The sequence below is a fragment of the Salinarimonas sp. genome, assembly GCF_040111675.1.
GTDB lineage: Bacteria > Pseudomonadota > Alphaproteobacteria > Rhizobiales > Beijerinckiaceae > Salinarimonas.
This window is the reverse complement of the sequence record NZ_CP157794.1, coordinates 2347081-2569547: the sequence shown is the minus strand read 5'-3', so window position 1 is coordinate 2569547 and position 222467 is coordinate 2347081. Positions and strand designations below refer to the sequence as shown.

Annotated in this window: 203 protein-coding genes, 2 tRNA genes and 4 pseudogenes (2 of these 209 only partly in view); 110 read left to right on the top strand and 99 right to left on the bottom strand. The window is 71.4% G+C overall.

Annotated features, from left to right (window positions below; all coding sequences use genetic code 11):
- On the bottom strand, positions 1-1695 hold the 5' portion of the coding sequence (locus tag ABL310_RS11880; protein WP_349371881.1) for an extracellular solute-binding protein. The gene continues 129 nt to the left of window position 1, outside the view; only the first 1695 of its 1824 coding nucleotides appear in the window; its start codon is at positions 1693-1695; the stop codon falls past the left edge of the window.
- A 279-nt stretch (positions 1696-1974) separates the two neighbouring features.
- On the opposite strand from ABL310_RS11880, the gene ABL310_RS11875 reads away from it, so the two are divergent.
- Positions 1975-2616, top strand: a complete 642-nt coding sequence (locus ABL310_RS11875; protein WP_349371880.1) for an invasion associated locus B family protein — start codon at positions 1975-1977, stop codon at positions 2614-2616.
- 73 nt (positions 2617-2689) lie between these two features.
- Here the strand turns inward: ABL310_RS11875 and ABL310_RS11870 are convergent, their stop codons facing one another.
- A complete protein-coding gene (locus ABL310_RS11870) occupies positions 2690-3661 on the bottom strand; it encodes a carbohydrate kinase (RefSeq protein ID WP_349371879.1) in 972 nt (323 codons plus the stop codon).
- Between the two features lie 175 nt (positions 3662-3836).
- Between ABL310_RS11870 and ABL310_RS11865 the strand changes: the two genes are divergently transcribed.
- From ABL310_RS11865 to ABL310_RS11825, 9 genes are all read left to right on the top strand, one after another.
- Entirely contained in the window at positions 3837-4868 is a 1032-nt protein-coding gene (locus ABL310_RS11865) for an efflux RND transporter periplasmic adaptor subunit (protein ID WP_349371878.1), read from the top strand.
- Positions 4865-8125: an efflux RND transporter permease subunit gene (locus ABL310_RS11860; protein ID WP_349371877.1), complete on the top strand. Its 3261-nt coding sequence runs from the start codon at positions 4865-4867 to the stop codon at positions 8123-8125. Before ABL310_RS11865 ends, ABL310_RS11860 begins: the two co-directional genes overlap by 4 nt.
- 226 nt (positions 8126-8351) lie before the next feature.
- Positions 8352-9404: a PstS family phosphate ABC transporter substrate-binding protein gene (locus ABL310_RS11855; protein WP_349371876.1), complete on the top strand. Its 1053-nt coding sequence runs from the start codon at positions 8352-8354 to the stop codon at positions 9402-9404.
- Positions 9405-9495: 91 nt separating this feature from the next.
- Positions 9496-10878: a phosphate ABC transporter permease subunit PstC gene (pstC, locus tag ABL310_RS11850; protein WP_349371875.1), complete on the top strand. Its 1383-nt coding sequence runs from the start codon at positions 9496-9498 to the stop codon at positions 10876-10878.
- The gene (gene pstA, locus ABL310_RS11845) at positions 10871-12160 is read left to right on the top strand and encodes a phosphate ABC transporter permease PstA (RefSeq protein WP_349371874.1); all 1290 of its coding nucleotides are present in this window, start codon (positions 10871-10873) and stop codon (positions 12158-12160) included. Before pstC ends, pstA begins: the two co-directional genes overlap by 8 nt.
- Positions 12161-12177: 17 nt before the next feature.
- On the top strand, positions 12178-13029 hold the full coding sequence (gene pstB, locus ABL310_RS11840) for a phosphate ABC transporter ATP-binding protein PstB (protein ID WP_374730389.1): 852 nt from the start codon (positions 12178-12180) through the stop codon (positions 13027-13029).
- Positions 13030-13061: 32 nt separating this feature from the next.
- Positions 13062-13805 carry a phosphate signaling complex protein PhoU gene (phoU, locus tag ABL310_RS11835; protein WP_349371873.1) on the top strand — a complete coding sequence of 248 codons (744 nt, stop codon included), beginning with the start codon at positions 13062-13064 and terminating at the stop codon, positions 13803-13805.
- A gap of 22 nt (positions 13806-13827) precedes the next feature.
- On the top strand, positions 13828-14562 hold the full coding sequence (gene phoB / locus ABL310_RS11830) for a phosphate regulon transcriptional regulator PhoB (RefSeq protein WP_349371872.1): 735 nt from the start codon (positions 13828-13830) through the stop codon (positions 14560-14562).
- 115 nt (positions 14563-14677) lie between these two features.
- On the top strand, positions 14678-15487 hold the full coding sequence (locus ABL310_RS11825; RefSeq protein ID WP_349371871.1) for a ferredoxin--NADP reductase: 810 nt from the start codon (positions 14678-14680) through the stop codon (positions 15485-15487).
- A 16-nt stretch (positions 15488-15503) separates the two neighbouring features.
- On the opposite strand, the gene ABL310_RS11820 is transcribed toward ABL310_RS11825, so the two are convergent.
- From ABL310_RS11820 to ABL310_RS11805, 4 genes are read right to left on the bottom strand one after another with little or no spacing between them, the layout of a single operon-like run.
- Positions 15504-17096 carry a gamma-glutamyltransferase family protein gene (locus ABL310_RS11820; protein WP_349371870.1) on the bottom strand — a complete coding sequence of 531 codons (1593 nt, stop codon included), beginning with the start codon at positions 17094-17096 and terminating at the stop codon, positions 15504-15506.
- Positions 17093-18622: a tripartite tricarboxylate transporter permease gene (locus ABL310_RS11815; protein WP_349371869.1), complete on the bottom strand. Its 1530-nt coding sequence runs from the start codon at positions 18620-18622 to the stop codon at positions 17093-17095. Before ABL310_RS11815 ends, ABL310_RS11820 begins: the two co-directional genes overlap by 4 nt.
- 13 nt (positions 18623-18635) lie before the next feature.
- Positions 18636-19211 (bottom strand): tripartite tricarboxylate transporter TctB family protein, encoded by a 576-nt coding sequence (locus ABL310_RS11810; RefSeq protein WP_349371868.1) that lies wholly within the window; start codon positions 19209-19211, stop codon positions 18636-18638.
- 2 nt (positions 19212-19213) lie between these two features.
- Positions 19214-20161, bottom strand: a complete 948-nt coding sequence (locus ABL310_RS11805) for a tripartite tricarboxylate transporter substrate binding protein (RefSeq protein ID WP_349371867.1) — start codon at positions 20159-20161, stop codon at positions 19214-19216.
- Between the two features lie 429 nt (positions 20162-20590).
- Here ABL310_RS11805 and ABL310_RS11800 point away from each other — a divergent pair, with 429 nt between their 5' ends.
- The 5 genes from ABL310_RS11800 (at position 20591) to ABL310_RS11780 (ending at position 24260) form a co-directional block, all read left to right on the top strand.
- Entirely contained in the window at positions 20591-21562 is a 972-nt protein-coding gene (locus ABL310_RS11800; RefSeq protein WP_349371866.1) for an ABC transporter ATP-binding protein, read from the top strand.
- Positions 21559-22320, top strand: coding sequence for an ABC transporter permease (locus tag ABL310_RS11795; protein WP_349371865.1), 762 nt, complete (start codon positions 21559-21561; stop codon positions 22318-22320). Before ABL310_RS11800 ends, ABL310_RS11795 begins: the two co-directional genes overlap by 4 nt.
- A gap of 55 nt (positions 22321-22375) precedes the next feature.
- The gene (locus tag ABL310_RS11790; protein WP_349371864.1) at positions 22376-22849 is read left to right on the top strand and encodes a MarR family transcriptional regulator; all 474 of its coding nucleotides are present in this window, start codon (positions 22376-22378) and stop codon (positions 22847-22849) included.
- Positions 22850-22866: 17 nt separating this feature from the next.
- Positions 22867-23724, top strand: coding sequence for a patatin-like phospholipase family protein (locus ABL310_RS11785; protein ID WP_349371863.1), 858 nt, complete (start codon positions 22867-22869; stop codon positions 23722-23724).
- Positions 23725-24023: 299 nt separating this feature from the next.
- Positions 24024-24260, top strand: coding sequence for an Lrp/AsnC ligand binding domain-containing protein (locus tag ABL310_RS11780; protein WP_349371862.1), 237 nt, complete (start codon positions 24024-24026; stop codon positions 24258-24260).
- Positions 24261-24864: 604 nt separating this feature from the next.
- Here the strand turns inward: ABL310_RS11780 and ABL310_RS11775 are convergent.
- Entirely contained in the window at positions 24865-24996 is a 132-nt protein-coding gene (locus ABL310_RS11775) for a hypothetical protein (protein ID WP_349371861.1), read from the bottom strand.
- 222 nt (positions 24997-25218) lie between these two features.
- Between ABL310_RS11775 and ABL310_RS11770 the strand changes: the two genes are divergently transcribed.
- A complete protein-coding gene (locus ABL310_RS11770) occupies positions 25219-25515 on the top strand; it encodes a succinate dehydrogenase assembly factor 2 (RefSeq protein WP_349371860.1) in 297 nt (98 codons plus the stop codon).
- Between the two features lie 94 nt (positions 25516-25609).
- Positions 25610-29164, top strand: a complete 3555-nt coding sequence (gene mfd, locus ABL310_RS11765; RefSeq protein WP_349371859.1) for a transcription-repair coupling factor — start codon at positions 25610-25612, stop codon at positions 29162-29164.
- Positions 29165-29192: 28 nt separating this feature from the next.
- On the opposite strand, the gene ABL310_RS11760 is transcribed toward mfd, so the two are convergent.
- Together ABL310_RS11760 and ABL310_RS11755 are read right to left on the bottom strand one after the other, a co-directional pair.
- On the bottom strand, positions 29193-32786 hold the full coding sequence (locus ABL310_RS11760) for a type IIL restriction-modification enzyme MmeI (protein ID WP_349371858.1): 3594 nt from the start codon (positions 32784-32786) through the stop codon (positions 29193-29195).
- 359 nt (positions 32787-33145) lie between these two features.
- The gene (locus tag ABL310_RS11755; protein ID WP_349371857.1) at positions 33146-34744 is read right to left on the bottom strand and encodes an NAD(P)/FAD-dependent oxidoreductase; all 1599 of its coding nucleotides are present in this window, start codon (positions 34742-34744) and stop codon (positions 33146-33148) included.
- Between the two features lie 276 nt (positions 34745-35020).
- Between ABL310_RS11755 and ABL310_RS11750 the strand changes: the two genes are divergently transcribed.
- From ABL310_RS11750 to ABL310_RS11740, 3 genes are all read left to right on the top strand, one after another.
- The gene (locus ABL310_RS11750; RefSeq protein WP_349371856.1) at positions 35021-35809 is read left to right on the top strand and encodes a cyclase family protein; all 789 of its coding nucleotides are present in this window, start codon (positions 35021-35023) and stop codon (positions 35807-35809) included.
- A gap of 67 nt (positions 35810-35876) precedes the next feature.
- A complete protein-coding gene (locus ABL310_RS11745; RefSeq protein ID WP_349371855.1) occupies positions 35877-37454 on the top strand; it encodes an NAD(P)/FAD-dependent oxidoreductase in 1578 nt (525 codons plus the stop codon).
- A 136-nt stretch (positions 37455-37590) separates the two neighbouring features.
- On the top strand, positions 37591-38031 hold the full coding sequence (locus tag ABL310_RS11740) for a MarR family transcriptional regulator (protein WP_349372045.1): 441 nt from the start codon (positions 37591-37593) through the stop codon (positions 38029-38031).
- Positions 38032-39237: 1206 nt separating this feature from the next.
- Here ABL310_RS11740 and bchO read toward each other — a convergent pair.
- From bchO to ABL310_RS11715, 5 genes are all read right to left on the bottom strand, one after another.
- A complete protein-coding gene (bchO, locus tag ABL310_RS11735; protein ID WP_349371854.1) occupies positions 39238-40134 on the bottom strand; it encodes an alpha/beta fold hydrolase BchO in 897 nt (298 codons plus the stop codon).
- 5 nt (positions 40135-40139) lie between these two features.
- Entirely contained in the window at positions 40140-41981 is a 1842-nt protein-coding gene (locus ABL310_RS11730; RefSeq protein ID WP_349371853.1) for a magnesium chelatase subunit D, read from the bottom strand.
- Entirely contained in the window at positions 41978-43033 is a 1056-nt protein-coding gene (gene bchI, locus ABL310_RS11725; RefSeq protein WP_349371852.1) for a magnesium chelatase ATPase subunit I, read from the bottom strand. The genes ABL310_RS11730 and bchI overlap by 4 nt, the downstream gene beginning before the upstream one ends.
- Before the next feature lie 111 nt (positions 43034-43144).
- The gene (locus ABL310_RS11720; protein WP_349371851.1) at positions 43145-43333 is read right to left on the bottom strand and encodes a DUF3008 family protein; all 189 of its coding nucleotides are present in this window, start codon (positions 43331-43333) and stop codon (positions 43145-43147) included.
- A 65-nt stretch (positions 43334-43398) separates the two neighbouring features.
- Positions 43399-44274, bottom strand: coding sequence for a LysR family transcriptional regulator (locus tag ABL310_RS11715; protein WP_349371850.1), 876 nt, complete (start codon positions 44272-44274; stop codon positions 43399-43401).
- Positions 44275-44391: 117 nt separating this feature from the next.
- Between ABL310_RS11715 and ABL310_RS11710 the strand changes: the two genes are divergently transcribed.
- The 4 genes from ABL310_RS11710 to ABL310_RS11695 all read left to right on the top strand — a co-directional run bounded on the left by ABL310_RS11710 (position 44392) and on the right by ABL310_RS11695 (position 48370).
- Complete coding sequence (locus ABL310_RS11710; protein WP_349371849.1) at positions 44392-44661, top strand: DUF1127 domain-containing protein; 270 nt, start codon at positions 44392-44394, stop codon at positions 44659-44661.
- Between the two features lie 173 nt (positions 44662-44834).
- The gene (locus tag ABL310_RS11705; protein ID WP_349371848.1) at positions 44835-45746 is read left to right on the top strand and encodes an alpha/beta hydrolase; all 912 of its coding nucleotides are present in this window, start codon (positions 44835-44837) and stop codon (positions 45744-45746) included.
- 43 nt (positions 45747-45789) lie between these two features.
- Entirely contained in the window at positions 45790-47346 is a 1557-nt protein-coding gene (locus ABL310_RS11700; RefSeq protein ID WP_349371847.1) for a phytoene desaturase, read from the top strand.
- Positions 47333-48370 carry a phytoene/squalene synthase family protein gene (locus tag ABL310_RS11695; RefSeq protein WP_349371846.1) on the top strand — a complete coding sequence of 346 codons (1038 nt, stop codon included), beginning with the start codon at positions 47333-47335 and terminating at the stop codon, positions 48368-48370. Before ABL310_RS11700 ends, ABL310_RS11695 begins: the two co-directional genes overlap by 14 nt.
- 13 nt (positions 48371-48383) lie before the next feature.
- Here ABL310_RS11695 and ABL310_RS11690 read toward each other — a convergent pair whose 3' ends face one another.
- A complete protein-coding gene (locus ABL310_RS11690) occupies positions 48384-49133 on the bottom strand; it encodes an NUDIX domain-containing protein (protein ID WP_349371845.1) in 750 nt (249 codons plus the stop codon).
- Positions 49134-49183: 50 nt separating this feature from the next.
- Positions 49184-49987, bottom strand: a complete 804-nt coding sequence (mazG, locus tag ABL310_RS11685; RefSeq protein ID WP_349371844.1) for a nucleoside triphosphate pyrophosphohydrolase — start codon at positions 49985-49987, stop codon at positions 49184-49186.
- 90 nt (positions 49988-50077) lie between these two features.
- On the opposite strand from mazG, the gene ABL310_RS11680 reads away from it, so the two are divergent.
- The 3 genes from ABL310_RS11680 to ABL310_RS11670 all read left to right on the top strand — a co-directional run bounded on the left by ABL310_RS11680 (position 50078) and on the right by ABL310_RS11670 (position 52496).
- Positions 50078-50392, top strand: a complete 315-nt coding sequence (locus tag ABL310_RS11680) for a hypothetical protein (RefSeq protein ID WP_349371843.1) — start codon at positions 50078-50080, stop codon at positions 50390-50392.
- 120 nt (positions 50393-50512) lie between these two features.
- On the top strand, positions 50513-51349 hold the full coding sequence (locus tag ABL310_RS11675; protein WP_349371842.1) for an MBL fold metallo-hydrolase: 837 nt from the start codon (positions 50513-50515) through the stop codon (positions 51347-51349).
- A 91-nt stretch (positions 51350-51440) separates the two neighbouring features.
- A complete protein-coding gene (locus ABL310_RS11670; protein ID WP_349371841.1) occupies positions 51441-52496 on the top strand; it encodes an ion channel in 1056 nt (351 codons plus the stop codon).
- A gap of 572 nt (positions 52497-53068) precedes the next feature.
- On the opposite strand, the gene ABL310_RS11665 is transcribed toward ABL310_RS11670, so the two are convergent.
- Positions 53069-53299: an AbrB/MazE/SpoVT family DNA-binding domain-containing protein gene (locus ABL310_RS11665; RefSeq protein ID WP_349371840.1), complete on the bottom strand. Its 231-nt coding sequence runs from the start codon at positions 53297-53299 to the stop codon at positions 53069-53071.
- 138 nt (positions 53300-53437) lie between these two features.
- Here ABL310_RS11665 and ABL310_RS11660 point away from each other — a divergent pair, with 138 nt between their 5' ends.
- Positions 53438-54046 (top strand): LysE family translocator, encoded by a 609-nt coding sequence (locus ABL310_RS11660; protein WP_349371839.1) that lies wholly within the window; start codon positions 53438-53440, stop codon positions 54044-54046.
- A gap of 21 nt (positions 54047-54067) precedes the next feature.
- Here the strand turns inward: ABL310_RS11660 and ABL310_RS11655 are convergent, their stop codons facing one another.
- From ABL310_RS11655 to ABL310_RS11625, 7 genes are all read right to left on the bottom strand, one after another.
- Entirely contained in the window at positions 54068-54862 is a 795-nt protein-coding gene (locus ABL310_RS11655) for an MBL fold metallo-hydrolase (RefSeq protein WP_349371838.1), read from the bottom strand.
- The gene (locus tag ABL310_RS11650; protein ID WP_349371837.1) at positions 54859-55680 is read right to left on the bottom strand and encodes a TatD family hydrolase; all 822 of its coding nucleotides are present in this window, start codon (positions 55678-55680) and stop codon (positions 54859-54861) included. The genes ABL310_RS11655 and ABL310_RS11650 overlap by 4 nt, the downstream gene beginning before the upstream one ends.
- A gap of 13 nt (positions 55681-55693) precedes the next feature.
- On the bottom strand, positions 55694-57250 hold the full coding sequence (gene metG, locus ABL310_RS11645; RefSeq protein WP_349371836.1) for a methionine--tRNA ligase: 1557 nt from the start codon (positions 57248-57250) through the stop codon (positions 55694-55696).
- A gap of 51 nt (positions 57251-57301) precedes the next feature.
- A complete protein-coding gene (locus ABL310_RS11640) occupies positions 57302-58363 on the bottom strand; it encodes a DNA polymerase III subunit delta' (protein WP_349371835.1) in 1062 nt (353 codons plus the stop codon).
- A complete protein-coding gene (gene tmk, locus ABL310_RS11635; RefSeq protein WP_349372044.1) occupies positions 58356-59027 on the bottom strand; it encodes a dTMP kinase in 672 nt (223 codons plus the stop codon). The genes ABL310_RS11640 and tmk overlap by 8 nt, the downstream gene beginning before the upstream one ends.
- Positions 59028-59035: 8 nt before the next feature.
- Positions 59036-60265, bottom strand: a complete 1230-nt coding sequence (locus tag ABL310_RS11630) for a D-alanyl-D-alanine carboxypeptidase family protein (protein WP_349371834.1) — start codon at positions 60263-60265, stop codon at positions 59036-59038.
- Between the two features lie 90 nt (positions 60266-60355).
- Complete coding sequence (locus ABL310_RS11625; RefSeq protein ID WP_349372043.1) at positions 60356-61330, bottom strand: septal ring lytic transglycosylase RlpA family protein; 975 nt, start codon at positions 61328-61330, stop codon at positions 60356-60358.
- A 368-nt stretch (positions 61331-61698) separates the two neighbouring features.
- Here ABL310_RS11625 and ABL310_RS11620 point away from each other — a divergent pair.
- Positions 61699-61788 (top strand) — tRNA-Ser (locus tag ABL310_RS11620).
- 113 nt (positions 61789-61901) lie between these two features.
- Here the strand turns inward: ABL310_RS11620 and ABL310_RS11615 are convergent.
- Positions 61902-63074 carry a serine hydrolase domain-containing protein gene (locus tag ABL310_RS11615; protein WP_349371833.1) on the bottom strand — a complete coding sequence of 391 codons (1173 nt, stop codon included), beginning with the start codon at positions 63072-63074 and terminating at the stop codon, positions 61902-61904.
- Positions 63075-63078: 4 nt separating this feature from the next.
- The gene (locus ABL310_RS11610; RefSeq protein WP_349371832.1) at positions 63079-63864 is read right to left on the bottom strand and encodes a CPBP family intramembrane glutamic endopeptidase; all 786 of its coding nucleotides are present in this window, start codon (positions 63862-63864) and stop codon (positions 63079-63081) included.
- Between the two features lie 273 nt (positions 63865-64137).
- Between ABL310_RS11610 and ABL310_RS11605 the strand changes: the two genes are divergently transcribed.
- Positions 64138-66906, top strand: coding sequence for an EAL domain-containing protein (locus tag ABL310_RS11605; protein ID WP_349371831.1), 2769 nt, complete (start codon positions 64138-64140; stop codon positions 66904-66906).
- 87 nt (positions 66907-66993) lie between these two features.
- On the opposite strand, the gene gyrA is transcribed toward ABL310_RS11605, so the two are convergent.
- The 3 genes from gyrA to ABL310_RS11590 all read right to left on the bottom strand — a co-directional run bounded on the left by gyrA (position 66994) and on the right by ABL310_RS11590 (position 72185).
- A complete protein-coding gene (gene gyrA / locus ABL310_RS11600; RefSeq protein WP_349371830.1) occupies positions 66994-69822 on the bottom strand; it encodes a DNA gyrase subunit A in 2829 nt (942 codons plus the stop codon).
- A gap of 152 nt (positions 69823-69974) precedes the next feature.
- Entirely contained in the window at positions 69975-70373 is a 399-nt protein-coding gene (locus tag ABL310_RS11595) for a DUF2306 domain-containing protein (protein WP_349371829.1), read from the bottom strand.
- 72 nt (positions 70374-70445) lie between these two features.
- On the bottom strand, positions 70446-72185 hold the full coding sequence (locus ABL310_RS11590) for a cation:proton antiporter family protein (RefSeq protein WP_349371828.1): 1740 nt from the start codon (positions 72183-72185) through the stop codon (positions 70446-70448).
- A 163-nt stretch (positions 72186-72348) separates the two neighbouring features.
- Between ABL310_RS11590 and ABL310_RS11585 the strand changes: the two genes are divergently transcribed.
- Positions 72349-72891 carry a metallophosphoesterase family protein gene (locus tag ABL310_RS11585; protein WP_349371827.1) on the top strand — a complete coding sequence of 181 codons (543 nt, stop codon included), beginning with the start codon at positions 72349-72351 and terminating at the stop codon, positions 72889-72891.
- Positions 72888-73541 carry a peptidase C15 gene (locus tag ABL310_RS11580; protein ID WP_349371826.1) on the top strand — a complete coding sequence of 218 codons (654 nt, stop codon included), beginning with the start codon at positions 72888-72890 and terminating at the stop codon, positions 73539-73541. The genes ABL310_RS11585 and ABL310_RS11580 overlap by 4 nt, the downstream gene beginning before the upstream one ends.
- 15 nt (positions 73542-73556) lie before the next feature.
- Here ABL310_RS11580 and ABL310_RS11575 read toward each other — a convergent pair whose 3' ends face one another.
- From ABL310_RS11575 to ABL310_RS11565, 3 genes are all read right to left on the bottom strand, one after another.
- Positions 73557-74375, bottom strand: coding sequence for a hypothetical protein (locus ABL310_RS11575; RefSeq protein ID WP_349371825.1), 819 nt, complete (start codon positions 74373-74375; stop codon positions 73557-73559).
- Between the two features lie 209 nt (positions 74376-74584).
- Entirely contained in the window at positions 74585-74944 is a 360-nt protein-coding gene (locus tag ABL310_RS11570; RefSeq protein ID WP_349371824.1) for a helix-turn-helix transcriptional regulator, read from the bottom strand.
- A gap of 724 nt (positions 74945-75668) precedes the next feature.
- Entirely contained in the window at positions 75669-76889 is a 1221-nt protein-coding gene (locus tag ABL310_RS11565; protein ID WP_349371823.1) for a pyridoxal phosphate-dependent aminotransferase, read from the bottom strand.
- Positions 76890-77129: 240 nt separating this feature from the next.
- Here ABL310_RS11565 and ABL310_RS11560 point away from each other — a divergent pair, with 240 nt between their 5' ends.
- The 7 genes from ABL310_RS11560 (at position 77130) to ABL310_RS11530 (ending at position 83976) form a co-directional block, all read left to right on the top strand.
- Positions 77130-77828: a GntR family transcriptional regulator gene (locus ABL310_RS11560; RefSeq protein WP_349371822.1), complete on the top strand. Its 699-nt coding sequence runs from the start codon at positions 77130-77132 to the stop codon at positions 77826-77828.
- A gap of 24 nt (positions 77829-77852) precedes the next feature.
- A complete protein-coding gene (locus ABL310_RS11555; RefSeq protein WP_349371821.1) occupies positions 77853-78959 on the top strand; it encodes an LLM class flavin-dependent oxidoreductase in 1107 nt (368 codons plus the stop codon).
- A gap of 42 nt (positions 78960-79001) precedes the next feature.
- The gene (locus ABL310_RS11550) at positions 79002-79775 is read left to right on the top strand and encodes an aldolase/citrate lyase family protein (protein ID WP_349371820.1); all 774 of its coding nucleotides are present in this window, start codon (positions 79002-79004) and stop codon (positions 79773-79775) included.
- Positions 79772-81142, top strand: coding sequence for an FAD-binding oxidoreductase (locus tag ABL310_RS11545; RefSeq protein WP_349371819.1), 1371 nt, complete (start codon positions 79772-79774; stop codon positions 81140-81142). The genes ABL310_RS11550 and ABL310_RS11545 overlap by 4 nt, the downstream gene beginning before the upstream one ends.
- A gap of 277 nt (positions 81143-81419) precedes the next feature.
- A complete protein-coding gene (locus ABL310_RS11540) occupies positions 81420-82208 on the top strand; it encodes an ABC transporter substrate-binding protein (RefSeq protein ID WP_349371818.1) in 789 nt (262 codons plus the stop codon).
- Positions 82209-82319: 111 nt separating this feature from the next.
- Positions 82320-82994, top strand: coding sequence for an amino acid ABC transporter permease (locus ABL310_RS11535; RefSeq protein WP_349371817.1), 675 nt, complete (start codon positions 82320-82322; stop codon positions 82992-82994).
- Between the two features lie 19 nt (positions 82995-83013).
- Entirely contained in the window at positions 83014-83976 is a 963-nt protein-coding gene (locus tag ABL310_RS11530) for a dihydrodipicolinate synthase family protein (RefSeq protein WP_349371816.1), read from the top strand.
- Positions 83977-84012: 36 nt separating this feature from the next.
- Here ABL310_RS11530 and ABL310_RS11525 read toward each other — a convergent pair whose 3' ends face one another.
- From ABL310_RS11525 to ABL310_RS11505, 5 genes are all read right to left on the bottom strand, one after another.
- Positions 84013-84729: a ribonuclease activity regulator RraA gene (locus ABL310_RS11525; protein WP_349371815.1), complete on the bottom strand. Its 717-nt coding sequence runs from the start codon at positions 84727-84729 to the stop codon at positions 84013-84015.
- Positions 84730-84740: 11 nt separating this feature from the next.
- Entirely contained in the window at positions 84741-86480 is a 1740-nt protein-coding gene (gene araD / locus ABL310_RS11520) for an L-arabinonate dehydratase (protein WP_349371814.1), read from the bottom strand.
- A gap of 10 nt (positions 86481-86490) precedes the next feature.
- Complete coding sequence (locus ABL310_RS11515) at positions 86491-88416, bottom strand: TRAP transporter permease (protein WP_349371813.1); 1926 nt, start codon at positions 88414-88416, stop codon at positions 86491-86493.
- Positions 88417-88501: 85 nt separating this feature from the next.
- The gene (locus ABL310_RS11510) at positions 88502-89443 is read right to left on the bottom strand and encodes a TAXI family TRAP transporter solute-binding subunit (protein WP_349371812.1); all 942 of its coding nucleotides are present in this window, start codon (positions 89441-89443) and stop codon (positions 88502-88504) included.
- 75 nt (positions 89444-89518) lie between these two features.
- Positions 89519-90643 (bottom strand): Ldh family oxidoreductase, encoded by a 1125-nt coding sequence (locus tag ABL310_RS11505; protein ID WP_349371811.1) that lies wholly within the window; start codon positions 90641-90643, stop codon positions 89519-89521.
- 142 nt (positions 90644-90785) lie between these two features.
- Here ABL310_RS11505 and ABL310_RS11500 point away from each other — a divergent pair, with 142 nt between their 5' ends.
- Both ABL310_RS11500 and ABL310_RS11495 read left to right on the top strand, forming a co-directional pair.
- A complete protein-coding gene (locus tag ABL310_RS11500; RefSeq protein ID WP_349371810.1) occupies positions 90786-91607 on the top strand; it encodes a FadR/GntR family transcriptional regulator in 822 nt (273 codons plus the stop codon).
- Complete coding sequence (locus ABL310_RS11495; protein WP_349371809.1) at positions 91604-92233, top strand: glutathione S-transferase N-terminal domain-containing protein; 630 nt, start codon at positions 91604-91606, stop codon at positions 92231-92233. The genes ABL310_RS11500 and ABL310_RS11495 overlap by 4 nt, the downstream gene beginning before the upstream one ends.
- A gap of 12 nt (positions 92234-92245) precedes the next feature.
- Here the strand turns inward: ABL310_RS11495 and ABL310_RS11490 are convergent, their stop codons facing one another.
- Positions 92246-92812, bottom strand: a complete 567-nt coding sequence (locus ABL310_RS11490) for a winged helix DNA-binding protein (RefSeq protein WP_349371808.1) — start codon at positions 92810-92812, stop codon at positions 92246-92248.
- A gap of 127 nt (positions 92813-92939) precedes the next feature.
- On the opposite strand from ABL310_RS11490, the gene ABL310_RS11485 reads away from it, so the two are divergent.
- Together ABL310_RS11485 and ABL310_RS11480 are read left to right on the top strand one after the other, a co-directional pair.
- The gene (locus ABL310_RS11485; protein WP_349371807.1) at positions 92940-94037 is read left to right on the top strand and encodes an LLM class flavin-dependent oxidoreductase; all 1098 of its coding nucleotides are present in this window, start codon (positions 92940-92942) and stop codon (positions 94035-94037) included.
- 75 nt (positions 94038-94112) lie between these two features.
- Positions 94113-94655, top strand: a complete 543-nt coding sequence (locus tag ABL310_RS11480; RefSeq protein WP_349371806.1) for a flavin reductase family protein — start codon at positions 94113-94115, stop codon at positions 94653-94655.
- 867 nt (positions 94656-95522) lie between these two features.
- Here the strand turns inward: ABL310_RS11480 and ABL310_RS11475 are convergent.
- The 3 genes from ABL310_RS11475 to ABL310_RS11465 form a co-directional block, all read right to left on the bottom strand.
- Entirely contained in the window at positions 95523-96587 is a 1065-nt protein-coding gene (locus ABL310_RS11475) for an IS110 family transposase (protein WP_349370788.1), read from the bottom strand.
- Between the two features lie 604 nt (positions 96588-97191).
- Positions 97192-98256 carry an IS110 family transposase gene (locus tag ABL310_RS11470; protein ID WP_349370788.1) on the bottom strand — a complete coding sequence of 355 codons (1065 nt, stop codon included), beginning with the start codon at positions 98254-98256 and terminating at the stop codon, positions 97192-97194.
- A 633-nt stretch (positions 98257-98889) separates the two neighbouring features.
- On the bottom strand, positions 98890-99795 hold the full coding sequence (locus tag ABL310_RS11465) for a phytoene/squalene synthase family protein (protein WP_349371805.1): 906 nt from the start codon (positions 99793-99795) through the stop codon (positions 98890-98892).
- Between the two features lie 224 nt (positions 99796-100019).
- On the opposite strand from ABL310_RS11465, the gene ABL310_RS11460 reads away from it, so the two are divergent.
- Positions 100020-101198 carry an IS110 family transposase gene (locus ABL310_RS11460; protein ID WP_349370684.1) on the top strand — a complete coding sequence of 393 codons (1179 nt, stop codon included), beginning with the start codon at positions 100020-100022 and terminating at the stop codon, positions 101196-101198.
- Between the two features lie 22 nt (positions 101199-101220).
- Here the strand turns inward: ABL310_RS11460 and ABL310_RS11455 are convergent, their stop codons facing one another.
- The 4 genes from ABL310_RS11455 to yajC form a co-directional block, all read right to left on the bottom strand.
- Entirely contained in the window at positions 101221-101625 is a 405-nt protein-coding gene (locus ABL310_RS11455) for an MTH938/NDUFAF3 family protein (protein WP_349371804.1), read from the bottom strand.
- Positions 101626-101629: 4 nt separating this feature from the next.
- A complete protein-coding gene (secF, locus tag ABL310_RS11450; RefSeq protein WP_349371803.1) occupies positions 101630-102586 on the bottom strand; it encodes a protein translocase subunit SecF in 957 nt (318 codons plus the stop codon).
- 15 nt (positions 102587-102601) lie between these two features.
- Positions 102602-104206 (bottom strand): protein translocase subunit SecD, encoded by a 1605-nt coding sequence (gene secD / locus ABL310_RS11445; RefSeq protein WP_349371802.1) that lies wholly within the window; start codon positions 104204-104206, stop codon positions 102602-102604.
- 111 nt (positions 104207-104317) lie between these two features.
- Positions 104318-104647, bottom strand: a complete 330-nt coding sequence (gene yajC, locus ABL310_RS11440; RefSeq protein ID WP_374730388.1) for a preprotein translocase subunit YajC — start codon at positions 104645-104647, stop codon at positions 104318-104320.
- Between the two features lie 738 nt (positions 104648-105385).
- Between yajC and ABL310_RS11435 the strand changes: the two genes are divergently transcribed.
- Positions 105386-107086 (top strand): methyltransferase domain-containing protein, encoded by a 1701-nt coding sequence (locus ABL310_RS11435; RefSeq protein ID WP_349371800.1) that lies wholly within the window; start codon positions 105386-105388, stop codon positions 107084-107086.
- A gap of 4 nt (positions 107087-107090) precedes the next feature.
- Here ABL310_RS11435 and ABL310_RS11430 read toward each other — a convergent pair whose 3' ends face one another.
- Positions 107091-107789, bottom strand: a complete 699-nt coding sequence (locus ABL310_RS11430) for an MBL fold metallo-hydrolase (protein WP_349371799.1) — start codon at positions 107787-107789, stop codon at positions 107091-107093.
- Between the two features lie 131 nt (positions 107790-107920).
- Between ABL310_RS11430 and ABL310_RS11425 the strand changes: the two genes are divergently transcribed.
- On the top strand, positions 107921-108232 hold the full coding sequence (locus ABL310_RS11425; protein WP_349371798.1) for a hypothetical protein: 312 nt from the start codon (positions 107921-107923) through the stop codon (positions 108230-108232).
- Between the two features lie 228 nt (positions 108233-108460).
- On the opposite strand, the gene ABL310_RS11420 is transcribed toward ABL310_RS11425, so the two are convergent.
- From ABL310_RS11420 to ABL310_RS11390, 7 genes and pseudogenes are all read right to left on the bottom strand, one after another.
- A complete protein-coding gene (locus tag ABL310_RS11420; protein ID WP_349371797.1) occupies positions 108461-108697 on the bottom strand; it encodes a hypothetical protein in 237 nt (78 codons plus the stop codon).
- Between the two features lie 11 nt (positions 108698-108708).
- A complete protein-coding gene (locus tag ABL310_RS11415; protein WP_349371796.1) occupies positions 108709-109782 on the bottom strand; it encodes a formate dehydrogenase subunit gamma in 1074 nt (357 codons plus the stop codon).
- A 92-nt stretch (positions 109783-109874) separates the two neighbouring features.
- A pseudogene (gene fdh3B, locus ABL310_RS11410) lies at positions 109875-110465 on the bottom strand (formate dehydrogenase FDH3 subunit beta); the annotation flags it as partial.
- Between the two features lie 12 nt (positions 110466-110477).
- Positions 110478-113405, bottom strand: coding sequence for a formate dehydrogenase subunit alpha (locus tag ABL310_RS11405; RefSeq protein WP_349371795.1), 2928 nt, complete (start codon positions 113403-113405; stop codon positions 110478-110480).
- 12 nt (positions 113406-113417) lie between these two features.
- Positions 113418-113624 (bottom strand): formate dehydrogenase, encoded by a 207-nt coding sequence (locus ABL310_RS11400; protein WP_349371794.1) that lies wholly within the window; start codon positions 113622-113624, stop codon positions 113418-113420.
- 94 nt (positions 113625-113718) lie between these two features.
- The gene (locus tag ABL310_RS11395; protein WP_349371793.1) at positions 113719-115917 is read right to left on the bottom strand and encodes a PAS domain-containing protein; all 2199 of its coding nucleotides are present in this window, start codon (positions 115915-115917) and stop codon (positions 113719-113721) included.
- A gap of 365 nt (positions 115918-116282) precedes the next feature.
- Positions 116283-117239, bottom strand: a complete 957-nt coding sequence (locus ABL310_RS11390; protein WP_349371792.1) for a LysR family transcriptional regulator — start codon at positions 117237-117239, stop codon at positions 116283-116285.
- A 125-nt stretch (positions 117240-117364) separates the two neighbouring features.
- On the opposite strand from ABL310_RS11390, the gene ABL310_RS11385 reads away from it, so the two are divergent.
- The 10 genes from ABL310_RS11385 (at position 117365) to ABL310_RS11340 (ending at position 127739) form a co-directional block, all read left to right on the top strand.
- Positions 117365-118219, top strand: a complete 855-nt coding sequence (locus ABL310_RS11385; protein WP_349371791.1) for a dioxygenase — start codon at positions 117365-117367, stop codon at positions 118217-118219.
- Entirely contained in the window at positions 118216-119280 is a 1065-nt protein-coding gene (locus ABL310_RS11380; protein ID WP_349371790.1) for a maleylacetate reductase, read from the top strand. The genes ABL310_RS11385 and ABL310_RS11380 overlap by 4 nt, the downstream gene beginning before the upstream one ends.
- Before the next feature lie 30 nt (positions 119281-119310).
- Positions 119311-120609: an ABC transporter substrate-binding protein gene (locus ABL310_RS11375; protein WP_349371789.1), complete on the top strand. Its 1299-nt coding sequence runs from the start codon at positions 119311-119313 to the stop codon at positions 120607-120609.
- A 180-nt stretch (positions 120610-120789) separates the two neighbouring features.
- Positions 120790-121509 (top strand): ABC transporter ATP-binding protein, encoded by a 720-nt coding sequence (locus ABL310_RS11370; RefSeq protein WP_349371788.1) that lies wholly within the window; start codon positions 120790-120792, stop codon positions 121507-121509.
- On the top strand, positions 121506-122219 hold the full coding sequence (locus tag ABL310_RS11365) for an ABC transporter ATP-binding protein (protein WP_349371787.1): 714 nt from the start codon (positions 121506-121508) through the stop codon (positions 122217-122219). Before ABL310_RS11370 ends, ABL310_RS11365 begins: the two co-directional genes overlap by 4 nt.
- A complete protein-coding gene (locus tag ABL310_RS11360) occupies positions 122216-123079 on the top strand; it encodes a branched-chain amino acid ABC transporter permease (protein ID WP_349371786.1) in 864 nt (287 codons plus the stop codon). The genes ABL310_RS11365 and ABL310_RS11360 overlap by 4 nt, the downstream gene beginning before the upstream one ends.
- Positions 123079-124182 (top strand): branched-chain amino acid ABC transporter permease, encoded by a 1104-nt coding sequence (locus tag ABL310_RS11355; protein ID WP_349371785.1) that lies wholly within the window; start codon positions 123079-123081, stop codon positions 124180-124182. The genes ABL310_RS11360 and ABL310_RS11355 overlap by 1 nt, the downstream gene beginning before the upstream one ends.
- A gap of 4 nt (positions 124183-124186) precedes the next feature.
- Complete coding sequence (locus tag ABL310_RS11350) at positions 124187-125953, top strand: FAD-dependent monooxygenase (RefSeq protein ID WP_349371784.1); 1767 nt, start codon at positions 124187-124189, stop codon at positions 125951-125953.
- 27 nt (positions 125954-125980) lie between these two features.
- Complete coding sequence (locus tag ABL310_RS11345; protein ID WP_349371783.1) at positions 125981-126862, top strand: intradiol ring-cleavage dioxygenase; 882 nt, start codon at positions 125981-125983, stop codon at positions 126860-126862.
- A gap of 31 nt (positions 126863-126893) precedes the next feature.
- Complete coding sequence (locus ABL310_RS11340) at positions 126894-127739, top strand: 3-keto-5-aminohexanoate cleavage protein (protein WP_349371782.1); 846 nt, start codon at positions 126894-126896, stop codon at positions 127737-127739.
- A gap of 2 nt (positions 127740-127741) precedes the next feature.
- Here the strand turns inward: ABL310_RS11340 and ABL310_RS11335 are convergent, their stop codons facing one another.
- Positions 127742-128425, bottom strand: coding sequence for a fumarylacetoacetate hydrolase family protein (locus ABL310_RS11335; protein WP_349371781.1), 684 nt, complete (start codon positions 128423-128425; stop codon positions 127742-127744).
- On the opposite strand from ABL310_RS11335, the gene ABL310_RS11330 reads away from it, so the two are divergent.
- The 7 genes from ABL310_RS11330 to ABL310_RS11300 all read left to right on the top strand — a co-directional run bounded on the left by ABL310_RS11330 (position 128424) and on the right by ABL310_RS11300 (position 133875).
- Complete coding sequence (locus ABL310_RS11330; RefSeq protein WP_349371780.1) at positions 128424-129284, top strand: FadR/GntR family transcriptional regulator; 861 nt, start codon at positions 128424-128426, stop codon at positions 129282-129284. The genes ABL310_RS11335 and ABL310_RS11330 overlap by 2 nt on opposite strands.
- 74 nt (positions 129285-129358) lie before the next feature.
- Positions 129359-130354, top strand: a complete 996-nt coding sequence (locus ABL310_RS11325; protein WP_349371779.1) for an ABC transporter substrate-binding protein — start codon at positions 129359-129361, stop codon at positions 130352-130354.
- A 75-nt stretch (positions 130355-130429) separates the two neighbouring features.
- Positions 130430-131254 (top strand): ABC transporter permease subunit, encoded by an 825-nt coding sequence (locus tag ABL310_RS11320; RefSeq protein ID WP_349371778.1) that lies wholly within the window; start codon positions 130430-130432, stop codon positions 131252-131254.
- A complete protein-coding gene (locus ABL310_RS11315; protein WP_374730387.1) occupies positions 131254-132060 on the top strand; it encodes an ABC transporter ATP-binding protein in 807 nt (268 codons plus the stop codon). Before ABL310_RS11320 ends, ABL310_RS11315 begins: the two co-directional genes overlap by 1 nt.
- A gap of 4 nt (positions 132061-132064) precedes the next feature.
- Positions 132065-132817, top strand: a complete 753-nt coding sequence (locus tag ABL310_RS11310) for an ABC transporter permease subunit (RefSeq protein WP_349371776.1) — start codon at positions 132065-132067, stop codon at positions 132815-132817.
- Positions 132818-133074: 257 nt separating this feature from the next.
- The gene (locus tag ABL310_RS11305) at positions 133075-133518 is read left to right on the top strand and encodes a hypothetical protein (RefSeq protein WP_349371775.1); all 444 of its coding nucleotides are present in this window, start codon (positions 133075-133077) and stop codon (positions 133516-133518) included.
- Between the two features lie 69 nt (positions 133519-133587).
- Entirely contained in the window at positions 133588-133875 is a 288-nt protein-coding gene (locus tag ABL310_RS11300; RefSeq protein WP_349371774.1) for a hypothetical protein, read from the top strand.
- Here ABL310_RS11300 and ABL310_RS11295 read toward each other — a convergent pair.
- Together ABL310_RS11295 and ABL310_RS11290 are read right to left on the bottom strand one after the other, a co-directional pair.
- Entirely contained in the window at positions 133872-134075 is a 204-nt protein-coding gene (locus tag ABL310_RS11295; protein ID WP_349371773.1) for a hypothetical protein, read from the bottom strand. The two genes, ABL310_RS11300 and ABL310_RS11295, sit on opposite strands and share 4 nt — an antisense overlap.
- 7 nt (positions 134076-134082) lie before the next feature.
- A complete protein-coding gene (locus ABL310_RS11290) occupies positions 134083-134244 on the bottom strand; it encodes a hypothetical protein (RefSeq protein WP_349371772.1) in 162 nt (53 codons plus the stop codon).
- 136 nt (positions 134245-134380) lie between these two features.
- On the opposite strand from ABL310_RS11290, the gene ABL310_RS11285 reads away from it, so the two are divergent.
- A complete protein-coding gene (locus tag ABL310_RS11285; protein WP_349371771.1) occupies positions 134381-134956 on the top strand; it encodes a hypothetical protein in 576 nt (191 codons plus the stop codon).
- Between the two features lie 397 nt (positions 134957-135353).
- Here ABL310_RS11285 and ABL310_RS11280 read toward each other — a convergent pair.
- Positions 135354-136120, bottom strand: a pseudogene (locus ABL310_RS11280) (IS5 family transposase).
- Between the two features lie 214 nt (positions 136121-136334).
- On the opposite strand from ABL310_RS11280, the gene ABL310_RS11275 reads away from it, so the two are divergent.
- Both ABL310_RS11275 and ABL310_RS11270 read left to right on the top strand, forming a co-directional pair.
- On the top strand, positions 136335-136709 hold the full coding sequence (locus ABL310_RS11275; protein ID WP_349371770.1) for a hypothetical protein: 375 nt from the start codon (positions 136335-136337) through the stop codon (positions 136707-136709).
- Positions 136702-137265, top strand: a complete 564-nt coding sequence (locus ABL310_RS11270) for a hypothetical protein (RefSeq protein ID WP_349371769.1) — start codon at positions 136702-136704, stop codon at positions 137263-137265. Before ABL310_RS11275 ends, ABL310_RS11270 begins: the two co-directional genes overlap by 8 nt.
- Positions 137266-138218: 953 nt before the next feature.
- On the opposite strand, the pseudogene ABL310_RS11265 reads toward ABL310_RS11270, so the two are convergent.
- Together ABL310_RS11265 and ABL310_RS11260 are read right to left on the bottom strand one after the other, a co-directional pair.
- A pseudogene (locus ABL310_RS11265) lies at positions 138219-138985 on the bottom strand (IS5 family transposase).
- A gap of 273 nt (positions 138986-139258) precedes the next feature.
- Positions 139259-139334, bottom strand: a tRNA-Lys gene (locus ABL310_RS11260).
- Positions 139335-139519: 185 nt separating this feature from the next.
- On the opposite strand from ABL310_RS11260, the gene ABL310_RS11255 reads away from it, so the two are divergent.
- Both ABL310_RS11255 and ABL310_RS11250 read left to right on the top strand, forming a co-directional pair.
- Positions 139520-140377, top strand: coding sequence for an ion transporter (locus ABL310_RS11255; protein ID WP_349371768.1), 858 nt, complete (start codon positions 139520-139522; stop codon positions 140375-140377).
- A 99-nt stretch (positions 140378-140476) separates the two neighbouring features.
- Positions 140477-142876, top strand: a complete 2400-nt coding sequence (locus tag ABL310_RS11250; protein ID WP_349371767.1) for a transketolase — start codon at positions 140477-140479, stop codon at positions 142874-142876.
- 47 nt (positions 142877-142923) lie between these two features.
- Here ABL310_RS11250 and ABL310_RS11245 read toward each other — a convergent pair whose 3' ends face one another.
- From ABL310_RS11245 to ABL310_RS11175, 15 genes are all read right to left on the bottom strand, one after another.
- Positions 142924-143373 carry a type II toxin-antitoxin system RatA family toxin gene (locus tag ABL310_RS11245; protein ID WP_349371766.1) on the bottom strand — a complete coding sequence of 150 codons (450 nt, stop codon included), beginning with the start codon at positions 143371-143373 and terminating at the stop codon, positions 142924-142926.
- Positions 143374-143388: 15 nt separating this feature from the next.
- Positions 143389-144363 carry a lipoyl synthase gene (gene lipA / locus ABL310_RS11240; RefSeq protein WP_349371765.1) on the bottom strand — a complete coding sequence of 325 codons (975 nt, stop codon included), beginning with the start codon at positions 144361-144363 and terminating at the stop codon, positions 143389-143391.
- A gap of 139 nt (positions 144364-144502) precedes the next feature.
- Positions 144503-144760 carry a GlsB/YeaQ/YmgE family stress response membrane protein gene (locus ABL310_RS11235; protein WP_349371764.1) on the bottom strand — a complete coding sequence of 86 codons (258 nt, stop codon included), beginning with the start codon at positions 144758-144760 and terminating at the stop codon, positions 144503-144505.
- A gap of 76 nt (positions 144761-144836) precedes the next feature.
- On the bottom strand, positions 144837-145589 hold the full coding sequence (locus ABL310_RS11230) for a hypothetical protein (protein ID WP_349371763.1): 753 nt from the start codon (positions 145587-145589) through the stop codon (positions 144837-144839).
- Between the two features lie 91 nt (positions 145590-145680).
- Positions 145681-145974 carry a hypothetical protein gene (locus tag ABL310_RS11225; RefSeq protein ID WP_349371762.1) on the bottom strand — a complete coding sequence of 98 codons (294 nt, stop codon included), beginning with the start codon at positions 145972-145974 and terminating at the stop codon, positions 145681-145683.
- A gap of 116 nt (positions 145975-146090) precedes the next feature.
- A complete protein-coding gene (locus ABL310_RS11220) occupies positions 146091-146678 on the bottom strand; it encodes a hypothetical protein (protein ID WP_349371761.1) in 588 nt (195 codons plus the stop codon).
- Between the two features lie 88 nt (positions 146679-146766).
- On the bottom strand, positions 146767-148203 hold the full coding sequence (gene lpdA, locus ABL310_RS11215; RefSeq protein WP_349371760.1) for a dihydrolipoyl dehydrogenase: 1437 nt from the start codon (positions 148201-148203) through the stop codon (positions 146767-146769).
- A 23-nt stretch (positions 148204-148226) separates the two neighbouring features.
- Positions 148227-148838 (bottom strand): GNAT family N-acetyltransferase, encoded by a 612-nt coding sequence (locus tag ABL310_RS11210; RefSeq protein WP_349371759.1) that lies wholly within the window; start codon positions 148836-148838, stop codon positions 148227-148229.
- Positions 148831-149226, bottom strand: coding sequence for an endonuclease domain-containing protein (locus tag ABL310_RS11205; protein ID WP_349371758.1), 396 nt, complete (start codon positions 149224-149226; stop codon positions 148831-148833). The genes ABL310_RS11210 and ABL310_RS11205 overlap by 8 nt, the downstream gene beginning before the upstream one ends.
- A gap of 490 nt (positions 149227-149716) precedes the next feature.
- On the bottom strand, positions 149717-151180 hold the full coding sequence (locus ABL310_RS11200) for a pyruvate dehydrogenase complex dihydrolipoamide acetyltransferase (RefSeq protein ID WP_349371757.1): 1464 nt from the start codon (positions 151178-151180) through the stop codon (positions 149717-149719).
- Positions 151181-151210: 30 nt separating this feature from the next.
- Positions 151211-151519: a DUF5076 domain-containing protein gene (locus tag ABL310_RS11195; RefSeq protein WP_349371756.1), complete on the bottom strand. Its 309-nt coding sequence runs from the start codon at positions 151517-151519 to the stop codon at positions 151211-151213.
- A 17-nt stretch (positions 151520-151536) separates the two neighbouring features.
- Positions 151537-152988 (bottom strand): pyruvate dehydrogenase complex E1 component subunit beta, encoded by a 1452-nt coding sequence (locus ABL310_RS11190; RefSeq protein WP_349371755.1) that lies wholly within the window; start codon positions 152986-152988, stop codon positions 151537-151539.
- A 74-nt stretch (positions 152989-153062) separates the two neighbouring features.
- Complete coding sequence (pdhA, locus tag ABL310_RS11185; protein WP_349371754.1) at positions 153063-154130, bottom strand: pyruvate dehydrogenase (acetyl-transferring) E1 component subunit alpha; 1068 nt, start codon at positions 154128-154130, stop codon at positions 153063-153065.
- A 142-nt stretch (positions 154131-154272) separates the two neighbouring features.
- A complete protein-coding gene (locus ABL310_RS11180) occupies positions 154273-154629 on the bottom strand; it encodes a septum formation initiator family protein (protein ID WP_349371753.1) in 357 nt (118 codons plus the stop codon).
- Positions 154630-154664: 35 nt separating this feature from the next.
- A complete protein-coding gene (locus tag ABL310_RS11175) occupies positions 154665-155498 on the bottom strand; it encodes an alpha/beta hydrolase (protein WP_349371752.1) in 834 nt (277 codons plus the stop codon).
- A 216-nt stretch (positions 155499-155714) separates the two neighbouring features.
- Between ABL310_RS11175 and ABL310_RS11170 the strand changes: the two genes are divergently transcribed.
- From ABL310_RS11170 to ABL310_RS11160, 3 genes are all read left to right on the top strand, one after another.
- On the top strand, positions 155715-156722 hold the full coding sequence (locus ABL310_RS11170) for an asparaginase (RefSeq protein ID WP_349371751.1): 1008 nt from the start codon (positions 155715-155717) through the stop codon (positions 156720-156722).
- Between the two features lie 72 nt (positions 156723-156794).
- Positions 156795-157730: a carbohydrate kinase family protein gene (locus tag ABL310_RS11165; protein WP_349371750.1), complete on the top strand. Its 936-nt coding sequence runs from the start codon at positions 156795-156797 to the stop codon at positions 157728-157730.
- Positions 157730-158644 carry a pseudouridine-5'-phosphate glycosidase gene (locus ABL310_RS11160; protein ID WP_349371749.1) on the top strand — a complete coding sequence of 305 codons (915 nt, stop codon included), beginning with the start codon at positions 157730-157732 and terminating at the stop codon, positions 158642-158644. The genes ABL310_RS11165 and ABL310_RS11160 overlap by 1 nt, the downstream gene beginning before the upstream one ends.
- Before the next feature lie 11 nt (positions 158645-158655).
- On the opposite strand, the gene ABL310_RS11155 is transcribed toward ABL310_RS11160, so the two are convergent.
- The 3 genes from ABL310_RS11155 to parA form a co-directional block, all read right to left on the bottom strand.
- The gene (locus ABL310_RS11155) at positions 158656-159183 is read right to left on the bottom strand and encodes an AAA family ATPase (RefSeq protein ID WP_349371748.1); all 528 of its coding nucleotides are present in this window, start codon (positions 159181-159183) and stop codon (positions 158656-158658) included.
- Between the two features lie 110 nt (positions 159184-159293).
- A complete protein-coding gene (locus ABL310_RS11150; protein WP_349371747.1) occupies positions 159294-159755 on the bottom strand; it encodes a phasin family protein in 462 nt (153 codons plus the stop codon).
- On the bottom strand, positions 159752-160396 hold the full coding sequence (gene parA / locus ABL310_RS11145; protein ID WP_349371746.1) for a ParA family partition ATPase: 645 nt from the start codon (positions 160394-160396) through the stop codon (positions 159752-159754). Before parA ends, ABL310_RS11150 begins: the two co-directional genes overlap by 4 nt.
- Positions 160397-160551: 155 nt before the next feature.
- Here parA and ABL310_RS11140 point away from each other — a divergent pair, with 155 nt between their 5' ends.
- From ABL310_RS11140 to modC, 4 genes and pseudogenes are all read left to right on the top strand, one after another.
- Entirely contained in the window at positions 160552-160959 is a 408-nt protein-coding gene (locus tag ABL310_RS11140; protein ID WP_349371745.1) for a winged helix-turn-helix domain-containing protein, read from the top strand.
- 73 nt (positions 160960-161032) lie between these two features.
- Complete coding sequence (gene modA / locus ABL310_RS11135) at positions 161033-161818, top strand: molybdate ABC transporter substrate-binding protein (protein ID WP_349371744.1); 786 nt, start codon at positions 161033-161035, stop codon at positions 161816-161818.
- A gap of 7 nt (positions 161819-161825) precedes the next feature.
- Positions 161826-162527: a molybdate ABC transporter permease subunit gene (gene modB, locus ABL310_RS11130; RefSeq protein ID WP_349371743.1), complete on the top strand. Its 702-nt coding sequence runs from the start codon at positions 161826-161828 to the stop codon at positions 162525-162527.
- Positions 162524-163201, top strand: a pseudogene (gene modC, locus ABL310_RS11125) (molybdenum ABC transporter ATP-binding protein); the annotation flags it as partial. The gene modB and the pseudogene modC, both read left to right, overlap by 4 nt.
- Before the next feature lie 61 nt (positions 163202-163262).
- Here the strand turns inward: modC and ABL310_RS11120 are convergent.
- The gene (locus tag ABL310_RS11120) at positions 163263-164129 is read right to left on the bottom strand and encodes a helix-turn-helix transcriptional regulator (RefSeq protein ID WP_349372042.1); all 867 of its coding nucleotides are present in this window, start codon (positions 164127-164129) and stop codon (positions 163263-163265) included.
- Positions 164130-164228: 99 nt separating this feature from the next.
- Here ABL310_RS11120 and ABL310_RS11115 point away from each other — a divergent pair, with 99 nt between their 5' ends.
- Genes ABL310_RS11115 through ABL310_RS11105 form a run of 3 tightly spaced genes read left to right on the top strand, consistent with a single transcriptional unit; the run spans position 164229 to position 166550 of the window.
- Entirely contained in the window at positions 164229-164927 is a 699-nt protein-coding gene (locus ABL310_RS11115) for an ABC transporter permease (RefSeq protein WP_349371742.1), read from the top strand.
- Between the two features lie 4 nt (positions 164928-164931).
- Positions 164932-165663: an ATP-binding cassette domain-containing protein gene (locus ABL310_RS11110; RefSeq protein ID WP_349371741.1), complete on the top strand. Its 732-nt coding sequence runs from the start codon at positions 164932-164934 to the stop codon at positions 165661-165663.
- 41 nt (positions 165664-165704) lie between these two features.
- On the top strand, positions 165705-166550 hold the full coding sequence (locus ABL310_RS11105; RefSeq protein ID WP_349371740.1) for a substrate-binding domain-containing protein: 846 nt from the start codon (positions 165705-165707) through the stop codon (positions 166548-166550).
- Between the two features lie 15 nt (positions 166551-166565).
- Here ABL310_RS11105 and ABL310_RS11100 read toward each other — a convergent pair whose 3' ends face one another.
- The 4 genes from ABL310_RS11100 to ABL310_RS11085 form a co-directional block, all read right to left on the bottom strand.
- Positions 166566-167591 carry a TIGR01620 family protein gene (locus ABL310_RS11100; protein ID WP_349371739.1) on the bottom strand — a complete coding sequence of 342 codons (1026 nt, stop codon included), beginning with the start codon at positions 167589-167591 and terminating at the stop codon, positions 166566-166568.
- Between the two features lie 15 nt (positions 167592-167606).
- Complete coding sequence (locus ABL310_RS11095; RefSeq protein ID WP_349371738.1) at positions 167607-169055, bottom strand: YcjX family protein; 1449 nt, start codon at positions 169053-169055, stop codon at positions 167607-167609.
- 75 nt (positions 169056-169130) lie between these two features.
- The gene (locus ABL310_RS11090) at positions 169131-169673 is read right to left on the bottom strand and encodes a histidine phosphatase family protein (RefSeq protein WP_349371737.1); all 543 of its coding nucleotides are present in this window, start codon (positions 169671-169673) and stop codon (positions 169131-169133) included.
- A gap of 22 nt (positions 169674-169695) precedes the next feature.
- Positions 169696-170648, bottom strand: a protein-coding gene (locus ABL310_RS11085; protein ID WP_349368028.1) for an IS630 family transposase whose coding sequence is annotated in 2 segments (ribosomal slippage) — positions 169696-170306 and positions 170306-170648 — 954 coding nt in all. Because the reading frame shifts where the segments join, the coding sequence is not laid out codon by codon here.
- Between the two features lie 297 nt (positions 170649-170945).
- Between ABL310_RS11085 and ABL310_RS11080 the strand changes: the two genes are divergently transcribed.
- Complete coding sequence (locus ABL310_RS11080) at positions 170946-171368, top strand: SufE family protein (RefSeq protein ID WP_349371736.1); 423 nt, start codon at positions 170946-170948, stop codon at positions 171366-171368.
- Between the two features lie 28 nt (positions 171369-171396).
- On the opposite strand, the gene ABL310_RS11075 is transcribed toward ABL310_RS11080, so the two are convergent.
- Complete coding sequence (locus ABL310_RS11075) at positions 171397-172179, bottom strand: DUF6456 domain-containing protein (RefSeq protein WP_349371735.1); 783 nt, start codon at positions 172177-172179, stop codon at positions 171397-171399.
- A gap of 455 nt (positions 172180-172634) precedes the next feature.
- Positions 172635-173060 (bottom strand): MucR family transcriptional regulator, encoded by a 426-nt coding sequence (locus ABL310_RS11070; protein WP_349371734.1) that lies wholly within the window; start codon positions 173058-173060, stop codon positions 172635-172637.
- A 245-nt stretch (positions 173061-173305) separates the two neighbouring features.
- Here ABL310_RS11070 and ABL310_RS11065 point away from each other — a divergent pair, with 245 nt between their 5' ends.
- The gene (locus tag ABL310_RS11065; RefSeq protein WP_349371733.1) at positions 173306-174016 is read left to right on the top strand and encodes an HAD family hydrolase; all 711 of its coding nucleotides are present in this window, start codon (positions 173306-173308) and stop codon (positions 174014-174016) included.
- Positions 174017-174028: 12 nt separating this feature from the next.
- On the opposite strand, the gene eno is transcribed toward ABL310_RS11065, so the two are convergent.
- On the bottom strand, positions 174029-175315 hold the full coding sequence (gene eno, locus ABL310_RS11060) for a phosphopyruvate hydratase (protein WP_349371732.1): 1287 nt from the start codon (positions 175313-175315) through the stop codon (positions 174029-174031).
- Between the two features lie 151 nt (positions 175316-175466).
- On the opposite strand from eno, the gene queF reads away from it, so the two are divergent.
- Positions 175467-175922 (top strand): preQ(1) synthase, encoded by a 456-nt coding sequence (queF, locus tag ABL310_RS11055; protein WP_349371731.1) that lies wholly within the window; start codon positions 175467-175469, stop codon positions 175920-175922.
- On the opposite strand, the gene ABL310_RS11050 is transcribed toward queF, so the two are convergent.
- From ABL310_RS11050 to ABL310_RS11035, 4 genes are all read right to left on the bottom strand, one after another.
- Complete coding sequence (locus tag ABL310_RS11050) at positions 175904-177121, bottom strand: MFS transporter (RefSeq protein WP_349371730.1); 1218 nt, start codon at positions 177119-177121, stop codon at positions 175904-175906. The two genes, queF and ABL310_RS11050, sit on opposite strands and share 19 nt — an antisense overlap.
- Positions 177122-177232: 111 nt before the next feature.
- On the bottom strand, positions 177233-178084 hold the full coding sequence (kdsA, locus tag ABL310_RS11045; RefSeq protein WP_349371729.1) for a 3-deoxy-8-phosphooctulonate synthase: 852 nt from the start codon (positions 178082-178084) through the stop codon (positions 177233-177235).
- Positions 178085-178135: 51 nt separating this feature from the next.
- Positions 178136-179317: a CoA transferase gene (locus ABL310_RS11040; RefSeq protein WP_349371728.1), complete on the bottom strand. Its 1182-nt coding sequence runs from the start codon at positions 179315-179317 to the stop codon at positions 178136-178138.
- A 5-nt stretch (positions 179318-179322) separates the two neighbouring features.
- Positions 179323-180282 carry a hydroxymethylglutaryl-CoA lyase gene (locus ABL310_RS11035; RefSeq protein ID WP_349371727.1) on the bottom strand — a complete coding sequence of 320 codons (960 nt, stop codon included), beginning with the start codon at positions 180280-180282 and terminating at the stop codon, positions 179323-179325.
- 301 nt (positions 180283-180583) lie between these two features.
- Between ABL310_RS11035 and ABL310_RS11030 the strand changes: the two genes are divergently transcribed.
- From ABL310_RS11030 to ABL310_RS11015, 4 genes are all read left to right on the top strand, one after another.
- Positions 180584-181561 carry a tripartite tricarboxylate transporter substrate-binding protein gene (locus ABL310_RS11030; protein WP_349371726.1) on the top strand — a complete coding sequence of 326 codons (978 nt, stop codon included), beginning with the start codon at positions 180584-180586 and terminating at the stop codon, positions 181559-181561.
- 16 nt (positions 181562-181577) lie between these two features.
- Complete coding sequence (locus ABL310_RS11025; protein WP_349371725.1) at positions 181578-182021, top strand: tripartite tricarboxylate transporter TctB family protein; 444 nt, start codon at positions 181578-181580, stop codon at positions 182019-182021.
- Between the two features lie 49 nt (positions 182022-182070).
- Entirely contained in the window at positions 182071-183603 is a 1533-nt protein-coding gene (locus ABL310_RS11020; protein WP_349371724.1) for a tripartite tricarboxylate transporter permease, read from the top strand.
- A 240-nt stretch (positions 183604-183843) separates the two neighbouring features.
- Positions 183844-184302 carry a DUF2852 domain-containing protein gene (locus ABL310_RS11015; RefSeq protein WP_349371723.1) on the top strand — a complete coding sequence of 153 codons (459 nt, stop codon included), beginning with the start codon at positions 183844-183846 and terminating at the stop codon, positions 184300-184302.
- 1 nt (position 184303) lies between these two features.
- Here ABL310_RS11015 and ABL310_RS11010 read toward each other — a convergent pair whose 3' ends face one another.
- Together ABL310_RS11010 and ABL310_RS11005 are read right to left on the bottom strand one after the other, a co-directional pair.
- Entirely contained in the window at positions 184304-185416 is a 1113-nt protein-coding gene (locus tag ABL310_RS11010; protein WP_349371722.1) for a CaiB/BaiF CoA-transferase family protein, read from the bottom strand.
- 15 nt (positions 185417-185431) lie between these two features.
- Positions 185432-186430 (bottom strand): AEC family transporter, encoded by a 999-nt coding sequence (locus ABL310_RS11005; protein WP_349371721.1) that lies wholly within the window; start codon positions 186428-186430, stop codon positions 185432-185434.
- A gap of 160 nt (positions 186431-186590) precedes the next feature.
- On the opposite strand from ABL310_RS11005, the gene ABL310_RS11000 reads away from it, so the two are divergent.
- The 6 genes from ABL310_RS11000 to ABL310_RS10975 all read left to right on the top strand — a co-directional run bounded on the left by ABL310_RS11000 (position 186591) and on the right by ABL310_RS10975 (position 193196).
- Entirely contained in the window at positions 186591-187631 is a 1041-nt protein-coding gene (locus tag ABL310_RS11000; RefSeq protein WP_349371720.1) for a CoA ester lyase, read from the top strand.
- A gap of 168 nt (positions 187632-187799) precedes the next feature.
- The gene (locus ABL310_RS10995) at positions 187800-188927 is read left to right on the top strand and encodes an isoprenylcysteine carboxylmethyltransferase family protein (protein ID WP_349371719.1); all 1128 of its coding nucleotides are present in this window, start codon (positions 187800-187802) and stop codon (positions 188925-188927) included.
- A gap of 155 nt (positions 188928-189082) precedes the next feature.
- Positions 189083-189412: a heat shock protein HspQ gene (gene hspQ / locus ABL310_RS10990; protein ID WP_349371718.1), complete on the top strand. Its 330-nt coding sequence runs from the start codon at positions 189083-189085 to the stop codon at positions 189410-189412.
- A gap of 91 nt (positions 189413-189503) precedes the next feature.
- Positions 189504-191135 carry a thiamine pyrophosphate-binding protein gene (locus ABL310_RS10985; RefSeq protein WP_349371717.1) on the top strand — a complete coding sequence of 544 codons (1632 nt, stop codon included), beginning with the start codon at positions 189504-189506 and terminating at the stop codon, positions 191133-191135.
- 139 nt (positions 191136-191274) lie between these two features.
- The gene (locus ABL310_RS10980; RefSeq protein WP_349371716.1) at positions 191275-192711 is read left to right on the top strand and encodes an FAD-dependent oxidoreductase; all 1437 of its coding nucleotides are present in this window, start codon (positions 191275-191277) and stop codon (positions 192709-192711) included.
- Positions 192712-192722: 11 nt separating this feature from the next.
- On the top strand, positions 192723-193196 hold the full coding sequence (locus ABL310_RS10975; protein WP_349371715.1) for a YHS domain-containing (seleno)protein: 474 nt from the start codon (positions 192723-192725) through the stop codon (positions 193194-193196).
- 9 nt (positions 193197-193205) lie between these two features.
- Here the strand turns inward: ABL310_RS10975 and ABL310_RS10970 are convergent, their stop codons facing one another.
- Positions 193206-193913 (bottom strand): GNAT family protein, encoded by a 708-nt coding sequence (locus ABL310_RS10970; RefSeq protein WP_349371714.1) that lies wholly within the window; start codon positions 193911-193913, stop codon positions 193206-193208.
- A 76-nt stretch (positions 193914-193989) separates the two neighbouring features.
- Positions 193990-194148: a hypothetical protein gene (locus ABL310_RS10965; protein WP_349371713.1), complete on the bottom strand. Its 159-nt coding sequence runs from the start codon at positions 194146-194148 to the stop codon at positions 193990-193992.
- 156 nt (positions 194149-194304) lie between these two features.
- On the opposite strand from ABL310_RS10965, the gene ABL310_RS10960 reads away from it, so the two are divergent.
- Positions 194305-195405 (top strand): LacI family DNA-binding transcriptional regulator, encoded by a 1101-nt coding sequence (locus ABL310_RS10960; protein ID WP_349371712.1) that lies wholly within the window; start codon positions 194305-194307, stop codon positions 195403-195405.
- A gap of 25 nt (positions 195406-195430) precedes the next feature.
- Here the strand turns inward: ABL310_RS10960 and ABL310_RS10955 are convergent, their stop codons facing one another.
- Positions 195431-196552 carry a Gfo/Idh/MocA family oxidoreductase gene (locus tag ABL310_RS10955; RefSeq protein WP_349371711.1) on the bottom strand — a complete coding sequence of 374 codons (1122 nt, stop codon included), beginning with the start codon at positions 196550-196552 and terminating at the stop codon, positions 195431-195433.
- Positions 196553-197036: 484 nt separating this feature from the next.
- Positions 197037-198038: an inositol 2-dehydrogenase gene (gene iolG, locus ABL310_RS10950; protein ID WP_349371710.1), complete on the bottom strand. Its 1002-nt coding sequence runs from the start codon at positions 198036-198038 to the stop codon at positions 197037-197039.
- A gap of 119 nt (positions 198039-198157) precedes the next feature.
- On the opposite strand from iolG, the gene ABL310_RS10945 reads away from it, so the two are divergent.
- From ABL310_RS10945 to ABL310_RS10885, 13 genes are all read left to right on the top strand, one after another.
- Positions 198158-198973, top strand: a complete 816-nt coding sequence (locus tag ABL310_RS10945) for a MurR/RpiR family transcriptional regulator (protein ID WP_349371709.1) — start codon at positions 198158-198160, stop codon at positions 198971-198973.
- Positions 198974-199530: 557 nt separating this feature from the next.
- A complete protein-coding gene (locus ABL310_RS10940; RefSeq protein WP_349371708.1) occupies positions 199531-200472 on the top strand; it encodes a sugar ABC transporter substrate-binding protein in 942 nt (313 codons plus the stop codon).
- A 91-nt stretch (positions 200473-200563) separates the two neighbouring features.
- A complete protein-coding gene (locus ABL310_RS10935) occupies positions 200564-201661 on the top strand; it encodes an ABC transporter permease (RefSeq protein ID WP_349371707.1) in 1098 nt (365 codons plus the stop codon).
- Complete coding sequence (locus ABL310_RS10930) at positions 201661-202440, top strand: ATP-binding cassette domain-containing protein (RefSeq protein WP_349371706.1); 780 nt, start codon at positions 201661-201663, stop codon at positions 202438-202440. Before ABL310_RS10935 ends, ABL310_RS10930 begins: the two co-directional genes overlap by 1 nt.
- Before the next feature lie 25 nt (positions 202441-202465).
- Entirely contained in the window at positions 202466-204379 is a 1914-nt protein-coding gene (gene iolC / locus ABL310_RS10925; RefSeq protein WP_349371705.1) for a 5-dehydro-2-deoxygluconokinase, read from the top strand.
- Positions 204376-206202: a 3D-(3,5/4)-trihydroxycyclohexane-1,2-dione acylhydrolase (decyclizing) gene (gene iolD / locus ABL310_RS10920; protein ID WP_349371704.1), complete on the top strand. Its 1827-nt coding sequence runs from the start codon at positions 204376-204378 to the stop codon at positions 206200-206202. Before iolC ends, iolD begins: the two co-directional genes overlap by 4 nt.
- A gap of 24 nt (positions 206203-206226) precedes the next feature.
- Positions 206227-207132: a myo-inosose-2 dehydratase gene (iolE, locus tag ABL310_RS10915; RefSeq protein WP_349371703.1), complete on the top strand. Its 906-nt coding sequence runs from the start codon at positions 206227-206229 to the stop codon at positions 207130-207132.
- The gene (gene iolB / locus ABL310_RS10910) at positions 207132-207941 is read left to right on the top strand and encodes a 5-deoxy-glucuronate isomerase (RefSeq protein ID WP_349371702.1); all 810 of its coding nucleotides are present in this window, start codon (positions 207132-207134) and stop codon (positions 207939-207941) included. The genes iolE and iolB overlap by 1 nt, the downstream gene beginning before the upstream one ends.
- Positions 207942-208032: 91 nt before the next feature.
- Positions 208033-208878, top strand: a complete 846-nt coding sequence (locus ABL310_RS10905; protein ID WP_349371701.1) for a MurR/RpiR family transcriptional regulator — start codon at positions 208033-208035, stop codon at positions 208876-208878.
- A gap of 206 nt (positions 208879-209084) precedes the next feature.
- Positions 209085-210089: a TRAP transporter substrate-binding protein gene (locus ABL310_RS10900; protein WP_349371700.1), complete on the top strand. Its 1005-nt coding sequence runs from the start codon at positions 209085-209087 to the stop codon at positions 210087-210089.
- 49 nt (positions 210090-210138) lie between these two features.
- The gene (locus ABL310_RS10895) at positions 210139-210654 is read left to right on the top strand and encodes a TRAP transporter small permease (RefSeq protein WP_349371699.1); all 516 of its coding nucleotides are present in this window, start codon (positions 210139-210141) and stop codon (positions 210652-210654) included.
- The gene (locus ABL310_RS10890; RefSeq protein WP_349371698.1) at positions 210654-211940 is read left to right on the top strand and encodes a TRAP transporter large permease; all 1287 of its coding nucleotides are present in this window, start codon (positions 210654-210656) and stop codon (positions 211938-211940) included. Before ABL310_RS10895 ends, ABL310_RS10890 begins: the two co-directional genes overlap by 1 nt.
- The gene (locus ABL310_RS10885; protein WP_349371697.1) at positions 211940-212611 is read left to right on the top strand and encodes an aspartate/glutamate racemase family protein; all 672 of its coding nucleotides are present in this window, start codon (positions 211940-211942) and stop codon (positions 212609-212611) included. Before ABL310_RS10890 ends, ABL310_RS10885 begins: the two co-directional genes overlap by 1 nt.
- A 24-nt stretch (positions 212612-212635) precedes the next feature.
- Here ABL310_RS10885 and der read toward each other — a convergent pair whose 3' ends face one another.
- The 4 genes from der to ABL310_RS10865 all read right to left on the bottom strand — a co-directional run bounded on the left by der (position 212636) and on the right by ABL310_RS10865 (position 216441).
- On the bottom strand, positions 212636-214054 hold the full coding sequence (der, locus tag ABL310_RS10880; protein ID WP_349371696.1) for a ribosome biogenesis GTPase Der: 1419 nt from the start codon (positions 214052-214054) through the stop codon (positions 212636-212638).
- Between the two features lie 21 nt (positions 214055-214075).
- Positions 214076-214735 carry a tetratricopeptide repeat protein gene (locus ABL310_RS10875; protein WP_349371695.1) on the bottom strand — a complete coding sequence of 220 codons (660 nt, stop codon included), beginning with the start codon at positions 214733-214735 and terminating at the stop codon, positions 214076-214078.
- 489 nt (positions 214736-215224) lie between these two features.
- Positions 215225-215818, bottom strand: coding sequence for an NnrU family protein (locus tag ABL310_RS10870; RefSeq protein ID WP_349371694.1), 594 nt, complete (start codon positions 215816-215818; stop codon positions 215225-215227).
- Between the two features lie 92 nt (positions 215819-215910).
- A complete protein-coding gene (locus tag ABL310_RS10865) occupies positions 215911-216441 on the bottom strand; it encodes a CDP-alcohol phosphatidyltransferase family protein (RefSeq protein ID WP_349371693.1) in 531 nt (176 codons plus the stop codon).
- A 127-nt stretch (positions 216442-216568) separates the two neighbouring features.
- On the opposite strand from ABL310_RS10865, the gene purM reads away from it, so the two are divergent.
- The 5 genes from purM to ABL310_RS10840 all read left to right on the top strand — a co-directional run.
- Positions 216569-217648: a phosphoribosylformylglycinamidine cyclo-ligase gene (gene purM / locus ABL310_RS10860; protein WP_349371692.1), complete on the top strand. Its 1080-nt coding sequence runs from the start codon at positions 216569-216571 to the stop codon at positions 217646-217648.
- Positions 217645-218247, top strand: a complete 603-nt coding sequence (gene purN, locus ABL310_RS10855) for a phosphoribosylglycinamide formyltransferase (protein WP_349371691.1) — start codon at positions 217645-217647, stop codon at positions 218245-218247. The genes purM and purN overlap by 4 nt, the downstream gene beginning before the upstream one ends.
- 75 nt (positions 218248-218322) lie before the next feature.
- Complete coding sequence (locus ABL310_RS10850; protein WP_349371690.1) at positions 218323-220482, top strand: EAL domain-containing protein; 2160 nt, start codon at positions 218323-218325, stop codon at positions 220480-220482.
- A 159-nt stretch (positions 220483-220641) separates the two neighbouring features.
- Complete coding sequence (locus ABL310_RS10845) at positions 220642-221613, top strand: quinone oxidoreductase (protein WP_349371689.1); 972 nt, start codon at positions 220642-220644, stop codon at positions 221611-221613.
- 13 nt (positions 221614-221626) lie between these two features.
- On the top strand, positions 221627-222467 hold the 5' portion of the coding sequence (locus tag ABL310_RS10840) for an ABC transporter ATP-binding protein (RefSeq protein WP_374730386.1). It continues 749 nt past the right edge of the window; the window shows 841 of its 1590 coding nt (coding positions 1-841); it begins with the start codon at positions 221627-221629; its stop codon lies beyond the right edge, outside the window.

Genomic DNA, 222467 nt, shown 5'->3' with positions numbered 1-222467 from the left:
CGAGATCAGGAGCCGATCGAGGGCGCGCACCGCGGCCTCGAAATCGTCGCGTTCGGTCGCCTCCAGCATCGCCGCGATGGCGGCGTCGATGCCGGGCTCGCGCGCCCCGGCGAAGTTGAGCGAGCCGGACCGATCCGCCGCGGCGCTGGTCCAGCGGTTGACCTGCTCGTTGCCCGGCGACAGCGAGGCCGGCCAGGTCCACTGGATCATGTCGTAGTCGAAATCCGCGAGCCGGCGCCAATATTGCGCGTCGTCGACGAGGCGGATCGACATGTCGATGCCGATGCGCTTCAGCGCGTCGGCGAAGTTGAGCGCGAGGCGCTCCTGCTGCCGGTTCACCGCCAGGAACTCGAAGGCGAAGGGCTCGCCCGCCTCGTTCCTCATCACGCCGTCCTGCAGGGACCAGCCGGCCTCGGCGAGGAGCGCGAGCGCCTTGCGGATCTGCGCCCGGTCGCGCCCCGAGCCGTCGCTCTTCGGCGGCTCCCAGGTCCCCTCCATCACCGCGGGCAGGACCGCGTCCGCATAGGGCGCGAGGAGCGCGCGCTCCGCCGCGCTCGCCGGAACGCCTCGGGCGGAGAGGTCCGAGCCGTCGAAATACGAGCCGGCGCGCTGGAACAGCCCGAAGAGCAGATTCTCGTTCACCCACTCGAAGTCGAAGACGTAGGTCAGCGCCTCGCGCACGCGGATGTCGGAGAAGACGTCCTGGCGCGTGTTGTAGACGAAGCCGTTCATGCCCTGCGGCGTGCGCTGGGGCACTTCCTCCTTGACGATTCGCCCCTCCTGCAGGGCCGGGAAGTCGTAGCCCGTGGCCCAGCGCGTCGGATCGCTCTCGAAGCGCAGGTCGTAGACGCCTGTCTTGAAGGCCTCGAACATGGTGTTGGCGTCGCGGAAGAACTCGTAGCGGATCTCGTCCACCGTGTTCATGCCGCGGCGGACCGGGAGGTCCGCGCCCCAATAGTCGTCCCGGCGCTTCAGCACGACACGCTCGCCCGGCGAGACCGTGTCGAACGCGTAGGGGCCGGAGCCCACCGGCGGCACGAGCGTCGTCTGGTCGAAGGTCTCGGGATCGATCGTGTGCGTGGCGAAGATCGGCATCATGCCGATGAGCAGCGGCAGCTCCCGGTCGCCGCTGTCGCCGAAATCGAAGCGGATCGTGTGGTCGTCGATCACCTCCACCGCGGCGACCTTGCCGAAATTGCCGCGATAGTACGGCTTGCCCTTGTCGCGCAGGAGCTCGAAGGAGATCTTCACGTCCTGCGCCGTGAGCGGCTCGCCGTCGGAGAAGGTGGCGCGCGGGTCGAGCGCGAACTCGGCCCAGGAGCGGTCCTCGGGCATCGTGATGGATCGCGCCACGAGGCCGTAGAGCGTGAACGGCTCGTCGAGCGAGCGCGCCATCAGGCTCTCCCAGACGAATTTCGGCCCCGCATCCGGGGCGACGCCGAGCGTGATGAACGGGTTGAGGCTGTCGTAGGTGCCCTGCAGCGCGATCGCCAGGCGTCCGCCGCCGGCGGCCTCGGGGTTCGCGTAGGGGAAGTGCGTGAAGTCCGGGCCGAGCGCGGGATCGCCGTGCATCGCCACGCCGTGGCGCGGCTCGGGCGGCGCCTCCTCGGCCGCGACGGGCGCGAGCGCGGCGAGGGAGATAGCGCAGGCGAGCGCCATGCGGCGGGCGAGGGCGGGGAGCGTCAGCGCGGGCACGGGGCATCTTCCTGGTCGGAGTCGGGTGCGGCGAGCGCGATTCGATGATCAAAATAGCATAAGGAGAGAGAGCGTTAACGACTGGAATCTGCGAAGGCGAGCCGCTAAAAGGACGCGGGTCGCGCCATGCCTTCGCCCCAATGGGCAACGAAGAGCGGGCCGCCCGGGCGGGGCCGAGCGCCGCGCCCGCCCGTCAAGAAGCTTCCCTCCAGACGTAGCGAGAGGAAATACAGGATGTCGATTACGGCTCGATTCGCGCGCAAGCGAGGCCTCGTCCTCGTGACCGCCCTCGCCGTGGCGGCCGGCGCGCTCGCGCCGCTCGCGGCTTCGGCCCAGACCCCGCCGGCCCCCGGCCAGCCCAACGTCGTTCCCGTCGTGCCCGAGCCGTCCCAGACCGGCTGGACCAAGCTGTGCGGCGAGGATCAGGCTTCGGGCTCGGAGATCTGCTACGTCACCCGCGACTTCGTTTCCGATCAGGGCCAGCCGGTCCTCGCCGTGGCGATCTACGACATCGACGCGCCCGAGGGGCAGGAGGACCAGCTCGTCGCCCGCTTCCTGATGCCGCTCGGCCTCCTGCTGCAGCCCGGCATCCGCTTCGCGGCCGACCAGAACTCGACCACGAACGGCGCCTTCGCGATCTGCTTCCCCAACGGCTGCTTCGCCGAATCGCCGATCAGCCAGCAGGTCGTCGACCAGATGAAGGCCGGCAACACCCTCAACATCTCGGTCCAGAACCAGATGGCGCAGGTCGTCACCTTCCAGGTGCCGCTCGAGGGCTTCACCGCCGGCTGGGAGGGCGATCCGATCGACCCGGCCGAGCTCGAGGCTCAGCAGCGCCGGCTGCAGGAGGAGCTGCAGCGCCGCTCCGAGGAGCTGCGCCAGCGTCTCGAGCAGGAAAGCGGGGCCGCCGCGCCGCAGTGAGGCGCGCCGCGTTCGAACGCACGAGGACGCCGGGCCCCGCGCCCGGCGTTTTCTTGTCGAGGACGGCGGAGCCTCAGCCCGTCAGGCGGGCTGCCGCTTCGGCCGATGTCGGCGGATTCGCGCCCGGCCGCTCGCAGGTGATCGAGGCGGCGCAGACGGCGAAGGCGAGGGCGTCCTCCACGATGGCGGGCGTGAGGCGTGCGAGCCCGGCGGTGTCGAGCAGGCCTTGCGCATCGAGCCGCGCCAGCAGCGCCGCGTGCAGCGTGTCGCCGGCGCCGACCGTGTCCGCGACGGTCACCGCGCGCCCCGGCGTCGCGAGCCGGGCGACGCCCTCGGCGGTCCGCAGCCAGGCCTGTGCCCCGCCGGGACCGTGGGTGACGACGACCAGACGGACGCCGCCGTCGAGCCACGCGCCGACCAGCGCCTCGAGCGCATCCGCGTGCGCCGGGTCGACGCCGAAGCCGTCGGCGACGTCCTCGGCGCTCGCCTTGACGATGTCGGCGCAGTCCAGGAAGTCGGCGATCCGCGCCCGCCAGGCCACGAGATCGGGCGTCACCATGGCGCGCAGGTTCGGGTCGAGGCTGATCACGCGCGCGCCCGCCTCGCGCTGCGCGAGCGCGAGATAGGCCGCGCCGGCCGGGTCGACGGCCAGCGAGAACGAGCCGAAGGTCAGCGCCGTGACCGTCTCGGGCAGGGATTGCGGCAGGTCGGCCCCGGTGAGGCTGCGGTCCGCCGCGCCGTGGCCGTGGAAGGCGTAGGAGACGTCGCCGTTGGGGCGCGGGGCGACGACGCCGATCGTGGTCGGCCCGGCGAGCCGCGGCGCGAAGGCCGTGTCGGCGCCCGCTCGGGCGAGCCGCTCGGCCAGGACGTCGCCGAAGCGGTCCGTCGAGAGGCCGCCGCAGAAGCCCACCGGCCGCCCAAGCCGGCCGAGCGCGATCGCCACGTTGAAGGGCGAGCCGCCCGGCGCGGCCCGCGCCGCGAGCGCGGTCCCGTCGTCCTCGCCCACGAACAGGTCGATCAGCGCCTCGCCGCATACCAGGATCATCGAGCGTCTCCGTTACCGCCCCACAGGCAAGGGGAGGGGATGCGCGATGTCAATCCGCGGGGCGTTCGCCGCGGCGACCCTGCGCGTCGGGGTTAGCCCGGATGCGCCGGCCCTTGATCCGCGGACGGAGCTCTTATATTAGCACTAACTAAATTATCCAGGCACGAGGACCGCCATGCCCGCTCTTCCCCCGCAAGTCCGTATGACGCCCCGCTCCGGGCGGCATCTCCCCCGCGCGCTCGCCCCAGTCCTCCTCCCAGTCCTCTCGGTGGCCCTCCTCACCGCGACGAGCCTCGTCGCGCCGCCCGCCGCGGCCGAGACCGTCGCGCCCGTCACGGTCGTCGAGACCAAGTCGGTCTACGGCACGGTCGAGGCGCGGGACCGCGCGCCGGCCCGCGCCCGCATCGGCGGCACGCTGGTCGAGCGTGCGGTGTCCGAGGGCGATCTCGTCGAGGCGGGCCAGACGATCGGCCGCGTCGTCGACGAGAAGCTCGCCCTCCAGCGCGACGCGCTGCAGGCGCGGCTGCGCGCCCTCCAGGCGGAGCTCGACAACGCTCGCACCGAGCTCGGCCGCGCCGAGGAGCTGGTCTCCCGCGGCATCGCCACCCAGCAGCGGGTCGACCAGCTCGGCACGCAGGTGCAGGTCGTCGAGAACCAGATCGCGGCGGCCGAGGCGGAGCGCGCCGTCCTCGACCAGCAGACCGCGGAGGGCGCGGTCGTCGCCCCCATCGCCGGCCGCGTGGTCGCCGCGCCCGCGACGCCGGGCGCCGTGGTGATGCCCGGCGAGACGGTCGTCACCATCGCGGGAGGCGGGCTCTTCCTGCGCCTGTCGCTGCCCGAGCGCCACGCCGACCTGCTCGAGGAGGGCGCCTCCGTCAGCATCGCGGCGGAGGACAGCGTGCGCGAGGGCGTCATCGCCAAGGTCTACCCGCAGATCGAGAACGGTCGGGTCCAGGCCGATGTCGAGGTCGCCGACATCGGCGGCTTCTTCGTCGGCGCGCGCACGCTGGTCGAGGTCCCCGTCGCCACTCGCGAGACGCTCGCCGTCCCGGCCGACGCCGTCGACACCCGCGGCGGCGTCGATTTCGTCACGCTCGTCGGTCCGGACGGGCCGCGCGAGATCGTCGTCCTCATCGGCGAGCGCCTTCCCGACGGCGCCGTCGAGATCGTGTCCGGCCTGCGCGCCGGCGACGAGGTCGCCCAATGAGCAACCAGACCCAAAAGCTCGGCATCGCGGGCGGCCTGACCCGCGCCTTCATCACCTCTCCGCTGACGCCGCTCCTGCTGCTGGCCTCCCTCGCGCTCGGCCTCGTCGCGCTCGTCACGCTGCCGCGCGAGGAGGAGCCGCAGATCTCGGTGCCGATGGTGGACATCCACCTTCAGGCCGCGGGCCTGCGCGCCGAGGACGCGGTCGAGCTCGTCACAGAGCCGCTGGAGACCATCGTCAAGTCCATCGACGGCGTCGAGCACGTCTATTCCCAGACCCGCGACGACGGCGCGATGGTCACCGCCCGCTTCGAGGTCGGCACGGATTCGGACGACGCGATCCTGCGCGTGCACGAGAAGGTGCGCGCCAACATGGACCGCATCCCCGTCGGCATCCCCGAGCCGCTGATCGTCGGGCGCGGCATCGACGACGTGGCCATCGTGGTGCTCACCCTCACGCCCGCGCCCGAGGCGGCGGACCGCTTCACGGCGAACGACCTGACGCGGATCGCGCGCGAATTGCGCGTCGAGGTCTCCAAGATCGACGACGTGGGCCTCACCTATCTCGTCGGCGAGACGCCGGTCGAGATCCGCGTCGCGCCCGACCCCGCGCGGCTCGCGACGATGGGCGTCACGCTCCAGCAGCTCGCCGCGAAGCTCGAGGGGGCCAACCGCGCCTTCCCGGTCGGCCAGGTGCGCGTCGCCGGCGACCAGCTGGCGCTCGCCGCCGGCGAGACGCTGTCGAGCCCCGCCGAGATCGGCAACCTCCTCGTCACCACCCGGGACGGCCGGCCGGTCTACGTCCGCGACGTGGCGGACGTCGGCTACGCCTTCGACGCGGTCGATCACTACGTCTTCGACTACGCGCCGACCGAGACGGGCGCGCTCGACGCCGCCCCGGCGGTTTCCCTCGCCGTCGCTAAGCGGCCGGGCGCCAACGCCGTCGAGATCGCGCATGCGGTCGTCGAGCGCGTCGAGGGGCTGCACGGGGCGCTGATCCCCGACGGCGTCGAGGTGCTCGTCACCCGCGACTACGGCGAGACGGCGAACGAGAAGGCGAACGAGCTCCTGTTCCATCTCGGGCTCGCCACGGTCTCGATCATCCTGCTCGTCGGGCTCGCCATCGGGCTGCGCGAGGCGATCGTCGTCGCCATCGTCATCCCGGTGACGATCCTCCTCACCCTCTTCGCCGCGAACCTGATGGGCTACACGCTCAACCGGGTGAGCCTGTTCGCGCTGATCTTCGCCATCGGCATCCTCGTCGACGACGCCATCGTCGTCATCGAGAACATCGCCCGGCACTGGGCCATGCGCGACGGCCGCAACAAGGTGAAGGCCGCGGTCGACGCCGTGGCGGAGGTGGGCAACCCCACCATCGTCGCGACGCTCACCGTCGTGGCGGCGCTCCTCCCGATGCTCTTCGTCTCGGGGCTGATGGGCCCCTACATGAGCCCGATCCCGGCGGTCGCGTCCGCGGCGATGATCTTCTCCTTCTTCGTCGCGGTGATGGTCACGCCCTGGCTGATGGTGAAGCTGGGGCGCGAGCACGCGGCCGGGCACGAGGGCGGGGAAGGGCACGGCGCCCATCACGGCGGCGTGCTTGGGCGCGGCTTCGCGGCCGTCGCCCGGCCGCTGCTCGCGAGCCGCTGGCGCGCGATCGTGTTCCTGGCGCTGGTCGGCGTCGCGACGGTCGCTTCCGTCGTCCCGTTCTACACCCGCGACGTCACGGTGAAGCTGCTCCCCTTCGACAACAAGTCGGAGCTCTCCGTCGTGGTCGACCTGCCCGAGGGCGCGAGCGTGGAGGCGACGAACCGCGTCCTCTCGGCGCTGGCGAACGAGCTCGTCGCCATGGACGAGATCGTCGGCATGCAGACCTATGCCGGCACGGCGGCGCCCTTCAACTTCAACGGCCTCGTGCGGCACTACTATATCCGCTCCGAGCCGCAGATGGGCGAGATCCAGGTCAACCTCACCTCGAAGGAGCACCGCGAGCGGGCGAGCCACCCGATCGCGCTCGAGATCCGCGAGCGGCTCGCCGCCGTGGCGGTGCCCGAAGGCACGACGGTGAAGGTCGTCGAGCCGCCGCCCGGCCCGCCGGTCCTCGCGACCCTGCTCGCCGAGATCTACGGCCCGGACGCCGAGACCCGGCGCGCGGTCGCGACGCGGGTGCGCGAGGCCTTCGAGGCGGTGCCCTTCGTCGTCGACGTCGACGACAGCTTCGGGGCGCCGGCCGAGCGCGTGCGGCTCGCGCTCGTCGACGACGCGCTCGAGTTCCACGGCGTGGAGCAACGCGACGTCTTCGACACGATCGGGGCGCTCTACGGCCGCCAGCTCGTCGGCTACTCGCATCGCGGCGAGGGGCGCGCGCCGATCCCGATCACGCTGGCGCGGCCCAAGGCCGAGCGGCAGATGGGCGAGGCGTCGCTGACGACGCCGATCCCGACGAACCTGCTTCCCGGCGACCGGGGCGTGGTCGAGCTCGGCGACGTCGTCGAGGTCGTGAGCGAGCGCGCCTCCTTCCCGATCTTCCGGCGCAACGGGCGCCCGGCCGAGATGGTGATGGCCGAGCTCGCGGGCGACTACGAGGCCCCGCTCTACGGCATGCTGGCCGTCCAGGACCGGCTCGACGCCATGGACTGGAGCGATCTGCCCAAGCCGACGGTTCGCTATGCCGGCCAGCCCCTCGACGACAGCGCCCCCGTCCTGCTCTGGGACGGGGAGTGGGAGGTGACCTACGTCACGTTCCGCGACATGGGCGCGGCCTTCGCGGTGGCGCTTCTGGCGATCTACATCCTGGTGGTCGCGCAGTTCGGCTCGTTCAAGGCGCCGCTCGTGGTGCTCACGCCCGTGCCGCTGACGCTGATCGGCATCGTGTTCGGGCACTGGCTGTTCGGCGCGCCGTTCTCGGCCACCTCGATGATCGGCTTCATCGCGCTGGCCGGCATCATCGTGCGCAACTCGATCCTGCTCATCGACTTCATCCGCCACGCCGAGCAGGGCGAGCGGACCTTGGTCGACGTGCTGATCGAGGCCGGCGCGGTGCGCTTCAAGCCGATCCTCTTGACCGCGGTCGCGGCGATGATCGGCGCGGCGGTGATCCTGTTCGACCCGATCTTCCAGGGGCTCGCGATCTCGCTGCTCTTCGGGCTGATCTCGTCGACCCTGCTCACCGTGCTCGTCATCCCGGCCATCTACGTGGCGATCCGGGGGAAGACCGGGCCGACGACGACCGTGACGCGCACGCCGGCGACGGCGTGAGGGGACGAAGGAGCGGCCCCGCCGCCGGCGCCGTCGGTCCGGGGCGGGGCGCGCCGATCGATCCGATCCGGCGCTCGCGCGTTTCGTGAACGTGTCACATGAGTGTCATGGCCCGCTCCTAGGGTCCGCCACGCGTCGGGGGGCGCGATCGGCGTCGCCCGCAGGCATGGCCGGATCCCGGCCGGGATCCTCACGGCTCACGCATATTCGCTCAGGGAGATAACCCGTGAAATTCGTCACCTACACGAGCGCGCTCGCGATCGCCGCCGCCGGCGTCCTGGCCGCCGGCGCCGCCAACGCCCAGACCCGCGACCAGATCCGCATCGTCGGCTCGTCCACGGTGTTCCCCTACACCCAGGCGGTCTCCGAGGAGTTCGCCAACGCCACCGAGTTCGCGGCTCCGGTCGTCGAGTCCACCGGCACGGGCGGCGGCATGCGCATCTTCTGCGAGGGCGTCGGCCCCGGCACGCCGGACATCACCGGCGCCTCCCGCGCCATGCGCGAGTCCGAGTTCGAGCTGTGCACCGAGAACGGCGTGACCGACGTCTCCGAGGCGCTGATCGGCTTCGACGGCCTCTCGGTCGCCCACGCCGCCGAGGCGCCGGACTTCGGCCTCACCGAGGAGCATCTCTTCCAGGCGCTCGCCTCCGAGGTCGAGGTCGACGGCGAAGTCGTCGCGAACCCCTACACCAACTGGAACGAGATCGACCCGTCGCTCCCCGACGCGCCGATCACCGTGTTCGGCCCGCCCCCGACCTCCGGCACCCGCGACGCTTTCGTCGAGCTCGTGATGGAGGACGCCTGCGAGACGTTCCCGGCGATCGCGGCTCTCGAGGAGACCGACGAGGAGCGCTTCGAGCAGGTCTGCTCGCGCATGCGCCAGGACGGCCCGTTCGTCGAGGCCGGCGAGAACGACAACCTCATCGTCCAGCGCCTCCAGCAGGATCCGAACGCGCTCGGCATCTTCGGCTACTCGTTCCTCTACGAGAACCAGGACACGCTGAAGGCGGTTCCGATCAACGGCGTCGAGCCGACCCCGGACACCATCGCCGACGACAGCTACCCGATCGCCCGCCCGCTGTTCTTCTACGTGAAGAACGCGCATCGCGGCGTGATCCCGGGCCTGCAGGAGTTCGTCGAGATGTACATGGCCGAGGAGGCGATCGGCCCCGGCGGCTACCTCTCCGAGCGCGGCCTGGTTCCGCTGTCGGACGAGCGTCGCGCCGAGGTCCAGGACGCCGTCGTCAACGGCAAGACCTTCACGCGCTTCGGCGGCTGAGCTAGAAGGCTCCCCATCGTCTCGGGTCACGGCGGAACCCCGCCGTGACCCTTCCGTCATATGACATGCGTGTCGAAGCGAGCGGCTCCCAATGGCCGGTAACCTGATCCTCGTCATCCTCGTCCTGTCGCTCGTCGCCTATTTCGTCGGGCAGGCGCAGGGGCGGAAGTTCGTCTACGCGACGTCCGTCGGCGAGGTACATTCCCGGCCGGTCTATCACGGCGCCTTCGTGGCGGTCTGGGTGGGCGTTCCGGCGCTTCTGCTCGTGCTGATCTGGCTTCTCTTCCAGGGCACGATCGTCGACCGGCTGATCCTGGCCAGCCTGCCGCCCTCCATGACCGACGGCGCCTCGCCGGCGCAGCTGTCCCTGTATCTCACCGAGGTCAAGAACGTCGCCGGCGGCATGATGTTCGGCGAGCCGTCCCCGGAGATCCGCGCCGCGGCCGATCGCTACGCCGCCTGGTCGCAGATCGCCCGCTGGGCGATGGTCGTCGCGGCGCTGGGCCTGTCGATCCTCGCCATGGTGGTCGCCCGCGCCCGCCTGCGTCCGCTGTTTCGCGCCCGCCAGGGCTTCGAGCGCGCGCTGTCGATCCTGATGGTGACGTGCTCGGTCCTCGCCATCTTCACCACGATCGGCATCATCGGCGCGCTGCTCTACGAGGCCTGGCTGTTCTTCGCCATCATCCCGCTCGGCGAGTTCCTCTTCGGGCTCAAGTGGGAGCCGCAGATCGCCATCCGCGCCGACCAGATCGCCGGCGCCGGCGCCTTCGGCGCGATCCCGGTCTTCGTCGGCACGCTCTTGATCGCCACGATCGCCATGGCGGTCGCGGTGCCCATCGGGCTGTTCTCGGCGATCTACCTCACCGAGTTCGCGAGCGACCGCATCCGCGCTGTGGTCAAGCCGATGATGGAGATCCTCGCCGGCATCCCCACCGTCGTCTACGGCTTCTTCGCCGTCATCGTGGTCGCCCCGGCCATCCGCGGGGCGGGCATGGCGCTCGGCATCCCGGTCGCGCCGAACACCGCGCTCGTCGCCGGCGGCGTGATGGGCATCATGATCATCCCGTTCATCTCGTCGATGACGGACGACGCGCTCAACGCGGTCCCGCGGTCCATGCGCGACGGCTCGCTGGCCATGGGCGCGACCCAGGGCGAGACCATCATGAAGGTGCTGCTCCCGGCGGCGCTGCCCGGCATCGCCGGCGGCATCCTGCTGGCGGTGAGCCGCGCCATCGGCGAGACCATGATCGTGGTGATGGCCGCCGGCCTGATCGCCACCCTGACCTTCAACCCGCTCGACTCCGTCACGACGGTGACCGTGCAGATCGTCACGCTGCTGATCGGCGACACCGAGTTCGACAATCCGAAGACGCTCGCCGCCTTCGCGCTCGGCCTCGTCCTCTTCGTCGCGACGTTGGGCCTGAACATCATCGCCCTGCGCATCGTCCAGAAATATCGAGAGAAGTATGACTGACACGGCGCAAATCGGTTCGTCGCCCGTCGACTGGACGTCGTCCGAGGCGGATGCGCGGCGCCGCCGCCGCCGGGCGTCCGAGTCGCGGCTGCGCCTCTACGGCGTCATCGCGATCGGCACCGCGCTCGGCCTGCTCGCGATCCTGATCGGATCGCTCGTCCTGTCGGGCTACAAGGCCTTCACGCAGACCGACGTCGTGGTCGACGTCTACATCGACCCGGAGATCGTGAACGCCGAGGATCCGGCGCGCGGCAACTACCGCGCCATCGTCAACCAGACGATGGAGGGCCTGTTCCCGGACGCATCCCCGGCGGAGCTGCGGGTCGCGCGCGACGTCCTCACGAGCAACGCGCACTTCATGATCCGCGACTACGTCGTGGCGAACCCGGGCTCGATCGGCGAGACGGTGCGGCTCGAGATCCCCGCGTCGGACCCCTACGACCAGCTCGCCAAGGGCGAGATCGACCGGGATCTGCCGGAATCGCGCCGACGGGTGAACGATATCGGGCTCGCGCTCTACGACCGTCTGGACGAGCAGGGGCGGATCGAGACCGAGTTCAACACGGCCCTGTTCACCAACGCCGACAGTCGCTTCCCCGAGCTGGCGGGCCTGTCCGGCGCCGTCGTCGGCTCCTTCTTCGCGCTGCTCGTGTGCTTCCTGCTCAGTTTCCCGATCGGCATCGCGGCGGCGGTCTACCTCGAGGAGTTCGCGCCGAAGAACAAGTGGACGGACATCATCGAGGTGAACATCAACAACCTCGCCGCCGTCCCCTCGATCGTGTTCGGCCTCCTCGGCCTCGCCGTGTTCCTCGGCTGGTTCGGCATGCCGCGCTCGGCGCCGCTCGTCGGCGGCATGGTGCTCGCGCTGATGACGCTGCCGACCATGATCATCGTCACCCGCGCCTCGCTGAAGGCGGTGCCGCCCTCGATCCGCGAGGCGGCGCTCGGCGTCGGCGCCTCGAAGCACGAGGTGGTGCTGCACCACGTCCTGCCGCTGGCGCTGCCGGGCATCCTGACGGGCACGATCATCGGCCTCGCCCAGGCGCTCGGCGAGACGGCGCCGCTCCTGCTGATCGGCATGAACGCCTTCATCACGAGCCCGCCCGGCGGCCTGCTCGACCCCGCGACGGCCCTGCCGACGCAGATCTTCATCTGGGCGGACAGCCCGGAGCGCGGCTTCGTCGCGCGCACGTCCGCCGGCATTCTCGTGCTATTGGGCTTCCTGATCCTGATGAACCTGATCGCGATCCTTCTGCGCAACCGCCTGGAGCGGAAGTGGTGAGCGAGCGAGGAGACGACATGACCGCCATGCATGCCCCCGCCGCGGCGCCGGACGCGCCCGCGCCCGCGCTCGACAAGACCGAGACCGTCCGCGTCCCGCTGGAGGCCGATTACGGCGCCAAGGTCGACGCCCGCGACGTGAACGTGTTCTACGGCGCCAAGCAGGCCATCTACAACCTGACGATCGGCATTCCCGAGCGGGCGGTCACCGCCTTCATCGGCCCGTCCGGCTGCGGCAAGTCCACGTTCCTGCGCTGCCTCAACCGCATGAACGACACGATCGAGGGCGCGCGCGTCGACGGCACGATCACGATCGACGGCAAGAACGTCTACGATCCGGATCTCGACGTCGTGACGCTGCGCGCCCGCGTCGGCATGGTCTTCCAGAAGCCGAACCCGTTCCCCAAGACGATCTTCGAGAACGTCGCCTACGGCCCGCGCATCCACGGCCTCGCCAAGTCGAAGGCGGACCTCGCCGAGATCGTCGAGGCCTCGCTGCGCAAGGCGGGCCTGTGGGAGGAGGTGAAGGACCGCCTCGCCGAGACCGGCACCGGCCTCTCCGGCGGCCAGCAGCAGCGCCTGTGCATCGCCCGCGCCATCGCGGTCTCGCCCGAGGTCATCCTCATGGACGAGCCCTGCTCGGCCCTCGACCCGATCGCCACCGCGCGCATCGAGGAGCTGATCGACGAGCTGCGCCAGAACTACACCATCGTCATCGTCACCCACTCGATGCAGCAGGCGGCGCGCGTCTCCCAGAAGACCTGCTTCTTCCACCTCGGCTATCTCGTCGAGGAGGGGCCGACCGACCAGATCTTCACCAATCCGCGCGACAAGCGCACGCAGGACTACATCACCGGCCGCTTCGGCTGAGCCCTGCCCCTGCTCTCGAGGAGACGGACCCCATGTCCCAGCACACCGTCGCATCCTTCGACACCGAGCTCCAGGAGCTGCGCCGGTCGATCATGGAGATGGGCGGCATCGCCGAGAAGATGCTCGCCGACGCCACCACCGCCCTCGTGCGCCGCGACGTCGGGCTCGCCCAGTCGGTGGTCAGCACCGACTACCGGCTCGACACGATCCAGCGCGACATCGAGGAGAAGGCGATCCTCACCATCGCCCGGCGCCAGCCCATGGCGATCGACCTGCGCGAAGTGATTTCCGCCATCCGCATCGCCTCCGACATCGAGCGGATCGGCGACATGGCGAAGAACATCTCCAAGCGCACGCTCGCCATCTCCGGCCAGTTCGAGCCGCAGCGCGTCGTGCTCGGCGTCGAGCGCATGTCGGACATGGTGCTCGGCCAGCTCAAGGACATCCTCGACGCCTACACCCAGCTCGACGTCGACAAGGCGCTCGAGGTCTGGCGCCGGGACGGGGCGACGGACGCGCTCTACAACTCGCTCTTCCGCGAGCTGCTGACCTACATGATGGAAGATCCGCGCAACATCACCTTCTGCACGCATCTCCTGTTCTGCGCGAAGAACGTCGAGCGGATCGGCGACCACACGACCAACGTCGCCGAGACGATCCACTACCTCGTGACCGGCCAGCCGATCACCGCCGAGCGCCCGAAGATGGATCGCACGGCCTACGAGACCGGCCAGACCGACGAGGCGCCCGGCGGCCCCGCCGCGCCGGCCTCGTGAGGGAGCGCGGAGCGACGCGGACATGACGACGCGGATCCTGGTGGTCGAGGACGAGGAGCCCCTCACGCTCCTCCTGCGCTACAATCTGGAGGCCGAGGGCTACAAGGTCGACACGGTCGCCCGCGGCGACGAGGCGGAGCTGCGCCTGCGCGAGCAGGCGCCGGACCTCGTCCTGCTCGACTGGATGCTGCCGGGTCTCTCGGGCATCGAATTGTGCCGGCGCATCCGCGCGCGCGCGGAGACCGAGCGCCTTCCCGTCATCATGCTCACGGCGCGGGGAGAAGAGGGCGACCGGGTGCGCGGCCTCGCGACCGGCGCGGACGACTACATCGTCAAGCCGTTCTCCGTGCCCGAGCTGCTCGCCCGGGTGCGCGCGCTCCTGCGCCGCGCCAAGCCCGCCCATATCGCGAGCCTGCTCGCCGCCGGCGACATCGAGCTCGACCGCGAGACGCATCGCGTCCGCCGCGCCGGCCGGGAGCTGCATCTGGGCCCCACCGAGTTCCGCCTGCTCGAGTTCCTGATGCAGAGCCCGGGCCGCGTCTTCACCCGCGAGCAGCTCCTCGACGGCGTTTGGGGGCACGACGTCTACATCGACGAGCGGACGGTCGACGTCCATGTCGGGCGCCTGCGCAAGGCGATCAACACCCGCGACACCCTCGACCCGATCCGCACCGTACGCGGCGCCGGCTATTCCTTCGACGAGACCTTCGCCAAGTCCGAGGGCGGCGGCGTCGGAGCACCGACCGGCACGGATTGAGCTGCGCGCAAGCCTGGTTTGCGCCTTCGGGTCTGGTTTCTTACGTGCTGCGCTGCGAAACGCCGTCGTGGTATGGCTCTGCCCGTAGGCCGAGCACTTCCGCGAAAGGGAAAAGATGTCGGACACCGCCGCCCCGGGCGCGATCGCAGCCCCGCCCGTCGACTGCCACGTGGAGCGCGTCACGCTGGTCGAGCACTATACCGACCGCCTCTTCCGCTTCCGCACCACCCGTCCCGCCTCGTTGCGCTTCCGCTCCGGCGAATTCGTCATGATCGGGCTGCCCGGCGGCGAGCGGCCGGTCTTCCGCGCCTACTCGATCGCGAGCCCGAGCTGGGACGACGAGCTCGAGTTCTTCTCGATCAAGGTCCCCGGCGGCCCGCTCACCGAGCGGCTTCAGCGCATCGCCGAGGGTGACGAGATCCTGATCAAGAAGAAGCCCACCGGCACCCTCGTGCTCGACGCGCTCGCGCCCGGCAAGCGCCTCTACATGCTCTCCACCGGCACCGGCATCGCGCCCTTCGCGAGCCTGATCCGCGATCCCGAGACCTACGAGAAGTTCGACGAGGTGATCCTCACCCAGACCTGCCGCCGCGTGGCCGAGCTCGCCTACGGCGAGAACACGGTGCGGGCGCTCGTCGAGGATCCGCTGGTCGGCGAGATCGCCGCGCCCCGTCTGACCTTCTACACCACCGTGACCCGCGAGCCTTATGCGCGCACCTTCCGCATCACCGAGGCGATCGAGACCGGCCGCCTCTTCGCCGATCTCGGCGTGAAGCCGCTCGACCCCGAGACGGACCGGGTGATGATCTGCGGCTCGATCGAGATGACGAAGGATTGCCGCGCGCTCTGCACGGCGGCGGGCCTGGAGGAGGGCTCGAACGCCAAGCCCGCCCATTTCGTGGTGGAGCGCGCCTTCGTCGGGTGAGCCGTCGTCGCGCGCCTCAGTACCCGACGGCCGCACCGTCCTTGCGGGGGTCCGACCCTGCGACGTAGCCGCCGTCCACCTTGGCGACGAGCTGCGCGCCGCCGAAGCCGAAGCTGGCGTCGGGCGCCTCGACCGTGACGTCGTGGCCGCGGGCGCGCAGGCCCTCGATGACGCTCTCGCCGGCGAAGTCCTCCACGGCGACGCCGAGGCCTCGCGTCACCCGCCAGCGCGGCGCGTCGGCGGCGGTCTGCGGGTCCTGGCTCCAGACCTGGGTGCGCAGCACCATCTGCAGGTGCCCCTGCGCCTGCATCGGCCCGCCCATCACGCCGAAGCTCATCAGCGGCGCGCCCCCCTTCGTCAGGAAGCCGGGGATGATGGTGTGGAACGGGCGCTTGCGTGGCCCGACCCGGTTCGGATGCCCCGGCGTCGTGACGAAGCCGAGCCCGCGGTTCTGCAGCGCGATGCCGGTGTTCGGCACGACGACGCCCGAGCCGAAGCCGGCATAGTTCGACTGGATGAAGGAGACCATCATCCCGCTCTCGTCGGCGGCGGTGAGGTAGACCGTCCCGCCGGCCTTCGGCGCGCCGGCGCCGAAATCCTGCGCGCGCCCCTCGTCGACGAGCCGGGCGCGGCTCTCGAGATAGCCCTCGTCGAGGAGATGGGCGGCGGTGACGTCCGTCATCGCGGCCGGGTCGGCGACATAGGCCTCCGCGTCGGCGAGCGCGAGCTTCATCGCCTCGATCTCGAGATGGATCGCCTCGATGCTGTCCGGCGCGAAGCGCTCGAGCCGCAGATGCTTGATCATGCCGAGCGCCATGCAGGCGGCGATGCCCTGGCCGTTCGGCGGGATCTCGTGCAGCGCGACGTCGCCGTAGGTCGAGGAGACCGTGCCGCACCAATCGTTCTCGTGTGCGGCGAGATCGTCTTCCGTCAGCACCGCGCCGTTGGCGCGGGCGAAGGCGGCGATCTCCTGCGCCAGCACGCCGCGATAGAAGGCCTCGCCCCGGGTCTCGGCGATGAGCGCGAGGGAGCGGGCGATGTCGGGGCGCCGGACGAGCTCCCCCGCCTGCGGCGCGCGGCCGCCCGGCATGAAGGCCTCGGCGAAGCCCGGCTGGTCCTTCAGGACCTTCGCGCCGCGCGCCCACAGCGCGCCGATCACCGGCGTCAGCAGGAAGCCGTCGCGGGCGTAGCGAAGCGCCGGCTCGAACAGGGCGTCGAAGGGCAGCTTGCCGAAACGGCTCGAGAGGTCGACCCAGGCCGAGACGGCGCCGGGCACGGTGACGCTCTCCCAGCCGCGCTCGGGCATGCCGTTCGGAAAGCGATCCGGCGTCCAGGCGGCGGGCGAGCGGCCGGAGGCGTTGAGCCCGTGCAGCTCCCGCCCGTCCCAGAGGATGCAGAAGGCGTCGGAGCCGACGCCGTTGCCGGTCGGCTCCAGCACGGTGAGCGCGATCGCGGTCGCGAGCGCCGCATCGACGGCGTTGCCGCCCTTGGCCAGCATGGCGAGGCCGGCCTGCGCCGCGAGCGGCTGGGAGGTCGCGACGACGTTGCGCGCCATCACCGGAGAGCGGCGCGAGGGGTAGAGAGCGGCGGAGCGATAGTCCACTGTCATTGTCCTTGTTGTTCCTGCGTCGTCCCGCCGATCCCGGTCTTTCGGGCGAGCCGCGCGTGCGCGCGCACCGAGAACAGGATCGAGGCGAGCGCCGCCACGAGCAGAAGCAGCGAGATCGGGCGGGTGAAGAAGGTCGTCCACTCGGGATCGGTCATCAGCGCCCGCCTCAGGTTCGTTTCCGCGATCGGCCCGAGGATCACGCCGAGCACCAGGGGCGCCAGCGGGTAGTCGAGGCTGCGCAACAGATAGCCCGCGAGACCGATGAAGCCCAGGAGGTAAACGTCGGTCATCCGATTGTTGAGAGCGAACGAGCCGACGACGCAGCAGACGATCACGACCGGCACCACGAGATGGGTCGGCGCCTCCGTCACGCGCAGGAAGTAGCGCATGGTGGCGACGCACATCAGCGCCATGATCAGGCTCGACACGACCATGGCGACGAACATGCCGTAGACCAGGTCGGCGTTGTCCATGATCAGCCGGGGGCCGACGCTGATGCCGTGCACCATCAGCGACGCCATCAGGATGGCGTCCACCGCCGAGCCCGGGATGCCGAGCGCGATCAGCGGGATCAGCCCGCCGCCGGCCGTCGCGGAATTGCCCGCCTCCGAGGCGACGACGCCGTCGGCGTGGCCGGTGCCGAACTTCTCCGGCGTCTTCGAGGCGCGCCGCGCCTGGTCGTAGGCGAGCAGGTTCGCGATCGAGCCGCCGGCCCCGGGCAGCGCGCCGACGAAGACGCCGATCAGCGAGGAGCGGATCAGGTTGAGGGGCCGCGTCAGCACCTCCTTGAGCACCGATCGCGTCTCGAAATCGACCGTCTTCGGGATCAGGCCCGCCGGGGAGCGCGCCCGGTGGGCGTCCTCGACCTCCGACATCAGCTGGCTGATGGCGAAGACGCCGATGAGGACGACGAGGAAGGGGAAGCCTGCCATCAGCATCTCCACCTCGTAGGTGAAGCGCGGGCGGCCCATCATCGGGTCCGGGCCGACGGTGGCGATCGCGAGCCCGATCACGCCGGCGATCAGGCCACGGACCAGGGACTTGCCGACGAGGCTCGCGACGATGGTCAGCGCGAAGACGATGAGCGCGAAATACTCCCACGGCCCGAGCTTCACCGCGACGAGCGCGAGGGGCGGCGCGGCCAGGATGAGTACGACCGTCGAGATCAGCGTGCCGAAGAACGAGGCCCAGATCCCGAGGCTGAGCGCGCGACCCGCCTGGCCGCGCCGCGCCATCGGGAAGGCGTCGAAGGTGGTCGCGACCGAGGAGGGCGTGCCGGGGATGCCGAGCAGCGCCGCGGAGATCAGCCCGCCCGTATAGCCGCCCACATAGACGGCGAGCATCACCGCGATGCCCTGCAGCGGCGGCATGGCGAAGGTGAGCGGCAGGGTCAGCACGATCGCCATGGTGATCGTGAAGCCCGGAATGGCGGCGGCGACGATGCCGGCGAGCGAGCCGATCGTCATGTAGATCAGCGTGTCGATCGCGAAGATCTGCGCCGCGCCGGCGAGGAAGGCCTCGAACATGCGATCCCTCCCGTCAGCCCAGGATCCGCCCGCGGGGCAGGAACACGTTGAAGACCCGATCGAACAGGAAATCGAGCCCGAAGGAGAAGACGAGCGCCACGACCACCATGAGCGCGAGACCCTTCGCGCCGCGCTTCTCGCGCGGCGCGACGAGCGCCATCACGACGACGAGGAAGAGGAAGGTCGCGATCTCGAAGCCGAGCGTGCGCAGGACGCCGAGATAGACGCCGAAGGCGGCGAAGGCGCCGATCACCAGCCGGCGCCGCACGAGGAAGCCGCCGACGGTCGCGCCGAACGAGGCCGTGGCCTCGCCGGACGCGGCCCGTCGCCGGCGCTCGCGCGCGATTCGCACCACCCCGTCGACCGCGGCGATCAGGCCGAGGACGACGAGAAGACCCATGACGAGGCGCGGGAAGGCGCCCGCGCCGAGCGGCTCCCACCGCGAGGAGGGCAGGGCGCCCGCATCGACGAACAGCACGGCCGCGACCGCGACGATCGCGAGATACGACACGAGCCGCGCGACCTCTGTGGCGAGGGCGGGCGTCGCCACGCCGCCCTCGTTGCGATCGGGAGTGGGAACCGTCGGCATGATCAGCCTTCGAGGCGCGAGACGAGGCGCAGGATCGTCGCGTCGAGGTTCTCGAGGTAGCCCTCGTAGGCCTCCTCGGCGCGGAAATCGACCTCGGCGCCGGCATTGTTGATCTGCTGGACGAACTCCTCGTCCTGCGCCGTCTGCTCCAGCGCGGCCTCGAGCGTGTCGATGGCCTCCTGGGGCGAGCCCTTCGGCATGACGATGCCGCGGGTGATGGTCAGCTCGAGGTCGTGGCCGAGCTCCTTGAAGGTGGGCACGTCGGGCGTCTGCGACAGGCGCTCGCCGGCGCCGGTGGCGAGGAAGCGCAGGTCGCCGTTCTCGACGAACTGGAGCGAGGACGAGACGTCGCCGATGGCGGCGTCGAGATTCCCGCCGACCAGCGCCCGGATGCGCTCGCCCGTGCCCTCGTAGCCGACATAGGAGAACTCGATGCCGGCGGCCTCCTCGATCATCGCCGCGTGCAGGTGCGGCACGCCGCCGAGCGTGACGCCCACGCGCACCTCGCCGGGATTCTCCTTCACGTAGGCGGCGAACTCCTCGAAGGTCTGCCAAGGGCTGTCGGCGTTGACGACGAAATACTGGGGCGAGGAGGTCATCAGCGCGACCGGCTCGAAGGAGTCCCAGTTGAGGTCGGTGAGCCCGGTCTTGCTCGCGACGAGAAGGCCCTCGTGGATCTGGGAGATGGTGTAGCCGTCCGCGTCGCGGCGGCTGAGCTCGACGAGGCCGACCGTGCCGCCGACGCCGGGCATGTTGATGACGGCGAGCGGCTGGCCGAAATGCTCTTCCGCATGGTTCGCCACGATGCGCATCAGCGTGTCGCTGCCGCCGCCGGGACCCCAGGGCACGATGAACTCGACCGGACGCTCCGGATAGTCCTGCGCCGCCGCGGCGCCGGGGCCGAAGGCGAGAGCGGTCGCGCCGAGGGCGGCGAGCATGGGCTTCATCATTGTCGTGTTCTCCTCTGGTTTTCGCGACGGGCGGCGGCGTGCGGGCCGCGTGAGACGCCTCCTGAACGGTCGAAGACGAACATCGTCGGCGGGGCGGGCCGCCCTCGGCGGCGCTCGGCGTGGGGCCGACGATCCATCGCAGCGTACGGATGCGCTCAATTGTGCACAAGCCGCACGCAAGTCCATCATCGCGGCAGCGCCTGGCCGTAAAATGGGCAAAAGACACCCAAGCCTCTGATGAAAAGCCGCTTTTCGAGTTTCGTCGTCGCGAGGTGCAGCCGTGGCCAGGTCGTATCCGGCTTTTCCCGGATGCTCCGGTGGCGGCGGCGCAACGTATGCGTACATCACGGCTCGAACCGCGCGGCGCCTCGTCCCCCTGGACGAACGGCGCGGACGCGTCCACATCGCTGCGTGGAGCGAGGAGATTTCATGAGGCCAGCCGAGCACGCCCCCCCGGCGCACGCCGCCGGCGCGGACGCGGTGATCCGCGTCGAGGGGCTCGACAAGACCTACGCATCGGGCTTCCAGGCGCTGAAGTCCGTCGACCTGACGATCCGCCGGGGCGAGATCTTCGCGCTCCTCGGCGAGAACGGGGCGGGCAAGTCGACCCTGATCGGGGCGATCTGCGGGCTCGTGCGCCCGAGCGGCGGGCGCATCCTGGTCGACGGGCACGACGCCGTCGCCGAGTACCGCGCCGCGCGCACGAAGATCGGGCTCGTGCCGCAGGAGCTGCACGTGGACAGCTTCGAGCGCGTCTGGGACACCGTCTCCTTCAGCCGCGGCCTGTTCGGCCGTCCGCGCGACCCGGCCTACGTGGAGCGGGTGCTCAAGGACCTCGCGCTCTGGGACAAGCGCGACGACAAGATCATCGCGCTCTCGGGCGGCATGAAGCGGCGCCTGCTCATCGCCAAGGCGCTCGCCCACGAGCCGACCATCCTGTTTCTCGACGAGCCGACCGCGGGCGTCGACGTCGAGCTGCGGCGCGACATGTGGGAGATGGTGCGCCGCCTGCGCGAGCGGGGCGTCACCATCATCCTGACGACCCACTACATCGAGGAGGCCGAGGAGATGGCCGACCGGGTGGGCGTCATCCACAAGGGCGAGATCCTGCTCGTCGAGGACAAGACGGCGCTGATGCGCAAGCTCGGCCGCCGGGAGCTGACGCTGCACCTGCGCGAGCCGCTCGCGGCGCTCCCCGCGGATCTCGCCCGGCCGTCGCTCTCCCTCGCCGAGGGCGGGCACGCGCTCGCCTACGTCTTCGATTCCCAGAGCGAGGACACGGGCATTCCCGATCTGCTGCGCCGGCTCGCGGAGAAGGGCATCGAGGTGCGCGACCTCGCCACCTCCGAAAGCTCGCTCGAGGAGATCTTCGTCTCGCTGGTGAAGGGCCGCCGCACATGAATCTCAACGGCATCCGCGCGATCTATCTCTTCGAGATGAACCGCTTCCGGCGAACCCTGATGCAGAGCGCCGTGGCGCCCGTGCTCTCGACGTCGCTCTACTTCATCGTCTTCGGCTCGGCCATCGGCTCGCGCATCGACACGGTGGAGGGCATCGCCTACGGCGCCTTCATCGTGCCCGGGCTGATCATGCTCACCGTCATCACCGAGAGCCTGACGAACTCCTCCTTCGGCATCTACCTGCCGAAGTTCCAGGGCACGATCTACGAGCTGCTCTCCGCCCCGGTCTCTGCGGTGGAGACGGTGATCGGATACGTCGGCGCGGCGGCGACGAAATCGGTGCTGGTCGGCGTCCTGATCCTCGCCACCGCGCGGATTTTCGTCGACTACACGATCGTTAACCCGCTCTGGACGGCGGCCTTCCTCGTGCTCACCTGCACGGCCTTCAGCCTGTTCGGCTTCATCATCGGCATCTGGGCGGACAGTTTCCAGCGCCTGCAGCTGATCCCGCTCATGGTGGTGACCCCGCTCGCCTTCCTCGGCGGCACGTTCTACTCGATCACGATGCTGCCCGAGCCCTGGGACACGGTCGCCTTGTTCAACCCCGTGCTCTACCTCGTCAGCGGCTTCCGCTGGAGCTTCTACGGCGTCGCCGACGTGAGCCCGGCGATCAGTCTCGCCATGACGGCTTTGTTCATGCTCGTCTGCCTCGCCATCGTCACCTGGATCTTCAGGACGGGGTGGCGGCTCAAGAGCTGAGGGCGGCTTCCGAAACGGTTTTGACCTGAACCATCGCGGCGCGTAATAACCTCGCATGACCCGGACAGACCGCCTTCGCCCCGCCTCGGCCGCGCCCGACACGCCGGAGACGGTGCGGGTCTGGCTGCGTTTCGTGCGCCTGCAGCAGCGCCTCTCGAACGGCATCGCCGCCGAATTGCGCGGGCTCGGGCTCTCGATCCCCCAGTTCGACGTGCTCTCGACGCTTACCGAGCGCGAGGGCATCACGCAGGGAGAGCTGGCGCAGCGCCTCTACGTCACCAAGGGAAACGTCTCGGGGCTGATCGACCGGCTGGTCGAGGCGGGCCTCGTCGAGCGCCGGGCGATCCCCGGGGACCGGCGCTCGCACGCGCTGCATCTCACCCGCCACGGCGCGGAGCAGGCGCAGGCCGGCATCGCGGCCCAGCGCGCCTTCGTGGCGCGCACGCTCGGCCGGCTGCCTTCGGAAGACGTCGGCGAGCTCGACCGCATCCTGCGCGCCTGGCGCGACGTCGTGCGCGAGACCGTCTGAGGGAGCGCGCGCCGCCCATGTTCGACGCGATCGCCTTCGCGGGCGGGGGGAACCGCTGCTACTGGCAGGGCGGCTTCTGGGACGCGGCCGCGCCCGCGCTCGGCCTGCGCCCGCGTCTCGTGGCCGGCGTCAGCGCCGGCGCCTGGGCCGCCTGCTATTCCATGCTCGGCTTCGGCGAGAGCGTGCACCGGATGGTGGTGGAGGGCTGCTCGCAGGGCGTGCCGAACCTCGACTGGGCGGCGGCCCGGCGGGGCGGGCCGCTCTTTCCCGTCGCCGCCATGTATCGCGAGCTCCTCACCGAGGTGCTCGACACGGACGCGCTCGCCCGCCTGAAGTCGGAGGACGCGCCGGACGTGCTGATCTCCATCGCCCGGCGCCCGCGCTGGCTGCCGATGGCGCTCGCCGCGCCGGTCGGCATCCTCGCCTACCAGCTCGAGAAGGCGCTCCTGAAGCCGATGCACCCCCGCGGGGGCCGCGCCCTCGGCTTTCGCGGCGAGTACGTCCGCCTGCGCGACCTCGACACTCCCGAGGCGCTGGTCGCGGCGCTGCTCGCCAGCGCCAGCGTGCCGCCGATCACCCCCGTCGGCGCCGTCGCCGGCGCGCCCGCCCTCGACGGCGGCCTCGTCGACAACGTGCCGGTGGACCCGCTCCTGCCCTTCGAGGCCGAGGGCCGAGCGACCCTCGTCCTCCTCACCCGCCGCTACGCCCGCCTGCCGGAGGTGGCCAACCGCACCTATCTCCAGCCCTCCGAGCCGATCGCGGTGAGCCAGTTCGACGTGACGAAGCCGCGGATGATCGCCTTCGCCTACGAGCTGGGGCGCAGGGACGGCGCCGCGTTCGCCGCGCGGATGCGAGGGGAGGGGGGCGCGCGGTGAGGGCGGTGAGGGCGCCCGCCGCCGTGTCATCCCCGGCCGGAGCCGCGAAGCGGCGCAGGGGAAGGGGACCCGGCAAAAAGCGTCGCGCCGGAGGCGCTCTGGTGCCGCCGACTAGGCGGCTGGTCGCCGCCAATGGCCGCGGCTTCGCCGCGAAGAGTCGTGCTGGGTCCCCTTCCCCTGCGCGCCTGCGGCGCTCCGGCCGGGGATGACGGCGCGTGGCGGCCCCGCCCACCCCCTTGCGTCGCGCCTGTCGCCGGCCTACCAAGAACCCCTCCCACCCGCGAGACCGGAGCCCGCCCGTGCAGACCTTCTTCGTCGAGATCAAGTGCAAGCTCGGCAAGACCTACGACGTCGCGCGCGAGCTGGCGGACCGCGAGATCGCCTCCGAGATCTACTCCACGGCGGGCGACTACGACATCCTGGCCAAGTTCCACATCGACCGCGACGTCGACATCGGCCATTTCGTCGCCGAGAAGGTGCAGACGATCCCGGAGATCGACGACACCAAGACGGTGATCACGTTCAAGGCGTTCTGAGGGGGCGGGGCCGGGCGCTCGGCATGTCATCCCGGATTGCGAAGCAAGTCCGGGACCCAGAGCCACCGGAGTTTCCCTCAGCGTGCGCGAAGCGCGCGCGTCCCGCCGCCCGCGACGCCTTCATTCCCGTCCCGGGACGCGGCGTTGCACGCCGCTCGATTATCGTTGGCGGATCTGGGTCCCGGATCGCCTTCGGCGTCCGGGATGACATCTCCCCTGTCATCCCGGATTGCGAAGCAAGTCCGGGACCCAGAGCCACCGGAGTTTCCCTCAGCGTGCGCGAAGCGCGCGCGTCCCGCCGCCCGCAACGCCTTCATTTCCGTCCTGGGACGCGGCGTTGCACGCCGCTCCACGAAGGTCCGCGGATCTGGGTCCCGGATCGCCTTCGGCGTCCGGGATGACATCTCCCCTGTCATCCCGGATTGCGAAGCAAGTCCGGGATCCAGAGCCACCGGAGTTTCCCTCAGCGTGCGCGAAGCGCGCGCGTCCCGCCGCCCGCAACGCCTTCATTTCCGTCCTGGGACGCGGCGTTGCACGCCGCTCGATTATCGTTGGCGGATCTGGGTCCCGGATCGCCTTCGGCGTCCGGGATGACATCTCCTTATTAGCTCGGCGCAGCGAGCGCGAGCGGCACCTCGTCGATCCTGTCGAGCCCGCCATGGACGGTCCGCCGCAGGACGAAGGCCAGCTCGGCGAGCCCCGCCCGCTGCGTCCCGTCCAGCGATTCGACCGCCATCTCCAAGGCCCGCAGCAGGTTCAGGCCGCGGAGGCGCAATGGCGTCGGCGCCGGCCGTCGCCCCGTCCAGCGCCGGAAACGGCGTCTGCCGGGGAGCCGACGCAGTCCGGCCCGCGGCGCTGAGGCAGCCTACTCCGCAGAGCCCCACGACCCCGCTTCCAATCCCCGCCCCACCGTCTATATACGCCCCGGAACGCCACACCCCACGCCGGAGCGCCCCTCATGACCGGAACCACCCGCACGAGCGCCGATCTCGATCCGCGGCGGCGGAAGATCCTCTTCCGCTCCTGGCATCGCGGCATCCGGGAGATGGATCTCCTGATGGGCCGCTTCGCCGACAGCGAGATCGGGACGCTCACCGACGGCGAGCTCGATCAGTTCGAGGCGCTGATCGAGGTGCCCGATCGCGATCTCTTCCGCTGGCTCACCGGCGAGGACGAGACGCCGTCGAACTACGACACGCCCTTGTTCCGGCGCCTCAAGGACTTCCACACCCACGGCGCGCCGATCCACGTCTGAGCGCCGTTCGCGCGCCGCCCCGCCGCACGCGCCCGCCCGAACCCGGGGCGGGCGCTTTCCGTTGCCGACCGTCAGCCACACCTCGATAAGCCCGATGCCCAAAGCGCCAGCCGCCCGCGCGCCCTTGTCCAACCTCCCGAAGCGCGCCCTCGATCTCGTCGGCGCGGGGGAGAGCCTGACCCTCGCCGCCGCGCCCGACGGCTACGACGCGCTCGCGCTCGCCGATCTGGCGCTCGGGCTGAAGGAGAAGGCCGAGCGCTCGGCGATCCTGGTCCACGTGGCGCGGGACGGGCAGCGGGCGCAGGCGCTGGAGCGCGCGCTTCAGTTCGTCGCCCCGGGGCTCGAGGTGCTCTCGTTTCCCGCCTGGGACTGCCAGCCCTACGACCGCGTCTCCCCCGCGGGCGCGGTCTCCGCGCAGCGCATGACGACGCTCGCGCGCCTCGCCCGCACCAAGTCGTCGCCCGAGCGCCCGCGCATCCTCTCCACCACGGTGAACGCCATCCTCCAGCGCACCGTGCCGAAGGCGCGCATCCTGGCGGACACGTTCTCGGCCCAGCCCGGCAACGTCATCGCCATGGACTCGATCGTCCAATGGCTGGAGATCAACGGCTTCCTGCGCACCGGCACGGTGCAGGAGACCGGCGAATACGCCGTGCGCGGCGGCATCATCGACCTGTGGGCGCCCGGCCTCGCGACGCCGGTGCGGCTCGACTTCTTCGGGGACAGCCTCGAATCGATCCGCGCCTTCGACCCGGAGAGCCAGCGCACCATGACGACGATGCGCGGGCTCGACTTCGTGCCGATGTCGGAGGTGCAGCTCACCACCGCCTCGATCAAGCGCTTTCGCCAGGGCTACGCCGCCACCTTCGGCGCGCCGGGGCGCGACGACCTCCTCTACGAGGCGATCTCGGAAGGCCGGCGCTATGCCGGGCTCGAGCACTGGATGCCGCTCTTCTACGAGAGCCTCGACACGCTGTTTTCCTATGTCGAGGGCGCGCCCGTCGTGCTCGACCATCAGGCCGAGGACGCGGCTTCCGAGCGGCTCGCCACGATCCGCGACTATTGCGAGGCGCGCCGCCAGCAGATGGACGAGCGCCAGCCCGGCGTCGCCCCCTACAATCCGCTGCGGCCCGACGCGCTCTACCTCGCGCCCAAGGAATGGGCCTCGCGCCTCGAGAGCGGCGCGAGCGTGCGCGTCACGCCCTTCGCCCTGCCGGAGAGCGAGGGGCGGCTCGTCGTCGATTGCGGGGCGCGGCAGGGGCGCACCTTCGTCGCCGAGCGCGAGGCCGAGGGCACGAACGTGTTCGAGGCCGCGGCGGAGCACGTCGGGGCGCTCCAGCGCGCCGGGAAGGCCGTGGTCCTCGCCGCCTGGTCCGAGGGCTCGCGCGAGCGCCTCGGCCACGTCATGGCCGATCACGGGGTCGAGCGCACCAAGCTCGTTCGCCGCCTCGCCGAGGTGGCGGATCTCGCGCAGGGCGAGGTGGCGCTCGCCGTGCTCGGCATCGAGGCCGGCTTCGAGACGGACGCGCTCGCCGTCATCGGCGAGCAGGACATCCTGGGCGATCGCCTGGTGCGCCCGCGCCGGCGCGCGAAGCGCCCGCAGGACGTGCTCTCCGAGGTCTCCTCGCTGACGACCGGCGACGTCGTGGTCCACGCCGACCACGGCATCGGCCGGTTCGTCGGCCTCAAGACCATCGAGGCCGCCGGCGCGCCGCACGATTGCCTCGAGCTGCACTACAACGGTGGCGACCGGCTGTTCCTGCCGGTGGAGAACATCGAGCTCCTCACCCGCTACGGGTCGGAGGACACCGAGGTCCAGCTCGACAAGCTCGGCGGCGGCGCGTGGCAGGCCCGCAAGGCCAAGATGAAGAAGCGCATCCGCGAGATGGCGGGGCAGCTCATCCAGATCGCGGCCGCGCGCATCCTCAAGGAGGCCCCGAAGCTCGCCCCGGCGGAAGGGCTCTACGACGAATTCGCCGCGCGCTTCCCCTTCGAGGAGACCGAGGACCAGCTCACCGCCATCGACGCGGTGCTCACCGACATGGCCTCCGGCCGGCCCATGGACCGCCTGGTGTGCGGCGACGTCGGCTTCGGCAAGACCGAGGTGGCGCTGCGCGCCGCCTTCGCCGCGGCCATGGCCGGCAAGCAGGTGGCGGTCGTGGCGCCGACCACGCTGCTGGCGCGCCAGCACTTCAAGACCTTCGCCGAGCGCTTCAAGGGCCTGCCCGTCCAGGTCGGCCACGCCTCGCGCTTCGTCACCGCCGCCGAGCTCAAGCGCGTCAAGGAGGGGCTCGCCGACGGCACGATGGACATCGTGGTCGGCACCCACGCGCTCCTCGGCAAGACCGTCAAGTTCAGGGATCTCGGCCTCGTCGTCGTCGACGAGGAGCAGCATTTCGGCGTCACCCACAAGGAGCGCCTCAAGGAGCTGCGCGCCGAGGTGCACATGCTCACCCTCTCCGCGACGCCGATCCCGCGCACGCTCCAGCTCGCGCTCACCGGCGTGCGCGAGCTCTCGATCATCGCGACGCCCCCGGTCGACCGCCTCGCGGTGCGCACCTTCGTCACGCCCTTCGACCCGCTGCTGGTGCGCGAGGCGCTGCTGCGCGAGCGCTATCGCGGCGGCCAGGCCTTCTACGTGGTGCCGCGCATCGAGGACATCGCCGAGGTGAAGGACTTCCTCGACCGGGAGATGCCCGAGGCGAAGGTCGCGGTGGCCCACGGCCAGATGCCGGCGACCCAGCTCGAGGACGTGATGACCGCCTTCTACGAGGGCAAGTACGACATCCTGCTCTCGACCACGATCGTCGAATCCGGCCTCGACATCCCCACCGCCAACACGCTGATCGTCCACCGTGCCGACATGTTCGGCCTCGCCCAGCTCTACCAGCTGCGCGGGCGCGTCGGCCGCTCGAAGACCCGCGCCTACGCGCTCTTCACCGTGCCGGCGAACCGCACGCTCACGGTGCAGGCGGAGCGGCGGCTCAAGGTGCAGCAGTCGCTCGAGACGCTCGGCGCCGGCTTCCAGCTCGCCTCCCACGATCTCGACATCCGCGGCGCCGGCAACCTGCTCGGCGACGAGCAGTCGGGCCACATCAAGGAGGTCGGCTACGAGCTCTACCAGCAGATGCTGGAGGACGCCGTCGCCCAGCTCAAGGAGGGCGCCGACGAGCCCGTCGAGGACCAGTGGTCGCCCAACATCGCGCTCGGCGCGCCGGTGATGATCCCGGAGAGCTACGTCGCTGACCTGCAGGTGCGCCTCAACCTCTACCGCCGCCTCGCCTCGCTCGACACCGAGGAGGACATCGAGGCGTTCGGCGCCGAGCTCCGCGACCGCTTCGGCGAGCGCCCGCCGGAGGTGGACCAGCTGCTCAAGGTGATGGGCATCAAGCTTCTGTGCCGGCGCGCCAACATCGAGAAGGTCGACGCCGGCGCCAAGGGCATCGTCGTCGCCTTCCGCGACAATTCCTTCGCCAACCCGCAAGGCCTCGTCGCCTACGTCGCCGACCAGGGTCCCGCGGCCAAGGTCCGCCCGGACATGAAGATCGTCTTCACGCGCGACGTCGCGGAGGTCGACAAACGGCTGAAGGTGACGCGCGTGATCCTGCGCAACCTCGTGAAGATCGCGGAGGGGAGGGCGGCGGCCTAGTCGGGCATCGCCCCGCGCCCCCCGACCCTCAGCGCGGCACGAAATAGGTGCGCGCCCCTCCCTCGGCGCGGGCGCGGGCCGAGCCCGTGGCCACCAGCGTGTCGAGCACGGCGGCGATGCGGCGGCGGCGGGCGGCGTTGGCCCGGCCGTCGAAGGTGACGGCGATGGCGTCGGCCTGGACCGGCGTCGGCGCGCGGGCCAGTACGTCGCGCACGAGGCGGACCTGGTCGAGCCCGTCCGCCGGCCAGGCGGGCCGCGCGGCGAGGGGGACCGGGACCACCTCCATCTCCGGCAGGATCGCCTGCTCGGGCTGCGGCGCGCGGGCGCCGAGGCGGGGGACCTGGAAATCGGGCCGCAGCCAGCGCACGCGCCCCCGCGCCTCCTCCGCCGCCCGCTCGCGGTTGAGCGCGACGAGCCGGGCGAGGAGCGCCTCCTCCGCCTCGGCCTGCTCCGCCGCGACGGTGGGCGCCGGCGTCGTCGCCCCGGGGCGGCCGACGAGGGCGTCCGCGAGGTCCCCCCAGCCATAGGCGGCGAAGGCGGTGCGGTCGATCTCGTCGTGGAGCTCCTTCAGGATCGAGACGAGCCCCGCCGCGTGGACCCGCCGCTCGGCCTCGTCGAGGGGCCTCGCGTCCGTCCCCGCCTCGATCCCGCGCAGCCGCTCCAGCGCGTTGTAGAGCCCCGTCAGGGTCAGCGCGGGATGCGCCGCGAGCCGCTCCTTGCGAAACGCGTCGAGCCGTTCGCCCAGCGTGCGCAGCCGCTCGCGGATGGCGGCGTCGGGGTGGTGCGGGGGCGCGTCGAGGCAGGCGGGGAAGGGGAAGGGGTCGAAGCACTGCGTCTTGACGTAGACGGAGTCGTTGCCGACGCCGAGCCATCCGCCTTTCGCCATCGCCCAGCGCGTGTGGACACGCGAGGAGAGGACGGCGAGGTGGGCGGCGCTGTCGAGGCCGAGCGCGACGAGCTTGTTGTCCGGACGGATCGCCGCGTCGAGGAACTGGAACGCGCGATGTTTCGAAGTCTCTACGGTAGCGATGTAGCGGTCCAGACCTTCGATTGAAGGGCGCAGATCGGCCCTTGGCTCCCCGAAGATCCACCAATTGTCGCGGTACGTCGCGCGATTGTTCTGATCCCGCTCCGGCTTCACCGTCTCCGCGACGTGCTGATACACCGCCGGAAACCGCTCCAGCACCTCCTCGGCGGCGAGCGGGTAGAGATCGATCACCATCACCCCGCGGGGGCGGGCGGTGAGGTCGCGGCCGTTGCGATAGGGCAGGATGTGCCGTTCCAGCCCCGGCACGGTCCCGAGCCCGAGCGCCTCCGCCTTCTCGGGCGTGACGATGAAGCCCGCGCCGTGCAGCTTCACGCCCGGGCTCGACAGCGCCTCGTTCGCGAGCAGAGCCGTCGCCGCGCCGAGATCGGGCCCCACCGAGAGGTTTCCCGTGATCACCCCCTCCCGCCGCGCCAGCTCCACCTGCGGCGTGTCCGTATCGAGCCCCTCCTCGTGGACCACTGTCGCCAGCACGCCCGGCGTCTCGCCGCGGGCGCAGACCGTCATGGCGATGCGCACGGCGGCCGTGTCGGCGGACTTGTACCAGGGGTGGTCCGGCACGGCGAAGACGAGGGAGAGCGGCGCCTTGGCGGCGCGGTGGCGCTCGATCACTCGGCGCGAGAAGGTCTGCGTGATCGAGTTCGTGGTGATGAAGCCGAAGCGCAGCAACGGGCGCGCGGCGGCCCCGGCCGTGCGCTTGCCCCCGCCCTTCGCCTTCGCGCCCTTGCCCGCCGCGCCCCCGCCGCCCGCCGCGGCGAGGAGGCGCGTCGCCGCCTCGTCCCAGAAATGCATCACGAAATCGGCCCCGCCGGGCACGTCCGGGCGCACCGCCCAGCACGCTTCCGCATAGCCGTCGCCCAGCGCCGCGCGCATGTCCTTGCCGCCGATGAAGGGCGGGTTGCCGACGATGAAGTCCGCCTGCGGCCACTCCGCCCGGCGCGGATTGACGTAGCGATACACCTCCGTGCGCGCGGACGGGTTCGGGACCTCCGCGCCGGTGACCGGGTGGCGCATGAAGGTCACCCCGTCCCAGCGGCTCGCCGGGCGCCCGTCGGCCTCGCGCACCAGCTCCTTCGCATCGTAGGCGAGGATCGCGTCGCGGTTGAGGATCGTGCCGTAGGCGTGCAGCACCGGCGTGCCGACGGCCGCCGCGCCGCCGGTGCGCAGCTGCCATTTCAGGTAGCCGATCCAGAGCACCAGCTCGGCGATCGGCACCGCGCGCGGGTTGATCTCGAGGCCGAGGAACTGGCGCGGGCTCACCGTCTCGCCCTCCAGCGCGAGCCGCGCCTGATCCTGGCCGAGCGCCTCGAGCGCGTCCAGCACCTCGCCCTCGAGCCGCTTCATCAGCTCGAGCGCCACGTAGAGGAAGTTGCCCGTGCCGCAGGCCGGGTCGAGCACCCGCACGGTGCACAGCTGGTGGTGGAAGCCCCGGATCGTCGCGAGCGCGCCCTCGGCGTGCCCCGCCGCGGCGAGCTCGTCGGCGCGGCCCTTGGCGACGTCCCATTCCGCCCGCAGCGGCTCGATGATCGTGGGAATGACCAGCCGCTCGACATAGGCGCGCGGCGTGTAGTGCGCGCCGAGCGAGGCGCGCTCGCGCGGATCGAGGGCGCGCTCCAGCAGCGTGCCGAAGATCGCGGGCTCGACGTCCCGCCAGTCCCGCTCGGCGGCGTCGAGGAGCTCGGCGATCGCGGCGCGCTCGAGGGGCAGCGCCCGGCGGGTCTTGAACAGAGTGCCGTTGAAATGCCGCAGCGTCTTCATCAGCCGCGGCTCGTAGAGGCCCGCGTCCATCGCCGCCCACAGGCTCTCCACCGCCGGCACGAAGGCGGAGGGATTGTCCTTCAGGTCGGCGAGGAGGTCGCGGAACCGGTCCAGCAGGCCGACGTCCTCGGCGAACATGGTGAAGAGGCAGCGCATCAGGAATTCCGCCAGCTCCTGCGCGTCGTGGCGCGCCTCCAGCCGCTTGGCGATGCGCGCCAGCCGCTCGGCCACCTCCCGCGTCACCCGCGCCGATTCGCGCGCCGGGTCGAGCGCGTGCGGGTCGAGGAAGACCTTGCGCAGCCGGTCCCGGACGTCCTCGCGCCGCAGGTCGTCGAGGCGGATGCGGTAGGAGGCGCGGTCCGGGAAATGCGCGTAGTTCTTGCCCTGGCCGGAGAAGTCGGCGAACAGCTCGATGACGTGGCCGACGTCCACGACGACGAGGAAGGGCGGGTAGCCGTGGTCGACGGGCAGGGCGCGCGCGTAGTTCTCCGCCTGCCTGCGCGCCTCCAGCATCACCTGGTCCCAGCCGCGCCCGGCCCCCCGCGCCGCAGCGCCCACGCGCTTGGCCGATTGCTTGGCCTCCAGCACGAAATGATCGCGCTTGTAGCAGTCGATGAAGCCCGGCGTGCGCGACCCGTCCGCATGGACGAAATCCACCTTGCGCTCGAAGACGTAGTCGTTCAGCGCCGTCTCGGCGGCGGAATAGGTCGGCGGATCGACGCCGAGGAGCGCGCACAGCCGCGTCACGAAAAGCTGGTAGTTCGCACGCTCTGAGCCGTCGGCGCCCCGCGCCTCGGCGATGAACCCCTCGATCTCCATGAACGCCCCGCCACCCGTCTCACGAGCAGGTTAGGCGGGAGAATCTGAAGTAGCAAGCCGCATCCGACGCGATTCAGGATTCTCACGAAGCCCCGCGGCGAGGGAACGGGGGTGAGGGGCGTGCAGGACCGACGCCGAGTGCTTTCCTTCCCTGTAGGGGAAGGTGGCTCGGCGAAGCCGAGACGGATGGGGCGCGGCGCGAAGCGACGCGTTCCGCGAAGCGGAAGCCCCCGTCTGCCGGCGGTCGCGCCGTGAATTCGGCTTCGCCGAACGCGCGTCCCGCGCGCCCCATCCGTCACCGCGCTTCGCGCGGCGACACCTTCGCCTACAGGGAAGGAAAGGGTTCGGAACCGCCCGCCTCACCCTCCGGCGAGCATCGTCCCCAGCATGAACCCCGATCCCGCGCCCGTCCCGGCGCCGGGCCAGGTGGAGGCGCCGCACAGGTGCAGGCCCTTCACCGGCGTGGCATAGCGCGACCAGCCGGGGACCGGGCGGAAGAGGAAGTTCTGGTCGAGGTGGTGGGAGCCCGCGAGATTGTCCCCGCCGATCAGGTTGGGGTTGTCGCGCTCGAGGTCGGCGGGGGAGTGGACCGCCCGGCCGAGGATCTTGCCCCGCAGGCCCGGGGCGTAGCGCTCGATCACGTCGAGCACGCGCTCGGCGTAAGCCTCCTTCGCGCCGTCCCAGTCCCGCGCCGCGATCGCGCCGGCGGCGTCGCCCCTGATCTCGCCCGGCAGCACGCGCACCTGCACCCAGAGCACGTGGTTGCCCTCCGGCGCCCGGGACGGGTCGACCACGGTGGGCTGGCCGACGACGAGGACCGGCTCGCGCGGCAGGAGCCCCTCCATCGCATCGGCGTAGGTCGCCGCCATCGTGGCCATGTCCGGCGCGAGATGGACGTAGGCGAAGCGCTTCAGGTCCGCGCCCGCCGCCCAGTCCGGCAGGCCGTCGAGGGCGAGGTGGAGCATCATCGTGCCCGGCCCCGGGCGGAAGCCCTCGAGCTTGCGCGCGTACTCCGCCGGGCGCGCGCGCTCCTCCAGCATCCGGCCGAAGACGAGCTTGGGATGCGCGTTGGCGACGATCGCGCGGCCGGCCTCGAATCGGCGTCCGTCGGCGAGGCGCACCGCCGAGGCCTTGCCGTTCGCCGTCTCGATCGCCGCGACTTCGGCGTCCGTGTGCACCTCCCCGCCCGTCTCCCGCAGGAGGGCGACCATGGCCTCGATCATCCGCGCCGCGCCGCCTTGGCCGACCACCATGCCGAAGGCCTGGTTCGCCATCGCCTCGAGATAGGGGAACAGCGCGCCGCCGGAGACGTCCGGCGCGAAGTCGAGATGCATGCCCCAGGCGGCGAGCGTCGCCTTGAGCTTGGGGTCGGTGAAATGCCGGTCGAGGAAGTCGCGCGGCGAGGAGGCGACGAGGCGCGCGGTCTCGGCGAGCCAGCCCGCGCCCTTCTCCCGCCACGCCTTCCAGAACACGCCCGCCATCCGTCGCGAGGGCATCGGCGCGCCGAGAAAGCCGAAGATGTGCGCCGCGTCCCCGGGAAAGTCGTTCGACAGCGCCCGCCAGGCCTGCGCGTCCGCCGGCGAGAGCGCGGCGATGCGCGCGAGGTTGGTCTCGAGGTCGTTCGAGATCCCGAGCCAGGTCCCGTCCGGGAAGGCCGAGGCGAAGCAGTCGGAGGCGGGCGCGAGCGCAAAGCCGTGGCGCGCGAGCCCGTCCTTGTACGACGCGAAGAAGGGCGAGCCCGCGAACAGGCTCAGATTCATGGCGTAGAGGTCGTGCGTGAAGCCCGGCAGCGTGAGCTCCGCGCTTTTCACCGCGCCCCCGGCGACCGGCGCCTTCTCCAGGACGGCGACCTTCCACCCCTTGGCCGCGAGATGGACGGCGCAGGCGAGCCCGTTGTGGCCTGCCCCGATGACGAGCGCGTCGTGCACGGACGATCCCCCTCTTCTGGTTGGCCGCATTTAACGGCGAATGCATAGATCCTGTCCAGCGCGCGCCCGCGCCGCCGTCCGCCTTACGGGGGCGCGGGCGCCTGCGGATGGATGCCGATGCAAGGAGATCGCGGCGTTTTCTCGCAACCGGCCCGGGCGTCGCCGCACGGGAACGGCCCCGCTCGCGGTTCCTTGCATTCTCATATTTCGGGCGTACGATGCGCCAACGCAGCGCGCGGGGCGACCGGCGACGAGGGGGCCGGGCCGATGCGCCAGCACGATACATGATCCTCGGGAGGCACGCACATGACCGCACAACAGACGCTCACCGACATGGCCGCCGGGCTGGCGAGCGGCGCCATCACCGTCGTCGACCTCTCCGCCCCGCTCGGGCCGGAGACGCCGGTGCTCTACCTGCCGCCCGAGATCGGCGTGAACACGCCGAACGTCGAGATGCACGAGATTTCGTGGTACAATGACAAGGGCCCGTACTGGGCCTGGCGCTGGCTCAAGCTCGGCGAGCATACCGGCACCCATTTCGACGCGCCGATCCACTGGATCTCCGGCAAGGACCACGCCGACGGCTCCACCGACACGATCCCGCCGCGCAACTTCGTCGGCCCCGTCAACGTCATCGACTGCTCGAAGGAAGCGGCCGAGAACCCGGACTTCCTCCTCACCGCCGAGGGCGTGAAGGCCTGGGAGGACGCGCACGGGCCGATCGAGCGCGATTCCTGGGTCTTGATGCGCACCGACTGGCATCACCGCAACAAGAGCTCCGAGACCTTCCTCAACGCCGACGAGAACGGCCCGCACTCGCCCGGTCCGTCGGTCGACTGCATCGAGTACCTGGTCGACAAGGGCATCCTGGGCTGGGGCACCGAATGCGTCGGCACCGACGCCGGCGCCGCCGCGGGCATGAACCCGCCCTTCCCCGCGCACTACCTGATGCACCAGGCCAACCGCTACGGCCTCGCCAGCCTCGCGCATCTCGACAAGCTGCCGCCGAAGGGCGCGATCCTCGTCGCGGCGCCGCTGAAGTTCGTCAACGGCACCGGCAGCCCGGTGCGCGTCCTCGCTTTCGTGCCGGCCTGACGGGACCCGTCGCGGCGGCGCGCGCCCCCTCGCGCCGCGCCGCCGCGCCCCTCGCGACGCATATCCCATGAGCGACCCCGACCACATCGTCGTCGGCGCGGGCATCAACGGCCTCGTCTGCGCCTCGCTGCTCGCCCTGAAGGGCCGGCGCGTGCTCGTCCTCGACCGCAACCCGCGCATCGGCGGCTGCATCCGCACCGAGGAGGCGACGCTCCCCGGCTTCGTCCACGACGTCTTCGCCACCACCTTCGTGCTGTTCACGCTCTCGCCGGCCTACGAGACGCTCGGGCCGCAGCTCGAGAAGCGCGGCCTCGCCTTCGCCAATTCGAACGCGCCGACGGGCGTGCTCCTGCCCGACGGCCGCCACGCGATCCTCGGGCGCGACCGCGCGGCGAACGTCGCCATGCTCGACGCGCTGGGCCCTGGCGACGGCGCCTCCTTCGACGCGCAGATGAACCGGCTCGGCGAGAACGCGCCCTTCCTGTTCTCCATGCTGGGCGGGTCGCTCTGGTCGCGGCAGATGGCCGGCGTTCTCGCCAGGGAGGCCTGGCGGCGCGGGCCCCGCGCGCTCGCCGCCTTCTTCGGCACGGCGCTCGAGAGCGCGCGGGCGCATCTCGAGAGCCGCTACTCCTCCGAGGTGAGCCGGGCGCTCCTCGCGCCCTGGGTGCTGCATGTGGGGCTCGGGCCCGAGAGCGCCTATTCCGGGCAGATGGCCAAGGTCGTCGCCTTCTCGCTCGAGGCCGCCGGCGCGCCGATCGTGAAGGGCGGCGCCGGGAGCATCCTCGACGCCTTCGCCCGGCTGATCGGCGACCATGGCGGCGCGATCCGCGAGAGTTCCGAGGTCGAGCGCATCCTCGTCGAGAACGGCCGCGCCGCCGGCGTGCGCCTGACCGACGGCACGGTCCTGCGCGCCGCCAAGGGCGTCATCGCCTCCGTCACGCCCCACCAGCTCTACGAGCGCCTGCTCGACCCGGAGCACGTGCCGGACGCCGTTCGCGAGGGCCTGAAGGACTATCGCTACGGCAAGGGCAACATGCAGATCCACTACGCGCTCGACCGCCCGCCCGTCTGGCGGGACGGCGCGGACCTCGGCAAGGTGGCGCTCCTCCACCTCACGCCGGGCCTCGACGGCGTCTCCCGCGCCGTCAACGAGGCGGAGCGGGGCCTCCTCCCCGCCGAGGCGACGATCTGCGTCGGCCAGCCCACCGCGCTCGACCCGTCCCGCGCGCCGGACGGCAAGGCCATTCTCTGGCTCCAGCTCCCCGAGGCGCCGCGCACCATCCGGGGGGACGCCGCGGGCGAGATCGAGACGCCCGCCGACGGGGTCTGGACCGAGGCGGTGCGCGAGGCCTATGCCGACCGTATCGAGGCGCGGCTCGCCCGCCACATCGAGGGCTTCCGCGAGAGCGTGCTCGGCCGGCGGGTCCATTCCCCGGCGGACCTCGAGGCGGCGAACCCGAACCTCGTCGGCGGCGACCCCTACGGCGGCTCCTGCGCCCTCGACCAGTTCTTCCTCTGGCGCCCCTTGAAGGGGAGCGTCAACCACAAGACCTGTATCCCCGGGCTCCACCATATCGGCGCCTCGACCCATCCCGGGCCCGGGCTCGGCGGGGGATCGGGCTACCTCGTCGCCTCGTCGCTCTGACGGCGCGCCGCTCGCGAGAAGGGACACGGGATTGGACGAGGCGACACCGAGGACGAAGGGGCGGGGGAGGGCGCGGCGCAGCGTCGAGCGCACCGTGCTCGCGCGCGCCGTGGCGAGCGTCGGCGCGCCGCCGAGCATGGGCGAGATCGGCCTCTCCTCGTTCGCGCCCTACCTCCTCAACCGCATCGCCGCGCGCTGGAACGCGGACATGGCGGAGGCCTTGCGCGCCTTCGACATGACGACCACCAAGATGCGGGTGCTGGCGGTGCTGTCGATCTCCTCGGGGCTGACCGTCAACGACCTCTCGGTCTTCGCCGTCACCGAGCAGTCGACCATGAGCCGCACGCTCGACGCCCTCGAGGAGCAGGGCTTCATCCGCCGCCGCCCCCGCGAGGGCGACCTGCGCGTGCGCGAGATCTTCATCACGGAGCAGGGCCGCGCCGCCTTCGACGAGGTCTGGCCGATGATGTACGACAAGTTCTCCGACATGTTCGAGGGCGTCGACGCGGCCGAGTACCAGGCCTTCGTCTCCACCCTCCACAAGGTCCTGGCCAACGTGCGCAAGCACGACCTGTGAGCGCGACCCCTCCCCGCAGGGGAGGGAGGAGGCCCGCAGGGCCGACGGGTGGGGAGGGCTCGGCGTGCGCGCCGACGCGTCTCCTTCCCTGTAGGGGAAGGTGGCTCGGCGAAGCCGAGACGGATGGGGCGCGCGGCACGCGCGTTCGGCGAAGCCGAAACTCACCGGAGAGACCGGCCGCCACCGGGGGGCTTCCGCTTCGCGGAACGCGTCGCTTCGCGCCGCGCCCCATCCGTCACCGCGCGACGCGCGGCGCCGCCTTCCCCTGCAGGGCTAGTCGCTTCACCAATCTTCCCGTGCCGTTGGTCGGGATCTGCGAGCGGCGCCAGCCGCTCGTCCTTCTCCCTTGTGGAGAAGGTGCCCCCGAAGGGGGCGGATGTGGGTCGCGATGCAGCGCGAGACGTCTCGGGACGAGCTCGACGTTCCCGGTTCGAGCGGCATCGAGGTCGCGGCAGTTCTGCACGACCCACACCCCCGACCCCTCGCCACAAGGGCGAGGGGAGTCCGGTGGCGCTCTACGCTTCAGGTCGCGACTGCTTGGCGGAACGCCTTCGCCGAGCGAGATGTGTGCATCAGCTAGCCGCAGGGGAGGGAGGAGGCCCGCAGGGCCGACGGGTGGGGAGGGCTCGGCGTGCGCGCCGACGCGTCTCCTTCCCTGTAGGGGAACGTGGCTCGGCGAAGCCGAGACGGATGGGGCGCGCGGCACGCGCGTTCGGCGAAGCCGAAACTCACCGGAGAGACCGGCCGCCACCGGGGGCTTCCGCTTCGCGGAACGCGTCGCTTCGCGCCGCGCCCCATCCGTCACCGCGCGACGCGCGGCGCCACCTTCCCCTGCAGGGGCTACTCGATTCACACATCGTCTCGCGCCGTTGGTCGGGATCTGCGAGCGGCGCCAGCCGCTCGTCCTTCTCCCTCGTGCAGAAGGTGCCCCCGAAGGGGGCGGATGTGGGTCGCGATGCAGCGCGAGACGTCTCGGGACGAGATCGACGTTCCCGGTTCGAGCGGCATCGAGGTCGCGGCAGTTCTGCACGACCCACACCCCCGGCCCCTCGCCACAAGGGCGAGCGGAGACCGTCGGCGCCCTGCATTCAGGTCGCGCCCGTCCGGCGATGGGAATTCATTCGCCTCATGAGATGTGTGCTTCGACTGGCCGGAAGGGCGAGGCAGGAGGCCCGCAGGGCCGACGGGTGGGGTGGGCCGGATCCCTCACCCCCCGCAGGCAACCCCGAGGCCGGCCGCGTAGGCGCGGATCAACCCGGCCGTCTCCTCCGGGCGCTCCTCGTGCGCCAGATGCCCCGCGCCCTTCATCGTCTCGAGCGTGGCGTGGCGGGCGAGGCGGCGCACGCGGCGCGCGTCCTCGGGCGGGACCGCCTTGTCGCGGTCGCCGACGACCAGCAGGAGCGGCGTCGCGAGCCGGGGGAGGTCCTCGATCAGCCGGTCGAGGTCCCAATGCGCCATCATCGCCAGCGCCCCGTGGACGTGGCCCGGATCGGCCACGAGGCGGCGGTAGAGCTCCACCCCCTGCGCATCGATGCTGGAGCCGGTGTTGCGGATCAGCCGCTCGACCCCGGCCCGGTCCGAGGCGCTCGCCGAGACGAAGCGCGGCACGAACGGGTTGAGCGCCAGCAGCTTCGCCAGCGGCGAGAAGAAGCGCCCCGCGAGGCCGTCGAAGGGCGTCAGCGCGCCGTTGAGCGAGACGACCCCCGCCGGATGGATCAGCCGGTCGAGCGCCATGCGGATCAGGAGCGCCGCGCCCGCCGAATGGCCGACGACGAGGGCGGGCGCCGCCTCCAGCGCGGCGAGGAGGTCGGCGAGCCCGCGCGCCATGCCGGGCAGGCTCGGGCGCCCGTGCGCCATCGGCTCGGTGAAGCCGTGGCCGGGAAGATCGCAGGCGATCACGTCGAACTCGGCGGCGAGGATCGGCGCGAGATCGCGCCAGGAATGGGTCGAGGCCGCCGTGCCGTGGGCGAGGAAGAGGGTGGGGCGCGCAGGATCGCCCATCCGCTGCACGTGCCACGTAAACCCCGCCGCGCGCACGAAGGTCGACGTCTCGCGATTGGGCCAGTCGCGCCCGTCCCGCGACCAGTCGAGGCGCCGGCCCATCGCCGTCAGCCCGCGCGCGCCGGCAGCGCGGCGGTGACCGCGGAGGACAGGGTCGCGGCGTCGGCATAGGGCAGGGCGAGATAGCGCGCGCCCATGGCGGCGGCGATCTCCTGCGCCAGCGGCTGGCCGGCCCGCGAGATGTCGACGACGAGCGCCGCGACCCCGTGCGCCCGCGCCTCCCGGGCGGCGGCGAGCGCGTCCTCCCGCGCCGCCTCGCGGCCGGGCTCGCCGGAGCGGCCGATATTGGTCTTGCCGTCGGTGAGGAGGACGAGCGCCGGGTCCTCGCCCTTGCGCCGCACGGCGTCGGCGGCGGCGAGCGCCGCGTCGATGCCGCGCGCGAGCGGCGTCGCGCCCCCGCCGGCGAGGCCGGCGAGCGCCTTCTTGGCGCGGGCGAGGGAGCGCGTCGGCTCCAGCACGAGCTCGGCCTCGCGATTGCGGAAGGCGACGAGGGCGACGCGGTCACGCCGCACGTAGCATTCGGCGAGGAGCAGCTCGACCGCCCCCTTCGCCTCGGCGAGGCGGGCCAGCGCGGAGGAGCCGGACGCGTCCACCGCGAAGATCGTGGTGCGCCGGATGGTCGGCTTCCTCACGCCGACGCGAAAATCCTCGCGGCGCACGGCGACGCGCGGCCCGTCCGAGGCGGGGGCGCCGCGCCTCCTCAGCGGCTGCCAGGGCGCGGCGGCGCGCAGGGTCGAGACGAGGTCGAGCCGCGCCCCGCGCTTCGGCTCGCCGGGGCGCGAGCCCGCCGGCCGCCCCGAGACGCCCGCCCGGGCGCGGGATTTCGTCTCGCCGCGCACGCGGGAGGTCTTCATGCCGGAGATCCCGGCGCGCAGCTGGGCGAGGAGGTCCTCGGGCAGGATCGCCTGCGCCGCCTCGAGCACGAGGTTCTGCAATTCCTCCGCCGTGAGCGGGCGCTCCTCGGTCTCCGCCTCCGGGGCGTCCTGCTCGTCGGGCTCGTCCGCGTCGTTCTCGGAGCGGTCCTCGTCCTGCGGCTCGTCCTGCGGGGGAGGGGGCTCGTCCTGTGGCGGCGCCTCGTCCTCCTCCGACGGGGCGGGCGGAAAGGCGCGGGCGCGCGGGGCGAGCACCAGACGGAAGGCCTCCGAGACGTCCTCGTCGCTCGCCTCCAGACGCCCGTCGAGGGCCGCGAGGGCGCGCGCGGCGCGCAGGGCCAGCAGGGGCGCGCGCAGCGAGGCGATGGCCACCGAGGCGGCCGCGCCGCACAGGGCCTCCAGCCGGGCGTCCGAGACGCTCACGTCCGGCAGCCGCGCCCGCGCCGCCGCGATCGCGGCGGGGTCGAGCCCGGGATCGCCGGTCTCGCGGAAGGAGATCTCGGTCAGGTCGATCAGGAAGGCGAGCCGGTCGAGGATCGCGTCCGGCGGGCGCTCGTCCTCCTCGTGGCCCTCGTCGAGGGCGACGACGCCGATATGCGTCTCGAGCGTCGCCGCGAGACCCTCGCGCTCCAGCCGTACGGCGCGGCCGTCGAGCACGCCGGCGAGCCGACCGGCCACGGGACCGGGCAGGCGCTCGGCCATGGGCAGGACGACGATGCCGCCGTCGGCCTCGGCGAGGATGCCGCGCCCGATCACCGGCCGCCCGGCCTGCAGCGTCGCGACGAGGTCGAGCCCGCCGAGCAGACGGTCGTCGTCGATGCCGGCCGGCGCCCTTCGGAACGGCGCGCCCTCGGGCAGGAGATGGCGCAGCAGCGCGAGCCAGCGGTCGCGCACCGGGCCGGGCCCCGCGCGCAGAGCCGCGCCGCCGAGCCCCACGGGGTCGACGGCGACGAGCGCCGCCGCGCGCGCCGCGGCGCGCCAGGCCTCCGAGACGGTCCGCGGCGCCTCCGCGTTCACGACGCCACGGCCTCCGGCGGCATCACCTCGGCCAGCGCGCGCTCGACCCGCACGCCCGAGCCCGCATCGTCGAGCGGGTTGCGGCGCAGCCGGTGGCGCAGCGCCAGCGGCGCGACGGCGCGCAGCGCCTCGAGCCCGACATCGCGCTCACCCTCCAGCGCGGCGTGCGCCCGCGCGGCGCGGATCAAGGTGATCTCCCCGCGCAGCCCGTCGGTGCCCAGCGCCATGCACAGCCGCGCGGCCGCCTCCAGCGCCTCCTCGGAGACGTTCGTCTCGGGCAGGCGCCGGCGGGCCGTGGCGATGCGCTCGCGCAGGCGCGCGTCGTCGTCCGCGTAGGAGGCGACGAAGGCGTCCGGGTCGCGCTCGAAGGCGTCGCGCCGGCGCACGATCTCGACGCGGGCCTTCACGTCGTCCGGCGTCTTCACGTCCAGCGAAAGGCCGAAGCGGTCGAGGAGCTGCGGGCGCAATTCGCCCTCTTCCGGGTTGCCGGAGCCGACGAGCACGAACTTCGCCGGATGGCGCACCGAGAGGCCCTCGCGCTCGACCACGTTCTCGCCCGAGGCGGCGACGTCGAGCAGGAGGTCGACCAGGTGGTCCTCCAGCAGGTTCACCTCGTCGATGTAGAGAAAGCCGCGATGGGCGCGGGCGAGGAGCCCCGCCTCGAAGGCCTTCTCGCCCTTGGTGATGGCGCGCTCCAGGTCGAGCGCGCCCACCACCCGGTCCTCGGTCGCGCCGAGCGGCAGGTCGACGACCGGGACGGGGACCTCGGCGACGGCGACCGTCCCGCCGTCCGCCTCGCGCGAGGCGCAATGCGGGCAGGCGGCGCGGGACTTGGCGCGGGACTCGGCCGGATCGCAATTGTAGGGGCAGCCCTCGACCACCTTCATCGGCGGCAGCAGGCCCGCCAGCGCGCGCACCGCCGTGGACTTGCCGGTGCCGCGGTCTCCGAAGACGAGCACGCCGCCGACCGACTGGTCGACCGCGGTGATCTCGAGCGCGCGCTTCATCTCGTCCTGGCCGACGATCGCCGAGAACGGGTAGACCTGACGCATGACCTCTCCTCGCTCGGGCCCTCGGGGGCGAGCCCGTACGAGGAAGGCTAGCGGGGGCGCGGGCGTCCCGCCATTCGCGCAACCCCCGACCCGCCGGGCCGGGGGCGCGGCTCAATCCTTCGAGGCGCGCTCCGGCAGGTCCTTCCGATCGGCGTGCGCCATCTTCTCGAGCTCCGTCTCGCTCATCGAATCGACCATCGACTTCGATGCGCCCTTGAGCTCGGATTTCTTCTTCTCGCCGCGCTTGGCGGAGAGAGCCGCGCCGGCGGCCATCTGCTGCTTCTTGGACTTGGCGGGCATGACACGCCCTCCTTTGCCGGTTTCGAAGCCGGGAAAACGCCGAGCCTGCCGCCCGGGTTCGCGGCTCAGGCCGCGATAGCCGGACGGCGACGGGCGAAGGCCTCGCGAATCACCCGGGCGATCTCGTCCACCGCTCGCGAGCCGTGGTCGCGGCGCAGATAGAGGCTCACGACCTGCGGCGGCAGGGCCGGGAGGCCCGAATCGGGCGGCAGGATCTCGAGCCCGGGCGGAATGGCGCAGGACAGCATCGCCGTGACCGCGAGATCGCTGAAGACGGTGGCGTTCAGCGCGTCCACGTTCGAGATCTCGGTGATGGCGCGCCAGTCGATCTCGGCCGCGCGGAGCGCCGCGAGCGTCGGAGCGCGGATCGAGCACGTCTCGGATCCCACCGAGATGGGCACCGGCCGCTGCGCGTGCGCGTCGCCGCCGCGCGCGCCGACCCAGACGAGGCGATCGATCATCAGGGTCTCGCCGGCCGGGTCCGTGGCGGATTCCTCGACGATGCCGATATCGACCTCGCCACGGTCGAGCGCCGCCCGGATCGCCTTCGAGGGCTGGACCGAGAGCGAGATCTTCACCCGCGGGCAGCAGCGGCCGTAGCTCTTCAGGACGTCCGGCATGTAGCCCGGCACGAGGTCGTACGGGATCCCGAGCCGGATCTCGCCCGTCTCGAGCGGCGCGGTCATCTCGGCCCAGATCTCGTCGTTGAGCCTGAGCAGCCGCTTTGCGAGGCCGAGCAGCCGCTCGCCCTGCGGCGTCAACGCGAGGCCGCGGCGGTCGCGCTCGAACAGCAGCGTGTCGAAGCTCTCCTCCAGCCGCTTGATCTGCTGGCTCACGGCGGCCTGGGTCAGGTTGAGCGCTTGTCCGGCCGCGGTCATGCCGCCGGTTTCCGCGACGGCGACGAAGGCGCGCAGGAGCGCGGTGTCGAGATTGCGGGGCATGCTGTCCTCTCGATAATGCTCCCTTATTCCGCACATCATGACCATTCGTTTCCATGATGCAACCCCTCTCGCTAGGGTCCCCTCATCGCAAGCGTCCACCCCGAGAAGGAGCCCCCCATGTCCACGATGTGCCTCGATTGCGCCCCGGCCCGCACCAGCGTCCCCGTCGTCCGCCAGCGCCCGGCGCTCGGCGCGCGGCTCCTCGCCCGCCTGGCGTCCGTGCCGGCGATGCTGGCGCGCGAGATCCGCATCCGGCGCGCCGCGCGGATGCTGGAGGAGATGCCGGACAACCTCCTGTCCGATATTGGCCTGTCGCGCGCCGACATCGACCACGCGCTGCGCAACGGCCGACCGTGGCGCGACGCAGAGCGGGAGGACCGGCGCTGACGGCGCCGGGATCGTCCCGCACGCGGCGAGCGGCCGCGCCCCTCGGCCGCTCGCCGCGACGGCGTCGCAAGGAACCCGACACGGCGTCATAAGCGTTTCCCCGCATTCCGGCATCGACGAACGGCGCAGGCGCGCTATCTTCGTCGTCGCCGCATGCGAGGAGGCAGCCAGCCGTGACGACGATCGACCTCACGCCGGCGGTGTCCGGCGAGCGCCGCGAGACCCGCCGCCGGGCCGGCCGCCTGTCCTATTACGTGGCCGGGGAGGGCGCGCCGCTGCTGCTGATCCACTCGATCAACGCCGCCGCCTCCGCCTTCGAGATGCGCCCGGTCCACGAGCGGATGAAGGGGCAGCGCCGGGTCTACACGCTCGATCTGCCTGGCTACGGTTTCTCGGACCGCTCGGAGCGGACCTACGACATCCGCCTCTTCACCAACGCCGTGCTCGACATGGTCGACGTGATTCGCGAGGCGCACGGGCCGCGTGCCATCGATGCGCTGGCGCTGTCGCTCTCCTGCGAGTTCCTCGCCCGCGCCGCCCGCGAGGCGCCGGACGCCTTCGCCTCGCTCGGCTTCGTCACGCCCACCGGCTTCGCCAAGGGCGCGCACCGCAAGCGCGGTGCGCCCGAATCGTCGCTGCAGATCCCCGGCATGGCGCGATTCCTCCACGCGCCGTGGGGCAAGGGGCTCTACCGGCTCCTCACCTCCGAGAGGTCGATCCGCTACTTCCTGCAGCGCACCTTCGGCCGCAAGGACGTGCCGGAGGAGATGGTCGCCTACGACTGGCGCTCGACGCGTCAGCCCGGCGCCGAGCGCGCGCCCTTCGCCTTCCTGTCGGGCAAGCTCTTCGCACGGGACGTGCGCGACCTCTACGAGGACCTCGACCTGCCGGTCTACGTGCTCCACGGCACCAAGGGCGACTTCAAGGACTTCTCGGAGGCGAACTGGGCGATCGCCCGCAAGAACTGGCTGTTCTCGGCCTTCGACACCGGCGCGCTCGTCCATTGGGAGAAGCCGGAGGAGTTCGTCGGAGCCTACGAGCGCTTCCTCGCGGAAAGCGCGGGCATACGGGCTGCTGCGAGCTGACGGGCTGTCAAAGCTCTGTTACGCTTCGTATGCGATGAATGTCTTGACACCTCCCCCGCGCGTCGGCGCGCCGGCTTCGTTCGGCGACCGTCCGACCGAAAAGCCCCATGCGGTCGTGATCGGCTCCGGCTTCGGCGGCCTCGCGGCGGCCGTGCGCCTCGGCGCGCGCGGCTGGCGCGTGACCGTGCTGGAGAAGCTCGATCAGCCCGGCGGCCGCGCCCGCGTCTTCCGCGAGGGCGGCTACACCTTCGACGCCGGCCCGACGCTGATCACCGCGCCGCACCTGTTCTCCGAATTGTGGGAAATCTGCGGGCGGCGGATGGAGGACGACGTCGCGGTCCGCCCGCTCGACCCGTTCTACACGATCCGCTTCCACGACGGCGAGACCTTCCGCTACAGCGGCGACACCGAGGCGATGAAGGCCGAGATCGCCCGCTTCCGCCCGGAGGACGTCGCGGGCTACGAGCGCTTCATGGCGGTCTCCGAGGAGATCTGCCGGGTCGGCTTCGAGGAGCTCGGCCACGTGCCCTTCGGCTCGGTCGGGGACATGCTGAAGGTCGCCCCCGACTTGATTCGGCTCGGCGCCTGGCGCTCGGTCTACGGGCTCGTGGCGAAGCACCTGCAAGACGAGCGGCTGCGCACCGTGTTCAGCTTCCACCCGCTGCTGATCGGCGGCAACCCGTTCTCGGCGAGCGCCATCTACGCCCTGATCCACCATCTCGAGAAGCGCTGGGGCGTGCACTACGCGGTCGGCGGCATCAACCGGCTCGTCTCCGGCATCGTCGGGCTGATCGAAGGGCAGGGCGGGTCGGTGCGGCTGAACGCGCCGGTCTCGCACATCCTGCTCGACGGACGCCGCACGACGGGGGTGCGGCTCGAGAGCGGCGAGACGCTTCCCGCCGACATCGTGGTCTCGAACGCCGATTCGACGGCGACCTATGCAGGCCTCCTGCCCGAGGGCGTGAAGACGCGCTGGGGGCCGCCGCGCCAGCGGCTCGCGCGATGGTCCATGGGATTGTTCGTCTGGTATTTCGGCACGAAGCGCCGCTACGACGATGTCGGCCACCACACGATCATGCTGGGCCCGCGCTACCGCGAGCTCCTCGACGACATCTTCCGCCGCAAGGTGCTGGCCGACGACTTCTCGCTCTACCTGCACCGCCCCTCGGCCTCCGACCCCTCCGTGGCGCCGGAGGGGTGCGACGCCTTCTACGTGCTCTCGCCGGTACCGAACCTGATCGGCGAGACGGATTGGCGTGAGACGGCGGAGGTTTATCGGCGAAAGATCATGCGCCACCTGAGCGAGACCGTGCTCCCCGGGCTCGAGGACGAGATCGTCGTCTCCCGCATGCTCACCCCCCGCGAGTTCGAGACGGACTACGCCTCCGTTCACGGCGCCGGCTTCGGTCTGGAGCCCGTGATGTGGCAGTCGGCCTGGTTCCGCCCGCACAATCGCGCCGAGGACATCGCCAACCTCTACCTCGTCGGCGCGGGCACCCATCCCGGCGCCGGCATGCCGGGCGTACTCTCCACCGCCCGCGTCCTCGACCGCGTCGTGCCCGACGCCGCAGACTTCGCGAGGGACCATGCGCGCGCCTGACCGTCTCGACCACCCCTCGGCCGAGGCCGACATCGCCGCCTGCGCGAACCTGCTGCGCGGGGGGTCGCGCTCGTTCCACGCGGCCTCGCGCGTCCTGCCGAAGCGCATCAGCGAGCCGGCGGCGGCGCTCTACGCCTTCTGCCGCGTGGCGGACGACGCCGTCGACCACGGCCACGACCGGCCCGCCGCCCTGGCCCTGCTGCGCGAGCGGCTCGACCGCGTCTATGCCGGCCATCCCGCGCCGCAGGCCATCGACCGCGCCTTCGCGGCGACGGTGACCCGCTACCGCATCCCCCGCGCCCTGCCGGAGGCGCTGCTCGAGGGCTTCGCCTGGGACGCGGAGGAGCGGGAATACGAGACGCTCTCCGACGTCACCGCCTACGCCGCGCGCGTCGCGGGGACGGTGGGCGCGATGATGACGCTGATCATGGGCCGGCGCGAGCCCGCGGTTCTGGCGCGGGCCTGCGATCTCGGCGTCGCCATGCAGTTCACCAACATCGCCCGCGACGTCGGCGAGGACGCGGCCAACGGCCGGCTCTACCTGCCCCGCGCCTGGCTGCGGGAGGCGGGCGTCGACGTCGCGGAATTCCTCGCCGATCCGCGCCCGAGCCTCGGCGTGCACCGCGTCACCGGCCGGCTGCTCGCGGTGGCGGACGGGCTCTATGCGCGCTCCATGCCGGGCATCGCCGCGCTGCCGGGCGATTGCCGGCCGGGCATCCTGGCTGCGCGCTATCTCTACGCCGAGATCGGCCACGTCGTCGTCAAGCGCGGCCCGGCGCGGGCGCTGGAGCGCGCCGTCGTTCCCCGCGCGCGCCAGCTCTCCCTCGTCGCCGGCGCGCTCGCGCGCGCCCCCTTTCTCGCGGAGCGCGCCGACGCGACGCCGCCGCTGCCCGAGGTCGCCTTCCTGGTCGACGCCGCGAGCGCCCCCGCCCGCCTCGACCTGCCGCCGCAGACGATCGAGGACCGCATCGCCTGGCTCGTCGACCTGTTCGAGAGGCTGGAGCGCCGCGACGTCGCGCGCTGAACCCGGGGACGGCTCACCCTTTTACCGCGCGCCAGCGGCGAACGCCGTCCCGCAGGACGATCGCCGCGCCGGGCTTGCAGCCGCCCGGCGCGACGAGCGCGTCCTCCAGATCCGGCAGCGTCCACAGGGCGAAGCCGTCGATCTCGTCGTCGCGGGGATGGGGGCGCTCGTCGGGCCTCATCGTCAGATCCCAGACGAGGAGGTCCTCCCGCGCGAGGCCGTCGGGCCTCGGCGCCACGCGATCGAGGCGGGCGACCGGCCGGGCCACGGCGAGGCGCTCCGGGGTGAGGCTCGCCTCCTCCCAGGCCTCGGCGCGGAGCGTCCCGTCGTCCGTCGCCCCGGCCGGCACGCCGCCGGCCACCGTCGTGTCGAGGAGGCCCGGCGCGGTGCGCTGATCGCGGGACCGGCGCGCCAGCCAGATCCGCATCGGCTCTCCGGGGACGATGCCGTTCAGGCAGACCTTGCGCACGAGGAGCCCCAGCGGCGCGGCGGCGGAGCGGTCGACGCGGGCGAGCGCGCGCGCATCCCGGCCGGCGCGTACCGCGATGGCCTCCTCGCGCCGCGGCGGGCAGAGCCCGGCGGCGGCGAGCCGCGTCACGGCCTCGTCGAGGGCGTCCTGCAGCCCGCCCGCCGGAAGCCCGAGACCGTCTCCGCGCTCCCGTGCCAGACCCTTCAAGGCCGCCGCGATCGCAGGGCCGACGGCTCCGACGGGGTCGGGCTCGCCCTCCACGAAGAGCGGGGCGTATCCGTCCGGCAGCTGCATGGCGCGTCACCTCCAGGCGGGACAACGCGCGAGGGGAGGGGGAGGGTGCGTCAGCCGCGCCGCTTCGCCGCCACCCAGAGCCGTTCCATCTCGTCGAGGCTCGCCTCCGCGAGGCTGCGCCCTTGCGCGGCGAGCGCGTCCTCGATCGCGGCGAAGCGGCGGGTGAATTTCGCGTTGGTGCCACGCAGTGCCGCCTCGGGGTCGACGTCGCAATGGCGCGAGAGATTGGCCACCGAGAACAGGAGATCCCCGATCTCGTCCGTCACGGCCGCCTGGTCGCCTCCGGCGATCGCCTCCTCCACCTCGGCGAGCTCCTCGCGGATCTTGGCGATCACGTCAGCCGTGTCGGTCCAGTCGAAGCCGACCTTGGCCGCGCGCCGCGTGAGCTTGTCGGCGCGGGCGAGGGCAGGGGCGGCGGCGGGCACGTCGTCGAGGTGGCGGGCCGGCGCCTCGCCGCGCGTCGCCGCACGCTCGGCCTTCTCGGCGGCCTTGATCTCTCCCCACATCGCCTTGATCTCCTCGGGCGAGCGGGTGCGCGCCTCGCCGAAGACGTGCGGATGGCGGCGGATCAGCTTCGTGGTGATCGCCTCGACCACGTCGCCGAAGGCGAAGGCGCCCTCCTCCTCGGCCATGCGGGCGTGGAAGACGACCTGGAGCAGGAGGTCGCCGAGCTCGTCCCTGAGGTCGGCGAGGTCGCCCCGCTCGATCGCGTCCGCGACCTCGTAGGCCTCCTCGATCGTGTAGGGGACGATGGTCTCGAAGGTCTGCTTCACGTCCCAGGCGCAGCCCGTCTCGGGGTCGCGCAGGGCGGCCATGATGGCGATGAGGCGCTCGATGTCCTGCGAGGGCGTCACGACGGGCTCCGGTGTTTTGGTTCACCCGTCCTTAACGCGACCGGCTCAGTTTGACGAGACGTGTTCAGTCGCAGTCGAGTCGCGTCCTTCATGTCCTCCTCCGGTTCCTCCGCCGTCCTCATCCCCTTTCCGGTCCGCCGCGCGCCGCTTCCTGCGCTCGAGCGCGCCCGCCAGCTGGAGAAGCGCCTGATGGACGCCGTCTTCGCCTCCGGCGCGCTCGAGATCGCCGCCGACGACGTCGCCACGAAGCGTCTGGCCGCGCGGCTGCAGATCCTCGGCTTCGTCGCGATCACGGAGATCGGGGAGGGCGGTGACCCGCGCCGCCTGCGTTCGTCCGAGGCGATCGAGGCCGAGGCTGGGCGGCCTTGGCGGCTCACGCGAGACCGCAGCGCGCTCACCGCCTGACGCGGACGCCAGCGGGGCAGGGGGCGTGGGCGCAGCAAAGCGTCGCGCTCACGATCTCGTCGGTTGAAGCCGCCGGCCCATGCGCCATCCTCGTCGGGTCATCGACGGAGGAAGACGCGCATGATGGCCCGATACGCTCTCGCCCGGCGGCTTTCCGCCTTCCTCGGCAAGACCCTCGCGGTCCCCGCGCTCGTCGCCGCGGGCCTCGCCGCGTCCGCTCCGGCCCAGGCGGACCCGATGCGCAATTGCCCGCCCATGCTGGCGGGTCTCGACGGGCTGATCCATCGCGCGGCCCTGACCCAGGATCAGGCGGCGCTCACCTTCGTCGGCCACGCCACCTTCCTGATCGAAAGCGCCGCCGGCGTCACCGTCGCGACCGACTACAACGACTACGTCCGCCCGGACGTGACGCCCACCATCGCGACCATGAACCGGGCGCATCGGACGCATTTCTCCGTCGCCCCGGATCCGGCGATCGATCACGTCCTGCGCGGCTGGAACCCCGAAGGCGGCGCGGCGGAGCACGATGTCGAGGTCGCGGACGTGCGGGTGCGCAACGTCACGACCAACATCCGCTCCGGCATGGGCACGGCCTACGACGAGAACTCGATCTTCGTGGTCGAGACAGCGGGCCTGTGCATCGCCCATCTCGGGCACCTGCACCACGTGCTCGAGCCCGAGCACCTCGTCGCGCTCGGCCGGGTCGACGTCGCGCTGGCGCCGGTGGACGGGTCGTACACGCTCGACACCGAGGGCATGATCGAGACGCTGCGGCGCATGGGCCCGCGCATCGTCGTGCCCATGCACTTCTTCTCGCCCTACCGGCTCGAGCAGTTCCTCGAGGCCGCGAGCGCACATTTCGCTATCGCCCGCGCGGGCAGTCCGACCGTGATTCTCTCGCGCGAGACGTTGCCGGACCGGCCGACCGTGCTGGTGCTGGACGGCCCGGGGCGCTGATCTCGCTTTCGGCGCGCATCGGAACCGGTCGCGCGCCCGGCGGGTTCACGGGGCGCGGGCCGCAGCGGGCTCGCGCCGTCCCCCGAGAGCCGTGCGCACCGTCCTCCTCCTCACCGCCTTCCTCGCCGCATTCGTGTCCGCGCCCGTCCGCGCTCAGCCCGAGCGCGCGCCCGCGCCGCTCGTCGTCGGCGTGGCCGAGATGCCGCCCTACGCCATCCGGCTGGAGGACGGCGCCTGGTCGGGCCTCGCCGTCGACCTGTGGCGCATCACCGCCGAGGAGCTCGGGCTGAGCTATCGGCTGGTCGACGCGCAGGGCAGGGGGCTGGCGGACGGGCTGGCGCAGGGCCGCTTCGATCTCGCGCTCCCCGCGCTCGCCGACGCCGAGGCCGAGCGCGCCGTCGATTTCACGGTGGCGATCGAGCCGGCGGCGATCGGCGTCGCGCGACCGCGGTCGAACGGCGTCCTGGAGGTGGCGCGCAATCTCTTCGGCTTCCAGTTCCTCGCGGTCGTCGCGTCGCTGTCCGTGCTTCTTCTCGCGGTCGGCGCCGTCGTCTGGGCGATCGAGCGCCGCCGCAATCCGGAGCAGTTCTCGCCCGGACTCGTCCGCGGGCTCGGCGACGGCTTCTGGTGGGCGGGCGTGACGCTCACGACCATCGGCTACGGCGACAAGGCGCCGGTGACGCTGCTGGGGCGCGGCGTCGCCATGCTGTGGATGCTCGTCGGCCTCGTGGTCTCCGCGGCGCTGACCGCCTCGCTCGTGACCCTCGCCGGCGTGGGCGACGGAACCCGCCGCCTCGTCCTCACCGACGACCTCGGGGGCGCGGTCGTCGGCGCGCGGCCGGGCTCCGTCGTCGCCGGCGTCCTGGACGATGCGGGGATCGCCGTCGAGCCGTTCGCCACGGTGGAGGCCGGCCTGGAGGGCGTGCGCGCGGGCTGGATCGACGCCTTCGCCGGCCCGGCCCCCACGCTTCGGGCGGCGGTCACGGGGACGCTGGTCGTCGCCGAGACGCGGGCCCGGCCGCTGCGCATCGCCGTCGGGCTCCCCGAAGGATCGCCGCTCGTCGAGACGCTCGACCGCGCCTTCCTCGACCGTCTCGCGTCGCCAGGCTGGGCGGCGCTGCGGCGGCGCTACGGGGAGGACGGCTGACGCGGGACGCGAGGCTTGATGCTGGCGTAGCCGATGGCGAACAGGACGACCGCCGTACCGAGCACCTCGACGCCGGGGGAGCAGCCCCGTCCACTTCGTACTCCGATCGCATAAGATATATTATGGAACCAATCAGCTCATCCGGGAACGCGGATGTCGGTCGCCCCGGCGATGAAGAACGGTCGGTACGCCTCTGTGGGCAAACCGTTTCCCGCCTCTACGCGCGTCGGCAGCCGACGCCCGCTGAGGTCCGTAGCTCCGACAGCCCGCCGAACGGGTCAGCGGGTCCAATCCTCCACGGCGAGGCCGGGCACGCGCTCGAACGCGCGCACGTTCGCCGTCACCAGCGTCAGCCCGAGCGCCAGCGCGTGGGCGGCGATCTAGAGATCGTTTCCGCCGATCAGCGCACCCCGCCGTTCGAGGTCGGCGCGGATACCGCAGCTCGCCGATCACCCCCACGGAGGTGCATGTTCCTTATGCGCCATGCGCTACGAACCGCTCGCGGACGAGCGCTGGCCGCCGACGGCACAGCATGATCAGCACGTTCGTGTCGAGCAGCAGCGTCGAAGGGCTCACCGATCGCGCTCCTGCGGAAGCGGGTCGTCGGCGTCCTCGATCGCCCGCATCATGTCTTCGGGCATGGAGTCGATGGCGGCGAGCGCCGCTCGCGTCCGGTCGAGTTCCCTCAGCACCACCTCGTCTCCGCGGCGAAAGACCTGCACCTCGGCCGACTCGAACGCGAACTCCTTCGGCAGCTGGACCGTCTGCCCGCCATCCGACTTGAAGACCTTGGCCGTGGCCATGGGCGCCTCCGTACGTGTCCCGGAAATCTACGCCCTCGCCGGGGTTCGGGAAAGAGCGGCATCGGTTTCGGGCGGCGCAATCGGGTCGCGGCGGGTCGACGCCCGTGTGAGCGTCCGGACAGCAGACCGGAGCGCGCCATGCCCCTCGAGACCCTGATCGCCCTTCTCGCCTTCCTGTTCCCCCTCGCCTACAGCCCCGGCCCGGGCAACGGCTTCTTCGCGGCGCTCGGCGCCGCCGGCGGCCTGCGCGCCGCCTGGCCGGCGCTCGCCGGCTACCATGTCGCGACCTTCGCGGTGACGGCACTGATCGGTCTCGGTGTCGGGCTCGCGCTCCTCGCCGATCCGGCGGTGGCGACGGCGCTGCGCGTCGCCGGCGCGGCCTATGTCGCCTGGCTCGGGATCGCCTTCCTGCGCGCCGCGCATCGCCCGGAAAACGGCGGCGGGATCGGGCGGGCGGTCCGCGGGCGCTTCGTCGACGGCGCGGCGCTGCTCGTGCTCAATCCGAAGGCCTACATGATCATCGGGCTTCTGTTCACGCAGTTCCTCGGCCCGGCCGACGACCGGCTCGGGCGGGTGCTGGCGCTCTCGGCCGTGTTCACGCTGAACAATCTCGTCGCCTTCGTCGTATGGACGCTGGCGGGAATGGCGCTGGCGCGGCTCCTCGCCTCGGCCGGCGACGGGCGGACTGTCAACGCAGTCTTCGCCGCGAGCCTGATCGGCGTCTCGATCTGGATGCTCGTCGGATGAAGAAGCAGGCGCAAGAGAGGCTTACGCCTCGATCCTCATCCCGTCGTAGGCCGGCTCCACGCCCGCCGGGAGTCGCGCCTCGAGGGCGTTGTAGTCGAGATCCGTATGGAGGTTGGTCAGCACGGCGCGGCGGGGCTTCACCCGCTCGATCAGGGCCAGCGCGTCGGAGACGCTGTAATGCGAGGGGTGCGGGGTGTCGCGTAGCGCGTCGATGACCAGGGTGTCGAGGCCCTCCAGCATCGCCTCGGCCTCCGGCGGCATGAAGCTCACGTCCGGCGCATACGCGAAGTCCCCGAAGCGGAAGCCGAGCGCGTCCTGAGGTCCGTGCTTCATCCGAAACGGCCGCGCCTCGACCTGCCCGCCGGCGCCCTCCACCACCACCGGCTCGGGGTCGCGGATGCGCCGCTCGTCCAGGATCGGCGGGTAGTCGCTGCCGGGCGGCGTCCGGAAGCAATAGCCGAAGCGGTCCTTCAGCGAGGCCGACGTCGCCGCGTCGCACCAGACCGGGATACGGGCGCGCATGTGGATGGCGATCGGGCGCAAGTCGTCGATGCCGTGGGTGTGGTCGGCGTGATCGTGCGTGTAAAGCACGGCGTCCAGGTGCCTGATGTCGTTGTCGATCAGCTGCAGGCGCAGATCCGGCCCGGTATCGACGAGGACACTGGTCACGCCGTCGGGCCCATGACGGGCGACGTGCAGCGCGCAGCGCCGGCGGCGGTTCCTCGGCTCGGACGGATCGCACTTGCCCCAGCCGGAGCCGGGGCGGGGGACGCCGCCGGAGGAGGCGCAGCCGAGGATCGTCGCGACGAGCGTCATCGGGCGCCCTCCCCGGTCTCGATATCGCCCGCGATCCCGTCGAGCGCCGCCGCCTTGCGGAACAGCCGGTAGAAGTTGGCCGTCGTCGTCTCCGCCAGCGCTTCCGGGCTCATGCCGAGCGACTCCGCGAGCGAGGCCGCGGTCATGGCCACGTAGGCCGGCTCGTTGGGCTTGCCGCGCTTGGGCTGCGGGGCGAGATAGGGCGCGTCGGTCTCGACCAGGATGCGCTCGTGCGGGACGGAGCGCGCGATGGCGCGCAGCTCGTCCGAGCGCTTGAAGGTGACGATCCCGGAGAAGGACACGTAGAGCCCGAGCTCGATGCCGACCCGGGCCAGCGCGGCGCCCGACGAGAAGCAGTGCAGCACGGCGTCGAACCGCCCCTTCCCCATCTCCTCCGTCAGGATCGCGATCATGTCCTCGTCCGCGTCTCGCGCATGGATCACGAGCGGCAGGCCGCTCTCGCGGGCGGCGGCGATGTGGGCGCGCAAGACGCGCTGCTGCACGACTCGGGGGCTCTTGTCGTAGAAATAGTCGAGCCCCGCCTCGCCGATGGCGATGCAGCGCGGATGGCGCGCGAGATCGACGAGCGTCTCCGGCGCGACGTCCGGCTCGACGCCGGCATTGTGCGGGTGCGTGCCGATCGTGCAGAAGATCCGCGCGTCGCGCTCCGCCAGCGTCCGATAGGTCTCGACCTTCGCCACGAAGGTCGAGATCGTCACCATGCGCCCGACGCCCGCCGCCTCGGCGCGCGCCAGCACGCCGTCGAGATCGTCGCCGAGACCCGGGAAGTCGAGATGGCAATGGCTGTCGATCAGCATCCTGCGCGCCGCCTCACTCCGTGACCGTCTCGGGCGCGACGTAGCGCGGGAAGATCGGCGCGGGCGCGGGCAGGGGCGCGCCGGTCTCGAGGCGACCGCCCTCCCCCACGTCGGCGAGCATCCGCTTCTCCTCCGGCACGGCGAGCAGATCGAGCAGCTTCGCCGCAGCCGACGGGATCGCGGGCTGCGCCGCGATGGCGACGGCGCGCAGCACCTCGATCGTGACGTAGAGCACCGTCTCCATCCGCTCGGGATCGGTCTTGCGCAGCGCCCACGGCTCCTGGGACGCGAAATAGCGGTTGGCGTCGCCCACGACGGCCCAGATGTCGGCGAGCATGGCGTGGATGGCGAAGCTCCCCATCGCCGCGCGCGCCTTCTCCGGCAGCGCGTCGGCGGCCGCCAGGATCTCGCGGTCCGCGTCCGTCAGCGCCCCGCAGGCGGGGACCTTGCCCGCGCAGTTCTTGGCGATCATCGACAGCGAGCGCTGGGCGAGGTTCCCGAGATCGTTGGCGAGATCCGCGTTGATGCGGTTCGCGATCCCCTCCGGCGAATAGCTGCCGTCCTGGCCGAACGGCACCTCGCGCAGGAAGAAATAGCGGATCTGGTCGACGCCGTAGGTCTCGGCGAGATTGAACGGGTCGACGACGTTGCCGACCGACTTCGACATCTTCTCGCCCTTCACCAGCAGGAAGCCGTGCCCGAAGACGCGCTTCGGCAGCGGCAGGCCGGCGGCCATGAGGAAGGCCGGCCAGTAGACCGTGTGGAAGCGGGTGATGTCCTTGCCGATGACGTGCAGGTCGGCGGGCCAGTACTTCGCCCGGGGCGCGTCCGGGTCCGGGAAGCCCGTGCCGGAGAGGTAGTTCGTCAGCGCGTCGATCCAGACGTACATGACGTGGTCCGGGTCGTCCGGCACCGGCACGCCCCAGCCGAAGGTGGTGCGCGAGATCGACAGGTCCTCGAGGCCGCGCTTGACGAAGGCCACGATCTCGTTGCGCCGGCTCGTCGGCGCGATGAAGTCCGGGTTCGCCTCGTAGTGCGCGAGCAGCTTCTCCTGGTAGGCGGAGAGACGGAAGAAGTAGCTCTTCTCGTCGATCCACTCCACCGGCGAGCCCGTCGGCGCGAGCCGCGTGCCGTCCGGCTGGAGCGTCAGCTCGCCCTCGTCGAAATAGGCCTCGTCGCGCACGGAGTACCAGCCGGAATACTCGCCGAGATAGATGTCCCCGTTCGCCTGGATTCGCCGCCACAGCTCCTGGACGGAGGCGTAATGGTCCGGGTCCGTCGTGCGGATGAAACGGTCGAAGGAGCACGACAGGCGCCGGCCCATCTCCTCGAACCGCACGGCCATGCGGTCGACATAGGCGCGCGGGGTCGTGCCGGCCTTGGCGGCGGTCTGCTGGATCTTGAGCCCGTGCTCGTCGGTACCCGTCATGAAGAAGACGTCGCGCCCGTCCAGGCGCATGAAGCGTGCGATGGCGTCCGCGGCCACGACCTCGTAGGCGTGGCCGATATGCGGCTCGCCGTTCGGGTAGGAGATCGCCGTCGTGATGTAGAACGGCTTCTTGTCGGCCATCGTCGATCCCTCGCGCGCCGGGGCGCGCGCCGGCGCGCCCCGCCTGAAGACTTATCTTGTCGCGCGGACCGCCTCGGCAAGGTCCCCGAACAGGGAGAGGACCAGGGGACGCCGGTCGAGATTGTAGATGTCGGCGTCGACGGCGGCGCGCGCGGACTTCTCACATACCTCGACAAGCGGCGCAAGACGACGGGCCCCCTCCCCCGCGCGGGCCTCCATCAGCTCGGACGCCCAGCGCTCGACGGTCTCCAGCGTGATCTCCAGGTCCTGCTCGGCGCCCTTGCGCGCGAGCCGATCCGCCAGCGCCGCGACCTTGCGCCAGTCGAGCGCGGGGAGGCCGGCGAGGAGGCCCTCGACGGTCTCCACCGTGCGCGCCCGGTCGGGATCGAGGAGCTCGATCGCCCGGCGCGCGGAGCCGTCGGCGCCGCGGATCGCCGTGGCGAGCGCCTCGTCCGGCGCAGCCCCCAGCGGCTCGGGCAGGGAGCGGATCACCCGCGTCAGGGCGTCGTCGGCGAGCGGGCGCAGCAGCAGCTTGCGGCAGCGCGAGCGGATCGTGGGCAGGACGCGCTGGGGGGCGTGGGAGAGGATGAGGAACAGCGAGCGCGGCGGCGGCTCCTCGACCATCTTGAGCAGCGCGTTGGCGGAGGCAGGGATCAGGTCGTCGGCCGAATCGACGATGCAGACCCGGTAGCCCTCGTCGATGGCAGTGGAGCCGAAGAGCTGGAGCGCCTTGCGCACCTCGTCGACGGGGATCGTCGTCGAGGCGGCCTTCTTGTCTGTGGCGGGCACGCGCCGCAGCACCATCAGCCCCGGATGCGCCCGCGCCACAACCTGCCGCGCCGCGCGCGAGCCCGGCGGGACGTCGAGGCTGTCGACCGGACCGGCGGGGCGCCCGCCCCGATCGAGCACGAACTTGGCGACGCGGTAGGCCAGCGTCGCCTTGCCGATGCCCTGCGGCCCGCCGATCAGCCAGGCGTGGTGGAGCCTCCCGGCTTCGAGCGCGTCGCGGAAGGCGCGCTCGGCCTCCTCCTGGCCGAACAGGACGTCGCGCTCGCGCGGATGCGGTGCGCCCGGCAGGCGATCGGGCTCGGGCGGGGGCGTCTTGTCAGCCATGCTGGGCCAGGATCTCTTCGGATGGCGGAGCGTCGATGCGGGGCATGACCGTGTCGGCGATGCGCGCCGTGACCGTCTCCATGTCCCCCGACGCGTCGACGAGGACGCAGCGCTGCGGCTCGGCCTCGGCGATGGCGTGGAAGGCCTCGCGCAGGCGCTCGTGAAAGGCGCTCGCCTCGCCCTCGTAGCGGTCGACGGCGCCCCCCTCCCCCGCGCGCCGGACGGCGGCGCGGTCGAGGGCGGTGGCGACGGGCAGGTCGAGGATCAGCGTGAGGTCGGGCCGCGTCTCGCGGATCGCCCAGCGCTCCAGCGCGTCGATGGCGGCCGGCGGAACCGCGCCGACCGCGCCCTGATAGGCGCGGGTCGAATCGGCGAAGCGGTCGCACAGAACGATCGCGCCGCGGGCGAGCGCCGGGCGGATCGTCGTCTCGACATGGTCCTTGCGGGCGCGGGCGAAGAGCAAGGCCTCGGCGAAGGGGCCGAGCGGCTTCGCCTCGCCGGAGAGGATGGTCCGGCGCAAGGCCTCGGCGTGGGGCGAGCCGCCCGGCTCGCGGGTCGTGACGACCTCGTGGCCGCGCGCGCGCAGGCGCTCGGCGAGACGCGCGACCTGGGTGGACTTGCCGGTCCCCTCCCCGCCCTCGAAGGTGATGAAGCGCGCCCCCATCGCGCCCGTCACGACGAGCCGGGCGCCGCGGCGGGATCGCCGAAGATGGCGCGGCGAATGGCGCCCGCGCCGAGCTCCCAGAGCCCGTCGAAGGCGCGCCGCGAGATCGGCCCCTGCCCCACGCTCTCCGCCGTCTCGAGCGGCGCCTCGAGCGCGAGCGTGTCGCCGCGCATGACGCGCAGCACGCCCACCGGCGTCCCCTGCTCCACGGGCGGCAGGAGCGGCCCCTCGTACACGATGCGCGCCGACAGCCGCTGGTCGTCGCCGCGCGGCATCAGGATCTCGATCGGTCGATCGGCGGTGAGCGCCACGTAGGGCGTCGCGCCGCCGTAGACCTGCGCCTCGCCCACCGTCTCGCCGGGCTCGAACAGGCGGCGGCGGTCGAAGGCGCGAAAGCCCCATTCGAGCAGCTTTCGCGCCTCCTGGGCGCGCTTCGCCGCGGTGTCGAGCCCGTTGACCACGACGACGAGCCGCTGTCCGTCCTGCACGGCCGAGCCGACGAGGCCGTAGCCCGATTCCGAGAGGAAGCCGGTCTTCACCCCGTCCGCGCCGATGTTCATCGTGAGGAGGTCGTTGCGGTTGCGCTGGGTGATGCCGTTCCAGGCGAAGCTCTCCTCGCCGAACATGGCGTAGATCTCGGGCGAGGTCTCGACCAGGTGAAGGGTCAGCAGCGCCAGCTCGCGCGCCGTCGTCACCTGCTCGGGGTGATGATAGCCCGTCGCGTTGCGCCATTCGGACGTGGTCAGCCCCAGCGCGTGCGCATGACGCGTCATCATCCGGGCGAAGGCCTCCTCGGAGCCGGCGATACCCTCCGCCGCCGCGATCGAGGCGTCGTTGCCCGAATGGATGATGATGCCGCGCAGGAGATTCTCGAGCCCGATCTCGGAATTCACCTCCGCGAACATGGTCGAGCCGCCGGACGGCGCGCCGCCCGTGCGCCAGGCGTTCTCGGAGACGACGAACGTGTCGTCCCAGTCGAGCCGGCCCTGGCGCAGCTCCTCGGCGATGACCTCGACGGTCATGATCTTCGCCATCGAGGCGGGCACCATCGGCACGTCGGCGTTCTTCGAGAACAGCACCGTCCCCGTCGCCTGATCGATCAGGAAGGCCTGCTCTGCGGCGGTCTGGAACTCCGCCGACGCCGGGCGCGCGGCGGCGAGGACGAGAACGGCGATCGTGAAGGCGATGCGGATATTTGAGCGCAGCGCTTGACGCGCGCTGCGAGCGAGACAGAACACGGCTCGGGCTCCCTCACGCGGACTGGCGCGCACTGTGCGCGAGCCGCGGCCCGAAATCAATCGCGCGAGCGCCGGCGGCGTTCCCCGCCCTCAGCGCCGCAGGCTGGCGAAGCCCTGCGCCTCGACGTCGGCGAACGGGCCCGCGCGGGTGAAGCCGCGGGCCGGCTGGTCGGGCTCGGCGAAGAAGATGCCGACGAGCTGCACCGGCGGCTGGAGCGCGCTCAGGCGCCCGGCGGGCTCGGCGCCGCGCAGCGAGGGCGCCGGCTCCTCGGCGGAGAGGCTCGCGAGGGCCGCGGCCGGACGGGCCGGCGGCGTCGGCAGCGACGCGAGCGGCGGGGCGGAGGCGAAGGCCAGCGTCGGCGCCACCGGGCGGTCGGCCGCGGCGAGCGGCGTGCGGTCGACCCGCGGCGCGCCCTCGGCGGAGGCCACCATGATCGTGGTCGCGCCCTCGATCGGCATCTCGGCCGGGCGGCCGTCGGTGCGCAGCGTCGCCATCAGGATCCGATCGTCGCTGCCGTCCGTGGAGGCCGGGCCGACATAGTCGACGCGCACGCGGGCGACGCCCGCGCCCTTGAAGTCGAGCGCCTCGGCCGTGGCGCGCGAGACGTCGACGATGCGGTTGCCGTGGAACGGACCGCGATCGTTCACGCGCACGATGACCGAATGGTCGTTCTCGAGGTTCGTGACCCGCGCGTAGCTCGGCAGCGGCATCGTGGTGTGCGCCGCGGTCATGGCGAAGCGGTCGAAGACCTCGCCGTTCGCCGTCTTGCGGCCGTGGAAGCGCGCGCCGTACCAGGAGGCGAGGCCCTCGGCCGAATAGTCGGGATCGTGGCGCGGCACGTAGGTGCGCCCGGCGATGGTATAGGGACGGCCGATATGCTGGCGCCCGCCGCCCTTCTCGATCGCCTCGCCGTCCTCGGCCACGCGCTCGCTGGGCGTGACGCCGAGCTTCGGGTCCATGCGCGACACCTGCGACCCGCAGGCCGCGAGCGTCAGCGCCACAGCGCTCACGACGCCGATGCGCACCGCCTGCGCCGTCCGAGCCTCGTCCTTCGCCATCACCATCACGCCCCGTGTCTCTCGCGCGACCCGATCGGGCCGCGGCTTCCGCCGGTTGACCTCGCGCGCTCGCCGGAGAATCCCGCGGCGCACGGTCGGCACGTTTTCGCCGGACTATGCCTGAAATGCGGCGGCGTCGACAAGCTTTCGCCCCATTCCGGGACGCGCCGCCGATGTTCCGCCGGCTTTCCGGTCATGTTCTATCCCCGTTCGCGTCTCGGCCGGGCGAAAACCGGGAGGCTGTCGCATTCCGGCAACGCCCCGGCCGGGCCCGCTTTCCGCCTTTGACGTGAGACGGTGAACGAAGCCTTATACGCCCGGCGCGACCACGACACGCTTTTCACGCGTCCCCACGCGGGGTAGACAAGGCGCGAGGAAGGGTGGCCGAGTGGTTTAAGGCAGCGGTCTTGAAAACCGCCGTGGGGGCGACTCCACCGTGGGTTCGAATCCCACCCCTTCCGCCACTATCCTCGAGCGCGCGTTCTCCCGCCCCGGCACCGGGAGATCGGGGCGTGACACGCCCGAGGCCGGTGTCTCCGGAGCCGCCGACGCCTCGTTCGGCGAAGCGCTCACGGCGTCATCGGATCATGGAGATCGCCAGATCCGCGAGCGCGGCCTCGAGGGTGGGCACCAGGTCGCTCGTGTCGTCCGCGATCCCGACATCGGTGTTGATCTGGAAAGCGACGGTCACGCCGTGCTCCGCGTAATGGCGCAGGCTGGATACATAGGCGGGAATCCAGCCGCCATGCCCCCAGACCGGTCCGTGCGGCGTGTCGGCGTAGATCGCCACGCCTGCGCCATAGAGGATGCCGGGCGCGTCGGGCCCCACGGGCACGCCGTCGAGCAGCCGGTCGAGATAGGGTCCGGGCATGGCCTCGCCGCCGAACAGGAGGCGCCCCCACCGCGCCAGGTCGGGCGCGGTCGAGGCGAACCCGCCCCCGGCCGATTCGATGGCCGGGTTCCACAGGAGCCGGCCCTCGGCGTCGGCGGTCCGCTCGGGCAGCCCGAAGGGGTTGTCGGGCGCGACGTAGCCCACCGCGAGCCCCGGCAGCTCCGGGCGGTCGGAGGGGAAGGTGCCGTCGAGCCCGAGCGGCGCGAGGAACCGTGCGCGGACGGCGTCCTGCCACGGCCGGCCCGTCGTCTCCTCGATCACCAGGGCCAGCAGCACGTAGCCGGTATCGCTGTAGGACCATGCGGTCCCGGCCTCGAAGAGAGGCGCGCGCCCCGAGACGAAACGCACGAGCCGCACGGGGTCGACATCGAAATGCTCGCCTGCGGCCATCCCGGCCCAGGCCTGCCGGAATTCCGGCAGGTGCACGTGGTCCGGCAGGCCGGCGCTGTGGTGCAGCAGATGGTCGATCGTGATGGTGCCGCCATTCGGAAGCCGCGCGAACCATGGCCGATCCCCGAGCCGGGCGGACAGGAGATCGGCGCGGGACAGGAGCCCCTCGCCTTCCAGCGCGAGCACGGTGGCCGCGACGAAGGTCTTGCCGATGCTCGCCGCGGGCATCGGCGTCTCGGCCGTCATGGCGCGACCGTTCTCGACGTCGGCGAGACCGGTGGCCGCCGTGACGACCGTCCGGTCCGGCAGGACGATCGCCGCGGTGGCCCCCGGAAACGCGTATCGCGCGTGGAACGCGTCGAGCGTCGCCGCCAGCTGCGTCGAAAGGTCGGGCCCTTCCTGCGCCGCCACGGGCGCCGCGAAACAGGCCGATGCCAGAAAGAGGACGAGAAGGAAGCCCCGACGCATGGCGTCACTCGGCCGCACGCGGGATGGAGGGGCGCGGAGCCGGCAAGACGTCGGTCACGGCGTCGTCACGGGCGAGCATCGTGTCCCGGTTCCACCATACGACGACGACGGCCACCCCGACGAGAATCCACGTGTCCCAGGGCTGCGCGTCGGGCCAGAACGGGTTGATGAGCTGCCAGTGGAACAGCATCGGCCATAGCAGGCTGCCCCGCGCGCGGTTGAGGATCGGCGTGACCAGGACCGCGAGCGTCACGTTGCCCACGAAGAAGGGAAGGAAGCTCCACTCGGCGAAGACCACGCCGGCGAGGAAGAAGGCGGGCAGGTGCCACACCCCCCATGTCGCGCCGATGACGAGGCCCGCCCAGAGCGGCGCCATGTGCCGCTGAAGAAGGGGCTGCATCACGCCACGCCAGCCGAGCTCCTCGATCGGGCCGAGGAACAGCATCATGAACAGCACCGCCACGACCGGTCCCGCCCCTTCGGGCGGCAGCGGCGCCAGCACCGGCCCGCCCTCGATCAGCGATCCCGCGACGAAGACGAGCGGCAGGACCAGCAGGATGAACGCCGCCCAGCCCGCGGACCCGCGCCACATCAGCAGCCGCGAAAGGAAGGCGCGGATGCCCGAGAGACCCGCGCTCCGGGACACGACGACGACGGCGGCGATGGCCGGCGACCAGGTGGCGAGAAAGAAGAAGGGATGCGACCCGCTGATCTCGCCGAAAGTGTCGGCCGCCATTTCGGGGGCGACGATGTAGGCCCCGATGAGCCCCCAGGTGATCAGGAACGTCACGGCGAGAAACGGAACGAGAGCCGAGCTCCGTATGGCCTGCGGGGAAGGCGAGCTCGATCTCGTCCGCATCGTGAAGGCTCCCGGGACCGTGTCCGCGTCCGCAGCCGTATGTCACGATACGGCGAATTCCACGCTGACATGGATCAAGCCTGCGCCGTCGAGGCGCTGTTCGTGCGGCTTCATCCCCCGCAGAGCGCGGGTTTCGATCGCTCCTCCGAGCGGCGCCGCGCCTGTATTCCGGGACTCACACAGTTTTAGCGAATGTTTGCTCAGATGCGCGGCGGGGGACTGCGTGAACCCGCTCCGCCGACATCAGCGGGGCACCGTCCGATCTCCGAAGCAAGGCGAATGACGATGCGAGCAACCCTGCGGCCAGGCAAGATCGGTGTGGTCGTCGCGTTTCTGGTGACGGCGGCCGTCGGTTACTTCGCGGATCGGCAGAACCACGCCGTCTATCGCGAGCAGGCCCGCGCCGAAGTCGCCGTGAACCTCGGGCGCATCCGAGCGGCGATCGAGAGCAACATCAACAGCAACATTCAGCTCGTCCGCGGCCTCGTGGCGGTCATCGCGACCGATCCGAGCATGGATCAGGCCCGGTTCGAGGCGATCACCTCCGCGCTGATCGGCGAGGATTCCCAGCTGCGCAACATCGCTGCCGCGCCCGACCTCGTCATTCGCTTGATCTATCCCCTCGTCAACAACGAGAAGGCCGTCGGGCTCGACTACATGCGCCACGCCGCGCAGCGGGACGCGGCCCTCGCCGCGATGAACCAGCGCGGAATGGTCCTGGCGGGCCCGGTCGACCTCGTCCAAGGCGGCCGCGGCTTCATCGGCCGCATCCCCGTCTTTCTCGAGGACGACGCCGCGGAAGACGGATCCACCATGGCGCGGCCGTGGGGCCTCGTCTCGGCGGTCATCGACGTCGACCGCTTCTACGAGGAGAGCGGGCTCCTGCGCGACGACCTTCCGATCCGCGTCGCCCTCATGGGTCGCGATGCGGACCCGTCCGACCCGACCGTGTTCTTCGGGGACGCCGCCGTGCTCGCGGCCGACCCGGTCGTCGCGGACGTATCGCTGCCGAGGGGCGGCTGGCGGATCGCCGCCGTGCCGCGGGAGGGCTGGAAGGAGACCCCGCCGGACGCGCTGCGCTTTCGCGCCCTTCTCGTCCTCGCCGCCCTCGCGATCGTGCTGCCGGTGGGCGTCGCCGGCCACTTCTACGATCGCCACCGGGCGCATTCTCGCGCGCTCGCCGCCCGCGAGAGCGAGATGCGCATCCTCTCGCAGAGGCTGAGGCTCGCGCTCGAGACCTCGAAGATCGGGGTCTGGGAAGTCGATCTAGATACGGGCGAGATGCGCTGGGACGAGCGGATGAAGGAGCTCTACGGCATCCCGGCCGACGTGACTCCCGACGCCGTCGCGCACTGGAAGGCGAAGCTCCACCCGGACGACCGCGAGCAAGCGGTCGCCGAGTTCGAGGAGTCCGCCGCGAGCGGCAGCACGTACAAGTCCGTCTTCCGCGTCGTCCAGCCGGACGGCTCCGCGCGCTGGGTCAGGACCATCGGCGCCACCCACCGCGATCCGGCGGGCCACCGGCTCGCGCTCGGCGTCAACTGGGACGTCTCCGACGACGTGCAGCGCAAGAGCCAGCTGATCGAGGCCAAGCGCAGCGCGGAGATGCGCAATCGCGAGCTCGAGGAAGCGCGCCGGCAAATGGAGCACGATTCCCTCCACGACAGCCTCACCGGCTTGCCGAACCGCCGCTTCCTGGACGAGCGCGTCGGCCGCGACGGCGCCGGCTCGGTCCCGTCCGCCATGCTCCACATCGATCTCGACCGCTTCAAGCACATCAACGATACGCTCGGCCACGCCGCGGGCGACGCGATGCTGGTGCACGCGGCGGACGTGCTGCGCCGGAACACGCGCGAGAGCGACATCGTCGCGCGGATCGGCGGCGACGAGTTCATCATCGCGACGATGGGGCCGACGAGCACCGCCGGGCTCACCGCGCTGGCCGAGCGCGTCATCGAGGAGATGCGCCGCCCCGTTCCCTACCAGAGCCACGAATGCCGGTTCGGCGCGAGCATCGGCATCGCCGTCGGCGACGGCGCCGACGCCTCGTCCACGAAGCAGCTGCTCATCGACGCGGATCTCGCCCTCTACCGCGCCAAGAACCGCGGCCGGAACCGCTACGAGTTCTTCGACGCATCGCTGAAGGCCGAGATCGTGTCCAACAAGATCCTGGCGGACGAGATCCTGACCGGGCTCGAGCGGCGGGAGTTCCTGCCCTACTTCCAGCCCCAGTTCGATGCGCGGACCCTCGACATCGTCGGCGTCGAGGCCCTGGCGCGGTGGCGCCATCCCACCCGAGGGATCCTCGCGCCCGGCGCGTTCCTCGCCACGGCCGAGGAGCTCGGGGTCGTCCCTCTGATCGACCGCATCGTTCTCGAGGAGACGCTCTGGCAGTCGGCGCGCTGGGCGGCGGCGGGCATCGTCATTCCCCGCAAGTCGGTCAACGTCTCGGCCGGCCAGCTGCAGGACGGCGCCCTGATCGACCGGCTCCGAGACCTGCCGATCACGCCCGGCGAGCTGTCCTTCGAGCTGCTCGAGTCGATCTTTCTCGACGAGGGCAGCGAAACGGCCACGAGCAACATCGCGCGGCTCGCCGACATGGGCATCGACGTCGAGATCGACGATTTCGGCACCGGCTACGCCTCGATCGTCAGCCTGCTGCAGCTCAGGCCCAAGCGCCTGAAGATCGAACGGCGCCTGGTCACGCCGATCACGCATGCGGCGCATCAACGCCGGCTCGTGGCCTCGATCATCGAGATCGGCAAGTCGCTCGGCATCGCGGTCGTCGCCGAAGGCGTCGAGACCATGGACCACGCCGCCATCCTCGACGAGCTGGGCTGCAACGTGCTCCAGGGCTACGCCTTCGCGGCCCCGATGTCGTCGGACGACCTCATCGCGTTCGTGCGCGCCGAACGCTGGCGGGCCGCCCGCCACGGCACGGACGCGGGCAGTCGCGAAGCCGCCGCGGGATAGAGCGGGCACCCGCTCCGGCGCATCGAGAAAGGCCCCGCGAGCGTCGCTCGCGGGGCCTTCGATCTCGGTCGCGACGATGCGCGCGGCTCACGCCTCCGGCGGGGTCTCCGGGGGACCTTCGGGCGGGGGCGGCTCGCCGGCCCCGCCGGCATCCCCCTCGCCGTCGTTGCCCTCGCCGTCGACCACCTCGCTCTCGGCGCCGCCGGCGATGTGCTCGACGGAGACGACGTGCTCGTCCTCCGCCGTGTCGAAGACGATGACGCCCTGCGTCGAGCGCCCGGCGATGCGGATGCCGTCCACCGGCACGCGGATGGTCTGGCCGCGATCGGTGATCAGCATCACCTGGTCGTGGCCCTCGACGGGGAAGGAGGAGACGAGCGCGCCGTTGCGGGCGTTGGTCACCATGGCGGTGATGCCCTTGCCGCCGCGGTTCGTCACCCGGTACTCGAAGGACGACGAGCGCTTGCCGTAGCCGTTGACAGTGAGCGTGAGCACGAACTGCTCCTGCGCCCCCATCTCGGCGTAGCGCTCCTGGCCGAGCTCGACCTCCGCCGTCGCCTCCTCGGCGTCGCCGTTCTGCGCCGGCGCCTCCTCGGCCGAGAGCTCGGCGCCGGAGGCGCGGCGCATGGCCGAGGCGTAGCGCAGATAGGCCTGACGCTCCTCCGCCGTGGCGCCCACGTGACGCAGGATCGCGAGCGAGATCACCCGGTCGCCCTTGGCCAGCGTGATGCCGCGCACGCCGGTCGAGTCGCGGCCCTTGAAGACGCGCACGTCCGGCACCGCGAAGCGGATGCACTGGCCCTTGGCCGTCGTCAGCAGCACGTCGTCGTCGACCGAGCAGACCTGGACGTCGACGATGGCGTCGCCCTCGTCGAGCTTCATGGCGATCTTGCCGGCGCGGTTCACCTGGACGAAGTCGGAGAGCTTGTTGCGCCGCACGTTGCCGTTCGCGGTCGCGAACATGACGTCGTAGCGCTCCCAGGTGCCCTCGTCCTCGGGCAGCGGCATGATCGTGGTGATGCGCTCGTCCTGCTCGAGGGGGAGCATGTTGATCAGCGCCTTGCCGCGGGAATTCGGCGCGCCGACGGGAAGCCGCCAGACCTTCTCCTTGTAGACCTGGCCGCGGGAGGAGAAGAACAGCACCGGCGTGTGCGTGTTCGCCACGAACAGCCGCGAGACGAAGTCCTCCTCGCGGGTCGCCATGCCGGAGCGGCCCTTGCCGCCGCGGCGCTGGGCCCGGTAGGTGGAGAGCGGCACGCGCTTGATGTAGCCCATGTGCGAGACGGTGACGACCATGTCCTCGCGGGCGATCAGGTCCTCGACGTCGAACTCGCCCTCGGCTTCGACGATCTCGGTCTTGCGCGGGGTGGCGAACTCCGCCCTCGCCGCGGCGAGCTCGTCGCGGATGATCTGCAGGATGCGGGCGCGCGAGCGCAGAATCTCGAGATAGTCGCGGATCTCGTCCGCGAGCTTCTTGAGCTCGTCGCCGATCTCGTCGCGGCCGAGCGCGGTGAGGCGCTGCAGGCGCAGGTCGAGGATGGCGCGGGCCTGGACCTCGGAGAGACGGTAGGTCCCGTCCTCGGCGACGCGGTGGCGCGGGTCGTCGACGAGCGCGATGAGCGGCGCGATGTCGTGGGCGGGCCAGTCGCGATCCATCAGCGCCTCGCGTGCGGCGTTCGGATCGGGCGCGGTGCGGATGAGGCGGATGACCTCGTCGATGTTGGCGACCGCGATGGCGAGGCCGCACAGGACGTGGGCGCGATCGCGGGCCTTGCCGAGCAGGTACTTGGTGCGCCGGGAGACGACCTCCTCGCGGAAGTCGACGAAGGCGCGGATCATGTCCTTCAGGTTCAGTGTCTCGGGACGCCCGCCGTTGAGGGCGACGAGGTTCGCGCCGAAGGAGGTCTGCAGCGGCGTGTAGCGGTAGAGCTGGTTGAGGACGACGTCGGCCACCGCGTCGCGCTTGAGCTCGATGACGATGCGCATGCCCTCGCGATCGGACTCGTCGCGCAGGTCCGAGATGCCCTCGACGCGCTTCTCGCGCACGAGGTCGGCGATGCGCTCGATCAGCGCCGACTTGTTCACCTGGTAGGGGATCTCGGTGACGACGATGGCGTCCCGGTCCTTGCGGATCTCCTCCACCTCGGCGCGGGCGCGCATGATCACCGAGCCGCGGCCCGTATGGTAGGCGGCGCGCGAGCCGGCGCGGCCGATGATCAGGCCGCCGGTCGGGAAGTCCGGCCCCGGGACGATGTCGATGAGCTCGTCCACCGTGACGCCGGGATTGTCGATGTAGGTGAGGCAGGCGTCGACGACCTCGCCGAGATTGTGCGGCGGGATGTTGGTCGCCATGCCGACCGCGATGCCGCCGGCGCCGTTGACGAGCAGGTTCGGGAAGCGCGCCGGCAGGACCAGCGGCTCCTTTTCCTTGCCGTCGTAGTTGTCGCCGAAATCGACGGTCTCCTTGTCGATGTCGTCGAGAAGCGCCATGGCGGGCTTGGCGAGGCGGCACTCGGTGTAGCGCATCGCCGCCGCGGGGTCGCCGTCGACCGAGCCGAAATTGCCCTGCCCGTCGATCAGCGGCAGGCGCATGGAGAAGGTCTGCGCCATGCGCACGAGGGCGTCGTAGATCGCCTGGTCGCCGTGCGGATGGTACTTACCCATCACGTCGCCGACGACGCGTGCGCACTTGACGTAGGGCCGCTCGGGGAAGATGCCGGCCTCGTGCATGGCGTAGAGGATGCGCCGGTGCACGGGCTTCAAGCCGTCGCGCGCGTCGGGCAGCGCGCGGCTCACGATCACGCTCATGGCGTAATCGAGATACGACTTCTTCATCTCCTCGATGATGGAGACGGGCTTCACGTCTCCGCCGGACGGCGGCTGCCCGCCGGCATTGTTCGGATCGTTCTCGGCCAAAGCGACTGTCTCTCCGGATCGCGCCCCGCGGGACCGGCCGGCGCCCGGATGGGCGCGAGGCGGCGCGCGGGCCGCCGAATCCACGGGAAATCAAGCCCCTAGATGGCCTCTCCGCGCGCGAATCGCAAGCGCGGCGGGGCGACGTCGTCCGGTCATCCACCGAGAACGACGGCGTGCATGATCCGGCCGGGCAGGAGCGTGAAGGCGCCGGTCAGGACGAGGGCGAACCAGAACAGCATGACCATGGTCGTGCGGTGCGCCTTCAGCTTGCGGCGGCGCGCCTCGTAGACGCCGATCGCCACCATCACCGTCGTGAAGGCGGACAGGCCGTGGATCCAGGAGAAGGGCCCGATCAGCGGCCGGTAGACGAAGCCGAAGGAGGACAGCGTCACCGCGAACATCAGCGCGACCCAGAGCCGGCCGAGGAAGCGATGCGCCTGCCCGCCCTTCGGCCGGGCGAGCTGGACCGCGCCGACGAACAGCGCGCCGATGGCGGCGAGGGCGTGGATCTGCACGAGCGGCGGCGCCGCGAGAAGCGGTGCGAGGGTCATGCGGGCTCCGGCAGCGGGTCGAGGGCCTTATGTAACGGCCCTTAACATTGCCCTCGAAGGGCTGTCCAGCCCCTACCCCGTCTCCCCGACCGCGGCGCCGCGGGCCGCGCGCGGCGGCGGATCGCTCCTGGGCGGCTCGCACGGGGCGCGCGGAGGCGCGTAGCCGATCATCTCGGCGGCGCGCTCGGCGGCGTCGGCGAAGGGCTGGAGCACGAGGTCGGCGCCGGCGTGCAGCAGGCGGCGCGCGTCGGCCGCGTCGTGGCTGCGCACCGCGATGCGGCCGGTGAAGCCGGCGTGCCGCACGGCGTGCATCAGCACGAGCCGGCTGTCGCCGTGGACGACGCTGGGGCCCGACGGCGGCGGCGTCGCGATCACCAGCCAGCCGGCGCCCGAGAGCGGCAGGCTTTCGGGGAAGTCGGGGTCGAGCGCGTCCCCGAACAGGCCGTCGTGACCGCGCTTGCGCCAGCGCTCGAGCGCCTCCGGGTCGAAATCGACGCCGAGGATGCGCGTCTCGTGGGCGGTGAGCACCTTGGCGATCTCGCGCCCGTAGCGGCCGACCCCGAAGATCACGACGTCGTAGGCCGCGCTCGGGGGAAGCGCCTCCTCCCGCTCGCGAAACGGGTCGCGCCGCTCGGCCCAGCCGAGGAAGGGCTCCAGCCAGGAATAGAGCCGCTGGGCGTAGAGGATCATGTAGGTGGAGAGCGTGATGGTCACGAGGCCGACCAGCGTGACGAGCCCGATCGATTCCGACGGCGCATGGCCCAGCGCGACGCCCATCGCCATGAAGATGAGCGAGAATTCCGAGATCTGCGCCACCGTGAGGCCGGCGAAGAAGCCCGTGCGCTTGCGGTAGCCGAGAGCCGCCATGATGATCATCACGATGAGCGGATTGCCGATCAGCACGAAGGCGGAGAGCACCAGCGCCGGCACGATCTGGTCGCCGAGCGTGCCGAGCCCCAGGCCGGCGCCGAGCCCGACGAAGAAGAACAGGAGCAGGAAGTCGCGCAGGCTCGACAGCCGCGAGGCGATCGCCTCCCGCAGCGAGGTCGAAGCCAGCGAGACGCCGGCGAGAAGGCCGCCGAGCTCCTTGCCGAGCCCGATCAGGTCGCAGATCGAGGCGAAGAGCACGGCCCAGGCCAGCGCGAAGGTGAGCATCAGCTCGGGCGTGCGCGAGACGAGCTTCATCAGCCGCTCGGCGCCGTAGCGCACGAACAGCACCACGGCGCCCACGAGCGCGAAGCCCGCCGCGAAGGTGCCGACGAGGCCGAGCCCCAGCCCCCCCTTCGCCCCCGCGCCGACGCCGAAGGTCGAGAGCACGATCATCGCGACGACCACGACGATGTCCTGCACGATCAGGAAGCCGATGGCGATGCGCCCGTGCAGCGCGTCGACCTCGCGCTTGTCGGACAGCAGCTTCACGATGATGATCGTGGAGGAGAAGGTGAGCGCGACCGCGACGTAGAGGCTGGTCAGCGGGTCGATGCCGAGCGCGAGGCAGATGACGTAGCCGACGATCGCCGTGAAGCCGACCTGGCCGAGGCCGGTCGCGAGCGCCACCACGCCGAGCGAGCGCACCACCGACAGGTCGAGCTTGAGGCCCACGAGGAAGAGCAGCACCGCGATGCCGATCTCGGCGAGGAGATCGACATGCGCGCTCGTCTCGATGACGCCGAGCATGTCCGGCCCGGCGAGGATGCCCGTCGCGATGAAGGCGACGACGAGGGGCTGCTTCAGCACCAGGCCGACGAGGCCGAAGGCCGCCGCCAGCGCGAGCAGCGCGGCGATCTCGTGGAAGATGTGGGCGTCCGCCATCGGGGGCTGTCGGACCTCTCGCGTTTCCGGGACCTCGCCGACCCTATCCGCCCGGCCGGCCTCCCGAAACCTGGGAACGTTCCCGATCAGTTCCACGGTTTGGGAATGGGAAATGTGCTCCCGACCTAGCCAGGCGGTCGGGAGACGGGCATTCTCCGCGCCGATGGCGGTCTACTTCACCTCCGACACGCATTTCTCCGATCCGCGCGTGCTGGCGATCGACAGGCGCCCCTTCGCCTCGCTGGCCGATCACGACGCGGCGCTGATCGCCGCGTGGCGGGAGCGCGTGCGCGAGGGGGACGTCGTCTGGCATCTCGGCGACTTCGCCCGCGACCGGCCGGCCGGGCGCGCGGCGGAGATCCTGGCGCGGCTGCCGGGGGAGAAGCACCTCCTCGTCGGCAACAACGATCCCGACAGCGTCACCGCCCTGCCCTTCTGGGCGAGCGTCGCGCCCTATGCGGAGATCGCGGTCGAAGGCCAGCGGCTCGTTCTCTGCCATTACCCGTTCCGGACCTGGCGGGACAGCGCGAAGGGCGTGATCGACCTGCACGGGCACAGCCACGGCCGGCTGACCCCGATCCCGCGGCAATACGACGTCGGCGTCGACGTCTGGGACTACCGGCCGGTGACCCTCGCCGAGATCCGGGCGCGGCGGCGGCGCGGCCCGCCGCGGCCGCCGCCTGCGCGACAGGCGCGCACGCCATGATTCGCCTGCTGATCACCGGCTTCGGCCCCTTTCCCGGGGTGCCCCGCAACCCCACCGCCGCGCTCGCGCAGAGCCTCGCGGCCGATCCGCGCTGGCGGCGGCTCGGGGTCGAGGCGCGCGCGCTGGTGCTCGAGACCTCCTATGGCGCGATCGAGGGGGCGCTGCTGCCGGCGCTGCGGGATGTCCGGCCGGACGCTGTGCTGATGCTGGGCGTCGCCGCGCGCCGACGCGCGATCTGCCTCGAGACGCGCGCGGTGAACCGGGCGACGCGGCGGCTGCCGGACGCGTCGGGACGGCTGCCGACGCGCCTCGCCTGGAAGGCGGGCGCGCCCTTCGTCCGGCCGGCGCGGGCGCCGGTTCCCGTCCTCGCGGCGGCGCTGCGGGCGGGCGCACCGGGCGCGACCCGTGTCTCGCGCGACGCCGGGCGCTATCTGTGCAACGTCTCCTATTTCGACGCGCTGGCGGAGCCCCACCCGGCGGGCCTCGTCTTCGTGCACGTGCCGATGCCGCGGACCGGCTCCGGGCGTCCGCTGGATCGCGGCGCCCCCGGGCGGCTCGCAATGGCCCGCATGCGCCGCGCGCTGATGTCCGCGGCGCTCGCCCTCACCCGCGTCTCGCGGCGTTCGCCCCTTCGGCCGATGGACGGCTGACCGCATCTCCGAATCTCAGGCTCCGGCGGCCTGTGCGGCCGGCCCCCCGGCATCGGCCAGGCGGGCGCGGTCGATCCCGTAGCGGGCGAGGTCTTCGTCCGTGACGTCCCTCCCGCGTCGCTGGAGCGCGTCGTTGAGCTCTGCGCGCCAGCCGGCGAAGGGGCCGTGGCGCTCGGAATGGTTCTCCGCCGTGCCGACGAGATAGGCGCCCGGCGCATCGAGCGTCGCCGTGCGCGCGCCGCGCTCGGCCGCCGCCCGCGGCCAGACGTGATGGTCCCGCAGGACGGCGAGCGGGTTGCGGCGGAGCGCATCGGAATCGTCCGGCCGCAGCCGGGCGACGATGGAGGAGCCGCACAGCGCGTAGAACGGCTTCTCGAAGACGTCCGGGAACGGCAGCGGCGCGATCCGGCCGCTGCAGAAATCGAGCATCTCGCCCGCCGCGATCACGCCGCCGAGGACGTCCGGCCCGATGCGGGCGCGCGCCGCGGCGACGAGGCCACGGGAGACCCAGTCGTCGGCGTCGACATACATGAGAAGCCCCTCCCCGCCCCGCAGGGCGGCCTCGCCGAGCGCGTATTTCTTGCAGCCCGAATCGTTGTTGGCGGCGTCCGGCGGCCGCGCCGGCCAGTCGGCGGCGAGAAAGGTGACGCGCGGATCGTCGGGGAGCGTGCGGGGCCGATCGTGGCCCATGATCAGGACTCGGAAATCCGGATCGGACTGCGCGCGGATCGAGGCCAGCGTCAGCCCGAGCAGGGCCTCGACGCGGGCGAAGTCGGCCGCCGCTGCGCGACCGACGAGGGGAATGGCGAAGGTGAAGGGAAGACGCTCGCTCATGGTCGAGGCGCAACGCGCCCGGAGCGTCCGTAGTGCCGTGATCGCCGACGCGAAACCGCGATCTGCGTCGATCGTTCGCGGGGTCGGCGCGGGAACGGCGTCGCGAGAAACGCGCCGGAAGCCGGCGCCGGCGGCCGACGCCTAAGGGACAGCCCGAGGGGCCGGCGCGGGCGCGCGCCGGCCGTCTCGCGGCTCGGTCGCGGGCGACCTCAGACCTCGTTGCCGGCTGCGACGAGGCTCTTGACGGTCTGGAGCGCAGCGCCGCGGAGCGCCGGGCGCTTGATCTCGTTGAACAGCGCGACCAGCGCGATGGCGTCCTCGTCCATCAGGCGCGCCTGGCCCTGCTCCACGCCGCCCAGCAAGGCGGAGGCGGGCTGCTCCAGCACCGTGGCGATCTGCACGAGACGGGAGGCCGCGACGCGGTCGGTGCCGTTCTCGTACTTCTGGACCTGCTGGTAGGTGACGCCGATGGCCTGGCCGAGCTCGCTCTGCGAGAGCTTGGCCTGCTTGCGGGCCAGGCGGATGCGCTGGCCGATCTCGCGGTCGATTTCAGTGGGTGAGCGTGTCATGAGCCGTTTCCCGACGTGTTGTTACCGGTGTTGAACCGAAAAGTTGCCCCAGAGTTCGCTGATCGCGAGACCTCGAAAGATCGGCTGCAAGACCCTCGCGATACTTTGCGGTTCTATAGCCTTTCTCCGGTGCAGGACAAAGCATCGCTCCCCGATCCTGTCGAGATCGAGGCGGGCGACGGGATCGCCCACGCGCGTCGTATGGGGGCGAGAGAACCGGCAAAGCGAAATTCGAGGTGCGGCCGTGCGGAATTGCCGCAAGCGCCGCACGAGCGACCGGAGCCTCGATTGTGATGCGCCCCCGGCCGCGGGACACTCCGAATAGTCGCGCCGACCTCCTGAGGATTGCCGCGCGCAGAGCGGGTGCGGCGCGCCGTCGGGCATGTCTGGTCAGACTTGCCGTCGCACGCTCAACCGGAGGCCCTCCGAATCGTACTCGCTCCGACGCACGCGCTCGGACGCCCGCCGGAGCCGGCATGCGTCCGTCGATCGCGGCGACAGACGCGGGTGGCGTAACCGGGAATTGTTTTTCCCATGAAATCTGGGGAAAATCCGCACATCGTGAATGTGCGGTTTCGAAAAGAGCCCGCCATGGCTGCAGCCGCTTCGTGGAAACACGCGCCGGGAGTGCCGCCCCGGCTCGCCCGCGATTCGCCTGGGAGTCGGGCTCACGACCGACCGACTGCCGGCCGGCGAGCGGGGCGTGTTCGCGGGCGACCATCTCTCAACCGCCCAAGGCCACGACCAGACGGTCGAGGGCCGTCTGGAGCTGATCGGGATCGCGGGCCACGCACATCCGCAGGTAAGGGCGCGCGGAGGCGCCGAACAGCGCCCCGGGCGCGAGACCGACGCGGGCCGCCTCGAGCACGCGCCTGCAGGCCGCGGTGGAGTCCGGCTCCGATTCCAGCGCGAAGAACACGTACATGCCGCCGCGCGGCTTCGCCGGCAGGCGCACGTCCGGCAGACGGTCGAGCGCCGCATAGGCGAGATCCACGCCCCGTCGGCAGCGCTCGCGCATGGTCTCGACGAGGTCCTCGCCGTCCCGGATCGCGGCCTCCGCACCGGCCTGCACGAAGGGCGAGACGCCACTGTTGACGTACTGCGTCATCGCCGCGAGGTGCGGGGCGACGGACGCGGGATGCGTCAGCCAGCCGATCCGCCAGCCCGTCATCGCCCAGGCCTTGGAGAAGCTGTTGATCGACAGGACCAGGTCTTCCGGCTCGGCGATCTCGAGAATGGAGGGCGCCGAGGGCCCGGCCCAATAGAGACGATTGTAGACCTCGTCCGAGACGATCCACACGCCCCGCTCGCGCCCGAAGGCGAGGAGCGCGGCCAGGTCCTCCCGGCTCGCGGTCCACCCCGTCGGGTTGGCCGGCGTCGAGAAGACGATCGCGCGCGTCCGCGCGTCGCAGGCGCGGGCGACCGCGTCGAGGTCGAGCCGCCAATCACCGTCCCGCAGGGCGAGCGGCACCGGCCGTCCCTCGCCGCCGCTGAGGTGGATCAGGTTGGCGATGTTCGGCCATTGCGGCTCGACGTAGACGATGTTGTGCCCCGGCTCGAGCACGAGCTGGAAGGCGAGCGCCAGCGCCTGCATGCCGCCCGGCGTCACCGTCGAGCGCTCGCGCGCGATCTCGCGGCCGTGCAGCCGCGTCTGATAGGCGGCCAGCGCCTCGGTGAGCCCCGGCGCGCCGCGCATGTTCGGCTCGTAGAAGGTGCGTCCGGCGTCGAGCGCGGCCTTGGCCGCGTCCCGGATGAAGGGCGGGGTGACGAGGTCGCCCTCGCCGTACCAGAGCGGGATCACGTCGCCGATCTCACGCGCGCGCACGGCGAGCTCGGCGATGTTCTCGGTCGGCAGATCCTGGACGAGCGGACGCGCACGCGCGACGGCGAGACTCTCCGGAACGTTGCGCAGGAAAGGTGCCGCCGTCTGTGGATTGCCCTGCATGGATCGCCAGCCCTTTCAGCCCGCATCCGCCCCGCGGCGGAACCACGTCATTTCCCGTATCCTGCAGTGTCCCTCAAATCCGCATCCAGTTCAAGCATGAAACAAGGGCGAAATTTTCCGGACGAACCGGGAGAATTCGCGCCTTCCGGGATGGTCGCCGGGTTTGACCGCTCCGCGCGAACTGCATACTGTATCCGGAAAGGGCTCGAACGGGCGAGAAAGAGCAACGCGGGGATGAGTATGGCGACGAATGCGCAGAGCAAGCGGGAGAGCATCCGCGAGCGGATCTACGCCGATCTGCGCCGGCGCCTGCAGCGCTCCGAGTTCGGCCCCGAGGACAAGCTCGTCGACGTGGAGATCGCGAGCGCGTACGGGGCCTCGCGCATGCCGGCCCGCGAGGCCTTGCTCCAGCTCGTGAACGAGGGCTACCTCGTCGGCACGACCCGCGGTTTCGCAGTGCCGACGTTGACGCTTCAGGACGTGCGCGACGTCTTCGAGATGCGCAAGCTGCTGGAGCCCCGCGCGGCGGCGCACGCCGCGCGCGCTCTCGACGCCTCGACCGAGGCCCAGCTGACGTCCGCCCTCGCCGACGCGAAGGCCGCCACCGAGGAGGACGACGTCGAGCGCTTCATCCTCGCCAACATCGAGTTCCGCAATTCCTGGCTCGGCTGCGTACGCAACGAGCGCCTCGCCTCGACGATCTCGCGCTTCGTCGATCACGTCCAGACGGTGCGGCTGGAGACGCTGCGCCGGCCCGCGACCCGCCAGGTGGTGATCGAGGGCCTGGAGGATCTCCACGCCGCCTTCGTGGCCCGCGATCCGATCGCGGCGAGCGACCGCATGGCGGCCTTCATCGGCGCGGCCGAGCAGGCCTACTTCGCCGCGCGCAAGGCGCAGCTCGGGCCCGAGGCGACGAAGTCGCATCTGCGCGCCGTCTGACGCGCTCCCGGAAGGACGAGGCCCATGGCCCCCAGCTCGGCTGCGAAGCACCCTCTCGACGGCCCGAACCGCTTCAAGCTCGGCGTTTTCTCGACGAACGCCGACGGCGGGCTCGCGATCACCACCGTGCCCGAGCGCTGGCGGGCGACGTGGCAGGACAATCTCGCCGCCGTGACCCTCGCCGACGAGGCCGGCCTCGAGTTCGCCTTGCCGATCGCGCGCTGGAAGGGCTTCGGCGGAGCGACCAACGTGCGCGAATGGTCGTTCGAGACCTTCACCTGGGCGGCGGCGCTGGCGGCGGCGACGCGCCGGATCGGGCTGTTCGCGACGGTGCACGTTCCGCTCGTCCACCCGGTCTACGCCGCCAAGGCGCTGGCCACCGTGGACCACGTCAGCGGCGGGCGCGCCGGGCTCAACATCGTCTGCGGCTGGAATCCGGCCGAGTTCGCCATGTTCGGCGCGAGCGTCGACCAGGACGCCTACGCGCGGGCTGCGGAGTGGATCACCATCATCGAGCGCGCCTACGCCGCCTGCGAGCCGTTCGACTTCAAGGGGCGCTTCTACGACCTCGAGGGCGTCGTCAGCCGCCCCGCGAGCGTCCAGGCGCCGCGGCCGGTGACCATGAACGCCGCCTTCGGCCCGCCCGGGCGCGCCTTCGCGGCCCGGCACTGCGACTACCTGTTCTCCACCTTCTCAGATATCGACGACGGCCGACGGCACGTCGACGACATGCGGTCGCGCGCGGCCGAGGCCGGACGCGAGGTCGGCGTCTACACCGTCTGCCACGTCGTCTGCCGCGAGACGCAGGCGGAGGCCGAGGCCTATTACGAGCGTTACGCCGTGCACGAGGCGGATCACGCCGCCGTCGACGATCACATGGCCAGGAAGAAGGAATTCGCGGGGTCTCACGACCGTGAGGCCTTCGACCTGTATCGCCAGCGCTTCGCCGGGGGCGCGGGCACCTATCCCCTCGTCGGCACGCCCGAGCGGATCGTCGAGGACCTGATCCGGATCGCCGCCCAGGGCTATGCCGGGGCGGCGCTCACCTTCGTCGACTATGCCGGCGAGCTGCCCTTCTTCTGCGAGCGCGTCCTGCCCTTGATGCGGCAGGCCGGCTTGCGCACGCAGTGAGGCGCTCGTGATCCGGCCCTCGCGTTCACACGGAGCGTCCTGATGTTCGATTCCACCCGCTCGCCCCTGCGCGACCGCCTCGATCGCGGCGACGACCTCGCCGTCGCGTGGCTCGCCATGGGCTCCGTCGCGATGGTCGAGGCGGCGGCGCGGGCGCGGCCCGATGCGATCGTGCTCGATCTCCAGCACGGCCTGTTCGACCGGCGCGACCTCGAGGCCGCGATCGGCGTGGTCCCGGCGGAGGTGCCGGTTCTCGTGCGCGTGGCGGAGAGCGGCGCGACCCCGATCGGCGTCGCTCTCGACGCCGGCGCCGAGGGCGTGATCGTACCGCTCGTCGAGACCGTGGAGCAGGCCGAGGAGGCCGCGCGCTACGCCCGCTTTCCGCCGGGCGGCGTGCGCTCCGGCGGCGGCGTGCGCCCGCTCGTCGATTTCGGCGCCTATGTCGCGGCCGCCGAGCGCGGAGTCGTGGTCATCGTCATGATCGAGACGCTGAAGGGATTGGAGAATGCGGGCGCGATCGCCGCGGCGCGGGGGATCGACATGGTCTTCATCGGGACCGGCGATCTCGCGCTGTGCCTCGGCGACGGCGAAGATGCCGAGCGTCGGCACGCCCAGAGCTGCGCAGCGATTCGCGAGGCCTGCGCGCGCGCCGGCAAGCCGTGCGGCGTGTTCACGAGCTCGGTCGAGGCCGCCGAGACGCGGCGCGGCGAGGGGTATCGGATGGTCGTCGCCGCCAACGACGTCGACATCGTCGCGCGCGGGTTCCGAGAAGCCACGGAAGCCTTGTCGCGGCCGAAGCGGAGACGTGCGCGATGAGCCCCGTCCTCGAGGCGCTCGCCGCGACGCTCGGCCCGGACGTGGTCCGCACCGGCGTCGACATCCCCGAGCGCGCCACGGCCGACGCGAGCGGCCTCGCGCCCACGCGCCCGCTCGCGCTCCTCCTGCCGCGCACGACCGAGGACGTCGCGCGCGCGCTCGGCATCTGCCACGCGCACGGCCAGCCGGTCGTCACCCAGGGCGGCATGACCGGCCTCGCGGGCGGCGCCCATCCGGTCGAAGGCGAGATCGCCATCTCGCTCCAGAGAATGAACGGCATCGAGGAGATCGATCCCGTCTCGGCGACGCTGACCGCCCGAGCCGGCACGCCGCTGCAGGCGATCCAGGAGGCGGCGTCGGAGGCCGGCTTCCAATGCGGCATCGATCTCGGCGCACGGGGCACCTGCACGATCGGCGGCAACGTCGCGACGAACGCCGGCGGCAACACCGTCCTGCGCTACGGCATGGCGCGGCGCAACGTGCTGGGCCTCGAGGCCGTGCTCGCCGACGGAACCGTGGTCGGCTCGCTCAACAAGATGCTCAAGAACAACGCCGGTTACGACTGGACGCAGCTCTTCATCGGCTCGGAAGGGACGCTCGGCATCGTCACCCGGGTGGTGCTGGGTCTCCAGCCGAAGCCGGAGGGCGTCCACACGGCGCTCTGCGCGGTCGCGAACGCCGAGGCGGCGCTCGCGCTGCTGCGCGCGCTCGATCGGCGTTTCGCCGGCGGCCTCCTCGTCTTCGAGGCGATGTGGCGCGAGTTCGTGCGCCAGGCGGTGGAGGGTGCAGGCCTGTCGGCGCCCTTCGCCGAGGAGCACGACGTGCTGGTGCTCGTCGAGGCCGCCACCGGGCCCGGCGAGGCCGGCGCCGCGCGCTTCGAGGAGGCGCTCGCCGCCTGCCTCGAGGAAGGGCTCGTCTCCGACGCGATCCTCGCGCGCTCCGAGGCGGACCGCGCGCGGCTGTGGGCCTATCGCGAATCGCCCTACGAATACCAGGGCAAGCTGCCGGTCTTCGTCTCGTTCGACGTGAGCTTCCCCCGCGCGCGGATCGGCGCGGCGGTGGAGGCGATGCGCGCGGCGGCGCGCGAGAGCTGGCCGGGGGCGCTCAGCGTGATCTTCGGGCACGTCGCGGATTCGAACCTCCATTTGATCGTCGGCGGCGAGGGGATCGACAAGGCGGCGGTCGAGAACCGCATCTACGGGATCGTCGCCGCTCAGGGCGGATCGGTATCGGCGGAGCACGGAATCGGCCGCAACAAGCGCGCCTATCTCGCGCTCTCGCGCAAGCCCGAGGAGCTCGCGCTGATGCGCGCCGTGAAGCGGGCCCTCGACCCGAAGGACATCCTGAACAGGGGGCGCGTGCTCTGAAGCCTTTCAATCGGCGGTCATCGAACTGCGGGCTTTCAATGGATCTTGCGTCCGGGGCCGCGACGGGGTGAAATCGCCGGGTGGAACCGGAAATCGGCGGCGTTTTCTGCCGATTTCCCGGAAAACGAAAGGAAAACCCGGGTCAACCGGGTCTATACGGGAACGGGTCCAGCCTCCGCGAAGAACCGGCGGCTGCCTCACGAACCAGGGCGATAACAACTCGAACCTGCAGTATCGACCGCGCTCCGCAGCCGGAGCGCCCGAAGAGGGGAACACGATGAAGAGCATGCTTCGCACACTCGCCGCGGCGGCCGTCGTCGCCGCTTTCGCCGCCCCGGCGGCGGCGCAGACGCTCCAGGTCGGCGCCTATCCCGCCAACCCGCCGTGGGAGGTGAAGAACGAGCGCGGCGAGTTCGAGGGCTTCGAGGTCGACCTCGTCCACGCCATCGCCGAGAAGATGGGCCGCGAGGTCGAGATCCAGGATCTCGGCTTCCAGGCGCTGTTCGCCGCGACCTCGTCTGGCCGCATCGACCTGGCGATCTCGACCATCACCATCACGCCCGAGCGGCTCGAGAGCCAGGCCTTCACCCAGGGCTACTACGACAGCGACATGGCGCTCGCCACCGCCGAGGGCTCCGAGGTCGACAGCCTGGAGGACATGCAGGGCAAGATCGCCGGCGCCCTCGCGACCTCCACCGGCGAGAAGTGGGCCCGGGAGAACCAGGAGAAGTACGGCTTCTCCGAGATCAAGACCTACAACACCCAGCAGGACCTGCTGCTCGACACGCGCAACGGCCGCGTCGACGGCGCGATCTCGGACATCGCCGGCCTGCAGTTCACCTTCCAGAAGATGCCCGGCCTCGAGATCGCCCAGCGCATCGAGACCGGCGACCAGTACGGCATCATGATGCCGAAGACCTCGCCGCTGCTCGAGGAGGTGAACGCCGCCATCTCCGAGCTGAAGGAGGAGGGCTATCTCGCCGAGCTCCACGAGAAATGGCTCGGCGCCCCGGCGGACGAGGGCACGAGCACGGTGACCGTGCTGCCGATCCCGACCGCGAATTGATCCGCGCGCCGGCGCGACACGCATCGCGCCGGCCCCGTGAACCGGGGGCGGCGCGTCATTTCCCGCGCCCGCCCGCGGGGCAGGCCTCACGGCTCGGACGGACGCACCCCCATGGATCTGATCGAAACCTTCTTCAACGCGGACGTTTTCGCCCGCGCCTTGCCGCTCCTCGTCAGCGGGCTCGTCACCACGGTGCAGCTCGGCATCACCAGCATCGCGGCCGGCTCGGTCGTCGGCCTCGTGCTGGCGCTGACGCGGCTCTACGCGCCCAAGCCCCTGCGGCTCGCCGCGATCGTCGTCATCGACGTGTTTCGCGCGGTGCCGGTGCTGGTGCTGCTGATCATGATCTACTACGCCCTGCCCTTCCTCGGGATCAGGCTCTCGTCCTTCGCCTCGGCCTGGATCGCGCTCTCGCTCGTCTTCGGCGCCTTCACCGCCGAGGTGCTGCGGTCGGGCATCGAGGCGATCCCGAAGGGCCAGTTCGAGGCGGCGCACGCCATGGGGCTCTCCTTCGCCCAGACCATGCGCCTCGTCGTGCTGCCGCAGGCGGCGCGCATCGCCGTCCCGCCGCAGACGTCGAACTGCATCTCGCTCCTGAAGGACACCTCGCTGGCCTCCGTCGTCGCCATGCCGGACCTGCTCAAGCAGGCGACGGACGCGCAGGCCTTCTTCGGCAACCCGACGCCGCTGATCGGCGCCGCCGTCGTCTACCTCGCCATCCTCTGGCCGCTCGTGCGCCTCGTCGGCGTGCTCGAAGAGCGCCAGAAGCGCTCGCTCGCGCGCTGAGAACACAAGGAAACACCCGATGCCGCGCAGCCTCACCCCGGACGACGTCGTCGGAATCGTCGGCATCCTGCCGACGCCCTCGACGCCCGACGCCGACCATTGGTCCTGCACCGCCTCCGTCGATCTGGAAGAGACCGCGCGCATGGTCGCGACGATCGCCAGCGCGGGCGTGACCACGCTGATGACCTGCGGGTCCTTCGGCGAGGGGCCGAGCCTCCTGCCGGAGGAGAACGAGGACTTCACCGACTGCATCGCCCGCACGCTCGGCGGGCGCGGCCTCCTCTTCGCCGGCGTGACCACGCTCAACACCCGCGAGACGATCCGCCGGGCGCGCCGCCTCGTCGAGATCGGCGCGGACGGGTTGTTCCTCGGGCGGCCGATGTGGATGGCGCTCGATCCGGCGGGGATCGTGAAATACTACCGGGACGTGACGGAGGCGCTGCCGGGCGTGCCCATCGTCGTCTACGACAATTCCTTCGCCTTCAAGGGCAAGATCGATACGCCGACCTACGCGGCGCTCGCCGAGATCCCCGAGATCGTCGCGACGAAGCACATCGGCGGCCCGAGCATGGCCGACGACCTGCGCGCCGCTGCCGGGCGCATGCGCGTCCTGCCGGTCGATTCGCAATGGGCGGCGTTCGCGAAGGCGTTCCCGGACGAGGCCCGCGCCTGCTGGACGGGGAACGTCGCCGACGGCCCGGAGCCGCTGGTCGCGCTCGCCGTCGCGGTGGAGCGACGGGACTGGACGCTGGCCGAGCGCATCTGCGAACGCATGGCCTGGGCGCAGGCGCCGATGTTCCCCGGCGGCAAGCTGGAGAATTTCGTCGACTACAACATTCCCATCGCCCACGCGCGGCTGGAAGGGTCGCGGCTCGTGAAGAGCGGCCCGCCGCGACCGCCCTACACCCACGCGCCGGAAGACTACATGGAGGGGGGCCGCGAGACGGGGCGGCGCTGGGCGAGCCTGCGGGAGGAGTTCTAGCGTCCAGATTCCTGCCGAAGAGGGGCGCCCCCCGCCTCACCGCCCCCGTGCGGCGCGCCAGGCGGCGAAATCCTCCTTCGCCTGCGGGTCGGTGGGCGGGTAGAGGCCGAGGATGGAGCGGCCGCCACGGACTTCCTCGATGACGAAATCCTCGAAGGCGGTCATCTCCACCGCCTCCTCGGCGATCTCGTCGGCGAGAGCGGCGGGGATGACGACGACGCCGTCGCCGTCGCCGACGATCACGTCGCCGGGGAAGACGGGCGCGTCGCCGCAGCCGATGGGGACGCCGATCTCGATCGCCTGATGATGCGTCAGGTTCGTCGGCGCGGTGGGGCGCACGTGGAAGGCGGGGAAGCCGAGGCGGGCGATCTCCGGCGCGTCGCGGAAGCCGCCGTCCGTGACGATGCCGGCGGCGCCGCGGGTCATCAGGCGCGTGACCAGGATCGCGCCGGCGGAGGCCGCGCGCGGGTCCTTGCGGCTGTCGACGACGAGGACGGCGCCCGGCGGGCATTCCTCGATCGCCTTTCGCTGGGGATGAGCGCGGTCCTGGAAGACCGTGATCGGGTTGAGGTCCTCGCGCGCGGGGATGGTGCGCAGCGTGTAGGCCTCGCCGACCATGGTCTCGACCTCGGGGTCGAGCGGGCGCACGTCCTGGACGAACTGGCTGCGCAGGCCGCGCTTGTAGAGCCCCGTGCACAGCGTCGCGGTGGACACGGTCTTCAGCTTCGCGCGGGTGTCGTCGGAGAGCGGCATGAGCGGCGGCCTCAATAGATCACGGGCTCGTCGACCGGGCGGCCGAAGTCCGTCTCGAGGAAATCGAAGTCGCAGCCGTCGTGGGCCTGCTTGATGTGGCGCGAGAACATCCAGCCCCAACCCCTTTCGAAGCGGGGCGGAGGCGGCTCCCAGGCGGCGCGCCGGGCGGCGAGCTCCTCCTCCGAGACCTCCATCCGGATCGCGCGGGCGGGCACGTCGATGGTGACGATGTCCCCGGTCCGCACCAGCGCCAGCGGGCCGCCGACGTAGCTCTCCGGCGAGACGTGCAGGATGCAGGCGCCGTAGCTCGTGCCGGACATGCGCGCGTCGGAGATGCGCACCATGTCCCGTACGCCCTGTTTCACGAGCTTCGTGGGGATCGGCAGCATGCCCCATTCCGGCATGCCGGGCCCGCCCTGCGGGCCGGCGTTGCGCAGGATCATGACGTGGTCGGGCGTGACGTCGAGATCCTCCCGGTCGATCGCCGCCTTCATGGACGGGTAGTCGTCGAAGACGAGGGCGGGGCCGGAATGGCGCAGGAAGCGCTGCTCGCAGGCGGAGGGCTTGATCACGCAGCCCTCCGGCGCGAGGTTGCCGCGCAGGACCGCGAGCGCGCCCTCGGCGTAGACCGGGTTGTCGAGAGGGCGGATGACGTCGTCGTCGTAGACCTCGGCGCCCTCGATGGTCTCGCCGAGCGTCCTGCCCGTCGCCGTCAGGCAGGAGAGGTCGAGCAGCGGCGCGAGGCGCGCGAGCAGGCCGCGCAGCCCGCCGGCGTAGAAGAAGTCCTCCATCAGGTAGCGCTCGCCCGAGGGACGGATGTTGGCGAGGACCGGCACCTCCCGGCTCGCCCGGTCGAAATCGTCGAGACCGATCATGACGCCCGCGCGGCGCGCCTGGGCGATGAGGTGGATGATGGCGTTGGTCGAGCAGCCGAGCGCCATCGCGACCTTGACGGCGTTGAGGAAGGCCGGGCGGGTCTGGATGCGGTCCGGCGTCAGGTCCTCCCAGACCATCTCGACGATGCGCCGGCCCGCAGCCGCCGCCATGCGGATATGGTTCGCGTCGGCCGCCGGGATCGAGGACGCGCCGGGCAGCGTCATGCCGAGCGCGTCGACGATGGAGGTCATGGTGGAGGCCGTGCCCATCGTCATGCAGGTGCCGTAGGAGCGCGCGATGCCGCCCTCGACGGCGAGCCAGTCGGCGTCGGAAATGTTGCCGGCACGGCGCTCGTCCCAGTATTTCCAGGCGTCGGAGCCCGAGCCGAGCACCCTGCCCTTCCAGTTGCCGCGCAGCATCGGCCCGGCGGGGACGTAGATCGCCGGGACGTTGGCGCTGGTCGCGCCGAGCAGCAGCGCCGGCGTGGTCTTGTCGCAACCGCCCATCAGCACGACGCCGTCGACCGGGTGCGAGCGGATCAGCTCCTCCGCGTCCATGGCGAGCATGTTGCGGTAGAGCATCGTGGTCGGCTTGACGTTGGTCTCCGACAGCGACAGCGCGGGCAGCTCGACGGGAAAGCCGCCGGCCTGCAGCACGCCGCGCTTCACGTCCTCGACCCGGTGCTTGAAATGCGCGTGGCAGGCGTTGAGGTCGGACCAGGTGTTGAGGATGGCGATCACCGGGCGCCCGGCCCAGTCCTCCGGGGAGAGCCCCATCTGCATCATGCGCGAGCGATGGCCGAAGCCGCGCAGGTCGTCGGGGGCGAACCAGCGGGCGCTGCGCAGGGTCTCGGGCGTCTTGCGTCTCTCGGTCATCTGTCGCTCGTCACTCGGCCGGTCTGACGGGATTGCGCGCGGGCTCGGCGGCGGGCTCGGACGCCTTCTCGGCCGCGGGCGCCGTACGGCTCTCCAGGCGGCGGGCGCGCAGCTGGAGCGCGAGCGCCACGGCGCCGAGGCCGATGCCGACGGCGTCGGTCCACAGGCCCGGCTTGATCAGGACGAAGGCGGCCGCGACGAGGAGCACGCGCTGGAGCCGCGAGGCCTCCGTGAGCAGCCAGCCGCCGAGTCCGGCCGCGAGGAAGATCACGCCGACCATCGCGGTGAGCGTCGTGGCGGCGATCGTCGTCCAGGGCCCGATCATCAGGAGCGAGGGGCCGAAGACGAACATGAAGGGGATGATGTAGCCGGTCAGCCCGAGCTTCACCGCCGCCACCGAGCTCGGCCAGAGCTGCGCGCCGGAGATGCCGTTCGCCGCGTAGACCGCGATGGCGACGGGGGGCGTGATCGCGGAGAGGATGGCGAAGTAGAACACGAACATGTGCGCGCTCTCGACCGGGACGCCGAGGCGCACGAGCGCCGGCACGAGGAGCGAGACCTGGATGATGTAGGCGGGCGTCGTCGGCATGCCCATGCCGAGGATGATTCCCGCGACCATGGTCAGGAGCAGCGCCGGCAGCAGCATCTCGTTCGCCGCCGAGATGACGAAGCCCGAGAAGCTGAGCCCCGCGCCGGTGAGCGTGATCACGCCGATGACGATGCCCGCCGCCGCGCAGGCGAGCGCGACCATGATCGAGCCGACGGCGCCGGCCTCGAGGCCCTCGACGATCATGCGCAGGTTCACCGCCGAGCGGGTGGTCTTGCGCAGAAGCGCGGTGGGGATCACCGAGACGATGCCGCAGAGCGCCGCGAAGGGGGCGCTGTAGCCGACGAACAGCACGGCGACGATGATGACGAGGGGCAGGAACAGGTGCCCGCGCTCGCGCAGCACCTCGGAAAGCCGCGGCAGCTCCTCGCGCGGCAGCCCGCGCATGCCGAGCCGGCGCGCCTCGAAATGCACGGCCGAGAAGACGGCGACGTAGTAGAGGAAGGCCGGGATCAGCGCGTAGGCGGCGACCGTGAGGTAGCTCACGCCCATGAACTCGGCCATCACGAAGGCGGCCGCGCCCATGATCGGCGGCATGATCTGCCCGCCGGTCGAAGCCACCGCCTCGACCGCGCCGGCGAAGGCCGGGCGGTAGCCGAGCCGCTTCATCAGCGGGATGGTGAAGGCGCCCGTCGTCATCACGTTCGCCACCGCCGAGCCCGAGACCGAGCCGAACAGGCCGCTCGTGACGCAGGCGACCTTGGCCGGCCCGCCGGCGGTGTGGCCGGTGAGGCTGATGGCGAAATCCATGAAGAGCTTGCCGGCGCCGGAGCGCTCGACGAAGGCGCCGAACAGGATGAAGAGCACGACGTAGGTCGCTGAGACCGCGACCGGAATGCCGAAGATGCCCTCGGTCGTCAGGTACAGCTGCTCGAGCAGGAGCAGCGGCGCCGTGTTCGTCAGGAAGAGCGCATAGCCGAGGAAGAGCACCACCGTGATCGGCAGGACGAGGCCGAGCGCCCGGCGCGCCGCCTCGATGACGAGGAGGGTGAGCGCGACGCCGAGCACGATGTCCGCCGTGCGCAGCTCGTCGATGTAGATGAAGCGCGCGTAGATGTAGTCCTTCACCAGCACCGGATAGGCGGCGGCCGCGAGGGAGAGCGCGATCAGCGCCCAGTCCCAGATCCGGGGCCCGCGGCCGGCGTCGGCCTCGCGGGCGGGCAGCGTCAGGAAGCACAGGACGAGCGCGAAGCCGACATGGGTGGCGCGCAGGGTGAAGGCGTCCGGCGTGCCGAAGAAGCCGACGTATAGGTGGTAGCAGCTCATCGAGAGCGCGACCGCGAGCGCGATCCACCGCACGAGCTTCAGATATGTCGAGGTGGGGGCCATCGCCGGGCGTCGCCTGTATGAGCCGTGGGGTCGCGCCCGCCGGGAGGGTCCGGTCCGGCGGGCGCGCGGGGCGCGCGGGCGTGCGTCAGAGCACGCCCTGCTCCTCGTAGTAGCGCTTGGCGCCCTCGTGCATGGGCACGCCGACGTCCTGCGCCATCTGCGCGGGCGTGACGCCCTTCATCGCGCCGGCGATCGCCTGCAGATCGCCGATGTTCTCGACCATGCCGGCCAGCATGTCGTGGACGATGTCCGGCGAGAGGTCGCAGCGCGCGACGACGTGGGTGGCGTAGCCGATGGCCTGCACGTCCTCGTCCTGGCCCGGATAGGAGCCGGCGGGGATGGTGAGCTTCTGGAAGCCGGGATTGCGGCTCTGCATCTCGTCCATCATCGCGCCCTCGAGGCTCAGCATCTTGATGTCGGAGCCGCTGGCGAGATCCATGATGGCGGAGGCCGGCACGGTGGTGCCGAGCGTCATGGCGGCGGCGTTGCCGTCCTTCATCAGCGCGACGCCGTCCGAGTAGGAGACGAAGTGCATCTGGGACATGTCGTCGTAGGACAGGCCGGCCGCGTCGAGAAGCTGGCGGGTGATGTCCTCGGCGGTGTTGCCGCGGGGCTGGGTGGCGAGCGCCTTGCCCGAGATGTCGGCGACGCTGTCGATGCCGCTGCTCTCGAGCGTGACGATCTGGAAGTACTGGGGATAGAGCGTCGCGACGTTGCAGACGTTCTGGGCCTTTTCCTCGAAGGCGCCGCGGCCCTCGATGGCGTCCACCGTCGAGACGGAGTTGGCGAAGGCGACGTCGGCGCGGCCGGTGGCGATGCCCTTGACGTTGGCGATGCCGCCGCCGGGGAGCACCTGGACCGAGACGCCCTCCATGTTGCTCTGCACGATGTTCTGGATCGCGCCGCCGAGCGGGTACCAGGAGCCGCCCTGCGGGCCGGTCATCAGCATGAGGTTCTCGGCTTGCGCCGCGCCGCCGAAGCCGGCGGTCGCGACGGTGGCGAGGAGAGCCAGTGTCGTCTTTCTCATGGGTCGGTTCCTCCCTAGATGACGGCCGTCTCTCGCGGACGGCCTCTGCTGTGACGGCCGGCCCTGCCGGGCGGCCTATTCCGCCGGATCCTCCAGCAGGAAGCGCACGCCCCGCTCGGCCGCGATCGCCCTGGCGGCGTCGGCGAGGGAGCGCGGAACGGGAATGCCGTCGCGGGCGCGCACGGCCCGCATGGCGTGCTCCGGGTCGCCCGGGGCGAGGACGCGTTCGCAGCCCTCGGCCGGCGGCGTCTCGCGCAGGCAGGCGACGAAGGCGTCGAGGTCGCGCCCGAAGCCGCCCGCCTCGCGAAAGGCGTCGGGATGGAGCGCGAGGCAGAAATGGCCGACGTCGTAGTGCGCGGCGTCCGGATCGCGCAGCGGCGCGTAGGAGGCGCCGGGCAGGAGCGTCGAGAGGATCTCGACCATGGCCGCGAGGCCGTAGCCCTTGTGGCCGCCCATGGCGCGGCTGCCGCCGAGCGGGGTCATCATCCGGTCGCGGAGCGCCGCCTCGGGGTCGTTCTGGGGCTTGCCGTCGCGGTCGACCGCCCAGCCCTCGGGCAGGCTGCGGCCCTCGCGGGCGGCGAGCTTGAGCTTGCCGATGGCGATGGTGCTCGTCGCGATGTCGAGGAGGAAGGGCGCGCCCTCGGCGCCCGGCGCCGCGAAGGCGATCGGGTTCGTGCCCATGCGCGGAACGCGGCCGAAGACCGGGACGATGGACGGCAGGTGCACGGCGCTGGTGACGACGCCGATCATGCCCTCCGCCGCAGCGCGCAGCGCGTAGACGCCGGCCGCGCCGAAATGGTTGGAATGGCGCACGCCCACCGCCCCGATGCCGAAGGCGCGAGCCTTCTCCACGGCGAGATCCATCGCCTGGAGCGACGGCGCGTGGCCGAAGCCGCCGCCGCCGTCGATCGTCGCGACGGCGCCGAAGGCGTGCGCGACGCCGACCTGCGGATCGCGGGCGATCTTGCCCGAGCGCACGAGCTCCTCGTAGAGCGGAACCAGCGTGATGCCGTGGCTGTCGATGCCCATCAGGTCGGCCTCGACGAGCGTTTGCGCCGAGGCGCGGGCGTGCTCCGGGCCGGTCCAGGCCGTGAACAGCGCCTCCAGCTGCGCACGAAGGCGCTCCGCCGTGACGACGAGGCCGCCTGCCCTCTCGGCATGCGCGACGGCTCCGGCGGGGGCGCCCGCGTGCACGCTCATCCAGCGTCTCCGTTCCCTGGTCCTGCGCCGTTTGCGGCGTCTCGTGAGGACGAGGTTCGCCGGGGGGCGCGAACCTGTCAAGTTGAAAGACAACTTGTCGAAACGGGCATCCGCGCTATGGTTTTCCGCAAGGACGAGACCGATGGGCGCGCGCGGGGCGGGGATCGTGGACGACGCAGCAGGCCGGGCGAGAGAGGCGGACATCGCCGCCCAAGCGGCGTTCTTCGCGCCGCATCGGCAGGAGAGCCTGCCCGACCAGATCTACGAGCAGATCCTGATCCAGCTCGGAACGGGCCGGCTCTCGGTCGGCGAGCGGCTTCCGTCCGAGACGCAGCTCTCGCGCGCGTTCGGCGTCTCGCGCCCGGTCGTGCGCACGGCGCTGGCGCGGCTGCGGGCGGACGGGCTGATCGAATCGCGCCAGGGCGCGGGGTCCTTCGTCGTGCGCACGCTCAGCGCCGACTTCATGGGCGAGGCCCCGAGCGGTGCGATCGCCGAGCTCCTGCGCTGCTACGAGATGCGCGTCGCGCTGGAGGGCGAGGCCGCCTTCCTCGCCGCCGAGCGGCGCACGGCGCGCGACCTCGCCGCCATCGAGGCGGAGGCCGCCCGGCTCGCGCGGGAGTTCGACGGGCCGGATTCGGGCGCGGCCGCCGACGTCGCCTTCCACCGCGCCATCGCGGCGGCGACGCAGAACCACCTGTTCTCGCAGGTGATGGAGCTCCTGCGCCGGCCGCTGCGCGACGGCATCGCCACCGCGCGCCGCCTCGCCCAGAGGAGCGCCGCCATGCGCCTGCCGATCGTGCTCGACGAGCACGCTGCGGTCGTCGACGCCATCCGCGCGCAGGAGCCGGGCCGCGCCCGCGACGCCATGCGCGCCCATATCGGCCGCTCGCGCGACCGCATGCTGGGCTTCGAGGCCCGCCGCGGCGAGACCCCGCCGCGGGACATCCCGAGAGAAACCTCATGATCGACCTCTACACCTGGACCACGCCCAACGGCCGCAAGGTCTCGATCGCGCTGGAGGAGCTCGCCCTGCCCTACCGCGCGCACGCGATCGACATCGGCAAGGGCGAGCAGCACGCGCCGGACTTCCTGGCGATCAGCCCCAACAACAAGATCCCCGCCATCGTCGACCACGACACCGGCCAGACGCTGATGGAATCGGGCGCGATCCTGATCTACCTCGCCGAGAAGACGGGGCGGCTGATGCCGGCCTCGGGCGAGGGCCGCTACCGGGTGCTGGAATGGCTGATGTGGCAGATGGGCGGCGCCGGCCCCATGCTCGGCCAGGCCCACCATTTCCTGCGCTTCAACAAGGGCGCGGCGCCCTATGCCGAGACGCGCTTCTCCGACGAGGCGAAGCGCCTCTACGGGGTTCTCGACCGGCGGCTGGCCGAGGCGGAGTTCGTGGCCGGCGACTATTCCATCGCCGACATCGCGATCTGGCCCTGGATCTCGCGCTACGAATGGCAGGAGATCGACCTCTCGGCTCATCCCCACGTGCGCCGCTGGTACCAGGCGATCGCCGCGCGGCCGGCGGTGCGGAAGGGCTACGACGTGCCGAAGGCGGTGGGGGAGATCCCGCCGGGGTGAGGCGGCGGCGCCTCAAGACCGGCGGTGGGTCGCGGCGACCCGCGCCGCTTCCTCGTAGATGCCCGCGAGCAGGTTGAGCGTGCGCGTCGCCTCGGCGAGGCGCTCGCGGAAGTCGGGAACGCCCTCAACCGCGGCGAGGAGCAGGGCGCGGCGGATGGCGGCGTACTTGTCGGTCACCGCCCTGCCCCGCTCGGTGACGAAATAGACCACGCCCGCGCGGCCGGAGCCGGAGCGCTCCACGAGCCCCGCGCCGATCAGCTTGCGCAGGCTGTACTGGATGTTGGGGATGTCGTCCCGGTTGGCGAGGCGGGCGAGCTCCTTCACCGATTTCGGCCGGTCGTTCATGCGGATGATGTGGAGGAGCGCGTTCTCCGGCCCGCTGGCGGCGAGGTCAACGGAGCCCGCGAGGCATTCCGACTGCCAGCGGCCGAACGACTCGAAGGTGCGCATCACCGCGAACTCGAGCTCGGTGAAGTCCACCTCCGCCGGCGTCTGCGCCAGATGCCAGCGCCGATCGAGCGCGTCCGCGGCGGTTTCGCCCGAGCGCTCGCTCTCCACCTTGCCCTCGCCGCGCCCCATCCCGTCTCCCGGCTCGTCTCGTCCTCTTGCACCGCACAACATCTTACCGGTTCCGACCGCTTGCTCAAACGCGATTTTACGATAGACTTTCAAGCCTAAAATATATCTGAAAATCAGAGGGGAACTCATGACGGCCACACGCAACCCCATGTTCGCCGAGGACCGCTTCCTTCTCGGCACCTTCTCGTCCAACTGCTCGTCGGGCATGTCGGTGACGAAGGTGCCCGAGCGCTGGGTGAACTCCTTCGAGAACAACGTCCGCCTCGCCAAGCTGCTCGACGAGGCGGGCATCGACTTCATGCTGCCGATCGCCCGCTGGATCGGCTACGGCGGCGAGACCGACTTCCACGGCTCGGTGCTGGAGACCATGACCTGGGCGGCGGGCCTGCTCGCCCACACGCGCGACATCGCCGTCTTCGCGACGATCCACACGGCGGCCAACAATCCGGTGGTGGTGGCCAAGCAGATCGCGACCATCGACCAGATCGGGCAGGGCCGCGCCGGGCTCAACATCGTGGCGGGCTGGAACAAGCCGGAATACGAGGCGCTCGGCCTCACCCTGCCGGACGACCACGAGACCCGCTACGGCTACGCGCAGGAATGGTTCGACGTCGTGCGCAAGCTCTGGCGCGAGAGCGAATATTTCGACTGGAACGGCCGGTACTTCACCCTGAAGCACGTCAGGGGCGACCCGCGCCCGGTCTCCGGCACGCCGCCGATCCTCAACGCCGCCGGCTCGCCGCAGGGCCGCGACTTTGCGACGAGGAACGCGAACTTCCTGTTCACGCCGGCGATCGATCTCGCCCGCTCGAAGGACGAGATCCAGGAGCTGAAGGGCCAGGCGGCGACGCACGGGCGGGACGTGGGCGTCCTCACCTTCTCACACGTCATTTGCCGGCCCACCGAGGAGGAGGCGCGCGCCTATCTCGAGTACACGGCGCGCGACAACGCGGATTGGGAGGCGGTCGACAACCTGGTGCGCCTGCAATTCGCCCACGCCCATTCCTTCCCGCACGATCTCCTGGCTCTGATCCGCGACCGGATGGCCATGGGCCATGGCGGCTTTCCGCTGGTGGGCACGCCGATCCAGGTGGCGGACGGGATCACGGCCTTGGCCGAGGCTGGCTTCAAAGGTACGACGCTCTCGTTCATCGACTACGTGGCCGAGTTCCCGTATTTCCGGGATACGGTGCTGCCGATCCTCGCCGAGCGTGGCCTGCGCTGAGGAGACCGGCGCGGCGGCGGGCTTTCGTTCGCCGCCGCGTCCGTCGCTTGTCCATATCGAACGGAGGGTCCCCCGATGCGCCCCGCCTCCCCCGCCGCCGCCGCGCGCGACGCGACCGCCTCGCTCGAATCCTCGCCGCTCGTAGCCGATTTCAAGCGAGCCATGCGCCTCGTCGGCGCGCAGGTCTGCATCGTCGCCGCCGGGCGCGGCGAGAGCCTCACCGGCATGACGCTGACCTCGCTCGCCTCGCTGTCGCTCTCCCCGCCCGCGGTGACGCTGGCGGTGGCCAAGAGCGCCTCGATTCATCCCGTGCTGGCCGAGACGCGCCGCTTCGGCGTGAGCGGGCTCACCTGCGCCCATGCCGCGCTCGCCGACCGCTTCGCCGGCCGCGACGGCTCGAAGGGCGCCGAGCGCTTCTCGATGGGCGACTGGACGGCGCTCGACAGCGGCGCCCCGCTCCTCGCCGACGCGGCCTTCGGGATCGACTGCGTGGTGGATTCGCTGGTGGACTGGCGCACGCATTCGATCGTCGTCGGCCGGGTGCTGGCGATCGACGTGCGCGGGGGCGAGAGCCTGATGTATCGCGAGGGCGGCTATTGCGCGGCCCGGGGGCTGTGAGGCTCGGTGACCCGGCGGCCAGCGCGCGAAGGGCATCGAGGGCGAGCGACGCGGCGCGAGCGCCGCTCGGGACGCGATGGAGGGTATGGGTCCCGGGTCGCCTTCGGCGCCCGGGATGACACCCTCCCCCCGTCATCCCGGACCGCGAAGCGGATCGCGCCGACGCCGGTCTTGCGACCTTCAGGTCGCATCGCACGCCCTGTGCGAACGAAGCGGCATCGAGGGCGACGGGACGCGGCGCGAGCGCCGCTCGGGACGCGATGGAGGGTGTCCCGGGTCGCCTTCGGCGCCCGGGATGACGCCCTCCCCCGTCATCCCGGACCGCGAAGCGGATCCGGGACCCATACGCGCCGACGCCGGTCTTGCGACCTTCAGGTCGCATCACGAGCCCCGTGCGAACGAGGCTGCATCGAGGGCGGCGGGACGCGGCGTGAACGCCGCTCGGGACACGATGGCGCGTATGGGTCCCGGGTCGCCTTCGGCGCCCGGGATGATACCCTCCCCCCGTCATCCCGGACCGCGAAGCGGATCCGGGACCCATATGTGGACGGCCCCTGGTCTGCAAGAGGGTCGAGCCGGCTCATCGAGATCGCCTGCACCCATATGTCCGACCTGTTCGCGCGGCCCGAGGGCCGCTGGCCAAGATGGGTTACGCTTGATCGGGCGCCGAACATACCCGCGATTTCATCGCGCCATTGGGTCCCGCGGCTTGGCCCGATCATCGACGTGTCGATGGTCCACCTCTCGTTCCTGCAGGTCACGCCCTCGCTTGTCGGCCCCGGAGGGCACGGCGGGCGGCGGGCGTCTCGGGCGCGCCGGGGCGGCCGCAGGTGCGGCCGGCCGGCGCGAAACGGGGTGCGGCGGCGCTCACGCCGCGGCCTCCAGCGGCTCGAGGGCCGGGCCGTGATCGCGGTCGAAGCGCGCGCCGGAGGCGAGGAGCTTCCACAGGATCCGCGCCACCCGGTTGGCCAGCGCGACCGCGACCTCCTTGAACTTCTTCTTGGGCAGGAGCCGCGCCGCCCAGGCGACGAGCCGCCCGCCGCCGCAGGCCTCCTCGCCGCGGCGCTTCACCTGCTGGAGCAGCGCCGTCGCCGCGCAGACGAGATCGGCCCTGAGCGCCATGTCGCCCGCGCGGGTGATGGCGCCGAGGCGCTGCCTGTTGGCGGTGGTGTGGTCGCGCGGAGTGAGCCCGAGCCAGCCGGCGAAGGCGCGTCCCGAGCGGAAGCGCCGCGGATCGCCCACCGCCACCATCGTGCGCCAGGCCACGACCGGGCCGACGCAGGGCACCTCCATCAGCCGGCGGCAGGCCTCGCTCGCCCGCGCCGCCTTCACGAGCGCGGCCTCCGCGGCCGCGACCCGCGGGCCGAGGCGCTCCCATTCGTCGGCGAGATCCTCGAAGACGAGCCGCGCGTGCGTCGGCAGGTCCGTGCGGGCGAGGATCTCGCCGAGGATCGTGGGGATGTATCGGGCGCCCTGCGGAGCCACGATCCCGAGCTCGGCGGCGTAGCCGCGAACGCGGTTGCCGATCTCGGTTCGGCGCGCCTGGAGCGCCCGCCGGTGGTCGACGAGCATGGCGGCCGCCTGCTGCGCCTCGCTCTTGATCGGCACGAAGGTCGTGTCCGGCTCCCGCACGGCCCGGCAGATCGCCCGGGCGTCGGCGGCGTCGTTCTTGTTGCGCCCGACGAAGGGCTTGGCGAGCTGGGGCGGCACGATGCGCGCGTCGTGGCCCATGGCGACGAGCTCGCGCGCGAGAAGGTGCGCGCCCCGGCACGCCTCGATCCCGATCAGCGTCGGCGCAAGCGCCGAAAGCTTCTTCTTCATCCGCGCCGGCGTCCCGCTCTCGCGCCAGACCTCCCGGCCCGACGCGTCCGCGCCGGACACCGCGAAATGAGCCTTGGACGTGTCGATGCCGATCGCGCTAAACTCCTTCATGGACGGTCCCTCCCTCAGATCGAGCTGCAGATACTCCATCTTGGCACACAGATGCCGCCGGGTGGGGCCGTCCACACCAACATACGCGCCGACGCCGGTCTTGCGACCTTCAGGTCGCATCGCACGCCCTGTGCGAACGAAGCGGCATCGAGGGCGGCGGGACGCGGCGCGAGCGCCGCTCGGGACGCGATGGCGCGTATGGGTCCCGGGTCGCCTTCAGCGCCCGGGATGACGCCCTCCCCCCGTCATCCCGGACCGCGAAGCGGATCCGGGACCATATGTGGACGGCCCCTGGTCTGCAAGAGGGTCGAGCCGGCTCATCGAGATCGCCTGCACCCATATGTCCGACCTGTTCGCGCGGCCCGAGGGCCGCTGGCCAAGATGGGTTACGCTTGATCGGGCGCCGAACATACCCGCGATTTCATCGCGCCATTGGGTCCCGCGGCTTGGCCCGATCATCGACGTGTCGATGGTCCACCTCTCGTTCCTGCAGGTCACGCCCTCGCTTGTCGGCCCCGGAGGGCACGGCGGGCGGCGGGCGTCTCGGGCGCGCCGGGGCGGCCGCAGGTGCGGCCGGCCGGCGCGAAACGGGGTGCGGCGGCGCTCACGCCGCGGCCTCCAGCGGCTCGAGGGCCGGGCCGTGATCGCGGTCGAAGCGCGCGCCGGAGGCGAGGAGCTTCCACAGGATCCGCGCCACCCGGTTGGCCAGCGCGACCGCGACCTCCTTGAACTTCTTCTTGGGCAGGAGCCGCGCCGCCCAGGCGACGAGCCGCCCGCCGCCGCAGGCCTCCTCGCCGCGGCGCTTCACCTGCTGGAGCAGCGCCGTCGCCGCGCAGACGAGATCGGCCCTGAGCGCCATGTCGCCCGCGCGGGTGATGGCGCCGAGGCGCTGCCTGTTGGCGGTGGTGTGGTCGCGCGGAGTGAGCCCGAGCCAGCCGGCGAAGGCGCGTCCCGAGCGGAAGCGCCGCGGATCGCCCACCGCCACCATCGTGCGCCAGGCCACGACCGGGCCGACGCAGGGCACCTCCATCAGCCGGCGGCAGGCCTCGCTCGCCCGCGCCGCCTTCACGAGCGCGGCCTCCGCGGCCGCGACCCGCGGGCCGAGGCGCTCCCATTCGTCGGCGAGATCCTCGAAGACGAGCCGCGCGTGCGTCGGCAGGTCCGTGCGGGCGAGGATCTCGCCGAGGATCGTGGGGATGTATCGGGCGCCCTGCGGAGCCACGATCCCGAGCTCGGCGGCGTAGCCGCGAACGCGGTTGCCGATCTCGGTTCGGCGCGCCTGGAGCGCCCGCCGGTGGTCGACGAGCATGGCGGCCGCCTGCTGCGCCTCGCTCTTGATCGGCACGAAGGTCGTGTCCGGCTCCCGCACGGCCCGGCAGATCGCCCGGGCGTCGGCGGCGTCGTTCTTGTTGCGCCCGACGAAGGGCTTGGCGAGCTGGGGCGGCACGATGCGCGCGTCGTGGCCCATGGCGACGAGCTCGCGCGCGAGAAGGTGCGCGCCCCGGCACGCCTCGATCCCGATCAGCGTCGGCGCAAGCGCCGAAAGCTTCTTCTTCATCCGCGCCGGCGTCCCGCTCTCGCGCCAGACCTCCCGGCCCGACGCGTCCGCGCCGGACACCGCGAAATGAGCCTTGGACGTGTCGATGCCGATCGCGCTAAACTCCTTCATGGACGGTCCCTCCCTCAGATCGAGCTGCAGATACTCCATCTTGGCACACAGATGCCGCCGGGTGGGGCCGTCCACACCAACATTCTCTCCGGCGTCGGTGTCGCAGCCTTCAGGCTGCGTCGCACGCCCTGTGCGACCGAAGCGGCATCGAGGGCGGCGGGACGCGGCGCGAGCGCCGCTCGGGACGCGATGGCGCGTATGGGTCCCGGGTCGCCTTCGGCGCCCGGGATGACACCCTCCCCCCGTCATCCCGGACCGCGAAGCGGACCCGGGACCCATACGCGCCGACGCCGGTCTTGCGACCTTCAGGTCGCATCGCACGCCCCAGGCGAACGAGGCTGCATCGAGGGCGGAGGGACGCGGCGCGAGCGCCGCTCGGGACACGATGGCGCTTATGGGTCCCGGGTCGCCTTCGGCGCCCGGGATGACGCCCTCCCCCGTCATCCCGGACCGCGAAGCGGATCCGGGACCCATACGTGCCGACGCCGGTCTTGCGACCTTCAGGTCGCATCGCACGCCCTGTGCGAACGAAGCGGCATCGAGGGCGGCGGGACGCGGCGCGAGCGCCGCTCGGGACGCGATGGCGCGTATGGGTCCCGGGTCGCCTTCGGCGCCCGGGATGACGGGAGATCGTCACATCCGCCGCGCGGCCCACCACAAAGCGAGCTGGCGGCGCCATTGGGGGACCTCGATCACGCTTCGGTAGGGATCGTAATCGGGCCGATCCATGCGCTTCAGCGCGGGCTCGACCAGCGCGAGCGGCAGGAAGGCGGGCTTGATGGCGGCGGGCGCGCCGGCGAGGTCGGCGCGGGCCTGCGCCAGATGCCGGCGGGCCAGCGCGCGCATGTCCTGCAGCGCGGCGGCGAGCGCGAGCCCCCCCTCCCCCGCGAGCGCCTTCTCCCGCGTCAGCCCGTGGCGCGCGAGGCTCTCCACGGGCGGAACGTAGAGCTGCCCGCGCCGGACGTGCCAGGGGAAGGCGCGCATCAGCCCCGTGACGGCGTAGGCGACCCCGCCGTGGCCGGCGGCGTCGACGTGGCCGGGATCGGCGCCCTCCGCCAGGATCAGGCTCGCGAGGCGCATCAGCACGGAGGCGGTCTCGCCGGCATAGCCCTCGAGATCGTTCACGGTGGCGAGCGGGTCCTCGTAGAGGTCTTGGATGCGGGCCTCGACCAGCGCGAGGAGGGCCGCGCGCGGCAGGGAATAGCGCGCGATGGTCTCGTCGAGGGCGGCGAAGACCGGGTTGGCGCGGGCCTCCTCGACGCGCGCGCCCTCCAGCGCGTCGCGCCACCATTGCAGGCGGATCTCGCCGGGCAGGGGCTCGCTGACGCGCGCGGGAATGCGGGCGACCTCGACGGCGAAGGCGTAGAGGGCGAACAGGCCCGGGCGCTTGTCGGCGGGGGCGAAGAGGGTCGCGAGATAGCGGTCCCGGTCGTCCGTGTAGACGATTCGCTCGCATTCGCGGGCATGCGCCGCGGCGTCCTCCCCGAGCGCGCTCGCGCCCGGACGGGGGGCCTCGTCCGCTGTGTCCGCCTCGCTCACGCCGCCTTACCCCTTTTCCTAGCGCTGTCGGTAGTGAGAAGCTGCTGTGGCGCAGGCGATGCGGGTATGGCTGTCATGCCGGCTGTCCTCGATGGCTCGGGAGGCTTGGCCGCCCGCATCGCCGCCTCTGATCGACCGCTGATTACGCGATGCCCTCGATGGCTTTGTAAGGCGATGCCGGCGAGACGAGGCCTGCGTTCCGGGGTCGGAAGGGGGGGTGAACGATGAGGATATGCGTCGGCATCGATGCCGCGAAGGGCACGCATTGGGCGGTGGCGGTCGACGGCGAGGGCCGGGTCGTTCTCGACCGCGCGGTCGAGAACGACCCGGACGCGATCGACGCGCTGGTCGGGGAGCTTCGCGCGCTCGGGCGAGAGGTGGTGATCGGGCTCGACGTCGTGGGCTCCTTCGCCCGCTTCCTCGAAGCGGTCCTGCTGGCCGAGGGCTTTGCCCTCGTGCACACGCCCGGCATCGCGGTGAACCGCGCCGGCCAGGGCTTCTCGGGGGGCGAACGCAAGTCCGACCCGCGGGATGCGCGCACCATCGCGGACCTGGTGCGCACCCGCGATCTGCGCCCGATCCTGCCGGACGACGACACGCTCGTCGCGCTCCGGCTGAAGGTCGGTCGCCGGCGCGAGCTGATCCAGGATCAGACGCGGCGCATCTCCCGCCTGCGTGGACTTCTGTGCGGCATCCACCCCGGCCTCGAACGGACGCTGGACCTCACCTGCAAGGGGCCGCTGGCCCTGCTCACGCGCTACGTCACGCCGTCCGAGATCCGACGCGCCGGAAAACCCCGCCTGCTCGCGCATCTGAAGAGGACGCCGCACCTGCACGGGACGGACGCCCTCGTCGATCGCGCGCTGGAGGCCGCCCGGGCGCAGAAGATCGTCGTGCCGGGCGAGGCGCCTACGGCCGAACTGATCCGCGAGCTTGCAAACGAGGCACTCGAGGCGCGCGCCAGGATCGTCCGGATCGAGCGCGATCTCGAAGGCTTGCTCGCCGACCACCCTGACGGCGCCCTCATCCGTTCGCTGCCGGGGATGGGGGCGGTCCTCGCGGCAGAGTTCATCGCTTGCGTCGGCGACATCCGGCGCTTCGGGTCGGCCGACGCGCTGGCTTCCGCTGCCGGTCTCGCGCCCGTCCAGCGCCAGTCCGGAAAGCGCGCAGGCTGGCGGCGCGCCTACGGCGGCGACAAGGCCCTCAAGCGCGTCTTTTACCAGAGCGCCTTCTGCGCCGTCACGACCAAAGACCCTCTCTCCAAGGCCTTCTACGACCGCAAGCGACGCGAAGGAAAGCACCACACCCAGGCCCTCATCGCACTCGCAAGGCGCCGCGTCACCGTGATCTGGACCATGCTTCAGCGCCGCGAAGCCTTCGATCCCGATCGAAAAGCTGCTTGACTTGCTCATTACGCCGCCTCCTCTAGCCCACCGCGAGGAGGGCGGCCGCGACGCGCCGGTTCTCGCCGAGCAGGATCGTGTAGGTCCGCGCCGCGGCGCCGGTCTGCATGACCTCGACGCGCAGCCCCGCCTCGCGCAGGCCCCAGAGCACGCTCTCCTGGAGGTGGACGAGATCGGCGCCCACGCCGACGAGGAGGAGCTCGATTTCCGACGCCTCCTCGAGAACTGGGGCGAAGGCGTCGAGCGTCAAATCCCGCGGCGTCGTCACGCCCTTCCAGGCGTGGACGCCGGAGGGCAGCGCCAGGAGCGAGCCCACGTGCGACATGTCCGCGAAGCGGAAGCCGCCGCCGCCATAGGCGTCTATGGCGTGACGCCCGGGGACGAAGCCGTCGTGCAGAGGCGCTCGGTGGGGCTTGTCCGCCGGCATGGGCTCACTCCGCGGCCATGGCCTGGGCGGCCTCCGAATCGGCGATCTCGCTCGACGGGCGCACGCCGAGATAGATCAGGATCGGCGCGGCGATGAACACCGAGGAATAGGTGCCCACCACGAGGCCGAAGATCATCGCGTAGGCGAAGCCCTTGATGATCTCGCCGCCGAGAATCGCCAGCGCGATCAGCGCGAGGAAGGTGGTGACGCCGGTGAGGATCGTGCGCGAGAGCGTGGCGTTGATCGCGGCGTCGAGCACCTGATGGATGGTCAGCTTCTTGTACTTGCGCAGCGTCTCGCGGATGCGGTCGTAGACCACGACCGTGTCGTTGAGCGAGTAGCCGAGGATGGTGAGGATCGCGGCGATCGAGGTCATGTTGAACTCGATCTGGGTGATGGCGAAGAAGCCGATCGTCAGGACGAGGTCGTGCAGGGTGGCGATGACGGCGCCCACCGCGAAGTGCCACTCGAAGCGGAACCAGAGATAGACCAGCACGCCGAAGATGGCGAAGACGACGCCGAGCGTGCCGGACTGGACGAGCTCGCCGGAGACGCGCGGGCCCACCACCTCGACGCGGCGGAACTCGTACGCGTCCTCGAAGGCGGCGCGCAGGTCGGCGACGACCTGCTGCTGGACCTGCTCCTCGGTGAGGTCGTCCCGCGCCTCCTGGAGCTGGACGCGCAGCGAGACGTCGGTCGGCGCGCCGAATTCCTGCACCTCGACCTGGCCGAAGCCGAGCGTGTTCGCCTCCTCGCGGATGGCCGACAGATTCGCCGGCCCCTCGCGCGATTGCAGCTCGACGAGCGTGCCGCCGCGGAAGTCGATGCCGAAATTCATGCCCAGCGCGAAGAAGGCGAGGACGCACAGGACCGAGAGCAGCGCCGAGAGCGGGAAGCTCCAGCGGCGCCATTGCATGAACTCGTATTTGGTCTCGGTCGGGATGTAGCGGACGAGCCACATGGGTTTCGCTCCTCCTCAGACCGCGAGCTTCTTCGGCCGCTTGACCCGGAACCAGGTCGCGACCATCAGGCGCGTGAGGGTGTAGGCGGTGAAGACGGTCGTGATGATGCCCAGCGACAGGGTCACGGCGAAGCCGCGCACCGGCCCCGTGCCGAGGAAGAACAGCACCGCGGCGGCGATCAGCGTCGTCAGGTTGGCGTCGAGGATGGTGGCGAGCGCGCGCGAGAAGCCCGTGTCGAGGGCGGAGGCCGCCGATCGCCCGACGCGCTCCTCCTCGCGGATGCGCTCGAAGATCAGGACGTTCGAATCGACCGCCATGCCGATCGTGAGCACGATGCCGGCGATGCCCGGCAGCGTCAGCGTCGCGCCGAGCGCCGAGAGCAGGCCGAGGATCAGGATGACGTTGACCGTCAGCGAGACCGTCGCGAGCAGGCCGAAGAAGCCGTAGGACACGATCATGAAGGCGACGACGGCGATGGCGCCCACGATCGCGGCGGTCACGCCGGCGCGGATCGAATCGGCGCCGAGGCCGGGCCCGACGGTGCGCTCCTCGACGATGGTGAGCCGCGCGGGCAGCGCGCCGGCGCGCAGCAGCACGGAGAGATCGTTCGCCTCCTGGACAGAGAACCGACCGGAGATCTGGCCCGAGCCGCCGGTGATCGGCGACTGGATGCGCGGGGCGGAGATCACTTCGTCGTCGAGCACGATTGCGAGCTGGCGGCCGACATTGCGCGTCGTCGCCTCGCCGAAGCGCTGGGCGCCCGACACGTTGAAGCGGAAGTTGACGACGGGCTCGTTGGTCTGCGGGTCGAAGGCGGGCTGGGCGTCGGTGAGGTCCTCGCCGCCGACGATGATCTGGCGCTCGACCGAGACGGGCTCGCCGCCGAGATCCTGCGAGGGCAGCATCTCGACGTCGCTGTCGCCGGGATTGGCGAGGAAGCGGAACTCGAGCTGGGCGGTCTCGCCGAGAATCGCCTTGAGCCGCTCGGGATCCTGCAGGCCCGGCACCTGGACGAGGACGCGGTCCTCGCCCTGGCGCTGGATGTTGGGCTCGGTGGTGCCGAGCGCGTCGACGCGCCGGCGCAGGACCTCGATGGTCTGGGCCACCGCGCGGTTCACCCGCTCTGTGACGCCGGCCTCGGTGTAGAGAGCGGTGATGAGCCCGTCGGGCCCCTCCGTCACCTCGACCGCGTTGCCGGCCTGGCCCAGGACCGCGTTCTCGACGGGGATCTCGAGCTCGTTCAGGAGCGGCATCAGCTGCGCGCGGGCGGCGGCGTCGGGCACGCGCAGCTGCACGCCCCGCGACGTCATCTGGATGCCGCCCTCGAGCGGCGTGCGGGTCTCGCGCAGGGCCTGACGCACCTGGTCGCGCAGGTTCTGGGCCTCGCGACGCATCAATTCGGCGATGTCGACCTGGAGCAGGACGTGCGAGCCCCCCTGCAGGTCGAGGCCGAGCACGACCCCCTGCGTCGGCACCAGGAAGGAGGGGACGAAGCCGGGGGTGGCCTCGGCCAGCGCGTCGCGCTGCCCCTGGCTGAGCAGGTTGGGCATCGCCAGCAGCATGCCGAAGGCGACCGCCACCAGAATGGCGATGGTGGTCGATGTCTTGAAGCGCAACATTCCCGAACGAACCTTCCTTGCGCGCGCCGCTCGCGCGGCGCCGGCGACCCCGTCTCGCGCGCGCCGCATGCGCGGCGCGCCGGGGCCCGAACGCCTTACGCCTGACGGACCTTACTTGTCGATCTTCACGGGCTCGCTCTTCGAGCGGACCTCGGTGACCATGGCGCGCACGACGCGAACGCGCACGCCGTCGGCGATTTCCACCTCGATCTCGCCGTCGTCGACGACCTTCGAGATCTTGCCGACGAGACCGCCCGACGTCACCACGTTGTCGCCCCGGCGCAGGCTCTTCACCATCTCTTGATGCGCCTTCACCCGCTTCTGCTGCGGGCGGATGATCAGGAACCACATGATGACGAAGATCAGGATGAAGGGGACGAGCTGGAGGAAGATGTCCCCGCCGCCCGCTCCCGCGGCCTGTGCGTAAGCTGGAGTGATCACACGCTGCTCCATTGCGATGTCCGCGGCGCGGCCCGCGCCGGCGGCGCTGGTGAAGAGGCTCGCATCCGCGCGAAGGTCGGAAAGCGGCGCGGACTATAGCGATGGGGCGCGCGAAAGCAATTCGTGAGCTGCGCCTTTCCAGGAGAGGCGGCGTCTTGCGCGCACGCGCCGCAGCGCCGGGGGAGGCCGGCGCCTCCGGCGTCGCGCATCGGGTGTCGCCTGCGCCGACAAGTCGGCGGTTTCGCGCTGCAGCGAGAACCGCGCGAGGCTATCCGCGATGACGGCGACAGATTTCGTGAAACGCTTGCCAGATAACCGCCGCAGGGAGTGCGAGCATCCGCACGAGGCAAGGCGGCGTCGTCTGTTCGTCGTCTCACCGCCGCGCTTCTAGCCGTCCGTGATAGCACAAACAAATCTGACATGTAAGCCTAGGAATTCGAGTATCTGCCGATATCATCCGCGTCGTCCAGCGCGTGGATCACGCCGCCGGCGCGACCAGCCTCGTCGGCGTCGCGCCTCCCCGTACGAGCGCTCTCGTCTGCGGGGCCGTTCCGGGCGGCCTTCCTGCGGCTCCGTGGTCGTCTCATCCGCGGTTTCGTCGCCTCGTCCGTTCGATCCCGCGCGCCCTGCCGATGCGCGGCGCCCGCCGCGTCCGCGACCGGCCGTCCCGACGTGCGCGCGTTTCGCGCGGGCGATCGCCGGCGGCCGCCTTGAACGAACGACGAAGAGGATGACGCCATGACCGCGCCGAAATCGACGAGCGCCGCGCTGCTCCGCAACCCGGAGCTTCTGGATGAGGAGCAGTTCTACGGCGAGGATCCGCTGGCGAAGCGCGATACCGGCCATTACAAGGCCGAGTACGTGAAGACCTTCGTCGAGAAGTGGGACGAGCTGATCGACTGGGACGCGCGCGCGGAGAGCGAGGGCGACTTCTTCATCGACGTGCTGCGCTCGCGCGGCAAGCACAAGATCCTCGACGTCGCCTGCGGCACGGGCTTCCATTCGGTGCGCCTGACCCAGGCCGGGTTCGACGTCACCTCGGTGGACGGCAACGCCGCCATGCTGGCCCAGGCCTTCGAGAACGCCAAGGCCCGCAACCTGATCCCGAAGCTGGTCCAGGCCGACTGGCGCTGGCTCAATCGGGACATCCAGGGCAAGTACGACGCCATCATCTGCCTGGGCAACTCGTTCACGCACATCCACGACGAGGCCGACCGGCGCCGGGCGCTGGCCGAGTTCTACGCCGCGCTCAAGCACGACGGCATCCTGATCATCGACCAGCGCAACTACGACGCCATCCTGGACCAGGGCTTCACGACGAAGCACAAGTTCTACTATTGCGGCGACCAAGTCTCGGCCGAGCCGGAATACGTCGACGACGGCCTGGCCCGGTTCAAGTACACCTTCCCCGACAAGAGCGAGTACACGCTCAACATGTTCCCGCTCCGGAAGGCCTATATGCGCCGCCTGCTCGAGGAGGCGGGCTTCCAGCGCATCCGCACCTACGGCGACTTCCAGGAGACCTTCGAGGACACGGAGCCGGACTTCCTCGTCCACGTGGCCGACAAGGCCTTCATGCGCGCGAGCACGACCCCGCCGACGCCGCAGATCGCGACCCAGCCGTCGGTCAGCCGCGTGACGGAGGATTATTACGACAGCCCCGAGGCGGACAATTTCTACTTCAACATCTGGGGCGGCGAGGACATCCATATCGGGCTCTACGAGCACACCTCCGACATCAAGGAGGCGAGCCGGCGCACGGTCGAGGCCATGGCGGACCGGCTGGAGACGCTCAGCGACCGCTCGCGCATCCTCGACATCGGCGCCGGTTACGGCGGCTCGGCGCGCTACCTCGCCAAGACGCGCGGCTGCGACGTGATCTGCCTCAACATCTCCGAGGCGCAGAACGACACGAACCGCTTCCTCAACCGCCGCCAGGGCCTCGCCAAGCTGGTGAGCGTCGTGCACGGCTCCTTCGAGGACATCCCGCGCCCGGACGCCTCCTGCGACATCGTCTGGTCCCAGGACGCGATCCTGCATTCGGGCGACCGCGAGAAGGTGTTCGAGGAGGTCCGTCGCGTGCTGCGCCCGGGCGGCGAGTTCGTCTTCACCGATCCGATGCAGGCGGACGACGTGCCGCCGGGCGTGCTCCAGCCGGTCTACGACCGCATCCACCTGCGCTCGCTCGGCTCCTTCGGCTTCTACAAGGAGCTGGCCGAGAGCCTCGGCTTCGAGACGGTGTCGCTCGAGGACCGCACCTCCAACCTGCGCACGCATTACAGCCGCGTCGGCGAGGAGCTGCGGTCGCGCTACGACGAGATCGTGGAGGTGTCCTCCTCGGCCTTCGTCGACCGCATGCTGGTGGGCCTCGACAATTGGGTGAAGGCGGCCGATTCCGGCTGGCTCGCCTGGGGGGTGCTGCACTTCCGCAAAAAGTGAGGCGTCAGCCGCGGCGCGGCTCCTTCGGGAGCCTCGCCAGGAAGCGCTCGAAGGCGGGCCGCTCGACCGGCCCGCCATGGCCGGGGTGGAGCCGCGACCAGGAAAGGCCTGCGATCCGCCTCAGGCTCGCGAGCTCCGCCGCCTCGTCCTCGTGCCAGGGCGGGCGGCCGGGACGCACGATGCTGGCGAAGGCGTCGCCGACGAAGAAATCGCCCGTGCCCTCGAAGAGGTAGCCCACCTGCCCGATGGTGTGGCCGGGCAGCGCGACGACGCGCACCCCCTCCCCGATCGGCAGCAGGTCGCCGTCGCGCACGCGCGCGCAGTCAATCACCGGCGGGACGGTGCGGTTGCGCTCGAGCCGGACGAAGGGCGTGAAGATCAGGCCGCGGATGTTGCGCTTGCCCTCGAAGCGCGCGCCGGCGTGCCCGCGCGCCATCTCGTCGGCCTCGTGATCGGAGGCGTGGACCCGCGCGCCGGTGGCGGCGGCCAGGGCCGCGGCGCCGCCGACATGGTCGTAATGGGCGTGCGTGACGAGGATCGCGCGCGGCGTCCCGAAGCGGGCGACGGCGCGGATCAGCGCCGGCGCCGTCTGCGGCAGGCCGGCGTCGACGACGACGACGTCCGCTCCGGCGCGTACGAGATAGGCCGTCGACATCAGCGGCATCAGGAAGGGTCTCGCGATGGCGAGGGGTTCGTCGGACATGGGCGGCCTCCGGCGGGGCGGATGCCCAGGAGATGGGGCGCGCCCGCGCCGGGGCCAGCGCGGAACCGCGACCGCCCTCCCCGGTTCCCTTCGATGCGCCCCCTCGCGGGCGCGGGAAGAAGGAGGCGGGCATGCGGTGCGCGAGGCTTTCCATCACGGCCGTGGCGGGGGCCGCCCTCGCCGTCTCGCTCGCGGGGCCGGCGACGGCGCAGCGGCAGTTGGAGCCGCCGCTCGATTGGGAAGAGCGCATCCCCTGGATCGACTGGAGCGACGCCGAACCCGTGGTCGAGAGCCTGCCGCCGGGAATCACCCCGCTCGGCCGCACGCCGCCCAACGCGCTGCCGGGCGAGAGCACCGACGAGCTCCAGGCGCTGATCGACGAGGCGCACGAGGAGAGCGGCGACGCCGACGAGCCGCAGCCGATCCGGCCGCGGCGCGATTGAGCGGCCGTTCCCTCACCGTCATCCCGGACGCCGAAGGCGATCCGGGACCCATCAACGCCGACGCTGGTGTCGCAGCCTTCAGGCTGCGTCGCGCGACATGACCATGCGCATACGCGGCGCGACGCGCGCGCGATGCGCGCTCGAGCCGACGTCGCGGGTATGGGTCCCGAATCCGTTTCGCGGCCCGGGATCACAGCTGATCGCGCCGTCGATCTGCTCGTGCGCTTCTCAGCTGTCGCCGCCGGGATCGCCCGCCGGGCTGCGGCCCGCTTCGATGCCGCCGACCGGATCGTAGACGTGGCTGAGGAGACCGTCCGGGTCGGGCCAGGCCTCGACGGGGATCCGCACGGAGCGCTCGACCGAATAGGCCTCCGCCGCGCTCCGGGACAGGAGCCCCCCGAAGATCCCGTAGGAGACGAGGCCGATCACCACGACGACGGCGCAGGAGACGAGGAAGGATCGCATCGCTGGGCTCCCTATTCGGCCGGCTCGGCGCGGGGCGCTTCGGCCTTCCGGCCGGGCTCGCGCTCGAGCTTCTCGATCCAGAGGGGGTGGTGGGTCTTCGCCCATTGCCGGTCGACGTCGCCCTTCCACATGGCGTCGAAGGAGCCGTTGACACCGACCGAGCCGAGGTAGGCGTGGCCGATGATGACGGCGATCAGCAGCGCGGCGACGATCGTGTGGGCGCCGTGGAGGATCTGCATCCACCCCATGCCGACGGTCGAGATCGGCAGCATCAGGAGGATGCCCGAGATCCCCAGGGCGAGGCCGCCCAGGATGGAGACCCAGAAGATGATCTTCTGGCCGGCGTTGAACTTCTCCGCCGGGACGTGCCGGCCCGACGGCAGGCCGCCGGCCTGGCGCAGCCAGTCCCGGTCGACGCGGTTGAACAGGTTGTCCTGCACCCACAGCCCCGCCATGGCGACGATGCCGATCAGGAAGGCGAAGCCGAGCTGGTTGTGGACGAGGAGCGCGCCCTGGGAGAGCGCGCCGAAGGCGGCATCGCCCGCCCAGGGCTGGATCAGCTGCCGGCCGAAGACGAAGTTGAGCCCGGTCAGCGCCAGGAGGACGAAGGAGATCGCCGTCGTCCAGTGCACGACGCGGTCGAGGAAGCGGAAGCGCGGCACGCGCCGGCCCTGCGGATCGCGCTCGTAGCCCTGCGATCCGCGCCAGAAGAACAGGCCGAGCACCGCCGCGACCGCGAGCACGATGAGGAGGCCGTGGATCCATTTCGTCCAGACCGTGCGGAAATCGCGCCAGGCGCGGTTGTCGGCGGCGGTGACGAAGCCGAGCGCGGGGTTCTGGTAGGAGGTGAAGCCCTCGAGGGTCTCCTCCGGCATCTCGCGGTCGCTGAGCTGTCGCAGGAGGACGCCGACGTCGTCGACGGGGGCGCGGTCCGGGTTGAGATAAACGCCGCGCTCCTCCGGGAAGGCCTCGGGGCGGGCCTCCTCGTCCTGCGCGAACGCGAACCCGGAGGCCAGCAGCAGGAGGGCGAGCGCGAGTGCGCCGAGAAGGCGCGCCGGCGCAGAGGCTTGCGCGGAGATCCTCATGGCGTCTCTCTCCCTCACAGCGTGCCGCTCGGCGTGCGCATCGATTCGGTGGCCATGGACGGCGGCCATTCGCTGCTGCCCTCGGACAGGACGGTGGGACTGTCCTGGTAGGCCGTCGCCCAGCCCCAGGCGGCGGAGCCGTAGCCGCGGCGCAGGACGCGCTCGCGGTAGATCTCGGCGATGATCGCCCCGTCCCCGGCGAGCAGCGCCTTGGTCGAGCAGGCCTCCGCGCAGATCGGCAGCTTGCCCTCCCGCAGGCGGTTGCGGCCGTAGACCGCGAAGCTGTCCGGCTCGTTGTCGCCGTCCGGGCCGCCGGCGCAATAGGTGCACTTGTCCATCTTGCCGCGGGCGCCGAAGGCGGTCGTCCTCGGGTATTGCGGCGCGCCGAAGGGGCAGGCGTAGAAGCAGTAGCCGCAGCCGATGCAGACCTTCTTCGAATGCAGCACGATGCCGTCGTAGGTCTGCATGAAGCAGTCGACCGGGCAGACGCTGGCGCAGGGCGCGTCCGTGCAGTGCATGCAGGCCATGGAGATCGAGGCCTCGCCGGGACGGCCGTCGTTCAGCGTGACGACGCGCCGACGGGTCATGCCCCAGGGGACCTCGTGCTCGTTCTTGCAGATCGAGACGCAGGCATTGCACTCGATGCAGCGCTCGGCGTCGCAGATGAACTTCATGCGGGCCATGGGCGCGCCTCCTCAGGCCGGGACGATGCGGGCGAGCGTGACCTTCGTCTCCTGCATGGCGGTGACGGGGTCGTAGCCGTAGGTGGTGACCGTGTTGACGCTCTCGCCGAGCACGATCGGGTCGGTTCCCTGCGGGTACTGGGCCCGCAGGTCGTCGCCCATGTAGATGCCGCCGAAATGGAAGGGCATGAACAGGACGCCCTCCGAGACGCGCTCGGTCACCATGGCGCGGGCGATGATCCGGGCCTGGTTCTCCGGACCGTGCATCCAGACCATGCGGCCGTTCTCGATGCCGAGCCGGGCCGCGTCGGCCGGGTTGATCTCGATGAAGGCCTCCTGCTGGAGCTCGGCGAGCCACTTGTTGGAGCGCGTCTCCTCGCCGCCGCCCTCGTACTCGACGAGGCGCCCGGAGGTGAGGATGAACGGGTAGTCCTGCGGGATGCCGAGCTCGGCCGCCCGCATCTGGACGGTGAGGTTGATCGTGGGCAGGCGGAAGTCGACCCGGTCCGGGAGCGTCGGGTACTCCGCGAGGAGGTCGGTGCGCGGCGTGTAGATCGGCTCGTGGTGCATCGGCACCGGGTCGGGCAGGTTCCAGGCGAGCGCCCGGGCCTTGGAATTGCCGTAGGGCGAACAGCCATGGGCGATGGCGACGCGCTGGATGCCGCCGGAGAGGTCGGTGGTCCAGGACACGTCCTCGATCTTGTCGCCGCCGATGCGCGCGATCACCGCGCGCTCGGTATCGGTGAGCTCGCCGTCCCAGCCCAGCCGCTGGAGCACGGCCATGGTGAACTCGGGATAGCCGTCCTGCAGGTCCGAGCCCGGCGTCGAGACGCCCTCGGCGAGGAGCGGCACGCCCTCGCGCTCGACGCCGAAGCGGGCGCGGAAGCCGCCGCCGCCCTGCGCGACGGGGAGGTTCAGGTTGTAGAGGATCGCCGTGCCGGGATGCTTCTCCTCGGGCGTGCCCCAGCAGGGCCAGGGCAGCCCGTAGATTTCCCCCGCGACCGGCCCCTCGGAGGCGCGCAGCGTCTCCGGGTCGAACAGGTGCTGGTACTCCATGTGCTGCTTGAGCCGCTCCGGGGACTGGCCCGTATAGCCGATCGACCATGTGCCGCGGTTGATCTCGCGCAGGATGTCCTCGATCGAGGGGATGCCGCCCTCCTCGATGGCGATGTGCTTGAACATCTCCTCGCCGAAGCCGAGCTTGGTGGCGAGGAGATGCATGGTCTCGTGGTCGCCCTTCGCTTCGAAGATCGGTGGGATCACCTCGTCGGCCCATTGCAGCGAGCGGTTCGAGGCGGTGCGGGTGCCGCGGATCTCGAACTGCGTGGCGGCGGGCAGGAGATACGTGTTCTCCTGGCGCGAGCCGAGCACGGCGAAGGTGGTCGGGTGCGGGTCGCAGACCACCAGGAGGTCGAGGTTGTCGATCCCCTCCACCGCCTCCGGCATGCGCACGACGGTGTTGCCGCCGTGGCCGAAGACCATCATGCCGCGGATCTTGCCGGGCTGCTGGACGTCCTCGGCGGGGTAGTTCACCGCGTCGAACCAGCGGGTCGTCGGGATGCCCTTGGTCTCCATCAGCTCCTTGGAATGGAAGCGCGAGACCATCCAGTCGTAGTCGACGTCCCAGACGCGGGCCCAGTGCCGCCAGGAGCTTTCCTGGAGGCCGTAATAGGCGGGCAGCGTCGTGACGTCGAGGCCGAGGTCGGTGGCGCCCTGGACGTTGGAATGGCCGCGGAAGATGTTCGCGCCCCCGCCGGCGACGCCGATGTTTCCGAGCGCGAGCTGCAGGATCGTGTAGGCGCGTACGTTGGCCGTGCCGACCGTCTTCTGCGTCGCGCCCATGCACCAGATCAGGGTGGAGGGCTTCTCGTGGCTCATCAGCCACGCGATGTGGCGCAATTGCTCGCCCGGCACGCCCGAGACGCGCTCGACCTCCTCGGGCGTCCAGCGGGCGACCTCGGCGCGGACCTCGTCCATGCCGAAGACACGCGCCCGGATGTACTCCGCGTCCTCCCAGCCGTTCTCGAAGATGTGCCAGAGCATGCCCCAGATGACGGGGATGTCGGTGCCGGGCCGCAGGCGGACGTAGTCGGTGGCGTGGGCGGCGGTGCGGGTGAAGCGCGGGTCGACCACGATCATCCGCGCGCGGTTGCGCTCCTTGCCGAGCAGGACGTGCTGCATCGAGATCGGATGGGCCTCGGCCGGGTTGCCGCCCATGATCATGATGCATTTGGAATTCGTGATGTCGTTGAAGGAGTTGGTCATCGCCCCGTAGCCGACCGTGTTGGCGACGCCAGCGACGGTGGTGGAGTGGCAGATGCGGGCCTGGTGATCGACGGAATTGGTGCCCCAGAAGGCGGCGAGCTTGCGGTAGAGATAGGCGTTCTCGTTGGAGAACTTGGCGGAGCCGAGCCAGAACACGGAATCCGGCCCGCTCTCCTCGCGGATGGCGAGGAGCTTGTCGCCGATCTCGTCGATGGCCTGCTCCCAGGAGACGCGCACCCATTCGCCGCCGGTGCGCTTCAACGGATACTTGATGCGCCGGTCGCCGTGGGCGATCTCGCGGACGGAGGCGCCCTTCGCGCAGTGCGTGCCGAGATTGATCGGGCTCTCGAAGGCGGGCTCCTGGCCGACCCAGACGCCGTTCTGCACCTCGGCGATCACGGTGCAGCCCACCGAGCAATGGGTGCAGATCGACTTGCGGATCTCGATGGGCGGGCCGCCCGGAATCTCGGTCGCGGCCTGCGAGGGGCGGATCAGGCCGTCCTTCGGCAGCGCGGCGAGCGCGCCGATGCCGGCGGCGGAGAGGCCGGACGCCTTGAGGAAGGCGCGGCGGTCGAGGGTGCGCCGCTCGGCGCCGGGGATCGGGACGGCCGAGCGGCCGTTCGCGTGGTGGGCTTGCGAGTGACGGGCGTGACGATCGCGCTTGCGCATCAGCATCGGCCGGCCTCCTCAGCGCGCGTTGGTGCGATAGAAGGCGCGGACGTGCTCGGTCTCGCGATAGCGCGGCGCGCGCTGCTCGGGGGTGGCGATCAGCGCCTGCGCCTCCCCTGCCCCGCCGAGGATCGGGGCCGCCGCGGCCGCGGGCGCGAGGGCGACGCCTTTCAGGAGATCGCGCCGCTGCCGATCGGTTTCGGGTCGCTCGCCGCGGTCTGCCATCGCTTCCTCCTCGATGTTCTTCGAGGAAGCCAAGCGGAGAGGCGGGATCGAGGTTCCATGCGGACCGGCGGAAAGCGCCGGGGGGCGTGCCTGCTCAGCCCGCTGCGCGGGTCTGCGTGCCGCCGCGCAGGCCCGTCATGTGCAGGGCGACGGCGAGACCTTCGGGGCGCCAGTCCAGCTCGATCCCGCCGTGCATCTGGCGCGCGAGCGTGCGCTCGGCCATCTGCAGGCCGAAACCGGTGCGCGCCGGCGGGCCGGCGACCGACGGGCCGCCCTCCTCGACCCAGGCGAGGAGGTAGTCCGCTCCCTCGCGCCGCCCCTCCAGCGTAACGCGCCCGGCTTCGTCGGAGAGCGCGCCGTATTTCAGCGCGTTGGTGGCGAGCTCGTGCAGGACGAGGGCGAGCCCGGTGATGACGTCGCCCTCGACCGGCGCGTCCTCGCCCGAGATCCTCAGGCGCTCGCCTCCCGGCGGAGCGAAGGGCGCGAGCAGCTCGCGCGCGAGGCCGAGCACGGTGACGGGCTCTCGCTCCCCGGCGAGAAGGCTCACGCCGGGCTGGGCGTAGACCAGCGCGCGCGACAGCGATACGAACCGCCCCCGCAGGTCCGCCGCGTAGCTCTCCACCTCCGGGCCGCGCCCGCGCGCCGACATGGAGGCGATGGCCCCCAGGAGGCCGAACACGTTCTTGATCCGGTGCGCCAGCTCGCGGGCGAGGAGCTCGCGGGCCTCCTGGACGGATTTCAGCTCGGTGACGTCGACGATGGCGCCGAGGCAGCGGGTGATGCTCCCGGTCTCGTCGCGATCGGCGGAGCCGCGCGCCGAGATCCAGCGGACGCCACCGTCCGGAGCGGCGACCCGGTATTCCGTCGCGAAGACCCCGCCATCGCGCGCGACGCGCATGACCTCCGCCTCGACCCGGGCGCGGTCCCGCTCGTCGACGCCGGCGAAGTAGAAGGACGCAGGCGCGCCGGACTCGGCCATCTCGGCGGGGACGCCGAAGAGCCGGGCGAAGCGTGCGTCGGCATAGACGACGTCCGTGGGGACGTCCCAATCCCAGGTGCCGACCACGTCGGAGGCGTCCAGCGCGAGCTGGAGCCGCGCCTCGCTCAGGCGCAGCCGCTCCTCGAGGCGCTTGCGGGTGTCGATGTCGGAGCAGGTGCCGTACCAGCGCTCGACCGCGCCGGTCGTCCCGCGGATCGGGCGGGCGCGGCACAGATGCCAGCGGTAGCCCCCGTCGGCATGGCGGATGCGCGCCTCGACCTCGAGCGGCTGCGACGCCGCGAGGCTTTCCCGCCAGCCCGCCTCGACGACCGGGCGGTCGTCCGGATGGAGCGCCTGCTCCCAGTGATCGGCGCCGTCGATCTCGGGCAGGCCCGTCATCTCGAACCAGCGGCGGTTGAAGTAATCGCGCGTGCCGTCCGGGCGCGCCGACCAGACGGCCGGCGGCATCGTGTCGAGGATGGCGCGCAATCGATCCTCGCCGGCGCGCTGCGCCTCCTCGCGCTCCCGTCGCACGGTGACGTCTCGATGGGAGCCGACGAGCCGGACGGGCCGACCGGTATCGTCGCGCTCGATGCGCATCGCCGCCTCGATCCAGCGGACGGCGCGCCTCGGGCCGACGATGCGGTACTCCGCCGTGAAGCCCTCGCCCCGTCCCGCGAGGGCGGCCTCGAACTCGGCGAGCACGCGCTCGCGATCCTCCGGATGGACGCGTCGCAGCCAGTCCTCGCGATGCTCGACGGTGCCCGGGACGAGCCCGTGCATCGCGCCGTAGGCGGGCGAATAGACGGCCTCGTCGTCGCGCAGGAGATCGACTTCCAGCTCCGCGAGCCCCGCGGCGGCCTGCACCGCCTCGAGCTCCGCCTCGCGGGCGCGCAGGGCCGCCTCGGTCTCCTTCAACGCGGTGATGTCGATGTCCACGCCGACGAGGCGACCCGGGCCGTCGGGCGTGTCGGAGAGGAAGCGGGCGCGGCTCGTGAGCCAGCGCACCGCGCCGTCCGGCGTGACCACGCGGAACTGCTGGTCGATCGACCCGCGCCCGGCGATCGCGGCTTCCACGGTCGCGCGCACGCCGGCGCGGTCGTCCGGGTGGACCAGGGCCATGAAGCGCTCGTAGCTCGGCCGGAAATCCGCGTCGACGCCGAACAGGCGCCTCGCCGAATCCGACCAGAGCACGGTTCTCGAGCCGAGATCGAACTCCCAGGATCCCACGCCGCCCGCGTCCTGCGCCAGGCGCAGCCGCTCTTCGCTCCGGCGCAGCGCATCTTCGAGATCGGGACTCTTCGCATGCCGCATACCCGACCCTCCGCGAAGGGTCCGGATCGCAGGACCCTAGGGAAAAAACGTATGCGACGACGAGCGGACCTGCAACGCACCGGACGGTGCGTTTTTCACGCGCGCGCAAGGCGTGCTGCAGACGATCCGGGATCGGAACGGGACACCATACCGTCGACCCGGCGCCCCCGCGCGCCGGAGAGCACCGATGATCGTCGCCTTCGTCGAGACCGATTGGCCCGGCTCGACGGAGGTCCGCCGCGCCGCCCAGAGCGGGTACCGGGCGCGTCTCGACGCCCCTCGCCCCCGACCCGTCTCCGCGAGGGCCCTGGTGGAGAGGGAAAGTCCCGCACAGCAGAACGGTGAAGAGAGCAACGGACCGCGCCTCAGCCCCGTCCCCAGATCACCACCTGCTCGTGCCGGCGGATCAGGTCGCGGAGCTTGCCGAACTCCTCGCGGACGTGGACCGCGAAGCGCTCCGCCGCCGGCAGGCGGCCGGGGCCGCGCAGGCGCAGGACGCCGAGCGCGCGGGGCGGATGCTCGAGCTGCAGCGGCAGCGCCGAGATCTCGCCGGCCCGGCGCATGGCGAAGACCACCGAATGCGGCAGCACGGCGAGGCTGTCCGACCCGATCATGTGGTTGACGATGCTCGCCAGCGATCCGCCCGCATAGGAGACGCGGATGCGGTCGGCGCGCAGGGACAGCAGCGTCGTGCGCAGGTCGGCGTTGAGCGGGCTGCCGGGCGGCGGCTCGATCCAGGGATAGTCGAGCAGCGCCGAGGGCCGGAAGGGGCGGCGCTCGAGCAGCGGATGGCCGGCCCGGCAGGCGACGACGTTGCGGCCTGGCAGGATCTCCTCGAAGGCGAGATCGTCGTCCTCGTCCTCCAGCACCTCGATCGGGCAGATGGCGAGATCGAGCCGCCCGCCCCGCACGCGGGCGACGAGGTCGCTCGTGTAGCCGTAGGACTGGTCCACCCGCACGCCGGGCACCCGCTTCTGGAACGAGGCGACCATGCCCGAGATCAGCGCGTCCATGAAGAAGGGCGTGCCGCCGATGCGGATCGCCCCGCTCTCGCCGCGCCGGAACGAGTCCACCGCCTTCGAGGCGCGGTCCGCCGCGAGCAGGATCGCCGCGCCCTGCTCGGCCAGCGCCCGACCGAGCGGCGTCGGCTCGAGCGGCCGGCGCCCGCGCAGGAAGAGCGGCTCGCCGAGGCGCGCCTCCAGCATGGCGACGGTGCGCGACAGGGCCGGCTGCGTCGAGCCGACCAGCGCCGCGCCCTCGGTCATCCCGCCGGCCTCGACGATGGCGGCGAGCTGCATCAGGTGGCGGGGATCGATCTTCATATCGTCTCGGTATGATCGCGCCGAACAAAAGCATTTTCCATCATCCAAGCGCCTTGGCAAGCTGCCTGTCGAGCGTCGCCGTTCGAGAGCGACGGCCAGCAAGAACCGCCCACGGAGGAGCGCGCATGGCCGACCGGCCCACGACCGCCGCCATCGAGGAGCCGCCGGCGCGGACCGGGCGGCGCGCGGCCGAGGGGGTGGAGCGTCTGGAGGACGCGCTCGGCGTGATCGCCGCGCACCTGCATGCGGCGGTGCGCGAGGCGGCGCCCACCCGCGCCGAGCTCCTCGCGGCGGCGTCCTTCCTGGCCGAGACCGGCCGCATCTCCGACGCGCGCCGGCAGGAATTCGTGCTCCTCTCGGACGTGCTCGGCGTCTCGGCGCTTGTCGAGGCGATCAACGCCCGCCGCCCCGCCGACGCGACGCCCAACACCCTGCGCGACCCGTTCTACGTGCCCGACGCGCCGGAGCGCGCCGGCGGAGCCGACATCCGCCTCGCGGGTACGGGCGCGCCGCTTTCCGTGTCGCTTCGGGTGGTCGATCTCGCCGGCGCGGGCGTGGCCGGGGCGCGGGTCGAGACCTGGCAGGCGAACGGCGAGGGCGTCAGCGATCTGCAGGACCCGGACGGCCAGCCCGAGCACAATCTGCGCGGCGTCTTCCGCACGGATGCCGAGGGACGGGTCTCGTTCCGCACCATCCGCCCCGGCTGCTATCGCGTGCCCGTCGACGGTCCGGTCGGCGCGCTGCTCGCGCGGCTCGGGCGCTCGGCCGTCACGCCGGCCCATCTCAATTTCCGCGTCTCGGCGCGGGGCTACGAGACGCTGACGACGCAGATCTTCGACGCCGCCGACCCGGCGCTCGCCGCGGACGCGATCTTCGCCGTTCGCGCCGGCCTCGCCGCGCCCTTCGCGCGCGCGGGCGAGGGCTGGTCGGTGGCGCTCACCTTCGCCCTCGCCCCGCTCGCCGCCGGAGACGCGCCATGATCGAGGCCTTCGACTATGCCGGCTCGCCGGCGCGGATCGTCTTCGGCGCGGGCGCGATCGCCCGCACGGCCGAGATGATCGAGGCGCTCGGCTGCGGCCGCGCCCTCGTGCTGGCGACACCCCACCAGGAGGCGGACGCCGAGGCGCTCGCCGATAGGCTCGGCCCCCTCGCGGCGGGCGTCTTCGCCGAGGCGGCGATGCACACGCCGGTCGCGGTCAGCGAGCGCGCGCTGGAGGCCATGCGCACGGCGGGCGCGGATTCCACCATCGCGCTCGGCGGCGGCTCCACCACCGGGCTCGGCAAGGCGATCGCCTACCGGCTCGACACGCCGCAGATCGCGATTCCGACGACCTACGCCGGCTCGGAGGTCACCCCGATCCTCGGCCAGACCGAGGACGGCGTGAAGACGACGCTGACATCGCCGCGGGTCCTGCCCGAGATCGTGATCTACGATCCGGAGCTGACGCTGGGGCTGCCCCCGGGCATGACCGTCACCTCGGCGCTCAATGCCGTCGCCCACGCGGCGGAGGCGCTGTACGCGAGGGACCGCAACCCCGTCTCCTCACTGATGGCGGCGGAGGGCGTGCGCGCCTTCGTCGAGGCCCTGCCGACGCTCGCCGAGGCGCCGCGTGACCTGCCCGCGCGCACGCAGGCGCTCTACGGGGCCTGGCTGTGCGGGACCGTGCTCGGCACGGTGGGCATGGCGCTGCACCACAAGCTCTGCCACACGCTCGGCGGCTCCTTCGACCTGCCGCACGCGCAGACGCACGCGATCGTGCTGCCGCACGCGGTGGCCTACAACGAGGCCGCGGCGCCCGACCTCCTCGCCCCGATCGCGCAGGCGCTGAGGGCGGAGCGCGCCGGGGCGGGGCTGCACGCCTTCGCGACGCGCATCGGCGCGCCGACCGCGTTGCGCGATCTCGGCCTCGCGGAGGCGGACCTCGACCGCGCAGCCGATCTCGCCACCCGCAATCCCTACTGGAACCCGCGCCCGGTGACGCGCGAGGGGGTGCGCGCCCTCCTCGACGCCGCCTGGCGGGGCGATCCGCCAAACGCCTGACGACAGAAGAACACGCTGGGAGAAACGCCGATGTCGACGCATCTCATCACCCGCCGCGGCCTCCTCAAGGCCGGCGCCGCGACCGGCCTCGTCGGGCTGGCCGGCACGAAGCTCGCCGCTCCGGCGATCGCGCAGGGCCGCACGATCAGGCTCGGCTACGTCAGCCCGCAGACCGGGCCGCTCGCCGCCTTCGCCGAGGCCGACGCCTTCATCCTCGACGGCTTCCGCCAGGCGACGGCCGGGCTCGGCGAGACCTTCGAGGTGATCGTCAAGGACAGCCAGTCGAACCCCAACCGCGCGGCCGAGGTCGCCCGCGAGCTGATCGTCCAGGACGGCATCGACCTGATGCTGGTCGCCTCGACGCCGGAGACCACGAATCCGGTCACCACGACCTGCGAGCTCGAGGAGGTGCCCTGCATCTCGACCGTGGCGCCCTGGCAGCCCTGGTTCATCGGGCAGCAGGGCAATCCCGGCGACCCCGCCTCGTGGGAGCGGTTCTACTACGCCTACCACTTCTTCTGGGGCCTGGAGGACGTCATCTCGGTCTTCACCGGCATGTGGAACCAGGTCGAGACCAACAAGTCGGTCGGCGGCCTCTTTCCCAACGACGGCGACGGCAACGCCTGGGGCGATCCCGTCGTGGGCTTCCCGCCGGTGCTGGCCGAGAAGGGCTACACGCTCACCGATCCCGGCCGCTACCAGAACCTGACGGACGACTTCACCGCCCAGATCAACGCCTTCAAGCAGGCCAACGCCGAGATCGTGACGGGCGTCGTCATCCCGCCGGACTTCACCACCTTCTGGACCCAGGCGCGCCAGCAGGGCTTCCGCCCGAAGGTGGCCTCCATCGGCAAGGCCATCCTGTTCCCGCAGGCGGTGGAGGCGCTGGGAGACGCCGGCCACAACCTCTCCTCCGAGGTCTGGTGGTCGCCGTCGCACCCCTTCACCTCCTCGCTGACGAAGCAGAGCGCCGGGCAGGTGGCGGCGGCCTATTCCGAGGCGACCGGGCGGCAATGGACGCAGCCCATCGGCTTCGTCCACGCGCTGTTCGAGGTCGCCGTCGACGTCATGCGCCGGGCCGGCGCGCCGGACGATCCGGACGCCGTCGCCGAGGCGATCGCCGCGACCGCGCTCGACACGGTGGTCGGGCGCGTTTCCTGGAACGGCGCGGGGCTGCCGCCCTTCGCCCAGGCCAACGTCGCCAAGACGCCCCTCGTCGGCGGGCAATGGCGGCTGCGCGAGGGCGGCGGCTACGACCTCGTCGTCACCGAGAACGGCGACCACCCGGACATCCCCACCGGCGGCACGATGGAGGCGATCGAGGGGTGATCCCTTCTTTTCCTTCCCTGTAGGGGAAGGTGGATCGCCGCGCAGCGGCGAGACGGATGGGGCGCGGCGCGAGCCGCGTTCCGCGAAGCGGAAGCCGCCGCCGGACCCCACCCCTGATCCGCTGCGCGGATCGTCCCCTCCCCTACAGGGAGGGAGAAAGACGCCGAGGACCTTCAAGCCATGCCCATCCTCGAATTGCGCCACGTCTCCAAGGCCTTCGGCGCGCTCACCGTGACGGACGACGTGTCCTTCACGGTCGAGCCGGGGGAGACGCTCGGCATCATCGGGCCGAACGGGGCGGGCAAGTCGACGCTGTTCAACCTGATCACCGGGAACGTGCGCGCCGATTCCGGCACGATCTTCCTCGACGGCCTCGACGTCACCCGCGAGAAGCCGATGGCGCGCTGTCTCGCGGGGGTGGGCCGCTCGTTCCAGATCCCGCAGCCCTTCGGCAAGCTCACCGTGTTCGAGAACCTCGTCGTCGCGGCGAGCTTCGGCGCGGGCCGGCGCGAGGCCGAGGTGACCGCGCGCTGCGCGGAGATCCTGGAACGCACCGGCCTGATCGCACGCGCCAACAGCCCGGCCGGCGGCCTCACGCTCCTCCAGCGCAAGCGCCTCGAGCTCGCCCGGGCGCTGGCCACCGATCCGAAGGTGCTGCTCCTCGACGAGATCGCCGGCGGCCTCACCGAGGGCGAGGCGGCGGAGCTCGTCGAGACCATCCGCGCGATCCACGCCGAGGGCGTCGCCATCGTCTGGATCGAGCACGTGCTGCACGCCCTCACCGCTGTCGTCTCCCGCATCCTCGTCCTCGACTTCGGCAAGATCATCGCCATGGGCGCGCCGGACGCGGTGATGGCCCGGCAGGACGTGCGCGAGATCTATCTGGGGATCGAGATATGACGCCGCTTCTCGAGACCCGCGGCCTCGAGGCCGGCTACGGCGACTTCCGCGCCCTTTTCGGCGCCGACGTCACGCTCGGCGTCGGCGAGACGGTGGCGATCATCGGCGCCAACGGCGCGGGCAAGACCACCTTCCTGCGTGCGGTCACCGGCATCCTGAAGAGCGCGCCCGACCAGGTGCTGCTCGACGGCGCGCCGATCGGCGGGCTCGCGCCGGATGCGATCCTCCAGCGCGGGATCGCCATGGTGCCGGAAGGCCGACGGCTCTTCCCCTCGCTGACGGTGGAAGAGAACCTCCTGATGGGCCGCTACGCCCGCAAGGCGCCCGGGCCCTGGACGCTGGAGAGCGTCTACGCGCTCTTCCCCGTCCTGCGCGAGCGCCGCGCGAAGCCGGGCACCGCGCTCTCCGGCGGGCAGCAGCAGATGGTCGCCATCGGCCGCGCGCTGATGGCGAACCCGCTCGTGCTGCTTTGCGACGAGATCTCGCTCGGCCTCGCGCCGGTGGTCATCCGCGACATCTACGCCGCGATGCCGCGGATCAAGGCGAGCGGCGCCTCGCTGATCGTGGTGGAGCAGGACATCGGCCAGGCTCTCGAGGTCGCCGACCGGGTCTATTGCTTCATGGAGGGGCGCGTCACGCTCGCGGGCCGCCCGGCCGACCTCTCCCGCGAGGCGATCCACGACGCCTATTTCGGGAGGGCGCACGCATGATCTGGGTCGAGACAATCATCCAGGGCGTGCTGCTCGGCGGGCTCTACGCGCTCTTCGCCGCGGGGCTCTCGCTCGTCTTCGGCATCATGCGCCTCGTCAACCTGGCGCACGGCGACCTGATCGTGCTCGCCGCCTTCGTGATCCTCACCGCGGTGAGCCTGTTCGGGATCAACCCCTTCCTCGCCGCGGCCATCGCCGCGCCGTTGATGTTCGCGGTCGGCTGGCTGCTGCAGCGCTATCTCCTCAACCGCACGCTCGGCGACGACATCCTGCCGCCGCTGCTGGTCACCTTCGGCCTCTCGATCGTCCTGCAGAACGCGCTGCTCGAGACCTATTCCGCCGACAGCCGCCGCATCCCGGCGGGCACGCTCGAGACCGCGACGGTCGCGCTCGGGCCGATCAACGTGGGGCTGATGCCGCTCATGGGCTTCGTTTCGGCGATCCTCGTCATCGTCGCGCTGAATACCGTGTTCTACCGCACGACGCTCGGCCGCGCTTTCCGCGCCACCTCCGACGACCCGGTCACGGCGAGCCTGATGGGCGTGTCGCCCGGGCGCATCTTCGCCACGGCGACCGGCATCGCGCTGATCGTGGTCACCATCGCCGCGCTCTATCTCGGCGTTCGCTCGAACTTCGACCCGACGATCGGTCCCGCGCGGCTGCTCTACGCCTTCGAGGCGGTGATCATCGGCGGGCTCGGCTCGCTGTGGGGCACGCTCGCCGGCGGGATCATCATCGGCGTGGCGCAGACGCTGGGCGCGGCGATCAACCCCGAATGGCAGATCCTCGCCGGGCATCTCGCCTTCTTGCTCGTGCTGGTCGTGCGCCCGCGCGGCCTCTTCCCGAGAGCCGTGGACTGATGCGCAACGAGCCCGCCCTGCCCCTCTCCGAGGCCGCGTCGGCGCCGTCGCCCTGGCGCGTCGAGACCGCGACGCGCGCCTCGCGCACCTTCGCGATCCTCGCCGTCGCGCTCGTCCTCGTGGCGATCGCCCTGCCCGTGTTCGGCTCGCGCACGCTGATCCAGCAGCTCTTCGGCGTGCTGACCATGCTCACGCTCGCCCAGAACTGGAACATGCTCGCCGGCTATGCCGGCCTCGTCTCGGTCGGCCAGCAGGCCTTCGTCGGCATCGGCGGCTACGCGCTCTTCGCGGGCGTGGTGATCGGCGGGCTCGATCCCGTGGCCGCGATCCTGATCGGCGGGCTCGCGGCCGCGATCCTCGCGGTGCCCACCGCCTTCTTCGTCTTCCGGCTCCAGGGGGCGTACTTCGCCATCGGCACCTGGGTCGTCGCCGAGGTCGTGCGGCTCCTCGTCATGCAGTGGCAGGCGCTCGGCGGCGGCACAGGCACCTCGCTGCCCCGCGGCGCCGTGCGCGGCCTGTGGGGCGTCGAGTGGATCGAGGCGACCTTCGGCGTGCGCGGAGGCGAGGCGCGCGACATCCTCGCCTATTGGCTGGCGCTGGCGCTGGCGCTCGCGACGATCGGCTTCGTCTACGCCTTGATGCGCTCGCGCGCCGGCCTCGGCCTCGCCGCCGTGCGCGACAACGAGGCGGCGGCGGGGGCTGTGGGCGTCGACGCGCGCCGGCTGAAGACGCTGGTCTACTTCTTCGCCGCCTTCGGCACCGGGCTCGCCGGCGCGCTGATCTACATGCAGTCGGCCCGGATCTCGCCCGACGCCGCCTTCTCCGTCCTCGACTGGACGGCCTACGTGATCTTCATCGTGGTGATCGGCGGGATCGGCACGATCGAGGGGCCGATCCTGGGCGTGATCGTCTTCTTCGTGCTGCAGTACTTCCTCGCCGATCTCGGCGCCTGGTACCTGATCGCGCTCGGCGTCATCGCCATCGCCGTGATGCTGTTCGCCCCGCGCGGCCTCTGGGGCCTGATCTCAGACCGCTACGACCTGCACCTCTTCCCGGTCCGCCGCCGGCTGAAGGGACCGAGAACCGATACGAAGGGAGCCTGACGCCATGCCGGACAACACGCAGCCCGAGATCACCACCGACGTCATGATCGTGGGCACCGGCCCGGCGGGCTCGGCCACGGCGGCCCTGCTCGCCTCCTACGGCGTCGACTGCCTCGTCATCAACCGCTACCGCTGGCTCGCCAACACGCCGCGCGCCCACATCACCAACCAGCGCACGATGGAGGTGCTGCGCGACCTCGGGCCGGAGGTCGAGGCCGAGGCGATGATGCACGCGACGCCGCAGCACCTGATGGGCAACAACGTGTTCTGCGCCTCGCTCGCGGGCGAGGAGCTCGGGCGCATGCTCTCGTGGGGCAACGCGCCCCATTCGAAGGCCGAGCACCTGCTCTCCTCGCCCTGCGAGATGAACGACCTGCCCCAGACCTTCATGGAGCCGATCCTGTTCAAGACCGCCTGCTCGCGGGGCGCGCAGGCGCGGATGTCGACGGAATACCTCTCCCACGTCCAGGACGCGGAGGGCGTCACCACGACCTGCCGCGACCGGCTCTCGGGCCGGGAGTTCCAGGTGCGCTCGAAATACCTGGTGGGCGCCGACGGCGGGCGCTCGCTCGTCGCCGAGCATGCGGGCCTGCCCTTCGAGGGCAAGATGGGCGTCGGCGGCTCGATGAACATCATCTTCAAGGCCGACCTGTCGAAATACGTCGCCCACCGGCCGAGCGTGCTCTACTGGGTCGTCCAGCCCGGCGCCGACGTCGGCGGCATCGGCATGGGCCTCGTGCGCATGGTGCGGCCCTGGAACGAGTGGCTGATCGTCTGGGGCTACGACATCGACGGGCCCGAGCCCGTGGTCGACGAGGCCTTCGCCACCAAGGTCGCGCACGACCTCATCGGCGACGACACGATCCCCATCGAGATCACCTCGGTCTCGACCTGGACCGTCAACGACATGTACGCGACCAAGGTGATGAACGGGCGGGTCTTCTGCATGGGCGACGCCATCCATCGCCACCCGCCCTCGAACGGGCTCGGCTCCAACACCTCGATCCAGGACGGCTTCAACCTCGCCTGGAAGCTGGCGATGGTGCTCAAGGGCCAGGCCGGGCCGGCGCTGCTCGACAGCTACGACGCCGAGCGCGCCCCCGTGGCGAAGCAGATCGTCAAGCGGGCCAACAGGTCGATCGAGGAGTTCGGGCCGATCTTCCAGGCGCTGGGCCTGCTCGAGACCAAGGACCCGGTCGAGATGCAGGCGAACATGGACAAGCGCGCCGACAGCGGCCCCGACGCGGAGGCCCAGCGCGCGGCGCTGCGCGAGGCGATCGCGGCGAAGGTCTACGAGTTCGACTGCCACGGCGTCGAGATGAACCAGCGCTACCGCTCGGGCGCCGTCACGACCGACGACGCGCCGGAGCCCGCCTTCGCGGACGATCCGGAGCTGCACGACCAGCCCACCACCTACCCCGGCGCCCGCGTGCCGCACGTCTGGCTCTATCGCGGCGCGCAGACGCTCTCGACCCTCGACGTCACCGGCAAGGGCCGGTTCACGCTCCTCACCGGCATCGGCGGCGAGGGCTGGCTCGAGGCGGCGGCGCGCGTGGGCGAGGCGCTGGGCATCGAGATCGCCGCCTGCCGCATCGGCCCGCGCTGCGACTTCGAGGACCATCTCGGCGCCTGGGCGCGCGCCCGCGAGGTGCGCGATTCCGGCTGCGTCCTGGTGCGTCCGGACCAGCACGTGGCCTGGCGCAGCGAGACGATCGCCGCCGATCCGGCCGCGGAGCTGACCCGGGTGCTGACGACCATCCTCGCGCGCTGATCGCGCCCCAGCCAAGGAGACCTCGCCGTGAGCGCACAGACCGAGCAGGGCTACTTCACCGAGGAAAACTCGGCCGAGGTCGTCATCGGCCGCAACGCCGCCTGCACCGACGAACGCCTGAAGGAGGTGATGGCGGTGATCATCCGCCACCTCCACGCCGCCGTGAAGGAGATCGAGCCGACCGAGGCCGAATGGTTCGCCGCGATCCGGTTCCTGACGAAGACCGGGCACATGTGCGACGACTGGCGCCAGGAGTTCATCCTCCTGTCGGACGTGCTCGGCGTGTCGATGCTGGTCGACGCGATCAACCATCGCAAGCCGTCGGGCGCCACCGAATCGACCGTGCTCGGCCCCTTCCACGTGGCCGACGCGCCGGTCCTGCCCAACGGGGCGAACATCTGCCTCGACCAGAAGGGCGAGCCCATGGTGGTGCGCGGGCGCGTCACCGATTCCGAGGGGCGGCCGATCGCCGGGGCGAAGCTCGACGTCTGGCAGGCGAACGACGAGGGCTTCTACGACGTGCAGCAGAAGGGCCACCAGCCCGACTTCAACCTGCGCGGGGTGTTCGAGACGGACGCGGAGGGGGGCTACTGGTTTCGCGCGGTGAAGCCGAAATACTACCCCATTCCCGCGGACGGCCCGGTCGGACAGCTGCTGGCCCGTCTCGGGCGCCACCCCTACCGACCGGCGCACCTGCACTACATCGTCTCGGCCGACGGCTACGAGACCCTGACGACGCACATCTTCGTGCCGGACGACCCCTATATCGACTCGGATGCGGTCTTCGGCGTGAAGGCGAGCCTGATCGCCGATTTCGAGCAGCGCGACGACCCGGCCCGCGCCGCCGATCTCGGCGTCGGAAACCCGTTCTGGGAGGTGGCGTTCGACTTCGCGCTCGCCCCGCGATGAGGGGCGCCGGCATGCTGGAAGAGCCCGCATCATGACGAAGCCCTGCATCATCTGCGTCGCCATCACCGGCTCGCTGCCGAGGAAGAGCGACAACCCCGCCGTCCCGATCAAGGTCTCGGAGCAGGTGGACTCGGCCCACGAGGCCTTCGAGGCGGGCGCCTCCATCGTCCACGCCCACGTGCGCAACGACGACGAGACGCCCTCCTCGGACCCGGAGAAGTTCGCGCGGCTCAAGCAGGGCGTCGAGAAGCACTGCCCCGGGATGATCGTGCAATTCTCCACCGGCGGGCGCTCGGGGGCGGGCAAGGCGCGCGGCGGCATGCTCGGGCTTCGCCCGGACATGGCCTCGCTCTCGGTCGGCTCGAACAACTTCCCGACCCGCGTCTACGAGAACCCGCCGGACCTCGTCGACTGGCTCGCCGCCGAGATGCGCGAATACGACGTCAAGCCGGAGGTCGAGGCCTTCGATCTCTCCCACATCCACCAGGCCGTCGCGATGAACCGCGACGGCCGCATCCCGGGCGCCCTCTACGTCCAGTTCGTCATGGGCGTGAAGAACGCCATGCCTGCCGACAAGGACGTGTTCGACTACTACGTCCGCACCGTCCGGCGGCTCGCGCCGGACGCGGAATGGTGCGCGGCCGGCATCGGCCGGCATCAGATCGAGCTGAACGAATGGGCGGTCGCCGCGGGCGGGCACGCCCGCACCGGCCTCGAGGACAACGTGCGCCTCGATCGCGAGACGCTCGCGCCTTCGAACGCCGCGCTCGTTCGGCGCGTGGTCGCGCTGTGCGACCGGTACGAGCGGCCCGTCGCGACGCCGGCGCAGGCCCGCGAGATGCTGGGGTTGCGCGCCAGCGCCGAGCGCCGGTCCTGATCTCAGACGACCCGGACGGTCATCGAGCCGAGCCTCTCCACCTCGATCGTCATCGCGTCGCCGGGCTTCACCGCGCCGACGCCCGCCGGCGTGCCGGACAGGATGACGTCGCCGGCCTTCAACTCGAAATAGTGCGAGAGGCAGGAGATCATCTCCGGCACCTTCCAGATCATCTGGTTGAGGTCGCCCTCCTGGCGCAGCGCGCCGTTCACGGAGAGCGCGATGCGCCCCTCGGCGAGATGGCCGATCTCCTCGACCCGGCGCACGGGGCCGACAGGGGCGGAGCGCTCGAAGGCCTTGCCGATCTCCCAGGGACGGCCGAGCTTCTTCGCCTCGCCCTGAAGGTCGCGCCGCGTCATGTCGAGCGCGAGCGCGTAGCCGAAGACGCACTCCAGCGCCCGCTCGACGGGGATGTCGCGACCGCCCGCCTTCAGCATCACCGCGACCTCCGCCTCGTGATGCACGTCGGAGGTCTTCGGCGGATAGGGGAATTCGCCGGAGGGATCGAGGTTGTCGGGGTTCTTCTGGAAGAAGAACGGCGGCTCCCGATCCGGGTCGTGCCCCATCTCGACGGCGTGGGCCGCGTAATTGCGCCCGATGCAATAGACCCGGCGCACCGGAAAGGACCCGCCGCCCGCCACGGGCACGGACACCGTCTCCGGCGGGGCGATCACGAAATCGGACATGGAGCACTCCCTTCTTCAGCTGGCTTATGGCTTGTCATACGGCGAAGCTGTGCTAGGATCAATCCCGACCAATGCGGATCAAGTAGAAAAAATCCGGCTTGATCCGCGCAAATCGGCCGATGGCGAGCACGATATGGACCAATTGCGCGACCAATCCGGCAGCATCGCGACCCTGGCTCCGGCAGGTGGCCGGGAGGACGACCCGGTCGATCGGCTGCGCGCCTTCATCCGCGAAGGCGGCTACGCGCCGGGCGATCGCCTGCCTCCCGAGCGCGAGCTGATCGTCAGCCTCGACGTGTCGCGCACCGCCCTGCGCAAGGGGCTCGACGCGCTCGAGCGCGAAGGCGCGATCTGGCGGCACGTCGGCAAGGGCACCTTCGTGGCCAAAGGGGAAAGCGTGGCGCCCGGCGGGCCGCTGGTCGATCTCGGGCGTCAGCTCACGCCCTTCCGGATGATGCGCGCACGCATCGCCGTCGAGCCCGCCATCTCCCGCGAGGCCGCCATCAACGCCTCCGGCGAGGCGATGATGCGCATGCGGCTCGCGATGGAGCGGGCCGCCGCCGCCTCGACCTGGGCGGAATACGAGCGGCAGGACGACGCCTTCCATCGTTCGATCGCGGAGGCGAGCGACAACCTGCTGCTCGTCGCGCTGTTCGATCAGCTCAACCAGGTGCGCCGCGCCGTGGCGTGGGGCGCCGTCACCCGCGAGACCGTGCGCCCTCCGGCGGACCATTCGAGCTTCGCCGAGCACGAGGCGATCGCCCGCGCCATCGCCGACCGCAATCCGGAAGCCGCCTACGAAGCCATGCGCGCGCACATCCGCTCGGTGTCGGCGCGCCTCTTCGAGGGCGAGCATTAGGCATTCCGGCGAGCGTCCCGGAAAGAGGGCGCCGCCGCGAGGAGAAGAGGAAACGTCCAAGGGAGGACAGCATCATGACGCTCGCAAGACGGAGCCTGTTGAAGACGATCGCCGGTTTTGCGGCCGCAGCCGGCATCGCGGTCTCGGCCGGTACGGCCGCCGCCCAGGGGGATCCGTTGAGGGTCGCGCTGGGCGACATCGCCAGCGTGGAGAGCCTCAACCTCCTCGTCGCCATGGAGCGCGCCGAGGAGCGCGGCGTGCCGATGGAGATGACCTTCTTCAACTCCGAGGACGTCGCGGTCCAGGCCGTGCTCTCGGGAGAGGCCGATATCGGGGTGGGCGCGCCCTACGCCTTCATCGCCAACTCGGAGGCGCCGATCCGGATGTTCTTCCGGATGTCGACGCTGCTGTTCTTCCCCGTCGTCAATTCCGAGGTGTATTCGAGCTGGCAGGATCTCGACGGCGAGGAGGTCACCGTCCATTCCCGCGGCTCGGGCACGGAAGCCCTGATGCGGCTGATGGAGCAGGTCCACGGCATCGAATATTCCAACATCTCCTACGTGCCGGGCTCGGAGGTCCGCGCGGGCGCGATGCTGCAGGGGACGATCGACGCCTCGATCGTGGACGCCGCGAACTTCCGGCTCCTGCAGGAGCAGGGCGGCGGCAAGTTCGTCCGCCTGCCGCTCGACGGCGTCAACGCCACGGACGAGGCGCTCTACGCCAGCACGCGGGTCCTGGAGAGCCGCGCCGACGACATGCAGGTCTTCGTCGAGGAGCTGTTGCGCACCTGGGCGGACGTCGCCGAAAACCCGGCGATCGTCGGGGAGCTGCGCGAGACCTACGGGCTCCTGCCGGACCTGCCGGCCGACGTCGCCGCCGAGGCCGTCCCCTACTATGCCGAGGCGGTCGAGAACGGCATCTATCCGACGGACGGCGGGGAGCCGCAGGACGCGATCGACGACCTGAAGTTCCTCTCCGCCGCCGGCTCCTTCGAGGGCGACCCGTCGAGCGCCGACCCGGCCGCCTTCTGGGACTTCTCGGTGCTCGACGCCGCCAAGGCGGCGAACTGAGCGCCGATCGGCGATCCGAGCCGAAACGGGTCCGTCCCGGCCGGGCCGGGGCGGACGATCCCATCGGAGGACATCATGGCGACGGCAGGAACAGGGGCCGCGGCGACGGGCGTCGTCTCCGGCCCGACGAGCCGCGCGCTCGACGCTCTCGGCGGCGCGCCGCTTCTGTGGCGCCTCGTCTCGCTCGCCGTCTTCTGCGCGGCCTGGGAGATCGCCGGGCGATCGAACTTCAACTGGGCCTTCCCGAGCTTCCTCGAGACGATGGCGGCGCTCTGGGGCATGATCGCCGACGGCTCGCTCGGCGCGGCCTATCTGCGCACGCTGGAGCCGCTCGTGATCGGCCTCGTCGTCTCCCTCGGGATCGGGGTCGGGGCCGGCGTGCTGATGGGTCTCAGGCAGGACGTCGAATGGGTGAGCCTGCCGGTCTTCATCACCATGCAGGCGGCGCCGATGGCCGCGCTGATCCCGCTCATCACCTTCGTCTACGGGATCGGGCTCACCGCGAAGGTGCTGGCCGTGTGCATGCTCGCCATGCCGGTCATCGCCATCAACAGCTACAAGGCCGTGCGCAACGTCACGCCCTCGCTCGTGGACATGAGCCGATCCTTCATGGGCACGCCCCGGCAGCAGGTGTTCAAGATCGTCCTGCCGGCGGCGAGCCCGATGATGTTCGCCGGCATCCGGCTCGGCGTGGCGGAGGGCTTCTCCGGCGTCGTTCTCGCCGAGCTGCTGATCACGCCCACCGGCATCGGCGACCTGATCACCTTCAACCGCTCCATCGCGAAGTTCGCGGAGATGTACGCGGTGATCCTCTCGATCGTGGTCTTCGCGGTCGTCACCGTCTCGCTGCTGCACCGGCTCGAGACGACCCTCTTCCGACCCGAGAAGCGAGGCGCGTGATGAGCATGGCGATTCCCCTCACCTCCAGCCAGGCCGCCGCCCCGGCTCCGGAGCCGATCATCGGCGTGCGCGGCGTCCACAAGGTCTATGGCGGCGGGGTCGTGGCCTTGAAGGACATCGACCTCGATTTCGGCCGGGGCGAGCTCACGAGCCTGCTCGGACCCTCCGGCTGCGGGAAGACGACGCTCCTGAAGATCATCGCCGGCCTGCTCGAGCCGACATCGGGCGATGTGACGGTGAACGGCCGGCGCGTCGACGGGCCGGGGCCCGAGCGCGCCTTCGTGTTCCAGGACTTCGCGCTGATGCCCTGGGCGACGGTGCTGCGCAACGCCGCCTTCGGGCTCGAGCTGCGCGGCGTCGCACGATCCGTGCGCGAGGAGCGCGCGCGCCACTACATCGCCGAGGTCGGCCTCGCCGGCTTCGAGGAGAAGTACCCGCACGAGCTCTCCGGCGGCATGCGCCAGCGCGTCGGACTCGCCCGGGCCCTGTGCGTCGACGCCGACGTCCTCCTGATGGACGAGCCCTTCTCGGCGGTGGACGAGCAGACGCGCCGCAAGTTCCAGGAGGATCTCCTGCGCCTGCGCGAGATCGAGAAGAAGACCTTCATCCTGGTCACGCATTCGATCGAGGAGGCGGTCTACCTGTCGGACCGGATCGTGCTGCTCTCCCCGCGGCCGGGGCGCCTCAACCGGATCGTCGCCCCGCGCATCGACCGCTCGGGCGACCCCGACCTGATCCGCCGCAACCCGGAATATCTCGACCTGATCGGCGAGATCTGGGCCGGCCTGCGGGCCTACGTGGAGTGAGGCGATGGAGATCCACGGCTTCCGAGTCCCGAAGATCGCGGCGCTGCTGTTCTGGGCGGCCCTGTGGGAGATCGTCGGCCGGTTCGAGCTCCTGCTGCTCTTCCCGCCCCTCTCCGAGGTGCTGGCGTCCCTCGACGACGTGATCACGACGCCGAGCTTCCTCGACGCCGCGCGGATCACGGTGGCGGCCTATCTCGGCGGGCTCGCGCTCGCCGTCGTCGTCGGCGTCGCGCTCGGCATGCTGATGGGGCTCGTCCGGGCCGCCGACCAGCTGCTCAACATGTGGGTCAACGTCTTCCTGTCGGCTCCGCTCTCGGCGCTCGTGCCCGTCATCATGATCCTGTTCGGCATGGGCATGCCCACCGTGATCGTCACGGTCTTCATGTTCGCGGTGTGGATCATCGCGCTCGACACGCGCGCGGGCGTGCTGCACGTCTCGCCCTCGCTCGTCGAGATGTCGCGCTCCTTCGGCGCCTCGCGCTGGCAGCGCTTCCGGATCGTGCTCTACGCGGCGCTGCCCGAGATCCTCGCCGGGATCCGGCTCGGCGTCATCCGCGGGGTGAAGGGCGTGGTGATCGGCCAGCTGCTGGTCTCGATCATCGGCGTCGGGGCGTTGTTCTCGCTCTACTCGCAGAACTTCCTGATGGCGCATTTCTGGGCGCTGATCCTGATCCTCTTCGCCTTCGCCCTGACCCTCGCCGATCTGGTCGGGCGGCTCGAGGCGCGCATCGAGTACTACGCCGGCGCGCGGAGCTGACCGTCTCGCGGCCGGGCGCGACGCCCCCGTCGTCCGGCGCGCACAGTCAAGCCCATCCGGGCCGCGGGACCGCCTATCGCGGCTCGCGCGAATCGCGCCTTGCCGCCGCGCGCCGCCGGGGCGACCATGCTCCGCACGGCCGATCCGCAGAGAGCGCCCCTGCCGACGAGGGGGCGGCGACGAGTCCGGCCTAAACCCGCCGAAGGAGCACCGACGCGACACCGATCACGACCCACGACGAGCAGGAGGGCCCGCGGATGACCGTCACCTCACTCCACACCTTCGCCGCCCGTGTCCGGGAGGCGCGGCGCATCCGCTTCGGCGACCTGCGCCGGCTCCAGCGCGACGTCCTTCCCGACGGGATCACGTCGCGGGAGGAGGCCGAGATCCTGCTCGAGATGGACCGTGCGGCCGATCGCGCCGACCCCGATTGGCCCGGCTTTCTCGCCGGCGCGCTGAAGGGCTACGTCGCCAGCGCCGCGACCTGTCCGGGAGGGCCGCCCCCCGATCTCGTCGCCTGGCTCTCCTCGCGCATCCCCGCGCCGCGCACCCGGGCCGCGCGGGCCGTGGTCGACGGCCTCCGCGCGGAGATGGAGGCGGTCGCGGCGGATCCGGGCGAGGAGGCTGCGATCCCCGTCGAGCCGGACGCGCACGAGGCGTGCACGCGCGCGCCGAGCGCCGACCTCCGGGCGATCGCGTAGCCCGCCCCGATCCCGGAACGGCTCAGCCTCCGGCCGCGTTGACGCGGTCCGGAGGAAGGAGCTTTTCCGATGCGCAAGCGAATCGTCGTCGCCGCGCTCGTCTACCTGCCCGTGAACGCCGTCCTGTTCGGCATCGGCGCGGTGACGATCCTGGCCGTGCCCGCGCTGAACGCGCAGGCAGCGACCCTCATCCCCTGGGTCGTCGTGGCGAGCTTCGTCCTCGCCGCCCCCATCGCCTGGGCGCTCGCCCCGCGCCTGCAGGCCCGCGCCTTCCGCAAGCAGCGGCGCGAGGCGGGAATTTCCGAGGAGGAGGTCCCCCGCGACGGGACGAACGGGCGGCCCCGCGCGTCGCGCTAGGGGAGATGGCCGCGCTCGCGAAGCCAGTCGGCGAGCGCCCGGCGGATCATCTCGGGGCGGCCGGGCTTGGGCTCGGGCTGCGCCGCGATGGCGGCGTCGACGGCGGCCTCCAGCTCGGGATAGAGCCGCAGCCCCACGGGCTTGCCGATACCGGTGGGCGGCCGGCCGCGCGACTTCTTGCTATCCTTCGCCGAGGCCATTCGCCGATCAGCTTTCCTTCAGGAAACCACGCCCGCGCAGCCACTCCGCGAGCGCGCGACGAACCATTTCCGGGCGGCCGGGCTTGGGCTCCGGCTGCGCCTCGGCGGCGGCGTCGACCGCCTCGATCATGTCGCGGGCCATGCGCACGTTCACGGCTTCGGTGTCCATGCGCGGCCGGCCTCGCCGAGATTTTTTAGCGCTATCTATTGACATCTTTCATTCCTAGCGCTAGAAAAGCGGCGAGCGCAAGAGGGTGGAGCCTCTCGCTCTCGCCTGACCACACACGATCCCAAGGAGATCGCATATGGCTACCCATACCTCTACCGCGCCCGCGGACGGCGCGCACGCCCCTTCCATGCCAGCGGCCTACGGCGCCGCATTGCGCGACCTGGCTGCGGGCGCCGTCGCGCTGGAGACGGCGTACCGCGCGGAGGGTGTCGAAGGAATCGCTCTCGACGAACGGCTGCGCGGGATGCGCGGCACGGCCGAGGACGTCGTCCGGCGCATCGCCGACCTCCCCTGCTCGACGCTCGACGGGCTCGCGGCCAAGGCCGCGGCGCTCGCCTGGCTCGACGGCGGCGCGCCCGACGCCGAGATCGCGACCGCGCGCGAGACGCTGGCGGCGCAGATCGCGGCCTTCGTCGCGCAGGCCCTCCCCGCCGCCGCGCCCCCGACGCCGACCATCGGCCGCGACCTCGTCGACCTCCACGATTCCCTCGACCGCATCGCCCGCCGCTGCGCCGGCGTGTCGCTGGCGCTGCTGTCGCTTACGCCGGAGACGCGCGAGCCGCTGACGATGCTGCTGGAGGACGTGACGGATTCGCTCGCGGATTTGGGGGAGAGGTTGGGGGTGATTCGGGAGGGGGTGAGTGGGAGGTGAGGTGCCGTGGGGGCGCGGGGCCATGCTCGGTGCGCTAGCCGCGCTAGCGGGCGCGCGCGGGCGCCAGTCGGCGGCGGCGGCCGAGGTCGCGACGATCTCGGCGACCCCGCCACGGGAGCTGGCCCTCAAAGCCGCACTCGCGCCCGAGGACGGGCTCGCCGATCACGCCGCGCCGCCGAGCGCGCGGGTCAGCTTCGCCTCGACCTCGACCCGCGGTCTTCCGAACCGGAGCTCCGCCCATGCGCCTCGTCTACGCCATTGTCCGCCGCGCCTTCCGGCATAATGCCGTCACGTTGAGGCGCGCGGGCTTCGTCTGATTTCCTTCGTCGAGGTCACCACCCTGAACGCCTTGCCGAACAGGGCATTCGGGCTGATTTCCTCGCTCTAGGATGCGGACTCATTTCGCGGCAAGCCAAATCCGGATCGCGGCGAGCTTGAGCGCGGCGAGGAAGTTGTCGGGCGAGCGGTCGTAGCGCGTGGCGAGGCCGCGGAAGTGCTTGATGCGATTGAAGAAGCGCTCAACGAGGTTTCGCTGGCGGTAGAGCCAGGAGCTGAACGGGAAGCTGCCCTTTCGGATCGCGCGGGGCGGGATGTTCGCCCAGGCGCCGCGTTCGGTCACCGTCGCGCGGATCGCGTTCGTGTCGTAGGCGCGGTCGGCGATCAGGATGGCGTCTTTCGCGACGAGCGGAAGGAGCTGCTCGCAGGCCGGTGCGTCGTTTGCCTGCCCTGCGGTGAGCAGGAGGCGAACCGGCCGCCCTTCCGCATCGACGAGGGCGTGGATCTTGGTCGTCAGGCCGCCGCGGGAACGTCCCATGCGACCATCTCCGGCGGCCTCCGAATCCCCCTTTTTCCCGCGGCCCCGTGCTGGTGGACGCGGACGCAGGAGCTGTCGATCATCACGATGTCGCCGTCGTAAGCCTCTGAGACGGCGTCCAGAATTCGGTCCCAGACGCCTGCTTTCCGCCATCGGACGAAGCGGTTGTAGAGCGTCGTGCGCGGGCCGTAGCGCTCGGGCACGTCGCGCCAGGGCGCACCCGTCCGGAAGCGCCAGACGATCCCGTTGATCACCCGCCTGTCGTCCACCCGGGGCACGCCGCGCACCTTGTTCGGCAGAAGCGGCTGGATGATCGCCCATTCCTCGTCGGTCAGCTCATGGCGGCGCATCGAATCCTCCCTCGATCAGGAAGGTTGAATCATCCTACGCTCGAGCGATCAAATCCGCTTTGCCGTTTATGGGGCCAGAGCCTAGTCACCGCCCCGCTCAGCTCGTTTCCGCGGGCCTCGTTCCTTGTGAGCGAGCCGGATCAGCCCGAATTGTACTCTCGCGACCGAGAGGGTATGCAGGTCGCACGTGCAGCGCGCAGTGTATGGGCGAGCGATGAGCCTCCTTCCCGCGGACACCGCCAAAGCGATTCTCGAGGGTGCTAAGGCGGCCGGCCTCGACCGGCATGCCGTGCTTCTCCTATTGCTGGCGCTGATCACCGGCGGACTGCTCCTTGGCGGCGTCAATCCATGGGCAGCACTCGGCTTCCTTGTCGTTTCCTTTCTGTTGCCCACTCTAAGAGAAGTGATCGCGGGTTGGGGGAAACTTGACGAAAAGCGTGGTATCGTAGCGCTTGAACGTGATCGTGCGCGCGTCACCTACCAGGAGCATAAGCGCGTCCTGACGGCTGACGAACCCGAACTGCCGTTCGAACCGCACGCGCAAAGCGGCGTTGAGCCAGTGTCCAAGGAGGGACCGAACCGTGACTGACCTGCTCGGAACCATCGCTCTCGTGGTGGCGGGCGCCGGGGTGGCGCTGTTCCTCGAGTACTGCCTACGCCTCTACCGGGACAAGCTCCGACGCGACATCAACGTCCTCGACGGCGCGGCACGCCTCCTGCGTGCTCACCGCTCGATGGTCGACGCCGTCATGGCTTCGGACGAAGTGCCGCAGATCATCAAGTCCTTCATCGTCGACTTTTCGGAGCAAACCCTCCGTGAGGAATCGGCGCGGTCGTTCATCGTTTTCATGCGCATGAGCGGAAGCGAGCCGGCTCCAAGTCCGGAGACTGAGCGTCAACGAGAACTGGCCGTAGCCCTCGACGATCTCCAGACGCGCTCGCCTGAAACCCATGAGCTGGTCGTCAGCCTGTTTCGAACTGGACTTGCGGCGATGATGACTCAGTGGCCGGACGTCACCCGCGAGTTCGAGGCGTGCATGGCTGAGCTGGCGGCCGAGCCTCGCCAAAAAGTGCTGCGCGCGGCGCAATACGTGAAGCGGGATCATCGGAACGACCACGACGCCGGCATCCCCGTCGCTGCCTGATGCGCTACCCTTCTAGACGAGCCCCGCCCCTCCACCGGCGGGGCTGTTCTTGTTGGAAGCGCACTGGCGTCGCTCCCGCTGAGTGATCCGGCAACCCCCGCACGCGTTCCTGTCGACGATCGCCCGCGCCTCGTCTTCCGACCATGGCCCTGTGTTCGATCGCCGACCCATCTGCCCAGTAGACCTGCAGGTCACCGCCCGGCCGGAAGCGTCCGAAAAATTGTCGAAAATACCACTCAGGGTGGATCAGCCGCCTGCAGCGGATATGATAGGCGGAAGGAGCGGAGCGAGCGTGCTGGCGGCGACACCGATACCGAGTTGCTCTAGACGCGGGGCCAGGCGCAGCCAAATCCGCCGCACCCGCCCGGCCTCAGGTTGCTCGTCCAGCGCCTCGCGCCGAAGTGCGACTAGGTCGTCGAGGGCCTCATCGCGCTCGTCCGGTCGTGATTGCGAAGCCAATATCGCGGCCTCGACTTCCTGAAGTCTAGCCAGGAGCGGTCCAGGGTCCCAAACCCCGACCTGCTGCCCACCGCTGACGACCATGCGAGCTCCCGGACTTCCGGCCTGCACGTTGGCGATGCCTCCGCGCGCGTCGACGTGGACGGAGTGGCTCACCGCTCCGGCGGCGTCTGACGCGCCCAGCCCGAGTCGCACATCTTCCAAGATACCAAGATGCTCGCTCTCGAAAGAAGCCGCGAGATCACGTCTAACATCGGGGAGGCGCACAGATATGTTGCGCGTTCGATTGTCGTACTCGCTAAGCACTTTCGAGGCGATCGACGCAAACACGGGTTCGAGTTCATGCGCCTCAGAACCGGCTTCAGCCTTCAGCACGCGCTGGAAAATGAATGACGCTGCTACGCATGCCCGCCTATGCGTCGCACGAGCGACCCGCGCGAGCTCCAAAACATGACGGGAACCATGGAGCGCGCCCCGTCCACTAGGATGCGGACTCATTTCGCGGCAAGCCAAATCCGGATCGCGGCGAGCTTGAGCGCGGCGAGGAAGTTGTCGGGCGAGCGGTCGTAGCGCGTGGCGAGGCCGCGGAAGTGCTTGATGCGATTGAAGAAGCGCTCAACGAGGTTTCGCTGGCGGTAGAGCCAGGAGCTGAACGGGAAGCTGCCCTTTCGGATCGCGCGGGGCGGGATGTTCGCCCAGGCGCCGCGTTCGGTCACCGTCGCGCGGATCGCGTTCGTGTCGTAGGCGCGGTCGGCGATCAGGATGGCGTCTTTCGCGACGAGCGGAAGGAGCTGCTCGCAGGCCGGTGCGTCGTTTGCCTGCCCTGCGGTGAGCAGGAGGCGAACCGGCCGCCCTTCCGCATCGACGAGGGCGTGGATCTTGGTCGTCAGGCCGCCGCGGGAACGTCCCATGCGACCATCTCCGGCGGCCTCCGAATCCCCCTTTTTCCCGCGGCCCCGTGCTGGTGGACGCGGACGCAGGAGCTGTCGATCATCACGATGTCGCCGTCGTAAGCCTCTGAGACGGCGTCCAGAATTCGGTCCCAGACGCCTGCTTTCCGCCATCGGACGAAGCGGTTGTAGAGCGTCGTGCGCGGGCCGTAGCGCTCGGGCACGTCGCGCCAGGGCGCACCCGTCCGGAAGCGCCAGACGATCCCGTTGATCACCCGCCTGTCGTCCACCCGGGGCACGCCGCGCACCTTGTTCGGCAGAAGCGGCTGGATGATCGCCCATTCCTCGTCGGTCAGCTCATGGCGGCGCATCGAATCCTCCCTCGATCAGGAAGGTTGAATCATCCTACGCTCGAGCGATCAAATCCGCTTTGCCGTTTATGGGGCCAGAGCCTAGCTTCCTGGGTCACCCTCAACATAGCGCCGGGAAGCTCGTCGAGCACTGTTGAGGCATGCCGCCTCGCGGCATTCAGAGCGTCGGTACGACTCGACGACATTCGAGGCCCCCCGTTACCCCGGGCGATTCCGAGGCTCCGCGCTACTCCGTTACCAATATCAGTTTTTTAGCGATACCAAGCACTTACGTGGTGAGCGCGCTGGGACTCGAACCCAGGACCTACAGATTAAAAGTCCGTTGCTCTACCAGCTGAGCTACGCGCTCGGTCACGGCCCTCTGGTTAAGCGGATCGGGCGCGCGGGTCAACTCGCTCGACGCGCCCGCGCCCGCGACCGGGCGTCCGCGCGCGCGGGCGCTTGACGAAACCGGGGCGGGCGTCCACTTGCCTGTTCGGCCGCGCGCGGCGAGGGGTCGGCGCGGTCGCGCCCGCCTGCCCGGAGACCCGCCCCGTGGACCGCCTCAAAGCCTTCGTCGAATCCCGCCTGCTCGAGCGGGTCATCATGGTGCTGATCATCGTCAACGCCGTCACGCTCGGGCTGGAGACGGTGCCGGCCGCCATGGAGCGGTTCGGGCCCCTGCTGCTCGCGCTCGACAAGGCGATCCTGGCCGTGTTCGTGGTCGAGATCGCGGCGCGGCTCGCGGTGCATCGGCTGCGCTTCTTCACCAACGCCTGGAACGTGTTCGACTTCGCCGTCGTGGGCATCGCGCTGGTGCCGGCGACGGGGCCGCTCACGGTGCTGCGGGCGCTGCGCGTGCTGCGCCTTCTGCGCCTCGTCACCATCGTGCCCTCGCTCAGGCGCGTGGTCGGCGCCATGGTCGGGGCGCTGCCCGGCATGGGCTCGGTGATCGTCCTGCTCACGCTCGTCTTCTACGTCTTCTCGGTGATGGCGACGAAGCTGTTCGGCGCCTCCTTCCCGGACTGGTTCGGCTCGATCCCCGCCTCGGCCTACACGCTCTTCCAGGTGATGACGCTGGAGAGCTGGTCGATGGGCATCGTGCGCCCGGTGATGGAGGTCTATCCCTATGCCTGGCTGTTCTTCGTGCCCTTCATCGTGGTGACCACCTTCACGGTGCTCAACCTCTTCATCGGCATCGTGGTCTCGGCCATGCAGGCCGTGCACGAGGCGGAGACGAAGGAGGAGCGCGCCGAGGCGATCGCGGCGGAGAAGGCCGCGAGCGAGGAGGTCGCCGCCGCCGCCACCTCGATGCAGGAGGTCAACACGGTGCTGCTCGACGAGATCAGGGCGTTGCGCCGCGAGGTGGCGGAGCTGCGCGGCGGGTCGGGCGAGCGGCGGGGCGTGGCCTGAGGCGGGGGCGCCCGGCGGGCTTGCGCGGCGCCGGCCTCGACCGGGGAAACGAGAGCCGATAATCTCCGCCTCGCCCCGCCCTCCCCCACCGGAGCCCCCATGCCCGCCACACGCGACCCGCGCCTGCCCTATCTCGCCGAGCTCGAGAAGAAGCTGCTCTGGCTCTCCACCTGGACGATCCACCACGCCAACCATCTGCGCGAGAGCGCGGACGGGCTGAAGGTCGGCGGGCACCAGGCCTCCTCGGCCTCGCTCGCGACCATCATGACGGCGCTCTATTTCGCGACGCTCCGCCCGCAGGACCGCGTCGCGGTCAAGCCTCATGCCAGCCCGGTCTTCCACGCGATCCAGTACCTCTTCGGCAACCAGACCCGCGACAAGCTCGAGCGCTTTCGCGGCTACAAGGGCGCGCAATCCTATCCCTCGCGCACCAAGGACGGGGACGACGTCGACTTCTCCACGGGATCGGTGGGGCTCGGCGTGGCGCAGACGCTGTTCGCCTCGCTGGTGCAGGACTACGTGCGCGCCCGCGGCTGGGCGGCGGACCAGCCCGAGGGCCGCATGATCGCGCTCGTCGGCGACGCGGAGATGGACGAGGGCAACATCTTCGAGGCGCTGCTCGAGGGCTGGAAGCAGGGCGTGCGGAACACCTGGTGGATCGTCGACTACAACCGCCAGAGCCTCGACGCCGTGATCCGCGAGGGGCTCTACGCCCGCTTCCAGGCGCTGTTCGAGGCCTTCGGCTGGGAGGTGGTGACGCTGAAATACGGCTCGCTGCTGGAGGAGGCCTTCCGCGAGCCCGGCGGCGACAGGCTGCGGACCTGGATCGACACCTGCCCGAACCAGCTCTACTCCGCGTTGACGTTCCAGGGCGGGGCGGCCTGGCGCAAGCGGCTGATGGACGATCTCGGCGACCAGGGCGACCTCACGGCGCTGATCGAGCGGCGCTCGGACGCCGAGCTCGGCCGGCTGATGACGAACCTCGCCGGCCACGATCTGCCCACCCTGCTCGAGGCCTTCGAGGGGATCGACCACGACCGGCCCGTGGTCTTCATCGCCTACACGATCAAGGGCTTCGGCCTGCCGCTCGCCGGCCACAAGGACAACCATGCGGGGCTCCTCACGCCCAAGCAGATGGAGGGCTTTCAGGCGCAGATGAAGGTGCGCCCCGGCCACGAATGGGAAAAGTTCGAGGGGCTCTCCCTGCCGCAGGCCGAGATCGAGCGCTTCCTCGCCGAGGCGCCGTTCGCGCGCGAGGGCACGCGGCGCTGGAGCGCGCCGGCGGTGGACGTGCCGGAGACCATGGCCGCGCCGAAGCAGGAGACGATCTCGACCCAGGCCGGCTTCGGGCTGATCCTCAACGAGCTCGCGCGCTCGGACGCGGCCTTGGCCGAGCGGATCGTCACCACCTCGCCGGACGTGACGGTCTCGACCAATCTCGGGCCGTGGGTGAACCGTCGCGGGCTCTTCGCCCGCGAGGCGCTGGCCGACACCTTCAAGGCCGAGCGCATCCCCTCGACCTTCAACTGGGACTACAAGCCCACGGGCCAGCACATCGAGCTCGGCATCGCGGAGATGAACCTGTTCATCCTGCTCTCGGCGCTCGGGCTCTCGCACTCGCTGTTCGGGGAGCGGCTGATCCCCATCGGGACGCTCTACGACCCGTTCATCGCCCGCGGCCTCGATGCGCTGAACTACGCCTGCTATCAGGATTCGCGCTTCCTCCTGGTGGCGACCCCGTCCGGGGTGACGCTGGCGCCGGAGGGCGGCGCGCACCAGTCGATCTCGTCGCCGCTGATCGGCCTCGCCCAGGACGGCCTCGCCTCGTTCGAGCCGGCCTTCGTCGACGAGCTCGCCGAGATCCTGCGCTTCGCCTTCGCCTATCTTCAGCGCGACGGCGACGCGGAGCCGGACGAGCGCACCTGGCTGCGCGACGCCACCGGCGGCTCGGTCTACCTGCGCCTGACCACGCGGACGATCGAGCAGCCGCGGCGCGCGATGACGCCGGATCTCGCCCGCGACGTGGTGGACGGCGCCTACTGGATGCGCGAGCCCGGGCCGAACGCGGAGATCGTCGTGGCCTATACGGGCGCGGTCGCGCCGGAGGCGATCGAGGCGGTGGGGCTGATGGCGGAGGACCGGCGCGACGTCGGCCTCCTCGCCGTGACCTCCGCCGATAGGCTCAACGCCGGCTGGACGGCGGCGCAGCGCGCCCGCGAGGCGGGGCTCGTGCACGCCCGCTCGCATATCGAGCGCCTGCTGGAGGCGGTGCCCACCCATTGCGGCATCGTCACGGTGCTGGACGGTCACCCGGCGACGCTGGGCTGGCTCGGCGCGGTGCACGGCCACCGCACGCGCTCGCTCGGCGTCGAGCATTTCGGCCAGACGGGGACGATCGCCGATCTCTACCGACATTACGGCATCGACGCGCAGGGCATCGTGCGCGCGGCGCAGGCGCTGGCGCCCGGCCGGCCGATCCGGCACCTACGGGCGATCTGACCGGCCGAGGCGGCGGGGGCGGTGCGCCGGACACCGCCCCGCACGGCTCACCTGTAGATCGCGTCGGCGCGCTCCTCGAAGGCCTCGGAGAACTTGCGGAAGGCGCGATCGAACATCGCGCCCATCAGCATGCCGAGCGTGAAGCTCTTGAACTCGTAATTGATGTAGAACTCCACGTCGCACATCCCCTCCCCCGCCGGCTTGAAGGTCCAGCGGTTCTCCATGTAGCGGAAGGGGCCGTTGACGTACTCGACATCGATGCGCATGCGCGGCCGGTCGAGGGTGACGCGGCTCGTGAAGCTCTCGTGGATCTTCTTGTAGCCGACGGTCATGTCGGCGACGAGCGTCTCCACGCCGTCCCCGCTCTGCACCTTGCGGCGGACCTTCAGGTCCTCGCAGAGCGGCAGGAACTTCGGATATTGCTCGACGTCGGCGACGAGATCGAACATCTCGGCAGGCGTGTGCCGGACGCGGCGAGTGGTGCGGAAAGACGGCATGCCGGGGAAATGGGGTCAGCGACCGAGCTTCGCGAGGCGCGCGGACTTCAGTCGCGCGAAGTCCTCGCCCGCGTGGTGGGACGAGCGCGTCAGCGGCGAGGCCGAGACGAGCAGGAAGCCCTTGGCGTAGGCCGTCGTCTCGTAGGCCTTGAACTCGTCGGGCGTGACGTAGCGGATCACCGGGTGGTGCTTGCGCGTCGGCTGCAGGTACTGGCCGATCGTCATGAAATCCACCTCGCCGGAGCGCAGATCGTCCATCAGCTGGAGCACCTCGTTGCGCTCCTCGCCGAGCCCGACCATGATTCCGGACTTGGTGAAGATCGTCGGGTCGAGCTCCTTCACCTGCTGGAGCAGGCGGATGGAGTGGAAGTAGCGCGCGCCGGGGCGGACCTTCAGGTACTTCGACGGGACCGTCTCGAGATTGTGGTTGAAGACGTCGGGGCGCGCCTTCACCACCACCTCGAGCGCGCCGGGCTTCCTCAGGAAGTCCGGGGTGAGCACCTCGATCGTGGTCTTCGGCGAGCGGGCGCGGATGGCGCCGATCACCTCGGCGAAGTGCTGCGCGCCGCCGTCCTCGAGGTCGTCGCGGTCGACGGAGGTGATGACCACGTGCTCGAGGCCGAGCTTCTCCACCGCGATGGCGATGTGCTCCGGCTCCTGCCGGTCGAGCGCCTGGGGCAGGCCGGTCTTGACGTTGCAGAAGGCGCAGGCGCGGGTGCACGTGTCGCCCATGATCATGAAGGTGGCGTGCTTCTTTTCCCAGCACTCGCCGACATTCGGGCAGCCCGCCTCCTCGCAGACCGTGACGAGCTTGTTCTCCTTGACGATTCGGTTGGTCTCCGCCCAGCCGGGCGAGCCCGGCGCCTTGACGCGAATCCAATCGGGCTTGCGCTGGAGCGGCTGGTCCGGCCGGTGCGCCTTCTCCGGGTGACGGGGGCGGTTGTCCTTGGCCCGGGTATCCTTGGCGAGGAGGTCGAGAACGACGGTCATGCTCTCCCGATCCGGCTGGACGCGCGCGCGGGCTGCGCTGCGCTCTACACACGTCGCCATGATCTAGGGCCTTCCGACCGCAGACGCAAATCCCACGCGGCAGCGAACCGCAGGCGGCGCGTGCAGGGCAGGCCCGCGGTCAGCGGGACGAGCGGCGTCCCTGGATCATTCCCAGGATCCAGAGGAAGACGATCGCGCCGATCGTCGCGACGATGATCGAGGCGAGATTGAAGCCCTCGGCGTACTCGAAGCCGAGAAGCGAGGCGAGAAAGCCGCCGACGAAGGCGCCGATGATGCCGACGATCAGGTTCGTCAGCAGGCCGTGATTGCGGCCGGTGACCTTCTCGGCGATGAAGCCGGCGATGATGCCGACGACGATCCAGGCGATGATGGACATGCGTTCGGTTTCCCTGTTGCCACGCGGAGTGTGCCCCCGCGCAACGCGGTGGCAAGCTGGGGCGTTCCCGGGGGTCTCAGGTCCGCGCGTTGCGGTAGCCGAGCCCCGCCATCGCGACGGCGCCCGCGAGCGCCAGGACGACCAGGCTCCACGCCTCCGCGTAGTTCGCGACGGCGACGGCGATGAGCGCCCAGACCACGGCGGCCGCGTAGAGCGGGATGCGCGGCAGCCGCCACAGAACGCCCCCCGCCGTAGCGAGCGCGCCGAGGAGGCCCACGATCGCCCAGCCGTATTCCGCGAGCGCGATCCCGTAGCCGGCCCCGGTGAGCCCGATCGAGACCCAGGAGGCCGCCGTCAGCCAGCCGGCGTAGAGCGCGATCGGCGCGCGCAGCAGCCAGCGGTCCGTGTCCGCTGGCGTGCGGAAAAGCGCCGCGAGCGCCAGGATCAGCATCGCCCAGATCAGGATCGTCGCCCACACCGCGTCCGTCTGCGCCACCGGCAGCCAGGCCGCGCCGACGACGAGGCTGCCGGCGAGCGGCCAGCGCGGCGCGTCCCAGGCGGGCGAGTCGCCCCGCTTGATCAGGCCGAACGCCGCCGAGACCAGGAGCCAGAGGTAGATCGGCCCCCAGATGCCGAAGGCGTAGCCCGCCGGCTGCACCGGCGGGTCCCGCTGCGGCTGCGGAAACATCTCCGGATCGAAGCCGGCGAAGGGAAACGCCAGCGGCGCCGCGGCGAAGGCCAGCGCGCAGGCGGCGAGGATCACCGCCTTCATGCGCCGGGCGTCGCGCGCGCGGTTTTCCGGGGTGCGCGGGGGGCCGGGTTCGGGCATGGGAGCTCCTGCATCGATGCGGTCGGCGATGCATAGCAGGCGACGGCAAAGGCCGACAGCCCCGACGGCGGCCTGAGGCTCTCCGGAGGGATCAAGGCCCTTCGGGACCGGCCGACCGGCGCCTGACGGCGCCGTCGTGCCGCTCGGCGCTCATCGCGACGTCGGAAGGGATCGCCGACGCCGTCCATGCCGGATACGGCCTGGCGTCCCCTACCCCGCTCGTCGTCGGCATCGATCCGGACGCCGCGTCCACCTTCCACTCGACGGGCCGGCGCCCGCGCAGGACCGCGGCGATGAACCGAAGGTCCGCCACCGCTCTGTCGCGCTTGACATAGACGAGCAGCGCGGCGAGCGACACGGGAATCCAGAAGGCCAGGTGCTCCATGGGTCTACTCCGCCAGGGCGAACCAGCGCGTACGGTTGTTTTGCCTCAACCCGCTAGTAACTTCGCACGGGTTCCCCGCACGTGGCGGCCTTGCCATTCCTCTACAGCAGACCCCGTTACCACTCTCGATCTCTCCGACCAAGGATGCGTTCTGCAATCATCCGAGATATTCCACGGTCGAACGCTTTCGCAATCGCGACGGCGGAGCCGATTAAGACGATGCCCGTGGGTACGGTGACGAGGAGAATGGGCTCAAAACTACCAAGCATACCAAGAACAAATCCGCCCCCCGTTACAGGACCCCACTTTATGATCTCGCCGACAGGCAGCCATGAAGGCGGGCTGCGTTCGATGACAAGATTCTCTCTTAAAACCTCTTCGAAAACAAACGAGTCAAACTTGCGTGCCTCAGCTAAGATCCTATCGACAGCGCGATAATTGATCGCGTCTATGCGCTTGTTTTGGAGCGCGAAAGGAATAAAACCTTGCAGAAACTCCAAGCGGAACCTTTCGTCGTGAGAAAAAGTCTCCGTCAAAGAGATTGAGTTCGAAAAGACACGCTCCCAGGTACGATCTCTGACAAACTCGTGTGACCAGTCGCCACCTTGAAAGAGGAAGCTGAGAGAGGCCTCGTACCGCGACCGGGCAATGGGCTCGAAGGCCGGAAATAACAGATCGGTCCTGATGACCCTCTCGAACCGCATCTCCGCCCTCCGAATCGCCGTGCGTCACAGACGTATCGCATACCACAGGTATCTGATTTGACGAGAGGCTCCGAGATTCACTATGTCCTCACGAGTGAATCACCCGCCCATACGCATCCAGCACGCTCTCGTGCATCATCTCCGACAGCGTCGGGTGCGGGAAGACCGTGTGCATCAGCTCTTCCTCGGTGGTCTCGAGGTTCATGGCGACCACGTAGCCCTGGATCAGCTCGGTCACCTCTGCGCCGATCATGTGGGCGCCGAGCAGCTTGCCGGTCTTTGCGTCGAAGATCGTCTTGACCATGCCGTCCGGCTCGCCGAGGGCGATCGCCTTGCCGTTGCCGGCGAAGGGGAAGCGGCCGACCTTGACGGCGATCCCCTGCTCCTTCGCCTTGGCCTCGGTGAGGCCGACCGACGCCACCTGCGGGTGGCAGTAGGTGCAGCCCGGGATCATGCCCTTGTCCATGGCGTGGGTGTGGAGCCCGGCGATGGTCTCGACGCAGATGACGCCCTCGTGCTCGGCCTTGTGGGCGAGCATCGGCGGGCCGGCGACGTCGCCGATGGCGTAGACGCCCGGCACGTTGGTGCGCCCGAGCCCGTCGGTGACGACGACGCCGCGCTCCATCTTCACGCCCAAAGCCTCGAGGCCGAGGCCCTCGACGTTGCCGACGACGCCCACCGCCGAGATCAGCTTGTCGGCCGTGATCTGCTGGGCGCCCTTGTCCGTCTCGATCGTGGCGGTGACGCTGTTTCCGCCCTTCTCGACCTTGGTCACCTTCGCGCCGGTGAGGATCTTGATCCCCTGCTTCTCGAAGCGCTTGCGCGCCATGGCGGCGATCTCCGCGTCCTCGACGGGGAGGATCTGCGGCATCACCTCGACGACGGTCACCTCCGCGCCCATCGTGCGGTAGAACGAGGCGAACTCGATGCCGATGGCGCCGGAGCCCATGACGAGGAGCGACTTCGGCATCTCTTTCGGCACCATCGCCTCGAAATAGGTCCAGATCAGCTTTCTGTCCGGCTCGATGCCGGGCAGCACGCGCGGGCGCGCGCCGGTGGCGACGATGACGTGCTTGGCCTTGTAGCTTCCCGGCCCGAGCGCGCCCTTGGGCGCGGGCACGGGCGGGCCCTCGACGGACTTCGTGGCGGGCTTCACCGTCACCTCGCCGGCCTTGGCGATCGACCCCTCGCCCCAGATCACGTCGACCTTGTTCTTCTTGAGCAGCATGCCGACGCCGCCGTTGAGCCGGCCCGAGACGCCGCGCGAGCGCTTCACCACCGCGCCGATGTCGAAGGAGACGCCCTGGGCGGAGAGGCCGTAGTCGCCGGCATGCGACATGTAGTGGAAGATCTCGGCCGAGCGCAGCAGGGCCTTGGTGGGGATGCAGCCCCAGTTCAGGCAGATGCCGCCGAGATGCTCGCGGTCGACGACGGCGGTCTTCATCCCGAGCTGCGCCGCGCGGATCGCGGCGACGTAACCGCCGGGACCGGCGCCGATGATGATCACGTCGTAGGTGTCGGCCATGATGCAGTCTCTCTCGTTGTCGATCAGGCGCCCTCGACTGGGCGGGTCAAGAGGATCCAGCGGCTCTCCGGGGCGTAGCGCGCGTGGCGGCGCACCGGGCGGGCGTCGATCTCGGCGAAGCCGCGCCGCGCCAGATGGGCGCGGAAGGCGGCATTGGTCTCATGGGTGGTGATGGCGAGGGTCTCGCAGCCGGCCGCCCGGGCGCGCCGCTCGCCTTCGTCGAGGAGCGCCGCGCCGATGCCACGACCGCGAAAGGCGGGCAGGACGGCGAGATCGCGCAGGAGCCAGGCGCCGTGGACCTTGGCCAGGAGCTCGTAGTGGACGCGCTGGTCGGGCGCCATGCGCATCAGGTCGAGCCGGCCGATCCGGCGAGTGAGCCGAAGCGCCACGAGGGCGCCGACGACCGCGCCCTCGGCCTCGGCGACGACGGCGTTCTTCCACGACATCTCGCCCCAGGGCGACTTGATCTCGTCCGCGGCCGCGTCGAGCCACGTCCCCTCCCCCGGCGCGGCGCGGGCGAACACGCTCGCGACATGGCCGGCATTGGCCATGTCCCACAGGAGCGCCACGGCCCGCGCGTCCGCGGGGGTGGCGGGGCGCAGAGCGGCGGGGGCGAGGGTCGCGGCGTCAGGCATGGACCGGCGCGATCTCGGCCAGGTGGGCGTGGACCGTGTCCATGACGGTGTCGATGTCGGTGAGGACGGTGTGATTGGTGAAGCGCAGGACGCGGAAGCCCTGCCGCTCGAGCGCCGCGTCGCGCGCCGCATCGCGGGCCTGCTGCGCGTCGTAGGAATGGCTCGCGCCGTCGACCTCGATGATCAGCTTGTGCTTGAGGCAGCAGAAGTCGACGACGTACGCGCCAAGCGGCACCTGGCGGCGCCAGCTCGTCCCCTCCAGCGGGACTCGCTTGCGCAGATGCCACCACAGGCGCTTCTCGGCGGGCGTCAGGTTCCGGCGAAGGGAGCGGGCGGCTCGCCGCGCGGCGGGCGATGGCGAGATTTTCGGCGGCTGATTCCAAGGCATCTGAAATCTTCCTCCCAAGCTGCGCTCGACCTCGGCAAGAACCGCCGGCCGACTCTCCTCACCCGCGGGGCGACGGGCCGGAGGTGTATGCCGTAATGCAGCGCTGCACCGCTCGTTCGCTCGACCCGCGAGCCGCGAGCCCTGCATCCCGACCCACCTCCGTCGGCTTCGCCGACACCTCCTCCACAAGGGAGGAGGAAAGGCCTGCATGCCGCTCGCCGATCGCCACGCGACCCGCAGCGGCAAGCGCCGACCGACTCCCCTCTCCCTTGTGGAGAGGGGCCGGGGGTGTGGGTCGGGCCGAGACGATCTCGCCCGCAAGGCAGCCCTGCACGACCCGTTCGCTCGACCCGCGAGCCGCGAGCCTTGCCCACCGACCCACCTCCGTCGGCTTCGCCGACACCTCCTCCACACGGGAGGAGGAAAGGTCTCCATGCCGCTCGCCGACCGCCACGCGACCGTCGAGCCCGCACGGACAGCCCCGATCACCTCACACCAGCATCCCCATCGGGTTCTCGATCAGCTCCTTGAAGGCCGCCAGCAGCTCCGCGCCGAGCGCCCCGTCCACCACGCGGTGGTCGCAGGAGAGGGTGACGGTCATCGCCTGGACCACGGCCGGCGCGTTCTCCTTCACGACGACCCGCTGCTGGCCGGCGCCCACCGCGAGGATGGTCGCGTGGGGCGGGTTGATGACGGCGGAGAACTCGCGGATGCCGAACATGCCGAGATTGGAGACGGCGGTCGTGCCGCCGGTATATTCCTCGGGCTTGAGCTTCTTCACCCGGGCGCGGCCGGCGAGGTCCTTCATCTCGGCGGAGATGGCCGACAGCGTCTTGGTCTCGGCCTTGCGGATCACCGGCGTGAACAGCCCGCCCTCGATCGCCACGGCGACGCCGACGTCGGAATGCTTGAACTTCAGGATCCGGTCCTCGGCCCAGACGGCGTTGGCGTTCGGCACGCGCTGGAGGGCGAGCGCCAGCGCCTTGATGACGAAGTCGTTGACCGAGAGCTTGTAGGCCGGCTTGCCGTCCTTCGCCGGGGCGGCGGCGTTGAGCTGGGCGCGCAGCGCCAGCGCGGCGTCGAGCTCGACGTCCACCGTGAGGTAGAAGTGCGGGATGGTCTGCTTCGACTCGAGCAGGCGCTTGGCGATGGTCTTGCGCATGCCGTCGAGCTGGACCTCCTCGTAGGAGTCCGCCGGGAACATCGCCTTGACCTGATCGGCCTTGAGGCCCTGCGCCATGGTCGCGCCCGCGGTGGCGGCGGGCGGCGTCGGCACCGCCTTCTGCGGCATGGCGTCGGCGGTCTCGCGGGGCGGGGCGGCGGCGGCGGGCGCGGCCTTGGCGGGGCCGGCCGCGAGCGCCGCGCGCACGTCGCGCTCGATCACGCGCCCGCGCGGGCCGGAGCCCTGCACCGAAGCCAGGTCGAGCCCGTTCTCCTTGGCGATGCGCTTGGCCAGCGGCGAGGCGAAGACGCGCCCGCCGGAGGACGCGGCGGGAGCCGGCGCGGGCTGGGCGGCCGCCGGAGCGCCGCCGGGCGCCTCGTTCACGCGGGCGTAGGACATGTGCCCGGCCTCGCCGCCGCCGGCCGTCGTCACGTTCGCCTGCGGCGCGGCGGCAGCGGGCGCCGGCTCGGGCTTCGCGGGCTCGGGCTTCGAGGGCTCGGGCTTGGGGGCCTCGGGGGCGGTCGGGGCCTCGACGCTTTTCGGATCCTCGCCCTCCTCGGCGATGAGCGCGATCACGTCGTTGACCGGCACGTCCGCCGTGCCTTCCGGCACCACGATCTTCGCGAGCACGCCCTCGTCGACGGCCTCGACCTCCATCGTGGCCTTGTCGGTCTCGATCTCGGCGAGGATGTCGCCGGACTTGACCGTGTCGCCTTCCTTCTTGAGCCACTTGGCGAGGTTGCCCTTCTCCATGGTCGGGGACAGGGCGGGCATCAGGATGTTGATGGGCATCGTCGCTGGATCCTGAGCTTGAACGGGAAATCAGTTCACGGCGCTGGTGGAGCCGGGATCGGTGGGGTCGTCGAGCTCGCTCTCGATGCCGGCGCGGATCTGGGCGAGGGCTTCCTCCTCGCTCATGCCGGTCTCGAGGGCGTAGATGCGCGCGGCGTGGCGGGCGAGATCGACGAGGAGCACGCCCCAGGTGAAGGGGTCGTCGAAGGAGCGCCGGAGCGAGACCGACACCGCGCCCTCCACCACGGAGGCCCGCAGGATCTCGTGCCCGCCCTTCTCGCGGACGTCGGGCGGCGCCTCGAGCTCGTGGAAGAGCGGGGTGTCGTCGTCGCCGGCCATCGCGCGCGCTCCCCGGCTCAGCGGTAGCAGACGGCCTTGACCGCCTGCACCACCTCCGCCACCGTCGGCAGCGCGAGCTTCTCGAGGTTGGCCGCATACGGCATCGGCACGTCCTTGCCGGTGACGCGGGCGACCGGCGCGTCGAGATAGTCGAAGGCGTCGGCCTGGACGCGCGTCGCGATCTCGGCGGAGACGCCGGATTGCGGGAAGCCCTCCTCGACGCACACGCAGCGCCCGGTCTTCATCACCGAGCCGACCACCGTCTCCGAGTCCATCGGACGGATGGTGCGCAGGTCGACGATCTCGCAGGAGATCCCCTCGCCCTCCAGCTCGTGCGCGGCCTTGAGCGCGTAGGTCATGCCGATGCCGAAGGAGACGATGGTGCAGTCCGTGCCCTCGCGGTGGATCTTGGCCTTGCCGATCGGCACCGTGTAGTCGTCGAGCTTCGGCACCGGGAAGGACTGGCCGTAGAGGATCTCGTTCTCGAGGAAGATCACCGGGTTCGGGTCGCGGATGGCGCTCTTGAGGAGCCCCTTCGCGTCGGCCGCGGTGTAGGGCATCACGACCTTGAGGCCGGGCACGTTCGAGTACCAGGCGGCGTAGTCGTGGCTGTGCTGGGCGGCGACGCGGGAGGCCGCGCCGTTGGGGCCGCGGAAGACGATCGGCGCGCCGAGCTGGCCGCCGGACATGTAGAGCGTCTTCGCCGCCGAGTTGATGATCTGGTCGATCGCCTGCATGGCGAAGTTGAAGGTCATGAACTCGACGATCGGCCGCAGGCCGGAGAACGCCGCGCCGACGCCGAGACCGGCGAAGCCGTGCTCGGTGATCGGCGTGTCGACGACGCGCTTGCCGCCGAATTCCTGGAGGAGCCCCTGGGTGACCTTGTAGGCGCCCTGGTACTCGGCGACCTCCTCGCCCATGACGAAGACGCTGTCGTCGCGGCGCATCTCCTCGGCCATGGCGTCGCGCAGGGCCTCGCGGACGGTCATGGTGACCATCTCGGTGCCGGCCGGGATCTCCTGCGTCGCGTCGTAGACGTCGGCGGGGCGCATCACCGCCGGGGCGGCGGGGCGGGAGACCGGCGCGGCGTCGGCGACGGGGGCGGCGCCGGCGGGCTCGGCCGCCATGCCTTCCGCCGCCATCTGCGCGGGCGCGCCCGACTGGGCGGCCTCCGCCGCCGGAGCGGCAGCCGACGGGCCGGCGGAGGCGGCGGCGGAGACGTCCTCGCCCTCCTCGGCGATGATGGCGATCGGCGTGTTGACGGCGACGTTGTCGGTGTCCTCGGCCACCAGGATCTTGGCGAGGACGCCCTCGTCCACCGCCTCGACCTCCATGGTCGCCTTGTCGGTCTCGATCTCGGCGAGGATGTCGCCGGATTTCACCGTGTCGCCTTCCTTCTTGAGCCACTTGGCGAGCTTGCCCTGCTCCATGGTCGGGGAGAGGGCGGGCATCAGGACGTCGATGGGCATGGACCAGCGCTCTTCGGTCGACGGCCGCGGCGGCGCGCCCGGAGGCGGCGCCGCGCTGCCGGAGGGAGGGGAGATCAGTGGAGGATGTCGGTGAACAGCTCGGAGGGGTCCGGCTCGGCGTCGTTGGTGGCGAAGTCCGCCGCCTCGTTGACGATCTTGCGGATCGCGCCGTCGATGCTCTTGAGCTCGTCCTCGGGCACCTTGAAGTCCCCGAGAAGCCGCCGGCGGACCTGCTCGATCGGGTCGTGCTCCTCGCGCATGCGGGCGACCTCGTCCTTCGTGCGGTACTTCGCCGGGTCGGACATGGAATGGCCGCGATAGCGATAGGTGAGCATCTCGAGGATGTAGGGCCCCTCGCCGGAGCGGGCGTGCTGCATGGCGCGCTCGCCCGCGGCGCGCACCGCGCGCACGTCCATGCCGTCGACCTGCTCGCCCGGGATGCCGAAGGAGAGGCCGCGCTTCGAGAAGTCCGACTGGGCGGCCGAGCGCGTCACCGACGTGCCCATGGCGTAGCGGTTGTTCTCGATGATGTAGACGACGGGCAGCTTCCAGAGCGCCGCCATGTTGAAGCTCTCGTAGACCTGGCCCTGGTTCGCCGCGCCGTCGCCGAAATAGACGAGGCTCACCCGCTCCTCGTCGCGATAGCGGTTGGCGAAGGCGATGCCGGTGCCGAGCGGCACCTGAGCGCCCACGATCCCGTGCCCTCCGTAGAAGTTCTTCTCCTTGGAGAACATGTGCATGGAGCCGCCCTTGCCCTTCGAGTAGCCGCCCTGGCGGCCCGTGAGCTCGGCGAGCACCCCCTTGGGATCCATGCCCGTGACCAGCATGTGGCCGTGGTCGCGATAGCCGGTGATGACCTGATCGCCGTCCTGCGACGCCATCTGCATGCCGACCACCACGGCCTCCTGGCCGATGTAGAGGTGGCAGAAGCCGCCGATCAGGCCCATGCCGTACATCTGGCCGGCCTTCTCCTCGAAACGGCGGATGAGCAGCATCTCGCGATAGGCGTGGAGCTCCTCCTCCTTCGACAGCGTGGGGGCGTTGGACGCGGCCCCCTTCGCCGCACGGCCCTTCGCCGGGGCCTTGTTGGATGCGGACTTGGGAGCGGACGCGCCCTGCGTCCGACGCGCAGCCGTGGCCATGCACACCTCCGAGACGGTTTCCTCGCGCACTGTCTTAGCTCAACTAAAGTCCAAAAGCGAGAGCGCAAGCCGAGGTGCCCACGAGTCGCGGGCATCGACTAGTGGTCTGACGAGAAAAGGATTTTCGTCGATCAACTGCGTTTCAGTTGATTGATCGCGGCACCAGGGCTGGCGCGTCCTCGCCGCGGGTCCCGAGCATGATGACGACGTCGTTGCGGTGCACCCGCCCGAGCATCAAACGCGCCTGCTCCTCGAGAAGATCCCGATCGATCCGGTCGGCGCGCACGAGGGCGATGCGGCGCTCCCAGTCGGAGCGCTCGTCCTTCACGGCGGCGAGGGTCGCCTCGATGCGGGCGCGCTCGGCCTGGAGCTCGCGCTTAGCCTCGAGCCCGCGCTGGCCGGACTGGGCGTGATGCAGGAAATAGCCGACCGCGAGCCCGGAGACGCTGTAGAGCGCGAGCGGAATCAGGACGGCGCGGAGGCGTTTCTTGACGACCATGCCCCGGATCGTCGGCGGCGATGGTGAAGGAAGGCTTAAGGCGCCCGTGCGAGCACGACGAGGCGCGCCACCATGTCGGAGCCCGGATCGGCGAGCGGCGCGATCACGTCGAAATGGTTGCGCCCCGGACGCTCCTCGTAGCGCGTCGTCACCCCCTTGGCGCCCCACGCGTCGACGATGGCCCGGCTCTGCCGGTGGTACTCCGCGCTCTCCTCGCCCCCCACCACCGCGTCGAGCACGAGACCGAGGTCGGGAGCGGGCTCCCACACGAGCGGGCTCATGGCGCGCGCCTCGGCCTCGTCCAGGCGGAGCTTGTCGTTGACCTTGGTCTTCGTCAGCGGCGGCAGGTCGAACAGGCCGGAAATGGCGTAGGCCGCGCGCACCAGCGTCTCCGGCAGCTCGGAGGAGATGGCCCGCCAGTTGGTGCCGAGCAGGCACGCGGCGAGATGGCCGCCGGCCGAATGGCCGGCGACGACCAGCGGACGGTCGAAGCGCGCCATCTCCTGCGCGGCGAGGCGCATCTCCTCGACGATGTGCGACAGCCGCGCCTCCGGTGCGAGCGTATAGCTCGGGATGGCGACCTGCACGCCGTGGGCGAGGAGGCCGCGGGCCATGTGGCTGAAGAACGAGCGGTCGAGCGCCTGCCAGTAGCCGCCGTGGATGAACATCACGCCGGCCGGCGCCGTGTCCTCGGCGGGCCGGAACAGATCGAGCCGCTGCCGCTCCGCGTCGCCGTAGGCGATGGTGAGCGGCTCGTGCGCCTCGCGGAAGGCGGCGGCGTCGCGCGCCCAGCCTTCGATGACGGCGGGGTGCTCCGGCACGCGGGCGCGGTTGTCGTACTCGGCCTCGTAGTCGATCGGCTCGCTCATGGACGCCTCCTCTGCCGGGGGATCAGAGCGCGGGACCGCGCACGCCGCAAGAGCCGGCCACAGTGAACCGGGTTTCGCGACGACGCGGGTCTGGTCTGCGCCTGCGGCGGATCCGGCGCTTTGACTTCCCCGCGCGCTTTCGGCAAGAGGCCCGCCTCTACGGGGCGGTCCGGGTGCGGGCCGTCGGGGGCGCGACAGGCGATCCAGAGGCGTTTCATGAACAATCCGGTCCTGGTCGAGGTGACGCGCGGTCCGCTCGTCGAATCGCGTCATCGCGGCGCCATCGCGGTGGTCGACGCGGAGGGTGCGGCGGCCCTGACCGTCGGCGAGGTCGACGAGCCGATCTTCCCGCGCTCGGCCGTCAAGGCGCTCCAGGCGCTCCCTCTCGTCGCCAGCGGGGCGGCCGACGAGCTCGGGCTCGGCGACGCGGAGCTGGCGCTCGCGTGCTCGTCGCACTCCGGCGAGCCGGCGCATACGGAGGCCGCGGCGTCCATGCTGGCCAAGGCCGGGCGCGACGAGGCGACGCTCGAGTGCGGCTGCCATTGGCCATTCGAGGTCAAGGCGGCGCGGGCCCTGGCCGAGCGCGGCGAGAGGCCGAGCCAGCTGCACAACAACTGCTCGGGCAAGCATGCGGGCTTCGTCTGCCTCGCCTGCGCCTCCAAGGTCGACCCCGCCGGCTACGTCGCCCCGGACCATCCGGTCCAGGAGACCGTGCGGGCCGCGCTGGAGGAGGTCACCGGCGCGACTCTCACGGAGGACCGCCGCGGCGTCGACGGCTGCTCCATTCCCACCTACGCCATGCCGCTCACCTGCCTCGCCTACGGCTTCGCCAGGTTCGGCGCGGGCGCGCATCTCTCGGCGGACTACGCGCGCGCAGCGACGCGCATCCGCAAGGCGGTGGCGGCGAACCCGTTCATGGTCGCCGGCACCGGCCGCTTCGACACGCGGCTGATGGAGGGGCTCGGCCCGCGCGTCTTCCTCAAGACCGGGGCGGAGGGCGTCTATTGCGCGGCGCTGCCCGAGCTCGGGCTCGGCGTCGCCTTGAAATGCGAGGACGGCGCCACCCGCGCGGCCGAGGCGATGATGGCCGCCGTGATCCGGCGCTTCCTCGATCTCGACGAGCGCGAGCGCACGCTGCTCGACGGTTTCGCCGCCTCGCCCGTGAAGAACTGGAACAAGCACGATGTCGGCGAGATCCGCACCGTCGGCCCGCTCTCCGCGTAAGCCCCCCGGTTTCGCACGCCCGCGCGATGGCGTAGACCCGTCCCGACACGCCGCCTCGACGACGAGCACGCCATGACCGAGCCACGCCCGTCCCGCATTCTCTGCCTCGGCGGGGCGGCCGTGGACCGCACCTACCGGACCCGTTCGCCGGCGCGGCTCGGGACGTCGAACCCGGCCGTCGCCACGCTCTCCTTCGGCGGCGTCGCCCGGAACGTGGCGGAGAGCCTGGCGCGGCTCGGGTCGGACGTGGCGCTCGTCTCGCGCGTCGGCGACGATCCCGGCGGCGCGGCGCTGCTGGAGACGCTGCACGCCGCCGGGGCGGACGTCTCCGGCCTCGAGCGCATCGCGGGGGCGGCGAGCGCGGAATACGTCGCGGTGCTCGATGCGGACGGGAGCCTCGTCGTCGGGCTCGCGGCCATGGACCTGCTCGGCGGGCTCGATGCGGCTTTCGTGGCGCGCGCGGCGGAACGCTTGGCCGACGCCGCTCTCGTCTTCGCGGAGGCGAACTGCGCAGCGGACGCCGTCGCCGATCTCGTGCGGCGTGCCCGCGCCGCGCCCTGGCGGCTCGCCCTCGACGCGGTTTCTGTTGCGAAATCGGCTCGGCTGCCCGGCGACCTCACGGGTGTCGCCTACCTGTTCTGCGCGCGCGACGAGGCCGAGGCGCTCGTCGGCGCGCCCGAGGAGCCCGAAGCGCTGGCCCGCGCCCTCGTCACCCGCGGCGCCGGCGCGGCGATCGTCACGCTCGGGCCCGACGGCCTCGTCGTCGCGGACGCTGACGGCGCGCGCCGTCTGCCGGGCGCGCCGGCGCCCGTCGTCGACGTCACGGGAGCGGGCGACGCCTTGATCGCGGGCACGCTCCACGCGCTCTGCTCGGGCGAGCCGCTCGATTCGGCGCTCTCGGCCGGCCAGGCGCTGGCGCGGCTCGCCATTTCCGTCCAGGGCGCCGTGCGCGCCGACCTCACCCCCGCCCTCCTCGCCGCCGCGCGCGGCCGGACAAGGATCGCGTGATGCAAGACACCGCTCTCGTCGTCGCTCCCGAGGTCGCCGAGGCGCTCGCCGCCGGCCGGCCAGTGGTCGCCCTCGAATCCACCATCATCACTCACGGCATGCCGCATCCGCGAAATCTGGAGACGGCGCGCGCGGTCGAGGCCGTGGTCCGGGCGGGCGGCGCCGTGCCCGCGACGATCGCCGTGATCGACGGGCGCGTCCGCGTCGGTCTCGACGAGGAGACGCTCGCCTGGCTCGCGCAGGCGAGGGACGTCATGAAGCTCTCGCGCGCCGACCTGCCCTTCGCGGTGGCGACCGGGCGTCCAGGGGCGACGACGGTCGCGGCGACGATGATCTGCGCGGCGCTGGCCGGGATACGCGTCTTCGCCACCGGCGGGATCGGCGGCGTTCACCGCGGCGTCGAGGAGACCATGGACGTCTCCGCCGACCTCGAGGAACTCGCGCGCACGCCGGTCTGCGTCGTCTGCGCGGGCGCGAAGGCGATCCTCGACCTGCCCCGCACGCTGGAGGCGCTGGAGACCCGCGGCGTTCCCGTGATCGGCTACCGCACCGACGCGCTGCCCGCCTTCTGGAGCCGCGATTCCGGCCTGCCGGCGCCGCTGCGCCTCGATACGCCCGACGCGATCGCGGCCCTTCTGGCGGCGAAGCGCGACCTCGGCCTCGATGGCGGCGTGCTGGTGACGAACCCGGTGCCGGAGGAGAACGAGATTCCGCGCGCGGAGATCGAGAGCCATATCGCGACGGCCCTCGCGGAGGCTCGCGCGCAGGGCGTGGGCGCCAAGGCCGTGACGCCGTTCCTGCTCGGACGGCTCGTCGAGCTCACCGCCGGGCGCAGTCTCGAGACCAACATCGCCCTCGTGAAGAGCAACGCCACGCTCGCAGCCGAGATCGCCGTCGCCGCCGCGCGCGGGTGAGCCGCGGTCGGTCAGAGACGCGTCAGCACGAAATCCGCCCGCGCTTCGGGGCTCGCCCGCGGCAGCTCGATCAGGGCGTAGCCCAGCCCGGAATAGATCCCCCGCAGCGAGGCGCCGAAGGCGCGGGCCTCGGCGTAGGTCATCTTGCGCTCGTCGTCGGTGGCGTAGATCTCCGCCCAATCCGGCGTCACGAAAGCGGTCGGCGCATAGCGGAACGTGGCGGCGGCGCGCCGATAGGGCGCGAGATCGAGGCAGAAGAGCGCCGCGCAGGCGATCATGTCCGGCACGCCCCGGTCGAACAAGACGGGGCCCGGCGTTCGCGCATGCGCCTGATGGGCCTGGATCGCCCGCGAGAGCATCAGCTCCACGAACAGCCGCGGGTCGGTCTCCGGCACGCCGGCGCCGCCGAAGGCCCGCTGCTCGGCGAGGATCGGCCGCGCGGGCTCCTCGACGACGGCGCACCCGCGCGCCGCGAGCGCCCGGATCAGCGTGGACTTGCCGGAACCCATGGCTCCGGTGACGAGGACGGCGTGGTTCATGGCTGGAAGTCTCCGTCGCGCCGCGCCGAGCGCCCCGGACGGTCCGCGTGCGCGTCGGCGCTGGAGCGCATGATCGCCGAGGGCGTGTGCGCGCGTGGTGGAGGCGCTTCTCAGACCCAGGCGAAGAGCCGCGCGCTGGCGCGGGCGAGCCGGGCGTAGGCCTCGGCGACACGGGCCGCATCCGCCAAGGCCTGCGCCGTCGCGGCATTGGCGATCGCCGCATGCGCCTCGATCGCCTCGGTCGGCGTGCGGCTGGAGGCGAGGCGGGCGAGCCCGGCGAGGTGACGCTCGGCCGGCCGCCGCCAAGCGCCGGCGAGCTCCCGCTGCAGCTGGCCCAGTGTCTCGGCGATCTCGGCGCCGACAGGCGGCTCGAGCGCCGGCTCGTGCGCCCGGGCGCCGCGACCAGGCGTGATCGCCTCCTCCGCGGCGGCGGAGACCCACGTATCGGCGGCACGCGGGCGCCGCGGCTCTCCGCCCGCGGCGCGCGCCGCTCCCTCGGCCGCCTTGCGCTCCGCGATCTGCGCGGCGCGGCGGGCGGCGGCGGGCTTGAAGTCCACGACCTTTTTCGTCACGCGGCGTCCTTTCTCTCGAAGCGGCGGGCGATGGCGGCGACGAGCGCCGCGATCTCCCGCGCGGCCTCGCTCGTCGGCGCGGCCTCGGCAACGGAGAGACCCTGCGCGGCGCTCTCGGCGTAGACCACCCGCTGGCACAGGGCCGGGTCGAGCACCGGCAGGCCGAAGGGCTCGAGCGCGCCCTCGACGTCCCGCCCGATGGCGGTGTTGGCGATCTTGCGGTTGATGACGAAGGCGCCCGAGAGCCCGTCCTTGTAGACCTGCGCCTCGCGGATCAGCTCCACGGTCTCCCGCGCCGCCCAGACGTCGTAGGGCGAGGGTTGGACCGGGATCAGCACGGTCTCGCTCGCCATGATCGCAGCGCGCGCCAGATCGTTCGCCCGCGGCGCGCCGTCGACGATCACGGCGTCGTAGCCCGCGGCGAGGCTCGGCAGGTCGCGGTGGAGGGTGGGCTTCGCCATGCCGACGACGGGAAACAACGGATCGCGCTCGCGCGCGCTCGACCAGGCCAGGGACGAGCCCTGCGGATCGGCGTCGACGAGGAGAACGCGCTTGCCCTGCGCGGCGAGACCCGCCGCGAGGTTGACGGCGATGGTGGTCTTGCCCACCCCGCCCTTCTGGTTCAGCACCCCGACGATCACGCCCGGCCGTCCCCCCTGCCCTGGTCTCGCCTCCACGATAGCAGAGGCGTCCCCCTGCGTCAGAGGAAAACCGCCGTCGAAGGCGCGGGATCCGGTGAACTTTCGGCCAAAACGCCTCTATGCTGGGCAGGGGAACGCGGTGCGAGGGGCGAGCCATGGCGGACGAGCGCGGCGAGGACAGGACGACGGAGCGCTCCGGCGCCTTCCTGCGCATCAAGCTCGACCCGGACATCGCGGTGGGCCCCGGCAAGGCCGACCTGCTTGAAGGCATCCGAGACACCGGCTCCATCGCCGCCGCGGGACGGCGCCTCGGCATGAGCTACAAGCGCGCCTGGATGCTGGTCGAGACCATGAACCGCTGCTTCGAGGCGCCTCTCGTCGAGACGAGCCGGGGCGGGCGCGAGCAGGGCGGCGCGGTGCTGACCGCCGACGGCGAGCGGGTGCTCGCCCTCTACCGCCGCATGCAGGCCGCCACCGAGCGAGCGGTGGCCGAGGACATGGCGGCCATGAGGGCGATGCTGCGGGCTCCTGCAGAACGGGGCGATATGTCCGGGGGAAAATAGCGCTGGACGGATGCGCGCGGATCGATATGTTTTCGCGTACCTATCGAGGCCGCCGATCGCGGAGGATGTCCCCATGCCGAGCCGCACGTGCGTCGCGACCGCGCTCGCCGCCGCCCTCGGGCTCGCGGCCCTCGCCGCCCCCGCGGCGAAGGCGCAGGACGCCGTCGTCTTCGCCGCCGCGAGCCTGAAGAACGCCCTGGACGCGGCGGCCGCGGCGTTCTCCGATGAGACGGGGGAGACGATCGCGATCTCGTATGCCGGGTCCGCGGCGCTCGCCCGGCAGATCGAGCAGGGCGCGCCGGCGGACCTGTTCGTCTCCGCCCATGTCGTCTGGATGGACCATCTCGCCGAGGCGGGGCTCATCCGCGAGGACAGCCGGGTCGATCTCCTGTCCAACCGCATCGCCCTCGTCGCCCCCGCGGATTCCGACGCGCAGATCACGCTCGCGCCGGGCTTCGACCTCGCCGGCGCGCTCGGCCCGGACGGGCGCCTCGCCATGGCCGAGACCACCGCCGTCCCGGCCGGTATCTACGGCCGCGCGGCGCTGGAGAGCCTCGGCGTCTGGGAGAGCGTCGCCGACCGCCTCGCGCAAGCGGAGAACGTCCGCGCCGCGCTCGCCCTCGTCTCGCGCGGGGAGGCCCCGCTCGGGATCGTCTACACGACGGACGCCACGGCCGACGAGGACGTGCGCGTCGTCGGGACGTTCCCCGAGGCGACGCACCCGCCCATCGTCTATCCCGCGGCGTTGACGGCGCAGAGCGACGCTCCCGTCGCGGCCGACTTCCTCGCCTTCCTTCGCACCCCCGAGGCCCGCCCGTTCTTCGAGCGCGAGGGCTTCGCGGTGCTGCTCGGGGAGTGAGGCGCCCGTGGGCTGGCTCGAGCTCTCCCCGCAGGAATGGGACGCGGTGCGGCTGTCCTTGAAGGTGTCGTTCTGGGCGATGCTCGCGAGCCTGCCCTTCGGCGTCGCGGTGGCCTACCTGCTGGCGCGGGTCTCCTTCCCCGGCAAGTCGCTGGTGAACGGGTTCGTGCACTTGCCGCTCGTGCTGCCGCCGGTGGTGACGGGCTACGTGCTGCTGCTCCTGTTCGGCAGGCGCGGGCCGATCGGCGCCTTCTTGGCCGAGAATCTCGGCATCGTCTTCGCCTTCCGCTGGACCGGCGCGGCCCTGGCCTGCGCGGTGATGGGCTTTCCCCTGATGGTGCGCGCCATCCGCCTCGCCATCGAGGCGGTGGACCCGAAGCTCGAGGCCGCGGCCGGTACGCTCGGCGCGGGGCGCGCGGCGACCTTCGCGCTCGTCACGCTGCCGCTGATCCTGCCGGGCATCGTCGCGGGGATGATCCTCTCCTTCGCCAAGGCGATGGGCGAGTTCGGCGCGACGATCACCTTCGTGTCGAACATTCCCGGGCAGACGCAGACCCTGCCGTCCGCCATCTACACCTTCACCCAGGTCCCCGGCGGCGAGGCCGGGGCGCTGCGGCTCACGCTCGTCTCGGTCGCGATCGCCTTCGGCGCGCTCCTCGTCTCGGAATTGCTGGCCCGGCGGGCGCAGATGCGGATCGCGGCGTCGTGAGCCTCGAGATCGCGCTCCGCCACCGGCTCGGCGCCTTCTCCCTCGACCTCGCCTTTTCGAGCGAGGCGGGCGTGATCGCGCTGTTCGGCCCCTCCGGCTCGGGAAAGACCAGCATCGTCAACGCCATCGCCGGGCTTCTTCGCCCCGGTTCGGGGCGCGTCGTCGTGGACGGGGAGAGTCTGCTCGACACGAAGGCCGGCGTCTTCGTCCCGCCGCACAGGCGCCGCGTCGGCCTCGTCTTCCAGGACGCGCGGCTCTTCCCGCATCTGACCGTGCGCCAGAACCTCGTCTTCGGCCGCTGGTTCACGCCCCGGGCGCGGCGCACGGGCGATCTCGACCACGTCGTCTCGCTGCTCGGGATCGGGCATCTGCTGAAGCGGCGGCCGGCCGGCCTCTCGGGGGGCGAGCGCCAACGCGTCGCCATCGGCCGCGCGCTCCTCGCCTCGCCGCGGCTCCTCGTGCTCGACGAGCCCCTCGCCTCCCTCGACGAGGCCCGCAAGCAGGAGATCCTGCCCTATTTGGAGCGCCTGCGCGACGAGGCGCGGGTGCCGATCGTCTATGTCAGCCATTCCCGCGAGGAGGTGGTCCGGCTCGCGGGGGAGGTGGTGCTGCTCGAGGAGGGGCGGATCGTCGGACGTGGGGCGCCGGGAGAGATCCTGTGCGGCCCGCCGGCTCCGTCGGCTCCGGCGCGTGGCCCGCAGCGCGCGCGGCGTCTCGCGCGCTGGGCGTGAGGCCTCACGCGTTGTAGACCACCCTCCCCGTCTCGCCGGCGCGATAGCCCAGCGCCCGCGCCCGATCCGCGAAGGTCGCGGTGCCCAGGAAAGCCACGAGCGCCTGCACCGCCGGCTCGAAATAATCCCGCCGCCGCATCACCAGGTCGAAGGGCTCGACGATCTCGAGCGGAACGAAGGCGAGCCCCGTCACCTGCGCCGCGGCTGCGACGCCGAGCCCGACATCCGCCTCCCCGGCGGCGATCAGGGCGGCGAGGTCCTCCTGCGTCTGCGCGATCCGGTCGACGTGCGGTAGCGCCTCCAGCGCGACCCCTTCCCGGGCGAGCAAGGTCTCCAGCAGGATGCGCGAGCCGGCGCCCTCGGGCCTGAGCGCCAGCCGCGCCCCGCGGGCGACGCAGTCGGCGACGCGCGCGAGCTCGAGCGGGTTTCCTGCGCGCACGATCAGCCCCTGCTCGCGCGTGCAGAAGCGGATCGCGACCACGTCCGGAAACGGCGCCGTGCGGCGCACAGCGTCGATGTTGTAGGCGCCGCTCTCGGGTTCCAGGATGTGCACGCCCGCCATCACCGCCTCGCCGCGGGCGAAGCGCTCGAGCCCGTCCTGCGAGCCGCTCGCGAGCACGGCGAGCCCGCTGCCGGAAGCGCGTAAAGCCCATTCGAGCAGCGGATCGGAGGAACCGGCATAGATCGGCGGCGGCGGGGCGATTCCCTGCGCCGGCAGCTCGGTATGCGCCTCCAGCCAGCGGTCGACGAGGCGGCGCGAGAACAGCAGCTTGCCGGTGGCGCGCGTGCAGGGCAGCTGCCCCTTGCCCGCCATCTCGTAGACCGTGCGCTCCTTCAGCCGCAGATAGGCCGCGAGCTCCGCCGTCGTCATCAGATCCACTGCATTCGATCCTGTTTCGCTGCAGAAAATCCGTTGTTGCACGCTACTGCGGAAAAATCCAGATTACGGCTCCGCCGCGCAGGACGACGCATGCCCGACAACGCCTTCACCGAAGCCTTTCGCCTGATCGCGACCCTCGACCCCGCTCTGGTCGAGATCGTCGGGCTGTCGCTGCGGGTGACGATGAGCGCGGTGGCGATCGCCTGCCTGATCGGCCTGCCGCTCGGCGCGGCGCTCGCGCTCGCGCGCTTTCCCGGGCGCGGCGCGGCGATCGTCCTCGTGAACGCCCTGATGGGCCTGCCGCCGGTGGTGGCGGGGCTGGTGATCTTCCTCCTGCTATCGCGATCGGGCCCGCTCGGGGCGCTCGGCCTCCTGTTCACGCCGGCGGCGATGATCGTGGCGCAGAGCGTGCTGATCCTGCCCATCGTCGTGGCGCTGACGCGCCAGACCGTCGAGGACCTCTGGGGCGAGTATCGCGAGCAGCTCACCTCCCTCGGATCCTCGCGGATGCGCGCCGTGCCCACGCTGCTCTGGGACGCGCGCTTCTCGCTCGTCACCGCGATCCTCGCCGGTTTCGGGCGCGCCAGCGCGGAGGTGGGCGCCGTGCTCATCGTCGGCGGCAACATCGCCGGCTACACCCGCACCATGACCACCGCCATCGCGCTGGAGACGAGCCGCGGCGACCTCGCCCTCGCGCTCGGCCTCGGCCTGATCCTGCTCGCGCTGACGCTGCTCCTCAACGCCGGCGCCTACGGCTCGGCGCGGGTCGCCGCGCGCCATGCGGGGTGAGGCGATGCACGGCGTGCCGTCCATCCTGCCGCTGCGGCTCGAGAGCGTCGGCTTCGCCGCCGGCGGCAGGACGCTTCTCGCGGACGTGAGCCTGACCGTGCCGCGCGGCGCGAGGCTCTTCCTCCTCGGGCCGAACGGCGCCGGCAAGAGCCTGACCTTGCGCATCGCCCACGGGCTGATCGCGCCGAGCGCCGGGCGGGTCGTCTGGGCGGGGGCCGCCGGCGGCGCGGCGGCGGCCGGGCGGCGTCACGCCATGGTGTTCCAGCGCCCCGTCCTGCTGCGGCGCTCGGCGCTGGCGAACGTCGAGCATGCGCTCGCCCTCCAGGGTCTCTCCCGCGCCGAGCGGCGGCAGCGCGCCGAGGAGGCGCTCGCCCGATTCGGGCTCGGCGCGCTGGCGCTGCGGCCGGCGCGCGTCCTTTCCGGCGGCGAGCAGCAGCGCCTCGCCATCGCCCGCGCCTGGGCGACGCGGCCCGAGCTCCTCTTCCTCGACGAGCCGACCTCCGCCCTCGACCCGGCCGCGACCCGCGCCGTCGAGGAGGCGATCGCGGCGATCCACGCCGAGGGCGTCACCATCGTGATGACGACGCACGACCTCGCCCAGGCCCGACGGCTGGCGAGCGACGTCGCCTTCCTGCATCACGGCCGGCTCGTCGAGGCGGCGACGGCCGAGACCTTCTTCACCCGACCCGCCACGGCGGACGCCCGCGCCTTCGTCGCCGGCGAGCTGCTGTGGTGAGGCTTCACGCGAAACCACGAGAAAACGCCCGAGGACAGACCATGACGCTCCGTCGCACCTTCCTGACCACCACGCTCGCGCTCGCCGTCGGCGCCGGCCTCCTCCCGTTCGCGACCGCGCCGCAGGCCCTCGCTAAGGAGGAGTTCATCACCGTCGCCTCCACCACCTCCACGGTGAATTCCGGCCTGTTCGACGCCATCCTGCCGAAGTTCACCGAGGCGACCGGCATCACGGTCCGCGTGCTCTCCCAGGGCACCGGGCAGGCGCTCGACACCGGCCGGCGCGGCGACGCGGACGTGGTCTTCGTTCACGCCAAATCCGCGGAGGAGGCCTTCGTCTCCGAAGGCTACGGCGTCGCGCGCTTCCCCGTGATGTACAACGATTTCGTCATCGTCGGCCCGCAGGGCGACCCCGCGGGCGTCGCCGGGACCTCGGACGCGCCCGCCGCGCTCGCGACGATCGCGGAGGCCGAGGCCCCGTTCGCCTCGCGCGGCGACGAGTCCGGCACGCACAAGGCCGAGCTCGCGCTCTGGCAGGCGGCGAGCGTCGAGCCGGAGGGCTCGTGGTATCGCGAGACCGGCCAGGGCATGGGCGCGACGCTGAACATCGCCGCCGAGATGCCGGCCTACGCGCTCACCGACCGCGGCACCTGGATCGCCTTCGAGAACAAGGCCGATCTCGAGGTGGCGGTCGAGGGCGACCGGCGGCTGTTCAACCAGTACGGCGTCATCCTGGTGAACCCGCAGCGTCACCCGAGCGTGAAGGCCGAGCCCGGCCAGGCGTTCATCGACTGGCTGACGTCCTCTGCGGGCCAGCAGGCCATCGCCGGCTACCGGCTCGACGACCAGCAGCTGTTCTTCCCCAACGCCGACGACGCGGGTGCCTGAGGCGAGCGCCTGGTCCTAGTCCTTCGCCTCCTCGACCACCCGGCGCGAGATCAGCTCTCCCGCCACGTCCCCGATCTTGGGCCGCTCCAGCGCCACGAAAGGCAGCGGCCGGCAGACCGCGATGGCGGCGAGGCCGAAGCGGGCGGTCATGATGCCGTTGAGGACGCCTTCCCCCAGCCGGGCGGACACGCGCGCGGCGATGCCGAGCCCCAGCGCCTGCTGGAGGAGCCCGTCGCCGACGGCGACGCCGCCGGTGACCGTCAGATGGGTCAGCGCCGCGCGCATCAGCCGGATGAAGCCGAGCGCGCCCGGACGGGCGCCGTAGACGGCGGAGACGCGACGCAGGACGCGCGCGGCGTTGAAGACGACGAAGCCGACGTCGATCGCCGCGCGCGGCGAGAGCGCGGTGACGAGGGAGACCTGCTTCGCCGCGTCCGCCACGACGCGGGCGGCGCGGGCGTCGAGATCGGCGAGCAGCTCCCGCTCGGCGATGGCGAGGCGGTCCTCGGCCTCCAGGATCTCCTCGGCGACCTCCTCGATGCGCCCGCGGCCGCGGGCGGTCTCGGGGCGGGCGGCGTAGAGCGCCACGACCTCCGCGACGACGCGCCTCGCCGCCTCGCCGTCCCGGGTCTCGAGGGAGTCGAGCGCGCGGGCGCGCAGGGCCTCGATCTTCTTCTCCCGCCAGAGGCCGGCGAGCTCACGAATGACGAGCGCCGCGAGCGCGAGGAGCGCCAGCGCCAAGGCCGCGAGGCCGACCCAGCCGAGCCAGGGCGCGGCCTCGAACAGGCCGCGCACGAGGCTCTCGGCGGCGAGGCCCAGCGCGAGCAGGACGAGGGCCGAGAGCGAGGTCAGGAGGATGCCGCCCCAGGGGAAGCGGCGCTTCCGGCCCATGGGCACGGCGGCGCCCTCGGCGGCCTCGACGATCTCCTCGGGCTGGATCTCGACGCGCACGCGGGCGGGACGGTGGGGAGCCTCCTCGCCGGCGCGGGTCTCCGCGACGTCGGGATCGTCCAGGCGGTAGGCGCGGGGCTTGCGGGACATGGGTGCGCGCTCTCCTCAGGCCAGGCGGTCGCCGATCAGGAACTCGAGCGCCCGGTCGAGCCGGATGTGCGGCAGGCGCGCGGCGCGCCCGGCGGCGTCGGCCTTCAGCTCCGGCGGGCGAAAGCGCGGGAAGCGCAGGGAGCCCGGCGGCACCGCGCCTTCCAGCACGGCGGCGGGGCGCTCGGGCAATTCGCCCGGGAAGACGGCCGCGCGGGCGATGCCGTCGAAGACCTCGCCGTCGATGGTCTCGCCCGCCTCCGGCACGCCGGCGACGGCCTGGAGCTGCATGCCGTCCTCGCGCACCAGCGTCTCCTGCGTGGCGCGCACGGAGGCCAGCGCCACCGTGCCGACCTTGGCGCCCGCCGCCTCCCCGCGCTTGAGGGCGCGCTCGACGAGGAGGCGCAGCACGGCTTCGAGCCGCGCGTGGCTCGTCTGGTGGACGTGGTCGGCCTTGGTCGCGGCGAAGAGGACGCGCTCGGCGCGGGGCGAGAAGATCTGCGACAGGAAGGAGTTGCGCCCGGCCCTGAAGGCGAGGAGCACGCGGTCGAGGGCGCGCTCGAGCTCGGCCAGGGCGGCGGGGCCGGCATCGATGGCGGCGAGGACGTCGACCAGCACGATCTGCCGGTCGATGCGCTGGAAGTGCTCGCGGAAGAAGGGGCGCACGACATGCGCCTTGTAGGCCTCGAAGCGCCGCTCCATCAGGGCGCCGAGGCTGCCCGGGCGCAGGCGGGCGTCGGTGGCGAGACGCAGGGGCGCGAAGGTGAGCGCGGGCGAGCCTTCGAGGTCGCCGGGCATGAGGAAGCGCCCCGGCGGCGTGGTGGCGACGGCCTCGGGACCGGCGCGCAGGGCGACGAGATAGGCCTTGAAGGCGGCGGAGAGGGTGGCCAGCGCCGGCTCGTCCGGCTCGCCGTCGGGGTCGAGCGCCGCGAGCGCGGCGAGGAAGGGCTCGGCCAGCGGCGCGCGGTCGGGACGTGTCGCGCCGTCGAGCACCTCCGCGGACCATTCGGCGAAGTCCTGGTCGAGGAGGGCGAGGTCGAGGAGCCATTCGCCGGGATAGTCGACGATGTCGAGGTGCAGGCTCGCCGGCCCCGAGCGCCAGGCGCCGCGGCCGCGCTCGTAGGCGATGTCGACGCGCAATTCGCTCACCCGCGCGGTCGAGGCCGGCCAGCGGCGCTCCTCGGCGAGCATGCGCAGATTGTCCTCGTAGGCGAAGCGCGGCACGGCGTCGTCGGGCTGGGGCGCGAGCCGGGCGCGGCGGATGCGGCCCTCGTGGGACGCGCGCAGGGCCGGAAGCGTCGCGTTCTGGACGAGGTTGTGCACGAGCGCCGTGGTGAAGACGGTCTTGCCCGAGCGCGCGAGCCCCGTGACGCCGATGCGCACGCCCGGGTCGACGGTGCGGGACGCGTAATCCCCGAGGCTCGCGAGGACGTCGTAGGCGCGGGAGGCGAAGGCGGGTGGGGGCACGCGGGAGACCGGGGCAGGAGGTGAGAGACGGTCCTCACTTAAGCGCGCCGGTGCGATTTCCCAAGCGGGCGGGGTCTATTCCCCCTGCCCGTCCGCCTCTCCGGACGCGGCGGCGAGACCCTTCGGCGTGACGAAACGGTCGAGCCGGCCCTCTTTCGGCACGACCTCGCCCCAGCTCTCGACGTCGAGATCGACGACGGCGATGCCGGCGGTGGGGAATTTCTGCTGGAGGCGGGCGAAGGCGTAGCGGTCGCCGAAGCCGATCAGGGTGCGGGCGAGATCCTCCATGCCGGGATTGTGGCCGACGAGCATGAGGGTGCGCACGGCGTCGGGCGTCTCGCGCACCACGCCGAGGAGGCGCTCGGCCGGCGCCTCGTAGATGCGCGGCTCCTCCCGGCTCTCCAGCGGGTCGAGCGCCGGGGCGGCGAGGGCGAAGGTCTCGCGGGTGCGCGCGGCCGAGGAGACGAGGACGAGGTCGGGCAGCAGCTGCTCGGCGGCGAGATAGGCGCCCATGCGCGGCGCGTCGCGCCGGCCGCGCTCGTTCAGCGGCCGATCGTGGTCCTCGACGCCGGGCGGGTAGGCGGATTTCGCGTGGCGGAAGAGAATGAGGCGTTTCATGCGCCTGTTCTAGAGCAGATTCTCACCACTCGGGTTCATATCCTGCTGCGGTGAAGAAGTTCGCGCATTCCTCTGGCGGGAAGGCTTCGATGGCGTCGGCGACGGCGCTCCAGAGGGCGTCGCGCGTCCGGGCGGCGACCTTCCTGAGCAGGGCCTTCAGCTTGGCGAAGGCGTTCTCGATGGGGTTGAAGTCCGGGCTGTAGGGCGGCAGGAAGCGCAGCTCGGCTCCGGCCGCCTCGATGGCCTCGCGCACGGCGGGGGTCTTGTGGCTGGCGAGGTTGTCCATGATCACCACGTCGCCGGGGCTCAGCGTCGGAACCAGGACCTGCTGGACGTAGGCGAGGAAGCTCGCCGCGTTGATCGCGCCGTCGATCAGCATCGGCGCGTCGATCCCGCCGATCCTGAGCCCGGCCACGAAGGTCGTGGTGCGCCAATGGCCGTGAGGGATGCCGGCGCGCAGGCGCTCGCCTTCGGGGGCGCGGCCCCGCAACCGCGCCATCTTGGTGTTGAGCCAGGTCTCGTCGATGAAGATCAGCCGCTGCGGGTCGAGCTCGGGCTGCTCCTCGAACCAGGCCTCGCGGGCCGCGGCGACGTCGGCGCGGTCCTGCTCGCTGGCGTGGCCGGACTTTTTTTGAACGTCAGGCCGTGGCGGCCGAAGAAGCGGTGCACCGTCGAGGGCGCGAAGCGCTCGCCGTGCTCGCGCTCGAGCCGCTCGGCGATCTCGACGAGGGTGAGATCCGGCGCCTCCTCCACCATCGCGAGGATGACCGGGCCGAGCGCCTCGATCCGCCCGGACCGCGTGTCGCCGCCTTGCGCCCGCGGCGCGACCGAGCCCGTCTCGCGCCGAAGGTTGAACCACTTCACCGCCGCGGACGGCGCGATCCCGAAGCGGTCCGCCGCGGCCCGGCGGCTCATGCCGGCATCGACCGCAGCGAGGACGCGCTGCCTCAGATCCATCGAGAGGGGCTTCGTCATGGCGGCTGGCCTCCTCCGCCAGCCTCTACCGTGAATCACGAACTGGCCTCGAAGGGAATCCCCCGCGCGATTCCATCAGGAAGCGATCTGCTCTAGCACGGCGGGGCGCGGGGGGAAGGCTACCGGGACCGTCCGGCGAGGGGATTGCCCTCTCCCCGGTGGAGAGGGGAGTCGGTGGGTTGACGTCGCGCCTCGCCCTCCCCACCCGCCGGCCCTGCGGGCCGACTCCCTCCCCTGCGGGGATGGTTCGGCGCGAAAAGGGCTTGCCTGCGCGCGCGGGAGCGCCAATTTAGGGTCATGCTGCCCTCATTCGACGAGATCGTCGCGAACCTCGAGTTCCTGGACGATTGGGAAGAACGCTACCGCTACGTGATCGAGCTCGGGAGGATGATGCCCGAGCTGCCGGCGGAGGCGCACAACGAGACGAACCGCGTTCACGGCTGCGCGAGCCAGGTCTGGCTCGAGACGAGCGCCGAAGGCGAGAACGATCCCGTGCTCGCCTTCCGCGGCGACTCGGACGCGCACATCGTGCGCGGCCTCGTGGCGCTCCTCGTCGCGCTCTATTCCGGCAAGCACGCCTCGGAGATCACGCGGACCGACGCGGTCGCGATCTTCGACCAGCTCGGCCTGCGCGAGCATCTGACGCCGCAGCGCTCGAACGGCGTGCGCGCCATGGTCGAGCGCATCCGCCGCGACGCCGCCGCCGCGCAAGCCGCCTGACGCGGGCGCCTCCGCACCCTCCCTCGCCTCACGCCCGCCAGACGCCGATGCGGCGCGCGCGCTCCGGCCCCTGCGCCACGGCCGCGAGCCCGTAATGCGCGGCGAGGCGCCCGAGGGCGCGGGCGAGCAGCATCTTGCCGGACCGCGCCGGCCAGCCGCGCTCGCGCTCGATCGTGGCGAGGCCCTTCAGGAAGCCGCAGACGTCGATCAGGAGGTCCGCGTCCTCGGGTCCGAGCGCGTCGCACGCCCGAGCGATGCGCTGGCGCGCGGCGACGAGGGCCTCCGTCATCGACTGGCGCTCGGGAACGCCGCCCTGGGCCGCTCCGCCGCCGCCGAAGCGCGACCAGTCGACCGTCACGCCGGGCATGATGCCGGCCATGGTGAGGTCGCGGCGGAAGCGCTCGCCGGCCTCCAGCGCCGCGGGATCGAGGAAGGGCGTGCCGTCGCGGTTCTTGCGGCCGGCGAGCCAGGCGAGCGGGCTCTCGGCGGAATTGACCGCGACCTTGGCCGGGGCGCCGCGCTCGGGGTCGGGACGGGTCTCGTCGACGGTGTCTCTATGCTGGGTTGAAAACGGCGCCTCGCTCGCCTGGCCCCGCTTCAGCCACGCATGCCCTGCAGCGGATGCAGCGAGACGTTTCCCGCGACCCGCGCCCACCCAGGAGGCGAGGTCCGCGGCGATGAGGGCGTCGGCGTCGGCGGACGCGAAGGCGCCGCGGCTGAGCGAGACGCCGCGCCGATCCGCCCCGGCGCGGACCACCACGCGGCCGGGCTCGAGCGGATCGGGCAGCGCGTAGGCGTCCGGCGCGCTCAAGGCCTCGAGCAGCCTGACCGCGCCGCGCGGCAGGCGGGACGACGCGCCTCCCGCCTCCCGGCGCGCGTGACGGCCGCGCTGGCGCCGCCTCTTGCCCCGCGAGCGCCCGGGAGCGCCGACCGGCGCGGCGCGGTCGTCCCGCGCCGTCTCCACCGCTCCCGCTTCCGTCGGGTCGCTCGAATTTACGTTCTCTCTTTGTTCCGTGTACGAAACGCGCTGCATCGGCTTTCCGCCCTTCACGATGACGACGGCCAATGGGTGCATTTCGTGAGCGCACTGTCAAGAAGGTTGTGAGAACAAATCCAGAATACAATTCCAGGTAGGAAGGAGGCGCCCGAGCCGAACGCGCCCGGCGCCCGGGGCGACGCCGGCCGAACGACGTCGACGCGACGCCCGGCTCGCGCGCGCCGCGCCGGCGACGCGCGTCCGCCTCGGCTCCCCGGACGGCCGGCGCGTCAGCGCGGCGCGCGGCGGCGGCGGCGCTGCTGCCCGAGGCCCATCTCCTTGGCGAGGTCGGAGCGGGCGCGCGCGTAGTTGGGCGCGACCATCGGGTAATCGTCCGGCAGTCCCCACTTCTCCCGGTACTGCTCGGGCGTCAGGCCGTAGCGCGTGCGCAGGTGCCGCTTGAGCGACTTGAACTTCTTGCCGTCCTCCAGGCAGACGATGAAGTCCGGCGTGACGGACCGGCGGATCGGCACCGCGGGCTTGAGCGGCTGGGCCGCCTCCGGCTCGCGCGGGTGGCCGAGGGCCTTGAACGCCCCGTGGACCTGCTCGATCAGCGCCGGTAGATCCTGCGCCGGCAGCGAGTTGTTGGCGACGTAGGACGAGACGACGTCGGCGGCGACGGCGACGTAATCGACGGTCGGAATTTCTTCGGCCATGACGCTCCACTCCTCATCGGGCCGGCGACCCGGCCCGTTCGGCTGATCCGCCGACCGCAGCCCCCCAAAATGGCTCCGATTCCGGGTCCCAACGATTCTCGACAAAACGAATATTGCATCGTCACCAAACGAGCAACCCTGTGTGAAGAGTGGTCCACAGACGCGCGGGGCGCGAAGCGGGCTTCCGCGAGGCGGTCGCGCCGTCTAGACAGGACGCGCATTCCGGCGCGACGAGGGCGAGGACGATGGGCTTGAAGGGGCTTGTGTTCGACAAGGACGGCACGCTGATCGACTTCGATCTCACCTGGGGCCCGGCCTTCGACGCGGTGATGCGCCACCTCGCCCGCGGCGACGGCGAGCGGCTGGCGCGCCTGATGGCGGTCAGCCATTACGTTGCGGAGGAGAAGCGATTCCTGCCCTCCTCTCCCCTCGTCGCGGGCTCGACGGACGCGTTCGCCCCGGCCTGGGCGGATATTCTCGGGCGCGCGCCGGACCTGGCCTTCCGCACGGAGGTGGACGCGCTCCTCGCCCGGCACGGGCTCGACAGCCTCACGCCGATCGGCGCGCCCGCCGCCCTGTTCGCCCGGCTGGCGGCGCGCGGCGTGGCGCTCGGGGTCGCGACCAACGATTCGGAGGCCTCCGCCCGCGCCCAGGCGGCGGCGCTGGGCATCGCCGGGCATTGCCCCTTCGTGGCGGGCTACGACAGCGGCTGGGGCGCGAAGCCCGAGCCCGGCATGGTCGCCGCGTTCGTCGCGGCGACCGGTCTCGCGCCGCGCGAGGTCGCGCTCGTCGGCGACAGCCTGCACGACCTCCACGCCGCGCGAGCCGCGGGCGTCGTCGCCATCGCGGTCCTCAGCGGTCCCCGCCGGGCCGCCGCGCGCGCCGAGGTGGAGCCGCACGCCGACCACGTGGTGGACTCGATCGAGGCCCTGGAGGCGCTGCTCGACGCCCTGTGAGGGGCGCGCCTCTCAGCCGCGGCCCTTCAGGGCGGCGCGGCCGGCGTAGATCGCGCTGGGGCCGAGCTCCTCCTCGATACGGATGAGCTGGTTGTACTTCGCCGTGCGGTCGGAGCGGGCGAGCGAGCCGGTCTTGATCTGCCCGCAATTGGTGGCGACCGCGAGATCGGCGATGGTCGCGTCCTCGGTCTCGCCGGAACGGTGGGACATGACCGCCGTGTAGGCGGCGCGATGCGCCATGTCGACAGCCGCGAGCGTCTCGGTCAGCGAGCCGATCTGGTTGACCTTCACCAGGATCGAATTGCCGACGCCTTCCGCGATGCCGCGGGAGAGGCGCTCGACGTTGGTGACGAAGAGGTCGTCGCCGACGAGCTGGCAGCGGTCGCCGATGGCCGCGGTGACGGCGGCCCAGCCCTCCCAGTCGTCCTCCGCCATGCCGTCCTCGATGGAGCGGATCGGGTAGTCGGCGACGAGCTTCGCCAGGTACTCCGCCTGCTCCTGCGGCGAGCGGCGGCGGCCGCCCTCCCCGTCGTAGACGTAGGCGCCGTCGCGGAAGAACTCCGTCGCCGCGCAGTCGAGGGCGAGCACGACGTCGTCGCCGGGCGCGTAGCCGGCCTCCTCGATGGCCTTCATGACGAAGTCGAGCGCCGCTTCCGCCGAGGGCAGGTTCGGGGCGAAGCCGCCCTCGTCGCCGACATTGGTGTTGTGCCCGGCCTTCTTCAGGCCCGCCTTGAGCGTGTGGAAGATCTCCGAGCCCATGCGCACGGCCTCGGCGATCGAGGGCGCGCCGACCGGCATCACCATGAATTCCTGGAAGTCGATCGGGTTGTCGGCATGAGCGCCGCCGTTGACGATGTTCATCATCGGGACGGGCAGCGTGCGCGCCTGGGTGCCGCCGACGTAGCGGTAGAGCGGCAGGCCGCAGGAGATCGCCGCCGCCTTGGCGGTGGCGAGCGACACGCCGAGGATGGCGTTGGCGCCGAGCCGGCTCTTGTTGGGCGAGCCGTCGAGCTGGATCATCGCCTCGTCGACGGCGACCTGGTCCTCGGCGTCCATGCCGGCGAGCGCGTCGAGGATCTCGCCGTTGACGGCGTCGACCGCCTTGAGCACGCCCTTGCCCTTGTAGAGGCCGGCGTCGCCGTCGCGCAGCTCCACCGCCTCGTGCGCGCCGGTGGAGGCGCCGGACGGCACCGCCGCGCGGCCCATCGCTCCGTCCTCCAGGTAGACGTCCACCTCGACGGTGGGATTGCCGCGGCTGTCGAGGATCTGGCGGGCGAGGATGTTCGCGATCGCGGTCATATGTCTGCTCCGGGGGATGTCGAGAGGCTCGTGAAAGCACCGGTCGGATGCGGGATTACGCCGCGCGGCCCGTGCTGGCAAGCGCGCGACCGTGCGATTGACGCCGGGCCGGCGCGGGGGCATCTGCCGTCTCGACAACGAGGATCCCCCGATGATCGACGAAACCAACCTCCAGCTCGGCAAGGCCGCGCACGTCCCCGCCTCTCCGGAGGAGGCCCGGCTCGACCGGGTGCCGAACCCGCACGCGGACACCGACTATCTCGCCCGCTTCACCTGCCCGGAGTTCACCTCGATCTGCCCGGTGACCGGCCAGCCGGACTTCGCCATCCTGGTGATCGACTACGCGCCGGGGCCGTGGCTCGTCGAGTCGAAGTCGCTGAAGCTCTATCTCCACTCCTTCCGCGACCACGGCGCCTTCCACGAGGATTGCACGGTGGCGATCGGCCGGCGGCTGGCCGGGCTGCTCGAGCCGAAGTTCCTGCGCATCGGCGGCTATTGGTACCCGCGCGGCGGCATCCCGATCGACGTGTTCTGGCAGACGGGCGAGGCGCCGAAGGGCCTGTGGCTGCCGGACCAGGGCGTTCCGCCCTACCGCGCGCGGGGCTGAGGCATCCGGGCGGGGTCGGTGCGCGCGAGGATCGCCCCCGCCACCGGCCCGAGCACGGCGCAGGCGGCGGCGCACACGACGAGGGTCGCGACCTCGCCGAGAAGCGCGAAGCCGCCGCCGACGAGGGCGGGGCCGAGCGCCGCGCCGATGAAGAAGAAGCAGGCGTGCAGCGCGGTGGCCGAGCCGCGGGCCTCGGCGGTGAGCTCGGTGACCTGCGTCTGAAACGAGTTGTGCATCATGTAGAAGCCGAGCCCGAGCGCGGTGAAGGCGCCGGCCGTCAGCCGCCAGTCGGCCGAGGCGGCGACGACGAGGATCGCGCCGGCGCAGAGCACGCCGCCCGACGCCACCATCCGGCTGGTGCCGAGCAGCCGCACCAGCGGGCGCACCAGGACGAGCGCATAGAGCAGGCCGCCGATCGCGAAGCCGCCGATGACGAGCCCCGCCTCCGCCGGCCCGCCGGCGTCGCGGCGCTCGAGCAGGACGGAGACGAAGGGAAAGAGCCCGAAGATCGCCGCCGCCTCGACGAGGACGAAGGCGAACAGGGCGCGCGCCCGCACCATGCCGAGGAGGGTGCGATAGCGCGCGAGCGCGAGCTTCGGGTCGACGGCGCGCCGCGGCTCGCGCGAGCGCGCGGCGCCGAAGGTCACGGCGAGGATCGCGAGGGCGACGAGCCCGGCGGAGAGCGCGAAGACGCCGCGCCAGCCGATGACGAGGGCGAGCGCGCCCGACAGCGTCGCCCCGGCGAGCTGGCCGAGGATCACGGCGGAGAGGAAGCGGCTGATCGCCACCTGCCGCCCCTCCATGCCGACCCGGTCGCCGATGGCGGCCAGCGCGAGCGGGATCACGCCGCCCGCCGCGGCGCCGGAGATCACCCGCAGCGCCAGCAGCGTCGTCTCGTCCGGCGCGAAGACGGAGGCGACGAGGCTCAGCCCCAGCACGACGAGGCAGGCGCGCATCACGGCGAGCTTGCCCACCGCGTCGCCGATCGGGCCCAGCACCGGCTGGATCAGCGCGTAGGGCAGCGCGAAGGCGGTGGCGAGGAGCGCGATCGTCTTCACCGAGGCGGCGAGATCGGCCGCGATGGTGGTGACGAGCGGGTCCGCGATGCGCGAGGACACGGTCGAGGCGAAGCCCGCCACGGCGAAGATCGCGATGGCGAGGCGGATCTCGCGGTCGGTGGCGGCGGCCTCGGTCGTCACGGGGCCCGGTCCTGGGAACTCATGCGCGCAGCTTAGCGGCCCCGCGCCCCGTTCGGCAGAGGGGCGATGCGCATGCCGGCTGCGCGGACGGCGCGCACCGGCGCCGCGGCGTCACCGCCCACGCCGCCCCTTCGCCAGCCGGTCGAACGCCATCAGCTCGGCGAGCAGGTCCTCCATCTCGGCGAGGCGGACCATGTTGGGGCCGTCGGAGGGCGCGCGCTCGGGGGCCTCGTGGGTCTCGACGAAGACGCCCGCGACGCCCACCGCCACGGCGGCGCGGGCGAGGACGGGGACGAACTCGCGCTGGCCGCCGGAGGTGGCCCCCTGCCCGCCCGGCTGCTGCACGGAATGGGTGGCGTCGAAGATCACCGGCGCGCCCGTCGTCCGCGCCATGATCGGCAGCGCGCGCATGTCGGAGACGAGGGTGTTGTAGCCGAAGGAAACGCCGCGCTCGGTGGCGAGCACGTTCGGATTGCCGGCGCCGACCACCTTGGCCACCACGTTCGCCATGTCCCAGGGGGCCAGAAACTGGCCCTTCTTGACGTTGACGACCCGCCCCGTCGCCGCGGCGGCGAGGAGGAGGTCGGTCTGGCGGCAGAGGAAGGCGGGGATCTGCAGGATGTCGACCGCCTCGGCGACGGGGGCGCACTGCGCCCCCTCGTGCACGTCGGTCAGCGTGGGCAGCCCCAGGCTCTCGCGGATCTCGGCGAAGACCGGGAGCGCGGCGGAGAGCCCCATCCCGCGCGCCGAGCCCGCCGAGGTGCGGTTCGCCTTATCGAAGGACGACTTGTAGACGAGCCCGATGCCGAGGCGCTCGGCGATCTCCTTGAGCGCGGCGGCCGTCTCGAGGGCGTGGGCGCGGCTCTCCATGGCGCAGGGGCCGGCGATCAGCGCGAGCGGGAGGTCGTTGCCGAAGCGCACGGAGCCGGCGGCGACGACGGGGGCGGCTTTGGTGTCGGTCATGCGCGCGGCTCTAGCCGGTATCGGCGGCGGCGGCAAGGCGGCGCCCGCGCCTCACACCACCCCCGCCTCGCGGAAGCGCGCGATCTCGTCCGCCGAGAACCCGGCCTGCGCCAGGACGGCCTCGGTGTCGGCGCCGAGATCCGGGGCCGGGCGGTTGATGCGGCAGGGGGTCTGCGACAGCTTGACGGGAAAGCCTGTCATCCGCACCACGCCGTGACCGGGATGGGGCACGTCGAGCACCATCTCCTGCGCCGCCACCTGCGGGTCCTCGACCACCTCGGCCAGCGTCTGGACGCGCCCGCAGGGGACGCCGGCGGCGTTGAGGCGGGCGATCCAGACGTCCTGGGTCTCGTGACGCATGGCCTCGTCGATGAGCGCGTTGAGCGCGCGGCGATGCGCCACGCGGTCGGCGTTGGTGGCGAAGCGCGGCTCGTCGAGCAGGTGCTCGAGCCCGATCGTCTTCATGAAGCGGTGCAGGATCGGCGCGGTGGAGGGCGCCACCGCCACGCCGCCGTCGGACGCCTGGAACAGGCCGTAGGGCGAGGCGACGGGATGGTCGTTGCCGGTGGGCGGAGGGCTCGCGCCGGTGGCGAGCTGGGCGGCCGAGAGATAGGCCAGCATCGAGACCATGCCCATCATCATGGAGGATTCGACCGCCTGGCCGCGTCCGTCCCGGTCGCGCACGCGCAGGGCCGCCAGCACGCCGAAGGCGGCGTAGAGGCCCGCCACGAGATCGGTGATCGGCGGGGCGCAGCGCAGGGGGCCCGTCTCGGGCGTGCCGTTCGCCGCCATGAAGCCCGACATCGCCTGGGCGATGAAGTCGAAGGCGGGGCGCTCGGCATAAGGGCCGGTCGAGCCGTAGCCGTTGACGCTCGCCACGACGAGGCGCGGGTTGAGCCGCTCGCGCGCGGCCTCGCCGAGGCCGAGCTTGTCGAGGACGCCCGGACGGAAGTTCTCGACGAGCACGTCGGCGCCCTCCACCAGCCGGTGGAGGATCGCCTTGCCCTCCTCCGAGCGCAGGTCGAGGGTGATCGAGCGCTTGTTGCGGTTGAAGCTCGCGAAGTACCAGGACATTCCCTCGACGATCGCGCCCTGGCCCCGGACGTGATCGCCTTCGGGAGCCTCGATCTTTATCACGTCGGCGCCGAGATCTCCGAGCAGCATCGAGCAGAACGGGCCCGACAGGATGCGGGTGAGGTCGACGACCTTCACCCCGGCCAGAGGCTGGTCCATCGCGCTCACCCCGCAGCCGTGGCGACGGCGTCCACGGAATGGCGGGTGAGGCGCGGGCCGGCCTTCATCACCTGCCCGGGCAGCTCGCGGCCGATGGCGCGCTCGGTGCGCTTCGCCGCCGCGATCAGCGCGTCGAGGTCGATGCCGGTCTCGTAGCCCGATTCGTGCAGCAGGTAGACGAGGTCCTCCGTGCAGATGTTGCCGGTGGCGCCGGCGGCGAAGGGGCAGCCGCCGAGCCCGCCGACGGAGGAATCGTAGCGGGTGATCCCCTCCGCGAGCCCGACCATGACGTTGGCGAGTCCGACGCCGCGGGTGTTGTGGAAGTGCAGCGTCGCAATCATCTCGGGCACCGCCTCGCGCAAGGCGGCCAGCACGGCGCGGACCGTCAGCGGCGTGGCCATGCCGGTCGTGTCGCCGAGATTGAGGTCGACGATGCCGAGATCGCGGTAGAAGCGCGCGATCTTCACGACGGCCTGCGGATCGACCTCGCCCTCGAAGGGGCAGCCGAAGGCGGTGGCGACGCCGCCCTGGACGCGCTTGCCGGCGGCCCTGGCGATCTCGACTACGGGCGGGAAGCGCGCCAGCGTCTCGTCCACCGAGGCGTTGACGTTCTTGCGCGAATGGGTCTCGGAGGCCGAGCAGAACAGGCCCATCACGTCGACCTGCGTGCGCGCCGCGCGCTCGGCGCCGCGCGCGTTCGGCACGAGCGCCGTGAGGACGAGCCCCGGCGTGCGCTCGATTCCCGCGAGCACGTCCTCGGCGTCGGCGAGCTGCGGCACCGCGCGGGGCGAGACGAAGGAGGTGGCCTGGATCTTCCGGATGCCGGATCTCGCCAGCGCGTTGACGATGGCGATCTTCTCGGCGGTGGGGATGAAGGTCCGCTCGATCTGGAAGCCGTCGCGGGGCCCGACCTCGCAGACCTCGATGGTGGCGCCCTCGGGCACGGGATGCACAGCCTCGGCCATGACCGTTCCTTTCCTGTCCTGCGGATCGGGGGACCATACACGAGCGCGGACCCCGTCGCCGCGCGTTTTCGCCCATCCGACCTCGTCGGGAAACCAGAATCGCCGAAATCTCCCGCCGGATACGGACCGGCGCGCGCACCAATGCTGCAACCACCCTCTCGAATCGGTAATTTTTCCCCCGGGTCGGCGGCATCCGCGGCCAGAGCGGCTTGACCGGTGGCGAAGGCAGGTGTCTTCTTGCCGCCAGCCAAGAACGCGGCCCGCCTCTCCGAGCGGGCCCGCAAGAAGTGGAGGAAGCAAGATGATGTTGAAGCGCCTCGCGCCGGCGGCGACCGCCGTCGCCCTGTTCGCGACCCCGGTCGCGGCCTTCGAGCCCACGAACGTCGAGTGCATCGCCCCCGCCAATCCGGGCGGCGGCTGGGACTTCACCTGCCGTACGGTGGGCCGCATCCTCGACGAGCAGGACCTCGTTCCGGGCTCGGTCCAGGTCACCAACATGCCGGGCGCGGTGGGCGCGGTCGCCTTCGCCAACGTCGCCTCGAAGCGCCCCGGCGACGAGAACCTCATCGTCGCGACCTCGACGGTGGGCATCACCCAGATCGCGCAGGGGCGCTATCCGTCCGGCCTCGACACGATGCGCTGGATCGGCATGCTCGGCGCCGACGTCGGCACGCTGATGGTGCCGGCCGACTCGGACTACGCCGACGCCAACGCCCTGCTCGAGGCGGTGAAGGCCGATCCGACCTCCGTCGTGCTCGGCGGCTCCTCCGCCATCGGCGGCTGGGACCACCTGCGCTTCCTGATGATGGCCCAGGAGGCCGGCGTGCCGGAGGATCAGCTCGGGCAGATCCGCTGGGTCGAGTTCTCCGGCGGCGGCGACGCCGTGACCCAGATGATGGGCGGCCACATCGACGCGGTGCTCACCGACATCGGCGAGATCGGCGGCTTCATCCAGTCCGGCGACGTCAAGCCGCTCGCGGTGATGGCGGACGAGCGCCTGCCGGCCTATCCGGACATCGCGACCGCGACCGAGCAGGGCATCCCGGCCGTCGGCTACAATTGGCGCGGCTTCTACACGGGCGGCGACGTCTCCGACGAGGCCTACCAGGGCTGGGTCGACATCCTCGACGAGCTCTACGACAGCGAGGCCTGGCAGGAGGCCGCCGTGTCCTCCGGCCTCACCCCGATCTGGCGCGGCGGCGCGGAGTTCGAGGCGTTCGTCCGGGAGAGCGAGGAGCGCACGCGCGCGATCTCCAAGGCCATCGGCGTGATCGACTGATCGAAGGACGACGCTCGTGGCGCAATCCCGCTGGAGCGACCGCATCGCGGGGGCGATCTTTCTCGCCCTCGCGATCTGGTACTGGATCGAGGCCGGCTCCTACGCGGTGCGCTTCGGCGACCCGGCCGGCCCGTCCTTCTTTCCGCGCATGGTCGCGGTGCCGATGGGCGTGTTCGCCCTGTTCCTGATCGTGCGCCCGGACGCGGACCCGGTCTGGTTCCGCTGGCCCCAGGTCCTCGCCCAGGCCGCGACGCTCGCGGTCCTGTTCGGCTATCCGATGGCGATCGAGCCCCTCGGCTTCCCGATCTCGACGCTGATCGCGACGATGCTGCTGGCCAAGATCCTGGGCGCGACCTGGCTGCAGGCGGTGCTGCTCGGCGCCGGGATGGGCTTCGGCCTGTTCTTCCTCTTCGACGCGGGCTTCGGCCTGCCGCTGCCGGCGGGGCCGATCTTCGGCTGAGCCGCCCCCCGACCGCTTTCGGCGGCCGTCGCACACGGGACAAACGCGCGTGGACATTCTCGGCTATCTCCTCATCGGCTTCGCCGAGGCGCTGACGCCCCAGAACCTCGCGCTCGCGCTGATCGGCTGCTTCATCGGCACCATCGTCGGCGCGCTGCCGGGGCTGGGGCCCGTCAACGGCGTGGCGGTGCTGATCCCGCTGGCCTTCTCCCTCGACCTGCCGCCGGGCTCCTCGCTGATCCTGCTGACGTGCGTCTATTACGGCTGCATGTACGGCGGGCGCATCTCGTCGATCATGCTCAACATCCCCGGCGACGAGCCGGCGATGATGACGTGTCTCGACGGCTACCCGATGGCGAAGTCCGGCAAGGCGCCCGAAGCGCTCGCCATCTCCGGCATCGCCTCGTTCACCGGCGCATTCATCGCCACGATCGGCCTGATGCTGTTCGCGCCGCTGCTCGTGCGCTTCGCGATCCATTTCGGCCCGGCGGAATATTTCGCGCTCTTCGTCATGGCCTTCGCCACGATCGGCGGCATCACCGGCGCGAACCCGGCCAAGACGCTGATCGCGGCGACGATCGGGCTGGCGCTCGGCGCGGTCGGCATCGACCCGCAATCGGGCGTGCCGCGCTTCACCTTCGGCTCGTTCCACCTCTTCGACGGCTTCCATCCCATCGTGGCGCTGGTGGGCCTGTTCGCCATCTCCGAGGTGCTGATCATGCTCGAGCAGCAGATGCACGAGCGGTCGCAGGCCATCAAGGTGAACCGCGCCTTCGCGCGCTGGAGCGACATCAAGCCGACCTTCCCGGCGATGCTGCGCTCCTCCGGCGTCGGCTTCATCGCGGGCGTGCTGCCCGGTGCGGGCGCCTCGCTCGGCTCGTTCCTGGCCTACACGATGGAGAAGCGCTACTCGGACAAGAAGGGCACCTTCGGCACGGGCGACCCGCGCGGCGTCGCGGCGCCGGAGGCGGGCAACAATTCCGCCGCCGGCGGCGCGCTGGTGCCGATGCTGGCGCTCGGGGTTCCCGGCTCGGGCACGACCGCGGTGCTGCTGGCGCTGCTGATCTCGCTCAACATCCAGCCGGGGCCGCTGCTGTTCCAGAACCAGCCGGACATCGTCTGGGGCCTGATCGCCTCCTTGTTCATCGCCAACCTCGTGCTGCTGGTGCTCAACCTGCCGCTGGTCGGCGTGTTCACGCGCATGCTGGCGGTCCCGCTCTGGGCCCTGATGCCGCTCGTGGTGATGGTGTCGTTCGTGGGCATCTACTCGATCTCGAACTCCTCCTTCGACCTGATGGTGATGGTCGCCTTCGGCGTGGTCGGCTTCGTCCTGCGCAAGCTCGACATCTCGCTCGTGCCGGTGGTGCTGGGCCTGCTGCTCTGCCGCGAGATGGAGAGCTCGCTGCGGCGCGCCCTGTCGATCTCGGGCGGCGACCCGTGGATCCTGGTTCAGAGCAACATCTCGATCGGGCTCTACACGGCCACCGCCCTGTTCCTGGCGACCGCGGTCTTCCTGTCGATGCGCAAGCGCCGCGAGGCGAGGATCAGCCGGGAGGTGGAGGACGAGTACGTCGGAGATTGATCCCTTCCGGATCGATCCCGGCTCGCGCGCCGCCCTCCCGCTCCGCCCCCGCCTCGGCTGTCTCGCCCTTCGCCCTCCCGGCGAGGGGCTCGCGCTCGAACGGCGGCGCCCGCCTCCGCGAATGTCCCGATCCGAAATCGGCGCCCCCGCCCTTGACGCCGACGCGTCGCGACCGAATGTAAATGTTCGTAACATTAACATGCGTACCCGACCCTGCGTACCCGAACCGGAGATCCCGCCATGACCACCCTCGCGACGTCGACACACGTCCCCTTCGCCGCCCCCGCATCACGCGGCAAGCTGTTCCGCAACGGCTGGGAGATCGCCTGGATGGTGATCGCCTTCGTCGTGTTCTGGCCGGCGGGCCTCGCCCTCGTCGCCTACTACAAGTGGAGACCCGACATGAGCCGCATGACCCGCCGCGCCGAGCGCGCCGCCCGCCGGTCGTTCCCGGCCGCCGCCGATTTCGTCGCGCGCCGGGCCGAGCCCGCCTCCTCGGGCAACAGCGCCTTCGACGCCTATCGCGACGAGGTGCTCGCCCGCCTGGAGGCGGAGCGGCGCAAGCTCGACGCGGAGCAGCGCGCCTTCGGCGACTTCCTCGAGGAGCTGCGCCGGCAGAAGGACCGGGAGGCGTTCGACCGGTTCATGGCCTCGCGCCGCGCCGGCCCGCAGGACGGTGACGGCGTGACCAACGCCTAAGCTAGTCCGCAGGACGCCTCGGCTCGGCGACGGGCCGGGGCGTCGTTCGCGCGCGACGCAGCCCCTCGGGCAGCGGCACGTGCGCGAGCGGCATGGCGAGGCCGTCCCAGACCGCCTCGCCCCGGAACAGCCCGCGCGCCGCGAAATGCGGATCGGCCGCGGCTTCCTCCAGCGAGCGAACGACCGTGGCGCAGCAATCGAGCGGCTCCAGCGTCGCGCGCCAATGGGCGGCGTCGCGCGAGCGGATGATGGCGGCGACGCGCGCCCTGGTCGCCTGCGGGTCGCGGCGGTCGTCGCGCAGGTCCGGCTCGAGGCCGAGGCCTTCGCAGGCGCGCGCCCAGAACTTGTCCTCCAGCGCGCCCAGCGCGAGAAAACGCCCGTCCGCCGTGGCGTAGAGGCCGTAGCGGGGGCTGCCGCCGGTGAGGAGCCCCTGGTGCGGCCCGGGCGCCGCGCCCGTCGCGGCCGTCTGCGCCTTCGCGAGCCAGGCGAAGCTCGCCATGGCGTCGCTCATGGCGATGTCGAGGAAGGCCCCCTCCCCCGTCAGGTCGCGCTGGCGCAGCGCCAGCAGGATCGCGATCACCGCCGGCATGGCGCCGCCGGCGATGTCGGCGACGAGGGCGGCCGGCGTCGCGGGATGATCGGGGGAGCCGGGCGCCTGCGACAGAACGCCGGTCAGCGCCTGGTAGTTGATGTCGTGCCCCGCCTCCTGCGCCCGCGGGCCCTCCTGGCCGTAGCCGGTGATGGCGCAGTAGATCAGGCGCGGGTTGATCGCCCGCACGTCGTCCCAGCCGAGCCCGAGGCGCGCCATCACCCCGGGGCGCATCTGCTCGACGAGGACGTCGGCCTGCGCGAGGAGCGGCGCGAGGCGCGCGCGGTCGGCCTCGTCCTTCAGGTCGAGAGACAGGATCTCCTTGCCGGCGTTGAGCATGGCGAAGGGGACCGAGCGGCCGTCGACGTGCGGGGCGAAGCCGCGCATGTCCTCGCCGCCGGGGCGCTCGATCTTGATCACCCGGGCGCCGGCCTCGGCCAGCGTCAGGGTGGCGAGGGGGCCGGGCAGCAGGGTCGAGAAATCGAGGACGGTCACGCCCTCGAGCGGCAGGCGGCGTGCGGTCATCGGCCTTCCCTTCCGTCAGAACAGGTCGTGCGGCAGGATGCCCGTCTCGATCAGGTAGAGGAAGCCCGTCAGCGTCACGACCGAGCCGATCGTGCCGACGAGGACGCAGGCCGAGGCGCGCTCGACGCCGACCCCGTACTGGGTCGAGATCACGAAGATGTTGAGCGCCGGCGGCAGCGCGGCCATGACGATCGCCGCGAAGACCCAGGCCGGGGCGAAGTCGCCGACGACGGAGAGCAGCAGCCAGACGATCAGCGGATGAGCCACGAGCTTGACGAAGACGAGGGCCGGCACCTCCGGGGGGACGCGCGGGGGCGGCTTCGTCTCGCCCGGCTTCTGCTTCGGCTTCGGGCTCAGCGCCACGGTGACGCCGAGCAGGAAGAGCGCGCAGGGCGCGGCGGCGTTGGAGAGCCACGTCACCATCTTGTCGATGGCGGAGGGGGGCGTCCACTGGAAGTAGCTCGCCGTGACGCCGATCACGACGGCGACGTTGAAGGGGTGCGTGACGATTCGGTAGGCCACCGACCCCGCGGTGGCGAGGAAGCCCTTCCGCTCGAGACCCGCCACCGCCATCAGCAGCGGGATGAGCGAGAACAGAAGCAGCGAATCGAACACGAAGATCAGGATCACCGGCGGCGTCGCCGCGGGCCCGAGGGCGGCGAGGACGAGGGGCGGGCCCATGTAGCCGATGTTGGAATAGGAGCCGGCGACGCCCTGCATCACCGCCTGGGGCATGTCGCGGGTGTGGAACAGGCCGATGGCGAAGGCGAGGGAGAAGGCGATGTAGGTGGAGAGCGTGGTGACCGCGACGAAGGGCCAGTTCGTCAATTCGGAGAGCGGCTTGTCCGCGATCAGCCGGAAGAACAGGGCCGGCAGCGCGATGTAGATCAGGAAGAACTGCATCCACGCGAGGCCGCCGGCCGGGCGCGTGACGAGCTTGCCGCAGGCATAGCCGAGCGCGATCAGGCCGAAGAAGGGCGCGAGCAGGTCGAGGAGCCCGACGAGGTCGGACATGGGCGGTCCCGAGGTTGTGGCGACGACGCAGACGGCGGCGTATCTCGCAGGGAAACGAGGCCGCCGCAATCGCAAAAGGCGCATGGCTGCCGCCCATCGGCTAATGGTCCCGCGCCCGCCGGCGGTCTATGTCGTGCCCGGAGAGACCAGGGAGACGTCGATGAAGAGCCCCCGCCGCTTCTACCAGCCCCTCGCGCTCGGCGCGCCGGAGCCCTATCGCGAATTGCCGGTTCGGCTCGAGCGGATGATCCACTTCGTGCCGCCCCACGTCGAGAAGGTCCGCGCCAAGGTGCCCGAGCTGGTTCGCCAGGTGGACGTGGTCCTCGGCAATCTCGAGGACGCGATTCCCGCCGACGCGAAGGAGGCCGCACGCGCCGGCTTCATCGCCATGGCGCGCGACACCGAGTTCGGCGACACGGGCCTGTGGACGCGGGTCAACGCGCTCAATTCCCCGTGGCTGCTGGACGACCTCCTCGAGATCGTCGCGGCGGTGGGGAACAAGCTCGACGTGATCATGGTGCCCAAGGTCGAGGGGCCGTGGGACATCGCCTATGTCGACCAGCTGCTCGCCCAGCTCGAGGCGAAGCACGGGGTGACGAAGCCGATCCTCGTTCACGCCATCCTGGAGACGGCGGAGGGCGTGAAGAACGTCGAGGCCATCGCCGCCGCCTCGCCGCGCATGCACGGCATGAGCCTCGGCCCCGCCGATCTCGCCGCCTCGCGCGGCATGAAGACGACCCGCGTCGGCGGCGGGCATCCGGACTACCGCGTGCTGTCGGACCCCGACGGCGACGCGCCGCGGGCCGCCGCCCAGCAGGACCTGTGGCACTACACGATCGCGCGCATGGTCGACGCCTGCGTGGCGAACGGGCTGAAGGCCTTCTACGGCCCCTTCGGCGACTTCTCGGACCCGGACGCCTGCGAGGCCCAGTTCCGCAACGCCTACCTGCTCGGCTGCGCCGGGGCCTGGTCGCTGCATCCGAGCCAGATCGCCATCGCCAAGACGGTGTTCGCGCCGGAGGTGGAGGAGGTGCGCTTCGCAAGGAAGATCCTCGACGCCATGCCCGACGGCACCGGCGCCGTGATGATCGACGGCAAGATGCAGGACGACGCCACCTGGAAGCAGGCCAAGGTCATCGTCGATCTGGCGATGCTGGTGGCGCGGAAGGATCCGGAGCTCGGGGCGGCCTACGGGTTGTGAGGCGCGGACCCGGGCGCCTCGCGACGGCGCCCGGGTCGCGATCCACGTCCCGCGAGGCGGAAATTCTTCTTCACACCCGCCGCGAAGATCAGAAACGCGACGGTGCGAATCCGGGGTTGCGCCCGGCGATTCGGGCGCCCGAAAGGAAGCCGCCCGGAGGACCGCGCCGTGACCAAGCCTCGAGACGACCACGCACAGATCAAGCTGGCGCGCCGCGCCTTCTGGACCGGCGCGGCCTTCTACGGCCTGATCGCCTTCGAGTTCTTCTACATGGCGACGCCGTTCGCCGCCTGGTTCTACGCGGTCTACGGACCGGGTCTCGACCTTCTCGAAGGCGTCGGGCCGGCGAACTGGACGATCCGCTTCTTCCTGCCCCACGTCTCGGAGGCGACGTCCTCGCCGCTGATCGCCGTCCTCGAGCCGCTGGGCGCGGCGCTGTTCTTCGGCGGGCTGGCGGCGTTCGCGATCGGCGCGGTCCAGATCTACCGGGCCAAGATCAAGCGGCTGCCCGCCGTCACCGGAGGGCTCTATCGCCACGTCCGGCATCCGCAATACCTGGCGCTGATCGTGTCCGGCATCGGCATGACGCTTTTGTGGCCGCGCTTCCTGGTGCTGATCGGCACGGTCGTCGTGATCTTCGTCTACGTCGCGCTCGCGCGGGCCGAGGAGCGGCTCTGCCTCGCGACATACCCGGGATACGCCGCCTACATGGAGCGCTCGGGCATGTTCCTGCCCCGCGGCTGGCTGCCCGCCTCGCCGCTGCGGCCGGCCGGCGCGGCGGGCTTCGCGCTCGCCTTCGCCGCCGCCCTCGCGGGCGCGCTGGGACTGGCCTTCCTCCTGCGCCACCACGCCGTCGCGAGCCTCGTCGTCCGCTCGGAGCCCGAGGCGCTCTATCTCGCGGTTGCGCCCATCGACGCCGCCGCTCACGCCGAGGTCGCCGCGCTCGTCCGGACGTCGCCCGAGGCGCGGGCCCTCTTCCCCGAGGAGGGCGCGCTCATCGCCTACGTCCTGCCCCAGACGATGTATGTCGCCGAGATCCCCATGGACCTGCCCGCGGGCCGGCAATTCGGCCATTCCGTTCCCCGCGACGCGGACCCGGCGCGGTGGAAGGTGATCCTCGCGCGCCCGGAGCTGCCGGCGGGCGCGCCGCTCACGGGGCTCGCCATGCTGCGCGAGGCGGTGAACAAGACCGCGCTCCTGGAGCTGCATCTCGACCTCTCGGCCGACGCGGTCACGGCCACCCTGCCGCCCCCCGCCGCCCCCTTCTACGCCGACCATCAGGTGCCCTTGTTCTGAGACGCCCGCGCGCCGCCGACGGCGCGCTCGCCCATATCCCGGCCGGCGAGACCCGACCCGGCCTCGGGCGGCGCGGGGCACGACGAAAGCGGCGCGCGGAAATTGAAAGCCCGCGCACGCCAGCCTATGTTCCCGGGCTGGAGGTCCCGCTCTCGATGACGCTTCGTGTCGCCAAGTTCGCCATCGGCCAGGTCGTGCGCCACCGGATCTATCCGTTCCGGGGGATCATCTTCGACGTGGATCCGGTCTTCGCCAACACCGAGGAATGGTGGCTCGCCATTCCCGAGGAGGTGCGTCCGCGCAAGGACCAGCCGTTCTACCATCTGCTGGCCGAGAACGCGCAGACCGAGTACGTGGCGTACGTCTCGGAGCAGAACCTCGTGCCGGACACCTCCGACGAGCCCCTGCGCCACCCGATGGTGACGAACCTGTTCGACCGCGCCGCGGACGGGTCCTATCGGGCGAAGGCGGTGCCGGCGAACTGAGCGAACGCCGATCCCGGCCACCTGCCCCTTGAACCTCGCGCCCTCCCGGGCCAAAGCTGTGCGCCTCGACAACGACGCGAGGACGAGACGGATGACGGGCGAGAGCGCCGAGGCGACGACCGGCGGGGACGCGCTCGCGCGCATGCTGCAGGCCCACGGCGCGGGGCCGATCTTCGTTCCCGGCGGGCTGACGGGGGACCCGTTCGACGCCGCCCTCGCCCGGCTGGAGCTGGCCTACGCGCCCATCGTGGACCCGCGCGCCGCCGCCTTCGCGGCGGACGCATACGCCGAGGCGTCCGGCCGCGTCGGGCTCCTGTCGCTGCCGGCGGGGACCGACCTGACGGAGGCGGCGGGCGGGCTCGTCGCCGCGCGCGAGGCCGGGTCGCCGGTGATCGCCGTCCTTCCCGAGCCGAGCGCCTTCGAGACGAGCGTGCTCGCCGGCGCCTGCAAGGAGGTGATCCGCGTCGAGCCGGCCGCCGCCATCCCCGCCCTCGTCCGCCGCGCCTTCATCGCCGCGACGACGGGCCGGCCCGGGCCGATCGCGCTGGTCGTCCCGGCCCCGATCCGCGCCGCCGCCGAGAGCTATGCCGAGGACGATCTCGTCGAGCACGGGCGCTTCGAATCGGCGAGCGCGCTGCGCGCCCGGCCCGACCTCGAGGCGCTGCACGAGGCGGCCGAGCGGCTCGCGGCGGCCGAGCGGCCGCTCGTGCTCGCCGGCCCGGACGTGCACGTCTCTCGCGCCGCGAAGGCGCTGCAGGACCTCGCGGAGGCCTGGCGCATTCCCGTCGCGCATTCGCCCGGCGGCAAGGGCGCGGTCGCCTGCGCCTCGGCGCTGTCGGCGGGCTTCGTCGCGCCGGGCGGCGCGGCGGCGCAGGCGCTCGCCGAGGCCGACCTGATCCTCGCCATCGGCGGCGCGCTCGACGAGATCGCCGCCGCCGCGCCCGGCCTGATCCCGCGCGAGACGCCGCTCCTCGAGCTCGAGGCGCGGGCCGAGGCGATCGGGCGGGTGCGGGCCGTCACCGTGCCGCTCTGGGGCGACCCGCGGGCCGGCATCGAGGCGCTGGGCTTCCTGCTGGAGCAGGCCGGCGCGCAGATCCCGGAGGCCCGGGAGGCCTGGGCCGAGCACGTCGCCGCCGCCCGCCAGGCCGAGCGCGAGGCGAGCGCGGCGGCGCGCGCCGGCGAGGGGCTCACGCGCGCGCGCCTCGTCGCCACGCTCTCCGAGTACCTGCCGCCCGAGGGGCTGCTCGTCGTCGATCCGGGCCCCGAGGCGGAGGCGGCCTATGCCGGCTTCGAGGTGAAGCGCTGCGGGCGCGGGCTCATCGCGGCGCGCGCCGCCTCGGCGGAGGGATCGGTCTTCGCGGCGGCGATCGGAGCCGCGCTCGCGGCGCCGGGGCGCCTCGTCGTGGCGCTCGCCGGCGAGCGGGGGGCGGCGCGGGCGCTCGGCGCGCTGGAGAGCGCGCGGCGGCTGGGGCTGCCCGTCAACCTGGTCGTGGCCAATGCCGGCGCCGCGCGCGCATCGGGAGAGACCGGCGAGGGCGCGACGCCCCCGGAGCTCGCCGAGACGCGCTTCGACCGCGCCGCGCAGGGGCTCGGCTGCCTCGGCCTGCGGGCCGAGACCGCGGCCGATCTGGCGTCTTCGCTGGAGGAGGCGCTGTCGTTTCGCGACGGACCGGCGCTTCTCGACGTCGCGGTCACCGAAACCGGCGATCTCGACGCATCGTGAGAGGCGCTGACGGCCGCATCACGAAAACGGGACGACGCGTGATCCACTCGTTTGTGGCGTCCCGCGCCCGATGAGGCATTCTCCGCTCGCGACAGGCCGCCCGGCGCGGCCTCCCCGACCAGCGAGCGGAGACGAGCCCATGACCGCGATCCCCTCCGACATCCTCCACGCCGACCTCTGCATCATCGGCGGCGGATCCGGCGGCCTGTCCATCGCCGCGGGCGCGGCGCAGATGGGCGCGCGGGTCGTCCTGATCGAGAAGCACAAGATGGGCGGCGATTGCCTGAATTACGGCTGCGTGCCCTCCAAGGCGCTCATCGCCGCCGGTCACGCCGCGCAGGCGGTGCGCACCTCCGGCCGCTTCGGCGTCAACGGCCACGAGCCGGCGATCGACCACATGAGCGTGCGCCAGCACGTCCGCGACGTCATCGCTGGCATCGAGCCGCACGACAGCCCGGAGCGCTTCCGCGGCCTCGGCGTCACCGTGATCGAGGCGCCGGCGCGCTTCCTCGACGCGACGACCGTCGAGGCGGGCGGGCAGCGGATCACGGCGCGGCGCTTCGTGGTGGCGACGGGCTCCTCGCCCGCCGTGCCGCCGATCCCCGGCCTCGCCGAGACGCCCTACTTCACCAACGAGACCCTGTTCGAGAACGGCGAGAAGATCGACCACCTCGTGGTGATCGGCGGCGGGCCGATCGGGCTCGAGATGGCGCAGGCGCACCGGCGCCTCGGCTCGGCCGTGACCGTGCTCGACGCGGCGCGCGTGCTGGTGCGCGACGACGCGGAGGCGGCGTCGATCGTGCGCGACCGGCTCGCGGCGGAGGGCGTCGACATCCGCGAATACGTCAAGGTGGAGCGCATCGACCGCGCCGGCAACGGCGTCGCGGTGACGATCCTCGAGAACGGCGAGACCCGGGTGATCGAGGGCTCGCACCTCCTCGTCGCCACCGGGCGGCGGGCGAACGTCGCGGGGCTCGGCCTCGAGGAGGCGGGCATCGCCTACACGCCCCGCGGCATCCAGGTGGACGCGCGGCTGCGCACCACCAACAAGCGCGTCTTCGCCGTGGGCGACGTCGCCGGCGGGCCGCAATTCACGCATGTCGCCGGCTACCATGCGAGCGTCGTGGTGAAGCAGGCGCTGTTCCACCTGCCGGCGAAGGCGGACCATTCCGCCGTGCCGTGGGTGACCTATGCCGATCCCGAGCTCGCCCATGTCGGGCTCACCGCCGAGGAGGCGGAGAAGCGCGGCGTTCCGCACACGGTCTCGCGCTTCGCCTTCGCGGAGAACGACCGCGCCCGCGCCGAACGGGAGACGGAGGGCTTCGCCAAGGTCGTGGTGGGCAAGGGCGGGCGGGTGCTCGGCGCCACCATCGTCGGCGCGCGGGCGGGCGAATTAATCCTGCCCTGGGTGCTCGCCGTGTCGCAGAAGATGAAGATCGCCGCGGTCGCGAGCGCGATCGCGCCCTATCCGACCCTGTCGGAAGTCTCGAAGCGCGCCGCCGGCGCGCATTTCACCCCGAGCCTGTTCTCGGAGCGCACCCGCAAGGTGGTGCGCTTCCTGCAGCGCTGGACCTGAGGAGGACGATGATGACCACGCTCTCGCGCCGCACGCTTCTCGCCCTGCCGCTCGCCGTCGCCGCCGGCGCGGCCCTGCGCGCCGGCCCGGCGCACGCCGCCGCCGACCCGATCTATACGGGCCGCTTCTCGAACCTCGCCCTCGACGGCTACGACCCGGTCGCCTATTTCCGCGAGGGCCGGCCGGTGGAGGGCGTGCGGGCGCATGCGGTCGAGTGGATGGGCGCGACCTGGCGCTTCGCGACGCCCGAGAATCGCGCCGCCTTCGAGGCGAACCCGGAGGCCTACGCGCCCCAGTACGGCGGCTATTGCGCCTGGGCCACGGCCGAGGGCTACCGCGCGCCGGGAGACCCGAACTATTGGCGCATCGTCGACGGCAAGCTCTACGTGAACTTCGACGGGAACGTGCAGCGCCGCTGGGAGGCGGACATCCCCGGCTTCATCGCGAGGGCCGACGCCAACTGGCCGGCGATCCTGGACCAGTGAGCGAGCGGCTCACGCATAATCCGAGAAGGGCCTGATCTGCCGCCCGGCGGCGTCGAAGTTCGCCGGGTCGAGCCAGGCCTCGAAAGCCGCCCGGCGAGCCGGCCATTCGTGATCGAGCATGGCGAACCAGGCGGTGTCTCGGTTGCGGCCCTTGGTCACCATGTGCTGGCGGAAGATCCCCTCGAAGACGAAGCCGAAACGCAGGGCCGCGCGGCGCGAGGGGGCGTTCTCGGCATCGCATTTCCATTCGAGCCGGCGATAGCCGAGATCCTCGAAGACGTGGCGCGCCTGGAGGTAGATCGCCTCCGTGGCGCCGCGCGTGCGCGCGAGACGGGGGCCGAACAGGATCGCCCCCGTCTCGACGACGCCGTTGCGCGGATCCATCCGCATGAAGGAGACGCGCCCCTCGGCGCGGCCGGTCCCGACGTCGACGACGGCGTGGTAGATCTGGTCCTCCAGCGCGCTCTTGGCGTCGAGCCAGGCCTGGAAGGCGGCGCGGGTGGGATACGGACCGTCGGGCGTGTAGCGCCAGGCTTCCGCGTCGTCGGCGCGGGCCGCGAAGAGGTCGTCGCCGTGGCGGGCGGGATCGAGGGGCTCCAGACGCACATAACGCCCGGCGAGGGTCACTCGGCCCGGGCGTTGGCGTGCGGTCCAACCACTGAGGTCTTGTCTTATCGTCGAGCGGCCGCTGTCGGCCGTCGCGGGATCGTTCGTCATCGGCGGGAGCCCCGAGGCGCGTCTCTGAGCGCTCCTCGCACGCGCGTGTGCGCGGTGCAACCCCGCCCGACCCCGATCAGGCGCCGAGAACGGCCGCGGCGGCGACGAGGGCCGCCAGGAAGTGCATCTCGCGCCCGCGGGCGAGCCAGGGACGGCGCGCATGCGTGCTGGAGAGGGTCTCGCCGACCGCTTCGGTGCGGTCGAACCACGGATAGATGTAGGACGGAGGAATCATGGCTCTTTCTCCTGGTGTGAGCCTCGGGTGACGTGCGCGAACCGACCCTGTTCTTTTCCCCTTGAATCGATTCAAGCACGGGGCGGATATGGCACCAATGGTGCGGCGCGTCAAGAGTTCCTTGAATCGATTCACCGACCTGCTAAAAATTCGAGCATGAAGAAGGCTCGGCTCAAGGACGTGGCGGCCCTGGCGGGCGTGTCGCAAGGCACGGTGTCCAACGTGTTCAACCGCCCGGACGTGGTCCGCGAGGAGCTGCGCGAGCGCGTCCACGCGGCCGCGAAGGCGCTGGGCTTCCGCGGCCCGGCGCCGGCCGGGCGCGTGCTGCGATCGGGCCGGTCGAACCTCATCGCGGTCGTCGTGGACGCGAGCCTGCACTACATCGTCAACGACCCGTTCGGGCAGAAGCTGATCTCGGGCATCGCCGAGGTGTGCGACGCGGAGAAGATCGGGCTCACCATCGTCTCCGCCGACGCCGAGCGCACGGAGGGCTGGTCGATCGAGACGGCGATCGTCGACGGCTTCATCCTGTTCTGCATCACCGAGGACAACCAGCTCGTCGAGCTCGCGCGGCGGCGGGGGCTGCCCTTCGTCGCGGTGGATTCGGGCGCCGTCTCGGGGGCGCCCGTGGTCGACGTCGACGACCGCAAGGCGGCGGCGGAAGCGGCGCGGCACCTCCTCCGGCTCGGCCACCGGCGCATCGGCATCCTGTCGCTCGAATGCGACGAGGGGGAGCGCACGGGCTTCATCGACGAGACGCGCTTTCGCCAGATCCGCTACACGACGCCGCGCTCGCGGCTCCTCGGCTACCGCGACGCCTTCGCCGAGGCGGGCGTGCCGGCCGGGGACGTCATGGCCTACGAGTGCCTCAACGATGCGCCGAGCGTGTTCGAGGCGATCGAGGCCATGTTCGCCTCCGGCCGCGAGCCGCCCACCGCGCTCATCGCCATGTCCGATACGATGGCGCTCGCCGCCTACGGGGCGCTGCGCGCGCGCGGCCTGCGGGTCCCGGTCGACGTCTCGGTCGTCGGCTTCGACGACGTGCCGGCGGCGGAGGTCGCGAGCCCGCCGCTCACCACGATCCGCCAGCCGGTGGAGGAGAAGGGCCGCGTCGCCGCCCGGATGCTGCTCGACGGCGGCCGCGCGCACGTGATCCTGCCCACCGAGCTCGTCGTGCGCGCCTCCACGGCTCCGCCGCGTGCGGCGGGCAAGCCGAAGGCGGGGGCGGGGGCGGGCGCGGGGCGCGCGCGGGCCTGATCCGCACCGCGGACGGCGCCTCGTCTCAGCCGGGAAGCCGCACCCGGGAGCCGCCGGCGCGGGCCGAATCCGCGATGGCGTGGATGACCCGCTCGATCGACAGCGCCTGCGCGAAATCGGGCGACGCCCGGCCCTCTCCGGCGATGGCCCGCAGCAGGCCGGCGACCTCGATCGTCTTCTGGTCGTTGAAGCCGAGCCCGTGGCCGGGCGCGGGGCAGAACGCGCCGTAGGGCTCGTGGGCGGGGCCCGAGAGGATGGTGCGGGAGCCGTGGCGGGCGCGGTCGGGCTCGGCCTGGAAGAGCCGCAATTCGTTCATGCGCTCCTGGTCGAAGGCGATCATGCCGGCCGAGCCGTGGATCTCGAAGGCGAGGCGGCCCTTGCGGCCCCAGGCGACGCGCGAGGTGGTGAGCATGCCGGAAACGCCGCTCTCGAAGCGCACGAGGGCGGTGGCGATGTCCTCGTTCTCGACCGGCCCCTCCCCCGCCCCGTCCGGCATCGGCCGCGTCGCGTAGGCGGTCTGCATGTCGGCGCAGAGCGAGCGGATCGGGCCGCACAGCGCCTGGGCGAGGCTGACGAGGTGGCAGCCCATGTCGCCGAGCGCGCCGAGGCCGGCCTCCTGCGCGCGGCAGCGCCAGGACCAGGGCAGCGCCGGATCGGCCATGTAGTCCTCGTCGACGACGCCGCGGAACTGGAGGACGCGCCCGATCGCGCCCTCGGAGACGAGGCGCTCGGCATGCAGGAAGGCGGGGTTCTTGAGGTAGTTGTAGCCGACCTGGGTGACGACGCCCGCCGCCGCGGCCGCGGTCGCCATCTCCTCCGCCTCGGCGAGGGTGAGGCCGAGCGGCTTTTCGCAATAGACGTGCTTGCCGGCGGCGAAGGCGGCGAGCGCGATCTCGCGGTGGAGCTTGTTCGGGGTGGTGATCGCGACGAGGTCGACGGCGGGATCGGCGACGAGGTCGCGCCAGTCCGCGGTGGCGCGCGCGAAGCCGAACTGCCGGGCGAAGGCCTCCGCCTCGTCCGCCGGCGTGTCGCACAGGACCGCGAGACGCGGCGGCGCCACGTCCGCGAAGACGGCGCTCACAGCCCGGTAGGCGAGCGCGTGGCACTTGCCCATGAACCCGGTCCCGATCAGGCCGATGCCGACCATGGCTGGCGTCCTTTCGATTCGATGGGCTCGGATTGGAGCCGCGCGGAATGCCCGAAGGCTGGCGAGCGAGGTTTCGGGAGACGCGGCCGAATGCCTCTCTCCTCGTCGCCAGTCGATCGAGACATCGTCTCCCTCTGCTCGTCCTTTTCCCGCGTGGAGGGTGCTCGGCGGGCGCGCAGAATTCTCTCCTTCCCTGTAGGGGAAGGTGTCGCCGCGCGAAGCGCGGTGACGGATGGGGCGCGCGGAACGCGCGTTCGGCGAAGCCGAAACAGGACGGTGGAGCGTGACGGCCGCCGGGCTTCCGCTTCGCGGAACGCGTCGCTTCGCGCCGCGCCCCATCCGTCTCGGCTTCGCCGAGCCACCTTCCCCTACAGGGAAGGACAGAATCGGGCGTCGGTCCTGCACGAACGTCGGCCGTAGGCGCCCTGCCGCAGGAGAAACGTGCATCGGCTCGACCTCTTGGAGAGGGGAGAAACGCGGCCGCTCACCCCACCTCGGAAACCTTCACGGTGCGGGCCTCGCGCACGGAGACGAGCGCCGCCTCGGCCAAGAGCAGCGCGGCGAGGCCGTCCCCGCCGCCGGGGCGGATCGGGCCGCCGTCGCGGAGCGCGGCGACGAAGGCGGCGATCTCGTTGGCGTAGGCCTGGGTGTAGCGGGTCATGAAGAAATCGTAGAGCGGCGGGCGGGTGAAGCCGCTCGCGTCGGCGAGCTCGATGGCGACGGGGCGCTGGTTCTCGGCGGCGACGAGGCCCGAGGAGCCGAGCACCTCGATGCGCTGGTCGTAGCCGTATGTCGAGCGGCGCGAGTTCGAGACGATCGCCTGGCGGCCCGAGGCCGTCTCGAGCACGAGGCTCGCGCTGTCGTAGTCGCCGGCCTCGCCGATGGCGGGGTCGACGAGCGCGGCGGCGCGGGCGGTGACGGCGACGATCTCCTCGCCCATCAGATGGCGCGCCATGTCGAAATCGTGGATCGTCATGTCGCGGAACAGCCCGCCCGAGGAGCGGATATAGGCCACGGGCGGCGGTGAGGGATCGCGCGAGGTGATGGTCGCCATCTCGACCCGGCCGATGCGCCCGGCGTCGATCTGCGCCTTCAGCGCGACGAAGGACGGATCGAAGCGGCGATTGAAGCCGATCATCAGGCGCGCGCCGGTCTCCTCCACCACGGCGAGGCAGGCGCGCACCCGCGCCACCGAGAGGTCGATCGGCTTCTCGCAGAAGATCGCCTTGCCGGCGCGGGCGAAGCGCTCGATCAGCTCGGCGTGCGTGTCGGTCGGCGTCGCGATGATCACGGCGTCGACGTCCCCCGCCGCCTCGATGGCGTCGATGGTGCGCACCTCGGCGCGATAGCGCTCGGCGATGGCCTCGGCGGCCTCGGACACGGGATCGGCGACGGCGACGAGGCGCGCGCCTTCGGTGGCGGCGAGGGCGGCGCCGTGCACCTTGCCGATGCGGCCGGCGCCGAGCAGCGCGAAGCGGACGGTCATGCGGTTTCTCCCTGCCCCTCCGTCAGCCGAGCCCGGCCACGAAATGGAATTTTCGTTCCACGGATGCTTGCGCGCCGACGCGGGCGCTGTCAAGGTCTCGGCAGGAGCGACCCACCGCCATGCAGCCGAGCCCCCCCGCCGATTTCGAGGATCTCCGTCAGCGCCTCTCGGCCATGCACGACGGCCTGCCCAAGCGCCTGCGCCAATGCGCGGCCTACGTCCTGCGGGAGCCCGACCGGATCGCCTTCGACACGGTGGCGGAGGCCGCGGCCGCGGCGGAGGTGCCGCCCTCCGCGATGATCCGCTTCTCGAAGCTCGTCGGCTATTCGGGATATTCCGAGATGCAGCGCGTCTTCCGCGCCCGGCTCTCGAACGCCTGGCCGGACTACTCGACGCGGCTGACGCGGCTGAAGACGGCGGGCGCCGGCAGCCCCGAAAGCGTGCTCGCCGAATTCGCGGAGGTGTCCCGCGGCTCGATCTCGCGCATGGCGCTGAGCCTCGAGCCGGAGCGCCTGCAGGAGGCGGTGCGCCGGCTCGCGGGGGCGCGGATCGTCCACGTGGTGGGCCTGCGCCGGGCGTTCTCGGTGGCGGCCTATCTCGCCTATTCCTTCGAGAAGGTGGGGCGGCCCACCATGCTGCACGACATGTCCGGCCGGCTCGACCACGCCGGCATGCTGGCCCCCGATGACGCGCTGCTCGCCATCTCGTTCGCGCCCTACACGCCCGAGACCGTGGCGCTCGCCCAGCACGCCAAGGCGCGCGGGCTCTCGGTGATCGCCATCACCGACAGCCAGTTCTCGCCGCTGGCGCCCCATTCAGACGTGCTGCTGGGGGTGGACGAGCTCGATTTCGGCGCCTTCCGCTCGCTCGCGGCGACGTTCTGCCTCGCCGCGACGCTGGCCGTGGCGACGGGGGCGGCGCTGGAGGGCGGGTGAAGGCGGGCGTTCGGCCGATGGCGCGCGCCGCTCTCCGGTCTCCACGAGGACTGGGCATACCGCTTTCCTTCCCTGTAGGGGAAGGTGGCTCGGCGGAGCCGAGACGGATGGGGCGCGGCGCGAAGCGACGCGTTCCACGAAGCGGAAGCCCCCGGCGGCGTCCGTCTCGTCCGTCGATTTCGGCGTCGCCGAACGCGCGTTCCGCGCGCCCCATCCGTCACCGCGCTGCGCGCGGCGCCACCTTCCCCTACAGGGAAGGAAAGGCTTCGGCGCCCCGACCGAGCACTCTCCGCGAGAGAAGAGAACGAGCCGCAGACGCCGTCGGCCCCTCCGGTCCGGGCTGCGCCCGGCCCACCTCCCCAGAGACGGCGGCGTCGCGCGCGCATCCGGCGGAATTTTCGTTCCAATCCTAGCAGAAATGAACTTGCCGTGCCGCCAGATGGAATGTACGCTCCATTCCGACACTGATGACAGGGCGCCGCACGGCGGCCCGGAGACGTCGCGCCAGACGACGCCCGGCGGATCACGGGCAGCCGTGACCCAAGGGAGGAAGAACCATGAAGCATGCCATCTCGGCGCTCGCGCTCGCCGTCGCGGCGGCCGCCGCCTTCGCCGCCCCGGCCCAGGCCGAGGGCGAGCGCTTCGTCCTGATCAGCCACGCGCCGGATTCGGACAGCTGGTGGAACACGATCCGCAACGCGATCGGCATCGCCGGCGACCAGATGGACGCCACGGTCGAGTACCGCAACCCGACCACCGGCGACCTCGCCGACATGGCCCGCATCGTCCAGCAGGCCTCGGCGTCCGCCCCCGACGGCATCATCGTCACGATCGCCGATTTCGACGTGCTGAAGGGCCCGATCACCGACGCGGTCGACCGCGGCATCCCGGTCATCACCATCAATTCCGGCACGCAGGAGCAGTCCGAGGCGCTCGGCGCGCTGATGCATGTCGGGCAGCCCGAATACGAGGCGGGCTTCCAGGCGGGCAAGCGCGCCGCCGGCGAGGGCGTGACCTCGTTCCTTTGCGTGAACCACTACATCACCAACCCGGCCTCCGTGGAGCGCTGCCAGGGCTTCGCCGAGGCGATCGGGACCGAGCTCGGCGACCAGATGATCGACGCCGGCCAGGATCCGGGCGAGATCCGCAACCGCGTGGCGGCCTATCTCAACGCGAACCCCGACACCGACGCCGTGCTCACGCTCGGCCCGACCTCTGCGCATCCGACGATCGCGGCGCTGCAGGACGCGGGTCTCGCGGGCGAGACGTATTTCGGCACGTTCGACCTCTCCGGCGAGATCGCCGGAGCGATCAAGGACGGCGTGATCGCCTTCGCCATCGACCAGCAGCCGTTCCTGCAGGGCTACCTGCCGGTGGTCATCCTGACGAACTACGCGCGCTACGGCGTCCTGCCCTCCGGCCACATCAACTCGGGCCCGGGCTTCATCACGGCGCAGAACATCGAGCAGGTCGAGGCGCTGGCCGGCGAGTATCGCTGAGGCGCGGGCCCGGCCCCGCGCACACGACCCGGGGCGCGCGCGCCGCGCCCCGGGACCGGTTTCCTTCTCGGCTCCCTCGGAGGGCGGCGCCATGCACGACGAGCGCCTCAAGCCGATGTCGCCCTGGCGCAAGGCCATGCTGAGGCCCGAGCTCGGCGCGATCTGCGGCACGTTCCTGGTCTTCGTCTTCTTCTTCCTGGTCGCGCGCGACACGGGCATGTTCTCGCCCGAGGGCGTGATGAACTGGGGCGTCGTCGCGGCCCAGTTCGCCATCATCGCGGTGGGGGCCTGCCTCCTGATGATCGCCGGCGAGTTCGACCTCTCGGTCGGCTCGATGATCGGCTTCTCGGGCATGGTGATCGCCATCGTCGGCGTGGCCTGGGGCTTCCCCGTCTGGATGGCGATTCTCGCGGCCTTCCTGCTCGCCATGCTGATCGGCGCGATCAACGGCTGGATCGTGATCAAGACGGGGCTGCCGTCCTTCATCGTGACGCTGGCCTCGCTGTTCATCCTGCGGGGGCTCACCATCTTCCTGTCGATCGCGACCACGCGCCAGACGATCGTCGGCGGCGTACGCGAGGCGGCGCAGGGCGACTGGCTGGCGCCGCTCTTCGGCGGCAAGATTCTCGGCGGCCTTTTCGTCTGGCTCGCCGACATGGGGGTGATCGCGACCTATACCCGCGGCACGCGCACAGGCGAGCCTATCGTCGACGGCATCCCGATGCTGATCGTCTGGGCGCTCGGCCTCGTCGTCTTCGCGCACGTGCTGCTCACCCGCACGCCCTTCGGCAACTGGATCTTCGCGTCGGGCGGCGACGCGCAGGCGGCGCGCTACACCGGCGTTCCGGTGAACCGGGTGAAGATCGCGATGTTCGTCTTCACCGCCTTCTGCGCCACGGTCTTCGCCACCTGCCAGGTGATGGAGTTCGGCTCGGCGGCGGCGGATCGCGGGCTCTTGAAGGAATTCGAGGCGATCATCTGCGTCGTCATCGGCGGGGCGCTGCTGACGGGCGGCTTCGGCACGGTGATCGGGGCGGCGCTCGGCGCGTTGATCTTCGGCGTGGTGCAGCAGGGGCTGTTCTTCACCGGCGTCGAGAGCTCGCTGTTCCGGGTGTTCCTCGGCGTGCTGCTGCTGCTCGCGGTGATCATGAACACCTATACGCGCCGCCTGATCACGGGAGAGCGCTGATGACGACGACCCCGCTCATCGAGCTGCGCGACATCGAGAAGCATTTCGGGCCGGTGATCGCACTCAACGGCGTCTCCTTCTCGGTCTTTCCCGGCGAGGTGCATTGCCTGCTGGGCGACAACGGCGCGGGCAAGTCGACCTTCATCAAGACGATGTCGGGCGTGCACCAGCCGACCCGGGGCGAGATCCTCGTCGAGGGCCGACACACCCGGCTCGAGAGCCCGCGCGAGGCGATGCGGCACGGGATCGCGACGGTCTACCAGGATCTCGCCATGATCCCGCTGATGTCGGTGACGCGGAATTTCTGGATGGGCCGCGAGCCGGTCAAGCGCTTCGGGCCGTTCAGGTTCATCGACTTCGCCCACGCCAACCGGGTGACGCAGGAGGAGATGCGCAAGATGGGGATCGCGCTGCGCGGCCCGGACCAGGCGGTGGGGACGCTCTCGGGCGGCGAGCGGCAGACGGTGGCGATCGCCCGCGCGGTCCATTTCGGCGCGAAGGTGCTCATCCTCGACGAGCCGACCTCGGCGCTGGGCGTGCGCCAGACGGCCAACGTGCTCGCCACCATCGCGCGGGTCCGCAAGCAGGGCATCGGCGTCGTCTTCATCACCCACAACGTCCGCCACGCGCTCGCGGTGGGCGACCGCTTCACCGTGCTCAACCGCGGTCAGACGCTCGGCACGGCGAACAAGGGCGAGATCGACTACGAGAGCCTGCAGGACATGATGGCCGGCGGCCAGGAGCTCGCCTCGCTCGAGGAAGCGGTGGCGGAGGCGTGACCCGGGACATGAGAGACCACGCGTCATGACGCTCGACGTGATCACGATCGGCCGTTCCTCGATCGACCTCTACGGCGCGCAGGTCGGCGGGCGACTGGAGGACATGGCCTCCTTCCGCAAGTATGTCGGCGGCTCGCCCGCCAACATCGCGGTGGGCGCGGCGCGGCTGGGGCTGCGCTCCGCCGTGCTCACCCGTGTCGGCGACGAGGCGATGGGCCGCTTCCTGCGCGAGGAGCTCGCCCGCGAGGGGGTCGACACCCGCGGGGTGATCACCGATCCCGAACGGCTGACCGCGCTCGTGATCCTCGGCATCCGCGACAGAACGCGGTTCCCGCTGATCTTCTACCGCGAGAACTGCGCCGACATGGCCTTGTGCGAGGGCGACGTCGACGCGGCCTTCGTCGCGGATGCGCGCTGCGTGGTCGCCACCGGCACGCATCTCTCGCATCCGCGCACGGAAGCGGCGGTGCTGAAGGCCCTGCGCCTCGCCCGCGAGACGGGCCTGCGCACGGCGCTCGACATCGACTATCGGCCGAACCTGTGGGGGCTGGCCGGGCATGACGCAGGGGAAGAACGCTACATCGCCTCGGGAACCGTCACCGCCAAGCTGCAGGAGACGCTGCATCTCTTCGATCTCATCGTCGGCACCGAGGAGGAGTTCGCCATCGCCGGCGGCAGCCGCGACATGCGCGCGGCTCTGCGCGCCGTGCGCGCGGTCTCGGGCGCGACGCTGGTGCTCAAGCGCGGGCCGATGGGCGCCGTCGCCTTTCCCGGCGCGATCCCGGACGATCTCGAGGAGGGCCTCACCGGGCCGGGCTTCCCGATCGAGGTCTACAACGTGCTCGGCGCCGGCGACGGCTTCATGGCGGGGCTGCTGAAGGGCTGGCTCGACGGCGAGGCCTGGGAGCGCACGCTCGCCTACGCCAACGCCTGCGGCGCCTTCGCCGTCTCGCGCCACGGCTGCGCGCCCTCCTATCCGACCTGGGAGGAGCTCGACTTCTTCCTGCGGCGCGGGGTCGTCACGCCGGCGCTGCGCCACGACCCGGAGCTCGCCCACATCCATTGGGCGACGACCCGGCGCGGGGACTGGCCGGCGCTTCGCGTCTTCGCCTTCGACCATCGGGCGCAGATCGAGGAGATCGCGGCGGCGGCGGGCGCCGGGGCGGAGCGGATCGGGCGCTTCAAGGCGCTGTGCCTCGAGGCGACGCGGCGCGTCGCGGACGGGCGGGCGGGCTACGGCATCCTCTGCGACCCGCGGCTCGGCGGCGACGCCCTGATGGCGGCCGCCGGGGCGGGGCTGTGGATCGGCCGGCCGGTGGAGAAGCCCGGCTCGCGCCCGCTGGAGCTCGAGATCGGCCGCGACACCGGCAGCGCGCTCGCGGAATGGCCGCTCGAGCACGTGGTCAAGGTGCTGTGCTTCTACCATCCCGACGACGCGCCGGACCTGAAGGCCCGCCAGGAGGAGGTGGTGCTGCGCCTCGCCGAGGCGGCGCGGGCGAACGGGCTCGAGCTCCTGCTCGAGATCGTCGCCTCGAAGGCCGGGCCGCTCGACGACGACACCACCGCCCGGGCGATGGAACGCTTCTACGATCTCGGCGTGAAGCCCGACTGGTGGAAGCTCGAGCCGCTGCGGTCGGCGGCGGCGTGGGCGCGCGCCTGCGCCGTGATCGAGGAACGCGATCCCTGGTGCCGGGGTATCGTGGTGCTCGGCCTCGGCGAGGGCGAGGAGGGCCTGCGCGAGAGCTTCGGCCTCGCTGCGCGGCACGAACGGGTGAAGGGCTTCGCGGTGGGGCGGACCATCTTCGCCGACGCCGCCCGAGGCTGGCTCGCGGAGGAGATCGACGACGCGGCGGCCGTTGCCGACATGCAGGCGCGCTTCGCACGCCTGTGCGCGATCTGGGACGAGGCCCGGCGGGGCGTTGGGGAGGGGATGCGATGAGGACGATCCGGCTGACGGCGGCCCAGGCCATGGTGCGCTGGCTCGCGGCGCAGGAGACCGCGCCGGGCGTGCCCTTCCTCGGCGGCGTGTGGGCGATCTTCGGCCACGGCAACGTGGCGGGGCTCGGCGAGGCGCTGCACGGGATCCGCGAGCGGCTGCCCACCTTCCGCGGCCACAACGAGCAGTCCATGGCCCACGCGGCGATCGCCTACGCCAAGGCCTCGAACCGCCGCCGCGCCATGGCGGTGACGTCCTCCATCGGGCCCGGCGCGACCAACATGGTCACCGCCGCGGCGCTGGCGCACGTGAACCGGCTGCCTGTCCTGCTCGTGCCGGGCGACGTCTTCGCGAGCCGGCTGCCGGACCCGGTGCTCCAGCAGGTGGAGGATTTCGGGGACGGCACGATCAGCGCCAACGACTGCTTCCGGGCGGTCTCGCGCTATTTCGACCGCATCACCCGCCCCGAGCAGCTGCTGTCCGCCCTCCCCCGGGCGATGAGCGTGCTGACCGACCCGGCGGAGTGCGGCCCTGTCACGCTCGCCTTCTGCCAGGACGTCCAGACCATGGCCTGGGACTGGCCGGAGGACTTCTTCGCAGCGCGGCTGTGGCGCCCGCGCCGGCCGCGACCGGACACGGACGAGCTCGCCGCCGCCGTCGCCGCGCTGACCCGGGCGAAGCGGCCGCTGGTGATCGCCGGCGGCGGGGCGCTCTATGCGGACGCGACGGGCGACCTCGCCGCCTTCTGCGAGGCGCACAACCTGCCCGTCGCCGAGACGCAGGCGGGCAAGTCGGCTGTCCCCGACGACCATCCGCTCGCTCTCGGCTCGATCGGCGTCACCGGATCGAGCGCGGCGAACGCGGTGGCCGCCGAGGCGGACGTCGTGCTGGCGGTGGGCACGCGGCTGCAGGACTTCACGACGGGCTCGTGGGCGCTCTTCGGCAACCCCGATCTTCGGATCGTCGGCCTCAACGTCGCCGCCTTCGACGCCGGCAAGCACGGGGCGCTGCCCCTCGTCGCGGACGCCAAGGCCGGCCTCGCCGATCTCGACGCGGCGCTGGCCGGCTGGCGGGCCGAGGGCGATTTCGCCGCCCTGAAGGCGGAATGGGACGCCGCCGTCGACGCGGCGAGCGCGCTGCCGACGTCGGGCAACGCGCTGCCCTCCGACGCGCAGGTGATCGGCGCCGTGCAGCGGGCCTCGAACGCCGACACGGTCGTCGTCTGCGCCGCGGGCGGGCTTCCGGGCGAATTGCACAAGCTCTGGCGGGCGGCGCGGCCGAACGGGTACCACGTGGAATACGGCTACTCGACCATGGGCTACGAGATCGCCGGGGGCCTCGGGGTGAAGATGGCGCTGCCCGAGCGCGAGGTCGTCGTCATGGTGGGCGACGGCTCGTACATGATGATGAATTCCGAGCTCGCCACCGCCGTGATGCTCGGGCGGAAGCTCATCGTCGTCGTGCTCGACAATCGCGGCTTCGGCTGCATAAACCGGCTCCAGCGCGCGACCGGGGGCGAGAGCTTCAACAACCTCCTGGACGACGCCGTCCACGAGACGCCGGCACATATCGACTTCGCTGCGCACATGGCGGCGATGGGGGCGCGCACGGAGAAGGTGTCCTCGGTCGCGGAGCTGGAGGCGGCGCTCGCCCGGGCGCGGGCGTCGGACGCGACCTGTGGCATCGTCATCGACACCGACCCGACGATCACGACGCAGGCCGGCGGCGCCTGGTGGGACGTCGCCGTGCCGGAAGTCTCGACCCGCGAGGAGGTCCGCGCCGCGCGCGCGGCCTACGAGCAGGCCGCCGCCCGCCGCCGCCCCTGAGGACGCTCCCGAGGACGAACGCCCATGATCCGCTACGGCACCAATCCCATCGCCTGGTCGAACGACGACGACCGGAGGCTCGGCGCGCACATCACCCTCGAGCAGTGCCTCGCGGACGCCGCCGCCATCGGCTTCGACGGCATCGAGAAGGGGCACAAGTTTCCCCAGCAGCCCTCCGCGCTGAAGGCGACGCTCGGGCCCTACGGGCTCGTCTACGTCTCGGGCTGGCACTCGCTGAACCTGCTCTCCCGCGGCGTCGCGGCGGAGAAGGCGGCGCTCGACCCGGTGCTCGACCTGCTGGAGGCGATGGGCTCGCGCGTGTGCATCGTCTGCGAGACCTCGAACGCGATCCACGGCGACGACGGAAAGCCGCTCGCCGGGCGGCCCGTTCTCGCCGAGGCCGACTGGCCCGGCTTCGCCGACGGCGTCGAGGCGCTCGCGGCGCATTGCGCCACGCGAGGGATCGACCTCGTCTACCACCACCACATGGGCACGGTGGTGCAGAGCGAGGCGGAGATCGACCGGCTGATGGCCGAGACCGGCCCTGCGACGAAGCTCCTCCTCGACACCGGCCACGCCTTCTTCGCCGGCGCGGACCCGACCGCGCTGGCCCAGAAGCACATGGACCGCGTGCGCCACATCCACGCGAAGAACGTCCGCCCCGCGATCGCGCGCGAGGTCGAGGCGGAGGGATTGAGCTTCCTCGAGGGCGTGCGGCGCGGCGTCTTCACCGTGCCCGGGGACCCGGAGGGCGGGGTCGACTTCCCGAGCGTGCTGAGGATCGCGGCCGAGCGGGGCTACGACGGCTGGCTCGTGATCGAGGCGGAGCAGGATCCGGCGGTCCGCGATCCGAAGGTGTACCAGTCGATGGGCCTCGAGGCGCTGCGCCGGATCGCGCGCGAGGCCGGGCTCGACGCGGAGGCTCTGTGATGGCCGATCTGCTGCGCAGGCCCGTGGGCACGCACGGGCGCGTCCACGCCATCACGCCGGAGAGCGCGGGCTGGACCTATGTGGGGTTCGCGCTCTACCGGCTGAACCCCGGCGAGACGGCGGCCGAGGAGACGGGCGGGCGCGAGGCGATGCTCGTCCTCGTCGAGGGCAAGGCGGAGATCGAGGCCGGCGGCGCGGCGCTCGGCGAGCTGGGCGGCCGGATGGACGTGTTCTCCGGCGAGCGGCCGTATTCCGTCTACGTCGCGGCGGGGTCCTCGTGGCGGGCGCGGGCGACGACGCCGCTGACCCTCGCGGTCTGCACCGCGCCGGGCAACGGCGCGCGCCCGGTGACGGTGATCCGGCCGGAGGCGGTCGAGGCCGTCACCCGCGGGCGGGGGACGAACACGCGGCGCATCCACCCGATCGCCATGGAGGAGCGCGACGTCGCCGATTCGCTGCTCGTCACGGAGGTGTTCACGCCGCAGGGGCACTGGTCGTCCTACCCGCCGCACCGGCACGACGAGGACGACTACCCGCGCATGACCTACCTGGAGGAGACCTACTACCACCGCCTGAACCCGGCCACCGGCTTCGGCCTGCAGCGGGTGTTCACCGAGGACGGGTCGCTCGACGAGACCATGGCGGTCGCCGACGGCGACGTGGTGCTGGTGCCCAGGGGCCACCACCCCTGCGCCGCGCCCTACGGGATCGAGATGTACTACCTCAACGTCATGGCCGGACCGCGACGGGCCTGGCGCTTCGCCAACCACCCGGATTTCGACTGGATCGCCCGGCGCGACGCGGGGTGAGGCGCGCGCCCGGCTTGCGCCGGCGGCCCGAGTGCGCGAGACAGGAGCGGGGCGCCACGGCCCCGCTCGCTTCGTCGGGTCCCGTCGATCGATGTCGCCAAAGGCTCAGCCGTCCTTCCTCGCGCGCGTGCGCGCCGCCCTGCCCCGCCTGCATCCGACGGAGCGGCGCCTCGCCGATTTCGTGCTGAGCTTTCCCGGCGAGCTCGCGAGCTACACGGCGACCGAGCTCGCGCGTCTCGCCAACGTCTCCAACGCCACCGTCACCCGCTTCGTGCGCAAGATCGGCTATGCCGGCTACGAGGAGGCGCGCCAGCACGTGCGCGCCGAGCGGCAGACGGGCGCGGCGCTCTACCGCGTCGCCGCGAGCGGCGCCGAGGCCGGAGACCTCGTCGTGCGCCACGCCGAGCAGGGCGCGGCGAACCTCGAGCAGACGCTCGGCGCGCTCTCGCTGGAAGAGATCGACGCGCTCGCCGAGGCGCTCCTCACGGTGCGGCGGGTCTGGATCGTCGGGTTCCGCTCGGGGGCGGCCTTCGCGCAGTATCTCGCCTGGCAGATCCTGCAGGTGGTCGAGCGCGTGTCGCTGATCCCCGGCCCGGGCGAGACGCTCGGCGAGCATCTCGCCGGCATCGGGGCGGAGGACTGCGTCGTCGTGTTCGGCCTTCGGCGCCGGCCGGCCAAGCTCGAGGCGATCCTGGACCAGATCGTCCGCTCGGGCGCCCGCATCGCCTACGTCACCGACGAGAGCCTCGCCCCCGACCGCCGCGTCTCCTGGCACCTGCGCTGCCAGACGGCGGCGCCCGGCCCGCTGTTCAGCCACGTCTCGGTGATGGGGCTGTGCCACCTCCTCGCGACGCGGGTGATCGAGCGCGCCGGGCAGGACGGGCGACGCCGGCTGACCGCCATCGAGAGCCTGCACGACGCGCTCGACGAGCTCTGAGCCGCGCTTCCCCAGCGTCCGCTTTTTGGGCGCACGCGCGATCCCGCTGCCGAAAGCTTGATCAACGCCTCGCACGCCGTGCCGGTATCGCGGCCTCGATAACGGCGCCGGAACCCCGACGGCGTCATGAAAAATCGCTTTCACCGCGGCCTGGCACGAAAAATGTCTGTCTCGGATCGTCCGCAGCCCAGCGCAGGAGACATCCGATGACGCTTCGCCAAGCCTCCGGGATCGCCGCCTCCGGCATCGCCGCCGCCGCCCTCGGTCTCGCCCTCGCCTCCGCGCAGCCAGCCGCTGCCCAGGAGGTCGTCCAGATCAATTCGTCCCTCCCCGAGGGCTCCTTCGCCCACGTCTTCCTGCAGGAGTTCGAGAGCCGCCTCGAGGCCGCCCTGCCCGGCGAGATCGACGTCCAGATCTTCATGGGCAACACGCTCGGCTCGGAGGAGGACGTGCTCCAGGGCATGGGGCTCGGCACGCACCACGCCTCGCTCTCCGCCTCGGCGGTGAGCCAGATCAACCCGCGCGCCGCCGTGTTCGACCTGCCCTACCTCTTCGAGGACCGCGCCGCCGTGCAGGCCTTCTTCGAGAGCGAGGCCGGCGACATGCTCAAGGAGGGCTTCGAGGGCAAGGGCGTGCGCCTGCTCGCCCTGTGGGACAACGGCTTTCGCGTGATCACCAACGACGTGCGCCCGATCGTGACGCCGGCCGACCTCGAGGGCCTCAAGATCCGCACCCCCACGAGCCGCCAGCGGGTCGCGATGTTCAACACGCTCGGCGCCAACGCCACGCCGCTGTCCTTCGGCGAGGTCTATTCCGCCCTCGACCAGGGCGTGATCGACGGCCAGGAGAACCCGGCGCACGTGGCCGATTCGGCGCGCTTCTACGAGGTTCAGGACTACATGTCCCTGTCGAACCACGTCTATCTGCCGACCTTCCTGCTCTTCTCCTCGATGCTGCTCGACCGGATGGAGCCGGAGATGCGCGAGACGATCGAGCAGGTCGCCGCCGAGATGGCGCCCTGGACCTTCGCCTGGGGCGAGGACACGGACGCGAAGACGCTCGCCGCGCTCGAAGGCAAGATCGCCATCAACGAGGTCGACTTCCCGGCCTTCCAGGAAGCGGCCGCGCCGCTCTTCGAGGATCCGCTCTTCGTCGACGTCATCGGCGCGGACATGATCGCCGCGACCCGCGCCGCGCTCGCCTCGCAGTGAGCCCGATCCCGAGCCCCCGATCGGGCTCGCAGCGAGCCGGAGGCCCGCCATGCTCGAACGCTTCGTTCTCGCCGCAGACCGCGTGCTCTCCCGCGCGCTCGACGCGGCGGTCGTCGGCCTGGCGGGCCTCCTCCTCGTCCTGCTGAACTGGGCGGTGTTCGCCCGGTTCGTGCTCAATTCCTCGGTGTCGTGGGGCGAGGAGCTGCCCGCGCATCTCCTCGCGACGCTGACCTTCGTCGGCGCGGCCTATCTGACGCGCACCAACGAGCATCTGGGCTTCGACAGCGTGGTGAAGGCCATGCCGCCGGCGCTCCAGCGCGTCGTCATGGCGGCGAACCTCGCCCTGATGACGCTGTTCTCGGCGCTCGTCGCCTGGTACGGCGCGATCGCCGCGGCGAGCTTCTCGGGGCGGGCGCTGATCTCGATCGACCTGCCGATGGCGCTCTTCCGGGGGGCGATGCCGCTCGGCGCGGCGCTCATCGCCGCGATCTGCGCGGTGCGGATCGCCGCCCTCCTCCTCGGCCGCATCCGGCCCGACAGCCTCCTGCCGGAGACCGACGCCTGATGCCCATAGAGCCCGGATACCTGATCCTGATCCTGCTCGTGACGCTGCTCGTCATGGGCATGCCGATCGCCTTCGTGCTCGGCGTCACGGCGATGACGCTGATCCTGCTCGACCCCGCCGTCGTGCCGCAGATCATGGGGCTCGTGCCCTTCGGCGGGGCGAACAACTACCTGCTGGTCGCGGCGCTCTTGTTCATGATCGCCGGCGAGGTGATGAACCAGGGCCGCATCGCCGAGAAGCTGATCGCCTTCGCCAGCTCCCTCGTCGGCCACATCCGCGGCGGGCTCGCCCACGTCAACATCCTCACCTCGCTGTTCTTCTCGGAGATCTCCGGCACCGCCACCTCGGACGCCGCCGCCATCGGCTCGGTGATGATCCCGCAGATGAAGAAGCGCGGCTATCCGGTCGCCTTCGCCGCCGCCGTCACCTCCACCTCGGCGACGATGGCGATCATCGTGCCGCCGAGCCTCAATCTCATCCTCTACGCCTACGTCGCCGACGCCTCGATCGCGCAGCTCTTCGCGGCGGGCATCCTGCCCGGGATCGTCGTCTGCGCGCTGCTGATGGGGACGGCCTACGCGATCTCGGTGCGCCGCGGCTATCCGATCGAGGGGAAGTTCTCGCTCGCGCGCGTCGGCGCGACCGGCAAGGACGCGGTGGTGCCGCTGACGCTGCCGCTGCTGATCCTCGGCGGCATCCTGGGCGGCATCTTCACGGCGACGGAAGCCGGCGCCGTGGCGGCCCTGTGGTCGATCGTGCTGGCCGCCCTCCTCTACCGCACGCTCACCCTGTCGCGCTTCGTCGACACGCTGCGGATCGCGGGCAAGCGCTCGGCGATGCTGATGTTCATCGTCGCCACCTCGACGCTGCTCGGCTGGTATCTGACGAACCAGCAGATCCCGCAGGAGATCGCCCGGGCCATTCTCGGCATCTCGGATTCGTACTGGGTGGTGCTGCTGGCCATCAACGCCTTCTTCCTGCTCGCCGGCACCATCGTGCACGGCACGCCGGCGATCCTGATGCTGGTGCCGATCTTCCTGCCGCTGGCGAACCAGCTCGGGATCGACCCGGTCCATTTCGGGCTCATCGTCACGATCAACCTCGGCATCGGCCAGCAGACGCCGCCCGTGGCCTCCGTCGTGCTCATCACCTGCGCCATCGCCAAGATCTCGATCGGGCAGATCCTGCCCTCGATGCTGTGGTTCATCGGGGCGATGCTGGTGGCGCTCCTCCTCGTGAACGCCTTTCCCGCCCTCTCCCTGTGGCTGCCCTCGGTGATCCTGTGATGCGTCTCCTCGTCGTCAACCCGAACACGTCCGCGGGCGTCACCCGCGCCATCGGCCGCGCAGCGCGGGCGGCGGCGGGCCCGGACGACGTCGTCGAGGCGGTGAGCGCGCCCTTCGGCCCGGCGCTGATCGTGACCGAGGCGGACGCGGCGCAGGCGGAGCGCGCCGTCCTCGCCTGCGTCGAGGCGCGCGCGGCGGATGTCGACCGGATCGTGCTCGCCTCCTTCGGGGACACGGCGATCGACGCGGTTCGGGCGCGGGTCCCGGTTCCGGTCGTCGGCATCGCGCGCGCCGCCTTCCTCGCCGCGATGGCGGCGGGGGAGCGCTTCTCGATCGTCTCGTTCGGCCCGGAGGTGGAGCCCTCGCTGCGCGCCATCGTCGCGCGCTACGGGCTGACGAGCCGGCTCGCCAGCCTGCGGGTGCTGGAGGGGGCGCGGTGGGAGGACCCCGCGGAGATCGCCACGCGGCTGGTCGAGCCCCTCGCGGATCTGTGCGCGCGCACGGAGGCCGACGGCTGCGATGCGATCGTGCTCGGGGGCGGGCCGCTGGCGGGGCTCGCGCCGGCGATCGCCCCGCGGCTGCGGGTGCCGCTGATCGACGGCGTCGTCGCCGCGGTCGCGCTGCAGCGGGCCCTCGTCGCGCCGCGGCGCGCGCCCCCGCCGCCCGCCTGAGGCGCGGGAGCGCCTCGCCGGCTGTCAGCCCTTGTCGAAGGGGTTCTTGCCCGTGCGCAGGGAGTAGCGGATCGGCACGCCGGGGAGCTCGAAGGTCTCGCGCAGGCTGTTGACGAGGTAGCGGGTGTAGCTCTTCGGCAGGGCGTGGAGCTGGTTGCCGAAGAAGGCGAAATGCGGCGGGCGGGCCTTCACCTGGGTGCAGTAGCGGATCTTGATCCGCCGCCCGGAGACCGCCGGCGGCGGGTTCGCGGCGAGCGCGTCGGCGAGCCAGCGGTTGAGCTTCGCCGTCGAGATGCGGCGGTTCCAGGTGGCGTAGACCGAGAAGACGGCGCGCATCAGCCGGTCGATGCCGTCCCCCGCGAGGCCCGACAGCGGAACGACGGGCGCGCCCTTGACCTGCGGCAGGAGCCGCGTGGCCTTCTCCTGAAGCTCCTTGAGGAGCCCGGTCTGGTCGGCGACGAGGTCCCACTTGTTGAGGCCGATGACGACGGCGCGGCCCTCGCGCTCGACGAGATCGACGATGGTGAGGTCCTGCTTCTCGAAGGGAATCGTCGCGTCCAGCAGCACGACCACCACCTCGGCGAAGCGCATGGCGCGCAGGCCGTCCGAGACGGAGAGCTTCTCGAGCTTCTCCTCGATGCGGGCGCGCCGGCGCATGCCCGCGGTGTCGATGAGCTTCACCTTCTTGTCGCGCCATTCCCAGGGCACGGTGATGGCGTCGCGGGTGATGCCGGCCTCGGGGCCGGTGAGGAGCCGCTCCTGGCCGATCATGCGGTTGATCAGCGTCGACTTGCCGGCGTTGGGGCGCCCGACGATGGCGACCTGGACGGGCTTGCCGACGGGGGTCTCGTCGCGGTCCTCGTCGAGATCGGGCTCGACCTCGATGGCGGCGGCGCCCCGGGCGAGGTCGGCCTCCTCGGGATCGTCGAAGGCGGAGCCGGCGTCGTCCTCCGGCATGTGCAGGACGAGGGCGTCGTAGAGCTCGCCCAGCCCCTCGCCGTGCTCGGCCGAGAAGGCGATGGGCTCGCCAAGCCCGAGCTCGTAGGCGTCGTAGGCGCCCTGCGCGCCGGCGCGGCCCTCCGCCTTGTTGGCGAGGAGGACGACCGGCTTGCCCGAGCGGCGGACCAGCTCGGCGAAGGGGCGATCCGCCGGCAGGAGGCCGGTGCGCGCGTCCATGACGAAGAGGACGATGTCGGCCTCCGCGATCGCCGCCTCGGTCTGCGCGCGCATGCGCCCGAGCAGCGAGCCGGGATCGGCCTCCTCGAGGCCGGCGGTGTCGATGATGCGAAAGCGCAGGTCGGCGAGCTTCGCGTCGCCCTCGCGCCGGTCGCGGGTCACGCCGGGGCGATCGTCGACGAGCGCGAGCTTCTTGCCGACGAGACGATTGAACAGGGTCGACTTGCCCACGTTGGGGCGGCCGACGATGGCGACGATGAGCGACATGGCCGGCCCGATATGGGTGTCTTACTGCGGTCCCGCCACCGGACCCGCGGCGACGAGGGCGGAATAGATCGCGAGGCGCTGGCGCAGCGCGCCCGGCGTCTCGGGGTCGACGGCGATCTGGTCGAACCACTCGCCGGCTTTCTCGTAGTCGCCGCGGTCGAGGGCGGCGAGGCCGAGCTGCTCGCGGGCGGTGTGGCGGAACGCGCCCTCCCCCTGCGCGAGGGATTGCAGGACGGGCAGCGCCGCGTCCGGTGCGGCGTCGAGCTGGAGGACCGCCGCACGCAGGCGGGCGAGGTCGCGCAGCACGGCCGGGTTCTCGGCATCCGCGGCGATCGCCTCGTAGGCGGCGACGCCCTCGGCCGTGCTCTCCTCGGCGAGGAGCGCGGCGAGGCGCAGCTCGGCGAGCACGCCCGTCCCGCCGGGCGCGTCCGCGGCGACGTCGGCGAGAACGGCGCGCGCCTCCTCGGTGCGATCGTCCGCGACGAGGCGGCCCGCCTCGTAGAGGCGCAGCGCGGCGTCCTCGGCCGCCTGGCGCTGCCGGCTCTCCCAGAAGGTGAAGCCCGCGACCCCGAGAACGACGACGAGGACGACCGCGACGACGATCCCGCCGTAGCGCTTCCACATCGCCGCCATCTGCTCGCGGCGATATTCCTCGTCGACCTCGCGTGTGAACTGATCCATGGACGTCTCTCGCGCGCTCCGCGCCGGTGATTTTCGTATCGAGGCGAAGCGCCTAGCACAGGCGGGGGGCCGTGGCGAGAGATTTGGGGGGCGAAGGCCGCGCACGGCCCGCCCCACCCGCCGGCCTTCGGCCGACTGCCTGCCCTGCGGGGCTCGTCGATTCCCATATCGTCCCGCGACGTTGGTCGGGATCTGGGAGCGGCGCGAGCCGCTCGTCCTTCTCCCATGTGGAGAAGGCGCCCCCGAAGGGGGCGGATTTGGGTCGCGATGCAGCGCGAGACGTCTCGGGACGAACGCGACCCTACCGGTACGAACGGCATCGCCGTCGAGACCGTTCTGCACGACCCACACCCCCGGCCCCTCGCCACAAGGGCGAGGGGAGATTGTCGGCGCCCTGCCTTCGAATCGCGCCCGTCCGACGATGGGCCTTCGCCTCACGAGATGTGTGCACCGCCTAGCCCTGCGGGGAGGGTTCGCGGGCGTCTCGCCTCACATCGCGAGCACGGGCACGCCGATCAGGGCCGGGTGGAGCCAGAAGACGAAGGCGACGTAGGCGGCGAGGCCGACCGCGACCGCGATGGCGTCGTTGCGCCAGCCGCCCTGCGGGACGGCGAGCGCCTGGGCGGGCGCGATCGGCGAGACGGCGCGGCGCTTGAGGCTGATGCGCGCCGCGACCGCCCAGCCGAGGAAGCCGAGGAACAGGATCATCGAGCCGAGATCGCCGTTCGCCAGGAAATGCGCCAGCGCCCAGATCTTCACGGCGGCGAGCATGGGGTGCTTCGCCTTGGCCTTGATGTGGCCGGGGATGTAGGTCGCGGCGAGCAGGATGAAGGCGAAGACCATCAGGAGGAGCGAGAGGTGGGCCATGCCCGTCGGCGGGTTCCAGATCTGGACGTAGCCGCTGGCGCGATAGTCGTCGTAGCCGATGCCGAGAAGCACCAGCCCGGCGAGGGACGAGACGGAATAGGCGATCTTGTAGCCGTTCTCGCCGAGCCTCTCGACGGCGGCCTTGCGGGGCCCCCGCGCCATGGTGAAGGCATGGGTGCCGAGGAAGAGGACGAGGCCGAGGAGGAAGATCAGCATGGGAGACGTCTCCGGACGTGGCGCGAGCTTCCTCTACCTAGCGCATGCACGCGTCGAACGCATTACCCCTCGTGTCGCGGCGGGTGCGGCTCTCACGCGCTCATGTGCTTGAGCCACATGATCAGGTAGGCGCCGAGCGTGAAGATGGTGAGCGCGGCGATGCCGAAGGAGAGGATGTCGTCGAAGGGGCCGAGCGTGAAGCCGAAGGCGTTCCCGGCGAGCACGGTGACGGCGTAGACGATGAGGAGCGCGGTGTTCACCTTCGACGCGAAGATCGGCTTCACCGACATCGGCCGGTCCATGATCCACGAGATCACGTAGGCGAGCACGATCATCACGTCGCGCGAGACGACGAGGACGACGAGCCATTCCTCCAGCGCGCCGACGACGGCGAGCGTGACGAAGACGGAGACCAGCATCGCCTTGTCGGCGAGGGGGTCGATCACGGCGCCGAGCTCGGAGCGCATGTCGAACCGACGCGCGATCCAGCCGTCGATGCCGTCGGACACCCCGGCGACGAGGAACAGCACGAAGGCCGCGAGCCAGCGCTCCTCCAGGATCGCCACGATCACCACCGGGACGATCAGGAGGCGGAAGACGCTGATGAGATTCGGGATCGTCATGGTCCGTCTCGCGCAAGCGTCTACGATCGGTAGCGAGGGAGGCGGGCGGGGGTCAAGCGCGTTTCCCGCTTGCGCCGCGTCGCCGTGCGGCTTAAGCCGCGCGCGTCACAGCACGAGAGAGGCCGATATGGGCGGGAATGCGGGCGACGGCCGGCGGCAGGGGCTCACCTACGCCGAGGCGGGGGTCGACATCGACGCCGGCAACGCCATGGTCGAGGCCATCAAGCCGCTCGTGCGCGCGACGCGCCGGCCGGGCGCCGACGCCGAGATCGGCGGCTTCGGCGGGCTGTTCGACCTGAAGGCCGCGGGCTTCGAGGACCCGATCCTGGTCGCCGCGAACGACGGCGTCGGCACCAAGGTGAAGATCGCGATCGAGACGGGGATGCACGACACGATCGGCATCGACCTCGTGGCGATGTGCGTCAACGATCTCGTGGTCCAGGGCGCGGAGCCGCTGTTCTTCCTCGACTATCTCGCGACCGGCAAGCTGCGCCCCGAGACCGGCGTCGCGCTCGTCGCCGGCATCGCGGAGGGCTGCCGGCAGGCCGGCTGCGCGCTGATCGGCGGGGAGACCGCGGAGATGCCCGGCGTCTACCAGGGCGAGGACTACGATCTCGCCGGCTTCGCGGTGGGCGCGGCCGAGCGCGGGGCGCTGCTGCCGCGGGGCGTGGCGGCCGGCGACGTGCTGATCGGGCTCGCCTCCTCGGGCGTGCATTCGAACGGCTATTCGCTGGTGCGCCGGATCGTTTCCGCCAGCGGGCTCTCCTACGACGCGCCCGCGCCCTTCGGATCGGGCGAGACGCTGGGGCGGGCGCTGCTCGCGCCGACGCGGATCTACGTCAAGCCGCTCCTCGCCGTGCTGCGGGAGGGGCTCGCGCCCCGGGCGCTCGCCCACATCACCGGCGGCGGCTTTCCCGACAACATCCCCCGGGTCCTGCCCGACGATCTGGCGGCGCGGGTCGACCTCTCCGCGATCGCGCCGCCGCCGGTCTTCGGCTGGCTCGCCCGCGAGGGCGGCGTCGCCGTGTCCGAGATGCTGCGCACCTTCAATTGCGGGATCGGCATGGTCTGCGTCGTCGCGCCGGACGCCGTCGAGGCGGTGCTCGCACGGCTCGCGGCCGAGGGCGAGGACGCGCGGGTGATCGGCGCGCTCGAGCCGCGCGACGGCGGCGAGGCCGTGCGCTATGCGGGCGAGCTCGCGCTGTGAGCGGGGCGGAGAAGGTCCGCACGGCGGTGCTGATCTCGGGGCGGGGCTCGAACATGGCCTCGCTGATCGCCGCCGCGCAGGGAGACCCCGCCTATCCGGCCGCGATCACGCTCGTCGTCTCGAACCGGCCGGGGGCGGGCGGGCTCGCCCGGGCGGCGGAGGCGGGCGTCGCGACCGACGCCGTCGACCACAAGGCCTTCCCCGATCGCGAGACGTTCGAGCGGGCGCTGGACGCGCGGCTGCGGGCGGCGGAGATCGAGCTCGTGGCGCTCGCGGGCTTCATGCGGGTTCTCACCCCCTGGTTCGTGACCCGCTGGGAGGGCCGGCTCCTCAACATCCACCCGTCCCTGCTGCCGGCCTTCCGCGGCGTCGACACGCATGCCCGGGCGCTCGCGGCCGGCGTCGCCGAGCACGGCTGCTCGGTGCACTACGTGACGCCCGAGCTCGACGCCGGGCCGGTGATCGACCGGGAGACAGTGCCGGTCCTGCCCGGCGACGACGCCGCGACCCTGGCGGAGCGGGTGCTCGCGCGCGAGCACGTGCTCTACCCGCGCGCGCTCGCGGAGGCCGCGCGGCGGCTGCGAGGCGGGCAATCTTGAGTGCGGCCCGGCGGCCGCGCCGCAACGCTTTCTGAACGAAAGCTCGGGATGATGCCCGTCGAGAAACGGACGGCCATGCATCACCCCCCGCTGCATTCCACGTCGGAGACGCGCGTCTTCCTTCCACGGCTCCTGTGGCCGCTGGTGGCGCTTCTCGTCGTCGTGGTGATGACGGCGGCCTCGGCGCTGCTGTGGATCAGCCGCGAGGCGGACAACGCGGCCGCTCTCGCCGCGCGCGACCGGATGAAGGCCGTGATCGGCGTCCAGCTCGACGCCTATGCCGAGACGCTCGAGGCGGCCTTGCGCGCCTCCGCGGGATCCGCGCCGCTCACGCCCGCGGCGACGGGGGCCTTCCTGGCTCTGTCCCGCCCTCACTTCGACGCGACGGGAGTCTTCACCCTCGATTCGCTCGGCCGCATCCGCAGCGCGGACGTGGTGCGCGGGGCGGGCGCGCGCCCCGCGCTCTCCCTCGACACCGCGACCGTCGCCGATCTGCTGGGGCGCGCGCTCCTCGATGCGCAGGGCGACATCGGCGAGAGCCTGCGGCGCGTCGCCGAGCCGGCGCTCGCCGCCATCGACGGACGGATCGTGGCGGTGGTCGCGATCTCGGAGATCGGCCGCGAAGGCGGCACCCTGGCGGTCGGCCTGCGGGCGATGAATCGCGACGAGCTCGCGGCGCTCGCCATCGACCAGGCCATCGGCAACTTCATGGTCGGCGCGGGGCCGATCGACGATGCGGCGCGGGGCTTCGACATCACGGCGGCGAACGGCGAGGCGGTCTACCACGTCGCCTGGACGCCGGAGCGGCCGGGACAGGCCTGGCGCGGCAAGATCCTCACCTTCACCGTCGGTCCGGCGGCCATCGCGCTGTGCCTCCTCGGCCTCGCGGTGCTGCACGCGCGGCGCGTCTCGACCGAGCTCGCCCAGACCCAGGAGCACGTCCAGACCCTCGCGGTCAGCGACCATCTCTCGGGCCTGCCGAACCGCCTCCTCTTCGGCCAGCGGCTCGACCAGGAGCTCTCGCGCGTGACGCGCACCGGCGAGGGGCTCGCGGTGATGTTCCTCGACCTCGACCGGTTCAAGGAGGTCAACGACGCGTTCGGCCACCAGGCCGGCGACGAGCTGATCAAGCAGGTGGCGCGACGGCTGATGGGTCTCCTGCGCGGCACGGACGTGCTGGCCCGGTTCGGCGGCGACGAGTTCGCCGTCATCCAGCCGGGGATCAAGGACGCGGCCGGCGCCGAGGCCCTCGCCAAGCGCGTCCTGGAGGCCATCGCCGAGCCCTTCGAGATCGAGCATTCCGCGGTGAGCGTGGGCGTGTCCATCGGCATCGCGCTGGCGCCCGAGGACGCGAGCGACCGCGAGACGCTGATGCGGCTCGCCGACACCGCGCTCTACCAGGCCAAGAACGACGGCCGGAATCGCTATTCCTTCTTCGAGCGGCGGATGGACGAGGCGATCCGCATGCGCAAGCTCGTCGCCGACGACCTGCGCGACGCCATCGCCCAGGACGCGCTCGAGCTGCACTACCAGCCGATCTTCTCCGCCGACCGCAACGAGGTTGTCGCGCTCGAGGCGCTGGTGCGCTGGAACCACCCGGAGAAGGGCCTGATCCAGCCCGACCGCTTCGTCGCCCTGGCCGAGCAGAGCGGGCTGATCCTGCCGCTCGGCGACTGGGTGCTGCGCCGCGCCTGCCACGACGGGCGGCGCTGGCCGGGGCTGCGCATCGCGGTCAACGTCTCGCCGATCCAGTTCCGCCAGCGCGACTACGTCGACACGGTGGGACGCATCATCGACGAGACCGGCTTCGACCCGACGCGGCTCGAGCTCGAGCTCACCGAGGGCGTCGTGGTCGAGGACGCCGACGCGGCCGAGGCGGCGATGATGCAGCTGCGCGCCAAGGGCGTGAACCTCGCCCTCGACGATTTCGGCACCGGCTATTCCTCGCTGATCTATCTGCGCCGCTTCGCCTTCGACAAGATCAAGATCGACCGCTCCTTCCTGGAGAGCATGGAAGCGACCGGCGAGAGCGCGATCCTGGTGCATTCGATCGTGCATCTGGGCCGGGCGCTCGGCCTCACCGTCACGGCGGAGGGCGTCGAGACCAAGGAGCAGCAGCGTTTCCTCCAGGCGCTCGGCTGCCACCAGCTGCAGGGCTATCTGCTGGCCCGGCCGATGCCGGCCGGCGGCATCGACGCGCTGCTCGGCACGTGGCGCGCGGCCGGGGCGGCCTGAGGACATCCGGCGTCCGCGCTCGGGTCGCGCGGCGACGCCCCCGACCCGTGCGCGCGATGGCACGCCCCATGCCTGAACCGTCCCCGGCACCGGACCGGTTCGGCATTGCCGCGCCGCCGCGGCTCTTCCTATGATCGCCGCAACGGAGGAGACGACGACATGACGAAGGCGATTCGCATTCACGCCGTGGGCGGCCCCGAGGTGATGGCCTACGAGGAGGTCGAGATCGGCGCGCCCGGGCCGGGGCAGGCCCGCGTCCGCCACACGGCGATCGGGGTGAACTTCATCGACGTCTATTTCCGCACCGGCGCCTATCCGGCCCCCCTGCCCTTCACGCCCGGCAACGAGGGCGCGGGCGTGGTCGAGGCCGTGGGCGAGGGCGTCACCGACGTCGCCCCGGGCGACCGCGTCGCCTATGCGGCGGGGCTCGGCGCCTATGCCGAGGAGCGGCTGATCGACGCCGACCGGCTGGTGAAGATCCCGGACGGCGTCTCCGACGAGCAGGCGGCGGCGATGATGCTCAAGGGCATGACCGCGCAGTACCTGCTGCGCCGCACCTACCGCGTGAAGGCCGGGGACACCGTGCTGGTGCACGCGGCGGCCGGCGGCGTCGGGCTCATCCTGGTGCAATGGGCGAAGCATCTCGGCGCCACCGTGATCGGCACGGTGGGCTCGGCCGAGAAGGGCGAGCTCGCGCGCTCCAAGGGCTGCGACCACGTCGTCGACTATTCCAAGGAGAGCTTCCCCGAGCGCGTCGCCGAGATCACCGCCGGCGCCAAGTGCCAGGTGGTCTACGACGGCGTGGGCAAGGCGACCTTCCCCGGCTCGCTCGACTGCCTCGCCCCGCTCGGCATGTTCGCGAGCTACGGCTCGGCCTCGGGCAAGGTCGAGGGCTTCGACCTGATGATGCTGGCCCAGAAGGGCTCGCTCTTCGCGACGCGGCCGACGCTGTTCACCTATGTCGCCAAGCGCGCCGACCTCGTCGCCACGGCCGAGGATCTCTTCGCCGTCGTGAAGAGCGGCGCGGTCGAGATCCCGATCCACGCCCGCGCCAAGCTGTCCGACGTCGGGGACGTGCATCGCGCGCTGGAAGGGCGTAAGACCACCGGCGCGACCGTCCTCACGCCCTGAGACCCCGACGACCTTGGCCGACACCGCTCCCGCCTCCCCTTCCCCCGCCGCCGAGGCGCCCGCGCTGGTCTCCCTGCGCGGCGTCTCGAAGCGCTACGGCGACCTCCTCGCCAACGATTCCATCGACCTCGCCCTCGCGCCGGGCGAGATCCACGCGCTTCTCGGCGAGAACGGCGCGGGCAAGTCGACGCTGGTGAAGATCCTCTACGGGGTGATCGAGCCGACCGCCGGCGAGATCCTGTGGGAAGGGCGGCCGGTGGCGATCGGCTCGCCGGTCGAGGCGCGCCGGCTCGGCATCGGCATGGTGTTCCAGCACTTCTCGCTGTTCGAGGAGATGACGGTGGCGGAGAACGTCGCCGTCGCGCTGCCCGAGCGGCCGTTCGAGGCGGTGCGCAAGGAGCTCGCCGAGGTCTCGAAGGGCTACGGCCTCGCGCTCGAGCCGGACCGGTCGGTCTGGACGCTGTCGGCGGGCGAGCGCCAGCGCATCGAGATCGTGCGCTGCCTCCTGCAGAAGCCCCGCCTCGTCGTGCTGGACGAGCCGACCTCGGTGCTGACCCCCCAGGAGAGCGAGCGGCTGTTCGAGACGCTCACCCGCCTCTCCGAGGAGGGCACGGCGATCCTCTACATCTCGCACAAGCTCGAGGAGGTGCGCCGGCTCTGCCGCGCGGCGACGATCCTGCGCGGCGGCAAGGTGGTGGCGACCCTCGACCCGCGGGCGAAGAGCGCCCGCGAGATCGCCGCGCTCATGGTCGGGACGGAGGTCGGCGAGGTCCGCGCGCATCTCTCGAAGGGCACGGGCGAGGAGGTGCTGCGGGTCGAGCATCTCTCGCTGCCCCCCGAGGCGCTGCACGGCA

Bases quoted from the DNA above. Each gene is read 5' to 3' on its own strand.
- ABL310_RS11490 (WP_349371808.1), bottom strand. From the start codon at position 92,812: ATGGGGCGCGGCGAGGGCAAGGTGGAGAGCGAGCGCTCGGGCGAAACC.
- ABL310_RS11355 (WP_349371785.1), top strand. From the start codon at position 123,079: ATGCGCAACGAGCCCGCCCTGCCCCTCTCCGAGGCCGCGTCGGCGCCG.
- secD (WP_349371802.1), bottom strand. From the start codon at position 104,206: ATGTTGCGCTTCAAGACATCGACCACCATCGCCATTCTGGTGGCGGTC.
- ABL310_RS11030 (WP_349371726.1), top strand. From the start codon at position 180,584: ATGATGTTGAAGCGCCTCGCGCCGGCGGCGACCGCCGTCGCCCTGTTC.
- ABL310_RS11205 (WP_349371758.1), bottom strand. From the start codon at position 149,226: ATGCCTTGGAATCAGCCGCCGAAAATCTCGCCATCGCCCGCCGCGCGG.
- ABL310_RS11710 (WP_349371849.1), top strand. From the start codon at position 44,392: ATGTCCACGATGTGCCTCGATTGCGCCCCGGCCCGCACCAGCGTCCCC.
- ABL310_RS11160 (WP_349371749.1), top strand. From the start codon at position 157,730: ATGCAAGACACCGCTCTCGTCGTCGCTCCCGAGGTCGCCGAGGCGCTC.
- ABL310_RS11110 (WP_349371741.1), top strand. From the start codon at position 164,932: ATGCACGGCGTGCCGTCCATCCTGCCGCTGCGGCTCGAGAGCGTCGGC.
- ABL310_RS10940 (WP_349371708.1), top strand. From the start codon at position 199,531: ATGAAGCATGCCATCTCGGCGCTCGCGCTCGCCGTCGCGGCGGCCGCC.
- ABL310_RS11690 (WP_349371845.1), bottom strand. From the start codon at position 49,133: ATGCAGCTGCCGGACGGATACGCCCCGCTCTTCGTGGAGGGCGAGCCC.
- ABL310_RS11530 (WP_349371816.1), top strand. From the start codon at position 83,014: ATGCCGCGCAGCCTCACCCCGGACGACGTCGTCGGAATCGTCGGCATC.
- ABL310_RS10970 (WP_349371714.1), bottom strand. From the start codon at position 193,913: ATGACGAACGATCCCGCGACGGCCGACAGCGGCCGCTCGACGATAAGA.
- ABL310_RS11320 (WP_349371778.1), top strand. From the start codon at position 130,430: ATGGCGACGGCAGGAACAGGGGCCGCGGCGACGGGCGTCGTCTCCGGC.
- ABL310_RS10900 (WP_349371700.1), top strand. From the start codon at position 209,085: ATGACGCTTCGCCAAGCCTCCGGGATCGCCGCCTCCGGCATCGCCGCC.
- ABL310_RS10955 (WP_349371711.1), bottom strand. From the start codon at position 196,552: ATGGTCGGCATCGGCCTGATCGGGACCGGGTTCATGGGCAAGTGCCAC.
- ABL310_RS11350 (WP_349371784.1), top strand. From the start codon at position 124,187: ATGCCGGACAACACGCAGCCCGAGATCACCACCGACGTCATGATCGTG.
- ABL310_RS11825 (WP_349371871.1), top strand. From the start codon at position 14,678: ATGTCGGACACCGCCGCCCCGGGCGCGATCGCAGCCCCGCCCGTCGAC.
- iolC (WP_349371705.1), top strand. From the start codon at position 202,466: ATGACGCTCGACGTGATCACGATCGGCCGTTCCTCGATCGACCTCTAC.
- bchI (WP_349371852.1), bottom strand. From the start codon at position 43,033: ATGCGTCAGGTCTACCCGTTCTCGGCGATCGTCGGCCAGGACGAGATG.
- ABL310_RS11590 (WP_349371828.1), bottom strand. From the start codon at position 72,185: ATGGCGGACGCCCACATCTTCCACGAGATCGCCGCGCTGCTCGCGCTG.
- bchO (WP_349371854.1), bottom strand. From the start codon at position 40,134: ATGGGCCGGCGCCTCGACTGGTCGCGGGACGGGCGCGACTGGCCCAAT.
- ABL310_RS11325 (WP_349371779.1), top strand. From the start codon at position 129,359: ATGACGCTCGCAAGACGGAGCCTGTTGAAGACGATCGCCGGTTTTGCG.
- ABL310_RS11540 (WP_349371818.1), top strand. From the start codon at position 81,420: ATGAAGAGCATGCTTCGCACACTCGCCGCGGCGGCCGTCGTCGCCGCT.
- ABL310_RS11275 (WP_349371770.1), top strand. From the start codon at position 136,335: ATGAGCCTCCTTCCCGCGGACACCGCCAAAGCGATTCTCGAGGGTGCT.
- hspQ (WP_349371718.1), top strand. From the start codon at position 189,083: ATGACGCTTCGTGTCGCCAAGTTCGCCATCGGCCAGGTCGTGCGCCAC.
- ABL310_RS11170 (WP_349371751.1), top strand. From the start codon at position 155,715: ATGAACAATCCGGTCCTGGTCGAGGTGACGCGCGGTCCGCTCGTCGAA.
- pstA (WP_349371874.1), top strand. From the start codon at position 10,871: ATGACTGACACGGCGCAAATCGGTTCGTCGCCCGTCGACTGGACGTCG.
- ABL310_RS11420 (WP_349371797.1), bottom strand. From the start codon at position 108,697: ATGCGATCCTTCCTCGTCTCCTGCGCCGTCGTCGTGGTGATCGGCCTC.
- ABL310_RS11525 (WP_349371815.1), bottom strand. From the start codon at position 84,729: ATGCCGCTCTCCGACGACACCCGCGCGAAGCTGAAGACCGTGTCCACC.
- ABL310_RS11790 (WP_349371864.1), top strand. From the start codon at position 22,376: ATGACCCGGACAGACCGCCTTCGCCCCGCCTCGGCCGCGCCCGACACG.
- ABL310_RS11080 (WP_349371736.1), top strand. From the start codon at position 170,946: ATGCTGCCCTCATTCGACGAGATCGTCGCGAACCTCGAGTTCCTGGAC.
- ABL310_RS10850 (WP_349371690.1), top strand. From the start codon at position 218,323: ATGCATCACCCCCCGCTGCATTCCACGTCGGAGACGCGCGTCTTCCTT.
- ABL310_RS11400 (WP_349371794.1), bottom strand. From the start codon at position 113,624: ATGGCAGACCGCGGCGAGCGACCCGAAACCGATCGGCAGCGGCGCGAT.
- ABL310_RS11235 (WP_349371764.1), bottom strand. From the start codon at position 144,760: ATGTCCATCATCGCCTGGATCGTCGTCGGCATCATCGCCGGCTTCATC.
- ABL310_RS11290 (WP_349371772.1), bottom strand. From the start codon at position 134,244: ATGGACACCGAAGCCGTGAACGTGCGCATGGCCCGCGACATGATCGAG.
- ABL310_RS11430 (WP_349371799.1), bottom strand. From the start codon at position 107,789: ATGTCCGACGAACCCCTCGCCATCGCGAGACCCTTCCTGATGCCGCTG.
- ABL310_RS11380 (WP_349371790.1), top strand. From the start codon at position 118,216: ATGATCGAGGCCTTCGACTATGCCGGCTCGCCGGCGCGGATCGTCTTC.
- ABL310_RS11250 (WP_349371767.1), top strand. From the start codon at position 140,477: ATGCCCGCCACACGCGACCCGCGCCTGCCCTATCTCGCCGAGCTCGAG.
- ABL310_RS11225 (WP_349371762.1), bottom strand. From the start codon at position 145,974: ATGGAGCACCTGGCCTTCTGGATTCCCGTGTCGCTCGCCGCGCTGCTC.
- ABL310_RS11470 (WP_349370788.1), bottom strand. From the start codon at position 98,256: ATGAAGGAGTTTAGCGCGATCGGCATCGACACGTCCAAGGCTCATTTC.
- ABL310_RS11820 (WP_349371870.1), bottom strand. From the start codon at position 17,096: ATGACAGTGGACTATCGCTCCGCCGCTCTCTACCCCTCGCGCCGCTCT.
- ABL310_RS10845 (WP_349371689.1), top strand. From the start codon at position 220,642: ATGACGAAGGCGATTCGCATTCACGCCGTGGGCGGCCCCGAGGTGATG.
- ABL310_RS11565 (WP_349371823.1), bottom strand. From the start codon at position 76,889: ATGCAGGGCAATCCACAGACGGCGGCACCTTTCCTGCGCAACGTTCCG.
- ABL310_RS11585 (WP_349371827.1), top strand. From the start codon at position 72,349: ATGGCGGTCTACTTCACCTCCGACACGCATTTCTCCGATCCGCGCGTG.
- ABL310_RS11860 (WP_349371877.1), top strand. From the start codon at position 4,865: ATGAGCAACCAGACCCAAAAGCTCGGCATCGCGGGCGGCCTGACCCGC.
- ABL310_RS11315 (WP_374730387.1), top strand. From the start codon at position 131,254: ATGAGCATGGCGATTCCCCTCACCTCCAGCCAGGCCGCCGCCCCGGCT.
- ABL310_RS11335 (WP_349371781.1), bottom strand. From the start codon at position 128,425: ATGTCCGATTTCGTGATCGCCCCGCCGGAGACGGTGTCCGTGCCCGTG.
- ABL310_RS11680 (WP_349371843.1), top strand. From the start codon at position 50,078: ATGTCCTCCTCCGGTTCCTCCGCCGTCCTCATCCCCTTTCCGGTCCGC.
- ABL310_RS11655 (WP_349371838.1), bottom strand. From the start codon at position 54,862: ATGACGCTCGTCGCGACGATCCTCGGCTGCGCCTCCTCCGGCGGCGTC.
- ABL310_RS11495 (WP_349371809.1), top strand. From the start codon at position 91,604: ATGATCGACCTCTACACCTGGACCACGCCCAACGGCCGCAAGGTCTCG.
- ABL310_RS11660 (WP_349371839.1), top strand. From the start codon at position 53,438: ATGCCCCTCGAGACCCTGATCGCCCTTCTCGCCTTCCTGTTCCCCCTC.
- pstC (WP_349371875.1), top strand. From the start codon at position 9,496: ATGGCCGGTAACCTGATCCTCGTCATCCTCGTCCTGTCGCTCGTCGCC.
- ABL310_RS11415 (WP_349371796.1), bottom strand. From the start codon at position 109,782: ATGAGGATCTCCGCGCAAGCCTCTGCGCCGGCGCGCCTTCTCGGCGCA.
- ABL310_RS11800 (WP_349371866.1), top strand. From the start codon at position 20,591: ATGAGGCCAGCCGAGCACGCCCCCCCGGCGCACGCCGCCGGCGCGGAC.
- ABL310_RS11115 (WP_349371742.1), top strand. From the start codon at position 164,229: ATGCCCGACAACGCCTTCACCGAAGCCTTTCGCCTGATCGCGACCCTC.
- ABL310_RS11365 (WP_349371787.1), top strand. From the start codon at position 121,506: ATGACGCCGCTTCTCGAGACCCGCGGCCTCGAGGCCGGCTACGGCGAC.
- ABL310_RS11385 (WP_349371791.1), top strand. From the start codon at position 117,365: ATGGCCGACCGGCCCACGACCGCCGCCATCGAGGAGCCGCCGGCGCGG.
- iolG (WP_349371710.1), bottom strand. From the start codon at position 198,038: ATGACCGTCCGCTTCGCGCTGCTCGGCGCCGGCCGCATCGGCAAGGTG.
- ABL310_RS11760 (WP_349371858.1), bottom strand. From the start codon at position 32,786: ATGGAGATCGAGGGGTTCATCGCCGAGGCGCGGGGCGCCGACGGCTCA.
- ABL310_RS11200 (WP_349371757.1), bottom strand. From the start codon at position 151,180: ATGCCCATCAACATCCTGATGCCCGCCCTGTCCCCGACCATGGAGAAG.
- ABL310_RS11640 (WP_349371835.1), bottom strand. From the start codon at position 58,363: ATGGCTGACAAGACGCCCCCGCCCGAGCCCGATCGCCTGCCGGGCGCA.
- ABL310_RS10980 (WP_349371716.1), top strand. From the start codon at position 191,275: ATGACCGCGATCCCCTCCGACATCCTCCACGCCGACCTCTGCATCATC.
- phoU (WP_349371873.1), top strand. From the start codon at position 13,062: ATGTCCCAGCACACCGTCGCATCCTTCGACACCGAGCTCCAGGAGCTG.
- ABL310_RS10965 (WP_349371713.1), bottom strand. From the start codon at position 194,148: ATGATTCCTCCGTCCTACATCTATCCGTGGTTCGACCGCACCGAAGCG.
- ABL310_RS11425 (WP_349371798.1), top strand. From the start codon at position 107,921: ATGCGGTGCGCGAGGCTTTCCATCACGGCCGTGGCGGGGGCCGCCCTC.
- der (WP_349371696.1), bottom strand. From the start codon at position 214,054: ATGTCGCTCATCGTCGCCATCGTCGGCCGCCCCAACGTGGGCAAGTCG.
- ABL310_RS11000 (WP_349371720.1), top strand. From the start codon at position 186,591: ATGAAGAGCCCCCGCCGCTTCTACCAGCCCCTCGCGCTCGGCGCGCCG.
- ABL310_RS11035 (WP_349371727.1), bottom strand. From the start codon at position 180,282: ATGGCCGAGGCTGTGCATCCCGTGCCCGAGGGCGCCACCATCGAGGTC.
- ABL310_RS11175 (WP_349371752.1), bottom strand. From the start codon at position 155,498: ATGAGCGAGCCGATCGACTACGAGGCCGAGTACGACAACCGCGCCCGC.
- ABL310_RS11755 (WP_349371857.1), bottom strand. From the start codon at position 34,744: ATGCGGCCAACCAGAAGAGGGGGATCGTCCGTGCACGACGCGCTCGTC.
- ABL310_RS11810 (WP_349371868.1), bottom strand. From the start codon at position 19,211: ATGCCGACGGTTCCCACTCCCGATCGCAACGAGGGCGGCGTGGCGACG.
- ABL310_RS11550 (WP_349371820.1), top strand. From the start codon at position 79,002: ATGTTCGATTCCACCCGCTCGCCCCTGCGCGACCGCCTCGATCGCGGC.
- ABL310_RS11285 (WP_349371771.1), top strand. From the start codon at position 134,381: ATGGCTACCCATACCTCTACCGCGCCCGCGGACGGCGCGCACGCCCCT.
- ABL310_RS11865 (WP_349371878.1), top strand. From the start codon at position 3,837: ATGCCCGCTCTTCCCCCGCAAGTCCGTATGACGCCCCGCTCCGGGCGG.
- ABL310_RS11180 (WP_349371753.1), bottom strand. From the start codon at position 154,629: ATGGTCGTCAAGAAACGCCTCCGCGCCGTCCTGATTCCGCTCGCGCTC.
- tmk (WP_349372044.1), bottom strand. From the start codon at position 59,027: ATGGGGGCGCGCTTCATCACCTTCGAGGGCGGGGAGGGGACCGGCAAG.
- mfd (WP_349371859.1), top strand. From the start codon at position 25,610: ATGCCCAAAGCGCCAGCCGCCCGCGCGCCCTTGTCCAACCTCCCGAAG.
- ABL310_RS11010 (WP_349371722.1), bottom strand. From the start codon at position 185,416: ATGACCGCACGCCGCCTGCCGCTCGAGGGCGTGACCGTCCTCGATTTC.
- ABL310_RS11005 (WP_349371721.1), bottom strand. From the start codon at position 186,430: ATGTCCGACCTCGTCGGGCTCCTCGACCTGCTCGCGCCCTTCTTCGGC.
- ABL310_RS11390 (WP_349371792.1), bottom strand. From the start codon at position 117,239: ATGAAGATCGATCCCCGCCACCTGATGCAGCTCGCCGCCATCGTCGAG.
- ABL310_RS11140 (WP_349371745.1), top strand. From the start codon at position 160,552: ATGGCGGACGAGCGCGGCGAGGACAGGACGACGGAGCGCTCCGGCGCC.
- ABL310_RS11070 (WP_349371734.1), bottom strand. From the start codon at position 173,060: ATGGCCGAAGAAATTCCGACCGTCGATTACGTCGCCGTCGCCGCCGAC.
- ABL310_RS11210 (WP_349371759.1), bottom strand. From the start codon at position 148,838: ATGCCTGACGCCGCGACCCTCGCCCCCGCCGCTCTGCGCCCCGCCACC.
- ABL310_RS11190 (WP_349371755.1), bottom strand. From the start codon at position 152,988: ATGCCCATCGACGTCCTGATGCCCGCCCTCTCCCCGACCATGGAGCAG.
- ABL310_RS11740 (WP_349372045.1), top strand. From the start codon at position 37,591: ATGGGCGAGATCGGCCTCTCCTCGTTCGCGCCCTACCTCCTCAACCGC.
- ABL310_RS11815 (WP_349371869.1), bottom strand. From the start codon at position 18,622: ATGTTCGAGGCCTTCCTCGCCGGCGCGGCGCAGATCTTCGCGATCGAC.
- ABL310_RS11510 (WP_349371812.1), bottom strand. From the start codon at position 89,443: ATGAGAAAGACGACACTGGCTCTCCTCGCCACCGTCGCGACCGCCGGC.
- ABL310_RS11605 (WP_349371831.1), top strand. From the start codon at position 64,138: ATGCGCGGCGGGGGACTGCGTGAACCCGCTCCGCCGACATCAGCGGGG.
- ABL310_RS10905 (WP_349371701.1), top strand. From the start codon at position 208,033: ATGTCGCCAAAGGCTCAGCCGTCCTTCCTCGCGCGCGTGCGCGCCGCC.
- ABL310_RS10935 (WP_349371707.1), top strand. From the start codon at position 200,564: ATGCACGACGAGCGCCTCAAGCCGATGTCGCCCTGGCGCAAGGCCATG.
- ABL310_RS11375 (WP_349371789.1), top strand. From the start codon at position 119,311: ATGTCGACGCATCTCATCACCCGCCGCGGCCTCCTCAAGGCCGGCGCC.
- ABL310_RS11405 (WP_349371795.1), bottom strand. From the start codon at position 113,405: ATGCTGATGCGCAAGCGCGATCGTCACGCCCGTCACTCGCAAGCCCAC.
- ABL310_RS11785 (WP_349371863.1), top strand. From the start codon at position 22,867: ATGTTCGACGCGATCGCCTTCGCGGGCGGGGGGAACCGCTGCTACTGG.
- queF (WP_349371731.1), top strand. From the start codon at position 175,467: ATGATCGACGAAACCAACCTCCAGCTCGGCAAGGCCGCGCACGTCCCC.
- ABL310_RS11040 (WP_349371728.1), bottom strand. From the start codon at position 179,317: ATGGACCAGCCTCTGGCCGGGGTGAAGGTCGTCGACCTCACCCGCATC.
- ABL310_RS10975 (WP_349371715.1), top strand. From the start codon at position 192,723: ATGACCACGCTCTCGCGCCGCACGCTTCTCGCCCTGCCGCTCGCCGTC.
- ABL310_RS11155 (WP_349371748.1), bottom strand. From the start codon at position 159,183: ATGAACCACGCCGTCCTCGTCACCGGAGCCATGGGTTCCGGCAAGTCC.
- ABL310_RS11065 (WP_349371733.1), top strand. From the start codon at position 173,306: ATGGGCTTGAAGGGGCTTGTGTTCGACAAGGACGGCACGCTGATCGAC.
- ABL310_RS11165 (WP_349371750.1), top strand. From the start codon at position 156,795: ATGACCGAGCCACGCCCGTCCCGCATTCTCTGCCTCGGCGGGGCGGCC.
- ABL310_RS11120 (WP_349372042.1), bottom strand. From the start codon at position 164,129: ATGACGACGGCGGAGCTCGCGGCCTATCTGCGGCTGAAGGAGCGCACG.
- phoB (WP_349371872.1), top strand. From the start codon at position 13,828: ATGACGACGCGGATCCTGGTGGTCGAGGACGAGGAGCCCCTCACGCTC.
- ABL310_RS11505 (WP_349371811.1), bottom strand. From the start codon at position 90,643: ATGAGCGTGCACGCGGGCGCCCCCGCCGGAGCCGTCGCGCATGCCGAG.
- ABL310_RS11330 (WP_349371780.1), top strand. From the start codon at position 128,424: ATGGAGCACTCCCTTCTTCAGCTGGCTTATGGCTTGTCATACGGCGAA.
- ABL310_RS11360 (WP_349371786.1), top strand. From the start codon at position 122,216: ATGATCTGGGTCGAGACAATCATCCAGGGCGTGCTGCTCGGCGGGCTC.
- ABL310_RS11500 (WP_349371810.1), top strand. From the start codon at position 90,786: ATGGGCGCGCGCGGGGCGGGGATCGTGGACGACGCAGCAGGCCGGGCG.
- ABL310_RS10930 (WP_349371706.1), top strand. From the start codon at position 201,661: ATGACGACGACCCCGCTCATCGAGCTGCGCGACATCGAGAAGCATTTC.
- ABL310_RS10945 (WP_349371709.1), top strand. From the start codon at position 198,158: ATGCAGCCGAGCCCCCCCGCCGATTTCGAGGATCTCCGTCAGCGCCTC.
- ABL310_RS11300 (WP_349371774.1), top strand. From the start codon at position 133,588: ATGCGCAAGCGAATCGTCGTCGCCGCGCTCGTCTACCTGCCCGTGAAC.
- ABL310_RS11795 (WP_349371865.1), top strand. From the start codon at position 21,559: ATGAATCTCAACGGCATCCGCGCGATCTATCTCTTCGAGATGAACCGC.
- ABL310_RS11295 (WP_349371773.1), bottom strand. From the start codon at position 134,075: ATGGCCTCGGCGAAGGATAGCAAGAAGTCGCGCGGCCGGCCGCCCACC.
- ABL310_RS11475 (WP_349370788.1), bottom strand. From the start codon at position 96,587: ATGAAGGAGTTTAGCGCGATCGGCATCGACACGTCCAAGGCTCATTTC.
- ABL310_RS11615 (WP_349371833.1), bottom strand. From the start codon at position 63,074: ATGCGTCGGGGCTTCCTTCTCGTCCTCTTTCTGGCATCGGCCTGTTTC.
- pdhA (WP_349371754.1), bottom strand. From the start codon at position 154,130: ATGGCCACGGCTGCGCGTCGGACGCAGGGCGCGTCCGCTCCCAAGTCC.
- ABL310_RS11305 (WP_349371775.1), top strand. From the start codon at position 133,075: ATGACCGTCACCTCACTCCACACCTTCGCCGCCCGTGTCCGGGAGGCG.
- ABL310_RS11310 (WP_349371776.1), top strand. From the start codon at position 132,065: ATGGAGATCCACGGCTTCCGAGTCCCGAAGATCGCGGCGCTGCTGTTC.
- ABL310_RS10890 (WP_349371698.1), top strand. From the start codon at position 210,654: ATGCCCATAGAGCCCGGATACCTGATCCTGATCCTGCTCGTGACGCTG.
- ABL310_RS11435 (WP_349371800.1), top strand. From the start codon at position 105,386: ATGACCGCGCCGAAATCGACGAGCGCCGCGCTGCTCCGCAACCCGGAG.
- ABL310_RS11535 (WP_349371817.1), top strand. From the start codon at position 82,320: ATGGATCTGATCGAAACCTTCTTCAACGCGGACGTTTTCGCCCGCGCC.
- ABL310_RS11340 (WP_349371782.1), top strand. From the start codon at position 126,894: ATGACGAAGCCCTGCATCATCTGCGTCGCCATCACCGGCTCGCTGCCG.
- ABL310_RS11370 (WP_349371788.1), top strand. From the start codon at position 120,790: ATGCCCATCCTCGAATTGCGCCACGTCTCCAAGGCCTTCGGCGCGCTC.
- pstB (WP_374730389.1), top strand. From the start codon at position 12,178: ATGACCGCCATGCATGCCCCCGCCGCGGCGCCGGACGCGCCCGCGCCC.
- ABL310_RS10895 (WP_349371699.1), top strand. From the start codon at position 210,139: ATGCTCGAACGCTTCGTTCTCGCCGCAGACCGCGTGCTCTCCCGCGCG.
- metG (WP_349371836.1), bottom strand. From the start codon at position 57,250: ATGGCCGACAAGAAGCCGTTCTACATCACGACGGCGATCTCCTACCCG.
- iolE (WP_349371703.1), top strand. From the start codon at position 206,227: ATGATCCGCTACGGCACCAATCCCATCGCCTGGTCGAACGACGACGAC.
- ABL310_RS11015 (WP_349371723.1), top strand. From the start codon at position 183,844: ATGACCACCCTCGCGACGTCGACACACGTCCCCTTCGCCGCCCCCGCA.
- purM (WP_349371692.1), top strand. From the start codon at position 216,569: ATGGGCGGGAATGCGGGCGACGGCCGGCGGCAGGGGCTCACCTACGCC.
- ABL310_RS10985 (WP_349371717.1), top strand. From the start codon at position 189,504: ATGACGGGCGAGAGCGCCGAGGCGACGACCGGCGGGGACGCGCTCGCG.
- ABL310_RS11220 (WP_349371761.1), bottom strand. From the start codon at position 146,678: ATGCGGTTCGAGAGGGTCATCAGGACCGATCTGTTATTTCCGGCCTTC.
- kdsA (WP_349371729.1), bottom strand. From the start codon at position 178,084: ATGACCGACACCAAAGCCGCCCCCGTCGTCGCCGCCGGCTCCGTGCGC.
- ABL310_RS11515 (WP_349371813.1), bottom strand. From the start codon at position 88,416: ATGGCCCCCACCTCGACATATCTGAAGCTCGTGCGGTGGATCGCGCTC.
- ABL310_RS11100 (WP_349371739.1), bottom strand. From the start codon at position 167,591: ATGTCCCGCAAGCCCCGCGCCTACCGCCTGGACGATCCCGACGTCGCG.
- ABL310_RS11105 (WP_349371740.1), top strand. From the start codon at position 165,705: ATGACGCTCCGTCGCACCTTCCTGACCACCACGCTCGCGCTCGCCGTC.
- ABL310_RS10875 (WP_349371695.1), bottom strand. From the start codon at position 214,735: ATGGATCAGTTCACACGCGAGGTCGACGAGGAATATCGCCGCGAGCAG.
- ABL310_RS11805 (WP_349371867.1), bottom strand. From the start codon at position 20,161: ATGATGAAGCCCATGCTCGCCGCCCTCGGCGCGACCGCTCTCGCCTTC.
- ABL310_RS11750 (WP_349371856.1), top strand. From the start codon at position 35,021: ATGACCGCACAACAGACGCTCACCGACATGGCCGCCGGGCTGGCGAGC.
- ABL310_RS11870 (WP_349371879.1), bottom strand. From the start codon at position 3,661: ATGATCCTGGTATGCGGCGAGGCGCTGATCGACCTGTTCGTGGGCGAG.
- ABL310_RS10870 (WP_349371694.1), bottom strand. From the start codon at position 215,818: ATGCTGATCTTCCTCCTCGGCCTCGTCCTCTTCCTCGGCACCCATGCC.
- ABL310_RS11545 (WP_349371819.1), top strand. From the start codon at position 79,772: ATGAGCCCCGTCCTCGAGGCGCTCGCCGCGACGCTCGGCCCGGACGTG.
- ABL310_RS11555 (WP_349371821.1), top strand. From the start codon at position 77,853: ATGGCCCCCAGCTCGGCTGCGAAGCACCCTCTCGACGGCCCGAACCGC.
- eno (WP_349371732.1), bottom strand. From the start codon at position 175,315: ATGACCGCGATCGCGAACATCCTCGCCCGCCAGATCCTCGACAGCCGC.
- ABL310_RS10885 (WP_349371697.1), top strand. From the start codon at position 211,940: ATGCGTCTCCTCGTCGTCAACCCGAACACGTCCGCGGGCGTCACCCGC.
- ABL310_RS10865 (WP_349371693.1), bottom strand. From the start codon at position 216,441: ATGACGATCCCGAATCTCATCAGCGTCTTCCGCCTCCTGATCGTCCCG.
- secF (WP_349371803.1), bottom strand. From the start codon at position 102,586: ATGTGGCTCGTCCGCTACATCCCGACCGAGACCAAATACGAGTTCATG.
- ABL310_RS11595 (WP_349371829.1), bottom strand. From the start codon at position 70,373: ATGACCCTCGCACCGCTTCTCGCGGCGCCGCCGCTCGTGCAGATCCAC.
- ABL310_RS11580 (WP_349371826.1), top strand. From the start codon at position 72,888: ATGATTCGCCTGCTGATCACCGGCTTCGGCCCCTTTCCCGGGGTGCCC.
- ABL310_RS11745 (WP_349371855.1), top strand. From the start codon at position 35,877: ATGAGCGACCCCGACCACATCGTCGTCGGCGCGGGCATCAACGGCCTC.
- ABL310_RS11090 (WP_349371737.1), bottom strand. From the start codon at position 169,673: ATGAAACGCCTCATTCTCTTCCGCCACGCGAAATCCGCCTACCCGCCC.
- lipA (WP_349371765.1), bottom strand. From the start codon at position 144,363: ATGACCGTCGTTCTCGACCTCCTCGCCAAGGATACCCGGGCCAAGGAC.
- lpdA (WP_349371760.1), bottom strand. From the start codon at position 148,203: ATGGCCGACACCTACGACGTGATCATCATCGGCGCCGGTCCCGGCGGT.
- ABL310_RS11665 (WP_349371840.1), bottom strand. From the start codon at position 53,299: ATGGCCACGGCCAAGGTCTTCAAGTCGGATGGCGGGCAGACGGTCCAG.
- ABL310_RS11715 (WP_349371850.1), bottom strand. From the start codon at position 44,274: ATGCCCCGCAATCTCGACACCGCGCTCCTGCGCGCCTTCGTCGCCGTC.
- iolD (WP_349371704.1), top strand. From the start codon at position 204,376: ATGAGGACGATCCGGCTGACGGCGGCCCAGGCCATGGTGCGCTGGCTC.
- ABL310_RS11485 (WP_349371807.1), top strand. From the start codon at position 92,940: ATGACGGCCACACGCAACCCCATGTTCGCCGAGGACCGCTTCCTTCTC.
- ABL310_RS11650 (WP_349371837.1), bottom strand. From the start codon at position 55,680: ATGCTGATCGACAGCCATTGCCATCTCGACTTCCCGGGTCTCGGCGAC.
- ABL310_RS11770 (WP_349371860.1), top strand. From the start codon at position 25,219: ATGACCGGAACCACCCGCACGAGCGCCGATCTCGATCCGCGGCGGCGG.
- iolB (WP_349371702.1), top strand. From the start codon at position 207,132: ATGGCCGATCTGCTGCGCAGGCCCGTGGGCACGCACGGGCGCGTCCAC.
- ABL310_RS11560 (WP_349371822.1), top strand. From the start codon at position 77,130: ATGGCGACGAATGCGCAGAGCAAGCGGGAGAGCATCCGCGAGCGGATC.
- modA (WP_349371744.1), top strand. From the start codon at position 161,033: ATGCCGAGCCGCACGTGCGTCGCGACCGCGCTCGCCGCCGCCCTCGGG.
- ABL310_RS11230 (WP_349371763.1), bottom strand. From the start codon at position 145,589: ATGCCCGAACCCGGCCCCCCGCGCACCCCGGAAAACCGCGCGCGCGAC.
- ABL310_RS10960 (WP_349371712.1), top strand. From the start codon at position 194,305: ATGAAGAAGGCTCGGCTCAAGGACGTGGCGGCCCTGGCGGGCGTGTCG.
- ABL310_RS11625 (WP_349372043.1), bottom strand. From the start codon at position 61,330: ATGGTGATGGCGAAGGACGAGGCTCGGACGGCGCAGGCGGTGCGCATC.
- ABL310_RS11575 (WP_349371825.1), bottom strand. From the start codon at position 74,375: ATGAGCGAGCGTCTTCCCTTCACCTTCGCCATTCCCCTCGTCGGTCGC.
- ABL310_RS11675 (WP_349371842.1), top strand. From the start codon at position 50,513: ATGATGGCCCGATACGCTCTCGCCCGGCGGCTTTCCGCCTTCCTCGGC.
- ABL310_RS11395 (WP_349371793.1), bottom strand. From the start codon at position 115,917: ATGCGGCATGCGAAGAGTCCCGATCTCGAAGATGCGCTGCGCCGGAGC.
- ABL310_RS11775 (WP_349371861.1), bottom strand. From the start codon at position 24,996: ATGGCGGTCGAATCGCTGGACGGGACGCAGCGGGCGGGGCTCGCCGAG.
- ABL310_RS11245 (WP_349371766.1), bottom strand. From the start codon at position 143,373: ATGCCGTCTTTCCGCACCACTCGCCGCGTCCGGCACACGCCTGCCGAG.
- ABL310_RS11460 (WP_349370684.1), top strand. From the start codon at position 100,020: ATGAGGATATGCGTCGGCATCGATGCCGCGAAGGGCACGCATTGGGCG.
- ABL310_RS11570 (WP_349371824.1), bottom strand. From the start codon at position 74,944: ATGACACGCTCACCCACTGAAATCGACCGCGAGATCGGCCAGCGCATC.
- ABL310_RS11480 (WP_349371806.1), top strand. From the start codon at position 94,113: ATGCGCCCCGCCTCCCCCGCCGCCGCCGCGCGCGACGCGACCGCCTCG.
- araD (WP_349371814.1), bottom strand. From the start codon at position 86,480: ATGACCGAGAGACGCAAGACGCCCGAGACCCTGCGCAGCGCCCGCTGG.
- ABL310_RS11695 (WP_349371846.1), top strand. From the start codon at position 47,333: ATGCGCGCGCCTGACCGTCTCGACCACCCCTCGGCCGAGGCCGACATC.
- ABL310_RS11720 (WP_349371851.1), bottom strand. From the start codon at position 43,333: ATGCCCGCCAAGTCCAAGAAGCAGCAGATGGCCGCCGGCGCGGCTCTC.
- ABL310_RS11455 (WP_349371804.1), bottom strand. From the start codon at position 101,625: ATGCCGGCGGACAAGCCCCACCGAGCGCCTCTGCACGACGGCTTCGTC.
- ABL310_RS11195 (WP_349371756.1), bottom strand. From the start codon at position 151,519: ATGGCCGGCGACGACGACACCCCGCTCTTCCACGAGCTCGAGGCGCCG.